This is a genomic window from Polyangium jinanense (assembly GCF_028435265.1).
Taxonomy (GTDB): domain Bacteria; phylum Myxococcota_A; class Polyangia; order Polyangiales; family Polyangiaceae; genus Polyangium; species Polyangium jinanense.
This window is the reverse complement of record NZ_JAGTJK010000001.1, coordinates 394281-624966: the sequence shown is the minus strand read 5'-3', so window position 1 is coordinate 624966 and position 230686 is coordinate 394281. Positions and strand designations below refer to the sequence as shown.

Here is a 230686-nt window from a genome sequence, read left to right as displayed (position 1 = left end):
ATGAGCACACCGAGGTCGAGGGTCATCGGGGCGTGCCATCGTAGCCAAGAACCGGGGACGCGCATCGCCCGCGCGCTCGATCCGGATATCATCGCGCCGTGCGACCCCGTTTTTCGTGCCTCTTTTTCGCCGCCCTGCTCCTCCCGCTCGCGTGCCAGTCGTCGCGCTCCTCGCCCGTCCCGGCCGGAGACGGCGGCACGCTGCGGCAGATCCTGGTGACGGGGACCGACGAGGTGGGCCTCTCGTCGCTCGCGGTCGGCCCATCGGGCGCGCTCTTCACGATGACGGAGAGACAACCCCTCCTCGTCGAGCTCGCGAAGGCGGGCGCCGTGGTCCGCAAGACCCCGGTGAGCGGCGCGCCCGAGGGCGTCGATTTCGAGTCGCTCGCGTGGCTCTCGGGGGAATCGTTCGCGATCGGCACCGAGGGCGGCTGCTCGAAGACGGGCGCGGATCGAATCCTCCTCGCCACGCGCGAGGGCGATTCGGCCCGCGTGACGCGCACGCTCGACGTCCCGCTCTCGGCGTGGGGCGCGTCGTGTGATTCGGGGCATGGCATCGAGGGCCTCTGCGCGGCGTCGGGACAGCTCGTCGCGGCGATCGAGGACGCGATCGACGGCGAAGGCAAGGCGCGGTATGCGCCGATCGAGCGTATCGACCCGGCGACGGGCGACCGGGCGGCGTTTCGTTTGTCGCTCACGAGCACGAAGGACGAAAAAGGAAAAATCTCCGGCCTCGATTGCCGTGCGCGAGGGACGGATCAAATCGAGGTGCTCGCCATGGAGCGCCATTTCGCGGTTTCGCGCATCCTCTCGTTCACGCTCCCCGCCAAGGGACCGGGGACCACGACGCCGATCGAGCCGCGTGTCCTCGTGGACCTCGCGCCACACACGAACGGCGGCAAACGCAATTTCGAGGGGATCGTCTGGAAGGACGAAACCCACGCGCTGCTCATCGTCGACAATCAATATGGTGAAAACATTTCCGGGCCGAACGAACTCCTCGAAGTGACGCTGCCGGCCGCGCCGTGAATCTCGTTTTTCCCCGCCCATATCAGCCGACGCCGCCGCGCCCGAGCATCCCCACGAGCGACAGCCAGAGCTCCTTCACCGTCGGATAACGTTGCTCCGGCTCGATCGCGAGCGCGCGCTCCACCCACCCGTCGATCCCCGCCGGCAAATCCGGCCGGAGCGCGTGCAGGCTCGGCCGCTTGCCGCGCGTGCTCATTTTCACGACGTCGATCAGCGCCTCCGCGGGGAACGGCACCTGGCCCGCGAGCGCGCGGAAGATCACGGCGCCGATCGCGTAGACGTCGGCCGCGGGCGTGACCCGATCCGGCCGGCCCTGCCAGCCCTCGGGCGCGATGTACGACGGCGAGCCCACGACGAGCCCTTCCTGCGTGAGCGGCGTCGATACCGACAGCACCTTCACGAGACCAAAATCGAGCAGCCGCACCGGCCCTCGCGCCGTCGAATCCAGCACGAAGATGTTCGCCGGCTTGATGTCGCGGTGCACGATCCCCCTCTGGTGCGCGACGTCGAGCGTGTCCACGATCGGCGAGATCACCTCGAAAAGCCTCGATCGCGACAGCCTCCCCACGTTGCGCTCGTGATCGCCGAGGTAGCGCTCGAAATCCTTGCCGCGCAGCAGCTCCATCACGATGTACATCTGCCCGGCCTTCGTGCGGTTCAGCGCGAAGATCTGCACCGCGCTCGTGCCCGACAGGGCGCCCATCGCGCGCGCCTCCCTTCGCATGCGCGTCGCGAACTCGGGCGCGTCCGCCACCTCGGGACGCAGAAACTTGACGGCCACGGGCGCGCCGATGTCGAGATCCTCGGCCTCGTAGACAGTTCCATGCCCGCCTTCGCCGATCCGCCGCAGGATGCGGTATTGCCCGTCGATCACCTCGTTCACCTGAAACATCCGCCGCTCCTCCGCAGGCCGCACGGCCAAGGCGAGGCCCCGACAGGCATCGTACACGGAGCGCTGGACTTGTCAGGACCGTGGGTACAGTAACCCTCCTATCCGCGACGCACAGCTCGGGAGATCCTCATGCTCGAACGACCTTTCCACTTCCTTTCCGCCCATCCCCTCGCCCGCGCCGCCGTGCTCGCGGCCCTCACCCTGTTCGGCGCGGCTTGCGGCGCCAAGGTCGTCGTCGATGCCGAAGGCGAAACCGGCGGCGCAGGCGGCGCAGGCGGCGCGGGCGGCACCGGCGCCACCGGCGGCGCGGGCGGCGTGGGCGGCCTGCAGTGCGGCGAGGAGCCCCTGATCGGCAAGATCCTCGCCGTGTGCGTCTCCATGAACGGCGGCGACTTCTGCCCCCCTGCGGGGTCGAGCCCCGGCCTGCTCACGACGCTCGCGGACGCGGCCGGCGTTTGCGCCGAGACGAACCCCACGGCCTGCTGCAACCAGCCCGCGTTCCGCCAGGTCGTCTGCGATTTGCCGCCGCAGGACGACGAGTGTTGTTACCACGTCCATTACCTCCCGAACGTGGTTTGTCCGTGAAGACCGCGCGGGGCCTCGTCCTCTCCGCGCTCGTGCTCGCGGGCGGATGCGCCCCCGCGCCACCGCCTGCGCGCGCCGAAAGCGACGCACCGCCCGCTCGCAACGCCCCTCCGGAAGACCTGCTCGTGCTCGCGGATCTCCGTGTGCTTCGTGGGGACGAGCCGGTCGTCATGCTCTACCGCAACGGCTTGCTCGTGGAGCACGGCGAGACGCTCGGCACCCTTCATTCCAATGGGTTTTTCGTCGATCTCGGCGGCACGATCGAAATTCGTTTGAGCTCCGACGGTACCGTCCCGACGCGCTCAGGGACGCTGATCATCGACGAAGGCGGGACGGCGACGTTCCGCCTCCCGGAGGTCGAGCCCGAGGTGCTACGCTTCGACGCCGAGGGCCGCGTCGCCGGCGCCAAGACGCCCCTGCGCGTCGAGGGGCTCACCCCGCGCATGCGCCGGACCGCGATGTTCGCGCTCCTCCTGCCGGATCTCCTCCGCCTCCGGCGCCACGACACGATCAAGTAGACCACATCCCCGCACTCGGACATTTCCTGTCCGATCCAGGACCGTATTTCGCTGGAAATAGGGCGCGCATGCGGTAATCTGTGCGCCGTTCCAACGAAGAACAACACGCGGCTCGGCGACGGGCGGCGTGACCCAACGGCGGTTCATCGAGGGGGGGCCGGGTGAGAGGCGCGGAGAGCGCCTCCGGGCTGCTTTTTTCGATCCGCCTTCACATCAGGAGGTCCTCGTGACGCTCGCGATGCATCATTTCGACGGCGTTCGTATCCGCATGCCTATGATCGTGGCAGCCGTAGCTGCTTTTGTGCTCCTCAGCGCCGTGCTGCTCGGCGTTGCCTCGTGGATCGTGGATTCGAACCGGCATTCCGCTGTGGGAAGCGCGCAGACGTCGAGCGCGTCCACCCTGGACGCGCCCGATCCGGTGCGCCTCCTCGAGGATCGGGGCCGCCCCGGACGCCGGTACTGATCGACATCCTTCACATCCCCGGGGGGGGTTTTTTTCCACGAACCGAACGGGGGCGCTCGCCGGAAGGCGCCTCCGCGCCCGCCCAGGCTCTCCCGCGCATGGCGTAGGCGACGCCCGCCTGCAGGGTCGCGCGCGTGACCACGTCGCCCATGTTGGCGCCGAGCTGCACCAGGGTCTGCGCGACCTCCGAGCGAATGCCGGTGATCACGACCTGGGCCCCGAGCAGCGACACCGCCTTCGCCGCGCGCAGGAGGGCATCGGCGACCTGCGTGTCCACCACCGGGACGCCCGTGATGTCCAGAATGGCGACGCGCGCCTGCGTCCGGCCGACGCCGTCGAGGAGCGTCCCGAGCACCTGCTCGGCGCGGCGTGTATCGAGCGACCCGACGAGCGGCATCACGAGCACGTCGTCGGTGATCGGCACGAGCGGCGTCGAGAACTGCGCGAGCGCCAACGCCTGCTCCTGGATGAGCCGCTCGGCCTCCTTGCGTTCGGTCACGTCCTGCCAGGCGCCGACGAATTCGACGGGCTGCCCCTGCTCGTCCTTCACGAGCACGATCTCGTCGTACACCCACAGCCATTGACCGTTTCCGTGACGGAAGCGGTATTCGTGCGTCTGATGTCCGTGCTCGAAGCTCCCCGCGAGGTCGGCGAGCACCTGGGGCGCGTCGTCGGGGTGAATCCGATCTGTCCAGAACGACGGGTCACGCAGGAATTCTTCGGCGTGGTATCCGAATTGCGAGAAAACGTTGTCGCTGATGTACGTGCACACGAAATCGAGCGTGCCCGCATAGAGGACCACGCGGCTCGCGTTGAGGAGGCGCTCGATGCGCGTCTGCGTGAGTGCACCGTCCGGGGACTTCTGGGTCACGATCGACGAGTACCACCGCGCGCGTCCCGATCGCAAGGGCCGTTGATGTTCAAAACGTTATCGTATGGTTGCACGATCCGTCAGTTCAATGGCGGCGGACGGGAGCCGCGCGACATCACGCCCTGCGCGCCGCGTCGGATCGCCTCGATGTAGGCCCGCGCTTCCGACTCGCTGGCGATGAACTTGAACGGGGTCGAGGCGCGCGCGGGTCTGAGCAAACGGGCGGCCTTGATCGCGAGGTTCGAGATCGCGCGCTGCTGGAAGTTGCCCCCGTAGATCGCCGTGCCCCGCAGGTTTCTGGCCGTATCGGATTCGATCGCGAGCTTGCGCGCCTCGGCGTGCACGTGCCCCATCTGCGCGATGCCCGCGAGCCAGAAGACCGGCCCACCCACCTGCGCGACCCCCGTTCGGATCAGCTCGAACATACGCCGCATGTCCTCCACAGCGACGTCGCCGACATTCCGGATGTGCACGATGTCCGGCGCCTCGAAGCGATAGACGTGCTCCCCGAACGCCTCCCAGTCCGTATTCGATAGCGCCATGCAATCCCCGATTGCGGGCGCATTGCCCACCGGCACAGGATGAGCCCCGCGCCGCGACCGTGTCAAGCCCCGTTGACGGACGGACGCACCCATTGTAATCGGGCCACCGACGTCGTCCGTCCCGCGCACCCCAAGGCCCTTGCGCCGAGGCCCGTTGCGCCGAACGGACACGGAGCAAGCCCCATGCGTACGCCCTTCCTGTTCCTCCTCGCCAGCCCGATGCTCTTCGCCTGCCGCGACACCGCGCCCGACGCCACGAAAACGCCCACCGAAAGCGCCGCGACGACGACGGCGACGACGACGGCGACGACGACGGCGAAGGCGCCGAGCGCGACCGAACCGCCCGCAGAGCCACCCACGAAAGCCCCAGAGCCGGCCGCGCCGACGGCGAAGCCTACCGCGCCGACGCAGGGGACGAAGGAGCCCGGGGATACCGCGCCAGAAGCGTTCGAGGGAACGGCCGCGGCCGTCGAGAAGAAGATCCCCGAGGTGCACACGGTCGAGCTGCGCTCGGTCCGGGCGGGCCGTCACGCAGGATTCGATCGGACCGTATTCGAGTTTTCGGGTGCATTGCCCGGCTACCGCGTGGAGTACATCGACAAACCCGTCCGCCGCTGCGGAACCGGCGACCCCGTGACGATCGCCGGCGACGGCCGGCTCCGGGTCCGGATGACGCCGGCGCGGGCGCACGACGACGCGGGCCGCTCGACGCTGAGCCCGGTCGAACAGCGCCCGAAGCTGCCCGTCTTGCTCGAGCTCGCACCCACGTGCGATTTCGAGGGTGAGCTCACCTGGGTGCTCGGCGTCGGCTCGCCGAATCGGTATCGCGTGCTCGAGCTCCGGGATCCTCCGCGGATCGTCGTCGACATCAAACACGGCCGCGCCCCTTGACGCGCCTTGGAGACGCTCCTACCGCCGGTGCGGGCGGGAGAGCGCGTGGGGGCGCACGGCCGCCCCGCGCCACGGCGCGCTCGGAGGAGGGCCATGAAGACCGTCGAAGACATCCCGATCCTGTCGGGACAAACGTTTTCCGGACACGCGAAGGAGTTCCGGACCACGCAGGCCGCGATCTTCCTGCGCCTCGCGCGCGAGCTCGGCGACCTGGGGCAGATTCGATTCTTCAACTTCCCGCTCGTCGTCCTCTGCGCGCCCGAGCTCGCGCACGAGGCGCTCGTGGAGAAGCAAAAGAGCTTCGAGAAGAGCATCGCCACGAAGATCATGTTTTACCCCTTCGCCGGCCGTGGCCTCTTCACGAGCGAAGGCGAGCCGTGGCGCAAGCAACGCAAGCTCATGGCGCCGCTCTTCCACCCGCGCACCATCGACGGATATGCGCCGATGATGAACGACGTCATCACGCGTTGCCTCGACGACTGGAAGGACGGCGTGATCATCGACGCCGGGCGTGAGATGACGCGCATCACCATGGGTGTCGCGGCCAAGGTCCTCTTCGACGCCGACACGCTCGATGAATCCGACGAGATCAGCGACGCGATCCGGACGATGTTCAATTACCTCGGCGATCAGACCGGCAGCGTCTCGATCGTCGTGCGCGCGACGTTGGTCCAGCTGCTTCTGCAACGGCAAAACCTCCCCGCCCCGCTCGAACGCGCCCGCGAAGCCACCATCGAGGCCCTGCACCAGCCCGTTCCCCTGCCCACGGCCGAGCGACGCAAGCTCTTCGCCGCGGTCCGGACCCTCGACGATCGCATTCAACGCATGATCACCGACCGCCGGCAGAACGGCGGCGACCGGCCCGATCTGCTCTCGCGGCTGCTCGCGGCCCGCGACGAGGACGACGGCTCGTTCATGACCGATCGCCAGGTGCGCGACGAGGCCATGACGCTGTTCATCGCCGGCCACGAGACGACGGCGACGTCGACGACCTGGTGCCTCTATTTCCTGGCGCGTCACCCCGAAGTCTACCGCCGCTGGCAGCAGGAGGTCGACGGCCTGTCCGGAAAAACCCCGACCGCGGCGGATGCGACCCGCCTCGAATACACGCGCGGCGTCTTCCGGGAGGCGCTGCGGCTTTACCCGCCGGCCTTTGCGATCGATCGTGTCGCCATCGAGGACGTGGAGGTCGGCGGATACCATCTGCCCAAGCTGACGTCGATCATCGTCCCGATCCACGCGCTCCACCGGCGCGAGGCGATCTTCCCCGACCCGGAGCGATTCGATCCGACGCGATTCTCCCCGGAGAACGAGGCGAAGCGGCCGCGCGGCGCCTACATGCCGTTCGGCGCCGGCCCGCGCATCTGCATCGGCGCGACCTTCGCCACGCTCGAAGCCGAGCTCTTGCTCGCGCAGATCGCCCAGCGCTTCGATTTCGAGCCCGTGAGCGACGCGCCGATCGGCCCCGATTACGCAACGGCCCTCCGGCCCGAAAAACCCGTCCTCCTCCGCGTCCGCGCGAGGCGCGCCGCGAACTGATCACCAGATCCCGCTGAAGCCCACGAGCGGCCCGCCGCCGGGCAGCGGGCTCGCCGTCATCCCCGAGAGCCGCGCCGTCCCTGTATCTTTGCTCGTCGTCGGCCGGTGCAGCCACGGCACCACGAACCCGACGGCCGATCCCACGATCGCGCCGATCATCACGTCCGTAAAATAATGTTTGTCCGCGGCCATGCGGAGATACCCCGTGGCCGCCGCGATCGTGAGCCCGGTGGCCCAGATCCAGGGCGCCGCGCGATATCCCTTCAGCGTGGCCACCGTCCCGCTCGCGACCGCCGCGGAGAACGTGAACGACGTGTGACCGGAAAAAAAGGACAGGTTGTTATCGCGGCTGTCCCGTTCGTCCGGGTCCACGGAGTTGTATTCGAGCAGCGGGCGCTCCCGCCCCACGGAAAACTTCACGATCTGGGTGAGGTCCGCGGCCACGACCATCGATTCCAGAATGACGAGCGCGTCCGTCCCCCACTCCGCGAGCGTGCCACCCGTCGCGTACACGACCGCCGCGTCGAACCCGAATGCCGCGAGCGGGGCGAGCCCATACAGCCCGACGTCGCTGAGACGGGCCGCCGTCTTCGTGTTGCCCCAGTGGAGCGCCCTCGCGATCGAATCGTCGATCCCCGGCGGGCTGCACCACCGGCACGAAGCCGGCGCGATCTTCGATTTCAAGACCTCCGTCGTGATCCACGCCGCGCCGCCCACGGCGGTCACGGTGAGATCGATCGGCAGGTTCACCCGCATCATCGGCCGGGCGGGCGGAGGCTCCTCGGCCGAGGCGACGGCCGGCGCGGCGAGGGACGCAACGAACACGAACGAAAGCAGGAAGCGCGGCATGGCGGACATCCGGAGATGCTACAGGAAGTCCCCGCGCCCGAGTCCCCTCGCGAACCCCGAACGATGCGCCCGAACGATCGTGAAACCGAAAGCGCCCTGCCGGGCGAAGCCGACGAGCCCCGCGAGCCAGCCCGCGCGGCCCCGTCGTGGAGCACGATCGATCCACCGCGCGAAGGCGAGCTCCTCGTCGTCGTCGGACCCACCGCGAGCGGAAAGACCGAACTCGCGATCCGCCTCGCCGAGCGCTTCGGCGGCGAGATCATCAACGCCGACAGCGTACAGATCTACCGCGGCTACGACGTCGGCTCGGGCAAGCCCACGGCCGAGGAGCGCGCGCGCGCCCCGCACCACCTCGTCGACATCGCCGACCCGCTCGTGCCCCTCGACGCGCAGACCTTCGCCGAGCTCGGCGAGCGCGCGATCGAGGACGTCAAGCGCCGCGGCCGCGTGCCCATCGTCTGCGGCGGGACGTTCCTTTGGATCAAATCACTCGTCTACGGCCTCGCCCCCGCGCCGCCCGCCGACCCCGCAATCCGCGCGCGGCACGCGGCCATCGCCGAGGCCGAGGGACGCGCAGCGCTGCACGCCATGCTCGCCGCCGTCGACCCCGAGAGCGCCGCGCGGCTCGCCCCGAACGACCTCGTCCGTGTGAGCCGCGCGCTCGAAATCCACGAGCTCTCGGGCAAGCCGCAGAGCCAGTGGTTCGCCGAGCACGGCTTCCGCGAGAAGCGCCACGACGCGCGCCTCGTCGGCGTCGCCTGGCCGCGCGAGACACTCGACGAGCGCATCCGCGCACGCGTCACGCGATGGCTCGACGCCGGCTGGATCGACGAGGTGCGCGCGCTGCTCGATGCGGGCCATGCATCGGCGCGGCCCATGGGCTCGGTCGGATACAAGCAGGTCCGCGCGCTCCTCGAAGGCGAGCTCCAGCGCGAGGAACTCGAAGACACGATCGTCCGCGCGACGCGCGTCTTCGTGCGCCGGCAGCGCACGTGGCTCCGCGACGAGCCCGTCCTTTACGTCACGCTCGACGCCTGATCGATCACGCGCCCTTGTCGCTGATGTCGAGCGTGATCAGCACTGAGAGAAGCGCCGGCCCTTTCGGCGAAGCTTCGAGCTTCTGCTCCGCCTCGCGCACCGCCTCGGCCAGGAGCGCGCGCGCCGTCTTCCGATCGGGCGTCGATCCCCGCCGCTCCACGCTCACGCGCGTGAACGGCAGGGTGCCCTCCGACGCCAGCGTCTGCGTGAGCGATATACGCTTCGTGCCGCCCGACCGCGCCCGCGTCGCGCTCGGCGGCGGCGTCGGCGCGGCGCGCGAGGCCTCGATGCGCACGTCCGCGGGCGCCACGACGCTCGCGAGCACCACGCTCTTCGGCAGCCCGCCATCGTCGGCAGGGCCGTGCGCCGCGGCTCCCTCGGCGCTCGGCGTCCCGCTCAAGAGATACGCCTGCGCCGCGCCCGCCACCATGCGCAGCTCCACCGAGAGCGACCTCCGCATCTCGTCCTGCCGCAGAATCGAGCGCGCCTCGCGCAGATACTTGGACGCCGAAAGATCGCCCTTCTCGCGCCCGGCGAGCTGCTTCAGCACGCCGAGCACGAGCGGATCGTCGAGCGTCTCGAGCGAATCGTCCGCGGCGCCGAGGCTCGCCTGCACCGCCGACGAGCTCGTCTCGAGCCGCGCGGCGGCGAGCGCCTCGACGATCTCGCGCGCCTCGCGCAGCGACTTGCCGGCGATCGCCTCGCAGAGCGCGCGCGCGCTCCGGGCCGTGCGGAGCCTGTCGCAGTCGTGATCGATGCCGAGCTCCGTCGTGCGCGCTTCGAGCACCTCGACGAGCTTGCGCGCCGCGGGCTGGATGGCGCGAACGACCTCCAGCACCTTGCGCCCGAGCTCTTCCAGGGCCTTCGCGGAGAGCGTGCGCTCCGTCAGGCTCACGCCGAGGATCCCTGTCCCGAGGACGACAGCCCGCGCCCATGTCGTCGGCTCCGGCAGGGAGCCTGCGCTGCTGTCGATCCCCGTCCTGCTCTTCGCCATTCGACCTCTCCGCGGCGAAGTATAGGCGAAAGGCCCCGCGCTGGGGCCCGTCGGCGCCCGCGGGGGCGAACCGGCGCGCTCGCTCACGATCGCCCCCCGCTCGGCCGCCGTTCGTGGCATGATGCATTTCATGCACGTCGACGCGGACCTCTGCGGCGGGAGCATTGTCGTGACCGGCCAGCACGGGGCCGAGGCCGAGCTCTCCTTGCGCGCCGACAACGCCGCCGGCATCCGGCAATGGTTCCATTTCCGCGTTCGAGGCGCGCGGGGCCGCCACGTCGAGCTCACGATCACCGACGCGGGCCAGGCGATGCACCCCGACGCCTTCCACGGCTACCGCGCGCTCGCATCGTATGACCTCGAACGATGGTTCCGCGTCCCCACCGATTTCGACGGCCGGCGCCTCGTCCTCCAGCACCGCCCCGAGCACGACACGGTCCATTATTCGTATTTTGCCGCCTATCCGCTCGAGCGCCTCGGCGCGCTCCTCTCGGTCGTCGATCGCAGCCCGCGGGCGCGTGTGCTCCCGATCGGCGCGAGTGCCGAGGGCCGCCCGATCCACCTCGTCGTCTTCGGCGAGGAGGCTCCGGGCAAACGACGCCTCTGGATCACGGGGCGCCAGCATCCTGGCGAGACGATGGGCTCGTGGTTCGTCGAGGGCGCGCTCGTCCGGCTCCTCGCCGAGGACGATCCGGTCACGGACACGCTGCTTCACGAGGCCGTGGTGTACGTCGTGCCGATGGTGAACCCGGACGGCAGCACGCGCGGCAATTTCCGAACGAACGCGGCCGGCCGTGATCTCAATCGGGAATGGCAGGCGCCGAGCCGCGAGGCGAGCCCCGAGGTCCTCGCCGTGCGCAGCGTCATGGAGCAGGCGGGCGTCGACCTCTACCTCGACGTGCACGGCGACGAGCACGCCGAGGTCGCCTTCGCCATCGGCTGCGCGGGAAATCCTGGCTACTCCGAGCGCCTCTACGAGCTCGAAAGGCGCTTTGCGCGGAGCCTCGCCCGGCGCGACGGCGTTTTCTCCTCTGAATTCGATTATGGCGCGGACGACCCGGGCAAGGGCGATCTGCGCATCGGCAACAACTGGGTTGGCGAGCGCTTCGATTGCTTGTCCCTGACGATCGAGATGCCGTTCAAGGAAGGCCCGAGCGGCTTCGGGCCCGAGCGTGCTTCTGAGCTCGGGCGCTCCTCGCTCGAGGCCGTGCTCGAATCTTTGGGCGTGCTGCGCTAGGGTAGCGCCCCTCGATGCTCGCTCGGCTCCTCACCTTGTGGCGGCGCGTCCCCGCCTTCCTCGGCCGCGTCCTGCCCTGGCTCGTCGGCCTCGGCGCCGCCGCGTACGTCGGCCTCTATCTCGTGCTCGCGGTCCTGCACCTCCGGTATCCATTCGAGCTCGAATGGATGGAGGGCGGCGCGGTCGACCACGTCCGCCACATCCTCTCGGGCAAACGCCTCTACGACCGCCCCACGATCGATTTCGTCCCCTTCATCTACACGCCGCTCTACTTCTACGTCTCCGCGGCCGCGAGCAAGGTCTTCGGCGTCGGTTTTTTCTCGCTGCGCCTCGTCTCGCTCCTCTCCTCGCTCGGCTGCCTCGCGCTCATCGGGCTCTTCGTGCATCGCGAGACGAAGAGCCGCGTCGCCGCCGTGCTCGCGGCGGGCCTCTTCGCGGGCACGTATCGGGAGAGCGTCGCCTTCATGGATATCGCGCGGGTCGACTCGCTCGCGCTCCTCTTTTGGCTCCTCGGCCTCTACGTCCTGCGCTTCCGCGAGGGCACGGGCTTCCGGCTCCTCGCGGTGGCCCTGTTCCTGGCCTCGTTCCTCACGAAACAATCGATGCTCGTGGCCGCGGCGCCGCTCGCGGCGTATGCGCTCTTCGCGGACGGCTGGAAGCGCGGGCTCGGGTTTGGCGTGGCGCTCTTCGGCACCATCGGCCTCTCGATCTTCGCGCTCGACCGCCTGCACGGCGGCTGGTTTCGTTATTACGTCTTCTTTTTGCCCTCGCAGCACCCGAACGTGCCGGCGATGTGGGTCGATTACTGGGTCGAAGACCTCTTCGCGCCGCTCGCCGTCTCCTTCGTCGCGGCTCTTTATTGGTTCGCGGCTTCGGGCGAGGGCGCGCGCAAGGCGCGTCTCTTCTGGTTCTTCGCCGCGGCCGGCGCGCTCGGGACCTCGTGGGGCGGGCGCCTGCACGCGGGCGGCTGGCCGAACGTCCTCATGCCGGCGTTCTCCGTGCTCGCCATTCTCTTCGGCATGGGCATCGGCATGGCCCTCGAAAGCATCGGCCAGGCGCCGGAGGCTCTCCGCGCCCGCCTGCGCGCCGCGGCGTTCGGCGTCGCGGCCCTCCAGCTCGCCTGCGTCGTCTACGACCCGCGCCGCCTCGTGCCCTCGCGCAGCGACGAGCAAGCGGGCCACGCTTTCGTGAAAAAGCTTTCCGAATTGCCTGGCGACGTCTGGGTCCCGGCGCACGGCCACCTCGCGACGCTCGCGGGCAAGCGCTCGTTCGCGCATGAAATGGCGATGCAGGACATCCTCGGCATCGGCGGCGGCCCGCCGGGCATCGCGCTCCGGGACGAGGTACGCGAGGCGCTGAAGACGCAGCGCTTCGGCGCGGTCATCCCGGACACCGATTTCTACAAGAAAGAGATCAACCTGTTTTACATGCGAAACGAGAAGGACCCGCCGCTCTTCCGGGGGAACGATTTCTTCCCGGTCACGGGGATGCCGACACGGCCGCGGGGGGTGTTTCATCCGCGGTCGGCGCAGCGGCGGTGACAGGGCTCACGGCCCGATCGAAAACGTCACCGACTCCCCCGTGAACGGCCCTCCGTCCTGCGCCACGCGGTTGTCCTCGAAGATCGCGTTCGTCACGACGAGCGTCACCGGCTCCCCCGTGAGCGCGAGCTTCGTCCACGTGGCCGCGTCGAACGTGTAGGAAAGCTCCGTCGTGAAGACACGCACGAGCTCGGGGCTCTTCGGCGTCGAGAACACGAGCAGATACGCGCGGCCGTTCACCGGCGCCCCGTGCGCCCACGCCTCGCGCGGACCGAAAAACGAGGCGATCGCCTTCGCGGCCCCGACAAACCTTTCTCCGGCCGAGGGCGCGCGCGATGCGGAGGAGCCGCCCACGTGCCATTCGATTGTCGGCGGCACGTCCTTCGGCAGCGTCGCGCCCGTGGCCGGCGTGTCGACCACCACGGCTTGCGCCGGATCCGCCTTCGGCGTGGCCAAGAGCAGCGCCTCGAGCGCCTCGTCCGTTGCCACGCCCGCGTAGATCACGCCCGTCAAGTCGGGCTCGTTCGTCGCGGGCGGGTTCTCCGTCCCTCCCCCGCACGCGCCCACGCTCGTCCCGACGAACACCGCGCCCGCGAGCGCCACGATTCCTGCGATTCGTCCGATCCTCTTCACGGCATTCCTCCCGCGCTGTCCTGCTTCCACGGGTCCGCGAATCGCGGATCGGTGAGCAGCGCCTCGTCCGTCAGCGACGCGAGGAAAGCAAGCACGTCGGCCTTCTCCTCCTCGGTCAACGTGAAACCATTGATGAGCTCGCTCTTGTACGGGTTCGTGCTCCCCACACCCGCGTAGGGCCCCTCCACGATCGTGCGCCCGCCGGCCGCGTAATGGTCGAGCACCTCGCCGAGCGTCGCGATGCTCCCGTCGTGCATGTAGGGCGCCGTGAGCGTGATGTTTCGCAGCGTCGGCGCGCGGAACCGGCCCATGTCCGTGGAGACCTGGGTCACCTCGTAGACGCCTCGATTGTTCTCCGGATACGCGCCCGTGCCGCCGATGTTGTAAAGGCCGGTGTTGTGGAACATCGTCTCGGTGAACGTGGTCCCGTCGTGCTCCACGGAGTCGGAGAAATTGAAGCCGCCGTGGCAATGGAAGCATTCGAGCTTCTCCGAAAAGAACAGGTCCTTGCCGCGCTTCTGGGCCTCCGACAGCGCCTTCGAATCACCGCCGTAGTTGTGCCGATCCCAGGCCGACCGGTAGGAGATCACGCTGCGCTCGAACGCGCCGATCGCACGGACCACGTTTTCCAGCCGCACGGGGTCGGGATCGTCGGGAAACACCTTCGGAAAGAGCGCCTTGTACACCGGCTCCGCGCGCAATCGTTCGAGGAGCACGTCTTCTTGCCCCGCGAGCCCGAGCTCGACCGGCGTCTCTCCGAAGAGCGGCAGGAGCGCCTGCTCTTCGAGCTCCGTGATCAAGGGGTTTGCCCAGGTGAGCGTGGACAGGTAGCCCACGTTCACGATCGACATCGAGCCCCGCGGGTGGACCTCGCCCGTCGATCCGAGCCCGCCCGCGCGCCCGTCCGTGAACGCGAGCTTCTGGTCGTGGCACGACGCGCAGCTCTGCGTCTCGTTCCCGGACAAACGTTTGTCGTAGAACAGACGCCGGCCGAGCTCGACCTTGTCCGCCGTCATGGGGTTGTCCGCGGGAATCTTGGGCTTGGGATACCCCGCGGGTAGCCCGAAATCCCAGGTCGCAGGCGGCTCCGGCGGGGGCTTGGGCGGCTCCCCATCCTCCCCGCCGCAGCCGGCGAAGGAGCCGAGGAGCAAGAGGGCGACGAAAGGCCCGCGCGCGGCCGCGGTGAGGAGGAGAGGGATTTTCATGGATTCACTCTGCCGTGAAGAGCTTCTGTTCGTCCGGATGAACCGATCCATCGTCCACGTGAATGCCGAGCCGACCCATGATGGCCTTGCATTCGGTGTCGTCGGAGCCCGCCATGCAGCCCGGCGCGCCGTCCACGTTCTGCGAGAGATCGCTGTCCGCCACGAGCGCCGCGTAATCGATGACGATCTTGCTCTTCAGCGGATCGAAGCCCGAAAGGCGCACCTCCGGGCGGTTCGGCCGATCGCACGCCGTGACCGCGCCCGCCGCGTCCTCCGTGCACCCCGTGCTGCCGATGTGCACGTTGAACGCCCCGCCGCCCGCCGCCGTCGGCGCCGCGTCCACGCGGAGGAACTTGTACCCGCCATTCCAGTTCCAGAACAGCGCGCTCAGGTTGAGCGGCGAGGGCGCCGCCGACGCGTCGCCGTGGTTCAGCTCGAAAGGCACGCCCACCTTGAATGCGATGCCGGTGTAGGTCACGTCCTCTACCTGACCGCGAATTACGCCATTCGTCTCGCTCGTGCCGTTCGCGCAGGCGCCCGTCTTGTTCTCGAAATCGAGGAGCGCCAGGTTCTCGTGTTGCCAGAGCCCGTCCTGCGTGAGCTCGACCGGGACATCACTGCCATCGGTGCGCAGGAGGCGCACGTCGTGCACGTAGAGACGAAAATCGGTGATCCTCACCTCGGTGGACGCGCTTCCCGCGGTGAAGGTCTTTCCACAATCGAATACCTCGTTTCCGACGCGCCCCTCGAAAGCGAGCTCCACGTCGATGCGCCCCGGCCCGCCACCACCCGGTCCGCCGCCGCCCGCTCCGCCTGCGCCGCCCGATCCGCCGTTGCCCCCGTTGCCGCTGTCTCCGCTGCCTCCGCCGCACCCTGCGACGAGCGCCGCGCCGAGCGCCACGATGAGCCACCTTCCTCGCGAAGTACCAAGTCTAGAAGCCACGTTTCACCTCCGTCCGAAAGCCATGGACCCGTTTCCGCGTCCTGGCAATGCGACAAATTGATGCATCCCTCGTGCCACGAGGCTCCGGCCTTTCCTTCGCGTGCGCGGGCGCCATTGACGGAACGTCCACGGGATGTTGAAGCCGCGTGGATCCACGCGCAAGCCGCGTGCGTCGTGACGGGGTTTCCTGTAGGGTGCCGGCCATGCTCGTGAAGCTCTTCCGAATCGGGTTCGTGACGGCCCTCTCGGCCGCAACTGCCTGCGGCCAGGCGCCTCCGCCCCCGGCTGCGACGCCCGGCGCCGAGTCCCAGGGGACCGCCGACAAGGGCGCAAACACCGCCACCGCTGGAAAGGGCGCCGAAGATGCCGCCCAGGGCGCCGACAAGGGCGGCGCGCCCCGAGGCGCGGCCGAAGGCGACGGCGAGAGGATCGCGGTCGCCGGCGGCGCTGGCCGCGGGGCCAACGACGACAACCCCGGCAGCGGTTTTCCCGTGCGCACCGTCGCCCCGGCCGAGGCCGGCACGTGGACCGGCGGAAACGAGGTCGACACGGGCGAAGGCGCAAAGAGCCCGGTGCCCGTCACGGCCGCGGATCCGAGCTGGGGCAGCCCCAAGGCGCCCGTCACCATCGTCGCGTTCTCCGACCTCGAGTGCCCCTTCTGCGCGCGCGCTTCGGGCACGCTCGCCGAGCTCGCGAAGATCTACGGCAAGGATCAGCTCCGGATCGTCTGGAAAAACTTCCCGCTCCCGTTCCACAAGAACGCGCGCCCCGCGGCCGAGGCGGCGATGGCCGTGTTCAAGCAGAAGGGCGCGCCCTGGTTCTGGGCCTATCACGACGCGCTCTTCGCCGGCCGGATCGACCCGCAGGTCATCGACGGCTCGCTGCCGCGGGGCATCACGCGCAAGACCGTCGACGCGACGCTCGCGAGCGGCGAGATCGGCAAGAAGATCGACGAGGACATCGAGCTCGGCAAGAAGATCGGCGTGACGGGCACGCCCGCGTTCTTCATCAACGGCGTGTTCCTCTCCGGCGCGCAGCCGATCGACAAGTTCCGCGCGATCGTCGACGAGCAAATCGCGGCCGGGCGCAAGGCGACGGCGAGCGGCACGGCGCCCGAGAAGGTGTATGCGACGCTCTCGGCGAAAAACTACCAGAAGCCCGAGGACCGGCCCGGCTTCGCTGGCTCGGCCGCCGCGGCCGAGGACACGAAGACGGTCTGGCGCGTGCCCGTCGACGGCTCGCCAGTGCGGGGCAAAAACACGGCGCTCGTGACGCTCGTGATGTTCACCGATTTCCAGTGCCCGTTCTGCGTCAAGGTGACGCCGACGCTCGAGCAGCTCGCCCGCGATTACGGCGACAAACTCCGGATCGTGTACAAGAACAACCCCTTGCCGTTCCACAAGGACGCCGAGCCCGCGGCCGAGCTCGCGCTCGAAGCGCGCGCGCAGAAGGGCGACGCGGGGTTCTGGAAAGCGCACGACCTGCTCTTCGCCGCGAACGGCAAGCTCGCGCCCGAGGACCTCGAGGGCATCGCGAAGAACCTCGGGCTCGACCTGAAGAAGGCGAGCGACGCGATCGAAAAGAAGAAGTACAAGGACCGCATCGAGCAGGACCAAGACCTCGCCGACGACGTGCAGGCGAGCGGCACACCGCATTTCTTCATCAATGGTCGCCGCCTCGTCGGCGCGCAGCCGATCGAGAAGTTCAAGGCGCTCATCGACGAGGAGATCACGAAGTCGGAGGCGCTCGTCAAGAAGGGCACGCCCGCGGCGAAGCTCTACGACACGATCATCAAGGACGGCAAGACGACGGTGCTCGAGAAGGTGAAGGCGATCCCCGCGTTCACGAAGGACAATCCCACCCGGGGTCCGGCGAACGCGAAGGTCACCGTGCAGATCTTCTCCGATTTCGAGTGCCCGTTCTGCAAGCGGGTCGAGCCCACGCTCACCGAGCTCGAAGCGGCCTTCCCGGGCAAGATCCGGTTTGTCTGGCGAAACAAGCCGCTCCCGTTCCACAAGAACGCGATGCCCGCGGCGCTCGCGGCCATGGAGGCGTACAAGCAGAAAGGCAATGACGGCTTCTGGAAGATGCACGGCGCGTTCTTCCAGGACCAGACGCAGCTCGACCGCGCCGGCATCGAGCGGACGGCGACCGCGCTCGGGCTCGACGTGCAGAAGGTCCTCGCCGCGGTCGACGGCCAGACGCACAAGGCGCTCATCGACGCGGACATCAAGGCCGGCGAGGATGTGGGGATCACGGGCACGCCCGCATTCGTGATCAATGGCTATCTGGTCTCGGGCGCGCAGCCGCTCGCCAAGTTCAAGAAGGTCGTCAACCTCGCGCTCAAGGAAGCGAAGTAACCGCCGCGGGGCGGGCCCGCGTCGGGTTTTCGACGTGGCCCGCCTCGCGCCGCCCCCCGTCCGGCACGAATCTTGATATCCTCGGCGCCGATGCGCTCCCGCCTGTTGCTCGGCTCCGCCCTCGCCCTCGCCACGCTCAGCCTCGCGCCGCGCACGAATGCGCAAGTACCGGGCGCGGCGCCCCCGCCGTCTCCGCCGCCTGCAGCGACGAACCCGGCTCCGCCCCCGCCGGCGTCGCCGACAACCCCGGCGTCTCCGCCGTCCGCGGCCCCCACGACGTCGTCGCAGGCGAACCCCGTTCCCCCGCCGCCCGCGACACCGCTGTCAGGGATGCAGACGCCGCCGCCCGCGGGATCGGCTGCGAATGGGGCTTCGCTTCCGCCGCCGCCGACCGCGCCCCCGGGCGCCGGGCCTTACGCGCCTTATCCGCCCGGCCCTTACGCGCCTTATCCGCCGGGACCTTATGCGCCGCCGCCGAATGGAGCCTGGGGACCGCCTCCCGCGGGGCCGCTGCCTGGCTGGGGCGCGGAGCCTCCCACGCAGAAGGTCAAACGCTGGTATGGGTGGCAGACCTTGATTGGCGTGCTGGTGAGTGACGTCGTGCTGATCGCCGGCCAGGGGAGCGCGGTCACGTACGTCGGCTTGGCGGGCCACGTGCTCACGGGACCGATCGTTCATTGGGCGCACGGGCACGTCGGCAATGGATTCGCGAGCCTCGGCCTGAACGTCGGTCTTCCGATCGGAGGAGGCCTCATTGGGCTCATGGCCGGCGCAGGGTCGTATGATGGCTGGGATACCCTCGCGTATACCGCGATCGGTGCCGCCGTCGGATACTTCGCCGCGCCCGCCCTCGATATGGCCATCTTCTCGACGGAGACCGTGGACGAGCCGGTCGAGCCACGGAAAGGCGCACGCGCCCTTCTGCCGAGCTCGGTCGCGGTCATGCCGATGGTGGGGCAGGATCGGATGGGGCTGTCGGTCGTGGGGTTGTTCTGAGCGGGGTCAGCGGCGGCGGAGGTCGATCTCGGTCAGGCTGCGGAGGATCACCGGCGCTTCGAGGACGAGCGCGCGCTTGACGGCGTCGACGCTCAATCGGTCGAGCGAGGCGCTCCCGGGATTGCCGTGCGCGGCGTCGTTGCGGAGCTTTCGCAGCGTCAGCGACGAATGGCTGCCGAGAGGCGTGATCGGGTCCCGCAGCCGCCGGAGGTCGTTCAGGGCGCCCCGGCAAGAACGAACTTGCTCCCGCGCGAAATCGACGCCCGGATCGGTGGGCGCGGGCGCGCAAAGCTCCTCGATGATGACAAGCGCGTCTCCGAGGGGCGCGTGATGACGATCGGCGGGGCGCTTTCGAAGATACTTGGTCGTGTTGGAATCGCCTGTCGGTCGTGACCCGAACGCGCTCCGATAACGCTCGTGCAGCGGAACGAGGAGCCGCTCGCGCACTTCACGCTCGATCACGAGCGCGAGCAGATGCGCGCTCCTCGGCAAATCGTCGATCGCGCCGTGATAGGCGACGTCGGCCATGACGAGGTCCGCCTTGCTTTGCTCGCCGAGCCGATCGTAGACCTCCTTCGAGAGCAGCTTCGACCATCGCTCCCGGCTCCCCTCGCGGATCGATCGTTGCCATTGCCAGACGTCGTCGACCCGGGGCACCGTCGCGGAGAAGGGCTTTCCCGAGATCGACTCCACGAGCTTTTTCAGATCCGCGAGGTCTTCCTCAGGCCGGTCGACGCGACGGGCCTCGTCGACCAGGCTGCTGGCCAGGCCGGACAGCTCTGCGAGACGGGTCTGCGCCATGTCGCGGATGCGCTCGTTGTCCAGCAGCGGGCGATACATCCCGTTTCGAAGCTCGGCGGTTTTGCGCAGGTAAAAAAGCGCCTCGCCGTGAAGCGAGCATTGCTGGCAAAGCCGCGTGAGGGCATGACAAACCTCGGCTTGAAGGTACGTATGCCCGTCGCTTTGGCTCAGCTTCAGCGCCTGCACGAGCCTTCCGTGCGCCTCGGCCCACCTCCCTTCGGCCTCGAAGAGGCGTCCCCAATGGTACGATGCGTCCCCAGAGCGGTGGGATTGCCCAAGCCTCTCCGCCTCGCTCAGCGCTTCCGCGAACCATCGATGGGCCGCCTCGAAATGACGCGCGCGGACCTCCCCGACGGCCCTCTGCCCGAGGTCGCGCTCGATCTTGCCCTGATGGAGCGTCGCTCCGAGCTTTTTGATCGCGTCTCCACACGAATGGGCCAGCCTGTGCTCGTCGTCGTGCTTCGCCTTCGCGGTGTCGAGGTCCCCGCGGCGGGAGGCGGCGCGCGCCGAGAGCGCCCGCGCATTCGCGAGTCGCGCGAGATCGTCGCTGTCCCCCGACCCGACGATGAGCTCGACGAGCTCCTCGTACCGGGCGTAGCAGTCGTCGGCCGCGCGCAGATCGCCGATGACGTCGAGCAGCGCGCCGAGGTTGCCGAGCAGGCGCGCCCGCGCGTCCAGATCGGCAGGCAACTGCGTGTTGGCGAGGCTCTCCTTGAAGAGATCGTGCGCGTCCGCGAGCCGGCCGAGACGCCGCACGGTCGCGCCGAGGTGGTTCGAGATGAGAAGCACTTGCGAACGGCACGCCCGCGCACGCGCGAGCGCGAGTGCTTCCTGCAGCGACCGCTCCGAGGCCTCGTACCAGCCCATCCGATACTCGCACAGGCCCACGAACCGGAGCCCGAGCACCTCGCCGAGCGCCGAGCCGAGCGCGCGGCTGCGGTCGCGCAGGGCGAGATTCTTCTCTCGGGCACGCGCGAAATCCCCTTCCCGCGCGTGCTCCTTGGCCTCCTGCCGCAGCGATTCGAGCTCCTCGGGAAGATCGAACGGCGGCGCTGACGAGCTCGACATGCGGGTCATCTTACCCGCACCGACGTGTCCGAAACAACATTCAGCCCAAGGCCGACGACCACGCATGCACGGGCTCGCCGGTCGCCGCGCGCGCCTCGTAATGGGCGAGCATCCGCCGGAGCGCCTCCTCGTGCGAATGATGAGCCCGCAGAGCTTCCAGCGCCGCGCGTTGCCAGCGCGCTCCGGTTTGTCGGGAACGCACCCGCGCCGCGAAGACGTCGAGCCAACGGTCGGCCTCGCTTTCGAGGACACCCGCGCCCACGAGGCCACTTCGGGCGAGGGGCACGAGGCGCTCGCATAACGCCGCGATCGGGGTCGCGCGTGGGGAGGGAGCCTCGTCGCACGGAAAAGGCACGACGGCGTCGAGGCCATGCTGCGCGGCGCGATAAAAAGCGTGGCGCGCGAGCTCGAACGGATAAGCGGGCAAGAGGCGGTCGACCTCGGGGGCGAGGCCGAGCGTCGTGCCGAGAAGGAACGCGGCGCTCGCGAGCATGTCGACCACGGTGGGCCCCGCGGGCAAGGCGCGATATTCGATGCGGAAATGGCCGCCGCAGCCCGGATCGTACACGGCGCGATTCCAGCGCCAGACGGTGCCGTGATGCAACCGGAGCTCGGCGAGCGCGGGGATGCCGCCCGAGGCGAGGGTTTGTCGCGGGTCCTCGTTTCCGATCACGGGAAGAAGCGGGGCGTGGAGCCGGACGCTCTCGGCGAAAAGCTCGGCGGCTCCCTCGCGGACCCAGCCATATCCGAAGGAGACACGCGACGGCGGGTGAAAGGCCGCCGGCGCGTCGAGGCGATCGTCGACGGCCTGGCGAAAAAGCGCGATCCGCGTCTCGTCCCAGAGGCGATGGCCGATCAGGATGGGCGCGTTGCACGATGCGGCGAGGGCCGGGATCGTGGCGATCTGCGCTGCATTGTAGTATTTGGAAAAACACGCGGGCGGGACACGCAGGTGGACCTGAAACGAGGTGCCGGCGCCCTCCATGGCGACGTCGTCCGTGTCGAGGGCGAGCGGATCTTCGCCGTGAATGCGCACGTGAAAAGGCCCGCCGCGCAGGCGACGGATGCGCTTGCCGAGGGCGCGATACCGGGGGACGTCGGTCATCTCCGCGGCCGTGAGATCCTCGCGGCGCAGCGTGGGCAAAATGCCAATCGGCACGATACGTCCGCCCTGCTCCCGGGCGGCGCGCGAGATCTCCACGAGCGCGCCGGCGAGCTCGTCCGCGAGCGCCGTGAACGGACGGCCGGCGAGCGGACAGGGGCTTGCGTTGAATTCGAGGTTGAAGCGGTCGAGCTCGACGGTGAAGCGTGGATCGACCGTGCGGGCGAGAACCTCTCGGTTCGCGGGCAGCGGCAGGCCGGCCGGGTCGACCAGAAAGAGCTCGACCTCGGCGCCGACCGTGGCCGGCCCCTCGCCAAAGCCGGGACGTTTGGCGAGCGTGCCCAGGACATCGAGCTGCTCGGAAAGGCGCTCCGAGAAACGAGCGAACTCGTCCTCGGTGAAATCGTCGCGCGTGATGAGGAGGCCCATGCCCACCGAGCTTTGCGTTCATGCGCGGCAGGCGGGAGCGGGGGGAAGCGCGATTCGTCCCCCTCGGGACTAATCGATGAACTCGATGCCCGTCGCCTCGATGTTCACCTGGGCCAACTTGGCGCTGCCGCCCTGGCCGCAGCCATCGTCGGCGCCGCAGACGCCCTTGTCGCCGCCTTCGGGCGCGAGGACCTTGCCCTGAATGACGGCGCGGTGACCCGAGCTCTCGCGCGGAACGAAGAAGCTGTGGCCCGCCATCTTGATGTGCGCCTTGCCCGTGGTGTCGGCGATCTCCATCCAGCAGCCCATCGACTTGCAGACCGCCGAGACCACGCCCTCGGTGCGCACGGTCTGCTCGGCGAACTTCGCGGGCTCCTTCGTGAGATCCGTGAGCGCCGTCGTCTTCGTCTCCGTCACCGGCTGGCCGAACTTCTTCTGCGTGAGCGGCTTGATGCTCTCCGCCGTCGCGCCCTGCGGTTGCGCGGGCTCCTGCGTCGGCAGGGCCGCCGGCTTATGATCGGCCGGCTGCGTCGCCGTAGGCGCTTCGGACTTGCTGCAAGCCGCGAGAAGGAGGGTGAGACCTGCGAGCGAAACGAAAAGCCGAGACGTGTGCATGCGGGCGGAGTGTGCCGCAGATTTCGGGAGCGTGCCAGAAGGGATCGAACTCGCTCAAAGCCGCGGTCGGTCGACCGAGGTGCCCGAACTTTGCTACAAGGTGCACGCGATGCGAGCACGGGTGATGCGCCTCGATGAACGACGGCGAAAAGGCCGACGTACGCTCGCGTCCGCAGCGGCGTTCACGCTCGCGCTCGGCGGAGCGACAGGAACGGCGCGCGGCGCGAGTGCAACCGAGGAGCCCAGCGAGGCGGAGGCGGCGCCCCCGGCGCCCGAGCCGCCGCCACGACCGAAGGAGCTGCCTCCGCTCGAGATCGGATCGCCGCCGTTCACACGGCACCTCGACTTCGGCGGAGGCGTGGCGCTCGTGCATCGCATCGCGAGCGGCGACACGGGCGTGCGGTATCCGACGTCCGTGGGCCTGGGGCTCTGGGCGCGCGTCGACATCACGAGCTACCTGCGCGGGAGCCTGTACGCGGTGCGCGCAGAACGCGACTTCAACCTGCCTTCCGGCGCGCTCGGGCTCGTCGGTGATCCGGGCGAGGTCGAGTTCTACACGTACTCGTTCGGCCTGCGCCTCATGCCGACGTGGCGCATCACGCCGCGGGCGCGCGCGTGGGTGTCGGCGGGCGCGGGCTGGGGGCGGCTCGAGCTCGGGCGGTTCTCGGTCACGGCGCCGGGCGGAGGCGTGTTCCCCGTGCGCGAGCGAGCCGGGTCGTTCGTGGAGATCCCGCTCGGCCTCGGCGCTTCGTTCGACGTGGTGCCGCGGTGGCTCGCGATCGAGCTCGAGACCACGGGGGCGTTTTACCCCGAGGCGGCGCAACGAGGGCGGGCCTTCGACGTCGACGAAGGGCAAGCGATCGACGCTTCGGGGCGCCGCGTGACGGTGGGAGCTTTCCCCAGGTTTGCTGGGGGTTTCGTGACGACGCTCGGGCTTTCGCTCGTGCTTTGAGGGGGCAGAGGACGGGATGAGCGAGAGCCTTCGGGACGCTGCGCGCCCCCGGATCATCGCGGTGGCGGGCAACATGGGAGCTGGGAAATCGAGCCTCGTGAAATGGCTCGAGCAGCAGTTCCGAATGGTGCCGTTCTTCGAGCCCAACGAGGAGAACCCGTACCTGTCCGACTTCTACGGGGACATGTCGCGCTGGGCGATGAGCTCGCAGCTCTTCTTCCTCGTCCGGCGCTTCCACATCCACCGCGACGTCGTGCGCCGCGCGGCCGTGGATCACCGGCCGATCGTGCAAGATCGGACGCTCTACGAAGACGCCGAGATCTTCGCCGCGCACCTGCATCGGGCCGGCTACATCGACGACCGCGACTGGCAGATGTACGACGACCTCTATCGGACGCTGCGCGAGGAGATCCGGCCGCCGGACCTGATGATCTACCTCCGGTGTCCGCTGCCCACGCTCGTACGGCGGATCCGAAAGCGGGGCCGCGACTTCGAGCGAAAGGTGCCGAAGAGCTACCTCGCCGCGCTGGACAAGCTCTACGAGGAATGGCACGCACGCTACGATCTCTCGCCGAAGATGGTCATCGAGACGGATCGGCTCGACTACGTGGAGCGGCTCTTCGACAGGCTCGAGGTGATCCGCGCCATCGAGAAACACCTCGGCTGAAGATTTCGCCCGCCCGCTGCCCCATTGCGTGTCATTACGACACGGAACGCTGGCGTCAACCCATTGGCACACCGTGGCAAAGTGCCGCATGCGTGCTTTGGCGCTTGCGCAATGCCCTGTGATGGGCGACGTAATGGAATTCCTGGAGCTTGAGTGGGGTTCATTGGCACGACGATGGGAACGACGGCGGAACAAGGGGGCTCCGCGCGGCGGTCACGCGTCCTGCTCGTCGATGACGAGCCGTTCATCGTGACTTCGATCCGGCGGCTGCTCGGGAACGAGCACGAGGTGATCGCGGTGTCGAACGGGCTCGAAGCACTCGCGGCCGTGGAGGCGGGCGCGCGCTTCGACGTGGTGCTGTGCGATGTGCGGATGCCGGGGATGAACGGGTTCGAGCTTTACGAGCGGTTGCTCGAGACGGCGCCCGAGGTCGCGAAGCGGATCGTGTTCCTCACGGGCGTCGCGTTCACGAGCGAGGTGCGCGCCTTCTTCGCGCGCGTGGAGAACCTTCTCCTCGAAAAACCCTACGACCCGTCGGAGCTACGCGCGCTCGTGCGCAGGCTCGCGACCGGGAAGCGGGACGCTTCACAGAAGCTTTGAGCTCGAAGCAGCGCCGGTCCGGCGCGTTCAGGAAAGCGCCAGCATGCGGTCGATCGGCACGCGTGCGCGCTCGCGTAGCGAGACGGGCATCTCGATGCGGGGCTCGAGGTCGCGCAGCGCGAGGTAGACCTTCTCCATCGTGTTGAGGCGCATGAAGGGGCACTCGTTGCAGGCGCAGTTCTTCTCGGGCGGCCCCTCGATGAACGTCTTGTGCGGCGAGGCCTTGCGCATCTGGTGCACGATGCCGCTCTCGGTCGCGACGATGTAAGCCTCGGCGTCGTCGGTCTGCGTGTACTTGAGCAGCGCAGTGGTCGAGCCGATGAATGCGGCCATGCGCAGGAGCGGCTCCTCGCACTCGGGGTGCGCGATGAGCTTGGCCGTGGGGTGTTGCTCGCGGAGGGCGATGATCTTGCGCAGGCTGAAGGTCTCGTGCACGACGCAGCTCCCCTGCCAGAGGCGCATTTTCCGGCCGGTCTTCTGCTCGAGCCAGCGGCCGAGGTTCTTGTCGGGCGCGAAGAGGATCTCCTTGTCCTCGGGGATCGCGCGGACGATCTTCTCGGCGTTCGACGAGGTGCAGATGTAGTCGCTCTCGGCCTTCACCTCGGCCGTGCAGTTGATGTACGTGATCGAAACGGCGTCGGGGTACTTCGCGCGCCAGGCGCGGAACCTGTCGACCGGGCAGCCGTCGGCGAGCGAGCATCCGGCCTCGAGGTCGGGCACGACGACGATGCGATCGGGGTTCAGGATCTTCGCGGTCTCGGCCATGAAGTGCACGCCCGCGAAGAGGATGACGTCGGCCGTGGTCTTCTTCGCCTGCTGAGCGAGCTGGAGCGAGTCGCCGAGGAAGTCCGCGAGATCCTGGATGTCGCCCTCCTGGTAGTAGTGGGCGAGCAGCACGGCGTTGCGCTCCTTCTTGAGCCGCACGATCTCGGCCTCGAGATCGAGGCTCGGGTCGATCTTGCCTCGGACGGTTTCGCTCATCGTGGGCCTCAACGTAGAGGCTCCGCGGGCGCCGCGCCAGGGGGGTGCGACGCGTCGCGGGCGAGGCGTTCGAGGGCCTCACGGAGGAGCGCGGAGGGCTCGGCGCCGAGCGAAGCGACGTCGAGCTCGGGGCCGATCGTGACACGCACGTCGACGTCGTCGAAACCTGGGAGCGTGAGCTGAAGGAGCGGCACGAAGGCGTCGGTCAAACCCGCGCGGCCTGCAAGCGCAGAGGCGACGGCGCGCGCGCGGAGCGAGACGACACCCGAGACGATCACGGGCACGACGACGAGGTCGGGTCGCGCGCGGGAAGCAAGCGCAAGGAGCGCGTCGAGGCCGGGCTGGAAGGCGTGGAGCGCGCTCTCGCCGGGAGAAACGAGACGCGGGTCGGGCTCGATGCGGCCCGCGGGGAAATGCAGGAGCGCGCCGCCGCGGGTGAGGTGACGCGCGGCCGTGCGGAGCGTGAGGCCGGCGCGCGCGTCGGGCGGCGCGGAGAGGAGGTGCTTGCGCACGTGGGGCAAGGCGAAGAGCAGATCACGCGCGGCGGCGATGACGGCGAGGTCGTCGCGACCCACGGCCGAGAAGAGCGCGAGGGCATCGTAGAGGCCGGGGTGGTTCGACACGATGAGCAATGGGCCTCGCTCGGGCAAAGCTGCACGTCGCGCGGCGAGGTCGTGCAGGCCGCCGGAGGCGTCGAGGATGCGCGCGCGCACGCCGTATCGATCGAGCATCCCGAGCGAGGCGCGGCGGAGCGAGCCGAGGCGCGCGAGGTCGTGGTCGAACGCGACGAGGTTTTTCGCGAGCGCAAGCGCCGCGGGGTGCAGGACCCACGCGGCGGCTCGATGGGCGAGCGGGCCACGATCTTTCGCGAGATGCCCGGCCATCTCGGCGCGCGCGATGTGGAGGACCTCGGCGAGGTCGGCGGCGTGCGCGGTAGTCACGGCGCGTTTCTCCTTTCGAGCCCCGCTTCGCGCAGGTCGTATTCGAGATCCTCGATGCGGTCCTGACCCCAGTAGAGTTCGCCGCGGAACACGAACGTCGGCACGCCCCAGTGGCCGAGGGCTTCGAGCCGCGCGGTCGAGGCTTCCACACGCTTTCGATACAAAGCATTCGCCATCGCCAGGGCGCACGCGTCCCACCCGAGGCCTGCTTCCTCGCACAACGGGCGCAGCACGTCGTCGTGAATGACGCGCGCGCCCTCCGACCAGATGGCGCGCGTCGCGCGGAGCACGAAGGGCCCGACGCGTCCGACCTCGGCCGCGTGCTCGGCGATCGTGAGGCACCGCCAGACACCTTCCCCGAGCGGATCGAAGATGTTCCCGAAGGGCAAACCCAGCCGGCGCGCCTCGCGTGTCGCGTCGCGCATGATGTAGAGCTGCTTCGCGAGCGGGAGAGGTTGCCCGCGCATGGCCATCGGCCTTATGCCGCGCCAGACGAGCGTGATGTCGTACCGCTCGGGGAGCGCGAACGCGCGTGGCCCCGCGAGGTACGAGTACGGCGAGCGGAACGAGAAGAAGAGCTCGACCTCGCGATCCATCAGAAGCCGTCCTTCGCGAGGCGCTCGTCGATCTGCGTGATGCGCTCGTGCGCGAGGTACCACGCGCCCTCGACCCAGCACGCGGGCGACTCCCAGTGCCCTCGCTCCACGAGGCGCGCGTGGTTTTTCGCGAGCGCCCGATCGAGCGCCGCATCGTTGCGAAAGGTGCTCGACGGCGAGGCGCCCGTGATGCGCTGGAAGAGCGCGTGCATGTCGCTCGGCGCGGGCAGGCGCTCGCCAAACCAGACGGCATCGAGCGCGGCTTCGGCGAAGTCGGCTTGATGCGGACCCTTGCGGAGCGACTCGGTGAGGCGTGCGAGGTAGGCTATCGATGCGGCGGAGATCGGCTCGGACCGCTCGAGGACGCGGCCGGTTCGACGCGCGAGGCGCCGCGCATCGACGAGCGCGTACGGCGCGCGATGGGCCGCAGCGGGGTCGTTCTCGATGCCACGCGAGACCAGCGGGAAGAGCGAAACGTGCACGAAACGACGGCGGAGCACGTCGCGCAGCGGGCGAAAGGCCACGGCCGCGCAGGGGTCATCGAAGGCGAAATAAAGCTCCACGCGCGCCGGACGACCTAGCGCGTGTCGCAGGCGCACCCGGAGCGCGTGGCCGAGCGCGGCGTCTTCGGCCGCGACCACGGCCCGCATCACGAGCCCTCGTTTGATCCGTTCGAGCGGATTCATCCTGTGATGCCAGGATACTCTGCTTGCGACGAGCGGGCGCGCTCGACATCATGGGTGTCATGCGCGCCGTTTCACGTCGTTTCGCCCTGTACTTTGTGGCTTTCGGGATCGTGTTCACGCCGGGCTGTCGCGAGGCGACGAATCCGCCCCCGGTGGCCGAGGAGCCCACAGCCGCGTCCAATCCGCAGCGGACGGAAAAGGGTGTCGAGACGCGCGAGGGGGAGCTTCACGCGAGCAAGGGGTTCGGCGCGGTCGCCGACGTGCTGCTTCCGCACGACGTGCTCGAAGAGAAGCTAGGCCGCGATTGGCGGACGACGATGGTGGGGAAACGCGTGCGGGTGCGGGGCAAGCTCCGGATTCACAAGTGCGGGCCAGAGGAGCAATGCCTCATTCAAGGCGAGCTGCCCATTCTCACGCCGGATTCGATCGAAGTGCTCCCGTGAAGCGGAGCTCCATGACGAGCCGGGGATCGTTTTCGCCGAAGTAATGCGGGTCCTTCGTGATGATCTCGAAGCCGAGGTTCTGGTAGAGCGTCACGGCCCCATTGTCCGGATGCACCGTGAGCTTGGCCGAGGTGATGCCCCGGGCCTTCATGGCCGCGAGGACCTCCTGCATCAGCGCTTTGCCAATACCGCGCCCTCGTGACGCGCCTCGAACGGCGAGCGAAAGGACCCACATCACGCCAGGCTCGTGGCACGGGGCTCCGATGACGTAGCCGTCGAGCGCGCCGTTTTCGCCGTCGGCCACGAAAAAGGTATCGCCCCAGAGGTCGAGGGCCTGCCGGAAGAAAAAGTCCGGATAGACGTGCGTGCCGAAGACGTCGCGCTCGACGGCGAAGACGGCTTTGATGTCGGAGGTGCGGGGAGAACGAATCACCGGGGAACCTTCGAGTTTATCGCGCATCGTGTCAAGAAGTGTGTTGCCCTTCAGAGTTCCTTGACCTACATTCCTGCCCCACATGCGCAACCTCCTTCTCAGCGACCTCAAGCTCGCGCTCGGCGATCTGCTGAACGAGCGCAACCCCAAGCTGCTTCTCTCGAACAGCGGCAAGCTCTACGCCCCACAGCTCGCGAAAAAGCTCGCCGAGATCGAAAAGCTCCCCGACGCCCTCACCGGCGGCAGGCCGCTCGCGCAAGACCTCGCCGAGACCGACGGAAATCACGACGGCCTCGGCGAGGCGATCTATTACCAGGCCGAGGCCATTCTCCGCCTCCCCCTCGCCCCCCCCGATCTCAAGGCGAAGGCCCACCGTATCCGTGAGGCATTCGTCCCCCGCCTCAACGTCCTTCGTGCGACCTATGCGACCGAGGCCGCCGCGGCCGACAAGAATCGCACAGCGCTCGATACCCTGAAGGACGACCTCGCCGCCATTCCCGTCCCCGCCCCGGAGGGCGCCACCCTCCTCGATTGGGCCACGGCGTTCGTCGACGCGGGCGACAGGCTCGGCAGGCTCCTCAGCGACCGCTCCCTCCTCGGAAGCGGCGCCATCCCCACCCAGGCCCTCGCGGTGCGCACCACGACGATCGGCATTCTGAACCGCTTCCGCGCCGCGCTCGCCGACGAGATGGCACACGACACGAGCCTGCCCCGCGACCTCGACACGCAGGTGTTCTCCTTCTTCGACGAGCTCCAGAGCACGCGCGAGCAGTCTGCGCGGACAGGGAAGAGCCCCAAGGACGAGGCGACGGACAAGGACGCGTCCAGCGGCGAGGGCTGACGCCGAGACGCGAGCAAGGACGAGACACGTCCCCAAGGCTCAGCCGCGAGCCTCCGACAAGGAGGCGACACGTCCCCAAGGCTCAGCCGCGAGCCTCCGGCAAGGAGGCGACACGCTGGAGCTGCCGGAGGAGGGCGCGAAGATTTTTTCGCGCGACCGATGATTTCTCCGCGGGCGGTGGGTCCATGGAGCAACAAGGAGGACAACCCCATGTCCCACAAGCTCTTCGTCAGCCTGCCCATCAAGAACCTCGATCGCACCGTGGCGTTCTGGAAGGCCCTCGGCTTCACGTTCAACCCGAAGTTCACGGGCGAGACGGCCGCCTGCATGCTCATCGGCGAGCACGCCTTCGCGATGCTGCTCGTCGAGACGTTCTTCAAGACGTTCACCAAAAAGGAGATCTGCGACACCGCGACGCACGTGGAGGGGGCCTTCGGGCTCTCGTGCGAGAGCCGCGCCGAGGTGGACGCGATGGTGGAGAAGGCGCTCGCCGGCGGCGGCAAGGAGGCGGGGCCGCCGGAGGACCACGGGTTCATGTACCAGCGGAGCTTCGAGGACCTCGACGGGCACCACTGGGAGGTGACGTGGATGGATCCAAAGGCCGCGCCGTAAGCCGCACGGATCTCGGACGACGCGATCTCGTCGTTCGGACGATCAACCGAGGACCTTCTTCAACGCCCCATAAGAAATGACGTCGCCGATACGCTCCACGAAGGCAATGTTCTCCGCGACGCCGCTCGCGAGCGAGCCACGAAGCACGATCGGCGTGAAGTCGTGATCCTGCGCGCCGCGATAGGTGGAGAGCACGCAATACTCGGCGCAATACCCGGTGAGGATGACGGTATCGACGCCGAGCTCGCGTAACGCGCCCGCGAGGGGCGTCTTGTTGAACGAATTGCCGTACGTCTTGTGAATGTGGAGATCCGACGGGAGGACCTTCACGCTCTCGGGCACGTCGAAGTGCGGAGCGCCCGGGACCCGCTTGTCCTCTTCGTCCACATCCTGCACGCAGACCACGGGCAGGTTTTTCGCGCGGAAGAGCGCGATCGCGGCATTGATGTACTCGATCGCGGCGTTCAGCGAGCGAGCCGTCTCGGGGCTTTCGTCGAAAAATTGCTTTTGTACGTCGATGACCAGAAGGGCAGGCTTCATCGGGTGCTCCTCGCCGCAGCCGCATGCGCGGCCGCTCACGGGGGTGCAACGGTAGCGCAGCGGGCCTTTGGCCGTCTACGGCACGATTTCCTCGGCGCGAGCAGCCATCTCCCTTGACGATGCTGGTCGACCAAGCCCAAGTAACGGTGCAGCGCCCCAAGGCGCCGCGCCCCGCCCCCGCATGGCCGACGAAAAGCCCAAGGACAAGCCGCCGACCTCCCGGCTCGGCCGGATCGCGAGGCTCGCGAGCCTCGCGCCGCGCTCGATCCCCTTCGCCCTCGAAGGCGCGAAACGCGCGCTCTCGAAGAGCCCTCGCACCGAGGACGAGGAGGCCGCCGCAAAAGAACGCATGGCCGCCGAGGTCAAGAAGACCGCCGAGGCCATGCTGAAGACGCTCGGCGAGATGAAAGGCCTGCCCCTGAAGCTCGGCCAGATGGCGAGCTACATCGACGGCCTCGCCCCGCCCGGCCACGAGGACAAATTCCAGGCCGCGCTGAAGAAGCTGCAAGACAAGGCGCCGCCGCTCTCGGCCGAGTCCGCGGCGCAGATGATAAAGACCGAGCTCGGCGCGCCGCCCGAGGAGGTCTTCGAGAAGTGGGAGCGCGAGCCGTTCGCCGCGGCGAGCATCGGTCAGGTGCACCGCGCCGTCACGAAGTCGGGCGCGCGCGTGGCCGTGAAGGTGCAATACCCCGGGATCGACAAGGCGATCGAGAACGACCTGAAGAGCATCGCGCTGCTCGAGACGATGATCGCCCCGCTCTCGCGCAAGTTCCACGCGAAGCAGGCGCTCGACGAGATCCGGACCGTGTTCATGTCCGAGCTCGACTACGGGCGCGAGGCCGAGATGGCGGACCTGTTCCGCCGCCTCAACGCGGACGTGCCGGACATCCTGATCCCCGAGGTGCATCACTCGCTCACGACGAGGCGCGTGATCACCACGAGTTTCGCCGACGGCGCGCCGTACGCCGACTTCTGCAAGGAAGGCAGCCAGGAGGCGCGCAACCGCGCCGGCGAGGCGATCTGGCGCTTCACGTTCCGGTCGATGCTCCGCTACGGCGCGCTCTACGCCGATCCGCACCCGGGCAACTACCGCTTCCTGCCAGACGGGCGGGTCTGGTTCCTGGATTTCGGCTGCGTGAAGATGCTGCCGCCCGAGCTCGTGAACGACATGAAGCGGTACATGCGCGCCGCGATCGACAACGACTGGGTCGAGTTCGATCGCGCGTGCATCGAGGTGCTCGGCTACGACCCGAACGACGAGACCTGGGATCTCTATCGGAGCTACACGATGGAGCTCATGATGCCGCTCACGACGAAGGGCACCTGGGTCTGCTCGCGCGAGAAATCACGCGAGACGGTGCAGTACCTCGCGCGCGGCATCAAGAGCCTGGCCTTCAAGGAAGGCGAGGCGATCCCGAACATCCCGCACGTGCCGAAGATGCCGCAGGACTTCACGTTCGTGAACCGCCTGCAATGGGGCCTCGCCTCGGTGATGGCCGGGCTCGGCACGGAGGCGTCGTTCCGCAACATCAGCGAGGGCTGGATCCGCGACGGGGTGCACCCCATTCCTGCCTAGCCCACCTCATCGAGGGACGAACCATGACCGTACGGCTCACGCAGGTCGCCAAGCGCGCCGGCTGCGCAGCGAAACATCCGCCCGGCTACCTGTTCCCGCTCCTGCGAGGGCTGCCGCCGATCCGCGATCCGAACGTGATGATCGGGACGAGCACTGCGGACGACGCGGCCGTCTACCGGCTCTCGGCGGACACGGCGCTCGTGCTGACGACAGACTTCTTCACGCCCGTCGTGGACGATCCGTACGACTTCGGCGCGGTCGCCGCGACGAACGCACTGAGCGACGTGTACGCGATGGGCGGGAGGCCGCTGACGGCGCTGAACCTCGTGGGCTTTCCCGACGACACGCTCGACGCCTCGATCCTCGCGGAGATCCTGCGTGGCGGAGCCGAGAAGGCACGCGAGGCGGGGATCGATCTCGTCGGTGGTCACACGATCAAGACGGACGAGCCGATCTACGGCCTCGCCGTGACGGGCGTGGTGCATCCGGATCGCGTGGTGTCGAACGCGGGAGGTCGTCCGGGTGATCTGCTCGTGCTGACGAAGCCGCTCGGGATCGGGATCCTGACGACGGCGGCGAAGCAGAACAAGGACGCGCTCGGCGCGATCGGGAAGGCGATCCGGCTCATGTCGACGCTGAACCGCGCGGCTTGCGAGGCGATGACGGCCGCATCCGTGCACGCGGCGACGGACGTGACGGGCTTCGGGCTACTCGGGCATCTGCGGAACGTGGTGGCCGCAAGCGGCTGCGGTGCGACGGTGTGGCTCGACGCGGTGCCCGTCGTGGAGGAGGCGTGGACCTACGTGCGCGAAGGCATCGCGCCCGGCGGGACACACGCAAACTGGCGCTTCCTCAAGGACCACGTGACGTACGAGGACGGGATCGACAAACCCGCCGAGCTCGTGCTCTCCGACGCGCAGACCTCGGGCGGGCTGCTCATCGCGGTGGAGCCTTCGCGCGTCGATCAGCTCGTCGCCGAGCTCGAAGCGCGCGGCACGCCGGCAGGGGCGATCGTGGGCAGGCTCGACGAGGGGCCGGCCGGGAAGATCCGCGTCACGGCGCGAGCGACAGGATGAACCCGTCCGCGTCGCCGGTGCCCGGGAGCGCCTGAGAGCCGCTCGGCGAGAGCTCGGTCTCGTACCAGCCGGACACGACGGCGCTGCCGTCCGAAAGGGCGGCGATCGAGGCGGGGACCTGCTGTTGCGGTCCGCTCAAGCTCATGGCCCAGACGACCTTTCCCGTCGGATCGAGCTTCGAGGCGAACCCGTCCCAGGCCGAGTCCACGACGTCGACGTTCACGAACGCGTTTTCCCCGAAGAACTCGAGCGCGCCCGCGTAGAGGCCCGTCACGAGGACGTTGCCGTCGCCGTCGATCGCAACGCCGCGTCCGCTTTGCGTGGCAGCGCCTCCGAAGCGGCGGCTCCAGCGATGTTTGCCCGCGGGATCGTAGAGGGCGACGAACATGTCCGCGCCGCCACCGCTCTCGAGATCAACGCCGCCGAAGCTCACCGTGCCCGACATGTCCCCGGTCATCACGACCTCGCCGGCCCTGCCGGCCGCGACGCTGTAGCCCCGTTGCCGGGTGCCCATCACGCCGTACGACTCGCCCCACACTCCCTTGCCCTCCGCGTCGATGACGACGAGGAACGCGTCCCCCGCCCCCTTCGGCGCGAGCGCGAGCGGCGGAAACGCGAGGAGCCCCTCGGAGCCGCCGGTCACCGCGACCTTGCCCTCCCCCACGTGCGTGACGGCGATCGTCGGGTTGCGGTAGTCGAGGTCCGCGGCGCGGCCCGGGCGGAGGGCCCAGACGTTGGTGCCCGCAGGATCGAACTTGGCGACGAAGAGATCCTGGTCGGACAGGGGCGTGACGGGGCCGAGGCCAAAATCGATGGCGCCCTTGGCGTAGCCGACGACGATGATGTTGCCCTCGTCGTCGACGGCGACGTCCGTCGCGATCTGGATGTCCCCGTCGCCGAACTGTTTGACCCAGAGCGGCGTGCCCTGCGGATCGAGCTTCGCGAGGAACACGTCGACGCCGGCCGCGTTGAGCTGTGTGCCCGCGAGATCGAGGTTGCCCTGGAAGGCGCCGGCAACGACGACGTTGCCCGCGACGTCGATCGCGGCTGACACGCTCGCCTGCTCGCCGGTGCCTCCAACACGCGCGCCCCAGAGCGGGACGCTGCTGCCATCCGCGGGGTAGCGAAGGACGAGCACGTCGGTCCCGCCCGAGGTCATGAGCGGCGTCATGGGTAGACCCGGGACGTCGAGCGCCACGTTGAACTCGACGGTCACGGCGAGCGTGTTGCTCTGCGGATCGAACGAAACGTCGCGGGCGCGTTGCGCGGTGGCGGCCGCGTCGCCGAAGGTCTGGGCCCACGCGACGTCGGTCCCGACGACGGTCGAAGGCCCGCCCGGCCCCGTCGTGGGCCCCGTGTTGCCGCCGCCGTCGCCGGGAACGGCGTCCGGCGCCGCGCAGCCGAACGAGGCGATCATCATCGCGAGGGCGATCCCGAGCCGAGCAAGGTTCGTGCGCTTCATCAGAAACGACCTCCGATCCCCGCGCCCGCGCCGTCCGGGCCGACCCACGGCCACGTCGTGAGCTTCGCCGTACGCGGCACGCCCGTCTTCGGCGCCGTGACGAACCCAACGACGGCCGCCGAGAGCGCGGCCACGCCGCCCATGCCGAGCCCGATGAAGAGGGCGTTGTCGCGGTTCTTGCGGCTGTTGTCGTCCGCGGGGTCGTACGCGGCCTGCGAGGGACAATGCTTCGTGACGTCGCCGCCGCAGATGCCGGACTGCTTGCCCTCGACGTACGCCTGATCGATCCGGAACGCTGCAGCGCCCGCGAGCAGCACGACGCCCGCGCCCCCGGCTGCCCACGCCCAGATCGGAATGCGCCGGCCACCCGCGGCCTCCGCGTCGGTGCGCAGCGCGATCGCGACGTCGACGACCTTGCCCTCGGCAACCTCCACGGTCTGCGTGAACGGCTCGTAGCCGGGCGCGTCGGCGCTGATCGATTGCGGGCCGGGATCCACGGGGAGGATCGTGCCGAGCATCGCGACGGGCACGTCCTTGCCGTTGTGCGTGATGCGTAGCCCCGGAGGCGCGCTGCCGCTCACGGCGATCTTGATGCGCGGCAGGCGCGGCTCGATCTTCGCGAGCCCCTTGCGCGCCACGTCCTCGAGCGCGCGCTTGCGCTCCTGCCCTTGCGTTTCGCGGTTGAGCACGAGCGCGCGCTGGTAGGCCGACCAGGCGAGCGCGAGCTTTCCTTCGTGCTCGTAACATCGCGCCATGTTGAGCAGCGTGCTCGCGGCGGGGTAGAGGATCATGCTCGCCTCGAACTTGGCGCAGCCCTCCTTCCAGTTGCCGCGATCGAGCAGATCCCGGCCCGCCTGAAAAAGCGCGGCGGCCGCGGGATCGGGGACCGACGCGTTCTGCGCCTGCGCAGTCCTCACCGGCGCGAGGACGAGCGGCGCGACGAGACACGCGGCGAGCACGGATCCGATGCGCGCACGAAACGCGCCCGCTGAGCGGGATTTCCGCGGGGAGCGAGCGACGTCTGGGCACGAAGGCGCGAGGGGTCCGCGTGGCTCAGAGCTCACGGAGCGGATCATACCCGGTTTGCTGCTTCGTCGTGCCTGCCTTGGGCGTGGGGTTCGTCTTCGTGGTCGGCGTCGGGCTCACCGATTTGCCCGTGGTCGCGGCGGCGGGCGTGATGGCGCTCGCCGACGAGGGCGCAGGCGACGCAGTCGTCGCCGCGGGAGGCGCCTCCACCGTCGCGGCACTCGAAGGTGCGCGGGCCTCGGGCGTCGCCGCAGCGACGGTGGGCGCGACGGTCGCAGCGACGCCGCCCGCGGCCGTCGCGGTCACCGGTGCAGAGAGGCGCAGGACGATCGCCGCGACGCCGATACCCACGACGAACGCGACGAGCAGCACGGCCCCGATCGCCTTGCGGTTCGACTTCTTCGCGGGCGGCGCATCCGGGCTCGCCATCGCCGCTCTGGAGTACGGCCCGTACGGCGCCGCGCCCGGCGGACGGAGCGCAGGCGCGGGCGGGAGCGGTGGCACCGGCGCGGGCATGACGGGGCTCGACGAAGGCGCGCCCGGCACGGGCGGACGATAGAGCCCACCCGCGAGCTTGCGGGTCCCCGTCGCCGTGAGATCCCAGTCGCCGGTCGACGTCATCGGCCGCGCGTCGAGCGGAACGCCGAGCACTTGCGCGAGGGCGAGGACGAGGTCGGAAGCCTTCGCGAACCGCCCATCTGGCTTGGGCCACGTCGCGCGGACGAACCATGCATCGAAGGCCTGCGGCAGCTCGACGCCGTAGCGACGCGCGCGCACCGAGGCCGGCTCCTTCGCGCCCTCCACGATGTGCAGAAGCAGCGTGTAGAGCGACTCGAGCTTGCGGCTGTCTTCGAGCCAGTACGGCTCGCCGACGAGCAGCGCGTAGGCGATGTGGGCGAGCGCGTAGAGGTCGGCGCGATGATCGATCGTGCCCTCGCCGAGGATCTGCTCGGGCGACATGTACGGCGGCGTGCCGAGGTTGATCGTCTGCTGCTTGATGCCGCCGTGCTGGCCGGAGGCGAGCACCTTGGCGATGCCGAAATCGAGCAGCTTGATGCGGGGCGTGCCGTCGTCGCGGTACGTGATGAAGATGTTCTCGGGCTTGAGATCGCGATGCACGATGCCCGCCGCGTGCGTCTTGTCGAGCGCGCGCGCGGCCTGCGAGAGCACGAGGACGATCTCGGGCGGCGAGAGTTTTCCCCGGTCGCCGAGCACGTTCGCGAGGTCGTCGCCGCGCAGGAGCTCCATCACGAGGAAGGGCGCGCCGGTCGCTTGATCGACGTCGGCGTCGAACGTCTCGACGATGTGCTCGCTGACGATGTCGGCAGTGACCGTGGCTTCGAGCTTGAAGCGCTCGCGCATCTCGGGGCTGCCGACGAGGCCGGGCAGCATCACCTTGAGGGCGCGGCGGCGGAGCGTCTTCTGGTCGATGACCTCGTAGACCGCGCCCATGGCGCCGGTGCTGACGCAACGCACGACCTCGTAATGGCCGTGGAAGATCTTGCCGGGGGCGAGCAGCCCCGCATCCGGTTCCGCCAAGGGATCTTCCTTCTAAGCGCGCGGTGTTCCGCTTTCAATAGCCGCGCCGCGCCGCCCGGCTCGTCTCGCACGAGTCCGCCCAACCTGCGGGAAACGAGCACGCTCGGCTGATCATTTTCCGCAGCTCTTACAAATATTTACCCTTATGCCGTGGGCACCGACACAGGGGTGCCGCCGGATCCGTGGCGTTCGCGGCGGGGCCGCGCTAGACCCGCCGCCTGCCGAGGAAGTGATGCTCGACGACAAACTCCGCGAATGCCTGACCTTCGACGACGTACTTCTGGTCCCGGCCTATAGCGAAGTGCTGCCGAACCAGGTGGACGTGCGGGCGCGCTTCAGCCGCCGCATCCCGCTCAACATCCCGCTCATCAGCGCGGCGATGGACTCGGTGACCGAAGGACGCACCGCCATCGCCATGGCGCGCGCCGGCGGCCTCGGCATCATCCACAAGAACCTCACGGTCGCGCAGCAAGCGCGCGAGGTCGAGCGCGTAAAGCGCGCCGAGAGCGGCATGATCACCGCGCCCGTGACCGTGCGCCCCGACGAGTCGCTGCGCGACGCGCTCGGCGTGATGAACGAGCACGACATCAGCGGCGTGCCCGTCGTCGAAGGCGGCAAGCCCGTCGGCATCCTGACCGCGCGCGACATCCGGTTCGAAAAGAACCTCGATCAACCCGTCAGCGCGCTCATGACCCGCGAGCTCGTGACGGTGCCGCCCGGCGTCTCGAACGACCGCGCGAAGGAGCTGCTCCACGCGCATCGCATCGAAAAGCTGCTCGTCGTGGAGAACGGCAAGCTCATCGGTCTCATCACGATCAAGGATCTCCTGCAGGCCGATCGAAACCCCGACGCGCTGAAGGACGAAGCCGGTCGCCTGCGCGTCGGCGCCGCGCTCGGCCCGGGGCCGGACTCGGACGAACGCGCGGAGGCACTCGCGGCGGCGAACGTCGACGTGCTCGTCGTGGACACGGCGCACGGGCACTCGCGTGGCGTGCTCGAGACCGTGAAGCGCGTGAAGAACCGCTTCCCGCACATCGACGTGGTCGGCGGGAACGTGGCCACGCCCGAGGCGGTCGAGGCGCTCGTCGACGCGGGCGCGGACGCGGTGAAGGTCGGCATCGGGCCAGGCAGCATCTGCACGACGCGTGTCGTCGCGGGCGTGGGCGTCCCGCAGATCACGGCCGTCTCCGACTGCGCGCGCGTGGCCGATCGGCACGGCATCCCGATCATCGCGGACGGCGGCATCAAGTACTCGGGCGACGTGACGAAGGCGCTCGCCGCGGGCGCGTGGAGCGTGATGGTCGGCTCGCTCTTCGCGGGCACGGACGAGGCGCCGGGCGACCTCGTGCTCTACCAGGGCCGCAGCTACAAGGTGTACCGCGGCATGGGCTCGCTCGGCGCGATGCGCAAGGGCTCGAAGGATCGCTACGGGCAGGGCGGCGCGGCCGACGAAAAACTCGTGCCCGAGGGCATCGAGGGCCGCGTGCCGTACCGGGGTTCGCTCGGCTCGATCGTCTACCAGCTCGTCGGCGGTCTGCGCTCGGGCATGGGCTACACGGGCTGCGCGACGGTGGCCGAGCTCCGGCAGAAGGCGCGCTTCGTGCGCATCACGTCGCAAGGGCTCCGCGAGAGCCACGTGCACGACGTGATCATCACGGAAGAAGCGCCGAACTACCGCACGTGACGAGCGCTCGTCGGGGGCAGCGGCTTGTCGCGGCCCTCGGTGAGATCGAAGCGGTAGAGCAGGCCCACGCGGAAGAGGAGCGAGTTCGTCGTGCCTGCGCCGGGCGCGCAGCCCTCGATGACTTCGCTCGAGAGGCGGTAGGCGTCGAACGATCCTTCGCCGGTGAACGAGACGGTTTTCCCGATCGGCACCTCGACGCCCGCGCCGACGCGCATGCCGAGGTTCAGGCTGTCCCGCGCGGAGCAGGAGAACGGCTGTCCGCCGCGCAGCCCTCCATCGACGAGGACGACGCCATCGGCGTGCGCGCTTTGCCACACGGCGCCGAGACCTGCGCCGAAGAACGGCACGACGGGTTCGAGTCCGGAGAGGCGTACGCGGAGCGAGGCCCACACGGTGTCGGTCGAGCGAGCGATGTGAACGGCGCCGAAGGGGACGACACCGCTCTCCTCGCGGCCGAGGCCCACGTGCTCGTACGTGAGCCCGATCCAGATGGGGTGCAGGAGGTAGGCGAGTCCGAAGCCGAACATGCCCCCGCCGCGCTGCGCGACCGGGAAGAGGGGCGCGTCGCCGAGGCGAACGGCGCCGCCGACCGAGGCCGAGAGGTCGACCCCGGTCTGTCGGGGCTTCTTCGGCTGGGCCGGCGGGGCGGCCTGGGCACGCGCCTGCTCGGCACCGAGGAGGGACACGAGGAGCGCGGCTGCGCCAAACGCACGGGCCTTCTGGGCCTTCAGGGAGAGCGGGAACATGCCCCGAGGCTTACGCTGGACATTTCTTCGTTGGCAAGGACGGACGATGCTTGACCAGCCGGCCGCCTTTTGCCATCTTCGCCCGCGGAGAGGTGACCGAGAGGCCGAAGGTGCCTGATTCGAAATCAGGTGTACCCTCACGGGTACCGCGGGTTCGAATCCCGCTCTCTCCGCACAGACCAGCGTAAACGTGACGCGCGCCGATGGCCCCAAGCTGCCGGCGCGTTGTTACGAGTGCGCAGCGGGGTGGCGAGAAACGCCGCGAGCACCCCGGAGCTAGGGAGGACGAACCGAGGAATCCTGCGCGGATTTCGAGGAAGTCCGACCGACGATCCGGGGTGCGCAGCAAGTTTCTCGCCGCACCGCTTGGAGAGGTGACCGAGTGGTCGAAGGTGCACGACTGGAAATCGTGTGTACGGCAACGTACCGCGGGTTCGAATCCCGCCCTCTCCGCCCAACATGAGGGGCTCCGGTCGGCCCGAAATCTTCCGATTTCGGGCCTTCCTCTGCCGCCCATACCCCCCGCGTTCGTCTCCCTTGCCGAAGGGGCGTCCCTGCAAGGACGGGAAAGGGTCTGCCACCAGGCAGACCCTTTCTTGCTTTGTGCCTCAACCGTTGGACGTCAAAACGATTTCAGGTTCGACACGATCCGCTTCGAGATGACCACGCGCTGGATGTTCCCGGTGCCCTCGAAGATGTCGTAGACCTTGATGTCGCGGAACCACTTCTCGAGCAGCGCGTGCTCGCTCTGTAGCGTCCCGTGCGCGCCGCAGATCTCGATCGCGTCGATGCACGCGAGCGTCGCCGCCTGCCCCGCCGCGGCCTTCGACATGCTCGCTTCCTTCGCGTTCGGGATGTTCATGTCCGCGAGGTACGTCGCGCGATGCACGAGCAGCCGCGCCGCCTCGAGCCGCCGGCCGATCTTCGCGAGCTTCTCCGCGATCGCCGCGTACCGCGGGATCGGCCGCGTGAGCACGTAGTTCTGCTTCACGAAGTCGCGTGCGTACTCGTACGCCGCGCGCCCGATGCCCACGGCCATGGCCGCCACGAGCGGCCGCGTGTTGTCGAAGGTCTTCATCGCCGTCATGAAGCCCTCCTTCGTCCGATACGCCTCCTCGCCGCCGAGCAGGTTCTCCTCCGGCACACGACAGTCCTCGAGCACGAGCTCCGCCGTCTCGTTCGCGCGAAGCCCCATCTTGTCCTCGATCTTGCCGACCTCGAACCCGGGCGTCCCCTTCTCCACCACGAACGCGCGATGCCCCGCGCGCCCGAGCGATGGATCCACGGTCGCGAAGATGACGGTCCACACCGCGCGACCGCCGTTCGTGATGTAGCACTTGCGCCCGTTCAGCACCCAGTGCGCGCCGTCCTTGCGACAGCTCGTGCGGATGCCGGCGACGTCGCTGCCCGCGCCCGGCTCCGTCAGACCGTACGCGCCCCACTTGAGCGGGCCCGTGTCCATGTCGCGGAACATCCCGAGGAAACGCTTCTTCTGCTCCGGCGTCCCCGTCGCGCGCACCGGCGGCGCGCCGAGCCCCGGACCCGGCATGCTGAGCGGGATCGCCGCGTCCGCCCACGCGAGCTCCTCGGCCGCGATCACCGCCGTGCGGTTCGACTCGGAGGGCTTGCTCGGATCACGCTCCTTGCGCGGCGTGCCCTCGTGGAACTCCGCGATGTCGTCCGAGCGAACGCCCCTCGACATCATCATGAAGTTGCGCAGGAACGACTCCGGCACCTCCTTGTTGCGATCCATGTCGAGGCTCATCGGCCGGATCACATGACGTCCGAGCGAGTGGAGCGCCTCTTTCAGCTCCTGTTGCTTCTTGCTCAAAGCAAATTCGATCATCGTCGGCTCCTCGTTCGGTCCGTCAGGTGAAGATCGCCTGCGTGTCGGGGGTGGGCAGCACGAGCGCGGGGTCGAGCTTCTGCCCGAGCTCGATCGCGCTCGCGAGCTGATCAAGATGCTCGGCCGTCGGCGCGGCGAGCATGAGCTGCTTCGCGTCGCGCATCAGCTTCTCGGCCACGAGGTCGCGGATGAAGCCCGAGCCGCCGAAGAGCTGCACGCAGTCGTCCGCCGTGCGCATCGTCGCCTCGAACGCATGCGCCGCCGCGCGCGCCGACGCGAGCAGCGCCTCCCGCTCGGGCAGACCCGCGTCCCACGCCGCCGCCGCCTTCCACACGAGCCAGCGCGACGTCTCCACGTCCATCGCCCGATCCGCGAGCGTGAACGCGACGGCCTGGAAGTGGCCGATGGGCTTGCCGAACGCGACGCGCGTGTCGCAGTGCTCGCGCGCGAGCTCGAACGCGAAGCGCGAAAGCCCCACCGCCCGCGCCGCCACGACGAGCGCGTGCTTCACGAAGAAGCGCAGCGCTGACCGGGTAAAACCCTCCTCGCTGCCATCGCCGTGCAGACGATCCGCCTCGCGCACGACCGCGCCTTCCAGCACGAGCTCGCCGAAGCTCGCCGCGTCGAGCCCGAGCGTCTTGTGCCGCTCCCCCGCGCGGAGCCCCGGGTTGTCACGCCGCACCACGAACGCGCCGATCCCGCCCCACCCGCGGTCCGGCTCCACCTGCGCGAACACGACGAACCGATCGGCGAGCGCCGCGTTCCCCACGAACGCCTTTTTCCCCGTGATCCGGTACCCCTCGTCGATCCGCTCGGCCTTCGTCACGAACCCTCCGTGCGTGCGACACGGCGCGGGCTCGCTCCACGCGACCGCGCCGAACCGGTCCCAGCCGCCCTCGTCTGCGAAGCCGGAGAGCAGCTCCGCCGCGCGCTCCGGCCCGCCGAGCTCGAGCACCGCGCGCCCGAACGCGCCGGGCCCTGCGAGGCCGAACGCTGCGGCTGCGTCGGCCGCGCCGAGCTCCTCCTCGATCAGCACGGAGGTCACGAGCCCTTGGCCCTGCCCTCCGGCGGCTTCGGGCGCCGTGACGAGCCCGAGGCCCATCTCGTGCGCCGTTCGTCGGATATCCTCGGGCACGCCGCGCGCGTGCTCCAGCTCGCGTGTCCGGGGCAGAAGCGTGGCTTTCGCGAATTCCGCCACGGCATCTTGCATGAGCCGCTGGTCTTCGGTGGGTTCGAAGGCAATCATGGGTCCGAGCAAGGTCGGCCAAGGGTGACCCTGCCGTCAACGCGGCGGGTTTTACGCACTTTTCGGTGGGGTAGACGGGGGGTCGACGGGTGGATCACGAACGATCCGATGCGGTTTTGCCCTCGTCGATCCTTGACAGACCGCCACCCCGCCTGTAGAAGTTGCGCCCCTTTCAGCTAGCCGGTGTCCCTCGGAGTCCGAGCGATGAATCCAGTCCCCAAGTCGTACAGCGCCAAGCCTGCAGAGGCGCACGCAGATCGTAAGTGGTGGGTGATCGATGCGGAGGGCAAGCCCCTCGGCCGCCTCGCCTCGCAAGTCGCGACCATCCTGCGCGGCAAGAACAAGCCCACGTTCACGCCCCACGTCGACACGGGGGATTTCGTGATCATCGTGAACGCCCAGAAGGTGGTGCTCACGGGACGCAAGCTGGAGCAGAAGCAGTACGTCCGGCACAGCGGTGAGCCGGGAGGCTTCCGGACCGAGGCGTACGGTCATCTGCTCGAGCGCAAGCCTGAGCTGCCGATCGTGAAGGCGGTCAAGGGCATGCTCCCGAAGAACATCCTCGGTCGCGAGCTCATCACGAAGCTCAAGGTGTACGCCGGACCGGATCATCCCCATGCGGCGCAGAAGCCGCAGCCCCTTGCGTGAACTGAGGCCGATCCATGCCCGAGAACAATCGCATCTACGCTACCGGTAAGCGCAAGACGGCCGTCGCGCGCGTGTGGATCTCGCCGGGCTCCGGCAAGATCTCGGTGAATGCTCGCGGCGCGAACGACTACTTCGTGCGCGAGACCAACCAGATGATCATGCGCCAGTCGCTCGAGCTCCTCGAGCTCGTCGACCAGTACGACGTGCAGGCCACGGTGTCCGGCGGCGGACACAGCGCCCAGGCCGAGGCGATGCGCCACGGCATCGCGCGCGCCCTCTGCCTCGCCGATCCGGAGCGCCGCGCCTCGCTGAAGCGCGCCGGCTTCCTGACGCGCGACGCGCGCAAGAAGGAGCGCAAGAAGTACGGTCAGCCGGGCGCCCGCAAGCGCTTCCAGTACTCGAAGCGCTGATCGCTCTTCGCTCGGTCCCCAGAACCCCCTCTCCTCAAGGACAGGGGGTTTTGGTGTTTTGTCCGTAGGGATTCGGACGGGACGAGCTCAGTCCTTCTTCGACACGAGGTCGGCGCGCTGCGCGTAGAGCCAGGCCCGCGCGCTCGCCTCGTCTCCGAAGAACCGTACGTTCGCATCGCTGTGCGTGAGCAGGCGCACCGCGCGCATGGTCAGGTCCACGAGCATCTGCGTGTATCGGTTCCCGCCCGCGACCGCGATCACGCGGTTCCTCGTACCGACCCCGGGCTCGGTGCTTGCCCGGCGCGCGTCCATGGTCGAGCTGAGCATGCGCGAGATGTCGACCAGCGCGAGCAGGTGCGTCTTGCCCACGCTCCACTCGGCCTCCGCGCGGCGCAGCGCCCGGAGATGGGGCCCGTCGACGCCCCCACCGAGGCGGTAGATCACGAGGTCGGGCTCCTCCACCTCGAGCACGCTCTCACCCGCTCGCGCGATCTGCACGGACCTCGAGAACTCGTTGCTGCTCAAATCATCTCCGGCGCGCTCAATGCGCCTCGGACTCCTCTCCCGGATCGTCCGGGGGCGCCTCGGGCGCAGGGCCTGCCGGGGGCTTCTTCCCCGGGCCCGCGATCGGCGTCGCCGACGACGGCCCCATGGGCAGGCCGTTCAAGAGCGGCGCGGGGATCGGAATCCCGCCGCCTTCATCATCATCGTCACCCGTCTCCTCGACGAAACCCGGCGGCGTGGCTGCGGCCGGCTCACCCGCCGGCTGCGAAGGCGGCGCGCCTGGCGCGGCAGGTGCGGCGGCGCTCCCCGCGGGCGAAGGCGGCGCGCCCGGCGCGGCGGCCGAGGGCGCGGGCTTCTCGGGCGGCGGCTCGGGCAACGGGATCGCGTCGAGGCGTCGATCGAGCTCCGCCTTCACCTCCAGGAACGCGGCGCGATCGCCCGGCGGCAGCACGCGCTCGCCGTCCATCTGCAGCGTCAAGGCGTCGAAGAACTTGCCGTCCTTCTTCGCGCTGAAGTGCAGATGCGGGCCCGTCGATCGGCCCGTCGATCCGACATAGCCCACGAGCTGGTGCACGCCGATCTTCATCCCGACCTTGATGCCGGCCGCGAAGCGCGAGAGGTGCGCGTAGCCCGTCTGCACACCGTTCGGGTGCATGATCGTCACCAGGTTCCCGCTCGGACCCGCGGGCCCCACCCAGTCGACCGTGCCCTTGTACGCCGAGTACACCGGCGTCCCCGTCGGCGCGCCGAGGTCCGTGCCGTTGTGCGGCATCAGCTTCTTCAGCACGGGATGCATCCGCTTCGGGTTGAAGTGCGACGTCACCGGCGCGCCCGGGACCGGCGAGCGCCAGCCGCCCGAGTACGGCTGTTTGCCGTGATCGTCCCAGTAGCCGCGCGCCTCCTGCCCGTTGAAGAAGTAGATGCGGATCGGCTTCTCCGCGGGATCGGCCGGCCTGTACTCGAGCGCGACGATCTTCTTGTATCGCGCGAACATCCCGAGGGCCGTCTCCTCCACCGCGATCACCCGCACCGTGGAGCCTTCCTCGAAGGCCTCCGACGAGATGCGACCGCCGAGCGCGTCATCGATCGTCGCGATGATCCCGTCTTCCAGGCCGCCGGCCTGATACGACGCGACGAGATCCTTGCTCACGTAGAACGCGCTCACGACCTCGGCCTCGGCGACCTTCATGTCGAGCCGCGTGCCGGCGAGGATGCCGTTCTGATCCTCGCGCGCCTGGTAGACCTCGAGCGACGAGACCTCGTACTCGAAGGCGCGCACGCGCTTCGTCGCGCGATCGAGCGCCACGAAGAACTTGTCCTTGCGGCCGCACTTGTCGAACTTCCGCGTCCCTTCGAAGGCCTTCATGATCCGGTAGGTCTGGGCCTTCGGAACATCCTTCTCCGCGAGCGCTTCCACGAAGCTCTTGCGATCGATCGTCCCCGACACGATCTGCACCGCCGGATCCTTCGCGAGCTCCGACAGCCGCCACGGCCCCGGGACCGGCTCGCGCTTCTTCTTCGTCGGCAGCGCGTTCGGACCGCCTTGCGTGTTCTCCGGCGTCGAGGCCTGGTGCGTGAGCGCGGCGCCCGCGATGAGCGCGCGCTCGTTGCGCGGTGGCACCACCTGGATCAGGAGCGCGATGATCGACGTCACCGTCGCGAGCCCGAAGAGCCCCCCGAAGATCGCCGTCATGCGCGGCGTGAGGTGCACGCCTCCGTGCGCGCGCGGCAGCGGCCTCGCCGACGGGCCTTCGAGCCCCGACGAGGGCGAAGGCCCTGCGCCGCCGCCTGCGAGCCCCGAGAGCGGGCCTCGTGGCGCGGCGGGTGGGCCCTCGGCTTCGCGCCTTCGCAGGGGCACGACGAGGCGCGGACGTTTGGATCTCGAAGCGTCCGCGACGCTCCCACCCGGCTCGGGCGACGGATCGTTCATGTCGTCGAGCTCGGGCGCTTGGGGACCCGCGCGCTCTTCGACGGGGATGATCGGCTCCGGGACGTCCGCCACGGGATGCACGTACCCCGAGCAGACGAAGGCGGCAAGGGCGGCGTGCATGTGCACGTTCGAGCATCCGCCTCGGTCGAAGTACTTGAAAACGTAGGCTTTTTTGCTCTGTCGCATCGCCGAGCCGGTTTGGTCGACGTAGACTTCGGGGCATGGATGAGCGCCTCAAGGACCTGCTCCGCGTCGCGCGAGAGCACTACCAACGACGGGATTACGACCGCGCCGAGCCCGCCCTGAGAGAAGCGCTCGCGCTCCATGGCGAGCTCGCCGACGTGCACGACATGCTGGGCGTGATCCTCCATGATCGCGGGGATCTCCTGGGCGCCCGGTTCCACTTCGCGAACGCCGCGCGCATCAACCCCGACTACACCGAGGCGCTCATGAACCTCGCGGTCACCCACGCCGACCTCGGCGACTACGAGGCCGCGCGTGAGGTCTACCGGCGCATCCAGTCGGAACACACGGGCACCACCTCCGATCCTTTCGTCCGCGGAAAAATCGCCAACATGCACGCGGACCTGTCGCAGGCCTACCTCGACGCCGGCAGCCCTCGCGACGCCATCGCGGAGCTGCGCCGCGCCGTCGACCTCTGCCCGCGTTTCCCCGATTTGCAGGCTCGCCTCGGCACGCTCTACCGCGACCAGGGCAACCACGCTCTCGCGCGCGAGCACTACACCGCGGCGATCGAGGCGAACCCGCGTTACGCCCCGGCCCACGTCCTCCTCGGCCTCACGATGCTCGCCCTTGGCAGCGCCGATCAGGCCGTCGCGTGCTTCCGCTCGGCGCTCGCGGTCGAGCCGGACAACAAGAGCGCGAAGATGTACCTTCGCCTGGTCGAGGCCCAGCGCAACGCGCGCGCGGCCAAGCAGACCAGCCGCTCCCGCGAGGGTGCCCGAACACCCACTTGACGCTTGGGGGTTCCGCTCGGACAAGCCGAGCTGCACCCCCAAACCCCCACTTGACGCTTGGGGGTTCCGCTCGGACAAGCCGAGCTGCACCCCCAAACCCCCACTTGACGCTTGGGGGTTCCGCTCGGACAAGCCGAGCTGCACCCCCAAACCCCCCACGTAACCGTTGGCAACCTTCTCCTTCTGGCGCGAAGAGCTCCGGCGCGCCTTCCGTGACCTCCAAGGCGAGGACCTCTCTCCCGCGCGGCTCGGCGCCGCCGTCGCCCTTGGCCTGTTCATCGGCTCGCTGCCCGTCTTCGGGTTCCACCTCCTCCTCGTCCTCGTCATCTGCCTGAAGCTCCGCCTGCACGCCGTGCTCGCGTACGCCGCGGCGAACGTCTCGAACCCCTTCTTCGCGCCCTTCCTCATCACCGCCGAGATCCAGGTCGGAGCCCGACTCCGCACCGGCGCTTGGCTCCGCCTCGATCACCCGATCGAGGCTGGCTACCGCGCCCTCGCCGACTTCGCCGCCTACATGCTCGTCGGCGCCCCGCTCGTCGGACTCGCCCTCGCCGCCGCCGGCTTCGTCCTCACCATCGCGTTCGTCCTCGCCAAACGCGCCATCCGCCCCGCCTCCGGCGCGCTCCCGCCCTACCGTCTCCCGGAGAACGCGCCTCCGTGGATCGTCGCCGCCGAACGCGTCGCCTCGCGCTTCGCCTCGCCGGAGAGCCCTTCCGCCGCTGACAAAAGCCTCTTCCACTACGTCCGCATCAAGCTCTCGCTCGATCCCGTCGCGCGCCTCATCGCCGACATCGAGGGCACGCGTGACGGCGCGCTCGGCGACGTGCTCGACATCGGCACCGGCCGCGGCCAGCTCCCGATCCTCCTCCTCGAGCTCGGCCGCGCCTCGCGCGCGCATGGCCTCGACTGGGACGAGGCCAAGATCGAAGCCGCGCGTCGCGCCGCCGCCACGCGCCCCGAGGGCAGTGTGCCCGCCGCCGCCACGTTCGCCCGCGAAGACGCGCGCCGCTTCGAGGCCACGCCGGCCGACACCGTCCTGCTCATCGACCTCCTCCACTACTTCACGATCGAAGAGCAGGACGCGATCCTCGGCTGCGCCGCCGACCACGTAAAACCCGGCGGCCGCTTGCTCGTACGCGAGGCCGACACCGAGCGAGGCTTCCGCAGCTTCGCCACCTTGCTCGAAGAAAAAATCTTCACGGCCGTACGATTCAACCGCGGCGAGCGTGTTCGTTTCCGGCCTGCGCAGAGCATCGCTGCGCTCCTCGAAGCGCGCGGCTTCCACTGCGAAATCCTGCCGGCGTGGGGCTCCACGCCCTTCTCCAACGTCCTCATCGTCGCGCGACGACCCGCGCTGGAGAATGCCCCCGCAGCGTGATCTCCCAGCAAGCGGCGATACGCCTATGCCCCGCACGTTCGTCCGGGTGTGATACCGTCCCGCGCGATGTTCTCTCGCCGCGCGTTCCGGCTCCTATCGCCGCTGCTCCTGGCCCTGCCCGCCTGCGCCTCCTCCTCGACCTCCGCGCCTCCGAGCTCGCCTGCGCAGGCCGAGGCGCCACCGCCCGACGTCCCCTTCCCCTGGGAGGCGCGCCCTTCCACGGCCGCGGGCATCGAAACGCCCGCCGCGGCGTCGCCGCCGGTCCTCATCCGCAATGCGACGCTCTGGCTCGCCACGGGCAAGACGATCCCGCGCGGCAGCATTCTCCTGCAGGGCGGCAAGATCGCCCAGGTCGCCGAGGGCGACATCACGCCGCCCGAAGGCGCGCGGGTCATCGACGCGGCCGGTAAATTCGTCACACCGGGCATCATCGACACGCACTCGCACATTGGCGTGTATCCGATGCCGGGCACGGTCGCGCACCTCGACGGCAACGAGGCGAGCTCGCCCGTCACGCCCGACGTGCAGACCGTCGACGGCTTCTGGCCTCAGGATCCGGCCATCGAGCGGGCCGTCGCGGGCGGCGTCACCACGCTCCAGATCCTCCCTGGCTCGGCGAACCTCATTGGCGGCCGCGCTGTCACCTTGAAGCTTCGCCCCGCCCTCTCGCCGCGGCAAATGCATTTTCCCGGCGCGCCGGACGGCCTCAAAATGGCCTGCGGCGAGAACCCCAAGCGCACCTACGGCAATGGCCGCCACGCGGCGCCCGGCACGCGCATGGGCAACCTCGCCATGCAACGCAAGGCCTTCCTCGACGCGAAAAAACACGAGGACGACTGGCAACGTTACCGCACCACCGAGGCGAACCGCATCCGCGAGGACCAGAAGAAACGCAGTGCCTACGAGGCCGAGGTCGAGTCCCGCAAGAAGCAGCAAGCGCAATGCCAGGACGACCCGTACTTCTCGTCCTGCGCCGAATGGCAAAAAGGCTGGGACAAACCTCTCGATCCCCCGAAGCCGAGCGACCCCGGCGCCGCGCCCCCGCGTGACCCGGCCAAGGAGACGCTCATCGGCGCCATGCGCGGCAGCGTCCTCGTCCACATCCATTGTTATCGCGCGGACGACATGCTCGCCATGCTCGCGCTCGCCGACGAGGTCGGCTTCCAGGTGCGGAGCTTCCACCACGCGCTCGAGGCGTACAAGATCCGCGACGTCCTCGCGAAAAAGAACGTCTCCATCTCCACCTGGGCCGATTGGTGGGGCTTCAAGATGGAGGCGTACGACGGCATCCCCGAGAACATCGCGCTCCTGCAGGAATCGGGGGCCCTCCCGATCGTGCACACCGACTCGTCCGAGGGCGTCCAGCGCATGAACCAGGAGGCGAGCAAGGCGCTCGCCAGCGGCCGGCGCGCCGGAATGCCACTCACGGACGAGGAGGCCATTCGCTGGCTCACGTACAACCCCGCCTGGGCCCTCGGCATCGAAAAACGCGTCGGCACGCTCGAAGTCGGCAAGGACGCGGACGTCGTGCTCTGGGACCGCCACCCCTTCTCGGTGTATGCCTCGGCCGAGGAGGTCTGGATCGACGGCGCCACCGTGCATCAAAAAGACAAAAAACGCCCACCCTGGAGCGATTTCGAACTCGGCCAGGACACCGGCCGCCCCACGACCCTTCTGCCCGGAGGTGCGCCGTGACAAACCCCCGAAAGACGTTTGTCTGGTCCCTGTTCGTCCTGACCACCGTTCTCGCGGCGACGGAGGCCTTCGCGCAACCTCGTCCCGCGCAGGCTCCGGCGCCCGCGACCGCGAAAGCCGCCGAGCCTGCCGCCGCCGCGCCGATCGCGATCGTCGGCGGACGCGTCCACACTGGCACGGGTGAGGTCCTCGAAGACGCCACAATCCTCGTGGAAAAAGGCCTCGTCCAGAAAATCGGAAAAGGCCTCGCCGTCCCGCCTGGCGTCATCACGATCGGCGCCAAGGGCGCCATCGTCACGCCCGGCTTCGTCGACGCGTTCACGTCCATTGGCCTCGTCGAAGTCTCGCTCGAAGACTCGACGCACGACGACGATCGCGGCGGCAAAGACCCCATTCGCGCGGCCTTCCGCGCCGCCGACGGCTACAACCCCGCCTCCACCGTCGTCGGCATCACGCGCGCCGAGGGCGTCACCTCCGTGGCCGTCGTCCCTCTCGGCGGGCGTTTTTCCGGACAATCTGCCTGGGCCGACCTCGACGGCGACACCCGCGAATCGGCCCTGGCCCAAGGCCCGCTCGCGCTCCACGTCCACCTCGACGGGAGCAGCCTCGACGGCGACCGCGGCGGCCCTGCGGCGGCCTTGCTCCTCGCGCGCGAGGTCTTCGACGACGCCCGTACGTTCCAGAAAAACCGCGCCGCGTGGGAGCGCAATCAAAGCCGCCCCTTCGCGGCGAGCCGCCTCGACCTCGAAGCCGTCGGTAACGCACTCGCCGGCCGCGTCCCGGTCGTCTTCCACGTCGATCGCGCCTCCGACATCCTCGCCGCCGTCGCGCTCGCCAAGGAGTTCGGCCTCCGCCCCGTCATCGCGGGCGGCGCCGAGGCCTGGAAAATCGCGCCTCGCCTCGCCGAATCGAAAATCCCGGTGATCGTCAATCCCCTCGAACCTGGCCCCACGAGCTTCCACACCCTCGGCACGCGTGACGACAACGCCGCGCTTCTCCACGCGGCTGGCGTCCCCGTCGTCCTCACCACGGCCGACACGCACAATGCGCGCAAGCTCCGCCAGATCGCTGGCAATGCCGTCCGCGCGGGATTGCCGCACGCGGCGGCCATTGCCGCGATTACCCGCGCTCCGGCCGAGGCGCTCGGGCTCGGCGCGAAATACGGCACGCTCGCGCCTGGCAAGGTCGCGAACCTCGTCGTCTGGTCGGGGGATCCCCTCGAAATCGCCTCGCGCCCGCTCGCGGTCGTCATTCGTGGCAAGAAGGTCGACCTCGCGAACCGCCAATCTGCTCTTTTCACACGTTACCGAAAACTCCCCATCGCCCGGTGAACGCGCCCGCGCCGCCTCGGTTTCGCGTCCGCCTCTTCCTCGAACGCCTCGCCGTCGGCCACTTCTTCGGCTACCCCCTCGCCTTCGTCTGGGCCATCGCCTCGATGCCGCTCACGATCCACCTGCATTTCGAGCGCCTCTCCGCGATCGAACACGACACCGAGGCGATGGGCCAGCTCGTCGTCCGCCTCGTCGCCTGGCCTGCGGGCGTCGTGTTCGTCCTCTCGCACCTCTTCGCGATCGCGTGGGGGCTCGCGCAGGAGAAGAAACGCGGGCAATGGGTCTTCTTCGGCGGATTCGGCGTGATCCTCGGGACGGGCGTCCTCTTCGGCGCGGGGAGCTGGCTCTGGCTCTACCTGCGCTGATGGATCCGTTTGTCGCTATCGAATCTCGATGTACCGGAGATCCACGCTCTCCTGCGGACCGTCGTTGTCCCCGAGCAACCACACGGTCGAATCCTTCCCCACGGGCTCGACCGGACCGAGCTTCGATACCGTCGCGTCCCCCTTCGTCGCGCCCTTGATCGAAATGAGCCGCCGGTTCGGCAGGTATTGCACCCGCACCTCGAGCTCCTGATCTCGCGCCCAATCGAGCCCCTCGATTCGCAGGCTGTCCGGCGAGCCCACCTTGAGCAGCGCCAGCGTGCCTCCCGCCTTCATCCGGAAAAACGTGCTGTCGTCCTCCAGCGCGACGATGTCGTGATCGACGACCTGCTCGTTCTGCGCGAAATGCGGCGCATACCGGATCGTCACGTCGAAATACCCCGACGGGGCCAGCGTCTCCATGTCGACGTTCAAGAGATCCGCCTCGCGGAGCACCGGCGCCCCGGTTGTCGGAATGAAACTCGAAGGATACGTCCCCACCTCCACCTGCGCCCCGTACACGTGCACCGACGTTTGCAGCGTGATGGCTGGCGCTGCCCCGATTGCCTCCGTCGTCAATCGAAGGAGGGGCATCTCCTCGGATGTCCTCACCTCGTACCGCTTCCAGGCGGTATCGCCCACCGTCACGAAAGCATTGCCATACGCCAAATACGCAAACGTCCCCTCTCCCTGCGCGCCCACGACCCACGCCGACGCGATCGTTCCATCCACCCCGATCCAGGGAGATGATTGCGTTCCCGAGGAGATCAAGGACACGCCATCCATTCCACCCGCGGGATCGGGCGCGTCCGGCACGACCAGCATCGATTCGGCCGGCGTGGTCCAGCCGGCGCCTCCCCACCGACTGCGCGGATTCAAATTCGTCCGCTCCGTCTCCATCGCAAGCCCCCAGCCCGTCCCCACGTTGCGCGGCCGCGGCTCGTTCTTCTGGTATCCGATGCGCAGCGTATTCGGCCCGACCTGCGACGTGCGCGGCGTATCCGACCGATTGAGATACTCGAGCCATTCCGGCATCGTGTAGATCATCTCCGACCCGGGCTCGGTCGCCTCCCATACCAGCGGATCTCGCGGCGGCAGGCTGCCAGGGTCATCGTCGAGCTTGAGCTCGGAAGGGAGCCCGCCCACGATCTGGCAGCCAAAGGAGGACATCCCGACGGCCGCGATCCCCAAAGCTCGTTTTGCCTTCCATGCGCGCATCTTGCTAAGCTCCACGCGCCCGAGGATACACCACCCGGAAGCCCCCATGAAGCGACGCGCCCCCGCTGCCGAGAGAAATCGTGACCCCATCCTGGACATCCTCCGCCGCATCCTGCCAGACGGCGCCTTTACGCTCGAAATCGCGAGCGGCTCCGGGCAGCACACCGCGCACTTCGCGGCCCACCTCCCCGGCGTCACGTTCCAGCCTACAGACCCCGATCTCGACGCGCTCGCCAGCATCGAGGCGTACCGCGCGGAACTCGATCTGCCGAATTTCCTCCGCCCGCTCCAGCTCGACGCCTCCGAGGAGGCCTGGCCCGTCTCCCGCGCCGATGCCGTCGTCTGCATCAACATGATCCACATTGCCCCCTTCCGCGCGTGCGAGGGCCTCTTCCGCGGCGCCGCGCGCATCCTCCCCGCGGGCGGCGTGCTCTTCACCTACGGCCCTTATCGATTCTCGGGCGCGTTCACGGCGCCGAGCAACGAAGCCTTCGACGCCTCGTTACGGGAAAGGGACCCTTCCTGGGGCGTGCGCGACCTCGACGACCTCACGCGCCTCGCGCGACAAACCGGTTTCGTGCACGAGGAGACCGTCCCCATGCCTGCCAACAATCACTCGCTCGTCTTCCGCAAGACGACCTGAGCGATCACTCGCATTTCACAAGCGGCGCGAGCGGCGCGAACTCCCACTCGGTCAGATTCATCCCGTCGTACGTCTCGAGCTCCGACGAGAGGATCTGCGTAATGTCGGTCCACGTCTGCCCGAATTTGTTCGTCGTCGTGCCGCCCGTCTCGGCCACACAAGCGAACTTCGCGGCCCCGCAAATATCGAGCGCCTCGCAGCCCGGCATCGCGGGCCCGAGCGCCGCGAGCACCGCGTCGCCATAAAGCGGCACGCCATTCACCACCACGAGCGAAACATCCTTCGGCCGCGCCGCGAGCACCGTATGGAAAGGCACGCTCGCGTCCCCCGCGATCACCGTCACGTCCGCCTTTTTCCCAACCTCGAGCGACCCGAGCACGTCCGAGAGCCCCAGCGCCTTCGCAGCGTTCACCGTCACCATGCGGACCAGCATGGCCGGCGAGATCACGTCCCCGAATGCCTCGTTGTCCACCTTGTTCGCGAAACGCAGCTCGTCGAGCAGGTTCTGGCTCCCCCCGAGCGACCAATCCGGCGCCAGCGCCACATTGATGCCCAGCGACAAGGCCAGCGGCACGTCCGTCGTCTTCGTCAGATCCGACCCGCCGCCATACAAGAACACGTTCGAGCGCGGCGACCACACGAGGCTCATGCCCTTGTCCGCCATCACCACGAACTCGTCCTGCCCGAAGGCCGTCCCGTGGACGATCGTCGTCTCGGCCGCGTACAGGCAGCCGTCCGGGTTCGTCGACGTCCCGAGCGTGGTGAACTCTTTTTTCGCCGTCTCGTCCACGCCCTCGCCGCAATGCACGACGTATGCGTCGGTCTTGTCGACGAGGAAGTTGCTGCAGACCGTATCCCCGCTCGACGGCGGAAACAGCGTCGAGACCTGCACCTTGTCGGCGGGGAAATCGTTCCCTTTCTGATCGATCGTCCGCGCCAGCGACCCATAACACGTCTTGTCGATCGGGTTCGCCGCGCCGGCGATGCTCGTCGTCCCGGCGACGAGGCCCTTCATCTCGCCGTACTTGTTCATCTCGCAGCCGAAGCCCGGATCGAGGTTCGGCGTCCCCTCGCCGTTCAGGTATTGCTTCGCATCGACCATCGCCTGGTAACGCGGCTCGTTCGGCCACTGGTCATGGTTGCCGTACACCTTCGAGGGGCTCCAGTCCGACTCGTCGAAAATATCGAACAGGATATGATTGTGCGTATCGATCATCCCCGGCAGGATGACCCCGTGCGTCTTGACGACCGTCGCGTCCGCGGCGCCCGGCGCGTCCTCGCACGACGGGCCCACGCACGTCAGCGTATCGCTCTCGATGAGCACCTCGCCCGCGAATGCCTTGTCGGGCGTGACCACACACCCGATGAGGCGAAGCTTCCCGGGCATCCCGACGCTGGACACCTCGGGCGGACCCATGTCGGCCACGCAATCGGTGTCGACCGGGGTTGCGTCGGCGCCGCCGCCTCCGCCTGCGCCGCCGGTGCCCCCCGTTCCGCCCGCGCCGCCCATTCCACCGGCGCCGCCCATTCCACCGACGCCGCCCTCGCCCCCGACGCCGCCTGACCCGGCGTCGCCGCCGCTTCCCCCAATGCCCTCGTCGATGTCCACCGGGAGGGGGTTACTCGGCGTGAGCACCCGCTCTTCCGAACAACCCGCGACCGAGACCAACCCAAGAGCCCAAAGAACGAAGGTTCGGGAGGAGGCCACGCGTCGAATGTACAGGTTTTCCTTCCGAACCGCACTCCGTTTTTCGTGACATCTCGATGGCACGCGGCGCGTCAATTCGCGGCGTGCACCACCCCAAGCGGACCCCGGAGCGGGCCTCCATCGAACTGATCGTCGAGAAAAACAGACCCGCCATCCTTTTCCACCACGATGGCGCGGACGCCCTGGTCGGTCGCGACGAGCGCCCTGTCCTCTGCAGTGACCAGGTCGCGCGAGAAAAACGTACCGGCGCGACGAACCTCTCCCCCGAGCGCCACCGTGGTCACGTTGGGCCCCCCGTTTTCCTCCCCCGGCTCCACGACCCACAACGTATTCGTCGACAGCACGAGCGCTGCCCCGGAGAGCACCTCCGCCGCCTCGATCCGCTCGATCCCCGGCCCTACCCCGAGCATCACCGCCGCCGCCGCGCCTGCCGCATCCACCTTTCGCATCGCGACATCGCCCCCGACCACGTCCCAGAGCAGCCCGGATTCGGCCGACAGCGGAACGAATCGCGCCGTCGGCGGCACCAGCGCCGGCGCCCCCAGGTCGAGCCCTGTCGTCACGACCAACCCGTTTGCCGTCATCGTCCCCGACAGCCGCGTCAATCGGTCATCGCTCACACCGTACGAAAGCACCTCGACCCGGTCCCCTTCCCTCCACACCGAAGCGGGCCGCGGCGCGTAGACACCTTTTGCGATCGTACCTTCCTGCAGCACCTTCCACCGCGACCCGTACGTCGCGTGCTCGAACACCCAGAGCCCTTCGTCCGTCGCGAAAAGCGCGGCTCCTCCATCCACCCACGCCGCGTGTTCGCACGGCCCCACCGCGCCCGCGTCGAGCGGACACACGCGGATCTCTCCGCCCGACGCATCCTCATTTTCTTCGAACACCCACAATCGCGTGCCGTCCGGATCCACCGACACGTCGCGCGGCGTCCCTCCGCCCCCTTCGGCCGAACTCGTCACGGCCCCGGTCTTCCCATCGAAGACCACGACCTCCCCGTTCAGGCCAAACCCCACACCATACCACACTTCATCGGCGGAAGAAATCTGTTTCACCTCCAACGGATTCTGCTCCCGGCACGCCGACAACCCAAAAACCCCGAGCATGAGCATCGACCATCGCGTCATGCCCCTTCATCGACGCGAGGTCCTCGGCAGTTGCGCGAAATTTTCTGGGGTCCCTACGGACAGCGAATCCGCGTGGGCAATGGCTCACACCGCGCCACGCCCTTGTGCAACACGCAACAGGACTCGTGCGCCCCGTGGCACGGGCAATCCTTCGGTTTCGTACCGTCGCCGCAGAGCACCCCACGCGTCTTTTCGAACTCGGCCTGCTCGGCCCGCAGAACCGGCAGCTCCTTCGACGAAAGCTGCGCGAGCGCCCGCGCCACCTCGGGTTTTCGTTTCTCCGCCGCGGGCAGCGTCTCGAGCAGCGCGCGCGCCTTGCAAACCGCCGCGCGCCCGTCCATCCGCGTGTCCGCGAGCGCCGCGCTCGCCAATTTCATTCGCTCGCTCGTGGAGAGCTGCGCGGCGTTCGCCGCCTCGATCGCTTCACCGACCGCGCCCGACTCCACGGACGCCGCGGGATGCGCCGGCTCCGCGGACGGGCTCTCCGCGCTGCTCTCGCGCAAGCGATCCTCGATCTCGCGCACGATCCCGTCTTTGTTCTCGGCGACGTGCCCATACGCCACCACGGCCACGACGACCGACGCGAGCGCCACGGCCACGCCCAGGAGCTCCATCTTCGTATACGCGAGCCAACGCAAGCGCCGCGGCGCCCGGCCCTCGCGCGTGCTCCGGGCCACGAGCTCGTCCGCGAACACCGGATGATCGTCGAGCGTGATCCACGCCTCTTGCCCCTCGGGACGCACCCGCGTGGACGAAGGCAAACCGCGCTTGATGGCCCAGAGCACGGCCTCCTCGCTCATCGGGCCGAGCTTCTTGTCGCCGTCCTGGAGCTCCCATCCGGGCATGAGGGTTCAAAGTTATACTACCACGAGTTCAGCGGACGGGGCTCAAAGAACCTGCGCCCCTTCGGATGTCGGGACGAGCGACAATGCGCTGACCGCGTGGGCCCTCGCACCCTCCCGCCCCCCTTCGAGCTGCCGCTCCACGAGCTTCCGATAAAGCCCGCCTTGCTGCATCAGTGTCGCGTGGTCGCCGCTCTGGACGATCTTTCCGTCCTCGATCACGACCACCCGGTTCGCGCCCATCACCGTCGACAATCGGTGCGCGATGATCAGCGTCGTTCGACCCTTCATCAATCGGTCGAGCGCTTCTTTCACGAGGTGCTCGCTCTCCGCGTCGAGCGCGCTCGTCGCCTCGTCGAGCACCAGGATCCGCGGATCCTTCAGCACCGCGCGCGCGATCGCCACCCGCTGCTTCTGCCCGCCCGACAGCCTCACGCCTCGCTCGCCCACGAGCGTCGCATACCCCTCCGGGAACTTCGACACGAACTCGTGCGCGTTCGCTGCCCGCGCCGCCGCCTCCACCTCGGCCTCCGTCGCGGTTGTCCGGCCATACCGCATGTTGTCCGCCACGCTGCACGAAAATAGCATCGGCTCCTGCGACACCACCCCCACGTTGCGCCGCAACCATTCCGGCGACAGCCCCCGCAGATCCTTTCCGTCGAGCGTGATGCGCCCCTCGGTCGGATCGTACAGACGCAAGAGCAGCGCCGCGATCGTCGATTTCCCTGATCCCGACGGGCCCACGAGCGCCACCACCTCGCCCGGTGCGATCGCGAGATCGAGGTCCCGGAGCACCGGCACGTCATTTCGCGAGGGATACGCGAAGCTCACGCGCGAAAGCTCGATCCGACCTTCCACCGACCCGGGCCGCGCGCCCTCCGCGAGCGGGATCGTCGGCGGACGATCGATCAATTCGAACACCCGCTCGGCCGCGCCCGACGCGCGCATCAGATCCGCCCAGAGCTCGCTCATCCCGCCGAGCGAAAACGCCACCATGAGCGTGTACATCAAGAACGACGTCAATCCGCCCGGCGTCATCGCGCCCTGCGACACGAGCCGGCCGCCATACCAGAGCACCAGCGCGAGCGCCGCAAACGCCGCGAACGACGAGACGCTCATGAACACGGCGTTCGTCACGATGCGCCGCCATACCACGGCGAATGCGTCCCATACCGCCTTCGTGTATCGCCCCGCCTCCGTCTTCTCCGCGGCGAACGCCCGTACCGTCCGGATGCCCGCGATCGTCTCCTCGGCGACCTCGTTCGCCCGGGCGAGCGCGTCCTGCGCCTCGCGCGACAGCTTGCGCACGCGGCGCCCATACGCCACGGCGCCGAGCGCCACCGGCGGTACCACCCCGAGCATCACCGCCGTGAGAATGGGTGACGTGTAGACGAGGAACCCGACGCCGCCGAGCACCTGCGCTGCGAAACGCAGCCCCATCGAGATGTTCACGCTCACCGCGTTTTGCACGAGCGTCGTATCCGCCGCGAGCCGGCTCGTCAGCTCGCCTGTCTTCCGCTCGTCGAAGAACGCGATCTCCTGCGCGAGCAACTGCTCGAAAAGATCCCGCCTGAGCCGCGTCACGACGCGCTCGCCTGCGCTCGTGAAGTACACGAAACGCAGTGCCGTCGAGGCCGCCTGCACGGCCGCCAGCACGATGAGCGCGACCGCCGCCCGGTCGATCGTCCAGAACCCGTCCGCCTTGCTCACGGCACGATCCAGGATCACCCGGAATGCCTGCGGGACGAGCAGCCCCATCAGCGTCCCGATCACCAGAAACACGGTCCCGGCCGCGAGCCGTGCGGTCTCCGGGCGAGCGAGCCCGAACAGGCGGCCGAGGGATGTATTCTTCGGGGGTTTGGGGGCGTCGCTCGGCTCGTCCGAGCGTAGCCCCCGAGCGTCGACCGCAGGTTTGTCCGGATCTCCCATGACCCGGCTTTATGTATCACGGAGAGCGTCCGCGGACGACGCTGCTGGGCTCTACGTCATCCTGCTTTCCTCACGCGCTCGCGCGGCCCGCGCCTCGGTGCGGCCTTCTTCACCGACGGACGCGGGCGCGCCTCCTCGGCTGCGGGCGCTTCTTCTTCTTCCTTCGACGCGGGCGCCTCTGCCGCGGCCGGCGCTTTCTGCTTTCCGGCCAGGCTCTGCTTCAGCGCCTCGAACAGATCGATGATCTGCGCCTGCGGCTCGGCCGGCGGCAGCGAGATCTCCTGCCCCGCCACCTTCTTCTCGATGAGCCCCGTCAGCCGCTCTTGATATTCGTCGTGGTAGTTCTCCGGGTGGAACGCGTCCGTCGACAGCTCGCCGATGAGCCGGTCCGCGAGGTCCTCTTCTTGCGGCCGGAAGTCCACCTTGGCCGGCGGCGCGATCTCCTCGAACGGCCGCACCTCGTCCGCGTAATAGACCTGGTGCATGATGAGCCCGCCCTTGTACGGCCGCAAAAGGACGAGCTGATCCTTGCCGCGCACACCATAACGGCCGACCGCGATCTTCCCCGTTCGCTCCATCGCGTCCGCGAGCAGCTTGTACGCCCGCGCGCCGCCCTTGTCCGGGCCCAGGTAATTCGTCTTGTCGACGTAAAGCAGGTCGACGGTCTCGGCCGGGACGAACTCGACGATGTCGATCCGGTCCGTCCGCTCGGCGCGCACCGCGTCGAGGTCCTGGTCCGTCACCTCGACGTATTGCTCCCGCGCGTACTCGAACCCTCGCATCGTGTCCGATCGCTCGACCACTTCACGGTCGTACGGGCAGAGCAATTGCTGCTTGACGCGGGTCCCGCATTTCTTGTGAAGCATGTGAAAGCCGACGCCGTGGGAAGACGTGGCCGTGTACATCTTGACCGGAATGGAAACCAGGCCAAACGAGATGGTCCCCGTGCCCGTGGATCGCGCAGCCATGCGCATCGATCCTTGCAAAGGTCGTGGACGATCCCGGAGGACCCTGTGGACGGAACGGCGAAGCTCGACGCATATCGGAAAAAGCGTGATCCCGGGCAAACTCCCGAGCCCTTCGGCGGCCCTGAAAGCTCGCCCGGCGCGACCCAGGAAGGCGCGTATGTCGTGCACCTGCACGACGCTCGCCGCCGCCATTACGACCTGCGCCTCGAGGTGGGCGGCGCGCTCGAGAGCTTCTCCGTGCCCAAGGGGCCCACGCTGAATCCGGGCGAGCGCCGCCTCGCCGTCCGCACCGAGCCGCACCCCCTCGAATATCTCCATTTCGAGGACGTCATCCCCGAGGGCAATTACGGTGCCGGACCGATGATCGCCTGGGACACCGGCCGCGTTCGGTACCTGGACGAACCCGCCGAAGACCAGTTACGCAAGGGCAAACTCGAGTTCGAGCTTTCGGGCCACAAGCTCCACGGCCGCTTCCTCCTGGTCCGGCTGAAGGACTCTGACAAGGACTGGCTCCTCTTCAAGAAACACGACGCCTTCGCGGCGCCCGGACACGACATCGTCCAGGAAAAACCACGCTCCGTCCTCTCCGGTCTCGACATCGGCGAGCTCGGCCACGCGACGGACATCGCCTCCGAGCTCGAAGCCCGCGCCGCGGCCCTCGGCGCGCCCACGGGTTCCATCGAGCCAAACATGATCCCCATGCGCGCTTGCCCGGCGCCGAAGGGCTCGCTCGGCTCGAACTACATCTTCGAGCTCAAGATGGACGGCGTCCGCTGCATTGCCCGGAAAAACGGCTCGGACGTCCTCCTCCAGTCCAGAAACCTGCGCGACGTCTCGCGCGTCTATCCCGAGGTCGCGCGCGCCGTCCACAAGCTTGCCGCCGCCCGCCTCGTCCTCGACGGCGAGCTCATCGCCCTCGACCAGGCCGGGCAGCCGAGCTTCCAGCGCCTCGCCCAGCGCATCCACCTCGCGAGGAGCGCCGACATCCGCCGCGCCGAGACCCGGATCCCCGTCCTCTACGTGGTCTTCGACCTGCTCGCTATCGGCGACCGCGACCTGCGCCGCCTCCCGCTCTACGCGCGCAAGGAGCTCTTGCAAAGCCTCGTCCGCGCGCCCGGCGAGATTCGTACCCTCGACATGATCGAGGGCGACCCCACCATGCTCTTCGATTTCTGCCGCGAGCGCCGCATGGAGGGCCTCGTCGCCAAGCGCCGCGATGCCCCCTATCGCCCCGGCCCCGCGCGTTCGTACGACTGGATCAAGCTCAAGTGCGAGCGCGACGAGGATTTCGTGGTCGTCGGGTATACCCTTGGCGAGGGCGGCCGCGCCCGGCTCGGCGCGCTCGACGTCGCGGCCTACGAGGCCGGCGAGCTGCGCTATCGCGGCAAGGTCGGCAGCGGCCTCGACGCGGCTTCGATCGAAGCCCTGCTCGCGCGCCTCACGCCCCTCGGCACGGACAAACCCACCGCGCGTGGCCCTTACAACGCGGCGCCCCGTGGCCGCGTCCACGTGCGCCCCGAGGTTGTCGTGTCCGTACGTTTTTCCGGGTATACCGACGACGGCAACCTGCGCTTCCCGGTTTTTCGCGGGATCCGGGACGACGTCGCGCCCGAGGAGTGCGTGGCCTCGCCGCACGCGGACAAGGAGGAGACCGAGATCGAGCGCCTCGCGGCCGAGTCCGCCCATACCGGCGGCGCCGCGGGGGGACAAACCAAGGTCCCGCTCAACAACCCCGACAAGGTCCTCTTCCCCGAGGACGGCATCACGAAGCGGGACATCGCCGAATACTACGCCGCCGTCGCGCCCGTCCTCCTGCCGCACCTCCGCGACCGACCCGTCATGCTCGTCCGGTATCCCGACGGCATCCACGGCAAGTTTTTTTATCAATGGAACGTCCCCGCGGGCCTGCCCGACTGGGTGCCCACGCTCCGCGTCCGCTTGCCGGGGCGCGAGGACGAGATGGAGGTCTTTCACATCCGCGACGAGGCCACGCTCCTTTACGTCGCGAACCTCGGCGCGATCCCCATTCACGTGATCGCCTCGCGCGTCCCGCACCTCGAAGAGGCCGATTTCTTCAACATCGACCTCGACGTCAGCGGCGGGACGTTCGCCCACGTCATCACGCTCGCGCGCTCGCTCAAGGAATGGCTCGATCAGATCGGCCTGACGGGTTTTCCCAAGACGTCCGGCCAGTCGGGCCTGCACGTCTTCGTCCCGCTCGGCCCCGCGATCTCCTACGAGACGGCGCGCGCCCTCGCCGACCTGCTCGGCCACATGCTCGTCCGGAAACACCCCGACATCGCCACCATGGAGCGCTCGAAGCAGCGCCGCGGCCCGCGCGTGTACGTCGATACCGGACAAACCGGCGCGTCGCGCACCATCGTCGCCCCGTATTCCGTGCGCGCCGTGCCGGGCGCGCGCGTCTCCACGCCGCTCACCTGGGACGAGGTCGACGATTCGCTCGATCCTCGCGCCTTCGACATCCGCACGGTCCCCCGCCGCGTCGCGCGCATCTTCGATCCCATGGCGCCGCTTCTCACGGAAACCCCTTCCGTGCTCGCGGCCATCGAGCGGCTCGAAAAGCTCGCCCTCGGCCGCCACGTCGCCTGACCCGCCTTCATGCGCGCGTCCAGACGAACGCCTCCGTCGGCACGAGCGTCACGTTCGACAAACCATATTTGTCGCGCATCGCGAGCACCCGCTCGGTTGCCACGAGGCAGCCGCCGAAGCCCCAGGGGACGAACACGTCCTCGCCGCTCCACGTCGGCTCGTCGATCGTGAATCCCTCGACGAGCGTGACCTCGGCGCCGCCCATGCATTGCAGGCAATCCGACTCGCCCTCGCGCACCACGCGGCTCCGCTTCGGGTCGATCTGCGTCATCCCATATCCCGCGAGCGCGAGGTGATACCGGGAATGCGCGGCCGATTCCGGATGCACCTTCCGGATCTCGACCTCCTTCAGCCCATGCAGCCCCGAAAGCTTCTCAGCGCGCCACGCTTCGAGGAATCGCTCGGACACCAGCAAATCGAGACCCGGCCCGAACGCCACGTCCCCGAGGCCCTCCCCGCGCGCGAAAAGCTCGGCCCGGAGCGGCGGGATCCATTCCTTTTCGGTGAGCGCGCGCCCGCACGCCGGGCACGTCAGCCCCTCTTTGAACTGCGGTTCGAGCGGGACGAACGCCGTCTCATGGCTCGACCCGGAGCTGTTCAGCAGGACGAAGTACTTCATGCGCCTTCCAGTCTACGACGAGCTCCCCTCCTCTTGCCGCATCTCCTCGACCATCGCCCGCGCTTCGGCCTCCGTGGCGCAAAAAAAGAGGGGGCGCTTCGACCGGTTCGGCTTCAGGACCAGCAGCGCCTTGGCCACCATGTTGGCCAGGAGACGCTGACGAAAGCTCCCCCCGTACAGGATCGTCGCACGCAAGAGCTGCTTGACGTCCCGCTGGATGGAGAGCTTCGCAGCCTCCTCGCTCACCCGCCCGAGCCGCGAGATGTCCGAGATCCAGAAGAGCCGCCGCCCCGTGCGCGCCGCGAGCTCCTCCACCAGGTCGAACATGCACGCCATGTCGGCGCCGGAGACGTCACCCACGTCGCCCAAAAAGAAGAGGTCCGGCTCCTCGAAGCGATAACGATGTGGACTTCCCGCCCGGAGCGGCAACCAATCCTCCCGAACCTCCGGCTTGACCATGCCTCGACGTACCCTTCCAGACGTGCCGTGAACCTGTCCCCCCGATGGGGAAAGATACCGACTTGCGCTACGCGTGGGCGAGCAAAGTAGACGCGGAGACGCCCACCTCCCGAACGCAACGCCTGCGCTCGGCCTCCGCAGTCGTGGTAGGAGGGGGCGAGACCCCACCACCGAGGAGTTCAGTTCATCATGCGACGCGCCCTCCAGACCTTCGTGCTCACCTCCTTCCTTGGCCTCGTCCTCGCCGCCTGCGGGGGCTACTCGCCGGAGGAGGCCCAGACCAAGTGCGACCTCGAACGCACCGCCAAGGCCGCCTGCGTGAACGACGCCGCCTACCAGCAGTGCTTGAGCTGCTTCGAAGAGTGCGGCGATACCTGTGCCATCGCCGAGTCCTGCCCCATCCAGTACATCTGCTCCGAGTAATCCTTCCCACGCGGCGGCTCCACGCTGCGCATCGATGTGGTTTGGAGCACGAAACCCCCGCGCGACCTTCCCAAAAAAGAACGGCCTCGTCGCTTTCGTTCGGACGAATGGCCTTCCCAACACATGTAGGGGAACAGGGGAGGTCTGATCGGCGCTCGCCGGGCAGGCCTCTCCGGGGCTTCGAGGACCTCGGTCCTCGTGCCCCTGGTCGGCCGCGGTGTCCGAGTTTCGCTCGGCGTCTGGGCAAAACATCCGCGCGTGCAAGGGCACCGCGGCCGACCAGGGGCAGGCCCCAGGAGGGCGTAACCGTCCTACCGCCCTGGTCACGATCACTCGGTCCTGTGCACCTGGCCAAACCAAAAAGTGCATACGCCGGAAAGAGTCTCGTTGCCTCGGCCTTTGGGACAGTGAAACCTTCTTGGGGTTTGCCCCGTCCAACGCGCCGTAAAACGCCATGACCTTCGACCCCTTCCTCCACGACGAGCCGCCCGACACCCGCCACGACGCACCAACGAAGCGCGCGATGGAAGGGCTCTTCGCCGACGAAGTCGCGTCGAGCGACGGGCCCGCAACACGCGCCATGAGCCCGGACGAACGGGAGATGGCGCTGCTCGGGCACGAGGAAGGTCGATACGAAGGTGATGCGGAAGCCTGGGACGACGACGAACCCGCCGAGCCCGTTTTTCCCCCGGCATTCGACGACTCCGAGGACGAAGATACGGCCCTCGCCGAGCTCGCCGGGTTGTCAATACGGGATGATCGGAAGACGTTACCCTCGGCCCGCTTCACGCACCTCGGTGAATCCCTCGCCCCGCCCCGTTACGCCGACCTCGGCTGGGAAAGCGCGGTCTGCACGGACGAACCCGTGGCGTCCTGGGACGAAACCCCCATCCCGAGCTCCGAGGAGCCGCCCATTTCCTCGCCATCGATCTGGGGACGCGTGCAGCAGTTCGTCGCGCGCCTCGCCCTGAAGCGCCCGGCGCCAAACCCGGCGGCCTCGCACGCGCGGAGCACGGCGCGCGCGGTCGCGGAGCTCGTCTGGACGATGGAGGACGCGGACCTCGAGGTGCTCGCGGCGCACATCGAGCGCGTGGTCTCGCTGCGCCAGCTCGGCCCCGAGGCGTACGCGGAAGCGAGGATTCTCGACGCGCTCGGCACGCTGGAGTCGGAGGACCGCGCCGCGGGCGGCATCTCGCTCTCGGCACTGCGCGCGCACATGCCCGAGGTGTCTCGCAGCGCGCTCGACGCAGCGCTCTTGCGCCTCGAAGAACGCCGCTTCCTCGCGCTCGCGCCCGCGGAGGACGTGCCGGAACGTGACGCGCTGCGCGACCCGAAACGAGGGTTGCTCGGTCGCTGCGCGCTCCTGGCGCCTTCCACGATGGGGGGCTCGCGCAGCTAACGCTGCGCTCTGCCCCCCAAACCCCCCGGTTTGCCCACCGTACCCCCGCCCATCACTTCATCTTCGCCGCTTCCTCGCCGACGCGTTCGAAGAGCTCCGGGATCGCCTTCTTCTGGGCGGCTTCGCGGATCCAGCCGGGCAGGGCGGTGTTCGGCTCGGCGTGCACCGTGTACACGACGAGGCTCTTCTTGCCGCCGTCGTGCGGCTTCACCTCCCAGCTCCCCTGGTTGAACTTGTAGTCGCCGCGCAGAAGCTTCCAGCGCCGCGACATGCCCTGGTCGCTCACCTCGTGCACGGCCTCGGTCACGGCCGTCAGGTTCGACAGCGGGAACGGCATCGCGATCGTCACCTCGCAGGTGTGCTTGTTCCCTTCCTGCTTGACGAGCCGCGAGGCCTCGATGCGCGGCATGCGCTTCTTGTAACTCGCGCACTCGGAGACCACCTGCCACACCTTCTCGGGCGGCTGATCGATCACGCCCTTCGCCACGACCTTCGGCGTGTCGCTGCCCTTCACCTCGATCACCCGGATGTCGGGCGGCGCCGAACCTCCGGCGAGGGCGTCGGGTCCGAGCAACGTCGTGCCGACGAGGGTTGCGCCTGCCAGAACGGCGAGGGCGCCGCGCGGGAAGAGAATCGATCGTTCGCGTTCCATCTGTGCGGGCCTCCGGTCGTGACAGATCGAGAACTATCAGCGGAGCCGCACTCGGGACAAGTCCCCGCAGCATGGAGGCATGCAAAGATCCCGACCGTTCGTCATGTACGTTTTCCGGGTGGCTGTCGCCGCCAAACCCTACCGGTCGAGCTCCCGCCGGACGACGGCCTCGAGCGCGTCGATGAAGCGGGGCCGATCGCACACCGCCTTCGCCCGGTAGAACCGCCCGAGCCCCGCCTTCGCGGCGATCTTCGGCGCCTCGATGTCGAGGTCGTAGAGCGTCTCGACGTGCTCGGCGAGAAACCCGATCGGGGCGACGAGCACGGACCCGGCGCCCTTCTGCGCGAGCTCGGCGAACGTCTCGGCGAGATCCGGCCCGAGCCACGGCTCGGCGCTTGCGCCCTGGCTCTGGAAGGCGATACGCGTGGAAAAACCACGCGCTTCGAACCGCGCCGCCACGGCGCCGGCCATTTCGCGAAACTGCACCTCGTATTTGTCCCCCATGGCGATCACCCGGCGCGGCAGGCTGTGCGCCGAGAGGACGATCGGCACCGCCGTTTGCTCCTCCGCGGCCGCGGCGGCGAGCGCCTCGTCGATCGTCTCGACGAACGCGTCGATCAGCGAAGGTTCCATGCCCCAGGCCGGCACGGCGCGGATCGAGAGCTCCGGATGGCTCGCGGCGGCCTCGCGAACGGGCCCGTGATACGCGTCGACCGATTGCGGCGCGAGCGGCAGCGAGACGACCGTCCGCACGCCCTTCGCGACAAGCCCGGGCAGGACCTCGCTCGGATACGGATGCCAGAGCCGGCCCGAGACGGCCACCGGAATGCCGAGCCGGGCTTCGAGCGCGCGCGCCTGCGCCTCGGTGATGGCCATGAGCGGCGAGCCGCCGATCACCTCGAACCGGTGCGTGACCTCCGCGACGAGCTCGGGCGGCGACGGGCGGCCCCGGCGGATGTTGTTCAGAAACGCGGGAATGTCGGCGGTGCGGGAGACGGTCCCGTGGCAGGAGACGAGGACGGCGGTCGACATGGGCCGTGTGTATAGGACAGCGCGGGGGCCGCGACCAGCCACCCGCTACTGCCTACACGATCCGCCCGCGCCGTTCGAGCTCCCGTACGATTTTCTCGGCGCATTCGGCCACGCTCCATTCGTGGCTCGGCAGGACGAGGTCCGCGTCCTCGGGTGGCTCGTACCGGAAATCGAGGCCCGGCACGTGTTTCACCTTGCCGGCCGCGGCGTCGCGGTAAATCCCGCTCCGATCGACCTCCCGGCACCATTCGAGCGGCGCGGCGAGGTGTACCAGGAAAAACCGCTCCGGGCCCACGAGCTCGCGCGCACGCTTGCGGACGGCGTCCTCGGGCGCGACCAGCGAGGCCACGCAGATGAGGCCCGCGTCGTTCAGGAGCTTTGCGACCTCCATCGAGCGGCGCAGGTTCTCCGAGCGGTCCGACGCGGAGAAGCCGAGGTCCCGATTCATCCCGTGCCGCATCGACTGCCCGTCGATCGCCGCGACCGCGCGACCGAGATCGAACAGCCTGCGCTCGACCTCCCGCGCCACGCTGGTTTTTCCCGACCCGGCGAGCCCCGTGATCAGAATCGTCGTGGGCCGCTGCCCATAACGTTTTTCCCGCTCCTCGCCCGTGACCGCGCTCTCCGCCTGCGTGAGCCTCCCTTGCGCCGGATCGTCCCAGCGCCCCTCCCCGCTCTCGACGATCATCCCGGCGCCGACCGTTCCATTCGTCACGCGGTCGATCACGATGAACGCGCCCGTCGCCCGATTCTTCGTGTACGCGTCGAACAGCAGCGGCCGGCTCGTGCGCAGCTCCACGCGGCCAATCTCGTTCAGCGCGAGCGCCGGCGCGTCGCTCTTCTCCAGCGTGTTCACGTCCACGCGGTGCACGATCCGCGTCACGCTGCCCGGCGTGCGCAAGGGCCCATGCTTGATCCAGTATTCGCGCCCCGGCACCATCGGCCGCTCGTCCATCCACACGAGCATCGCGAGCACGCGGGTCGAAATCTCGGGCCGGTTGTCCGAGTGACACAATACATCGCCGCGGCTCGCGTCGATCTCGTCTTCGAGCGTCAACGTCACCGACATCGGCGCCGCGGCCTCGGCGAGATCCCCCTCCCACGTCACGATCCGCGCGACCTTGCTCGTGCGCCCGGACGGCAGCGACACCACCTCGTCCCCGACCCGCACCGAGCCCGAGGCGATCGTCCCAGCAAACCCGCGGAACTCCTGGCTCGGCCGGTTCACGTATTGCACCGGAAACCGCAGGTCCACCGTGTTCGACGCCTCGTCGAGAGGCACCGTGTCCAGCAATTCGAGCAATGGCTCGCCCTCGAACCAAGGCATGGCCGCGCTCTTCTCGACCACGTTGTCGCCCACGAGCGCGCTCATCGGGATGAACCAGTGGTGCCGGTCCGGCAAATGGCTCGCGAAATCGAGATACGCGCGCCGGATCTCCTCGAAGACCTCCCGCGAATACCCCACGAGATCCATCTTGTTCACGGCCACCACGACCTTGCGAATCCCGAGCAGGCTCGTGATGAACGCGTGCCGCTTCGTCTGCGTCGTCACGCCCTTGCGCGCGTCGATCAGGATCACCGCGAGCTCGGCCGTGCTCGCGCCCGTGGCCATGTTGCGCGTGTATTGCTCGTGCCCGGGCGTATCCGCGATGATGTACTTGCGCCGTGCCGTCGAAAAATACCGATACGCGACGTCGATCGTGATCCCCTGCTCGCGCTCGCTCTTCAGGCCGTCGACGAGCAGGGCGAGGTCGATCGCGCCGCCCTGCGTGCCGAAGACCTTGCTGTCCTTGGCGACCGCGGCGAGCTGGTCCTCGTAAATGCCCTTCGTGTCGTGCAGGAGCCTGCCGATCAGCGTGCTCTTGCCGTCGTCGACGTTCCCGCACGTGAGGAAGCGCAAGAGCTCCTTGCGCTCGTTCCGCGCGAGGTAGGCCTCGATGTCGGTCTTTGCGAGGTCTTCTTCGTGGCTCATCTCAGAAGTACCCTTCGCGCTTCTTCTCTTCCATGCTCCCCGACTGATCGAAATCGATGAGCCGACCCTGGCGCTCGCTCTGCCGCGCGAGGAGCATCTCCTGGATGATCTCGGGCAGCGTCGTGGCATTGCTCTCGATCGCGCCCGAGAGCGGATAACAGCCGAGCGTCCGGAACCGGACGTTCTTGATCACCGGCGCCTCGCCCGGCCGGAGCGGCAGCCGCTCGTCATCGACCATGAGGAGCACGCCGTCGCGCTCCACGACCGGACGCGGCGCCGCGAAATACAGCGGCACGATCGGCAGTTTTTCCTGGTGGATGTATTGCCAGACGTCGAGCTCGGTCCAGTTCGAGAGCGGAAACACCCGAAGGCTCTCGCCCTTGTGAACTTCGGTATTGTAAACGTTCCAGAGCTCCGGCCGCTGGTTCTTCGGGTCCCAGCGGTGGTTCTTGTCGCGGAACGAAAAGACGCGCTCCTTCGCGCGCGATTTCTCCTCGTCACGCCGCGCGCCGCCGAACGCCGCGTCGAAGCCGTACTTGTCGAGCGCTTGCTTCAGCGCCTGCGTCTTCATCACGTCGGTGTGCACCTTGCTCCCGTGCGTGATCGGACCAACGCCGGCGCGCAGGCCCTCCTCGTTCGTGTAGACGAGCAGATCCACCCCGAGCTCGCCCTTCACGTAGCCATCGCGATAGGCATACATGTCCCGGAACTTCCACGTCGTGTCCACGTGGAGCAGCGGGAACGGCAGCGTCGCGGGGTGAAACGCCTTCCGCGCGAGGTGCAGGAGGACCGTGCTGTCCTTGCCGATCGAGTAGAGCATCACGGGTCGCTCGAAGCACGCGACGACCTCGCGAAGAATGTGGATGCTCTCGGCCTCGAGCATCTTGAGGTGCGTGAGCTTTCCCTGGGACATGCTGCTCTCGACGCGCTGGGTCATGCCCGAGCGTCGGAGCAGAACATCCCGCGAACACGCCGTCTGTCAAGGGCGTCCGGCCACACGGCGAGCCCGCTCACCCCGCGATCGAGCACAATCGATCGCGGAGCGCGGCAAACGAAGGCGCATGATGCCCCACGAGAGAGACGGCCACGTTCGCCGCGCGCTCGCGCATGGCGCGGGGCGCGTCGCTCGCGACGACCCGGAGCGCGAGCTCGGCTTCGAGCGGCACGTCGCCGAGCAAGCCCGCGAGCTCGAACGCGCGCACGGAAAACGCGGCGGGGACCTGGCCGAGCATCGCGAGAAGGCGCAAGGCGCGCGCCGCGAGCGCGAGATCGTCGAGGGACGCGGGGAAGGCCCGGAAGCGGTCTTCGAGGGCCTCCACGACGAACGAGGAGCGCGCCCGCGCCGCGTCGAGCTGCCCCGAGGCGGCGAGCGTCTCGGCCCGCTTCTGCTCGAAGATCGGGCGCGTGGGCAGAGGCTCGCGCGCGATGGCCGACGCGAGGAAAACGAGCGCCTCGCCGAAGAGGCCCATGCGACAGAGCGCGGTCGCCGTGGCCTCGCGGCGGAAGGCGTCGAGCGAGGGCGAATCGTTTCTATCGCGGACGCGCGCGACGGCGAGGGCCACGTCGTAACGTGCCCCCGCGATCAACGTCTCGATCGCCCCGGTGATCGCCTCGGCCGCGAGCTTTGGCCCGAGCAGCGGCGCAAACGCCGATATTTCGACCCATCGCGCGGGCGTCACCACGAGCGGGCCCGCTTCGAGCGAGCCGCCGAGCGGCAACGCCGCGAGCTTTTCGAACAGGAAAAGCGCCTCGTCGTCGTGGCCGAGCGCGCATTCGATTCGACCGAGGCCGATCACGGCGCGGAGCGCGAGGGCGAGCGCCGTGAGATCGCCATTCCGATGGAACGACCGTGTGAGCTCTCCGATCGACGCGAGGTAGAGGCGCCGCGCGTCGATCGGGCGGCCCAGGAGCGATGCGAGCCGGGCGGTCTCCTCGAAGCAGAGGGCGAGATCCGGGAGGCGGATCGTTTCGTCTTCGAGGGCCCGATCGAGGCGCGCGGCGATGTCCACGCACGCGGGCTCGATCGGCCCGCGCGGCCACTTCTCGCGCGGGGCCAGGAATTCGTCGCAAAGAAAAGCGCTCGGCCCGCCGCCCGGAGCGGCTGGCCATGTAAGGGCGATGGCGCTCATGACGACCGCCTTTCAAGGTGCGTCCGAAAACCGGGCAATGCCCGGCGAGTGCCTCCGAAGAGGCGTGCGCCCCCGGAGAGGCGCTATCGGGGCGAGGTCTCCCAGCCCCGTGGGTGCTGCATTCGATTGTGGCCGGGCGCTGCGGACGTCAACGCTCGGTGGATTCGATCATTACGGGATCCACCCTGGAATGGCAACGAAATTGGCCCCCTGTATGGGACAACAAATGTCCGATCCCGGGGCGCACGTCGAGGGCGCTTGACGCCGCCGCGGCCGCAGGCCTTCATGGACGGCATGCAGCCTGTCATCCAGCCTGCGAAGAAGCCTGCCGGAAAAGCCATGTCCCTCCTCGGCGTGCTCGTCCTCTTCGCGCTCCTCGCGTCGTCGTGCGTGGGCAAATACATGTACACAATTTCGGCCCCGCCCATCGCGCGGACGGTCGAGCTCGTGGAGAAGGACGCCGCCGTGGCCGCGGCGCTCGGGAGCCCGGTCTCGGTCTCGCTGGCCGTGGGGACGTCGCTCCGCCGCGACCTGCTCCGCAAGCTCCGGGGTACGGACAACGTGGACGTCGACACGAAGGTCAAGGGCCCGAAGGGCGAGGCCCGCCTCGAGCTTCGCGCGCTCAACATGGAAAACCAGGGCTGGGACGGAAGGTTCTCCGTCAAAATCGAAGGGCGCCCCGTGCTGCGCGAACAGGGCTACGTGCAAGAAGGCGCGAGCACCCTGCTCGAAGGCGACTTCGCCCCCGACGGCGCCCCGCGCATCAAGAAGCCCTGATCGGGCGCCTCACGGCGCGAGCAAGAGCACCTTCGGCTGGCTCGGCACGATCCGCATGCCGGGGCAATTCGTCGAATTCTGCAAGGCCATGCTGGTCATGCGTGTCGCCGGCATTCCGCCGACGAGGACACGGAACGCGGCCGTCAGGTGCCGCGAAGGCCCCATCACCGTCCCCGACGCCACGCCCATCGCCACGCCGGCGTTATCGCCGTTCGTCATCGGAATGCACGTGGTCATGTTGTGCGAGGGCGTGCACGTGAAGAGGACCTTGTAACAGGCCGAAACGGCCATCACCCCGACGGCGATGTTCGGATAAGGGACCGGCGTGGGCGCGGGCATGGGCGTGAGGCACACGTCCGGAAACCCGAGGTCCATTCCCATCATCTGCGTATTCGCGAACATGGCCGTCACCCCAGGTGGATCTGCTCGCCGTCGACCTTCACGAGCTCCTTCGCCATCACGATCGCGTGCTCGGCGCGCATGCTCAGCGTGCGCTTGGCTGCGTGATCGATGCTCTCGGCGCGGAGGTTGTCCTGCTCGGTCACGACCCGATAGACACGCTTCGCCTTCTGGAAGATGCGATCCGCGATCGAATCGAGCGCCTCGGCGACGACCTTCACCACGCCGACCTCGGCATGCACGGCGCTGCTGAAGACCCCGAGGCGCTCGGCGGACACGGCGGCGTCGGCCGCTTGAATCGTGGCGCGCCCGGCAATCATGCTGATCTCCTGCTCGGTCACGACCTCCACGCCCTCGCGCGAGAGCACGCGGACCTTGCCGGAAGGCGCCTCGATCGAGGCGTCCCCTTCGAGCACGATCCGCGAGCTCGCCTCGGCATCGCGCTCCAGCACCGCGAGCACGTATGCCGCGCCGCTCTCCAGGAGCACCACGAGCACGGCATCACCCGCCGTCGGCGCCAGCAGACAGCTCGCGGCGCGCCGCGCGACGAGGATGTCGTCCGCGACCTCGACCCGGATGAGCTCTCCCTCGATGGCGTGGACCGTCCCGACCTCCTGGACGGCGCGGCCTCGGGGGGATTTCGCTCGCTTTCGTTGCGGCTCGAAATTCATGACAAACCACTCCTTCAGCTTGGAACGAAGCTCTCCGCCTTTGCGAGCTCGCGATCGTCGCCCAGCGCGAGCGCACGATCCGTGAAAATGGCCTGGGCCTCCACGGTACGGTGGAATCTGGCCCGGAACAGGGTCGCGCCCGAGAAGTCGGACTTCGACACGTCGGCGTTCGAGAAATCCGCGTACGTGAGATCCGCGGCGGGCAAGAGCGCCCCCACGCAGCGGGCGCGATGGAAGATGCACTGCGCGAGCTTCGCTTTCGCGAAATTCGCTCCCGAGAGATCCGCGTCCGCGAAGATCGCCTGATGAAAATCGCCGCGGCGCGCCCGCGCGGAGACGAGCTTCGCCTCCACGAAAAGCGCGTTCTTCGCGTTCACGTCATCGAGGTTCGCGCCCGAGAGATCGGCGCCCTTGAAATTCGCCTGCACGAGGTGCGCGCCCGAAAGATCGGTCCCGCGCAGATCACATTCCATGAGCTGCGTCAGGCCGAGATCCACGCCGGGGAGCGACATCCCGGACAGGTTCGAGCCGACGAGCACGGCCGTCTCGAAGCGCGCCTTCTCGAAGAGGACCTTGCGCAGATCCGTCTTCAGCACGGCCGTTTGTCGGACCACGCTGCGCGTGAGCCAGAGCCCCGCGAGGTCACACGAGACCAGGCTCGACCGATCGAGCACGACGTCCACGAAGCTCGCGCCTTCGAGCTTTCCTTCGAGGATGTTCGTATTGTGCACCTTCGTGCGCTCGAACTTCGCGCCCGTCAGGTTGCATTTGTTGAAATTGGCAAACGAGAGATTCGTGTCCTCGAACGACACGCCTTCGAGGTTGCACTCCACGAACGACGCGTGCCGCGCATCCACGCCCGCGAGGTTCACGCCCCGCAGATCCGTGCGATGCACGATCACCTCGCGCAGGTTCGCCCCGGCGAAGTTCGCCCCGGCAAACTTGCTCTCCTCGGCGATGAGCCCCCCGAGGGACGCCCCTTGGAGATCGAGCCCCGAGAAATCCAGCCGCTGAAGCACCTCTCCGCGCCCGACGAGACGCTCGAGCTCTTCCTTGTTCATGCGCCGCCCTCCCGCACGAAGCGCACCTGCGTCACGTTCGCCGCGTCGAAGCTCGTCTTGTCGTCGCCCTTCATCCGCGCGAGATCGGCCCGGAACAGGCTCGCGCCGCGGAAATCGGCTCCGGCGACCTTCGCCTTTTGCATGACCGCGAGCATGAGGTCCGCCCCGCGCAGTGTCGCCTTGTCGAGGTTCGTCCGCACCCAGCGCGACTCCCGGGCGCGAATCCGATCGAGCTTCGCGCCACGCAGATCACATTCGCTGAGGTCGCCGCGGTCGATCTTCGCCTCCGTCAGATCCGCCTCGACGAGCGCCGTCCCGCGCAGGTTTGCCTCGACGAACGTGGCCCCCCGGAACGAGGCGCCCGAAAAGTCGCTCTCCTCGACGAACCGGGCATTGTCGAGCGCCGCCTTGTCGAGGTTCGCGTCCTTGGCCTTGCACCGCAAGAACACGGCCGAGACGAGCTTCGCCCCCGTCATTCGCGCGCCCGAGAGATCACATTCGAGGAACGTCACGCCCGAGAGATCCGCCTCGGAGAAGTCCACTTCGGCGAGGCGCGCTTCGAGCAGCCGCGCCCCCGCGAGCGTGACCCGGCGGAGCACGACGTCGCCGAACGTCGCCTCGAGGAGCGACGCGCCCGTGAGATCGGCGCCCGCGAAATCGGCGCCCGCGAGGTTTGCCTTGTCCAGCGTGGCTTGCGCGAGCGCGGCCTTCGCGAGCTTCGCGCCCGTGAGCGTGGCCGCGCCGAGGTTCGTCTCGACAAGCTCGGCGTCTTCGAGGTCTGCCCCGGTGAGGTCCGCCCGCGCGAGCACCGCGCCCCCGAGCCGCGCTTTTCGGAGCACGGTCCCCCGCAGGTTCGCGTTTTCGAGCATGGCGCCTTCGAGGTCCATGCCCGAGAGATCCATTCCTTCGAGCGACGCGCCCGTCAGATCCCGCCCGGCGAGGGATTGCCCCGTCGCCCGCGCTTCGACCACGAGCGCCCGCGCTCGCTCCATCGGCTCACCGGAGAGCGACCCTGCCGGCGGGTAATGATGGGCGAACCGCTGGTACATCTCCCGCAACTTCGTCTCGGTGTATCGCAGTTTCCGCTCGAACTCGGGGTCTGCGAGGTGGGTTTCGAGCTGCTCGCTGGGCGTCCCTTCCTCGCGGTATCGCTTCGCGAGGGCCCGGAACTCGGCGAGCTGGGCATCGGCGGAGAACTTCGGCGGTCCGGCCGCCTCCGCCTGTGCCTTCCGCATCTGCTCGTCGTAATCGAGCCCGGCCGCCTCGCACCGCGCGCGGACGTTCGCGATCGCCTCCTCCCGCTGCTTCTTCACCTGCTCGCGGGCCTTCTCCATTTCCTTTTCCATCTGCTCGACGTGCTCAGCCATGTCGTCGACGTCGGGCAGCGGGGCCTCGGGCGGCAACGCCTGCGGCACCTTCGCGTTTTTCTTGCTGTCAGGGAAATCGTCGAGGTTCTGGTCCACGTCGGCGAGCCGCGCCTCCATCCCCGCGCGCAGGTTCTTCGAGACGAGACGCTCGGTCGTGGTCCCCGGTAGCCCCACCTCGTCCGCGCGGAACGCCGCGTACGACGCGCCGATCGGTAAGAGCTCGCGGTCGCGCAGCGCGTGCAGATGCCCCTTCTCCTTGTCGAGGCGGCGTGCAAAGACCTCCTGGTAATACGCCGAGCTCCGCTTCTGATCCTTCGCGTCGAGCGCGCCGAGGAAATGGAGCACGTCCTTCGCGTCGTCCTCGGCGATCCGCACGACGCCGCGGAAAAGCAGGATACCGAGATTCGCGCCGGGCAAGAGGTGCACCGTCTCCATGCGCAACGGCACCTCCACCCATTCCTCGCCGCGGGGCGTCTTCTGGGTGATGAACGCGCGGCCCACGACCTCGGGGACGCGGGAGACGATTCGCGCCCGCTCGGGGTGCACGTTTTCGAGCTCGATCAGCTCGCCTCCCGAGAAAAACCCTTCGATGCGCTGATCGGGCGGGGCGACGTTGAAGAAGCTCCAGTCGAAATCGCTGGGCATTCCGGGCGCCTCGTTGTCGAGCCATTTCTTGTCGTACGTGCCCGAGTTCGCCCACCGCTCCGGCAGCGTGAGGTCAGCGGGACCAAACGTCGCCGGCTCGGGCCGATCTCCCGGCGCCTTCACGAGCCGCTTCGGGTTCTCCACGTTCGGCAGGAAATGCACCTCGCCGCCGCTCTCGGTCTTCTCCGGCGCAACGCCTCGGCCGATGGGGTTTTTTGTGAACCCCTTGCCGCCGAACGCCCGCGACCACGTGAGAGGCATCTCCGTGAACGGCGCGGGCTCCGACGGTACGCCGAGCTTCCAGGTGCGATCGCCGAAGACGGCCAGACGTTTGTCGATGGCGCCGACCTTGAGGCGCACCGGACAAACCGGCGCCGGCCCGCCCGGCGGATAGGCCTTTCCACTGAGGAGCACCTCGCCGTTCGGCTTCGGGCGGCACACGTCGAGCGGCACGTTCGGCCCGAGCTCTTTCGTGATCGAGAGCCAGAGCGCCGCTTCCGGGACGAGGGAGGGCTCCTCGTCGAGCGTGAAGCCCGCGAGGAGCGAAACGACGAAATGCGGTTCGCGGCGCGCCTCGAAGACGCCTGTCATGACGCCGAGGCGGAGGGGCTTGATGGTCTTCATGCGAGCATGAAAATGCCGACCTGGGTGATGGTCACGCTCTGCTGGATGAGCGTGATGCTCACCGAACCGAGCTCGGCCTCTTTCTTCACGATCTTGCCCTTCTTGAGCTCGAACTCGGCGACGCGATCCACGAGCGAAAGCGTCGCGCCGAACCGGATCTCCGCGGCGAGGATCCCCTCGATCTTGCCGCCCACGAGGCCCTCCATCTTGAGCCCGAGAACGTTCTCGTTCTTGATGCCGATGTACGTCTCGAACTGCGAGCCCTTCACCGTCATTTCCTGGCCGAGGATTTCGTGGATCTCGGACGTGCTCTTCGTCTCGACCTTCGGGGCCTTGATCAGGATTTCCGACTTCGCGGTGACGTCCATGCGCCCGGCCGTCGCGTCGATCACGACATTGCCGCTGGACGATTTCATCGTCATGTTCCCCTTGCTCAGGAGGTCCATCGTCGAGCCGCTCGACTCGACCTTGACCAATCCCTTGCTCAGGATCTCGGTCTTGCCCGTCGTGTCGAACTTCGTGTTGTTCGACGTGACCGTGACCGTGTAATCGCCCTTCGTCGTCGTGGTCATCGACCCCGCAGGCACGTTCGTGATCCAGTTGCCGGTGTCCACGTCGAGCTGGTACTTCCCGCCGAGGGTCTGCACGTTGATGTGGCTGTTCGCCACGATCTTGATGCAGCCATCTGCCGGATCGTCGCCCACCGAGACGCCCACGCCGAGGACCATCCCGCCGCCGATCGTCGACTTCCAGTGGTCGCACACGTCGACGGTCCAGCTCCCGCCGCCGTTCATGCCCACGGTCTGGTCGTAATCCTTTCCGGCGTGGAGCAACGTATTGTCGTCCGTCTTCACGATGAGCTCGTGCTCCTCGTTCGGCGAGCCCATGCGAACGTACGAGTTCGAATACGGCGTCGACAACGTGATTCGCTGCTGCCCGGCGAGGTCCTCGAGCTCGAGCCGGTTCCTGCCGCCCGTTTGAATGACGTTTTTCGTGTGGTTGCCACTCGTCACCGGGCTCGGCGTGAGCGCGTTCGGCACGACGCCGGTGATCACCGGGCGGTCCGGGTCGCCGCCGAGGAACGTGAACACCACCTCGGTCCCTTTGCGCAGCGGGAAATGAAAGCCCTCGATGCCGCCGCCGTGCGGCTGCATCATGCGCACGAACGTCGAGGCATTGCCCTGCTTCAGGTTGCTCTCGTCGTACTTGAACTTGACGAGGTAACGGCCCTGATCGTCGATCTGCGCGTACTCGCTGTCCGCCGCGCCGTCGACGATGCCGTTCTCCACGCCGAAGATGCGCGGCCACGGCGTGCGGCATTCGGGCCGGAACTGCACGTCGGCGGGGATCGCGTCGACCTCGACGAAGTACACCTCCTCGTGGTCGAGCTCCATGAGCTCTTTCCACTGGGTATGCCCGGCGGCCTGATTGCCGTAATGGTGCACCTCGATGGCCAAAAACTTCTTGTTGAACGAGGGCTTCGGGTGCTCGTCGAGCTCGAAGGTATGGCCGCTCCGCAGATGCGAGCGCGTGCCCGTCGCCCGGAAGACGACCTCGCGGGCGAGCATCTCCTCGGCGCGGATCTGCGCGAGCCGCTTGCCGTCGCTCGGCGAGAAGAATCGAGCGCCATAGACCGTCACCTCCGCCGTGCCGTGCTGCGAGACGTTCGCCTGACCCGACACGTCGAGGTTCGGCTTGGCGTAATCGTAATCCTTCAGCTTGACCACGGCCGGCAGGGAGGTGTGGCGCGCCCGGAACGTGCGGAACGACGGGCCCGCGCTGCGATCCATGCCCGTCTGCGGGAAATACCGCACCGGCGCGCCGAGCGGCTCCGCGGGGTAGCCTTCCGTGTCGCAGATGATGAGCTTCTCGCCGTTCTCCGAGTGCTCAAAATAATAATAAATGCCATCGCGCTCCATCCACCGCGAGATGAACGCGAGATCGCTCTCGTGATACTGGCAGACGTGCTCTTCCTTGCCGTACCCCGAAAGCCGGATCTCGAAATCGTCCGAGGTGAAGCCATTGTCCTCGAGGATCGCCTGGATGATCTCGGGCACGCTCTTCTTCGTGAAGTTGCGCGAGTGACGCGAGAGCCCGAGGGTCCAGAGGCGCGGCACGATCACGGCGCGGACGAGCGATCGACCGCCGAAGCTGTGCAGGTGCTCGAGGCTGCCGAGGATCCCCGCGATGATGAAGGGCGGCAGCTTGTCGTCGGCGCGATCGATCACGAGCCGTGCCTTGCCGCCGATGCCGTCCGCGAGGTCGATTTCCTCGCCGTCGGCCTCCTCGACCACGACCATGACCTCGAACTCGTAGGGCCGCGAGATGCCCTCCACGCCTCGAAACGTGGCGACGCGGCTGTTCTCGGGAAGTGCGCTCGATTCCAGGGTGATCAGGTCCGCCATAGGCTTGGATGGGAGGATAGATCACGGTCGAGCCGCGTGAGAAGGGAAAACCCGCAGCGCGGAAACCCCGCTAGATCACGCTCCGCGGCCCCGTCACGGCCGCGTGTACGGTCCGCATCGCATCTCGAGCCGCGCCTGCCTCGTCCCGCATCACCGCGAACCACCGCGCCGGCGTGAGCATCGCGTCGGGCAGGAGCCGCTCCAGCAAATCGATCGCTTCGGCCCGCCGCGAGAGATCCGATCCACCGAAATCGGCCACCACCTCGGCGATCGTCGAGAGGACGACGATCACGGCCTCGCAATCGGACGAACGGCCCGTGGATGCATTCTGGCTACCTTCCGCCGCCGGCGCTGGAAACCACCGCAAGAACCGTGCTTCGAGCGCACGCCGATCTTTTTCGATGGCCTCGCGCAGCGCCTTTGATCCTTCCCCCTTCGCCGCCGTGTCCGCCGGGACCCCGAGCGCCGCCTCCGCGCGCGACGCCTCCGCGCTCGCGTCCGCCTCGGCCGCCATCGCTTCGATCGCTGCGATGCTTCGTTTCTCCGCGAGCGCCCCGAGCTCGTCCACGAGCCCGCCGAGCTCGGCTCGGAGCCGCGCCGCCCGCGCCTCGACCGAGAGGTTCTCTTCGTCCGGCGGTCCCTCCACGTGGATCTTCGGCCCCGTGAAGAGTTTGCCCTCGCAGATCTCGACGAGCGCGTCGTCGTCGAGGAAATGATAAAATGCCCGCTCCCCGCGCGCCCGCTGCCGCGCGACCAGCGCCCGCAGCGCCTCGTTCTCCTCCCCGAGCGCGACCACGCTCACGGCGATCGGCACGTCCCCGACCTTCTCCCGCGCGGCCTGGATCACGTCCTCGCGCACCACGGCGTCGCCATCGGTCACGAGCACGATCTGCGCCCGCGCGAGATCCGGATCCTCGTCCTTCGCCGCCCGGATCTGCTCGAAGCTCGACAAGAGCGCATTCTCGATGTCCGTCCCGCCCTTGCGCACTGTCCCGACGACGTCGGCCATCGCCGCGATCGCTTCCTTGCCCTTGCTGATCCGCGAAATCGGCCCGATCTTCTTGGTGAAATATCGATAATGCAGGGTGAGGCGCGTCGACCGATCCCCCTCGGCGAAACGCTTCACCAGCATGCCGAGCTCCGCGAGCAGAATCGCGTCCCGCACCCGCGCCCGCGCGCCCTTCTTGCCGTCTTCGAGCATCGAGCTCGACCCGTCGAGCACGTAGATGCGCGCCTCGCCCACGAGACGCGTCCGCGTCCGCTTCTTGACCTCCTGCTCGACGTAGCGCCGCGCGAGCAGCCGCCCCTCCGCGAGCGCGAGCAGGACCGTGCGTGGATCCTCGATGACCGCGTGCGGGATGTCGAGCACGTCGCGCGCGGGCATCAGCAACAGATCCGGAGTCGGGTGTCGGACGATGCGCACGCGTGTCTCGACCTCGCTCACGCGCACGGGCGCGAGCGGAACGCCGACGTCGACCGTGCCGTCGATCGCGCAAAGCGCCGCGTGCGTCTCGGCCTCGTTCTCGGGCGCGAGCCATTGCAACGCGAGCAGGCGGTATTTTTGGTCTTCGTCGCTCTCGCCCTTGGGCGGCTTCGTCTGCGATTTGCGCGCCTTGACGTATCCTTCCGCGATCGCGGCCATCGCCGCGCCGCCGAACATCTCCTCGCTCGATCGTCGCAAGCTGCGAAGTTTGTCGGCCTCGGGATCCTCGCCCTCGCCTTCGCCGAGCTTCTGGCGCGCGCGGGAGGTCGCGGCGGAAAGCCCCTCGTCGCCGGCCGCGAGCGAGACGCCGTCGAGCGCGACGAGCGCGGCGTGGAGCCTTTGCCGTTCGCCCCGCGCGAGGGCGTCCTTCGCCTGATGCAAGAGCCCGCGGTGTGGCGAGAGCCCCGCGGCTTCGAGCCGATCGATCCGCGCGATCTCCATGGCGAGGTGGCGCCTGCGCACCTCCACGCCCTCCTTGCCGAGCGGCAGCGCCGCGGACGCATCGAGCAGGAGCTTGCGCGCGGATTCGAGCAAGCGGCGTTTGCGCGAGAGAAACTCCGTCTCCCCCCGCGCCGCATCGAGCAGGTGATCGATCGCGAGCAGCTCGACCTCGACGAGGCGCTCCTCCTCCGGCGAGAGGGGTTTGTCCAGAAAGGTATCCGTCGCCTCGGAGGCCTCCGGCGCGGCCGTGGCAGGCTCGTCTTTGCCGGCCTTCTTCGGGGGTTTGTCCTTCCCGCTCGTATCTCCGGGCGTGATCGCGAGCGGCGGCGCGATCCGCACCGGATCGATCGCGGCCGCGACGCGACGCGCGGCCTCGTTTTTCTGATCCCTCGCGGCGCGCGCGGCTCGCACCGTGACCTCGTAGAGCCGGCGCACCCACGCGGCGTGCGCGAGCGGCACCCGCCCATGAACCACGAGCGTTCGTTCGAGCGCGATCACGTTGTCTTCGAGCTCGCGCACGGCGCCCGTGAGCCGTGCCTCGGGCACGGGTTTGCCCCCGGGTGCGCGCAGCGCATCGAGCAGCGCCGTGACGCGGGCCGTGCGCAGCGCCGGGCGATAACCGAGCGCGCGCAGAAGCGGCCGCGCGATACGCACGAGCGGGGCGCGCACGTCGTGCGGCCGCGCCGTGAGCTGCTCGATACGTTCGCCGAGCGAGGAGAGCTCTTCGTCCCTCATGTGTTCTCGACGCGCAGCACTTGTGCCCACGCGGCATCCGCGCGCCGCCGGAAGAGCTCGGTCATGGCGGTGCGTGTCCGCCCGTCGAGGGCATCGATGCGCTGGCGCACGGCATCGACCTCGGCCGCGTGCGCCGGGAACACCTCGGCGACATTGCGTGCTTCGAGGGCAAACCGCGTGAGCGCCCCCTCGTCCCACAGGAGATCGAAGAATCTCGATTCCACGATTTCACGCAAGCGCGCTCCCGCGTCGCCCGCGTGTTCTTCGAGGTCCCGCCAGAACCGTTCGAGGTAGTCGAGCGCCCGCCCGATCCGCGCGAGATCGCCAGCGACGACGCGACCGCGCACCGCCTCCGGCAGCTTCCCGCACGCCGTCGCGATCGCCGCGGCCGCCTCCGCGGGCGAAGGCGCGTCCCGCACGCCCTCGGGCGCGACGACGAGCGCGATCTCGGCGAGCGTGTACGCCGAGGACACGCGCTGCTCGGCCGCGCGGAGCCGGCGATAGCCATCGTAATCGTTGGTTTGTCCCTCGCCGACATTCGGCGCCACGTCCCCGCGGAGGAGCGCCTCCGCCGCCCAGCCGAGGAACGCCTCGGCGGCGATCGCCCGCGCGAGCCCGGCCTTTCCGAGCACGGCGACGAGCGCCTCGACCTCGCGCACGAGCGCGGGCCGGTCGCGCGCGTCGAACCCTTTGAACACCGCCTCGATCAGCGCGCCGAGGCGCGGGCCCGTGACCTTCGCTTTGAGCGTCGACGGCGCGCCGCGCACGCGTTCGAGACGCGCGGCCATCGCGTCGAGCCGATCGAGCTCGGGCGCGATCGCCGCGAGCACCTCGGCGAGCCTGCGCGAAGGCGCGCTCTTCAGCGCGTTCGTGACCACGCTGCGCAGCGAGATGTCGAGCAGGTTCGTGATATCGTCCTCGGCCGCGGCCACGGCGCGCTGCCAGGCTTTTTCCTCGCCGGTCTCGTGCACCGCGCCCTGGCCGAGCAAATCGCGCCGGAGCTCGTACAAGGCTTCGAGCGCCTCGATCCGCGCGCGCGCCCTGCCTTGCGCCTCGGCCCCATCGTCGATGATCGACGCGACGAGATCCGTCGAGGAAGCGCCCGCCGCGTGCCCCGCGGCCTCGTCGACCATCACGAGCGCTCGACCGCGTAGCCAGCGCGCCGTGGCGCGCGTCCCGGCCGTCCCGTCCTCGATCTCGGCCGCGAGGCGCGACAGATCCTTCACGACCTCGCTGATCGGCCGGGTCCCACCGCCCGCGGCGGCGTCGATCCCGCGACGAAGAACGAGCGCCGCGAGCGCCGCCGTCGCGTCCTTCACGAGCGAACTCGCGCGCGCCGCGTCGATCGATCCCGCGCGTGCCTGCGCCCCGAGCTCGCGCATGACGGAGAGCAAGCGCGTCGCATCCCCCGAGGCAATGGCCTGATCGACCATCACGCGAGGTTTGTCCTCGGGCGCCGGGGGCGGCTCCGACTTGCGTTTCTTCTTTTTGCCCGCGTCCGCCGGCACGGCTACCGCATCGGGCTTCGGCGTCTCGACCACGGTGGGCCGGGGTTTTACGTGAATGGGCGGCATCTGGGCGAGGCACGATTCGAAGATCGAGCGCTCGGTGCGCACGATCCCGAGCTGCCGCCGCTCGTTCGGATCACTCTCGCGGGTGATCAGCGCCTCGGTCTGGTCGGGCGTGGGGCCCGAAAGCAAGAGGTGCAGCCGCAGCCATTTGAAATCGGACGGCAGGACCTCGAGCGCGCGCTTCGGATTGTGGAGGATGCGGTCGGCGACCACGGCCGCCCGGAGCACGCGGCCCGAGCGAACGGCCGTGCGCGTGGAGATGTAACGTGTCGGGACGAACGCCGGATCGGCGCGCACGGCGGCGTTGAGCTCGCGATCGAAGCGCTCGAGCAGCGCCGCGAGGCCGTCGCATACCGGATCGGAGACGTGGACCTCGTCGACGAGGTGCTGCAAAGCATCGAGGTCCTGGACGCTCAGCGTGGATTCGAGCAGCGGCCGCGACGAACCCCCGACATGCCGACGCAGCACGAGCCCGAGCTGATTCGGATCGGCGAACCCGCGCGGGACGAACGAGACGAACGCGATACGATCGACGAACGCGAGCAGCGTCTCCCGCGAGCCTTCCAGCACGTCGGCGATGTACCGGTTCGTCGTCATCAATGCGCACTCGATGCGGCCGCGCTTCACCTGCCCGCCTTGCTTCACCTCGCGCTCGTGCAGCACGTTCAGCGCGGAGCGGAGCAGCATGTCGCGGCCGTCGAAGATCTCGTCGAGAAACGCGTGGACGGCGCCGAGCATCCCCTCGTCGGTGAAATGCTCGGTGCGCCCCGTCTCCATGAGCGTCTTGAAATCGATGGGGCCGATGAGATCGGTCTGGACCGTGCTCTCGCCGATCTGCCGCGCGTAGAGGCTCGGCTCGCCCGTCTCCTCGTCGAGGATGCGCCCGAAGACCGCGGAGGCGAGCTGGCTCTTCGCCGTCCCCGGCGGGCCCGTGACGAGCAGGTGCTCGCGCGAGAGGAGCGCGAGCGCGAGCTGGAGGAGCAGGTCGTCGCGCTCGAGGAAGATGTGATGCAGCTCGTCGAAGAAGGCGCGGAACCGATTGGAAGCGGCTTCGAGGCGGATCGGATCGACCATCGCGGCCGAGGGTAGCGGCCTCGGGGGGCCGAGGTAAAGGCCTTAGAGGACGTGGAAATGAAGCTCGATCGGGAGCCCCACGTGCACGGCCGAGGCCCCGAGGGTCTTGTCCGCGCTCTCGACACGCTCGGTCTGGAAGAGGCTGTAGAGCGCGATGCCGGTCCGCACCGAGAGCGTCGGTGAGAGCTGATAGCCGAACATTCCATACACGGACATCGCGACGCCGAACGTGCTCGACGCCTCGTCGACCTTCCGTCCGTCGGGGAGCCGGAGCGTGCGGTCGTTCGAGCCGAAATACGGCCCGATGCCGAGGCCCGGCAAGAACACGAGCCGCCGCGTGACGGGCAGCATGTAATGGCCGGTGAACTCGAAGAGCCCCGCGACCGCAGTCGCATCGCTGCCATCCTCACGCGTGAGGTTGTTGCCGAGCAGGCCGAACGAAGCCGAGACGAGCACCCGCTCGTGCACCGTCAAACCCACGGTGGGCGTGAGCCGGAAGAAGAGCGTCGTATTGCTCTGATCCTGGTCGAGGAGCGTATCGTTCGAGATGCCCGTGTAGCTGAACGCGCTCCGCCCGCCGAAGCTCCATTTCCACGGCGCGGTGGAGACTTCGGGCTCGGGCGAGGGGATCGGCACGACGGCGGGCAGCGAGGCCGCGGGCGGGGGTGGCGGGGCCTGTCCGCGCTTCATCGCCTCGTAATCGGCGAAAGGATCGGGCTGCGCCGCGGCCGTGAGCGAAACGGCCATGCAGGCCGCGGCGGCGAGCGCGGAGGCGGTGAGGCGCTTCGTCCTTCTCCTCATTTGACGCCCTCGACGAGCTCCATGTGGATCTCGATCCGTCGATTTTCCTCGCGGCCCTGCGGGGTGTTGTTGTTCGCGATCGGGTTTTCCGCGCCGCGCCCGTCCGAGATCAGGAGATCCGCGGGGACGCCGCGCTGGACGAGCGCATCACGCACCGCCGCGGCCCGCTCGGCCGAGAGCTTCTTGTTCGCCGCGCCGGCCCCCCAGCTATCAGTGAAGCCGATCAGCGACACGCGCTTGAACGCGGCCTTGTTCTCGATCAGCACCTTGGCGAGCTCGTCGAGGGAAACTTCGCTCGCGGGCGTGAGCGTCGTCCCCTTCGAGAACTTCACGGGCGGATTCAAGCGGAGCTGCGCGCCGAACCGCGCGACCCGCGTCACGCCGGCCGGCAGGATGAACTCCGGCTGCTTGGCAATCGTGTCCTTGAAGATCTTGTCTGCCTTGGCCGCGAGATCCTTCGCCGTCTCGTACCGTTTGTCGACGTAGGCGGCCTGGGCCGAGGCCATGTATTCGGTCGCCCGGATCCACGCCTCCCCGTCGATCGCGCGACAATTCCGGGTATCGCAGATCTTCTTCGTGATGTTCGCCTCGCGAAGGGCGCTGTCCGCGCCTTCGCGCAACGCTTCGAGCTTCTCGGCTTCGATCTTCGGATCCGACGCGTCTTTCTTGGGCTTTTGCAGCGCGGCCGAGAATTGCTCCTTGGCCTTGCCCGCGAGCTCGATCGCATACCCGAAACGCCGGTCGACGTAGGCTTGCCGCGCCGAGGCAAGAAGCTCCTTCGCGTTCGCGTACCCCGCGAGGTCACGCTCGCTGCATGCCTCTTTTTCGCAGACCTGCTGCCCCACGCTCGCCTCGCGAATGAGCGCGTCCGCCTTCCTCGTGCGCTCCTCGATCTCTTCGGGACTTCCCCGCTCTGCCGTCACCTCCGCGAGGGGTTCGAGAATGGAGGACGCGTCGTCGGCGAGACGCATCGCGTCGGCATATCGTTTCGCTTGCCAGGCGGCGCGCGACTGCGCGAGGAGCGCATCCGCCTCCTCGAGCCGCTTCTTCGCGTCGGGCGATCGAAGCTTTGCGCGGTCGCGCAGCGAGAGCGCTCGGAACACACGCTCGTAGGCCGGCCGCCATGAAGCGTCGACCGGCCCCTGTTTCTGCTGCGCAAGCTGCGCGAGCGCTTGCTCCATTTGCTGCATCCGGGCCGAGAGGAATTGCTCTTCGCGCGCCGCCGACCGTTCGTCGACGATTCGCACCGTCGTCCCCGGCGGCGCCGGCGGCACGGGCGGCGGCCCCTGGACGACATAAACAGGGGTCTGGCCCTGCGGCTGCGTGGGCTGCGATTGCGTGGGCTGCTGTGCGCTCGGATGTCGCGCCGCAGGTGCGGGCGCGGATGCGGGCGCCGCGGGCTTCGTGGCGACCTTCGCGGGCTCCGGCGCCTTCACCTTGGAGAGCACGACGAGCGCGCGATTGGCAAAGTCCTCCGCCTCCTCGTACGATCGTCTCCCGAGCCAGGAATCCGCATTCGAGAGCAGCAGGTTGCCCTGCAAAACACCCGGATCATTTGGATTCACGGCCTGCGCCCGCGCGCTCTCGATCTGCGCCTTCTGCATGGCCACGACCGCCTTCTTGCGGGCCGTCTCCTCCGCGTCCTCCGCGCGCTTCTGGCTCGCCTGCGCCGCTGCGGGCGCCGCCGGGATCGCGGCGATCACTCCGAGCTTGTCGCAGGCGCGGAATCGCTCGTCCGCGCGCAGCGCATACTCGTAGGCGTGCTCGTAATCGCCGGCCTGGAATCGCTTCTGCGCGAGCGTGAGCATCGCCTCCATCTCGCGGAACGGCCCCGGGCACCGTTGATCTTTCAGCTCGCCGAGCGCCTCCGCGCGCCGGAGCTCCAGCGACACGAGCGTCCTGTCCGCGAGCTCCTCGATCGACGGCGCCGCCCCGCGCGTCCCACCCGCGCGCGGGCGCGGCGGAGCGGCTCGTGGCGCCTCGACGTGGGCCGGCGCGACGGAGGGCGTATTCGCCTCCTCCGCTCGCTTCGGCTCCGGCCCGGGTTTGTCGCCCGCGGGCGTCGTCGCCCCCTTTTCCATCTCCGTGACGCTTCCGATCGCCGACACGAACGAAGCCGCCGCGGACTGCCCCGCATTCGCCGCCTCCGCGTACGACTTCACCTCGAACGCATCGATCGCGACCTCCAGCAATGCCTGCCCCTGCTGAAAGTAGACCCCGGCCGAACCCCCGGTCGCGCCTTTTTCGAGCGCCGCCGCCTGCTTCTCGCGCGCCCGGTCGATGGACCGCATGGCCCGGGCCGCCTCGGGCGAGCTCTTGCTTTGCTCTTCGAGATTGCGGAGCCGTGTCTCCAGCTCGATCTTCCGCCGCTCCTCCTCGCTCTCGCCCGCGGCCTTGTCGACGACCCGCAAAAGCCGCTCCGCCTCGTCGCGCTCGGCCAGGTTTTTCGCGGTCGTGAAGAGCTGGATGGCCTGGTATGCGTAGAGCGTCGCGCGCTCGGCGTCGCCGATGCTATGCGCCGACTTCGCGCGGCGAAGCAAATCACGCGCCTCCGCCACGATCTCGGGCCGAGCGATCTTGATGTCGCCGGCATCCTTGCGCGCGAGAAGGCGATCCGCCTCGGCGAGCGGGGCCGGAGGCGGCGCCGACGCGCACGCCGCGATGAGCAAGGCGGGAGCAACACGCGCCGCGAGGAGGAAGGCGCCCGGGAGCCGCGAAAGAAAGCGTGATCGTCTCATGCCATCACTCCGGGGTTTCGTCGGCCATCGGCGCGAGCGCCTGCTCCCTGCGTTTTGCGAGTTTGTCCTCCGCCCGGCGCCGCGCGTAATGCGTCTGGATCATCGAGAGCTGGCCCTCGGCGGTCGCGAGGTAGAGGTCGGCACGCTCGTCGACCTTGCCTTCCTTGGCCTCGGCCTCGGCCGTGACGATCCACGTCTCGGCCCGTTGCAAATCGAGCCGGACCTCATTCGCGAGCGGATCGGACTTCACCTTCTCGAAGGCGCCCCGAACGCGCAAGATCCGCTCGTTCACCTCGAGCGCCGTGGCCGGATAAGGCCCGTAATTGCGACCGCAGCCGGCGACCGCGGACAGGGAGACGCCGAGGAGCGCGGCAAGGACGATTCCTCGGGAGCGACGAACGAGCGAATGCATGGGCGTCCCAAGGCCTCCGGTCAGAAGATGGCCGCCTGGAGTCGCAGGCGGAACGTGTGGGCGAACTGATTCGGCACGACCGCGGCGGCGTCGCGCCGGAGGACGGCCGTGTAGACGACGGAGGCGAACCGCGAGAGGCGCAGGCTCGCGATGTTGTCCCACCGATAGATGGGCCGGTACGTCTCGCCGAGGAACTCGCCGAATTGGTCCGTGTCCACGAACAGGTCGAAGCGGCTCTTCACGGAGAGCATCTTGAACAACGTGAACCCGACGAGCCCCGACGCCTCCGCGCCGTAATCGAAGGAGTCCGTGAGCGCGATCAGATCGAGGTTCGAGCCCGAGCGCGCCTGCACGTACCGCCCGCCGCCGTAAAACGATTGCCGCATCGCAGCCCCGGCGCGGATGCCCAGCGTGATGCCCAGGAAATCGACCCGCGTCCCGAACCCCGCGCCCTCCTGGAAGAACAAGGGAAACCCCCCGGCGAACGTTTCCAGCTCGTCGTTCGCCAGATAATCCCCCTGCTTCACCACCTTCCCCTGCGCGTCACGCGTCGTCGCCCGGTACGGCTGCTCGTCGCGATACGTGGTGTTGAACAGGGTCGCGTATCCCATCGCGTGGGCATACGGGCCGAGGATGCCCACGACGCGATAATTGTAGAGCAGCTCCGCGCTCACCTCGTCGACGACCTTGCGGAGCGGGAACGCCTGCTCGACGGGCGAGGTCAGCGAAAGGACCATCTCGTCGACGCCGACATTGAGCTGGGCGAGGTGACGGCCCGAGTCGTACGCGCCCTCGAAGCTCGTGAATCCGCCGGCCATGAAGACGTCGCCGTTGTACGTGGAAAACTGGTTCATCCGCTGGGCGAACGAGACGTCGGCGCCGATGACCCATTGCACGCGCCACGGGCTCGGCTCGTAGTCGGCCTCGGGGCGCCCGAACTCGGTCCGCACGATCTTCCCGTCCTCGACGACGACGCGGTATTCGGTGAGCTCGCCGCCGCCGATCTGGATCGCGATCGAATTCTGGCTCGCGTTCGGGTTCGTACCGAGCGCGAAGATGTACCGCCCCGGCGGCAGGATCAGCGCCTCCGGCTTCGCCGCCTTGTCGACCGAGGTCGCGACCGGGCCATACACGCGAGCCCCGTCCGCGGACGCGACCACGTACTTGTCCTCGATCGGCGCCTTTCGATCGTCGACGAGGCTCACGCGGAGCACACCAAAATTTTGCGCCGCGGTGACGGTCATTCCTTTTACCACCGTCACGTCGCTCGAAGCCCGGAGCGCCTCGGGCCCCGAGCCCACGAGCACGCGGTATTGGCCCGGCGGCACGGGGATCCGCTCGCCGATGTATCCCCGCGCGACCGTCTCCCCCTCGTACTGCACGAGCACGCTCGCGCCGGGCAACCTCCCCGCCGGGCTCGGCACGAATACGGCGCCGTACCCGGTGGGCAGCGGCGTGATATCCATGTCGAGCTGATCCTGAACGGACATTCCGGAGGTGCGCTTCGGCGCCACGCTCGGGGTCGTCTGGGCGATCGCGGGCGCGGCGAACATCCCCCCGGCGAGGGAGAGGGCCACGCAAAGCGCGCCCGTGAGGCGATGGAAGACGCGGCCGTTTCGCGGAAATGGAATGTGCTGGTTCACGGCGGTCCTTCCACATCGTACGATCAAAACGCGAACAATGTCCAGGAACGGATCGGTCGTCGAGGCTTCCCCTCCGCCGTGGACACCTGGCGCAGCGGGAGCGAAAAATTCCCGCCGAGATTCCAGCACGTGGGTGGTTATCGCGGCATCGGATGGCGGCGTTCGATGAAGCGCCGGAGTACATGCATGAGACCTCTCCTCGTTTTATCCGCGGCGATGTCCGCCATGGTCCACGGTTCGAGCGCCTCCGCGCTCACCGTCGGGACGACCGGCGATCCCGCCGTCCTCGCGAGCACGATGCAAAGCAGCGGGAACGCGATCACCATCACGGGCGCGATCTACAGCGGCTCGAACCAGGCGGCCGCGACCTACGCGGAGGGCCCGCTCGGCATTGCGAATGGCATCCTGCTCACGACGGGCCAGGCCCATCTCGCGCTGCCCCCGAGCGACGACGGGAGCACGGGCGCGAGCAACGGCCTCCCCGGCGACCCGCTCTGCGACGCGCTGATCCCGGGCTTCAAGAGCTTCGACGCGACGAAGCTGACGATCACGTTCGACCTCGCGCCGGGCTTCGACGGTATCTCGTTCCAATCGATCTTCGGCTCCGAGGAGTACCCGGAGTACGTCGGGTCGATGTACAACGACGTCTATGCCGTCTACCTCGACGGCGAGCAGATCGTTTTCGACGCCCAGGGAAACTCCATCACGATCAACGGTCCGTTTTTCTCGTCCGGGGCCGTCGTCGTCGCGCCCGAGACCGAGACCGAATACGACGGATCGACGGGCCTTCTGACGACGCGCGCCCCGCTCGCCGGCGGCACGACCGGCCACGTGCTCGAGATCGTCATCTGCGACGCGGGCGATCAGGTGCTCGACAGCGGCGTCTTCCTCGCCGGCCTGAATGGCTGCGTCGGAAACGACTGCAGCGGCACGGTGCCGTGCCACATGATCGACAATGACGGCGACGGCACGAGCTCGTGCGATGATTGCGACGACACGAGCGCCGACGTGTATCCGGGCGCCGCCGAGGCGTGCAACGAGGTGGACGACGATTGCGACGGCGAAGTCGACGAAGACGCCGTCTGCTGCGGGGACGACGACGGCGACGGCATCTGCGGAGGAGACGACATGTGCTCCGGCACCGTATTGCCAGAGTCGGTCCCGACGGTGGCGCTCGGGGCAAACCGCTGGGCCGATACGAACGGCGACGGCGTGTTCGAGACGACGTCACCGAGCGGCAACGCCCCCGAAACATCGTACACGATGACGGAGACCGGCGGCTGCAGCTGCGCGCAGATCATCGAGGCGCTCGGTCTCGGGGACGGTCACACGAAATTCGGCTGTAGCATCAGCGCGATGGATACGTGGGTGAGCCTCGTGCCCTGACGGGCGACGTGAGGGGATCCTTGCGCGCTTGCGGTCGGAGCGGCGGGGAACCACGGGGATCCCCATGGACTTTCTCGATGACTCTCTGTTCCCCGAGAACCAGGAAAAGCTCGTCATCACCGTGGCGCCGTACGGACCGGAGTGGGAGCCCTCCGATTTTCCCGAAGACATCGCGGTGACGATGGAAGAGCAGGTCCAGAAAGCCGTGGATTGCTACAACGCCGGCGCCACGGTGCTGCACGTGCACGCGCGCGAGCCGGACGGCAAGGGTTCCAAGCGCCTGTCCAGGTTCAACGAGCTCCTCGCAGGGCTGCGCGACGCGGTGCCCGACATGATCCTGCAGGTCGGCGGCTCGATCTCCTTCTCCCCGGAGACCGAAGGGGAAAAGGCGAAATGGCTGAGCGATGATACACGCCACATGCTGGCCGAGCTCTCGCCCAAGCCCGATCAGGTCACGATCGCGATCAACACGTGCCAGATGAACATCGTCGAGCTGATGACCGAGGACGACTATGCCGGGAGCTCGTTCGCGCGGCCCGAGGTGTACAAGGCCTACCGCGAGATGACCGTGCCGGCCGGCCCGGCCTGGGTCGAAGAGCACCTCCGGCGGCTCTCGGCCGCCGGCATCCAGGCCCATTTCCAGCTCGCCAACGTCCCCCAGCTCGAGACGGTGGAGCGCCTCCTCCGCCGCGGGGCCTACACAGGGCCGCTCAACCTCACCTGGGTCGCCATCGGCGGCGGATTCGACGGGCCGAACCCCTACAACATGATGGAGTTCATCCACCGCGTGCCGAACGGCGCCTGCCTGACGCTGGAGACCGTCATGCGGAACGTGCTCCCCGTGAACACGATGGCGATCGCGATGGGTCTGCACACCCGCTGCGGCATCGAGGACACGTTGTGGCGGCGCAAGGGGCAGCGCATGACCTCCGTGCAACAAATCGAGCAGCTCGTCCGCATCGCGCGCGAGCTCGGCCGCGACGTGGCCACCGGCAAGGAGGCCCGCCGCATTTACAAGATCGGCGAGTTTTACAAGGATGCCGACGAAACCCTGGCAAAGCTCGGGTATGCGCCCAATCGCAAGGCAGGCGAGCGCGGGGTCCCGCGGCGCATGGCGGCCTAGCGAAGGCCAAGGGGGGCATTTCCATGGCCCACGCGGTTCGATTTCACGAGACCGGCGGCCCTTCGGTCCTCTGCTGGGAGGAGGTCGCCGTCGGCGACCCGGGTCCCGGCGAGGCCCGGGTCCGTCACGTCGCCGTCGGGCTCAACTTTGCCGACACCTACTTTCGCACGGGGCTTTATCCGGTGCCGCTCCCGAGCGGGATTGGCGTGGAGGCCGCCGGCGTGGTGGAGGCGGTCGGCGAAGGCGTCACGAACGTCGCGCCGGGCGACCGGGTGACGTATACCGGTTTTCTGGACACGCTCGGAGCGTACAGCACCGAGCGAACCCTGCCGGCGGCGCCCCTGATTCGGTTGCCCGAAAGCATCCGTCCCGAGACCGCCGCGGCCATGACCATGCGGGGCCTCACGGCCGCCTACCTCTTGCGCCGCATCTGGCCCCTGAAAGCCGGCGACAGCGTCCTCTTGCACGCGGCGGCGGGCGGCGTGGGCCTGATCGTATCGCAATGGGCGAAGCTCCTCGGCCTCACGGTGATCGGTACGGTGTCGACCGAAGCAAAGGCAGAAATCGCCCGCGCGCACGGCTGCGACCACGTCATTCATTACGGCCGCGAGGACGTGGCCCGGCGCGTGCGCGAACTGACGGGTGGGGCCGGCGTATCGATCGTGTACGACAGCGTCGGAAAGGACACGTTCACGGGCTCGCTCGATTCCCTGAAGCGGCGCGGGCTGCTCGTGTGCGTGGGCACGACCTCGGGCCCGGTGCCGCCGCTCGACGTATCGAGGCTCGCGGTCAAAGGCTCCGTCTTCGTCACGCGCCCGGCGCTCGCCGATTACATTGCCGATCCCGCGGAAAAGGCCGAGCTCGCCGGAGAGCTGTTCGGTCACGTCGCGGCGGGGCGGATCCGGATCGAAATCAACCAGCGCTACCGGCTGGAGGACGCGGCGCAGGCGCACCGCGACCTCGAATCACGCAAGACGACGGGATCGTCGATCTTCGTCGTCTGAAAACCCGAGAAATTCGACATGGAAACGTCAGCATCGTCCACTCCCGCCCCTGCCCGCGCGGCGACGGGCGGCACCATCGAGGTCGCGCCCTCGACCTGCACCATCGGCGCCGAGCTCAGCGGCGTGAGCCTCGCCGACGCCGCGCGCGATGACGTGCTCTTCGCGGAGATCCGGGCGCTCCTCTTGAAGCACCGGGTCCTGTTTTTGCGAGATCAGGACATCACGCGCGCCGACCACGTCGCCTTCGCGAGGCGCTTCGGCGAGCTCGAAGGCCACCCCGTCGCCGGCAGCGATCCCGACCATCCGGGGCTGGTCCGCATTTACAAGGACCTGAACAGCCCACCGGAGCATTACGAGAACGCCTACCACTGCGACGCGACGTTTCGCGAAGCGCCGCCGATGGGCTGCGTCCTGCGCTGCGTCGAGACGCCGGCCGTCGGCGGTGACACCATCTGGGTGAACATGGTCGAGGCCTATCGCCGGCTGCCCGAGCCCATCAAGCAGCAGATCGCCGGGCTACGCGCCAGGCACAGCATCGAGGCGACCTTCGGCGCGGTCATGCCCATGGAGAAGCGCCACGCGCTCAGGGACCGCTTTCCGGATGCGGAGCACCCGGTGGTGCGCACGCATCCGGAGACCGGCGAAAAGAGCCTGTTCGTCAATGCATTCACCACGCACTTCGTCAACTTCCACACGCCGGCGAACGTGCGCTTCGGCCAGGACTTCACGCCCGGGGCGAGCCAGCTCCTGAGTTACCTGATCAGCCAGGCGCAGATCCCCGAGTATCAGGTGCGGTTTCGCTGGAAGAAGAACAGCGTCGCGATCTGGGACAATCGCTGCACGCAGCATTACGCGGTCCAGGATTACTGGCCGGCGGTGCGGAAGATGGAGCGCGCCACGATCGTGGGCGACCGGCCGTACTGACGGGGTGCTGGGGGTCAGCTTTGCTCCGGCGACTCGCCCTCGCCCTCGGCACGCACCTCGGCGACCTCCGCCCACAGGGCATCGATATCGATCACGAGCCCGGCGCATCCCGGAACCGATTCAATCCGCCCGTCGGTCGACGTGACCTTGTGGATGTATTCGTTTTCGGGCCCGAGCTCGAGGATCTCGAACGATTGAAGCGCCGGGTCGACGATCCAGTACCACTTCACGCCGAACGCCGCGTACTCCTTCAGCTTCTCCACGCGGTCGCGCCGCGCATCCCGGGGGGTCGACGAGACGACCTCGACGGCGATGCTCGGGGGCACGCGGATCGGCCCTTCCGCGGGCGGGCGGCGTGCGCCGGCGAGGTACACCGTGAGATCGGGCATGCGCCCCCGCGTGGCTGACACCGCGAACTTCCCGGCGGACCCCGCGACCCGCGCTCCATGCGCGAGCGCCCAGGACCGAAGCAGGTGCGCGAGCCAAACGACGACGACCTCGTGGACGTACCCGGCCATCTCTTCCTCGACGAGCTCGCCGTCGACGAGCTCCCCCGGCTCGTCCTCGGGCAGCGCGGCCCACTCCTCGATCGTCATGCGCCGAGGGGACGCGCGGTCGGCATCGTGAGCGACGAAGCTCATGGGGGAAAGTCTACCGAACGTGGATGGGTGTGTCGAGGCGAGGGGGAAGCGGCGGAGAGGAGGGCGCGCGGGCTCTGCGGGGCGGGGCGAGCGCCGCGCCGGTCGATATCAGGCGTCCGCGGGCGGGAGGGGCTCTGCGGGGAGCGGTTCTTCCACCCCGTCGTCCTCGCTCGTGGCGGTGAGGATACCGGCCTCCTCGACGGCCGGGAAGATGACGTCCTGGGTTACGCGATCGCGCGGGAACGCGGCGCGGACCTGGCCCATGATCCGGTCGACGGTATCGTGGTGCGCTTCTCGGAGCGCGACCTCGAGCTTGAAGGCCTCGTCATGCGCAGTGAGCGCCGAAAGGTGCGCGGCGACGGCCGCCTCGAAGCTCGCGAGCGCGGCTTGTAGCTTCGGGAGCCACGCGGCGCGATACGCGTCGATGCCGACGACCTTCGAATTCGCCAGTCGCTCGACGAGCTCGCGCAAGGGTTTGACCTGGCGTTTCCCGACGGGGGCGAGGATGGGCCTCGAGCCCTTCGGAAAGACGCTCGCGCAGATACGCCCGCGCCTGCCACCGTCCTCCATTTCGGCGGCGCGGAGGGCCAACCGAATGACGCGCTCGACGCTATACTCGCCGAAGCGGAGCGCGGCGCGGGTCCTGATGACGGGGACATGCAGGGCATGGCGCTTGTCGTGCTGGACCGCGAGGGCCTCGTTGATGGTCTGGATATCGGCGGCGGCGGAGGCCATCTCGGGGAACGAGGAGAGGCCGGCGGCGAGCTCGACGCCATACTCGTAACGGACGGTCGACGAGGCATTGCTGCGATACTTGCGCATGAGGTCATCCCTGGGCCCGAGGCCCGGTCTGGTGGGTTTCGGAATCCCTGCCGCGCCATCGCGTCGGCGGGTCCCCGTTGAACGAGGGCCGTAGTTTTTCATTCGGAGAGGAGCAGGAGTTCGACGTCAGCAAGCGCCCGGGTGCTGGCTCGTCGGCCCGACGAGGAGGACGAGACGGGCCGCTGATCACGAACGCCGGGCTCGTCGGCGGCGCCGGAGCGACGTGAGAGGGTCGGCGCGGGTCAAGGGACGCGCGTCAAGGTTGCCCGTGCGGGTCCATCGCCGGGCGCACGGCGTACGGGAACGTTGCGCAAAGGGGTCGGCGCGCGATGAAAGGTGCACGGCGGCGTGGCGGGAAGCTGTCGGTGCAGAGATGAGGCACCCACGTCGTCGTGACACAACAGGATCTGCGCGCAGCGAGGGGCGCGGGAAATCCCGGCGCGAGGGAGTCGGCGCAGCGATGTAGGGGGGCGCGTCGACGTGGCGTGAGACGGTCGCAGCGTGGCGAGGGGGAAGGACACGAAGAAACGAGGAGAGAGCGAGGCAAGCGGCATCGTACAGCTGGAGCGTGAGGTTTCTGTAGTCGGGACCCTACGACTCAGGGTAGCGTGGACGCACACAATTCGACCCCACGGAGCCCACACGTGACCCCGTCCGCGCCGACCTCGCCACCCGACCGTGTTGACATCGTCTTCCCCCTCGCAGGCACGCTCGTTCCGCGAGATCACGGGTACGCGCTCTTCGGCGCACTCGCGCGGGTGCTCGGGGATCTGCACGGCGCGCCCTGGCTCGCGGTGCACCCGCTCGGCGGAATCCCGCGGCCGGATGGGCTGCTCGCGCTGCACCCGCGGCGCGGCTCGCTGCGCCTGCGCGTGGTGCCCGCCGAGATCCCGCGCGTGCTCGCGCTCGCTGGCAAGGCGCTCGACATCGACGGGCATCGCGTGCACGTCGGCGTCTCCCGCGTGTATCCGCTCCGGCCCGCGGAAGCGCTGACCGCAAGAATGGTGGTGATCAAGGGCTTCCAGGAGCCGGAGCCATTCGCAGAAGCCGTGAAGCGGCAGCTCGACGCGCTCGGCGTGACGGCGACGATCGAGATCGGGCGGCGCAGGGTGGTGTCGATCGCCGGGGACAAGGTGATCGGCTTCGGGACGACGCTGCGAGGGCTCTCCGAGGAGGGTTCGCTCGTCGTGCAACGAGCCGGGATCGGCGGGCGGCAACGCATGGGGTGCGGGGTATTTGGGCCGGTGGGGCGAGGGGCCGGGGCGTGAGCGCGAGCTCCAAGGCGAGCCCGGCCGTGCCGCGTCGCCTGCTCGCAAAGTCCTTCCACGGGCCGCGTGACGCGCCCCCCGACCACGCGCTGCTCACGCAGCACAGCCGCGACGTCGCGCAGGCCTGCCGATCGATCAGTCGCGTCGCTGGGCCTGCTGCGCTGCGCGCTGCGGGGTTGCCAGAGGCATGGCTCGATCGCTTCACCCGAGCGCTCTGCGCTGATGGGTGGATGCAAGATCTCGGCAAGGCGAACGAGCACTTCCAGGCGATGGTCGGAGGCCAGCCGGAGATCACCCAGCTCCTACGGCACGAGGCGATCTCGGGCCTGCTCGTGTGGCAATACGCGCCACTGCGCGCATGGCTCGATGAGCTCGGTGAGGATCTGGTGCTCGCCCTCTGGGGGGCCGTGGGCCACCACCGCAAGTTCGACGCGTCGCTCGCGCCCGCGCTCGGCGCGCCTGCGACGATCTACGCGGCACACGAGGACTTCAAGGCGATCCTCGAAGGCATGGCGGAGGACCTCGGCCTCGGGTCGCCTCCGAGGATCGAGCGGCATCTCGTGCTCGGACGTGCGCGCGCCGGTGCATGTGACCTCGACGTGAGCCGTGATCTCAAGGCGATGCAAGGCGACTTCAGGGATCACGAGGACACGTTCGCCGAGGAAAGCGCGCGGCGACTCCTCGCGCTTGTCAAGGCGTTCGGCATCGCGGCGGACGTGACAGCAAGCGCGCTGCCGCGACGTGTCGCGACGAACGAGCCCGTGGAGATCGAGCCGTTCGTCGAGGAGCAACTCTCGACCGGGCTCGACGCCGAAGCGCTCCGTCGGCTCGTGCATCGCTGGGCTTGGGATCGCGCGGCGCCCCCCGACGCGGAGCGAGACGAGACGCGGCTCCCGCCGGGGTTCATCGTGCGTCCGTTCCAGGAGGAGGTCGCGAAGTCGACATCGCGCTTGACGCTCGCGGAGGCAGGGTGCGGCTCGGGCAAGAGCCTCGCCGCGTACCTCTGGGCCGAACAATGGTGCGCGCGTTTCCACGAGCGAGGCGAGCGACCGATGCGGATGTTCTTCTGTCTGCCGACCACCGGCACGACGACGGAGCACTTCAAGGACTACGCGCTCGAAGCGGGCGTCGGCGCGGCCCTCGCGCACGGGCGGGCGAGGATCGACCTGCGCACGATCGCGCGCACGGCGCAGCAGGAGGACGCGACCGAGACAGCTTCGCGCGCGCAGGACGCGCTCGCAGCCGAGCTCGCGAAGATCGATGCGCTCTCGCTCTGGGACACGCCGCTCGTCGTGAGCACGGCCGACACGGTGCTCGGCGTCATGTCGAACGCGCTCCGCGCGCTCTGTGCGCTGCCAGCGATCGTGCAGTCATGCATCGTCTTCGACGAGATCCACGCGTTCGACGATCCGCTCTTCGGGCACCTGCTGATCTTCCTGAAGACGTTCCCAAACCTGCCCGTGTTACTCATGACGGCGTCGCTGCCCGAGGCGCGACGTCGCGCGCTCGCCGAAATTCGTCCCGACCTGGTGATCGTCCCCGGGCCCGCAGAGCTCGAAGCGCTGCCGCGGTACGAGCTGCGACGCGCAGACGACGAGGAGGCCGCGTGGAGCGCCGTTACGGCGCACGTGAAGGACGGGGGCAAGGTGCTCTGGGTGCGCAACCAGGTAGCATCGGCGAACGAGACGTACGAGCAAGGCCGGCGCCGGCTGCCGGGCGCGGCGGTCGAGGTGTATCACTCGCGCTTCCGTTACAACGACCGGAGCCGCCGACATCGCCGCGTCGTCGACAACTTCAAGGGGGGTCGCGGCGGGACGTTGCTCGTCGCGACGCAGGTCGCCGAGATGTCCCTCGATCTCTCGGCGGATCTGCTCGTCACCGATGTCGCGCCGGTGCCTTCGTTGATCCAGCGGCTCGGGCGCCTGAATCGCCGCGCCGATCCGTCACGGCCTCCGGATCCGAAGCCTGCGTACGTGTGTGCGCCGAAGGACGGGCCCAAGCCGTACGAGGCTGACGCGCTCCACGCAGGCTGGGCGTGGGTCGACCGACTGCGCGCGCTCGGCAGGCCCCTCAGTCAACGAGACCTCGCGGCGCACTTCGCGGGGAGCGCGACGGAGCCAGGCGTCGACCTCGATGCCGCAGAGAAGGATGCCTTTTTCGTCGGGGTGCCGGGGCATAGCGGCGTGTGGCGCACGCGGCCGGGGACGACCCGAGGCGAGGGGTACACGGCGAGCGTCGTGCTCGGCAACGATCTCCGCGCGTATCGAAACACACCCGGTCGGGACGTTCCGGACAGGGATTGGCTGCGCGAGCACGAGGTGGCGATCCCGATCCGAAACGAAATGTTCGGGTGGGATCGGGTATCAGGCGTGCTCATCGCGCCAACCGATGCAGTGCTTTACGATTACGACGAGAAGACACACGAAGGGACGGGCGCGCAATGGCGAGAGAGATGATCTACCGGCTGACCGACCCGGGGTACACGATCTACCATCGCGCGGCGCTCGGCGGGCTCGCCGCGACGGTGGAGGCCTGGGGCAAGAAAGGGCCGGAGGGGATTCGCGCGAGCGTGACGAGTGGCGAGGTGCGCCTCGGGTGGGGAGACGAACTCACGGACCAGGAAGCGTTGCGGCGGATCCTCGACGCTTCGTTCCGGGTGACGGACGACAAGATGATCGAGCTCGTCGGGCACAGGATCCCCCCGTCGGAGATCGGCTTGCGGCTCGCCATTCACAACGGGCTCTGTGCGACGTTCTTGCAGCACAACAAGATGCGGCCCAGCGTGCCCGGGGAGAAGGACGCGCGGCGTGTCTCGCTCCGGAGCGCGGACGGGGAGACCCTCATCCCCTTCACATACAAAGGCGTCGCGAGCTACGCACACCAGAAGGCACAAGGGACGGGACTCCTCGAATACAAGCCGAAAAAGGGCGAGCCGCTGGGCGCGCTGCCAAGGACGGCGACGATCCCGCAATCCGTCGTGCCCGGGGCGATGACGGGCGTGGCCGCGCTCGAGGCGCGCGCGGAGGAGGTCTTCCTGCTCCTCTACCTGATGGTCGGCAGCGTCGTGTTCCTTTTGCGAAACCGCGCCGCGGACGCACGGATGCAATCGTGCGTGGTGGTGCCCGACGTGGGTGACCTGCGGGCGTTCTCGAAGGTCATGCAAGCGCTCGCGACGCTGGGGAACGACGCGCCACGCTTGACGAGCGGATATCTCGGGCGAATCGTGGGCGGCGCCGAGGAGGCGGCGTTGCGGTTCTTGCTCGATTGGAAGGTGACCGAGGGCGTCGTGGAGCACCCGGGCATTGCCGGATGCCTGGCCGTGGCGATGGGCAAAGTCGCCTGGGACAAGAACCAGGTGAACCGGACGAGCAGTGTGCGAGTAGGGCTCGAAATACCGGAACTAGGCGTGTTCCAGGCCGCCGTCACGCACCTCGGGAAGCCACGCATGCTGAAGAACCAGAAGGGCGAGGGCTTCGCCGTGCCGCAGAGCCCGGTGCCGGAGCTCGTCGCGGCGAACCTCGGGGCCGGGAGGCGCTGGGTCGCGCATTTTCGGGCGCTGGTCGAGAAGAAACAGGATTACGAGCGGATGCGCTTCGCGCAGGGAGGTCTGAACAAGATGAAGGACGCGATCGAGGACGAAGACGAGCGCGCCGTGATTGCGGCGTTTCACGAGGCGTGGAACCGCGTGATGGGGGCGTTCGGGGAGCGCGCGCGGAGGGACAACGCATCATTCGAGCGGATGACGGAGGTGGAGCGCGAGCGGATGCGGAACGCGATCCTGCGCGCGAAGACCGCCGACGCGCTCGCGGGGTGGTTCCTCCGGTTCTGCGCGGATTCGACGAAGGGGGCCGCGCTGCCCACGATCAAGACCAACGCCGAACGGCTGCGAAAGTTCCTGTTCGACCCCCGCAACACGGACCGGCTCCAGAACCTCCTGCTCTTCGCGCTCGTGAGCTACGCGGGCGAGGGACCGAAGAAGACCGACGAGAAGGGATGAACCATGGCGACCCATTATCTCTACGGAACGATCGTCACGAGCGAGGCCGTCGCCGCGAACAACCGCGCCGACAACATCGGCAACACCACGACGCTGCAAAAGGTTTTCCTGCACGACGACCTGCACACGTCGGTCTCCGCCGAGGCGATCCGCTTCGCGCTGCGGTACCGCTTCCAGCTCGAAGGGCTTCCGACGAACCGAAAATACGAGGACGAGAAGCTCAGCTACGAGGATGAGAAGCGGACGTACTTCGACTCCAAGAGCAAGGCGCTCATCGACGATGACCTGATGGGCTTCATGGACGCCGAAGCCGCGCAGAAGGAACGCGAGGACGAGGAGGGCGAAGGCGGAGGCGACGAGGGAGAGACAGAGCCCAAAGCCAAGGGCAAAGCGAAAGACAAGGGGAAGAAGGAGAAGGCGAAAGGGAAGACGACGAAGCGGCCGAGCCCCCTCGCCGTCGGGCGCGCCGTGTCCCTGCGGCCCTACCGCGGGGAGCTCTCATTCAACTGCGTCAGCGGGACCAAGGAGAAGGGGAGTCTCTCGCTCTACAACGCCGAGATCCACACGACGGAGTACCAGTATTCGTTCGGGCTGAACCTCGGCAGCGTGATCCACAAAGAGCACATCGGGCACTTGCTCGACGCCGTCGCGGACCCGCCCCCCGTCGCCGGGAACCACGCGCGGTTCGCCTATGACTTCTCGCCTGCATCAATCGTCCTCCGGCTGACGAGCGCGCACTCGTCGCGCATCCAGAATTGCTTCGATCACGACGAGAAGGCGCGCGGAATCAGCGCGAGGCGGCTTTTGGATCGGGTGCGGAGCGGCGACCTCCAGGGGAGCGAAATGATCGTCGGTGGAGAGATCGCGCGCTCGCCGCTCGGCGCCGAGCTGCGCGGCGCCGGGGTGACCGTGGTCGAGGGGGTCGACGCGGCCGTGCGCGAGGCCAAGGCGCGAATCGCGCGCATCGGCGCCGAATACGCGGCCGTGAAGGCGAAGGGCGACAGATGATCGCCGTGCGCGTGGAAGCGCCGTATGCGAGCTTCCGCAAGTCGTACGCGCGGTCGTTCGCGGAGACGTACCCGATCGCGCCGCCGGCGACGGTGTACGGGATGCTGCTTTCGCTGGTCGGGGAGTGGCAGCGCGCGGCGCACGCCGGGGTCGCCCTCGCGTTCGCCTACGCGCGTGAGCCCAAGGTCGCAACCGTGCTCCGCAAGCTGAGCCGCTACAAATACGGCGTGGCGGCCAAGCAATCGAGGATGGGGAATGCACCCGATTACGTCGAGGTCCTGTGTGGATTGTCGTTCCTCTGCTGGATCGACAGCCGAGGAGAACTCGGCACGCGGGCGCAGGAAGGAGCGCCGCGGCTCGAGGAGCGTATCGTCGAAGCCATCCAGCACCCGGAGCGCGTGACGCGCGCGGGCGTGGTGTGCCTGGGGATGAGCGACGATGCGGTGGACGATATCGCGCTCGTGGAGGAGCCCGCCGGCGAATGGCGCCTCCTCGTACCGCGGGACGACGGCGCGATGGATCTACCCGTGTGGGTCGATCACGTGGGCGCGCTCGACACGCGGTGGCGGCGCTACCATCTCGCACCCAGAGCACCGCTCACCGGGAACCCGCCGCAGGATCACTTCGTCCCGATCCTCGATCCGAGGGTGCCCCCCCTCTGACAAACCCCGCCGACAAACTTGGCCGCAGCCTTGGGCCTCCGTACCATCCGGTAAAACCTATTCCTCAGGGGGAGGTTCCACATGGATGGGTCGGGGGACGGCGCGCCGCTGCGCGTGATGGCGCTGCACGCGCTCGCTTATTGTGAGCGGTTGTTTTTCCTGGAGGAGGTCGAGGAGATCCGGGTCGCGGACGAGCGTGTGTACGCAGGGCGGACGCTGCACGCGGAGCTCGCGCGGGAAGAGGGGGATGGGCCCTCCGAAAGGTTCGTCCTGGAGAGCGAGGCGCTCGGGCTGCGCGGGGAGGTGGACGCGCTGCGGCGGCGCGACGGGCAGTGGATCCCCTACGAGCACAAACGAGGGCGCTGCAAGCGGGGCGAGGGGAAGGATGCGCCCGAGGCGTGGCCCTCGGATCGATTGCAGATCGGGGCGTACGCGATGCTCGTGGAGGAGGCGACCGGGGAGGTCGTCCCCGAGGGGCGGCTGCGATACCACGCGGACAACGTGACGGTGCGAATCGCTGTGGACGACGCGCTGCGCGCGGAGGTGCGAGCCGCGATCACGCGGGGGAGAGCATTACGCGCCACGGTGGAGCGGCCGCCGGTGACGAGCAACGAGCGGCTCTGCACGCATTGCTCGCTCGCGCCGGTGTGCCTGCCGGAGGAGGAGCGGCTGGCAAAGGACGAGGCGCGCGAGCCCGTGCACCTCGCGCCGAAGGATGACGACCGGCAAGCCTTGCACGTGACGACGCACGGGTCGCGGGTGGGGCGAAGCGGCGACGAGCTCGTGGTGACGCCGCGCGAGGGCGAAGAGACGCGGGTGTCGTCGCGATCGACGAGGCACGTGGTGCTGCACGGCGGTTCGCAGATCTCGACGCAGGCGTTGCACCTGTGCGCGGAGCGAGAAGTGGGCGTGTCCTGGGTGACGACGGGCGGACGGTTCATCGGCTCGCTCGTGGCAGGCGCCGGGGCGGTGCAGCGGCGAATCCGGCAATACAAGGCGCTCGGCGAGGAGGCGTTCGCGCTGGGTTTGGCGCGGCGGCTGGTCGGCGCGAAGCTCGAAGGTCAGCTGCGGTTCGTGCTGCGGTCGACGCGGGGAGAGGGCGCGAGGCCAGTCGCAGTGGAAGAGGCGCTCGACGGGATGCGGCGCGCAATCCGAGGCGCACACGCCGCGGAGACGGTGGAGGAGCTGCTAGGAAACGAGGGGGCCGGCGCGGCGGCGTATTTCTCGTCGTGGAGGGCGCTGCTCGGGGAGGTGGACGAGCGGCTGCGTTACGAGGGGCGGACGAGGCGGCCGCCGCGGGACCGGGTGAGCGCGCTGCTCGGATTCGGCTACGCGCTGCTACTCGCCGACGTAACGACGGCGCTCGCGACCGTGGGGCTGGAGCCGGCGCTCGGCTTTTACCATCGGCCGCGGAGCTCGGCACCGCCGCTGTCGCTCGACCTGATGGAGCTGTTCCGGGTGCCCCTGGTGGACATGGCGGTGATGGGATCGATCCGCCGGGGGCAATGGGATCCGGAGGACGATTTCACGGTGACGGGTCCGCGGGTGTGGTTGAGCGCGACGGGGAGACGAAAGCTCGTGGAGGTGTACGAGCGTCGTCGTTCGGAGGAGTGGAAGCACTCGGTCGTGGGGTATTCGCTGTCGTACGGTCGGATGATCGAGCTGGAGGCGAGGCTCTTGGAGAAGGAGTGGTGCGGGGCGCCTGGGTTGTTCGCAAAGTTCCGGCTGCGGTGACGGGAGAAGCGGAGGGGTGGTCCCAATGAGCGAGGCGAAGAGCTGGTATCTCGTGTCGTACGACATCCGGGATCCGAAGCGATGGCGCAAGGGCTACAAGGTGCTGCGCGGGTATGGGACGCGGCTGCAATACTCGGTGTTCCGGTGCCGGTTGTCGGTGCGAAAGCTGGAGGAGCTGCGGTGGGAGCTGGAGAAGGTGCTGGACGCGGAGGACAGTCTGATGTTCGTTCCGCTCTGCACAGCCTGCGTAGCGAGGATGGTGATGCGCAACCGGAAGGACGTGTGGGTGGTGGATGACACGCCGGCGAAAATCGTGTAGAAGGGAGGAGCGTGGACGGAGAGGTCGGGTGGATCAAGGATCTCCGGGCGTGAGCCCAGGCCAGCGCCCAGGGGAGCCCCCGCGAGGAGGCAAGTGCCCGATCTCCTTGGTGTTTGACAACCAGGATAGAGGCGCGGAGGTGCTTGATCGAGGAGAAGAGGCGTGAAGTCGGAGGGTTGCGAGGTCACCAGGCGCGGAGGAGAGGGCGCGGCGCAAAAGGTGGCGAAGGTGCTTGCAAAAGGGTCCAGATTTCCGTGGAGTTTCCAGTACTACGGGGGTGAGGGCCGATTTCTGCGGGGATGCCGATAAGGCGTTGAGCACCCTTGTCCTGTTTGAGGACGAGAGCGGACCAAACCCGATTTCTGCGGGGATGCCGATAAGGCGTTGAGCACCGCCCCTCACCGAGGTCCGGATGACGCGCATGGTCCGATTTCTGCGGGGATGCCGATAAGGCGTTGAGCACTTCGAGGGCATTACAGACTCCTATTGCGCGATGTCCGATTTCTGCGGGGATGCCGATAAGGCGTTGAGCACCTCTCCTGCCCCGGTTTGTCGTCGAACCAAATCACCGATTTCTGCGGGGATGCCGATAAGGCGTTGAGCACTACCCGAACGCGAACACCTTCACCGTCGCCTTGACCTCCGATTTCTGCGGGGATGCCGATAAGGCGTTGAGCACGTCATGAGTATCAACGACGACGAAGACACCTGTCCGGCGCCGATTTCTGCGGGGATGCCGATAAGGCGTTGAGCACGCGGACGCACGATCGCCGTCATCGGGACCCCGCTGGACCCGATTTCTGCGGGGATGCCGATAAGGCGTTGAGCACAGGTCGCCGCTCGGAACGCTGGCCTTGAACCGTGTCCGATTTCTGCGGGGATGCCGATAAGGCGTTGAGCACGTGCAGGATTCGCCGCTGCAGATGGCGCCGCTGGCCGATTTCTGCGGGGATGCCGATAAGGCGTTGAGCACGTCAACGGCCCCGAATTGGCCGGAACAGCGCTCGACACCGATTTCTGCGGGGATGCCGATAAGGCGTTGAGCACACCCGTGGCGAGAGGGGGCATGGCACAAGCTCGGCCCGATTTCTGCGGGGATGCCGATAAGGCGTTGAGCACCAACCCGTGCCGCTGGGCGCTCTGGACGTTCCGCGCGACCGATTTCTGCGGGGATGCCGATAAGGCGTTGAGCACACGAAATGGCGGCGCGCGAAGGGCGTTCCGATCCGTCCGATTTCTGCGGGGATGCCGATAAGGCGTTGAGCACGTTTATCATCTTGCCGAGGTCCTTCGCGCGGAGCGGCCGATTTCTGCGGGGATGCCGATAAGGCGTTGAGCACTTCCCGAACTGCGTCTCGAGACCACGGATGCCGGCCGATTTCTGCGGGGATGCCGATAAGGCGTTGAGCACGCAGGTTCCAGCCGCACGCCTCCCCTCCCGAATTCCAGCCGATTTCTGCGGGGATGCCGATAAGGCGTTGAGCACTTGACCAGGAAGCAGCGGACGACGCTGCTTACCTTCCGATTTCTGCGGGGATGCCGATAAGGCGTTGAGCACCCTTGCGCCTTGTCTGCGTCCTCTTTCCGCAGGATCCGATTTCTGCGGGGATGCCGATAAGGCGTTGAGCACGCCTAGCATCATGATGACGGCAATCGAGCAGGGTCCGATTTCTGCGGGGATGCCGATAAGGCGTTGAGCACCAAGGCGCGCTCGACCATGCCGATCAGCGTCACGCCGATTTCTGCGGGGATGCCGATAAGGCGTTGAGCACTGCAGGTAGGGCTCCCCCTCGACCTCGTAGAGCGCGACCGATTTCTGCGGGGATGCCGATAAGGCGTTGAGCACAACCCGATCAAGTGCCGGCCGCCGTCGAACCGGACCCCCCGATTTCTGCGGGGATGCCGATAAGGCGTTGAGCACATTTGAAGTTGCGCGCCACCATTTCCAGTTCTGCACGGCCGATTTCTGCGGGGATGCCGATAAGGCGTTGAGCACTTCATCGACTCTGGCGGCAACAAGCCACGGGACGCGATCCGATTTCTGCGGGGATGCCGATAAGGCGTTGAGCACTCCCTCGCGCTCGTGACGATGGCGCGGACCTCGCCCGATTTCTGCGGGGATGCCGATAAGGCGTTGAGCACAGACCCCGCGCCTATACCCTGCTCGCGCTACGCCTCCGATTTCTGCGGGGATGCCGATAAGGCGTTGAGCACATCGGGTGCTCGTTCGGGGCCAAGTGGGGAGGCGGGCCGATTTCTGCGGGGATGCCGATAAGGCGTTGAGCACCGATCCGTTACGCGGTCGGGTCCGCGCAGCTCTTCCGATTTCTGCGGGGATGCCGATAAGGCGTTGAGCACGACCAGAGGCGGCGAGAGGGGCGGGGTCGTCATTGTCCGATTTCTGCGGGGATGCCGATAAGGCGTTGAGCACGGGCAGCGGTTCGACAAGTTCGCTGAGACGCTGACGCCGATTTCTGCGGGGATGCCGATAAGGCGTTGAGCACGTCTGACCTGGGCCCATTCAGCACGACCCCCACGGCCGATTTCTGCGGGGATGCCGATAAGGCGTTGAGCACCATTGACAGCGTGTGCGTACACGAGCGCGCCACTACCGCCGATTTCTGCGGGGATGCCGATAAGGCGTTGAGCACTTGCCCAAGCGCACCCTCTCGGCTGCGGTGGCCGCGGCCGATTTCTGCGGGGATGCCGATAAGGCGTTGAGCACATCTTCGCAGGCTCAGGCGGTCCCACCGGAATCCGCCGATTTCTGCGGGGATGCCGATAAGGCGTTGAGCACTGACGGAAGCCGACGTCCCCGCCATCATCCTCCGGCTGCCGATTTCTGCGGGGATGCCGATAAGGCGTTGAGCACGTTTTGCCCGGGCGGCGTGACCTGCGACAACGGGCACCCGATTTCTGCGGGGATGCCGATAAGGCGTTGAGCACCCGGTGCTCTGCACGGACACGATGCGTCCCGCGTCCGATTTCTGCGGGGATGCCGATAAGGCGTTGAGCACTTCAAGGCCGGGCTCGCGTACGCCGAGGCGCGAGCCGATTTCTGCGGGGATGCCGATAAGGCGTTGAGCACCGATGCCGCCGACGTTCGGCGGCATCGCATCGATCACCGATTTCTGCGGGGATGCCGATAAGGCGTTGAGCACTGGAGGCGCTGCTCAGGGAATGCGACATGCTAGCCGCCGATTTCTGCGGGGATGCCGATAAGGCGTTGAGCACGTGTAGTCGTCCGATGCCCGCCCTCCCGTCAGGTAGCCGATTTCTGCGGGGATGCCGATAAGGCGTTGAGCACCACATCCCACGCGTCGTCGTATTGACTGGGAAAGCGCCGATTTCTGCGGGGATGCCGATAAGGCGTTGAGCACCTTTGGCTTTCGGCTGCTTCTTTGGCTTGAAGGTCCGATTTCTGCGGGGATGCCGATAAGGCGTTGAGCACACCACCTGCCTCCTCTGCCCCTCGCCCGTCGTGGCGGCCGATTTCTGCGGGGATGCCGATAAGGCGTTGAGCACGCTCTCATCTGGTGATCGGAGAACATCTGCCCGACGAGCCGATTTCTGCGGGGATGCCGATAAGGCGTTGAGCACAACCCCATCATCCGCTTCCTTTCTCGCCCCACTGCCCGATTTCTGCGGGGATGCCGATAAGGCGTTGAGCACTCGGGCGGCATGTACCGACGGTAGTCGATCGGCGTCCGATTTCTGCGGGGATGCCGATAAGGCGTTGAGCACGGGTTTGCGGCCGCCAGCGTGGCCGCCAGGCTCGCGGCCGATTTCTGCGGGGATGCCGATAAGGCGTTGAGCACGTCAAAGACCACAACCGGATTCGCGAACTGGAGGCACGGGCCGATTTCTGCGGGGATGCCGATAAGGCGTTGAGCACGTCCTCCCCGGTAAGTGGGGATTCGACATCAAAGACCGATTTCTGCGGGGATGCCGATAAGGCGTTGAGCACTGTATGTTGTATGTGTATGTGATGTGATGATGATACCGATTTCTGCGGGGATGCCGATAAGGCGTTGAGCACTTGTGTTGATTTGTGATGATGTTGTTGTGTTGTGATCCGATTTCTGCGGGGATGCCGATAAGGCGTTGAGCACTCTGGGAAGTAGCGACGCATCGCCCTCGACGTGGCACCGATTTCTGCGGGGATGCCGATAAGGCGTTGAGCACAGGTTTGCCGGGAGCTCGCCGTGGCCCTTCGCGCCCGATTTCTGCGGGGATGCCGATAAGGCGTTGAGCACCGCGATCCGGCCATCGCGGTCGCCTGCGTCGAGTCCCCCGATTTCTGCGGGGATGCCGATAAGGCGTTGAGCACAACACGCGTTCGAACGTCTCGCGAATCCCCTGGCACCGATTTCTGCGGGGATGCCGATAAGGCGTTGAGCACATCACGTCGGCTTCTCCTTCTGTTGCGCTCGACGCCGATTTCTGCGGGGATGCCGATAAGGCGTTGAGCACCGCGTCAAGGGCCGACACGCCCACCACCACTTCGGCGCCGATTTCTGCGGGGATGCCGATAAGGCGTTGAGCACATCCCACGCCGCCCCCACCGCCTCCGTCGATTGGACCGATTTCTGCGGGGATGCCGATAAGGCGTTGAGCACCAGCTCACGTTCGAGGACATGACGGAGACCAAGGCGGCCGATTTCTGCGGGGATGCCGATAAGGCGTTGAGCACGCAACCCTCAGGTCCGCCTGCCGCCTGTGCTCATCCCGATTTCTGCGGGGATGCCGATAAGGCGTTGAGCACGTTCGCCGTGCAAGATATTCGCGCCGTGCATGATCCCGATTTCTGCGGGGATGCCGATAAGGCGTTGAGCACGAGGAAGAGGATCCTTCCTGGAAAACTTTACTGTCCGATTTCTGCGGGGATGCCGATAAGGCGTTGAGCACCCAGAAAACGAGGCTCTTGTCAAGCCTAGTCTGGCGCGACCGATTTCTGCGGGGATGCCGATAAGGCGTTGAGCACATATTCAGCGCGCGGCCGACGAAATCGTTCGCGACCGATTTCTGCGGGGATGCCGATAAGGCGTTGAGCACATGCGAGACGGCCTCTCCCGGGGCACGTGCTGCATCCGATTTCTGCGGGGATGCCGATAAGGCGTTGAGCACTCCTCCTCGTCGTCGGTGTCGGCGCCGCCGACGACCGATTTCTGCGGGGATGCCGATAAGGCGTTGAGCACGGGACGATGATCCGGGACCCCCCGACCCGAGACAAACCGATTTCTGCGGGGATGCCGATAAGGCGTTGAGCACGCATCGCACCAGAACCGCCATGCGCCAACCACCGCGGCCGATTTCTGCGGGGATGCCGATAAGGCGTTGAGCACCATGCCAGGCGCACCTGGATTTGTGTGGGCTCAGCCCGATTTCTGCGGGGATGCCGATAAGGCGTTGAGCACCCAAGGATCTGCCCCTGCGCCACGCTCATCCGCTCGACCGATTTCTGCGGGGATGCCGATAAGGCGTTGAGCACTACCCGGACCCGCCGTCGTCCCGGTCACCCGATCCCGATTTCTGCGGGGATGCCGATAAGGCGTTGAGCACGCCGCGACGTGGCCTACGAACTCGTCCTCAGTTCCGCCCCCGATTTCTGCGGGGATGCCGATAAGGCGTTGAGCACTCCGTCCGGTCGACCTTGATGGTCTCGCCGAAGAACCGATTTCTGCGGGGATGCCGATAAGGCGTTGAGCACCGCCACGCGCGCGTAGGTCCGTTCCGAGGCGAACGCCGATTTCTGCGGGGATGCCGATAAGGCGTTGAGCACCATGCGCAGGTGAAGTGGCTGCTCACCGTCCACCACATGATTTCTGCGGGGATGCCGATAAGGCGTTGAGCACCGCCCGCCTGCGACACTCGGGTTCGTGTCGACGTAGATGATTTCCGCGGGGATGCCGATAAGGCGTTGAGCACTGCAGGCGTCGCCCGTGCGAATGCGCGGCCCACACCCATGATTTCTGCGGGGATGCCGATAAGGCGTTGAGCACTCGTCGGTGTAACTCGTCGCTCCGACAAGATGTCCGTCGATGATTTCTGCGGGGATGCCGATAAGGCGTTGAGCACGCGGCTTCGGTCGACGCCAGCCTGACCCAGCTCATCCCGATTTCTGCGGGGATGCCGATAAGGCGTTGAGCACAGCCTGTCGAGCGGCGAGGTACTTTGGCGCGAGGGACCGATTTCTGCGGGGATGCCGATAAGGCGTTGAGCACGTGAGCGCCGCGTCCTCGAGCCCTTTCCCCCTCTCCCGATTTCTGCGGGGATGCCGATAAGGCGTTGAGCACATCGACGCCCTCGGCGCTGAGAACATCCAGCGCGAGGCCGATTTCTGCGGGGATGCCGATAAGGCGTTGAGCACATCCCGGCCGGCGGCGACTACCGCGATCTCCCTGCCCGATTTCTGCGGGGATGCCGATAAGGCGTTGAGCACAGCACCTGCCGCATGGTGCCGTTGCCACCGACGCGCCGATTTCTGCGGGGATGCCGATAAGGCGTTGAGCACCTCAATGCCTGCTTGGCTGCGGTCGCGGCAGGGGCCGATTTCTGCGGGGATGCCGATAAGGCGTTGAGCACTATCAGGACTACTTCGATCTGTCCCAGGGCGTGGACCCCGATTTCTGCGGGGATGCCGATAAGGCGTTGAGCACGTGCTGCCGCAGACGCCACGCGAGCGCGAGCTCGTCGCCGATTTCTGCCGGGATGCCGATAAGGCGTTGAGCACTTCGAGGGCATGGGCTACCCGAAGTCCGCGTCGGCCCTATTTCTGCCGGGATGCCGATAAGGCGTTGAGCACCGGACACCTCGTCGAACTCAAGCTTTTCCTTGATCCTATTTCTGCCGGGATGCCGATAAGGCGTTGAGCACCCCCACTCCGGATCCGAGCCGAGCTCGCCGGGTACCGCCTATTTCTGCGGGGATGCCGATAAGGCGTTGAGCACTTCTTCATGTGGCTTCGGTCTCCGGTCGGTCCTCGCCTATTTCTGCGGGGATACCGATAAGGCGTTGAGCACCTCACGGGCACCGCGCCGCTCCTCGATGGGCGGGCAGCTATTTCTGCCGGGACGCTGATAAGGCGTTGAGTACATCTTGTGGCGGAGTTCGGCGTTCAGCGCCGGCTTCTTATTTCTGCGGGGATGCCGATAAGGCGTTGAGCACGAGTACGCGGGCGCGGCAGCCTGGCCGGCCGACCACCGATTTCTGCGGGGATGCCGATAAGGCGTTGAGCACACCACCCGGATCTTCCCGGGGCGAGGGGGACGCGTCACCATGACGCGCGGGCGTCGGGACCGAAGCGACGGGCGCGCGTGACCGTGACGTGTGGGGGTAGGCGCGAGGCGAGGGCCGCGCGTCGAGGTTACACGAAGAGGTCGGCGCTGAGCTTAGGGGCGTCGCGTCGAGGCGACTCGGAGCGGTCAGCAGGAGGCGAGACACGCACATCGACGTGCCCCGAGGGTGCCTTCGCCGAACCGAGGCGCGCGCGTCACCGTGACGCGAGGGGGTCGCCTCGCGGCGAGAGCGAAGGACACGAGCGAAAGGGCGGCCCGGGAGCGGGGCCCCTCTCTACCCCCGCTTCCGCCGGCGCAAGAGCCCTTCCTGGGCCGTGGACGCGACGAGCCGCCCGTCGCGCGAAAAGACGCTCCCCCGCACGAGCCCACGAGCCCCGGATGCCGACGGGCTGTGAATCACGTGCAAGAGCCAATCATCCATGCGGAAGGGCCGGTGAAACCACATCACGTGATCGATGCTGGCGACCTGCATCGAGAAATCGAACCACGTGACGCCGTGGGGGCGCAGCGCGGTGGTGACGAAGGCGTGGTCCGACGCATACGCGAGCAAGTACCGGTGCAGCGCCGGATCGTCGGGCAGGGGCCCGGCCGCGCGTATCCAGATGGCCTCGTGCGGATCTCTTTTCTCAGGGCGAAAAGGATCGATCGGGTTCACGTGGCGAATCTCGATCGGCTGCTCGGCGACGGCGCGGGTGCGGAAAGGCTCGGGGATCTTGTGCGCCAGGCGGCTCCAGATCTCCTGCTGGCTCGAGAGCCCGTCCGGGCCTGGGACCTTTTCCATGCCATCCGCGTGCTCCAATCCCTCCTCCTCGACCTGGAAAGAGGCGGACATGTTGAAGATGGGCTGGCCATTCTGGATGGCCACCACGCGGCGGGTCGTGAAGCTCTGCCCGTCGCGAATGCGATCGACGTCGTAAACGATCGGCTTGCGCGCGTCGCCAGGGCGGAGGAAATACGCGTGGAGCGAATGGACCTGGCGCTCGGGGGGCACGGTCTGCGCGGCGGCAGAGAGCGCCTGGCCGAGGACCTGACCGCCAAAGACCTGACCCCAGCCGAGATCCTGGCTCTGGCCCCGAAACAGGTTGGTTTCGATCCTCTCCAGCGAGAGCAGCTCGATGAGCTCGGTCAGCACGCGCGTCATGGTGCTGTGCGTCATAGTGGACGCACTGCCAGGCCGGCAAGAGAGCGAGGTTCCAGAGGGCGTAAAAGTTTTGAGGGGGCCGTGGCAGTCCTTACGGACTCCCCGAGGAGCCGGCTAATCGCGGCCCAGCGCGACGGCGTCGGCGCCGAACACCTTGATACTCCCGATTCGGTCCACGTAAATCGCGAGGTCCTCCCCCATCGCCCACTGGACCCGCAAGAACGGCCATGCATAGGCCCGGATCACGTGGCGTACCACGCTCGCGCCGGCGCCGAGCGCCGAAAGGCCCGCGAGCGCCTTGTCGATCGCGTCGCCGAAATCGTGGCCGTGAAAATCGGGGCGGACCGTGCGCTCGCCGCCGCGATAGGCCGAGCCGGCCACGCGGCCCGTGAGGTCGTGGCAGCGCAGCTCCTCCGGTAACGCCTGCTGGAACTGGATGTCCTGCTCCATGCGGCTCTCCAGACCGAAGAGCGGCGGCACCGTCGTGATGTGCGACGGCATGTAGGCCTCGCTCAAAAAGGCCGGCGTGTCCGTGTAATAGCGGAGCCGCACCCGGTTTGACTTCGCCGCGCCGCCGCACGTCGGGCACGTGATGAAGCCACCGTCGCACGAGCAGTACGTGAAGAAGACCGTGCCCGAGCCGCCACAGACGCGGCAGCGCCGTTTGCCCGGCGTCAGCGTGCACGCCGTGCACGGGCCGCCCCCGAGGCTCGCGTCGATCCGCACGTGGTGGTGGATCTCGAGATCGTCGGGCGGCGGCGGTTCGCCACGTTCGAGCGTCGCGGGCGCGATCTCCGTGTCCTCCGCCCAGCTCGTGCGCCGGATCAACGCCGCGTGAACCACCAGCATCGCGAGCCGCTCCACCGAGACCGGCTCCCCGGCCGGCAGCGGCAGCTGCACGCGCGCTGCTTCGAGTGTCGGGAAATACGACGCCAGCGACGACATGTCCCGGAGGAAGCCAGCCTTGTCGCGCGCCGTCAAGGGAAGAGCCTTCCACGACCCCATAGCTCTGTTACCATGCGCGGCGAAAGGGCGTTTCGGGTGTGATGATGGCAACGTTCGGGCTCGGCAAGATCGTCCTCTACGCGGGGAATCCCGAAGCCGTGAGCGCCTTTTATGCGCGCGCCGCGGGGCTCTCGTTCGATCGGGTGGAGGGGACGCGGCGTTACGAGTCGGTGAGCGCAGGCGGGACCTCGCTCGTGATCGATCTCGCGCTCGAACCCCTTCCGCGAGGCCGCAGGGAGTGCGCGCTGTCGATGCGCGTGCCGAACCTGCAGGCCGTCGCGTCGAGCCTGCGCGAGGACGGCATCGACGTGGGGCCGATCCTCGAAAGGCCCTCGGGCCTCTTCGCGTCGCTCAAGGACCCGGACGGGCGTGACGTCGAGCTCTGGGAGCCCCGCGCCAAACCCGTGAGCGTCGCGCCGCCGCCGCTCGTGGACAAACCCACACTCGACGCGCCGCCGCTCCCGCCCCCGCCGGTGCCGCTGCCGCCGGATGTGCCGGCGATCGTCGAGCCGCCCGCGATCGTCGACAAACCCGCGATCGTCGCGCCGCCCGCGATCGTCGACAAGCCGCCGGTGCGGCTCGAGATGCATTCGGCGCTCGACCTCGAAAAGGAAGTGGACAAACCCAGGACGGTGCCGGCCGCGGAAGAGGGTGCGACGTCCGAAAAGCGCGGGACCGAGCCGCCGCCGCCTCCGCCGATGATGGGCGCGCCGGGGCCCATGCTCACCGCGGCGCGACCGGCGAAGGTGTCGGCGCAAGGCGGCACGAAGATCTCGCTCTACGGCGCGAACTTCGCCGACGGCTGCCGCGTGCTCGTCGACGGCGACGATTGTACGAAGCCGAAACGACTCGACGATTTCACCCTGGAGATCGAGGCGCCGCCCCACGCACCGGGGGCGGTCGAGATCGTCGTGGAAAACCCCGACGGACAGCGCGCGGTCATCCAGATCGTCTACGACGAGGGCCCCGCGATCGAGCGTTTTTCCCCGCTCGAAGGCTCGCCGCGCGGCGGCACCGAGATCGTCGTCGAGGGCCGCAACTTCGAGGACGGCTGCCGCATCACGTTCTTCGGCAACCGCGCGCCCGAGGTCATCTTCGAGAGCGCCTCGCGCATCCGGTTCGTCACGCCGCCGCAGGAACAGCTCTTCCACGGCGAGCTCCGCGTGACGAACCCCGATGGCCTCTCCGCGCTCGCGGCCGAGCTCTTCACCTATCGCCTCGCGACGCCGCACGTGCGCGAGGTTTCGCCCGCGTCGGGCCTCATCGGCGGCTCGAAGCGCGTCGCCGTGACCGGCGTCGACTTCCATCCGCAATGCGTGGCGCGCCTCGGTGGCAAGCAAGCGGCCGTCACGTTCCGCAGCGCCGAATCGCTGGAGCTCGTGACCCCGCGGGCAAACGAGCCGGGACCGGTGGACCTCGAAATCGAGAATCCCGACGGGCAAATCGCGAAGCTCGAAGGCGCATTCACGTACGAGGCCGAGCCCACGCCGCCGCTGCTCGTCGAGGTGCGCCCCGACCGCGGGTATTGCGCGGGCGGGCAGACGATCCGGCTCGTCGGCGACAATTTCGAGGCGGATACGGTGGTGCGTGTCGGCGAGGTGCGAGCCATTTCGCGGACGCGGTCGCGGCACGAGATCGAGGTGGAGCTGCCGCAACGGACGCAGCCGGGCCTCGTGTCGATCGAGCTCGTCGATCGGCACGGCGTCGTCGTGCGCCGCGAAGATGCATTCACGTACGAGTCGCGCCCGGCGCCGCGCGTCGACAGCATCACGCCGCGCAATGGTCCCATGGTCGGCGGCACGCGGATCGTCCTCGAAGGCGATTTCTTCGATGAGCACGTGTTCGTGCGCATCGGCGGGCAGGCGCCGAAACGCGCCGTGGTCCGATCGGCCACGACGATCGAGCTCGTGGCGCCGCCGTCGCGCGCGTCGGGGTTCGTCGACGTCGAGGTCGGTCGCGGCGACGCGGGCACGACCGTCGTGAAGAATGCATTCCGCTACGACCCCTCGCCCGCCCCCGCGATCGATTCCGTCGCGCCCAACAAAGGTTCGGTCGAGGGCGGCACCGAGGTCAGCATCGAGGGCAAAAACTTCGTCGCCGAGTCGGCCGTGCTCTTCGGCGGCAAGCCTGCCCAACGCGTCAAATTCGTCTCGGCCTCGACACTCGAAGTCAAGGCGCCGCCGGGCAAGAATGGCGAGATGGTCGACGTCGTCGTGCGCAATCCCGACGGCAAAGAAGCCATCACGAAGCGCGCGTTCCTTTACGACGCGCGTTACCGTTCCTGACGTCTCGGCCTCATCATGCGGACGTTCCTGGCGATCACACTCTTCGGATGGGTCTCCGCGCTCGGAGCGGCCTGCATTCCCGAGGGCTCGACGACCCTCGATTGCCTCGAAGGAGGTGGCTGCGAGCAGAGCTGCGCGACGAACGAGGACTGCACGTTCACCTGCGAGACGGGCAGGTGCGATCAGACCTGCTCGGACACGCTCGATTGCAGCATGGACTGCAACGCCGGCGGCTGCGCGCAGCTCTGCTCGGGCAGCCAGTGCGTGATGACGTGCGACCTCGCGTCGTGCACCCAGGGCTGCGACAGCCACGTCTGCGGCGAGCGGTGCAGCGCGGGCGGGTGCACGCAGTCATGCGAGAGCGACGAGACATGCGCGCTCGATTGCAGCGTCGGGTGTCCGCAGACGTGCACGAGCCCGTCCTGCGGGCTCGTCTGCGCGGGAAGCCAGTGTGATCAGTCCTGCAAGGCGGGCCTCTGTGATGCGTCGTGCGACACGGATTGCCTGCAAACCTGCGAGGGCGACACCTGCCGGCTCGAATGCGGGGCGGGCGGCCATTGCACGCAGGCCTGCACGAAGCAGAGCGGCGGCACCTGCAACCAGGCCTGCGCGGGCGGGGGCTGCACGCAGGAGTGCACCCAGCCCACGTGCGTGCTCGACTGTGCCGGCGGCAATTGCACGCAGAAATGCCTCCAGGGCACGTGCGACCTCCACTGCGGCGGGGGCGGGTGCATCGTGGAATGCATGACCACGTGCGTGGTCGATTGCCCCGCCGGCGGCTGCCAGGTGACGTGCCCGGGCGGAACGCCGCCGATCACGTGCCCCGGAGGAACGCTCTCCTGCGGGGCGAATTGCCCGTGAGCCGCCTCAAGGCGCCTTCGTGATCGCCCACTCCTTCACGATCGCGATCTTGTCCGCCGGCAGCTTCTTCTCGTAGTTCGGCGGCGGCATCGATCGGTCCTCGGCCACGCGCGCGACTACGCGATCGACGAGGCCGAGCGCGACATCGTAGTTCTCGAAATCGATCTTCGGCGCGCCGCGCGTCCCCGAACCATGGCAATCGGCGCAATACTCGCGCATGATCGGCTTGACGTCCGTGAGGAACGAGAGCGGGGTGCCGAGCGCGAGCTTGCGCGCCATCGTCCCCTCGCCCGCATACACGTCGCCAATCCTGTCGACGGCGAGCGAGCGCGGCGCCTCCGCCGGCCCGAGCGTCGCCACGACCTCCGGCACCTCGCCCGCGCGCACGCGCAGGACCCAGCTTCCCGCGAGCGCGTAGAGCCGTTGCTTGCTCGCGTCGAGCGCGAATGCGTCGATTCCGACCGCCGATCCCCCTTCCGCGGCGAGCGGATAAAGCGAATACTCGCCGCTCGGCGAGCGCTCGACGAGTCCCGCGTCGGAGGCGAAATACACGAGCGAGCCGTCCTCGCACGCGAGGCTCCCGCAGGCCATGGCCCGGACGAACCCCACGTCGAAGACGAGCGGATACGCCTTGCCGCTCGCCTTGTCGATTTCGTACACGCGCTCGCCATAGGCGAGATACACGCGCTCCTTCTGCGTGAGGACGGCCGTGGGCGCGCCCTCCTCGCCCTCCACGGTCCAGGTCACGAGCGCCCCGCCGCCGAGCTCATAGGCTCCTTTTTCGCCGCGAATGGCGAGGTGCGTCTCGGCCGTCCCGTCGCCGTCGTCGTCGGCCACACGCGCGCGCATCGCCTGAATGCCGAGCGGCGCGAGCTCCGCGGTGCCGAGCGATCGCTGGAGCACACCGCCCGGCGTGAAGAACACGCCGCCCTCGGCCGCGACGAGCACGCCGTTTTCATAACCGGCCATCGCGCGCACGGCGCCTGTCTCGCTCGGGAGATCGGGCGCGTCGCCGACGATCGGCAGGAGCGTCGGGCCCGCCGCTGCGAGCTCGTAAACACCCGTCGTCGTGCCCACGGCGACGAACGCGCCCTGGCTGCCCATCGCGGTCGAGTATCCCTCGATCGTGAACGTGGCGCTTTCGGGCTCGGCGTTCGGCGTCGCGGGCGCGCCGTGCACGATGGCGAGCTCGGGGGGGCCTTCGGGGCCGGCATTCGTGGGGGGGGCCTCGCCGCAAGCCGCCGTTGTGATCACGGCAAGCATCGCAATGAGGCTCGAAAGGCGCCTGTGCGGTATTCTTCGGTGGAACTGTAGATGGGGGGAGTCGAACACAACCTGGCAGGATAACAAATTTCGTCCTCACTCCCAAGAGATGGTTGACGAAACGTTATGGCTCGGTTCCACTGGAAGGTGGCCCGCTCTCGCCCGCGGTGCCCCCCTCCTTTTGCCCCGAGCTGTATCATGAAGAGCAAACGACGCTGGCAAGCGCTCTGCTTCGCCCTCCTCGCGGCTGCGCCTTCCGTGGCGCTCGCCGAAGACGGAGAGCAATGTTTCTTGCACCGGGAGTTGCCCATCGAACGGCAGCTCCGACGCCTCTCGATCGATCTGCGTGGGACCGTGCCCGACGTCGCCGAGTACGACGCGGTCGCGGGGCTCTCCGAGCTACCCGATGCGCTCCTCGACGAGTATCTCGCGAGTGACGCGTTTCGCGTGCAAATGCGCCGTTATCACGAGAGCCTGCTCTGGACGAACCCGAACATCGCCCTCGCCGACGTGAACTTTTCACTGAACACCGTCAACTACGACGGGAGCCCGGTCTACTTCGTCCCAGGGGCGGGGAAGAGCGCGCTTTATCGCGGCGGCGACGGCACGCATACCTGCCAGAACAAGCCCCAGGACGCCCTCGGTTACGATCCCGTGACGGGATTGCCGAAAACCGAATCCATGGGCAGCGACGGCGTGAGCGAGTGGTTCGCCGAGGGCTGGGTCGAGGTGCATCCCTTCTGGGAAGCCGACCCGGCGAAAAAGGTGAAGGTCTGCGCGTTCGACGCCCAGGCGACGGAGACGTACACCCTGCCGCCCGGGGATCCGGACGCGGGGACGTATTCGTGTGATCACCTGATGGCCACGGGCAAGGCGAAGACCTGCGGCTGCGGGCCGGAGCTCAGCTATTGCATGCCGGCCGGCATCGTGCAGCCGCTCGTGCTCGCGGCGCTGCGCGAGCAGGTGCTCCGTCTCGTCGATGAGCACACGGACGGCACGCAGCCGTACTCCGGGCTGCTCACGACGAGGCGCGTGCATTACAATGGTCCGCTCGCCCATTACTTCCGCTACCATGCGCAGCGGCAGACGCTTTCGCGCACCCAGAACGAGCACCAGCCCTCGGACGGCCCGCTGCCGGAGCTCGCGTTCACGGACGTGGATACCTGGGTCGCGGTGGACCGCGAGGCGCCGCACGCCGGCCTCATCACGCTGCCCGCATTCCTGCTGCGTTTCCAGACGAACCGTGGACGGGCGAATCGCTACCGGATCGCGTTCCTCGGGCAATACTTCCAGCCGCCGAGCACGAAGGACACGAACTGCGAGAAAGAAGGCGACGACCTCACCCGCCGCTGCGTTTGCCGGAGCTGCCACGTGACGCTGGAGCCGCTCGCCGCGCACTTCGGTCAATTCACGGAGGCCGGGAGCATGTCCCTGCACGATTTCGCCCGCGAATACCCGACCCGCAAGGCCTGCGCCAAGGGCACCGCGCCGCAAAACGCGGGGTGGTGCGACCGCTATTATGTGCCGGTCTCGGACCAGACGGACCCCGATCTCCGGACGTACAGGTTGAAGGCGCTTCAATACGCCGACGACGAGCACCCGGAGCTCGAGCCGAATTTCGAGGCGGGTCCAGCCGAGCTCGTGAAGGCCGATCTCGAGAGCGGTCGGTTCCACGAGGTGGCCATCGAGCACCTCTTCTCGTACCTCATGAAACGCGAGCCGAACCTCGATCCGACGACGAGTGATTACGAGGGCGACGCGCTCGCCAAGATCGCCGCGGCGTTCCGGGTCCACGACGACATTCGTCAGGCGGTCCGGGATCTCGTCGAGCTGCCCGCCTACCGGAGGTTGCCATGAGCGCGTCTCGCCTCAGTTCCCTCTGCGCGCTCATCGCGCTCGCCGCGGCCGCGTGCACGAAAGAAGCGCCGTCCGCCGATCCCCAGGAGCCGTGGGAAGCGCCCGCGGTCGCCGCGAACGGTGAAACCGAGAATGCCCCCGTGGACCTCGGCGGCGGCACGCTGCCCGGCCCCGCGCGCGGGGTGCGGCGCCTGCGCATCGATACGCTCCAGGCGGCCATGAGCAAGGTCGCCGGCAATGACATTTATGGCGCCCCGATCCTCTGGCGTGTCAATACCCGGGACGGGTTCAGCGACCTCGCATTCGGCAAGGCGCTCGGCCGGCCCGATTATCAAACGTCGACCGAGGAGAGCACGGTCTCGAACGCGCTCTACCTCAAGTTCGTCGGGGACGCGGCGCGCGACATCTGCATGCAGATGGCCAAGAACGACATGAAGCGCTCGGGCGATTCACGCGCGCTCTTCCCGAAGGCGCCCGTGGACGGGACCGCGACCGACGCGCAGGTGAACGAGAACCTGCAATACCTCGTGCTCCGCTTCCTCGGCCTGCGCGTGGCGGCGGACGATTCGATGGTCACGAACCTGCGCGCGGTCTACGACGCGGGCGTGGCGAGCGTCTCGTCGCCGAACGGCGGCGAAATCACGGCAGCGGCCGAGGGATGGCGGGGCGTGTGCGTCACGCTCTTCGAGTCTCCCCTTTTCCACAACGATTGAGGAGGAACACGCCATGAGCCAGAAAGGCCAGATTTCACGACGCACGCTCCTCGGCGCGCTCGGCGCCGCGAGCGGCGCGCTCCTCCTCGACGGCCTGCTCGGCCTGCGCCACGCGCGCGCGGACAACGTCGATCCGGACAGCGCCCCGCTCCTCGTGATGTGCGAGTTCGCGGGCGGCTGGGATACGCTGTATTGCCTCGACCCGCGCAACCACCACGATTACGGCGAGTTCGCGGGCGGCATTTACACGGGCTTCGACCTCGTCACCGATGGCCCGACGAAAAAGGTCATCGAGGACGAGACGGGCGGCACGGGCCTCGTGAAGCCCGTCGGCTCGAGCGTCGCCTACGGGCCGACGATGTCGAAGCTCGCGGCCGCGCATTCCAAGGATCTCTGCGTCGTGCGTGGCATGAGCATGGGCACGCTGACGCACGAGGTCGGGCGGCGGTATTTCCTCACAGGCAAGTTCCCGCGAGGCCTCGCCGCGAGCGGCAGCTCCCTGGAGACGTGGTGGGCGGCGGCCTCGGGCCAGCTCGAGCATCACGAGATTCCGAATCTCGTCACGGGCGGCGCGGAGACGTACAACGAGGGGCTTTCGCCGCTCGCGAGCGGCCTCTCGGTGCCGAGCTACAACGAGATGTTGCAGGTGCTCCGGCCGCTCAATGCGTCGCTCTCGCTCGACGGCAAGGTGGAGCAGGCGGCCTCCAAGTTCCACCACGACGAGTATTGCCTGCACCAGCAGCTCGACGCTCGGGGCGGGCAGGTCTCGACGCACCTCTCGGCGTGGCGCTCGGCGCAGACGCTGGCGAACGGCGGGCTCTGGAAGCATTTCGACTTCAAACCGAACCCGCCGGCGACGAGCCAGCTCGCGAAGCTCTACGAGACGTTCGGCGTGAATCCGACGAACCCGGGAGCGACACTCGCGGGCCAGCCGAAGGGCCAGGCCGCGCTCGCGGCGCAGGCGCTCGTGAATGGCATCTCGCAGGTCGTGCTCCTCAGGCTCGTCAACGTCACCGACGCCCATTTCGACGACGACTGGCCGTCGAACCACCCGGCGCGGCAGCGGGCGGGCTTCGACGCGGTGAGTGATCTCATCACGTACCTGAAGAACACGCTCGACAACAACGGCAAACCCTACTGGGACCGGACGACGCTGCTCTGCTTCTCGGAGTTCGCGCGCACGCCCCGGATCAACCCGCAGGGCGGACGTGATCACCACCTCGCGTCGGCCTGCCTCGTCGCGGGCAAGGGCATTCGGGGCAACATCGCGATCGGCGCGACGAAGGACACGAACTACGACGTGCGCCCGATCAACCTCGACACCGGCGCGCCGGACGACGAGATGGGCACGGTCGTGAAACCGTCGGACGTGCACGCGACCATCCTCACGGCCGCGGGTTTGCCCTACGATCACATCTCGAATCAGGATCCGAAGCTCATCAAGGCAATGCTCAAGAACCCCTGATGGCCTGACGGTGAGAGAGGCCTCGCCCGGCGAACGACCGGGCGGGGCCTTTTTCATTTCAGATGGGATCGAGCACGAGCGTAGGCGTCGAGAGGAACGGCATGCCGCTGCCGAGCTGCCCGTAATACGCCGCGCCCCAGCAGGAGAGCACGCCGTCCTGCGCGATGCCGCAGGTATGCTCGTTGCCGAGGGAGACGACGTTCCACGGGCTGAGGCTCGGGATCTTTTGCGGCGCATTGAAGCTCGACAGGTTGCCGAGGGCGAGCTGGCCGAAGGAGCCGACGCCCCAGCAATAGAGGTCGCCGTTTTTCTTCGTCGCGCAGGTGGTCAATCCTTGGCCGAGGAAGGGCCGCGCCCAGTCGGTCGCATTGCCGACCTGCGTGGGCGTGGCGATCGGCGTGACGGCATTGCCGAGGCCGAGCTCGCCGTTGTTGTTACGGCCCCAGCACCAGAGCTTGCCGTCGAGGCGCACGCCGCAGGTGTGGTTCGCGCCCGCGTCGATCGCCGTGTACGTCCCCGGGACGGCCTTCGGCACGTTCACGGGCGAGACTGTGTCGCCCTGGCCGAGCTGGCCGAGGCTGTTCACGCCCCAGCAAAACACGTTGCCGCCCTCGCGGAGGCCGCAGGTGAAATCGCCACTCGCCACGACGTCGAGCCAATCGGCGGGCTCGGCCTGAGCGATCCACCTCGGATCGGGCCGGGTCGTCGTCGAGGCGTCGCCGAGCTGGCCGCTCGCATTGCGGCCCCAGCACCAGAGGGTCTTGTCCTGGCGCACGGCGCAGGTGTGGTTGTACCCCGCCGCGATCTCGACCCAGGGCGAATCGTTGCCGACGGTGGAGTTCACGGCGGTGGGTACGTTCTGGCTCGTCACGGTAGGCCCATTGCCGAGCTCGCCATTTCCGTCGAGGCCCCAGCAATACGGGATGTCCGGGCCGCCGCCGTCGCTCGCGATGCCGCAGGTGTGTGTGCGACCGAGCGTGACGCGCTTCCAGATCTTGCCCGCGCCGATCTCCACGGGTGTGACGCGGGTGCGCGTCGTGCCGTCGCCGAGGTGACCGTAGACGTTGCGGCCCCAGCAGAAGAGCTTTCCGCCGGTGCGAATGGCGCAGCCATTGTCGAGCTGCGTGTCGACGCGCTCCCAGTCGGTATCGGCGGAGATGGGTGTGGCGTCGGTCCGGTCCGCGGAAAAACCCGCCCCGAGGGCGCCGCGGCTCGCCGAGCCCCAGCAGAGGAGATCGCCGGTTTGCCGTACGCCGCAGGCGAAACGCAGGCCGCTGGAGAACGAGACCCAGTCGCTGATGTTGGAGACAGGCAAGGGGGTCAGCGTGGGCCCCTCGTTGTCCGGCTGGCCGGTTTGTCCGACGCTGCCATCACCCCAGCAATGAAGCTCGCCGCTCTTTTTCTGGGCGCAGCCGGCGAGGTCACCGACGTCCAGGTTCGCAGACCAATCCGTGGCCATGTCCGCGGCCTTCGGCGTGACGACGGTCGCGAGCAAGCCGTCGCCGACCTGCCCCAAGGAGTTCGTGCCCCAGCAATGGCGCGTCCCGTCGGTCTTCGTGCCGCAGGTGAACGCATTGCCCGTCGACACGCTCGCCCAGTCGGTGGCGACCGTGAACTCCTGCGTGGGCACGAGCCGCTGCCCGGCGTTCGTGCCGTCGCCGAGCTGGCGGGCATTGTTGAAGCCCCAGCAATGAAGCGTCCCGTTCGCCTTGACGCCGCAAGTGAACTCGGTCCCCGCCGAGACCATCGACCAGGGGCCCGCGTCGACGAGCACGGGCGAGAGCGCGTTCGTCGTGGTGTTGTCGCCGATCTGGCCGCGGTTGTTCTGGCCCCAGCAATAAAGCGCGCCGCCCGTGCGAATGCCGCACGCATGCGTCGAGCCGGCGCTCAAGGCGATCCAGTCCTCGTAGCCGCCCGCGCCGATGGCGGGCGTCGATTGCGCGACGCCGAGGCCGTCGCCGATCTGGCCGACGCTCCCCGAGCCGAAGCACGAGATGCGCTTGTTCTCGTCGAGCGCGCAGGTGAACGCGCCGCCCGCGCTCACGGAGACCCAGTTCGCCGCGCCAGAGGCGGGCACGGGGCGCAAAAAGACCTGGTCCGACGTGCCGGTGCCGACCTGCCCGCTCGTGTTGAGGCCCCAGCAATGCAGGGTCTTGTCGGTGCGGATCGCGCAGGCGTGGTATTGCCCTGCCGACACGGACTTGTACTTCGCGTCGCAGGTCTTGCCGTCGCCCGAGAAGCCCGCGGGGCACGCGCAATCGAACCCGCCCGGCGTGTTCGAGCACGTCGCGTTCGTGTCGCAGTCGTGAAGGAGCGTCGTGCATTCGTCGACGTCCACGCACGTCTTGCCGTCGCCCTCGTACCCGGGCTTGCAAGTGCAGGTGAAATAGCCGGGGGTGTCGACGCATTCGGCGTCGGGCGCGCAGTCGTCGAGGCCGAGCGCGCATTCGTTGACCGCGAACGGGTCGCCGCCGCTCCCGCCATTGCCGCCGCTCCCGCCATTGCCGCCGCTTCCGCCTCCGCCGTTCCCGCCTGCGGCTCCGCCGCCGCCCCCGCACGCGGCGGCGGCGAGCGACACGAGGACGAACCACGCCCGAGCCCTTGCGCCTCGCAACATCGAAACCGATCTCCTTCAGCTCAACTCAATAGGACGCCGCAATGGGAACGGGCGCGAACGCGAGCCCGTCGCCGCGCGCATTTTGACCGATTTCCCCCGACCCCCAGCACGCGAGATTTCCGGCCTGCGTGACGCCGCAGCCATGGTTGAAGCCGAGGGTCGCCGCGACGAACGCCCCGGAGAGCGCGGTCGGCACCTTGCGCTGGCCCGTGTCCCCGAGCCCGAGCTGGCCGACGTTGTTCGCGCCCCAGCATTGCAATCCACCGCCCACCTTGCCCGCGCACGTCGATGCGTTGGCGGCGATGACGAAGGTCCAATCCGTGGCCGCGCCGATCTTCACAGGGGACGGCCGGTCGACGTTCGTGTTGTCGCCGATCTGGTTGTTCGCGTTCCGGCCCCAGCACCAGAGCGTGCCGTCCTTCTTGATCGCGCAGGTATGGTTGATGCCGGCCGTCACGGGCCCCTTCCAGTCGTCGCCCAGCGAATACGGCGCGGTCTTGCCGGCCGCCGGCGCTCCATTGCCGATCTGGCCTTCCACGTTCCGGCCCCAGCAATACAGCGTGCCCGTGGCCCGGGTCGCGCAGGTGTGGAACTGGCCGGCCGCCACGCTCACCCAATCGGTGGGCGGCGCCTCGCCCGCGACGAGCTCGAGCTGGATCAGATTGCCGAGGGTCGGGTTTTTCAGGCCAATCTGTCCCTCGTTCGTGCGCCCCCAGCACCAGAGCGTCCCGTTCGTGGCGATGGCGCAGTTATGCTCCTCGCCCGCGGCGATCTCCTTCCACTGGAGCGCTTCGTAGGGTTTGCCCGTCTTCAGGATCTCGGCGAACGTGGTCGCCGGGGTGTTCGTCCCCCGGCCAAGCTGGCCCTGCACATTGCGGCCCGAACAAGCGAGCTTGCCCGTGGCCGTGATCATGCACGTGTGCTGGCGGCCGAGGGCGACCTTCGCGGCGGCCTCGAAATTGACCTTGGCCGGCTCAGCGCGGGTCTTGTTGTCCCCGAAGCCGAGCTGGCCGCTCTCGTTGTTGCCCCAGCATTGAAGCTCGCCGGCCCCGCTCGAGGCGCAAGCCGATTCGCCATACGAAACGACGTTCGTATGGGTCGTGTCCGCGCCGATGTTGGCAATCGCGGGCCAGAGGCTCATCGCGCCGTCGCCGAGCTGACCGAAGATGCGCGAGCCCCAGGTGAGCACGCGGCCGTCCGAGGTGACGCCGCCGCTGTGCACGACGCCGACCGCGAAATCGAGCCATTTCGTTCCCGGCGCGACGTCGATCGGCGCGGTCACCCAGCCTGGCGCCTCGCCCGAGATCTGCGCGGCCTGGTTCCGGCCCCAGCAATGGAGGGCGTTCTGATCGTCGAGCGCGCAGATGTGGTAGGCATTGGCACGCACCCGCTTCCAGGTCTTGCCCGCGCCGATCGCCACCGGCGCCGCCGTCGCCGGCCCGAGCGGCGTCCCAAGTTGGCCCTCGTTCCCGCGGCCCCAGCAATAAAGCCGCCCGTCCTTCTTCACGGCGCACGTGGTGAAGCCGATCGAGGCCGTCGCCCAGTCGGCGTCCGCCGCCATCGGCGCCGTCTCCACGAGGAACGGCGCGGTTACGGAGCCGCCGCCGACTTTCGAAACCTGCAGCTCGTTGTTTTGCCCCCAGCAATAAAGCCGCCCGTCCTGCTTCGTCGCGCACGTCGTGTCGCGGCCGGCAAAGACCTCTTTCCAGTCCTTGTCCGGCGTCGCCGCGAGCGGATCGAGGCTCACGGGCGAGAGTTCGAGCTTGTTGTCGAGATTGCCGAGCCCGAGCTGGCCCGCCTGGTTGCGGCCGAAGCAGAAGAGCCCGCCGTCGCTCTCCACGGCGCAGCTATGGTTGTCGCCCGCGGCGACGCTCGAGAACGTGCGTTCGAGCGACAGCCACGCCGGGAGCGTCTGGTTGTCGGTGTATCCGAGCCCGAGCTGGCCGAAATTGTTCGTACCCCAGCACCAGAGCGTGCCGGTTTTCTTGATCCCGCAGGTATGGGCCGAGCCCGCGACGACGCGGATCCAGTTGTCCGCCGCGCCGGCCTGCACGGGCGCCGGTTGGTTCGCGCCGAGGCCATTGCCGAGCCTGCCGCCGCCGCCGGCGCCGAAGCAGAAGATCGAGTTATCCATGCGGCGCGCGCAGGTGTGATACGCCGCCGCGGTGATCTCGACGAACCGCTCCTCGCAGCCGGTCTTCGGATCCCCCACGGTGCCCGGCGGGCAAGCGCAGGTGAACGAGCCCACGGTATTCGTGCAGGCGGCGGTCGGATGACAATCGTCGAGCTGCTCGGTGCACTCGTCGAGATCCACGCAATCGCCGCCGTCGTTCACGAAGCCCGGGTCGCAAACGCAGGCGCCGCTCGCGTCGCAGCTCGCATGGTCGCCGCAGGGCCCGCACATCGCGCCGCCCGCGCCGCCCTGCCCTCCGGCGCCGCCTGCGCCGCCCGTCGACGACGACACGTCGCCGCCCGCGCCGCCGGAGCCGCCGGTGCCCGAAGGCGTGCCTTCCGCGCCCCCGCCGGAGCACCCGGCGAGGACGATGGTTGTCCACAGGAAAGGAAAGAAAGCGCGCGCTCTTCGATGCATCTCCGCTATTTTCGGATGCTACGAAGCAAGCGGGACGACTGTCAACCCTCGATTCCGTGACATTCTCACTTCACGATGGTTGCGCAGCCGACGAGGACGTCGATCTCGGCCTTGGTGTCCTTCGCGACCTGCGAGCACGTCGCGTCGCAGAGGATGATCTGCTTCGGCGCGCCGGGCACGTCGTAGTACCAGGCGAGCCCCGCTGCGGGGCAATCGGCCGCCGATTTCACCTGCGGAATGATGACCGAGATGCCCGACTCCGGCGTGTACTCGACGTTGATCGCGTTGTAATCGATGTCCTCGCCCGGCGGAGGTTGCGGGATGAGGTACGAGCAAGAGAGCGCGGCGCCGCGAATCTCGTTCATCGCCTGGATGAACTTGTCGGTCGCGTCCTGGTTCGCGTCGACGATGAACGCCGACCCGGTCCCACCCGCCGCGGCAATGCCATTCAGCGCGCCCGCGAGGTTGCCGACGCCGATGACGAACGTCTTGATGCTCGGGACACCGGCGAGCGCGCTTGCCGCGATGCCGTTGATGTAGGCGAGGTCGTCGTTGCACCCGGCCGGCTCGCCGTCGGTCGCGAGCACGACGATGACCGTGTGCGTCGGGTTCTGGGTTGCCCATTGCTTGGCATAATCGACCGCGCCCTCGAGCGCCGCGGAGGTCGGGGTGCCGCCGCCCGGGGAGTGGTTGTCCATCGAGGTGATGAGCGTCGTGCCGACCGCCGGAAGCGGGGCGATCGGTACGTCGGGCTTGGCGTAATCGGCAGCTTTGCACGAATCGCCGCCGATGCCCTCGCAGACGCCCGGGAAGCCGGGCAAGGGCACGGTGCAGGGGCCACAAGCGGCAGGTCCGCACTCGGCGTCCGTGGCGCAGAAGGGGACGAGGGGGCACATGACGCCGCTCGATTGCGGGAAGTACTGGATGCCGACGCCGATCCCCGCGGCCGAGGGCTGCTCGACGAACGCCTTGAGCGCGTTCTTCGTGGCGTTCCACTTCGAGGTGTTGCCCGCGCTGTCGCTCATCGAGCCGGATTGGTCGAACATGATGTACATGTCGAGCGGGACCTGCTCGGCCTTGTTCTTCGTGGCCGCGCAGCTATCGTCGCCGCCCGAGCCCTGATTGCCGTTGCCGCCGGCGCCGGGGATGAAGCCGCCGCCGTCGCCGCCATTGCCACCATTGCCTCCGGGGTTGCCCGCGCCGGAGCCATTCTCACTGCTCGAATCGCCGAATTCGGTGTTGCCGCCCGTCGCCGAGCAGGCTGCAATCAGCGCGCCGGACAGCGCCGCCGCGCAAACGACCCTCGAGACGCCCGAAGAAAACCACCCGTTTCGCATGCCTCTGCCCTCCGAGCGGCGGATCGGAACAGCCGAGCGGGCGTGACGTCAAGCCCGGCGAGCGGGACACGTCACAAAATCGACGCGGCCCCGGCACGCGTTCGTCAATGTCGTCGCAAATGTCCGTGGCGAGCACCCCCGCCGCCCCGCTGGCGCAGCGCGTCGCTCGGTTGGCGAGGCGCGTAGCCCCGCCGGCGAGGCGCGTAGAAGACTTGGCCCTCGCCCCGCGGCGCCGGTAGCTCCCCCCGATCATGGTGAACCTCGTCCCCGCCCCGGCGAGCGACCGCGCGCCGAAGGCGCCCCCGCGCGAAGGCCGCGGCCGCTCGTTCCAGAAAGCAGCCGCCCCCGGTCTTTCCAGGTTCACCCGCGACGCGGCGCAATCCCGGAATCGAAGCCTCGATATCAGCTCTTTCCAGGTTCCGAGCGCGACGGTTCCCCATCCTCTGCCCGCTCGCCTCGAATGGCGTGCCCGTTGCCCCAGGGCGACCGGCGAAACGATGATGGGTACACAGAGCACGTCCAGCCGCGGGAGCGGACGCAAGAGCCTGGTCGGGAATACCCTCGTCACGGTGGGCGCGCTGTCGAGCGCGTTCGGGGCGGTCGGGTGGCTCTCCGCCCTGCGTTCCCCCTCGATCCTGACGATCGCGCTCGGGTTTGTCCTGTATGGCCTCTTGCCGCTCGTGGTGGGCGTCAGCTTCGTGTGGCGCGGGCTCGGCGCGATCGAGGAGGCCGAGGCCGCGCGGCGCGCGGACGCGGTGAGCCGCGCGGCGCTGCTCGACGCTCTGCGCGGCGGCGCGACGGCCCGCGAGGTCGCCGCGAGGCTTTGCATGCCGAACGCGGGTGACGCCGAGCGCGCGCTCGACGGGCTCGTGCGGGACGACCTCGCGAAGCTCGACGTCACGGACGACGGCGAGCTCGTCTACCGGCGCGACCCGGAGACGCTCCTGCTGCTCCACGACCGCGACGTGAACTGACCTTTCAATCGAGGACACGCCTGAGCGTGCGCTCGCCGAGCTCGCCCTCGGCCGCTTCTTCGAGCGCGCGCTTCATCGCCTCGTCCGCGCATGCATCCGCGGCCACGCGAATGCGCACACGCGCGTCGGGATGCTCTGCGATCCGGAGCGCCATGGCCGCCCCGAGCCGCTGCCCCGGCGGCAGGTCCGGATCGTCGACCACGGAGAAGAGCTCCTCGTGCGTCACGGCGGATTTCCGGTATCCCGCATTGAGCAGGAGGGCCTGGAGTTTGTCCTTCCATTCCGTGAACGACTTGCCCGCAGGGTCGAGCTCCGCCCCCACGGGCGGGCCGCCCGCACCGTTCGACCCGAGCGCAATCGCAAGGCGCAGCCGGCCGGCCACCGCCATGATGAAGCTCGGGTCGCCCGTCGCGACCTCGACCCGCCGGGTGGGCTTGCCTGCCTCGCCCACTTCGAGGAACAGCTCGCGTTGCTTCTCCTCGATCGTGTGGATCTGTGAATGCGGGATCCATTGATCGACGAAGCCGCCGCGGATGCGTAGCCCGTCGCTGCCCACGATGATCTCGTGCGGCCGCGTGAGCCGCACGATGAAGGACATCGTGAGCATGACGGCCCAGGCGAAGGCGCCCGTGGGCCAATGCGCGCCGGGATATTCGGTGACGAGATAACCGAGGGGAATGAAAAAGAGGACACAGACGATCGGGAGGCTCACGCAACCCGTGACGAGGGGCCGGTACGCCGAGCCGCAGAGGACAGCCACGCGCCGTCGCGACGCGTCGATGCCGAGCCGGTCGAGGAGCCGATGCGCCGCAATGCCGTCGGGGACCTCGGCCGTGAGCGCCGAGCCGTTGCGAAGGTAAAGCTCGACCCGCGGGCGTTTTCCATCGAGGCGCGTGCCCGGGAGGACGAGCCCGCCCTCGATCGCCGAACGCGCGAAATGGTGTTCCTTTCCTCGTTGCGCGACCACGAGGCCCTGGCCATCGGCCCGGAGCACGCCTGAGCTTCGCAGCGGAAGCGATAACGACGTGAGGACGGCGCCGGCGAGCGACACGACGGGCGCGACGAATAACCCGAGGATGCCGAGGAAGATGAGCACCGCCGAGAGGGCCACCGACGTGTCGGCCATCTTCGCCCCCGCGATCGCCAGGATCGTCACGATGAGCCCGGGGAGCCCGACGAAGGCGCCGAATCCCGCGCGCATGAGCCACCCGCCGAGCCGGGGACGGCGGTGTTCGATGGACGAGCTCGCGACGACGAGGGGCTCTGCGCTCATGGGGGCGGAGGGGCAGAGCCTATCATAACGACATCCGCGAACGAATTGTGTACATTGCCTCCATGGCCGACTCCGGACGCTCTCTTTCGCGGACGTGGCGCCTCTTCGCCTCGTCCCTCGTCGTGTGCTGCTTCGTGCCGCTCGGCATCGCGAGCTGCAGTTCGGGGGACGCGGTGAACACGTCCACGACCACGGGCGGCACCGCGACGACCGGCGCGGGCGCGTCGGGCGCCGGCGGCGCGGGGAACGGCGGCGCCGGGAGCGGCGGCGCGGGGGCCACGGGCGGTGCAGGCGGGACGGGCGGATCCTCGACGTCGAGCACGGGCCATGGTGGCTCGGGCGGAGGGCCGGCGGCGAAGGTGGTCCGTCTGCTCGCGATCGGCGACACGGGCGAGGGCAACGAGGCCCAGCACGCCGTGGCCGATCGAATGAGCGAGAAATGCGAGAAGGTGGGGGGCTGCGACGCCGTGCTCGTGAACGGCGACAACTTCTACGACAACGGCGTGGCGAACGTGGACGACCCGCAATGGGTCGCGAAATTCGAGGAGCCGTACGACCGGCCGCACCTCGACGGCGTGCCGTTTTACGCGGTGCTCGGCAACCATGATCACGGGCCCACGTCGAGCGGGAACAAGCAAGCGCAGATCGACTACGCGTCCTTGCCGCTCGGGAGTGGCCCCGGGATGCGGCGGAGCGAGAAATGGCACATGCCGGCGGCGTGGTACGACGTGAAGATCGGCCACGTGCATCTCTTCGCGCTCGACACGGTCGACTTTTTGAACGGCACGCAGAAGGACGACATGAGCGCCAGGGTGAAGAACGCGAAGGCGACGTGGAAGATCGTCGTCGGCCACCACCCGCGGTTCACGTCGGGCGAGCATTTCTGGGACAACAACCTGCTCGGCATCGCGGGGCTGTTCACGTTCCAGAAGGCAATCTATTGCGGCGCGGACATGTTCATGACCGGACACGACCACAACCTGGAGTTCATCGATAGGGGCCGTGACGACGATTGCCCCGGCACGTATTTCGTTGTGAGCGGCGCGGGCGCGAAGACGCGCGATACGTTCGATTTCGTCCCGACGGACGAGAAACAGCTCTACTTCTCGGATGGCTTCGAAGGGTTCGCTTACATGGAGTTCGACGGACCCAAGCTCTCGTTCGAGTTCATCGACAGAAACGGCGCCGTGGTCTTCTCGAAGACGATGACGAAATGAGGATCCCCATGCTCTCCCCGCGCTCTCTGCTCCTGCTCGTTCCCGCGTTGCTCCTCGCCTGCCAGGATCCGCCGCCGCCGGCGCCCGCGCCCGCCACGTCCGCGGCGCCCGCGGCTGCACCCTCGCCCACGCCTGCGCCGACGGCCGCGCCCACGCCCGAGAAAACAGCGGCCGCGCCGGAAAAACCCCCGGAGTGGATCACGGCGCAGCACGTGCTCGTCGCCTACAAGGGCGCGAAGAACGCGCCGAAGACGGTGACGCGGTCGAAGGCGGACGCGAAAAAGAGGGCCGAAGAGGTCGCCGGCAAGGCCAAGGCGGGCGAGGATTTCACGGCGCTCGTGAAGGAGTATTCGGACGACGCGGCGACCGTGGAGAGGCTCGGGAGCCTCGGGAAGTTCAAGGCGGATGGAATGGTAAAACCCTTCAGCGACGCGGCATTCGCGCTGAAGGTGGACGAGACGAGCGGCGTGGTGGAGACGCCGTTCGGGTTTCACGTGATCAAACGCAATCAGTGAAACCCGAACAGCGCGGCTCGATCTCCTCTACTCGCCCTTCCACTCCGTCCGCTGCACGACGGGCAATTGCAGCGCGCGCTCGCGGTCGAGGTCGAGCGAGCCGAGGTGAATCGCCAGCGGCGATTGCACCCACTTGAAGATCGACTGCGTGAACAGGCGCGCGAACTTCTCCGCCCACGCCGTGAGGATCGCCGGATCCCGATCCGGGAACACGCTCGTCAAAGCGAGCGCCACCTCGTTCGGCGCGAGTTTCTCCGCGCCGTAAAGGTAAAGGCAAGCGTCGAGCACCTCGAACGGCATGAGCTCGGCCTCGCCCGACTGGTTCGCCGCGAGCTCAGGGCCCGCCGTGGTCTCCAGCGTCGCGCGAATGCCCGGATAACCAAACCGCTTCTCCAGCCGCTCGAGCATCGCGATGACCACGGTCTTCGGCAGGTTCGCGATCACGCTGAACGCGCCCTCCAGATCGCCGCCGACGGTCGTGTACCCGAGCGCCTTCTCGCTCATGTTCCCCGTCTGCAGGAAGAGCGCGCCGCTCGTGTTCGACCAGTTCCACATGCGCTGGCCACGAATGCGCGCCTGCACGTTTTGCTTCGTGAGCTCGGTCGGCTCGGGCCCGCCCGGTCCGAGCAAGGTGCGCGTCGCTTCGAGCTCACGCACGAACGCATCCTCGATCGGCACGACCATGAAGGAGACGCCGAGGTCGGCGCAGATCCGCGCGGCCGCGTTTTGCGTGGCGTCGCTCGAATACCGCGACGGCATGTAGAACGCACTGATCATCTTTCCCGCCGCCTCGCGCCGCGCCGCGCCTTCGAGCTCGGGGTGGAGCAATTCGGCGGCGCGATGCGCGATGAGCAAGGTGAGCAGCGAATCGCGCCCGCCCGAAAGCGCGAGGCCGATGCGGCGGAACGCGCCGATCTTGCGGTAGTAATCGGCGACGCCGAGCGCGAGCGCGTCGTGAAAATCGTCAAGCAGCTCGTCGCGCGGCGTCTTCGCCGGCAGGCTCGCCGAGGGCAAGAAGAACGAGGTCCCGGGCGGCGGCGCGGGATATCGCAGCTTCGCTCGATCGGCCGTCTTCTCGTGCACCACCTGCGCGGGCACAGGCTCCTGCTCACGCCGGAAGGTTTCGAGGTCGCTCCGCCAGGTGCTCGCCTCGCGCCGGCTCCGGACCGTGCGATCGAGGTCGACGACCGTGGCCGCATATCCCTCGCGGAACCGCGTCGCCTCCAGCATCGGCCGGCCGTTCTGATTGACGAACCCGCCGCCGTCGAAGACGAGCCCGTCGTTGCCGCCGACGAGATTCGCATACGCGATCGTGCACTGGTTGTCCGCGGCCCGCGTGGCGATCATCTCGCGCCGCGTGCCCCCGATGCCCGCGCGAAACGGCGAGGCCGAGAGGTTGCAGACGATCTCGGCGTCCGAGTAAGCACGCCTGCGCATGGGGCCATCGGGCGACCAGATGTCCTCGCAGACCTCGATCGCGACGATGCCGAAATCGAACTGGAAGATTCGATCGCCGCAGAACACGCCGCGCGCCTCGCGGTCCATGTGCGGCATGCCGCGGGAGAAGACGCGCGACTCGTAGAAGACGTTGTACGTCGGCAGTTTTTCCTTGGGCACGAACGCGAGGATCTTGCCGCCGTGCACGAGCGCGCCGACGTTGAAGAGGTCGCCCTCGACGCCGACGGTCAGGCCGAGGGCGAACACCGTGCGGAGCCGCGCGGTCTCCGCGGCGAAGCGCTCGAGCTCGCGCCGCTGGCTTTCCACGAACGCCTGCCACTGCACGAGGTCCTCCGCCGCGTACCCGCCGACGACCTGCTCCGGGAACACCGCGAGCGTGACGTCGTCCTCGGCCATCGCCGTCGCGAGGCGGATGCACCGATCCACGTTCGAGCGGACGGCGCCGACCGTCGCGTTCACGCTGGCAACCCCGATCTTCACGAGCCTCATGGGGGCCGAGCGTAGCAGTGGGACGGCGCGAGCGTCAGCCTGCGTGTGAGGGCGTTCGGAGGGAGCAGCAGGGGGCCGGACCGGGGCGTGTGGCCGGCAGGAGAGGACGATGGAGGCGCGAGGTGCTTGCCCAGACGTGCGCCGCCTCCATCGCCCTCTTCTGCGGGTCATTCGTCGGAAAAGTCCCGCCCGAGTCCGAATACGGCGTCTTTTCGTTTCACGAGGCCAGGAGCAGAGCGTTCGGCTCGGGCGGGAGGGCGGCGCGTATCGTCGCCTCATTCCCTGATAGTTCCGGCCGGCCCGCGAACCCTCCCGGATTCGATCACTTTTGTTCGAGCGTGTCCTACGGCTGGAGCAGGTGCCCAAAAAGCGCGCGCGCATGCAGGGGGTCGCGCGGGTACATCCGGAGGTAGCGCACGAGGGCGGCGCGCGCGGCCTCTTGGTCTCCGTGCGCAGCCGCGCGCTCGATTTCAGCGACCAGCGCGCGGGGTCGGCTCGTGTCCAACGCATCCACACACGAGCAGGGCGACGCGGACGCGGGCGCAGGCGACAGCTCCGGCGCGACGGCTTCGGCGTTCACGTTCACCTGCACGGCGCGCGAGGAATACTGGGCGGTCCGAAGGACCTCGGGCGGCTGCATGAGGCCATAAGCGACGCCGGCAAGGCCGGCGGTACAGACGAGCACCTCCGCTGCGCGGCGTTCCCACCCCGCGGGACGCGCCTCGGAGCCCGCCAGGATCGCCGCCATGAAGGGGCGCAGCTCGCCCTCGTACCCGCGGAGGAGCTCTCGCGCCTGGGTGCAGGCCCGAAAGAGGCGTGAGCGCGCGGTGCCTTCGGGGATGCCGAGAGCTTCGGCGATCTCCACTTCCGAGAGCCCGTCGAAGACATGCGCGTAGAGCACGTCGCGCAAGCGCTCGTCCATGCTTCGCAGGCGCTGGTCGACGAATCGAAGCATCTCCTTTCGGGCGAGGATCGCTGCGGGCGAGGGCGCTGCCGACGCCACCTGCAGGGCTTCGTCGGGGTCGCCCCAATACGTGCTGGATTCCTCGACGACGCCCTTCTTGTGTCGAAAGGACTCGTTTTTCGCGATTCGATAGAGCCAGGTCGAGAGCTTCCCCCGCTCGGGGTCGTAGCTGTCGGCGTGCGCGAGGCGAGGACGAGGCCGCCGGCGAGCCTGCCCTCCTCGCGCTCGTCCTCTCTTTTGACGGAGGGCGCGACGAGGCCGCGCTTGCGTATTTCGCCGAGGTAGAGGGCGTCGACGGCGGCGATCTGGCTGCTCACGCGGTCGGGTGGCAACCCCGTGAGAGCAGGCTGCGCTCGATAGAGAGCTCGACGAGGTGCTGGTTTTGCAATCCACACCTGCCTTGACCGGAGCCCGGTGTTCCTGCTCCTATCCAAACGCCGGTGCCGAGTGACCGGCCGCGCGTCCCCGACGCCACGGCGTGGCGCCTCAAGGAGTGTGTGCAGGGGTTCAGCGGCGAGATCAACGCTGGCTTCTACACGCTCGATGCCACGGTGCAGGTCGACAACGATGGCCACGTGATGGATGTGGAGACGAAGGGCGAGCCCCAGCCCGAGGTTGGGATTTGCATGCGGATCGCGCTGCGACGCATGAGCCTCCCGGAGGACCTTCTCGAGCAGCGCAAGCTGCGCCAGTCCGAGTCGTCCACGCCGGCGAATGGGGAGACGAGGCCGGAACGGGGGCAGATCGGGGAGATCGTCACCCTCACCATTGTTACGATTGCGCTCACCGAGATCATCATCGAAGCTTTCGCGACGACAATCGTCGTGGCTGTCACTGTGAAGGTTGCCGCGGATGCGGCGGCGAGGCCAAAGAAAGATGACGATGATGAGCGGTGCCGCGAGGTAAAGGAGAGGTGTATCGCTACTGCTCGGGGTCGCCAGGTTTGCCGGCCCCAGGTGGTGGTCGGTTTAGGCGATGCATGCGAGAGTGCATGGAGGCAGAAGGGTGTTCATTTTAGGAGTAGGGCTATGAAATTAGGCACGGTGGAAGCTGCACGAGTCGTGCGCGATGCCAGCATCGAGGCAATGGATGCTCTCAATTCGGTGGTGGTCGAGATTGCTCCCCTATTGTCGGAGGCCAACAGCAAGGACCTACGATTGGCAGTCGCAAGGAGCATGACGGCGATACTCGATCATCTCGTGAACCCCGTGCTGGAAGAATATCCAGAGCTCGAAGTAGATGAGGACACCTGGGGGGATATTGCAGCAGCTAGGGCCAGAGCGCGGCTGTCCGCTGCCACCGATTCATCGAACGAATGAGGAGCTATGCAAACGTCACAAACCGATGTTCTCCTGCGCGAGGGAAGCGAGGACGCGGACCTCACCGCCGAGCGAGAAGCGGGGCAAACCATACGGCGCGAACAGCCCCGCTGCGCCGAGCTCCCACGTTGGCCCTTGACTCTCACCTGGGTTTGTCGGAGGGGCCGGGGACGTCGTCACCTGGTAAAACGGATCCAGCGTACGCTGGCGAAGCGGGCCGTCATCGTCGTAGGCGAAGAAGGTTCGTAGCGGGGGGACGGGGCCGGCGAGCCCACCTCGATCAGCGGTCGCAGCAAGAGCCACGCGGGGACGGGCTGCTTCCGAAGCTCCCACCGCCCGAGATTCAACGCGATGGCGTAGGCCGCATCCTGCACGAGCTCGCGGCAATCGAGTGGCGTCGGGATGACAGCCTGCCACCGCTCGACCCCCTGCTCGTCCGAGGCAGAGACGTGCGCCTCTATCTCGCGACCTTTGCGCGTGAGCTCGACACGGACGAGGGCACGCGCATCATCCCGGACAACCGGATAACCGAACCCCGACGCGAGCCACATGATGAAGTCTTCGCGGCCCATGCAGCCGCGGATCGTGCGGGGCGGGGTGTATTCGAACCGGAACGCTACGCGGTTCGGCTCCTCGCCCGCGCTCACAGGCGCGAGTAGGAGGAGGGATAGGCAGAGGAGCGGGGCGAGGGCTGCGGCGCGCGGCATGACAGGGAGAAGATACCGCAACCCGCGCAGAAAAAGGGGGAGGCCAACGCGAACGTCTTGGTGCTACTCGGGTCAAGAGCGCACGCCCAACGTTGGCCTCCGAGGACAATCCTTACCGGAGACAAACCGGACTGTCAAGCCCCTGGACAAACTTTTGGTTCCGGGACGAACGGGCGGCCGGAGGTCACTTGCCGTCGATCGCTTTCCAGGTCGGGTACTCCGCTCGCTCGCGGTTCGCGGCTTCCACCAGGCGGCGGTGCACCTCCGTGTCGTCGTAGACGGGCTCGCCTTCGACGTGTGCAGCCAGTACACACGCCATTGCCTCGGAGACGTGAACGAGCACTTCATGGATCCTGCCACGATACGTCGCAGCTTCCACCGCGTCGCAGTTCTCGCGCATGAAGCCTGCCATCGCCTCGATCCGCTCGTAGAGTCGGTTCAGCGACGCGCTCAGTTCGTCACGGTCCTCCTTCGTGAGCTTCAGCCGCGGTCGCTCGACGACCTGCATCGGCTTGAAATCCGGCGGCGCGAGTTCGAGATGCTCGCTTTGAATCGGCGCAATGACCTCGGTAAAGAGGTAGCCGCGCGACGTCAACAGGGTCGCGTCGCTGTCCGGCGAGAACCCCGCGTCCGCCATCCTCCGCAGCGCTTCCGTCATGCAGTGTTGGACGCCGGCGTCGTCGAGCCGCGGGCCCTTGGGCTTCACCGCCGTGACGCGGTCGCCCGTCAACTCGACCGCGAACTCGACTCGTACGCATTGTGCCGAAGCCGCTGGCCCCCGTCTTTGACGCACGCTTGAAGCGCCTGGACCTCATCGGAGGGAGCGCGAGCCCGCTGCCCTGCCTGGGCGCGACGGCGTACTCGTCGCTCGCCCCGCATCCCATCGGCACCATGGACACAGCCATGCACGTAGCGACCGAGATCACCCCGCCAGTCGCCAGCTTCTCATGCGCCCCCTCCCCGTCCCCGTGCGTAACCCGCGACGCAGGTGGGCAGGCTACGGAGGCGCCGACGCCCCCATCAACCGTTGTCCCAGCGTTTTCCCGCTGTTTCACGCGCCAACATGCCCGAAGTCGTCTCGCAACGCCTCGACATGCCATTCCGAAGGTTTCAACCGCATTCGCAACGAAGTGCGGCCCCCGCCTCCACCCGCGATTCAGCACCGGGAGAGTTCCGCAAGCCCCTTCGCGGGCCGAAACCCGAACGTCGACGTGTCGCCCCCTCGCTTCTTTCGCATGAACCGCTCCGTCTCGCGTTGGCAGGCAGGTTCGAGCGTCCTCCGCGGCGGGGCAAAGGCTTGCACCACGCACCTCAGGCGCCGCGAGCGGCGACGCAACCGCTCGCCCCGCCGTTTCCCGCGCCCCCGTCCCACCCGTCGACGTTGCAACCCCACTTCGGGCGCCCGAACCGCCCCCGCAACGCGTTGCAACGCCGCTTCAGCCCCCTCGAGCGCCCCCGCAAGCCGTCTCCGGCGCGTTCGAGCCCCTTCCCGTGAGGGACGGCCGTGTCCCCGGACCTCGACCCAGCTCGACAAGAAGCCCGGCTCCGCAGCGGCGCATCGAGGCGCCCATTCCCGGCGCGCCGTGACTACCGTGGCATCAACGTATCGGCGAGCGTGAGGAGCCGATCAATCTCGGACTGCGTGAGGTGCAGGTCGCTCTTCACCTGCGCGCCCTCGGCGCGGAACACGACGGGCGCGAAGAGGCGAACTTTTACAATGCCGAGGTTCAGCGAGGTCGCTCGGTCGATCGAGGCCGTCAGCGCCGCCGCATCCGCGCTCGCCTGCACCGGGTCGGTGCTCTCGCCCGTGCTCGATACGTCGACACCGCCGTCGGCGGCGAGGCGCAAGCGCGCGACGGCATGACGAATCGTGGACGGCACGCGCGGCGCCTGCGAGCTCGCGAGGCTGCGCGAAGGATCGTCGGCGGTCGCGACGACGGCCTCGGGTCCCTCGGGATCCGGGAAACCGCCCGTGCCCTCGAAACGCGCCGCCTGCGGGGCGAGCGACTCCGGCAAGACCGCGAGAAAACCATCCTCGACGAGGGCGACGACGCGGGTTTGTCCACGCACCGTGACGCGCGCCGAGGGCACGCTCGCCGTCGTGATCCACTCGCCGCGCGGCTCGCTGCGGGCGATCATCGTGTGGAGGCCCTGGCGCGCGCGCTGCTCGTCGAGCTTGTGCTGCACGATCGCGACCGCGAGGTCGTCACGCGTGACGCCGGTCGAAGCGATGTAGGCCGCGACGACGTCGCCGGTCACGTCGATGCCCGTGCCTTCGAGCATGCTCCGGAGCGGGTTCATCGCGCGCAGGCGGAACTCGAGCGGATGGCCTTTCAGCCGCTCGGGCCAGACCATCATGCCGACGCGCGCGTTCACGATCGACCGCGCGATCTCGGCGGCGTTCTTCGGCCGAGGCGGCGGGGGCGTGGCTGCTTCGGGGGCCTGCTCTTGCGACGCGCAGCCGAGGAGCCCAAATGACGTGAAGGGCGACGCGGCGAGCGCGAGCAGCAGAACAAGCGAGCGAAAGCGCCTCGTCACCAAACCAGGTTAGCGCCAGCCCGAAGGGGATGCTAGGGGCCGAAGTCATGAGCCACGGTCCGAAAAAGGTGGGAATCCTCGTCGGCGGCGGGCCCGCGCCGGGCATCAACGCCGTCATCGGCGCGGCCACGATCCGCGCGGTCCTCTCCGGCTACGACGTGGTCGGGATCCAGGACGGATTCCAGTGGATCATGAAGGGCGACCTCGAGCACGCCCGGCCGCTGTCCATCGACGACGTGAGCCGCATCCATTTCCGCGGCGGCTCATACCTCGGGATCTCGCGCGCGAACCCCACGAAGTCAAAGGACCTGCTCGAAGAGACGGTGCTCTCGCTGCTCCGGCTCGAGGTGGACAAGCTCATCACGATCGGCGGCGACGACACGGCGTTCTCGGCGTCGCAGGTCGCGCTCCAGTCGAAGGGGCGCCTGCGCGTGGTGCACGTGCCGAAGACGATCGACAACGACCTCGATCTGCCGGGACAGGCCGATACGTTCGGCTTCCAGACGGCGCGGCACATCGGCGTCGAGCTCGTCGAGAACCTGATGGTCGACGCGAAGACCACGCACCGCTGGTACTTCGTGGTCGCGATGGGCCGCAAGGCCGGGCACCTCGCGCTCGGCATCGGCAAAGCCGCGGGCGCGACGCTCACGCTGCTGCCCGAGGAGTTTCCGGAGGGGCACGTGCCGCTCCGGACCGTGGTCGACCTGCTCGCGGCCGCCATCGTAAAACGCCTCGCGACGGGGCGCGCCGACGGCGTGGCCATGATCGCCGAGGGGCTCGTCGAGCGCATGGAGGAGCACGACCTCGAAGGGCTCGCGGGCGTGGAGCGCGACGCGCACGGGCACGTGCGGATCGCGGAGATCGCGTTCGCCGACATCCTCAAGGCCGAGGTGCAGAAGCGGCTGAAACAGTTCGGGGTCAAAGCGACGATCATCCCGAAGAACATCGGCTACGAGCTGCGCTGCGCCGATCCGATCCCGTACGACATGGAATACGCGCGGGACCTCGGGTATTGCGCGGCGAAGTACCTCGCGGAGGGCGGCACGGGCGCGCTCGTGGCAATGGTGCAGGGCTCGTTCCAGGCCGTGCCGTTCGACACGATCATGGATCCGAAGACGGGCCGCATGCGGGTGCGGATGGTGGACATCGCGAGCGACCGGTACATGATCGCGCGAAGGTACATGCTGCGGCTGCGCAAGGATGACTTCGACGATTCGAGCCAGCTCGCGCGGTTCGCGAACGTGCTCGACATCTCGATCGAGGATTTTCAGAAGGAGTTCGGCTACCTCGTGGAGCACGAGCCGATCCCCCGCACGTTCTACCCCGATGAACGGCCGAAGCCGTCGATCGCACCGCCAGGCAAGTGAGACAAGAGCCGATGGAGCCCGTTTCGATTCGCCTCGCGCACGCGGGGGACGTGGAGACGCTCGCGCAAAACCACCGCGCGATGGCGCTCGAGACCGAAGGAAAAACCCTCGATCCGGAGACGACGCTCCGGGGCACGCGCGCGGTGATCGAGGACCCGGCAAAGGGGTTTTACCTGGTGGCCGAGCGCGAGGGCCAGGCCGTGGGGCAGCTGCTCGTGACGTTCGAGTGGAGCGACTGGCGGAACGGGACGTTCTGGTGGATCCAGTCGGTCTACGTCGCCGAAGGCGCGCGGCGCACGGGCGTCTACCGCGCGCTCTACGATCACGTGCTCGCGAAGGCGCGGGCCGACAAGAACGTCTGCGGCGTGCGGCTCTACGTGGACAAGGAGAACCACCACGCGCAGGCGACGTACGCGGCGATGGGGATGCGCGCCGCGCATTACGACTTCTTCGAGATCGATTTCGTGCTCGGCTGAGCGCGACGTCAGAACGCGGGCAGCATGACGCGCGCGCCGGCGCGCACCTCGAACGTGTACACGAGCGTGCGCGTCGCGTGCGCGCCGACCTCGACCGTGGCGCGCAAAAAGCCGTCCTTGTCGAGGGAAAAACCCCCTGCCTCGGCGAGGTGGATCTCGACGTCCTCGATCTCGCTGACCGGAATCCGCTCGGTGACGACGACCTTGCGCGCCTTGTTCGAGAGGTTCGAGAGGTAGAGCGTGACCTTGCGTTCGAGGCGTTGCGCGCCGGTGATCGCTTGCGTGTCGCGCTTTTCGTCTTCGCTCCTGCGCACGCGAATCGCGTCGTCGGGGCCGAAGCCGAGCTCGAAGGGCTCGCCCTTGCCCACGAAATCGAGGCGCGCGCGACCGACGAGGCTCGCCCCACGCGCGAGGCGCACCGGGCCCGCGAGCAGCGGCCCCGCGCCTTCGAGCGTGGCCGTGGCGCGGAGGTGCGCCGCGGGGGAACGCACGGCGACGACGACGCGGGCGAGCTCGGCCTTCACGGTCACGCGGCCGATCTCCACGCGGCACGGGCGTCCGTTCGAGGGCAGCGAGGCGCGCTCTTTGCCGGCGTAGGTGATCGGCTCGCCGCCGTCGTCGACGCCGGGCATCTCGGAGGCCGCGCGGTCGCCGCGCTCGAGGCCCGCGAGCTGGATCGATTGCTCGCGCGCGGCGACGACGATGTTGCGACGTTCCTCCTCGGTCTTCTTGCGGGTGCCGAGCACGTCGTCCGCGAGCAGCGGCGGCGAGGCGGCGCGTGTGGGCCTCGCCGTGGAGAAACGCAGATCGACGTCGTCCCACGATTCGCCCGTGCGTTGCCACGCGGTCGCGTACGTGACGATCTCGACCGTGCCCGCGGTGGCCTCGGGACCGTCCGAGATGAGGCGCGCGAGGTGCTCGGGACGCCAGAGCGCGCAGGGGAGGCGGTAGGTGATCTCGACCTCGACGTCGCTCGCCTCGGGCGCGTCGATTTCGACCTCGATCACCGCGTCGTACCGAGGTTTTTCCGCGCGTCCCTCGGCGAGGCGCGCTTCGGCGCGGCGACGATCGAGATCGGCTTGCGCGCGCGCTTCGCGGACGCGGGCGACCTCGTCGAGCGAAGTCTTCGCGGCTGCGTCGATCGCGCGCCATCCATCGCGATACGAGCCCGCGACGTCCGGATCCGATGCCTTGCGCGGGCCGAGCGAGGCGCTCTTCACCCATTGCGTGGCGAGCTCGTAATGGTGCTGCAAACCGCGCTGCAAGCGCTCGATCGCCCGGTCGGCGGCGGCCACGCGATCCCGCGCGGCGCGCGCCTCGCGTTCGAGCGCCTCGATCTCCTCGCGCCCGAGCACGCGCTCCTCGTGCGCGCGCCGGAGCACGCGGGCCGCGAGCACGCGCGCCTCGCCTTTCGTGACCTTGGCTTGCACCGTGCCGTCGTCGACGAGGAGCGAGACGCCGGCGATGGCCTCCCAGCGCGCGCCTTTTTCGGCGCGGAAGGAGGCGCGACGCACGACCTCGGCGCGGTCCTCGAAGAGCGTGACCCGCGCGGCTCGGCTCGCATGCGCGCGATCCTGCGAGGGCTTTTCCGAACGAACCTGCTCCACCACGGGCTCACTCACGGCGGTTTCCTCCGACGATCTCGCTCTTGGCAGGCAGCTTGATGCGATAGGCGTAGGTGATCTTCGACTTGCCGCTCGCGGGCACCTCGACGCGGAAGCGGCGGCCGCCACGCACGGGCGCGCCGATGTCCGCTTGATCGTAGACCTCGGGCTCGGGCTCGGCGGACGTGAGCTTCACGGTGACGTCCTTGTCGTCGGTGACCGGGATCCGTTCGAGGATCTCGATCTGGATCGGCACGCCGAGCGACGAGGTGAGGTCCACGGTGACGTGGTGGTCGACGACGGTGGATCCGCCGAGCAAGCCGGCCGAGCTTTCCTCGACGCGAGCGTTTCGCGCGATGCGCACGCGATCCTCGACGCCGAGGCCAACCTGCACGTAGCCGCCGCGATCGACGGCCGCGATCTCCGCGGTGGTGACGAGCGCGCCTTCGAGGAAAACATCGACGGGGCCGGCGCAGAGCGGCGCGCCGAGGGGATTTTCGATGCGGGCCTCGCGATAGACCTCGGTCGATTCGCGCGGGACGGCGCGGAAACGCGGGCTCGCGGGGCCCTCACCGACCTTGATGTGCACGCGGTGCGGGCGGCCGTTCGAGGGGACGTCGCCGCGGCCTTCGGCGTCGTAGCGGTGGTCGAAGCGGCCGCGCGAGACGAGCGGATCCTGCGTGCGTGCGGGGTTCGGGAGGACGTCGATGCGCTCGCGGGCGGAGTTCGCTTCGCGGCGGGAGGCGTCGTCGGGGACGCGGCCGAGGCGGCCACGGCGCTGTTTGTCGTCGGCGGGGGCGAGGACGAGGGCGTCGAATTCGAGCCAGCTATCGTCGGGTTCGAGAGGCGGCAGCGGCGCGGGTTCGTTGGAGGCGCCGGCATTCAGTTCGTCGAGGAGGCCTTCGGGACCGCCGCCGCCGCTGGGGCCGACGAGCGACTTGAGCGAGTACAGGACCGATTCCTCCTCCTTCCTCGCCGCCTTTTTGGCGGGCGCAGGCGCAGAGCGAGCGGGCATCGGCATGGCGGCGGGCGCCGGCATATCCATCGACGGGCCGAACCCCGGCGCCGGGGGCGGCGCGCCGAGCGATTGTGGTGCCACGGTGGCCGCCGGCTTGGGCGGCGGCGGGGGCGCCGCGGGCCGCGCGGCAGGCGGCGGTGGAGGAATGTCGGTGCGCGCGGCGCGCGGCATCTTCGCCATGGCCGCGTCGTAGGATTCGAACATCGCGTCGAGCCCGGGCGGCGGCGGGCGATAGCCACGCTTCGCCGGGGGCTGCGCCCGGCCAAACCGGAGCGATTGAAGCTCGGGCAAACGCGCGTCGTGGACGAGGTCGGCGGTCGAGAGGGCAAGCTCGACGTCCTTCCAGTCCTCGCCCGAGTCCTGCGCGACGAGCGCGTCGAGCTCGAGCCGCACGCGCGTCGCGTTCTTCGTGAGCCAAGCCTTGTACGTCGGCCACCAGCGCGCCGCGAGCACGACATACTCGATTTCGAGCGCCTCGATCACGCCCTGCCCCGCGCCGAGGCGCACGTGGCAAGCGAGGGTCGGTCGGGACGCACCCGTGCGCTCGTCGGTACTCGCCTGCGCTTCGGCGAGACGCGCAGCGTCGATTCCGCGCTGGACGCGCTCGATCGAGGCATCGAGCTCCGCGAGGCGTGTATCGATCACGGCGAGCTCTTCCTGGGCGAGGCGCGAGGTCGCGAGGGCGTCCTCGATCCGCGCCCGGGGATTTCCCTGCCGGAGGCGTCGATCCATGCCGAGATCGAAAGACAAACCGGCGAGCAGGTTGCGGCGGCCCGTGAGGTGCGTGCGCGCGTCGGTCAGCGCGTCGCGCTCGGCTTCGAGGACGCGCAGGCGTTCGCGCGCCGAGCCGACTTTGGCCGGCCCTTCGGGGACGACGAACCGCGCGCCGACGGAGACGACCTCGCGGTCGCCCTTGGCAAGCGCGCGGAAGCTCGACGGCTCGGAGAGCGGGGTGATACCGGGGACGACGAGCTCGCACGGCTCGCTCGAAAGCGCGGCCGGGAGCGTGACGGCCCGGGTGACGAGAGCGCCGCGCGCGTGCACGACGACACGGCGGATGCTGCTGCCGAGGGCGAGCGAGGTCATGGGCGGAGAGAGGATACGCGAAATCGCGGCGCGATTGCCCGCAAATCCGCCGCGTCGAAAAAGCTCAGGGCTCGAGGCGCGCCACGAACACGTCGAGCAGGCCCTGGCTCACGAGCGGCGCGGCCGGGGCGTTGAAATCGATCGTGCCAGCAAATCCGCCCGAGAGGAGCATCCTCGAATCCGGGAGGGCCGCGATGCCAAAGCCGCGCTGCGCCTCGGCGTCACCTGCCGTCCTCGCCCAGAGGAGCGCGCCGTCGGCCGAAGCGTATTTCGCAACGAACACGTCGGCCGTCCCCGCGGAGGGGATCGCGCCAGCGCCGAAATCGATGGATCCATCGAAGCTGCCGGTCACGACGACGTTGCCGGCCGCGTCGAACGCGACGCCCGCGCCGATCTGATCGCCGCCGGTCGCGTCGCCGAGCTTTTTCGCGAAACGGAGCGCGCCTTCGGGCTCGAAGACGAGGAGGAATGCGTCCACCGACGTCGCGCTGGTGAGGGTCGTGCCGGAGATCGTGATCGATCCGGCGAAGGTCCCGGTCACCGCAATCTCGTCCGAGGGGCCAACCGCAACCGCGTAGGCGCGCTGCAGGAACGCGTCATCGCCGAGCTTGACGCTCCACCTTGCATTCGTATCCACGCCCGAGAGCCGCGCCACGAAGGCGTCGCCGCCGCCCGCGGAGGAAAGGACGCCGCTGCCGAGATCGAGCGACCCGTCGAATTCGCCCGCCACGACGACGTCGCCCGTGGCCGTGAACGCGACGCCGTAGGCCGCCTGCGGGGAGGCGTCGCCGTAGACGCGGCTCCAGATGTGTTTGCCCTCGGAGTCGAGGATGGTCACGAATGCGTCGGCGCCACTCGCCGTGAGCGCGCTCCCGCCGAAGTTGACCACGCCCGAGGCCTCGCCCGCGACGGCGATCCAGCCGTCCGGCCCGGCCGCGACCGCATTCGCGAACTGGACTTGCTCGTCCCCGAACGCGCGCGCCCAGCGCACGTCGCCCGACGCGCTCACCGCGACGACGAAGGGATCGACGCCATTGCCTGCGCTCGTGATCGTCTTGCCATTGCCGAAATCCATCGCGCCCTGGAACTCACCCGCCGCGATGACGTCCCCGGACGTGGCCGCGACCGCGACGCCACGCGCCGCCGCACGGCCGCCCATGGCAGGGACTTCCAGGCTCCACGTCGTGTCGAGGTTCGCGACGCGCCGATCCACGTAAAACGTTCCGGTGTTCACGGTCCGGAACGTCACGTCGCCGTCGATCACGCCGGCCGTCGCATGGACGATTCCGTTCGTCGCGACCGCGAATGCGACGTCCGCGTTCGCGCCGCCGCGGGAGACGAGAAAATCGACGGTTCCCGTGCATCCGGGCGTGGCGCCGTCGCAATCCTCGTCGGCCTCGGTCGCACAATCCTCGGGGTCCGGCGAGACGAACGGAAGACAGGGCCCGAAGGAGAAGCCGTCGGGCGTGCACGTGCGGGCGCCTTCCGCACACGCGCCGAGCTGCCCGGTCTCGCAAGGCAACGTGTCGCCGGGCGCGCAGAGGCACTCCTCGTCGTCGCGAGCTTTGCCGTCGCAATCCTCGTCGTCAGGCATGAAGCAGTCCTCCTTTTGGGGGACGACCTCGCCGAGGCACGCGCCGAACGTGCGATCGATACGACAAACGTGCGTGCCCGGCTTGCAAGCCCCGACGCCGGCCGTGCCGAGCGCGCCCGTGTAACAAGGCGCGGACACGCCGACGGTGCACGGCGCGTCGGGGTCGTACGTGCCGTACACGTCGAGCGCGCAGGCCGAGGGGAGCGCGGAGGCGAAGAGCGAGACGAGCCCCACGGCGGCGAGGCGCAGGTAGGTTCGTCTTCGGCTGAGCATGGAGAGGCTCCTCGGGGCGCGGCCCCAGAGACCGAGCGAGGAAAGGCGGAAGCGTATTCTACGGAATCCGGGCCCCTCGGATCAACTCCGCGGCGAATGTCGTCACGCGTCAGGGAGCGCGACGTTGATCCCCACGAGCCGCATGAGCCGGAGCGCGTTCGTGGTCGAGACGACGCCGGACCGGAGCACGTAATCGAACGTCATCTTCCCCTCCTCGACGTGCTCCTCGAAATGCACGTTCTCGACCCGGCCGTTCGTCTGCTCCGCGAGGTCCGCGAGCGCGAGGTCGTGCGAGGTGACGGCGCCGATCGCGCCCTTGTCGAGGAGATGGACGACGACGGCGCGCGCGCCGATGTGACGCTCGCGCGAGTTCGTTCCGTGCAGGACCTCGTCGAGGAGGAAAAAAACAGGCTCGCCGTGATCCGCCGCGTCGACGACGGACTTGAGCTTCTCGAGCTCGGCATAAAAATGGGAGACGCCCTGCTCGAGCGAGTCGCTGATCCGCATGCTCGTGCGCACCGAGAGCGGCGTCATGCGGAGGGATCGCGCGCACACGGGCGCCCCCGCCTGCGCGAGCACGGCCGCGAGGCCCATCGAGCGGAGCCACGTGCTCTTGCCGCTCATGTTGGAGCCGGTGACGAGCATCCCGCGGCCCGGGGCGCCGATCGCGAGGTCGTTGTCGCGCCGCGCGCGCGCCGGGATGAGCGGATGCCCGAGCCGCTCGGCCACGAAGCACGGCGGGCCCTCCTCGACGACGGGGAACGTGAACGTCGGATGCTCGTACGCAAACGCGCCGAGGCTCGCGAGCGCCTCGATCTCGCCGAGCGCGGTGAACCAGCCACGCACGTGGCGCCCCGCGCGCAGGCGGAAGCGCTCGAGCGCGGCGAAGCAGAAGACGTCCCAGAGCAAGAAGACGTTCAGGAGCAGATGCGCGAGCCCCGAGTGCCGGAGCTCGACGAAGCCGAGGACGCGCTCGAACGTGGCGAGCTCGCGGCAAGCCGAGGCGCCGCCGTCACCGCCGAGCAAGGTAGAGCGGAGCTCGACGAGGCGCGGCGCGCGCAGCGGTTCGGCCTCGATGCGCGCGAAGAGGTCGCGGTAGCGGCCGAACGGAGCCTCCTTCGACGAGGCTTGCGCGAGCACGGGCAGGATCTTCGCGCTGAGGACGAAGAGGACGACGACCTGCAGGACGAACGGCACGAGGTACGCCCGGCGGAGGAGCGGCGGCAGCGCGCTCCCGAGGCCTTGCGAGAGCGCGAAGAAGCCGACCGTGAGGGGCACGAGGACGAACGCCGCGCGCACGAGCGTACGAGACCAACCCTCGCGCAGCACGGGCTCGGCCTCGGCCCACGCGACGAGCGGCTCGGTCGGGCGGCCACGCGTGCCCGCGGAGGCGCCGAGCGTGGCGAGGTCTTCACGGAACGCAGGCAGGCCCGCGAGCTCGCGCACGGCTTCCTGTCGCGCCGCGATCTCGGCGGGCGAGGCGCGCTCGCCGATCCAGCGCGCGAGCGTCGTGGTGCCCGGCGCGGTGCGGGTCTCGTCGAGGAGGCGGAAGATCGAGGCGGATCCGAAGACGTCGAGGTCGATCGCATACGGATGGCCCGGCTCGGCCGCAGGCCCGTTCGGGAGCGCCTCGGGCAATTTGCCGGCGAGGCGAGCAAGCGAGCGGTCCACGATCCCGAGCCTCGTCTGCACCTCGGCCTCGCGCGTGACGAGCGCGCCGTGCACGGCGACGACGACGATGAAGACGGCCCAGCCGAGCGCGACGAGGACCCAGCCGATCGTCGGGAGCGAACGGAAAAACCCGTAGCCGAGGGATCCGAGTGCCACGAGAAACAAAAGGCCGCGGAGACCCGAGAGGCGCGCGGATCGGCGGGCGAGATCGTCCGCTTCGGCCGCGAGCGTGTCCCTGCGCGCCTGCTGGGCGGCGTGTGGATCGGCGGATGTCGAAGTCGTTTCGGGCGCGTCGGACACGACCGGAGCCTACCGCGGCGGGGGGCATGTACGCTCGCCCCATTTCGTGCAACCTTTCCGGCCCCGTGCTCGCCGCTCTTCCCTCGTCCGTCCCCCCCACGATCGTGCTCGCCGTGAGCGGGAGCATCGCCGCCTACAAGGCCGTGGAGGTCGCGCGGCTGCTGAAAAAAGCAGGAGCGCGCGTGATCCCGCTGCTGACCCGATCGGCGCGCGAGTTCGTGGGAGCTCAAACGCTCGCCGGCATCACGGGCGAGCCGGTGCACGAGGAGATGTTCGATCCGGGCTACCCCGGGGAAAAACACGTCGAGCTCGGGCGCACCGCGGACCTCGTGCTGATCGTGCCGGCGACGGCGGACCTCCTCGCGCGGATCGCCGCGGGCCGCGCCGATGATCTGCTGACGGCGCTCGTGCTGTGCGCGCGAGGGCCCGTGCTCGCGGCGCCCGCGATGCATCCGCGCATGTGGGGGCATCCGGCGACACAACGGAACGTGGCGACGCTCGCGGCAGACGGGCGCGTGTCGCTCATCGGTCCGGTGGAGGGCGAGGTGGCCTCGGGCGAACGAGGCATGGGGCGGATGGCCGATCCCGCGGAGATCGCGCACGCGGCGCTCGCGGCGGTGGAGACGCGGGATCTCGCGGGGATCCGGATCGTGGTGACGGCGGGGCCGACGGTGGAGGATCTCGATCCGGTGCGGTTCCTCGGCAACCGATCGACGGGGAAGATGGGTTTTGCGGTCGCGGAGCGCGCGGCGTCGCGAGGCGCGTCGGTGACGCTCGTCGCGGGGCCGGTCGCGCTCGCGACGCCGCGGGGCGTGACGCGGGTCGACGTGCGGGGCGCGCTCGCGATGAAGGAGGCGCTCTGGGAGGCGATGGGCCCGGATCTCGGGCGCGCCGACGCGCTGATCATGTCGGCCGCGGTGGCCGATTATCGGCCCGCCGAGCAAAGCGCGACGAAGCGGAAACGTTCGGCGGAGACGCTCGAGATCAAGCTCATCCCGAACCCGGATCTGCTCGCGGAGGTGGGCGCGGCGCGGACGGGGACGCGGCCCGTGCTCGTGGGGTTCGCCGTGGAGACGGCCGACGACGCGGGGATCGTGGCGTACGCGCGAGGCAAACTGGAAGCGAAGCGCGTGGACATGGTGGTCGCGAACCACGCGCAGGAGTCGTTCGGCCGCGAGGACAACCGAGCGACGATCGTGACGGCGAACGACGCGGAGGCGCTCGGGGTGATGTCGAAGCGGGATCTCGCCGATCGGATCCTCGATCGCGTGGCGCAGAGGTGCCGGTGAGCGAGGCTTCGGACGACGACGTTCCGGACGAGGTCGACGCAGGCGAGGAGGTCGCCGAGGAGCCCACGTCGAAGCGGGAGGCGCTCTCCATCGCGGGCGGCGTGACCGTGGCGACCGCGCTCGCCGTGGGGTTTGCCTTCTCGGACGAGCACGCGGGCACGCCGTGGATGATCGGCTCGCTCGTGATCATGTACACGGCGCTCGCGGCGTTCACGGTGTGGCGCCTGCGCGCGCGGGGCGAGCTCGACGAGCAGCTCCGGCCGCGCGGCGGGGATCTGACCGTCGGCGCGATCGTGGCGGCGGTGCTTTACGGCGTGGCGACGGGCGTGCACCTGCTCGTGACCTCGCCGCCGTCGCCGCGGGCCGCGTGGATCATGCACGTCTACGCGACGCTTGGTGATCCGGCCGCGGAGGGGCGGCACCTGCTCGGCGGGGCGGTCTTCGTGGTGGCGGCCCTCGAGGAGCTCGTCTGGCGGGGTCTCGTGCAGCGCGCCTTGCTCGCGTCGTTCGGGTGGCTGCGCGCGTGGCTTTTGCAGGCGGCGCTGTTTGGCGTGGCGCACCTGCCGACGATGTTCCTGCTCGGCGATGCGCGCGTGGGCCCGAACCCGCTGCTCGTCGCGGCGGGCGTCGCTTATTCGCTTGTGTGGGGCCGGCTCGCGATGCGGATGGATCGCTTGCCGCCGGCGCTCTTCGCGCACGCGCTCTTCACGTGGGGCGTGTTCGAGTTCCCGATCTGGAGCCCCTGAAACACGAAGGCGCCCGCGGATGGCCCGCGAGCGCCTCTCGCCACGTTTCGATCGAACGCGTGAATCAGCCGTTCTTGCGATTGCGACGCCGCGCGGCCGAGATGCCCATGGCCGCGAGGCCGAGCGCGATGCCCGTCATGGCGAACGGCGACTCGGTTTGTCCCGGCGACGCCGAGCAGCCGAGGCCGCTCGCCTCGCCCGAGCCCGAGCAATCCGCGCCGCCAAGCGTGATCGTGCACTCGCCCTGCGCCTGGGCCGAGACGTCGACCTGGAGGCCCTGCTCGATGAGGGCGTTGATGCACGACTTCACGTCGGTGGCGAACACGTACTGGTCGTTGCAGAAGAGCGCGCCCGTGGGCTCCTGGCACTGCACCCTGCAGCCGCCTTCGAGCTTCGCGTAACAGGCGAGGTCGCAATCCATGTTGATGTTCGCCGTGCACGCGCCCGTGCAGCACGTGTCGCAGTGCTCGATGCAGTTGCTCGGCTGGACCTGGCACTGGCTGCGGCAACGGCTGGTGCAGCTCGCCTTCGCGTCGGTCACGCAATCACGATCGGAGTGCTTCGCCTGGCAATCCGCGATGAACGGCTGCTCGCATTCGTCGTGACAGCCCTGAATGCAATCGAGCTTCGACGGATCGCACTCCGCGATGCAGCTCACGCCGCAATTATCGGTGCACGACGTCGACGCCGACGCGGTGCATCCGCCCTCGCAGCCGGCGGTGAACCGGAGCGACGTGCAGTCGGCTTCGCAGCCGCCCTCCACGCGGATTTCGCAGCCGAGGCCGTTCTTGTTGAAATCGAATTTCCCGCACTCGGGAGGGGTGTCGATGGCGAGCGCCTGCGAGGAGGCAAGGAGCAAGGCAGGGAATGCGAGGACCGAAAGTACGAGCTTGCCGAAGTTAGCCATGGGGTCTCCTTCCATGCGAAGGCAGAGGGTATCAGGAACCGTTGGATCGAAGCCCACGCGATCACGCGGGCGACCCCGTAAGACGGTCCTTCCCCAGGCTCGTTGCAGAGCTCGTTCGAGTCCGAATGTTGCTCGATGGACAGGCGACGAACGAAGGACGCGAGAGCGCGAGAGCGCTCTCGCCTCGAGAGGGGGACGCGAGGCGTCCCCCCTCGGGACTCGACTCAGCCCGCGATGCGAGCGAGCTCTTCTTCGGAGACGTCGAAGTCGGCGTAGACGTTCTGCACGTCGTCGTGATCGTCGAGCGCGTCGAAGAGGTTCAGGCAGAGCTCCGCGTCACGCCCCTCGACCTGCTTCTTGTTCTTCGGGACGTACGCAGGGCCGCTCGACTTGACCGCGATCTTCGCGTCCTCGAGCGCCTTCACGACCGGGTCCGTGGCCTCGATGGCGCACGTCACCTGCCACTCCTCGCCCTGGTCGGAGTAGTCGTCGGCGCCCGCGCCCACGGCGATCTCCATGAGCTGGTCCTCGTTCGCCGCGTCCTTCGCGAGCGTGATGACGCCCTTGCGATCGAAGGCCCACGCCGCCGAGCCTCCCGAACTCATCTGGCCGTTGCTCTTCTCGAACACCTTGCGGATCTCGGCGACGGTGCGGTTCTTGTTGTCCGTCATCACGTCGACGATGAAGAGCGTGCCACCGGGGCCCGTGCCCTCGTAGACGATCTCCTCGTAGTTCACGCCCTCGATCTCGCCGGTGCCGCGCTGGATCGCCCGCTTGATCGTGTCGGCGGGCATCGCCTGGCTGCGCGCGTCCGTGACCGCCTTGCGCAGGCGCGGGTTGCCGTCGACGTTGCCCCCGCCCATGCGCGCCGCGACGGTGATCTCCTTGATCAGCTTCGTGAAGAGCTTGCCGCGCTTCGCGTCGAGCGCGCCCTTCTTGCGCTTGATCGTGGCCCATTTGGAGTGGCCGCTCATGCCTTCACTGCTCCTCGAAAGTGTGCGCCCGGGGCGCACCGCACCGTAAAGCGCGCGGAAGGTAGCGAGGTGGCCCCCCGGAGGCAACCTCGGCTTGCGCTCCCCCGGGCGTTTTTCCGACCCGGAGCAGGCCAGCGCGGGCGGACGTCGCTTGCTTTCGGGGCCGCGGTGGCTCACGTTCTGCGCCCCAAACCAAGAGCTTTGTGCTGGCCGGGACCTCGACCGAGAGGGCTCGGCCGGTGGACAGGCCGAGCCCAACCGAGAGATCCGAGCCATGCCCGTCATCGAAGAAAAACCCCAGGACGAGAAGCTGTTTCGCATCCGCCACTCGCTCGCTCACGTCATGGCGCAGGCGGTCCAGACGCTCTACCCGGGGACGAAGCTCGGGTTCGGTCCGGCGATCGACGACGGCTTCTACTACGACTTCATCCTGCCGAAGCCGCTGAGCGACGCGGAGCTGCCCGCGATCGAGGGGAAGATGCGCGAGATCATCGCGGCGGCGCAGACGTTCTCGCACGAGGACCTGCCCCTCGACGCGGCCCTCACGCGCATCGAAGGCCAGATGGGCGAGCCCTTCAAGGCCGAGTACGCGCGGGAGCTCGCGAACAAGAAGGGCCACCGCGAAATTAGTTTCTACACCAACGGTGGCTTCGTCGACATGTGCGAAGGGCCGCACGTGTCGAAGACGAGCGACATTCCGGCGGACGCCTTCAAGCTGCACTCGCTCGCGGGCGCGTACTGGCGTGGCGACGAGCGCAACGCGATGATGACGCGGATCTACGGCTACGCGTTCAACACGAAGGCGGAGCTCGACGAGTACGTCACGGCCGTGGAGCAGGCCAGGCAGCGCGATCACCGCAAGCTCGGGGCGGAGCTGCGCATCTACGCGATCCGCGACGAGATCGGCAAGGGCCTGCCGCTCTGGCTGCCGAACGGCGCGGCGATCCGGCACGAGCTCGAGAAGCTCGCGCACGAGATGGAGTTCCGCGCGGGCTACAAGAAGGTCGCGACGCCGCACATCACGAAGCGCGGCATCTACGAGACCTCGGGCCACATCCCGCTCTACGAGGACGGCATGTACCCGCCGATGGTGCTCGAAGAGGAAGGGCGCGGCGCGGGTGGGCCCGAGGAGGCGTACTACCTGAAGCCCATGAACTGCCCGCACCACCACATGGTGTTCGCCTCGGAGAAGCACTCGTACCGCGATCTGCCGCTGCGCTACACCGAGTACGGCTCGGTCTACCGCTTCGAGCGCGCGGGCGCGCTCCAGGGCCTCACGCGCGTGCGCGGCATGACGATGAACGACGCGCACATCTACGTGACGCCCGAGCAGCTCAAGGAGGAGTTCCAGGCGGTCATGCAGCTCCATGAGCGGTACTATTCGCTGTTTGGACTGACGAACTACTTCATGCGCCTGTCGCTCTGGGATCCGGCGGATCCGAAGCGCGGGTCGAAGTACGTCGACGATCCGGAGAACTGGGCGCTCTCGGAGCGGCTCGTGACCGAGGCGCTCGAGGAGATGGGGGCGAACTACAAGCTCTCGCCCGGCGAAGCTGCGTTTTACGGGCCGAAGGTGGATTTCCAGTTCGTCACGGTGACGGGCCGCGAGTTCACGCTCTCCACGAATCAGCTCGATTTCGCGGTCCCGTCGCGCTTCGGGCTCGCGTACACGGACAAGGACGGCAAGGAGAAGACGCCGTACTGCATCCATCGCGCGCCGATGGGCACGCACGAGCGCTTCATCGCGTTCCTCATCGAGCACTTCGGCGGCGCGTTCCCGACGTGGCTCGCGCCCGTACAGGTCGTGATCATCCCCGTGAGCGACAAGTTCCTCGCGTACGGCAAGAAGATCGAGGCGCTGCTCCGCGAGGATCTCGTGCGCGTGGAGCTCGACACGAGCTCGGCCACGATGGGCAAGAAGATCCAGGAAGGCGCGACGCGCAAAGTGCCGATCCTGCTCGTCGTCGGCGGCAAGGAAGAGACGGAGCAGACGGTGACCGTGCGCAGGTACGGCATCAAGGAGCAGAAGGCGATGCCGCTCGCGGGCTTCGTCGAGATGCTGTCGCAGGAGATCAAGGAGCGGCGCCACGTGAAGTCGTGGTAATCCTCGGGGGGACTCGATGATCCCCCCGGCGCGCCTCGCTTCGTTCGTCCGGGAGGCGCCCAAGCTCGCGTTCGTGACGCTCGCGCCCCTCGCGGGGTGTGTCCTCCTCGCCGACGTCGACGAACGTCGGATCCAACAAGAACAAGCTTCGTCCGCGTCGTCGTCGTCCTCCGCGTCGTCGTCGTCCTCCGCGTCGTCTTCGTCCGCGTCCACGGGCGCGGGCGGCGCGGGCGGGCAAGGCGGCGCGGGTGGCGCGCCTTCGTGCACGAGCGACGCGGATTGTCCGGGGCTCGCCTCCGCGTGCGGTGAGCCGCGGTGCTTCGAGGACGGCCGCTGCGGCTTCGACAACCAGCCGATCGGAGCGCCCTGCGACGAGGGCGGCGGGGCCGCGTGTGACGGCAAAGGGAATTGCGTGGCGTGCACGTCCGGCGTGCATTGCGCGAGCGGCAAGTGCGGGCCGGATCGGACGTGCATTCCGCCGACATGCAGCGACGCGATCGAAAACGGCGACGAGACGGACGTCGATTGCGGCGGCTCGTGCGTCGCGGATTGCGGGACGGGCGCGGGTTGCGGCGCGGACAGCGATTGCGCGGGCGGTCTCTGCGAAGCGGACATCTGCGCGCCGACGTGCACGGACGGGGCGAAAAACGGCGCGGAGACGGGCGCGGATTGCGGCGGGCCGACGTGTCCCGCGTGCCCGCTCGGCGTGGCCTGCGAGATCGACGCGGATTGTGTCTCCGGGTTCTGCGAGGCCAGCGTCTGCGCGGCGATCCCCACATGCTCGGACGGGGCGAAGAACGGGGCCGAGACGGGCGTCGATTGCGGCGGGCCGGACTGCAAGAAATGCGGGCTGGGTTCGGCTTGCGAGGGCGGGATCGATTGCGACAGCGCGTCGTGCGTGCAGGGAGCGTGCGCGGGGCCCACGTGCGCGGACGGCGTGCAGAATGGGAACGAGGCGGGGATCGATTGCGGTGCGGTTTGCCCGAGCGGATGCGCGCCGGGCGCGCCTTGCGTGAATGGCGTCGATTGCGCGAGCAAGATCTGCGAAGGCCCGGTGGGCAGCGCCGTCTGCTCCACGCCTTCCTGCTTCGACGGCGAGCACAACGGCGACGAGACGAGCTACGACTGCGGCGGCTCGTGCGAGGTGAAGTGCCCGCCGTTTTACCCGTGCCTCGTCGACGCCGATTGCAAGGGCGGCGTATGTGATCCCGAGAAGCTCACGTGCAAGCCGACCTGCACCGACGGCTACCAGAACGGCGGCGAAACCGACCCGGATTGCGGCGGCCCCTGCGCGAAGAAATGCCCCGAGGGCGGCCATTGCGTGACGAACGTCGACTGCGTCCCCGGTTTTTCCTGCTTCCAGGGGCATTGTTTGCCATGAGGCGCCTCGGAGGCCTCGCGGCTCTCGCTGTCCTCGTGCTGACTTCGGGCGCGGCATTCGGAAATGGTCGATTTCCTTCGGCCGGACACGTGGAGGTCGATCCGATGGATCCGGCGCACGTGGTCCTGCGCGCGACGTACGGGCTCGTCGTGAGCACGGACGGGGGCGCGCGCTGGTCGTGGGTGTGCGAGGAGGCGATGTCGTTCGCGGGAATCTGGGACCCGCCGATCGGCATCACCGCAGGCAGCGCGCTGCTCGTGGGTTTGCCCGATGGGCTCTCGGTCTCGACACCGGACGGGTGCGGCTTTTCGCGGGTGGGCGCGCTCGAAGGGAAGCTCGTCGTCGACCTCGCGGTGGACAAGACAAACCCGGCCCGCGCCGTGGTGCTCACATCCTCACCGCTCGGTTCGGGCTTCGAGACGAGGCTTTTCTGGACCGAGGACGGCGGGGCGTCGTTCACGGACGCAGATGCGGTTTTCCCCGACAATCTGCGCGGGTTGACGGTCGATCTCACGCCGGATCCTGCGGTCGTATACGTGAGCGGCGTGCTCGGCGGGGCCATGCCGATGGGCGTCGTGCTCCGCTCCACGGACGGCGGGAAAACCCACGAGGTCACGCCGGTGCCCGGGAGCGACGACACGCACGGGCCTTTCATCGGCGCAGTCGATCCAGCGGACGCGAACCGCGTGTACGTGCGACTCGACGGCGCGCCAGGAAGGCTGCTCCATTCGGCGGACGGCGCGAAGACGTGGGAGGAGCTTTTCGTCGGGGAAGGAGCACTGCTGGGTTTTTCCCTGTCGCCCGACGGCAAAGCGCTCGTCGTGGGCGGCGAAAAGGACGGCATCTGGCGAACGCCTGCGCCCGCGTGGGCGTTCGAGCAGGTCTCTCGATTGCACGCGCGGTGCCTGCGCTGGGCGGAGGCGGGCGTGTATGCGTGCACCGAGGAGGCGCTCGACGGGTTTTCCGTGGGTTTGTCCGTGACCGCGGGCTCGACGTTCGGCGTGATCTCGCGCCTCGCGGATCTGTGCGGCCCGCTCCCCTGCCCCGCAGGCAGCGCAACCCGCTCGACCTGCGAGCCACGTTGGCCGATCATGCAAATGACGCTGAATGCGATGTCCTGCGATGGCGCCGGTGCTGGCGGCGGTGGAGCCGGCGGAGGGCCCGTGGACGCGGGCGTGCCGCCCGGGGACGTCCCGGCGACCGAGCCGCTGGGCGATTGTGCATGTGGCGTCGCGCGCGGGGGAACGGGCGGCGAGGCCAGCGTTTTTGGGGCGGCCCTCGTCGCCCTTGGGTTCATCGGGGCGCGACGCGCGCGCCGAAGAGGATTTCGCTCGTACGAGCCGAGAGGAAAACGACCGTGAACTGTCCCAAATGCAAAGCGGCGATGGAGATCGTGGTGTTCGAGGACATCGAGGTCGATCGCTGCACGGCCTGCAAAGGCCTCTGGTTCGACAGCCGCGAGAACGAGCGGCTGAAATCGATGCGAGGCTCGGAGATCATCGATTCGGGTGATCCGAAGACCGGGCGGAAAAACAACACGATCCCGTACGTGCGCTGTCCACGCGACGGCAATCCGCTCATACGCATGGTCGACCCGGCGCAGCCGCACCTCTGGTACGAGACGTGCTCGACGTGCGGCGGCGCGTATTTCGACGCGGGCGAGTTCCGTGATTACAAGAACCTCACGGTGCTCGATTTCATCAAGGATCTGTTCGCGAAGCCGCGGGCTTGAGACGGATCAAACCCGGAACGTGTCGCAGGCTTCGTCCGGAAAAACGCATCCGTAAGGCGGACAATTCATTCCTCCATTGGGGGTGCGGATGCAGCGGTGATTGCGTCGCCAGCCGTCGGGCGGGTCGTCGAGGGGAGGAGGAGGCGGCGGAGGGGGTTTGCGGGCGACGGTTCGGCCTGCGTCCAGGGCGCCGGCATCCGCGGGCGCGACGTCCACGCGCTGGGGTAATTCGGGCAAGGGGGGCGGGTCGTTCGTCGGAGCCCCGACGAGGAAAGGGCTCGGGGGCGGCGGGGCCTCGCGTGCCCGGTCCTCGGGCTGCGGCGTGGGCCGCGGCGGTTCAGGCGGGGCGAGGGGCGCGGCGCTCGCCGTGGCATTCTCGGCGGATTCGGGCTCGACCGCGGGCGAATCCTCGGTTTTGCAGGCCGTGCCCGCGAGGGTCATGGCCATGGCCGCGCCGAGCGCATATCGCTGCGCGCGCGACATCTCCGGGGAAAGGGCGGGCGTTTTCGATTTCCGCGCGGCGGGATCGAGCTCGAGGCCACAGAACGGACACGAGGGCTCGGACGAAAAGACGTGCCGCTTGCAAGCCGAGCACAGGATCATCGTTCGCATGGCAAGGCGCCTCGGTCAGGTTTTGCGCGCCCGGTAGGCGTCGAGCTCGGCTTTGCGCTCCTTGCCGATCTCATCCAGTTTGTTCTGCCAAACCCTTCGATAGGGCCGGAGCGTCTGCACGAGCTCGCGGGCGATGACCAGGTTCCGGTACCATTTCGTGTCCGCGGGCACGATCGTCCACGGGGCGCGCTTCGTCGCGGTGCGCGAGATGGCGTCCTCGTAGGCCTCGGTGTACTCGTTCCACTTCTCGCGCTCCTGCCAGTCGCCGGGGTTCAGCTTCCAGGCGGTGCGCGGGTCCTCTTCGCGCTCGAGGAGGCGCTTTTTCTGCTCGTCCTTGCTGATGTGCAGGAAAAACTTGAGCACGATCGTGCCGTGCTCGCAGAGCAGCTCCTCGAAATCGCGGATGTGGCCGAATCGCTCGCCCCAGACCTCGCGGGGGACGAGGTCGTGGACGCGCACGACGAGCACGTCTTCGTAATGGGAGCGGTTGAAGATCGAGAACTCGCCCCTGCGCGGCGTTTGGCGGTGGATGCGCCAGAGGAAATCGTGCTCGCGCTCCTCCTCCGTGGGCACGCCGAACGAGGTGACGTGCACGCCGCGCGGATTGAGCAGGCCCACGACGTTCTTGATCGCGCCGTCCTTGCCCGCGGTGTCGCGCCCCTGCAAGACGACGAGCACCGAATGCGTGCGCGCGCCCCAGAGGAGATCCTGTAGCTCGAAAAGCTCTTCGCCGAGCTCCCCGAGCTCGCGCGCCGCCTCCTCGCGCGTCACCCCGCCGGGCGGCGACTCGCTGATCGCGCCGAGATTCACCTTCTCCCCGTTCTTGTCGAACGTGACGACGCCCACGCGCTTTCTCCTTTCGAGGTCCGATGACCACGGGGCTCGCCCCGCTCGCCGAGCAAACGCAAAGATCCGCCGCACGTCAAGGGCCATTCGTGTATCGTCGGGCGTCGCATGGTCAGCGCGAGCGGGACGGATCCGGCAGCGAACGTGGAGGCGAAAGCGCCGCTGCTCGAGCGGCTCGGGGTGCTTTATTTCCGCCGGCTCTCGGCATCCTTGCCGCGCGTCGCCGCCGCCGACGCCGTGAGCGTGCTGAACGCCGAGGAGCGTCGGCATCTCTCGGTCGTGGTGCGCGGCGCCGTGATCCGCGCGTGCGTCGCAGGCGCGGTGAGCGCGGCGCTCGCGGCGGGCGCGGAGGTGCTCGCGGAGCGGCTCTTCGGCGCCGAGCACGCGAGCGTAGGCGCGGCCGCGCGATACTGGGCGCTCGTCGGCGGGGTGACGATCGTCGCGTCCGTGGCGGAGATTCTGTATCTTTATTGGGATTCGCTGCGTGCCGTGCACCAGCTCTCCCGCGCCGCGGGGCTCGATCCGTTCGCGACCGAGGCGAGCGGCGACGGCACGGCCGTGGCCACGGCGCTCGCGCGCGCGGCGCTCGAATTGCCAAACCCGACGGAGCGCGTGTTCGGGGTCGATCCGCGGCGCGAGGCGTCGAAGATCAAATTGGCGGTCGCATCGCTGCTCTACAAGCTGAAGGTGAGCGTCACCAATTTCGCGGTGAAGGTGCTCGTCCGTCGCCTCGCGGGCCGCGCGCTCGTGCGCACGTGGCTGCCGTTCGTCGCGGTGCCCGGTACGGCCGCGTGGAACGGGATCGTTTGCTGGATCGTGCTGCGCGAGGCGAAGATTCGTGTGATGGGCCCGTCGGCCGCGCGCGAGCTCGTGGGCGCGATCTTCGATCAGGGAATCGCGCTCTCGGCCGAGGGGCGGCTCGCGCTCGTGCGCGCGGTGGCGAGCGCGATCGTGCGAACGGAAGATCTGCACCCGAATCTGCATGCGGTGCTCGTCGAGGTCTTGCGGCGCGTGGACGATCCGCTGCCGGAGGGCATCGATGATTCACGCGTGTTCCTCGACGTGCTTTCGCGCCTGCCGCATGCGGAGCAACGAATGGCGCTGCAGGTCCTGCACGCGGCGGCGATCATCGACGGCCGCTTCACGAGCGCCGAAAAACGTCTTCTGCGCGAGGCGCAAGCCGCATGCGGGAGGACACCGGACGTGAAGCCGGCCGAGCGGCTGCGTCGCGCGTTCGTGGTCGGCGCGGGATCCCTCGACGAGCAGATTCGCGCGCTCCTCTGAACAGTCACGCGAGCGCCGTCCGGGATGTCAGCGCGGCGCCGGCAGCTTGCCGGTGACCACCCCGAGATCCACGAATGCGCGGTCGGTCATGACCACGAAAGGCCGCTCTTCGAGCCGGATCTCTCCATTTCCGTCGTGCTCGACGATCTGGAGCTTGCCCATGCCGTAGCCCATCGGACCCTTCGAATAGTAATGGGCCTGCAGGCGATACGGGTAGGCCACAGCGCGACCGTCGATGGCGAAGCATTCGGGGCCATAGCCCGTGGTGACGTCGGCGAAGAGCTCGCCGCCGGAGCGGAGCTTTCGGTGGCTGTAATAGGCGTGGCCGCGGCGGCTGTCGCGAATGTGGAAATCGACGTCGTTCGCGTCGGTCTCCCACGTGAGGACAAACCGAAGCGAGGGGCGCGTGGCGAGGGGGACGCCGAGCGCGCCCAAGGTTTTCTGGACCTCGGCGCGGCGCTCGGGTTTGGCGCGGATGAGCGCGGCGGCGAGGATGCCGACATCGTCGGCGAGGACGCGGCGAATGCCGGCAAAGCGGCCGCTCGGATAACGGCGCGCGAATGCGGCGGTGATGATCTCGAAAGCCTCGGCGAATTTTCCGGCGCGGGCGAGCGCATACGCGAGGAGCCGGTGTCCGGAGGGATGATCGGGGCGCGACGCGACGGCCTTTTCATAGGTGTCGACGACGAGGAAGGGGACGCCGTCGGCGCGAGGGCCAATTCGTTCGAGCCGCGCGCCGGCGAAACGGCGGAGGTCGGCGCGGGACGGGAAGAGGTCGATGATCGAGCCATAAGCACGCGCGGCCTGGGGGAGGTTGCCAAGGCCCTCGAACGACTCGCCGAGCGCGACGAGCGCGAGCGCGTCGCCCGGCTCGGCCTCGCGCCACGCACCGGCGAGGGCCAGCGCTTCGGCGTGTTTCTTCGACTGGATCAGGCTCATGACCTCGGCGAATTTGCCCTCGTAGGGCAGGACGCCGGAATCACTCGAATCGTCGTCCTCGTCGTTCTCGAATTCGCTCGGCGGCGGAGGCGGGGGCGGCCGCCGCCATGACGGCGGGCGCCGGGGGCTCGGCCTGTCGTCGAAGGGATTCAGGATCGAATCGGCCTCGATGCTGCGGGGGCGGGATGCGCCCGTGGCCGCCGACGGAGCGGCCTTCGCGGCCGCGCGGGGCGGGCTCGCGGGGCGCGGGGACGGGGACGGCTCGGCCTCGGCGGGTTCGGGTTTCGCCTCCCGCGCGAGCTCGTCCCGCGAAAGGGTTTCCGATTGCGGGGGAGGAGGAGGCGCGTCGGCCGCCGGCGCCGCGGAGGGCTCGGCGGACGGGGCGCCGGTATCCTTCTTTTTTTCCGCCCCCTCTGTCTGGTTCTTTTGCTCGGCCACCTTCGGTGGTTCGTCCGGGGACGTGGCCACGGTGACGGGGCCGCCTTTGCGGCTTTGCAGCTCGACGCCCGAGCGGCCGACCACGAGGATGTCCGCGAGCGCGGTCCGGTCGATACCAAAACGAGCGTAATCGTTCTCGGTCTCCAGGACGAGCAGCGCCGTGAGGTCGGAGAGCACCCGGAAGCGCGTCGAGAGCGAGACGATCTCGCGCCCGATCGCGGCGCGCCGGGCATCGTCCGGCGCCGTCTCCATTTCGAGGGAGAGACGTTCGATTTTCGCCCGCGTCGCCGCGCGTTCGAGCAGCGGGCGCTCGGCGAACTCCGTTTCGACCTTCGTCCGCGCCGTGCCGGAAGGCCCCTTGACCTCGACCTCGAACGGCGAGCTCGGCGGGATCTCCGCATACACGAGCGCCTCGTCGCCGGGCTGGACGGCGTCGAGTTTTTCCGGGTACACCCATTTCGCGCCGGGCACCCGCACCTCGAGGCCCGAGACGGTGGCGCGGCCGAGCCGATCGGCGAGCACGCGTGGGCTCTCCGCCGCGTCGAGGACGACGCCGTCCTGCGGGAACGTGCCCGTCGTGAGCCTGCGGAGGAGCGCCTCGTCACGGATGCCGCCGGCCACGATGGCGTCGAGCCTGCGAATGCCGGCGTCTCGCAATTGCTGGAGCTCGGGCGTGATCTCGCCGGGCGTCGTGGGCCCGGCCGTGGGAATGCCGTCCGTGAGGAGCAAGGCGCGGGTGAAGCGGCCGCCCTGCTTTTTCGCGTACCCCGCCGCGCTCTCCAGCGCGAGCCCGAGGTCGGAGGCGCCGAGCGCCTTTCTCTGCAGAATGGCCTCGATCTCCTTGCGGCCGAACCCCTTTTTGGGCCCCGTGTACACGGGTTCGAGCCCTTGATCGAAGCAGGCGACGGCAATCGGCATGTCGCTGCCCGGCTCGTCCGGCAGGGCCGCGAGGAGCGCGGCGAGGCGCTCGGCCTGCGTGGCGAGGTCGAGCGCGCGCGAGGCGCTCGTGTCGAGCAGGACGAGGAGATCCCGGACCGGCTCGGGGCGATTCTCCGCAAGGGGCGTGACCCGCGCGACCGCGAGCTCCTCGTGGCGCAGGCCGACGGCCTTCGCGCCGGCCGCGAGCGGGAGCACGAAATCACGGTCCGGGGCGAAATCGGCCTGCTTGAAGGAGTGAATGCGACGCACGGGCTCGCCCTTGTCCCCGCGGCGGCGCTCGATGACGCGCATGTCGAATGTGCCCATGCGCGGCAGGCCCCGAAGATAAGCGCGGTAGGGGTCGGCGCGCGAGGCGAGCGACTGCGAGTAGGAGACGATGATCTCCTTCTCGCCCGAGGCCGGAATGGGAAACACGCGGGCCTGAAAACGGTTGCCGGCCTGCTTTTCGAGCAGCGCCGGGTCGGCCCTGCGGTGGAGGAAATCTTCGTAGGCGACGCGCGCCGCCTTGAGCTCGACGACTTCACCCTCCTTCCAGCCGTCCGCGTTTTTCATGGCGAACCGGCTGATCGTGGCCCCGGGCGGCAGGACCAGCTCGAAGCGGCCCTCGATGGTGCGAGGCTCGGGGTTCTTGAAGGTGAAATGCAGCTCGGTGAACGCGAGCGGATCTTCGACGGCGGCCGCAACTTCGAGCGAAGTGATCACGAGGCCGACGCCGTCGGGCGAGGTGAGCGAGACGGGCGCGCCGCTGCGATCGCCCCCCGCGACCTCGAGCGATTGCGTCGGCTGCTCCTCCCAGCGCACGGGGACGATCGCGAGGTCCCCGGGGGCGCGCGTATTCCCGTCGGAAGCGCCGCCGAACTCCGCGGACTGCGGGCCCGTGACGATCGTGGGTCCCGGGCCGCAGCTCGCGAGGGTCTGAGCGAGGACAAGGAGGGCGATGCGGGCAAGACGGCGGCGCATACGGTCGAGAATACGCCCACCGCCGGGCGGAGCGGAAGCCGATCTCGCGAATCAGCTCGCCTTGACCGTGATTTGCCTGGGCTTCTGCGCGGATACCTTGGGCAGGCGGACCTTGAGGACGCCCTGGGTCACCTCGGCCGAGATCCCGTCGGCCACGATGCCCTGCGGGACCAGGAAGGTGCGCGTAAAATCCCCGGGGCGGCCCTCGACGGCGAGGGCGCTCCCCTCCGGCGCGCTCGCTCGCTTGCCCGCAATCGTGAGCTCGTTCTTGTCGAGGCGCACCGCGATATCGTTGGGGCCGACGCCGGGCAGGTCGGCGACGATCAAGAGCTCGGTCTTGTTCTCGAAGATATCGACCGCGGGCACGACGCCACGCCGCGTCTCCAGCGTCTCGGCCTGGTTCTCCCGCTCGTCACGGTTGATCTGCGCGTTCATGGCTGCTCTCTCCTTTTCCTTCCAGAATCCATTTCACGAGGCCGATTTCACAGCGATCTTCCGGGGCTGCGCCTCGGGCGACTTCGTGAGCGTCAGCGTGAGAACGCCGTCCTTCAGCACCGCGCTCGCCTTCTCCGCATCGACCTTGCAAGGCAAGGCGACGCTGCGCGAGAATTTCACGGGGACGCGCTCCTTCTTGTGGATCGCATACCCCTCCGGGACATCCGCCTTCCGCTCGCCGGAGAGCGTGAGCACGTCCTGATCGATCTCCAGCTTGATGTCCGATTCTTTCATTCCGGGAACATCGGCCGCGATGACCAGCGCGTCGCCCTTGTCGTACACGGAGAGCCGCGGCCACGTCGCGACCGTGCGCGACGCAAGCCCGGCCTCGAAGGGCTCGAAGAAGAAAGAAGATCGCGGCCAGGCGCCTCCGCGCGAATCGTACTCGTCGAACAGCCGGTCCATCCTCCGGCGAAGCTCATCCATCGCGGCAAAGGTCCTGTTCACGTCGCCGAATCGCATCAACATGGTTCGCCTCCGTATGCCCTCGTGGGGCGTGGCTCCGCCCCCACGGACCCCGAGCGCCGCCGGCAGGGCGAACCATGCCCATACCGCGGACGCCCTCCCGGGCCCGTCTGGTAAACCCATCCCCAAGGGCGGAGAATCGTTCTCGATTCTCGTCCACCACTCGGGTCCGGGGACGCGGTGCAATCTCTACACGGGTCGGCCGCTGTCAAGACCAGGTCCGGCAAGCCCGAGGCCCTACCGCTTCGACACGAAACAAAGGTTGACTTCCACGTCGAACCTTGTACAAAGCGTGTACAGCCTTGAGGCGTGCTACGCGGAGGAATCGGCGATGCGTTCCAGGGGAAAAGCTTCGAAGTTCATGACGGCGGCCGCCCTCGCGGCCGCGCTCGTGCCCGGCGTCTCCCTTGCCCTGCCCAAGGAAGGCGCCGAAGCCCCCAATGCCCGGTTGGAGGACGCCGACGGTCGCGCGCTGCAGATGAGCTCTCTCAAGGGCAAGCCGATCCTCATCGTATACGAAGACAAGGACTCCGCGGCGCAGAACCAGCCGCTCAAGGACGACCTGTCGAAGCTCGCCCAGGGCGACAAGTACAAGCAAAGGATCGCGCTCGCCGCGGTCGCGGACGTGAGCGGCTACGACTGGTGGCCCGCGAAAGGCTTCGTGAAGGACGCGATTCGCGAGGAGTCGAAAAAGCAGAAGACCACGATTTATTGCGACTGGGACGGCTCGTTCCGGAAGGCTTACGGCATTCGCAAGGGCGTGAGCAACGTGATCCTCGTCGGCAAAGACGGGCGCGTGCTCTTCGCCGGCTCGGGCGCGCTCGGCGCCACCGACCGGAAGAAGCTCATCGAGCTGCTCGGCGCCCAGGTCGAAGGCTGAACGTCACCACGCGATCATTCCTTGCTCGCCCGCGGCGAACGCTTGCGCTTCTGCGCCGCCACGACGCGCTCGATCGTCTGCCGCGCCGCCGCGAGGTCGCGGCCGACGCAGATGCCGCCGCGATCCTCGATCCACGGGCGCATGGCCTCCGAGCCGTCGCCGCCGACGAGCCACGCAGCGCCGCGGCAAGCGTCGGCATACGCGTCGACGAGCTCCCGCGCGCGCGGCGGCGGCGGCGCGATGGTGACGCTGAGGCCAACGAGGTCGGGCGCGAGCGAGTCGACGACACGCGAGATGGCCGGCGGCGGCGTGCGCGCGCCGAGCATGAGCGTGCGGAAGCCCCACGAAGCGAAGCGCAGGCCGACGCCGTACAGGCCGAGGACGTGGTCCTCGTCGGCGAAACAAGCGAGGGCAATGCGGCGCGTGGCGTCCGCGGGCTGCGCGAGGCGCAAGAGGTGGATGAGGGTGCCGCCGAGCACGTTGGAGGCGAGGTGCTCCTGCGCGACGGTGATCGCGCCCGCGTGCCAGAGGTCACCGATCTCGCGCAGCGCAGGGCCGATCGTGCGTTCGAAGATCGCCACGGCGGGGCCGAGGGTGAGGGTCTTCGAAACCTCTTCCTCGAGCGCGTCGGGGTCGAAGCGGCGCGTGGCCTCGACGATCCGATCACTCGCGGCGGTGAAGGGATCGGTGTCGAGGGTCGCCAGGCCGGGCGAAGGCACGGCGGGCGCGACGACGTTCGCGGGCTCGCTGAGCAGGAGGCGCGCGGATTCGGCCGGCGCCATGCCCGCCTTGACGAGGTCGCGCATCTTGAGGATGAGCGCGACATCTTCGTCGCTGTAGAGCCGGTAGGCGGAGGGCGTACGCGACGGCGCGGGGACGCCGTAACGACGCTCCCAGGCGCGCAGCGTCGCAGAGCTCACGCCTGTCAGTTCCGAGACGGTGCGGATTCGGTAGAGGCTCAACGGATCGCTCTCCACGGTCGCCCCGATCGTGAGGACCGACCAAGAGAAACCTTTTCCAAACTTGATACAGACCTTATACTGTCCGCATGCAAGGTTCAACCCCCAAGCCTCACGCGGTCATCATCGGCAGCGGTTTTGGTGGTCTGGCTGCGGCGGTCCGCCTGGGCGCCCGCGGCTACCGGGTGACGGTGCTGGAGAAGCTCGATGCCCCGGGCGGTCGAGCCTATGTCCACCGGATCAACGGGTTTACCTTTGACGCGGGGCCGACGGTCATCACCGCGCCGTTCCTGCTCGAGGAGCTGTGGACGCTCGCGGGCCGGCGCATGAGCGACGACATCGACATGCGACCGGTCACGCCCTTCTACCGTATTCGGTTTCATGACGGCGCCATGTTCGACTACACGGGCGACGCTGCTGCGATGCGCAAGGAGGTCGAGCGCCTCGCGCCGGGGGACGTGGCGGGGTACGAGCGGTTTCTCCGCACGAGCGAGGAGATCTTCAAGGTGGGCTTCGAGGAGCTCGCCCATGTGCCGTTCGGCTCGTGGTGGGACATGGCGAGGATCGTCCCCGACATGATGAAGCTCGAGAGTTATCGCTCGGTCTACAACCTCGTCGCCAAGCACGTGAAGGACGATCGGCTGCGGCAGGTGATGAGCTTCCACCCGCTGCTCGTCGGGGGAAACCCGTTCTCGACGACCTCGATTTACACGCTGATCGCATTTCTCGAGCGCAAGTGGGGCGTGCATTTCCCGATGGGCGGCACGGGCGCGCTCGTGAAAGGGCTCGTGCGCCTGATCGAGGGCCAGGGCGGCGAGGTGCGCTGCAACGCGGAGGTGAAGCAAATCCTGCTCGCCGGGCGAAAAGCGCGCGGCGTGCTTCTCCAGAGCGGCGAGACGATCGAGGCGGACGTGGTCGTGTCGAACGCGGATTCGGCCTGGACCTATCGCCATCTCGTCGACGAGAACGTCCGCAAGCGCTGGACGAACGAACGTTTGGAGAAGCAACGATACTCGATGGGGCTGTTCGTCTGGTACTTCGGGACCAAACGAACGTACGAGAACGTCGCACATCACACGATCTGCCTCGGCCCGCGCTACGAGGGGCTGCTCGACGACATCTTCCAGAGGCACGTGCTCGCGGATGATTTCAGCCTCTATTTGCACCGGCCGACGGCGACGGATCCGTCGCTCGCGCCCACGGGCTGCGACACGTTTTACGTGCTCTCGCCCGTGCCGAACCTCGCGAGCGGGACGAACTGGGAGAAAGAGGCGGAGCCTTACCGGAAGCGGGTCGAGCACTACCTCGCTTCCACGCTGATGCCCGGGCTCGACAAGGAGATCGTGGCGTCGCGCGTGACGCACCCGCAGGAGTTCCAGGACCGGCTGCTCTCGTTCCGCGGCGCGGCGTTCGGGATGGAGCCGGTGCTGACGCAGAGCGCGTTTTTCCGCCCGCACAACGAGAGCGAGGACGTGGAGCGGCTCTACATCGTGGGCGCAGGGACCCATCCAGGCGCGGGTCTGCCAGGCGTGCTCTCTTCGGCGCGGGTGCTCGACAGGGTGGTGCCCGATGCAGCCTCGCTCCATTGAACATGCGATGACCCTCGGCGCGCCGCTCCTCCCCTCGTCGGCCAAGCGCGCGGCGTCGGCAGGTGACATCGCCGCGTGCCACGAGCTCTTGCGGAAAGGCTCGAAGAGCTTCTTCGCCGCGTCGCTCTTGCTGCCGAAGCGCGTGCGCATGCCCATGCTGCCGGTCTACGCGTTCTGCCGCGTGGCCGACGACGTGGTGGACCAAGCGAGCGAGCCGGGCGCCGTGGAGGCGCTCAAAGCGCGGCTCGCCGCGGCGTACGAGGGCAAGCCGCACGACTCGCCGGTCGACCGGGCGTTCTCGGATGTGGCGCGCGCGTACGATCTGCCGCGCGAGGTGATGGAGGGCCTCATCGAGGGGTTCGCCTGGGACGCTGAGGGGCGGCGGTACGAGACGCTGTCGGAGCTCCACGCCTACTGCGCGCGCGTGGCCGCGACGGTCGGTGTGATCATGAGCGTGCTCATGGGTGTGCGCGATCCAAAGGCGATCGCGCGCGCGTGTGACCTCGGCGTCGCCATGCAGCTCACGAACATCGCGCGCGACGTGGGTGAGGACGCGCGAAACGGGCGCGTGTACCTGCCGCTCGCGTGGCTCGAAGAGGCCGAGATCGACGTGTCGAAATGGCTCGCGCGGCCGATGTTCACCACGGCGCTCGGCGGCGTGGTGGAGCGGCTTCTGCAGCAAGCGGCGGTGCTTTATGCCCGCGCGGATCTCGGGATCGCGATGCTGCCGCGCGACTGCCGGGCCTCGATCCGCGCGGCGAGCCTGATCTACGCGGACATCGGGCGCGTGGTCACGCGCGCGGGCTTCGACTCCGTGACGAGCCGCGCCTACGTGCCGCTCCGGCGCAAGTTGTGGCTGCTCTCGCGCGCGCTCGTCGCGCCCACGCCGAGGCCGTCGCTTCCGCTCGCCGCGTGGGATGCGAAGGTCGACCCGCCTCCGCTGCCGGAGGTGCGGTTCCTCGTCGATGCCTGCGCGCGAGCTGAGATCTCGCGATGATCCCTGCACGCAAGGTGTCCTGGTTCAACACCTGGTTCTCGGGCCATGCGCGCTCCCGGATCCAGGCGACGTTCGGCGAGGTGCGCGCGCGGGGGCTCGATCGGGCGCGGGCGCTCGCGAGGGAGGCGCCGCTGCTCGTCGTGTCGAACCACACGTCATGGTGGGATCCGCTCGTCGCGATGCACGTCTCGACGCACCTGCTCGGCACGGACGGCTACGCGATGATGGACGCGAAAAACCTCAGGCGCCTGCCGTTCTTCGCGCTCGTCGGCGCGTTCGGGGTGGACCTCGACAAACCCACGGACGGCGCGCTCGTGATGCGGCACGCGGCGCGGCTGCTCGACACGCCGGGCAAGCTCGTCTGGGTGTATCCGCAAGGGCAGGAGCGGCCGATCACGGAGAGGCCGCTCGGGTTTCGGCCGGGTTCGGCGGAGATCGCGCGGGTCTCGCGCAAAGCGTGCACGGTGCCGGTGGGGCTCCGGTACGAGTTCGGCGGGACGGAACGGCCGACGTTGTGGCTCTCGTTCGGCGAGCCCGTGCCGGCCGAGCGGGACACGACGAAGGGGCGTGTGGCGCAGGAGGAGGCGGTGGAGGCGGAGCTTTTGCGGATCGATCGCGCGGTGCGCGGCGAGGATGCGGAGAGCTTCGAGGTGGTGTTTCGCGCAGCACCGTCACGCGTGGGCGGCGTGCTCGAAGCCATGCTCGCCGCGATGACGCGGCCGTGGGTGATGCGGGCGCCGAAGGCCGCGCCGCCGCTCAGCGCCGGGGACGCTCCCCCGAAGGTGACTTCATCGCCGCCTTGATCGCCTCGCGCAGGTTGCTCCGCACCGTCGTCTTCGTGAGATCGGCCCCGAGCGCGACGAGCGTCTGCGCCACGGCGGGGCGGACGCCCGTGATGATGCTTTGAGCTCCAAGCAGTGTCGTGGCGCGGATGATGCGCAGGAGGTGATCGGCGGTCGCGTCGTCGACAGCCTCGACGCCGGTGAGGTCGAGGATGACCTGCGACGCGGCGAGCGAGACGACGCGCTCGAGGAGCCGCTCGGTGATGTCCGCGGCGCGCGCCTCGTCGAGCTGACCCACGACGGGGAGCGCGAGCACGCCGTCCCAGACCTGGATGATCGGCGCGGACATGGAGTGGATCGTCGAGCGCTGTTGCTCGATGATCGCGAGCTTCTCCTGGAGCTCGAGCTCGCGCTTCTTCTGATCGTCGATGTCCTGGAAGGCGCCGAAGATCCGAACGACCTTGCCGTCCTCCATGTGCGCGTGGCCAGCCGCGCGCACCCAGAGCTTGCGCTTCGTGTAGGTGACGATCTCGAGCTCGAGATCGAACGGCTCGCCCGCCCCCGCGCACCGCTCGACCGCCTTCGAGATCGCCGGGACCCACTCGGGCGCGTAGAAGTTGATCGCGGTGTCGAGCTCCGGCGCGAAGCCCGGCGGCGTCTCGTGGATGCGGTAGGTTTCCTCGGTCCAGAAGAGCTGGTTCGAGCGGCAATCGAGCTCCCAGCCGCCGACCTTGGCGAGCGCCTGCGTCTGCTGCAGGAGGATGACGGTGCGCCGGATCGTGTCGTCGCTCAGGGTGCTCGGGTCGACGTCACGACCGATGGAGTCCTCGCGGCGCGCGGGATGGGGAGGCTGGTTCATATGACCTCGAACGATTTCGAAGAGGTGACGACCGACCATCCCCCGCCGCGACTCATCGATACCACGAAACGTTCGCGGGCAGAACGCAGCCTCCTGCACGCTTTTTCGCTCGAAATCCGCCAAAATCTCGACAGCACGCGGCTGCCGTGGTGCGCACCGCCAAGGTGTCGACGGTGTTACGAGGACGTACGTTCGAGCTCAGGGCTTCACGGCACCGGGCTTTTGCAAAAGGCCGGTGCGATCGACGACGAGGACACGATCACGCCAGGTGACCGTTCGAGATCGCAGGGTTCGCGCAAAGGCGAAAGCGAGCACGACGTCGGCGAGGACGGCATCCCGCAGCGCGGAGAAGAGGCCGACCGGGCGGCCCGCGGCGCGCGCGGCGACGAGCGCGATGACGAGGCGCGCGAGGAGCGCGAGCAGCGCCGCGCCGAGGGCGACCTGCGGGACGACGAAGGCGAACGCCGACGCGAGCAGGACGATGGGCCAGGTGGCGAAGAAGAGCGCGGGATAGCTCCACAAGAGGAGCGGGCGCTGCGCGCGGATCACCGTGAGCCACCGGGAGAAGCGGGCGATGACGGCCTCCCACGATCGACCCTGGGCGAGCGAACGCGCGACGATCGGCACCGCCACGACCGAGCCGCCTTGTTCACGGACGCGCCGCGCGATCTCCATGTCCTCGCCGAGGTAGTCGACGAGCGAGCCAAAGCCGCCGATCGCCGCGAGCGCGCTCGCGCGGATGGCGAAGAGCTTGCCGACGAGGCCACGCGGGTCGAGCCACGCGAGCACCGGGAAGGCGTGAAGCGAGGCGCCGAGGACGGCCGCAGAGGCGTGATCGCCGAGCGTCCGCGGGGGCGCATGCTCGGCCGGCGGCGCCCACGCGACCCACGCAGGCGAGGCAGAGACGAGCGGCGCGACGAGGGCATCGAGGTCGACGCCGGCGAGGTCGACGTCGCTGTCCGTGACGATGAGGACGTCGGCGTCTTCGGCCGCGGCCGCGAGCTGCGCGGCCTTGCGGTTCGGTCCGCCGCTCCCAGTGAAGACGATCTCGGCCTCGATGCCGGCGCGCGTGAGCGCCTCGGCGGCCCTCTGCGCCGCGGGCAAGGCGGGGTCTGCCGCCTCCTCGATCGCGAAGCGGCAGCGGACGTCGAAGGAGCGCTTCGCGAGGACGAGCGAGGCGAGCGTACGTTCGAGCGAGGGCTCGCTGCCCGCGCACGGGCGCACCACGAGGACGGAGGGGTTTTCCTTCCGGACGGCCGCCTCGGCGCCTTCGCGCAGGGCGGCGCGTGGGGCGAAGGTCGTGCGCCGGACGGCCTCGAGCGAAGTCGAGGCAACGGCGAAGGACCAGCCGAAGAGGAGGAAACCGAGGAGGCTCGGGATGTCCGGCGTCATGACGAGGCGCGTCGCATCCGATACGGCAGCATGAACTGCACCACCGGGGTTCGGAACCGATCGAGCGAGAGCGCCTCGTGCACGCCATGCGCGTGTTCGCCGAGGTAACGGCCCGAGAGCTGCGAGCGCGCATAAAAGGGCGTGTCTTCGAGCGTGCGCACGAGCCGCGGGGACGTGCCCGGATCGACCCGGACGAGGCGCTCCATGCCCCAGAGCGTGCGCGAAACGCGCGCGGGGGCGAGCGGCTCGAGCGGCTCTGCGCGCCCGTCGGCGCAGAAGCTGTGCTGGATGAGATCACGGGTTCCATCTCGACGAACAGAGTCGTACGTCACGACCGTGCGGCTCCGCGTGGTGGCGCGGCTCCAGCTCCACCCGGAGAAGCCGTCTTCGAGCGGCTCGTCGCCGAAGTTGGAGTCGACGTACGCGAGGCCCGTCCAGCGCGTGCATTCGGGGAGGCGGATGTCGACCTCGGCCCGTGCGATCGGCGCAATGGGGGCCCAGCGGTGGCGGCCGTTCGTGTCGAGGACGAACGATGCATCGGCGACCGCGAACGGATGGATCCGCACGGTGCCGGAGACACGTCCGGGCAGCGGCGCGGTCTTTTCTTCGAAGCGCACGAGGAACGTGTCGTCCTGCCATTCCATCGAGCTCGGGCCGATGACGAGCGCCGTGCGATAACGACGCACGTCGGTCCCGCCCCGCTCGGTGAACGACCACGCGTCGCGCTCGGGGCCATACAGCGCGACGTTCATCGAGCAATGGGCGAGCGGGTCCGCCGGGCCGCGCTTGCGTGCGGCCGCGTAAAACGGCGAAAACACGCTGCCGACGAGGCCGATGATGGTGACGCCGTGACGGCCGTCATCGCTGAGCGCGTCTAGATACCACCACGCATAACCGTTTCGCGCGATCGGCTCGTCGAAGCGAGGTCCTCGATCACGGCTTTCGCGCAGAGGCGCCCGCTCAAGGCCGCCATCGGCACGCCCGCCCCCGGATGGGCGGCTCCACCCGCCAGGTAGAGCCCCGGAATCTTCGTGCGCGACGCCGCCCGCACGAACGGGGACCTCCACCCGTGCGACGCCGGGCCGTACAGCGCCCCCCCCGTCGCCGGGAACATGCGATCGAACTCGCTCGGTGTCGTCACGACGGGCGGCGCGGCAAACGGCGGAAAGACGAGACCCGCCCGCTCGAGGAGCGAGAACGCAGCTGTTTCGCATTGCTTGATCTCCGAAGTGGTAAGGGCGCGCTGATCCCCGCGGGCCGGGGCATTGACGAGGCAGAGGAAACGCTCGGGGCCCGGATGCGCGTGATCCCCGTCGTCGCGATCCTGGGCGCAGACGTACACCGTGGGCTCCCGGGGCAGGGTCCCGCGGCTTATGAGGTCGCGGAACTCCTCGTGATAATCCTTCGAGAAAAATACGTTGTGGCGCGTGAGCGGATACGCGCCCCGGGCCTCGGCGACGAAGGCCCAGGTGACGGCCGAGAGCGAGCGCTCCGCGGGGGCCGGAAGGGCGCGTTTCCCTTGCGCGCCGAGCATTCCCTGGAAAAGCGCCGCGGGGTCGCCATTGTGGACGACGAGATCGGCCTCGAGACGCTCGCCCGAGGCGAGGCGCACGCCGGCGACGCGGCTGCTGGCGACGACGAGCTCGGTGACGTGCTCGCCGCAGCGAATCGTGACGCCGTGGCGCTCGGCGACCCGCGCGAGCGCCTCGGCGACGCGGTACATGCCGCCCTCGACGAGGTAGACGCCGTCACGCTCGACCTGGGCGATCACGTTGAGCGTGGCCGGCGCGAGAAACGGCGAGGAGCCGCAATACGTGGCGTACCGGCCGAAGAGCTGACGCAAACGTGCGTCCTGAAAAAACTCGCCGAGGGCCTTCCAGAGCGTGCGGTGGCCGTCGATGTCGAGCATTCCCTGGATGCCGAGCGAGCCCACCGCCGCCATCGCCGACGTGAGGCTCGGACGCTCCGAGCAGAGAAATGGCTTCTGAACGGTATCGTAAATGCGCTGGGTGTACGCGCAGAACCTACGGTATCCCTCGCCCTCGGCGCGGCCGGCGAACGTCGATATGGCCTCGACCGAACGGTCGAGATTGGCGTACAAATCGAGTGTGGGACCTTCTCCCCAGGCGTGTCGCGCCAGGATCTCGGCCCGCCGAAGCGTGAGCTCGGCGTGGAGCGAGGTCCCCGCCGCAGAGAAGATCTCCTCGAGGACCCAGCGCATGGTCATGACCGTAGGCCCGGCGTCGATCGCCCGGCCGGCCACGTCGACCTGCCGCATCTTGCCGCCGACCTTGGGCGCTCGTTCGAGGACCACGACCTCGATCCCCTGGCGAGCAAGCAAAAGCGCCGACACCAGGCCACCCACCCCGGCGCCGATCACCACCGCACGGCTGGTCCCATTCGCCATGAGCCCATTCCTACAACAACCTTGGACACGTGTCTAGAGTTTGTTCATCATGTACCAACAAACCCTTGACAAGGGTTCCACATCGATGGACGATACCTCTCGCATGGATGTCTCCAGTCGCGTCGAGTGCGCTCTGCGCGCTGCCCTCGATCCCATGTGCGCCCCGGGCGCACCGCCCCGCCTCGCGGCCGCCGTCTACCACTCGGTGTTCCCGGCAGGCGCTCGCATTCGTCCGCAGCTCTGTCTCCGCGTCGCGATGGCCTGCGGGGAGGACGTCCACGGCCTCGCCGACGGCGTGGCCACCGCCATCGAGCTTTTGCATTGCGCGTCGCTCGTCCACGACGACCTGCCCTGCTTCGACGCTGCCCTGACCCGGCGCGGACAACCTTCGACACACCGTGCCTTCGGCGAGGCGCTCGCCGTGCTCGCCGGCGACCAGCTCATCACCCTCGCCTTCGAGACCCTGGCCCGCGCGGCCATTGCGGCCCCGCTCCGGCTAGGCAAGCTCGTGACCACGGTCAGCCGCGGCGTCGGGATGCCCTACGGGATCATCGCGGGCCAGGGCTGGGAGAGCGAGCCGAACATCCCCGCGACGCTCTACCGAAGGGCAAAGACGGGCGCGCTGTTCGAAGCCGCCGCGGTGGGCGGCGCGCTCGCAGCCGGCGCCGTTGCAGAGGAGGCGGAGGCGTGGCGCGGGTTCGGGCAGCGGATCGGCGAGGCCTACCAGATCGCCGACGACATGCTCGACGTGCTCAGCAACGCGGCGAGCGCCGGCAAGCCCGTGGGCCGCGATGCCGCGCTCGGGCGGCCGAACACGGCGAGCGACCTCGGCCTCGGCGCCTCGACGCACCTCTTCGAACAGCTCGTCGACGCGGCGATCGTGTCGATCCCGGATTGCCCCGGCCGCGAGGATCTTTCCCGCTGGGCCACGCAAGTCGTCGACCGCATCCGCCGCCGCGCCAACCTGGCCGTGTCGCAAGGCGCGCTCGGCGAGCAGCCCGAGCTCTGATCAGGCGACCTCGGGCTCGATGTCCGGCTCCGAAGGCGCAGGCGAGAGGCGCTTCGATCCGCCGCGAGGTTCGCCGCGCAGGGCCGGGATTCGCAGGATGAACACGCTGCCCTTGCCGTCCTCGGTGACCGGGCTCTTCACCTCGACGCTGCCGCCGTGGCTCTCGGCGATGTGCTTGACGAGCGCGAGCCCGATGCCGCTGCCGCGGATGCGTTGCTCGCCCGCCCGCCGCCCGCGCACGAAGCGCTCGAAGATGCGCTCCTGCTCCTCGGGATCGATGCCGGGGCCACGATCACTCACGCGCACGACGACCGAGCCATCGTCCGAAACGACGTCGACGTCGACGCGGCCGCCGTCCTTCGCGTACTTGAAGGCGTTGTCGAGCAGGTTGATGATCGCGAGCTCCATTGCGCGGGCGTCGATCATCGCCTCGGGCAGGCCCTCGGCGCTCGCGAGGTGCACGACGATGCCGTCGCGCTCGGCGCGATAGCGATACACGTCGACAGCGCGGCTGACGACGTCCTCGAGCCTGCCGGGCGCGAACTCGTACGCGGCCTTGCCGCGCTCGACCTTGGCGAAATCGAGGACGTTTTCGATGAGCGCCGTGAGCCGCTCGCTCTCGCTCACGATGATCTGGAGGTACTGCCTTCGCTTGTCCTCGCTGGCCACGCGATCTGCGAGGAGGATCTCGCCGAACATGCGGACGAGCGCGAGCGGGGTTTTCAGCTCGTGCGAGACGTTCGCCACGAAGTCGCTCTTCAGCGCGGCGAGCCTTCGCTCCTTGATCGACGCGAAGATGACGATCATGACGCCGACGAGCACGACGATGGCCGCGAAGCCGACCATGCCGAGCTCGACCATGCGCTGCCGCTCGACCTTGTCGCCGAGGTCGTCGGCGCTGGTGAGCGCGATCTGGAGGCGCCAGTTGTAGAGCGTGGTCGGGAAGGGGCGGCCGACGGTGAACTCGCCGGCCTTGATCGGCGGGCCGAAGACGATGCGGCCCTCCTCGTCGGTGATGTTCATGCGGCTGTTGCCGCGATCGATGTCGCGGTAGAGCCGCGGGAAGACGTCGTGCACGAGGCGCGGGACGTCGTGCCAGGCGACGACGAGATAACGCCGTCCCGCGTAGGAGCGCTGCCAGTAGCTGATCAGGATGCTCTGCTGATCGATGATCTGGTGCAGGTGGCGCAGCTCCTCCGTGTTGCCCTCGAAGTTCAGGCTGGAGAAGAGCCGACCGAGCAGGAGCCGCCGAAACGCGTCGTCCTCGCGGCCCGGCGCGCGCGAGGCGAAGGCGAGGACATCGCGTGAGTCGTGGCTCAGATCGAGCACGAGGATCGCGCGCACCGTGGGCGTCTCGCGTGACGCCGTGGGCAGCCACCGGCGTGCGATCGTCGTGAGGTTCGCGATGTCGACGTGCGCGGCGACGACGTTGTCCTGCGCGATGATGATCTTGTCGAGGCGGTCGACGCGCTCGTCGGCGAGGGTGAGCGTCGCGTCGAAGACCGTCTGCTGGCGGGCTTTTTCGATCTGGAGCGTGGTGCGCAGCGCGATGCCGCCGAGCACGAGGACGGCGAAGACGATCGCGGGGACGATCGCGAAGTAGAGCAGCCGCTCGCGCAGCCGACGACGCTGCATGGACGGTTTCCGCGCGCCGCGCGACTAGCGCGCCGCCGCCTTGTTCGCCGTGGCCCGGATCTTCTCGGGATCGAGCACGACGCCCTGGATGGTGAGGAACTCCGCGAGCTCTTTGCCGACGTAGGTGAGCGCGTTGCCCTCGGCCATGGCGTAACGACCGCCGCCCGTGGGGTTCACGATCTCGATCAGGCCGAGCGTCTTGCCGCCGCCGAGCGCGGGGGCGCAGGCGATGCTCTTCGGATCGATGCCGAAGGCCTTCCAGCGCGCGTCGACGGCGCGCGGATCACGCTGCGCGTCGCTGATGACGAGGGCCTTCTTGTTGGCGATGGCGGCCTGCGCGAGGCCCGTTCGATCGGGCATGCGGGCGAGCAGCCGATCGTGCTTGCCGCCGTGCTGGCGCACGAGGACGAGCTCGCGCTTTTCCGCGTCGTGGAACCACACGAGGATGAGCTCGCTCGGGAGCTGCTCCTTGAGGATCGAGACCACGAAGTCGGCACCTTCGAGCGCGTCGCCCAGGAAGTGCAGATCCGTCGAGGCGCCTTCGAGCTCCTTCATGAGCTCTTCGGCGGTGCGCACGCGCGCCTTCGGCGGCGTGGACTTCGTGGTGGTCGTGACCCCGCCCTTGAGCGCGGGGTTCGACCCGGCCTGCGCGCGCGGAGGCGGCGCCGAGGGCGAACGAGCGGGCGGCGTCAGCGCGGGGTTCGACCCGGCCTGCGCGCGCGGAGGCGGCGCCGAGGGAGAACGCGCGGGCGGCGTCGAGACCGAGCGCTGCGCAGGCGGCGGACTGGAAACGGCACGCTGCGGCGGAGGCGGCGTCGAGCCGGGACGCGGCGCGGCCGGCGCAGGCGCGGCCACGGACTTGCTCGGCTGCGGCGCCGGCGGACGCACCTCCGGCTCGCCGCGCCAGTCCTTCCACATCAGCGTCACGAGCGGCGCGCGCTCGGGTTTGCCCTCGTAGGCGTGATCGAACACCGCGAGGTTCACGAGCACACCACGAGCGCCGTCGAGCGCCTTTTTCACGGCCTCGAAGCGATCGAGCACGACCCGCCTTCCGGCGTCGACCGACGTCCCCTCGGGCACGACGTACACGTACTCGCGGTACGTCAGCGGCGAGCTCTCCGTGGCGGCCACCTCGCGGCTCGAAAGCACCCGGTGGTTCGGAAGCGGCGTGGCCGCGGGCGCGGGCGTCGCGCGGGGCGGCGCGGCGACGCGCGGGGGCGCGGTGACGGCCGGACGACCCTTCGGCGGCTCCGCGGCGGCTTGCCCGCCGGGGGAGAGCTCGGCCGTGTCGGGTGCTTTGCGCACCGTGTAGCGGAGCTTCTTCACGGGATCGACGGCCTTGTAGCCGTCGTCGAGCAGCTCGATCGAGAAGTTGCCGAGCGACCCGTCGTCCCCGCGCATCGCGCGGGCCTTCTGGAGCGCGGGCTGCCACTGCGGCGCCTCCACCGTGAGCTTTGCCGGAGGTTCGGCAGCGGGCCCGGCCGACGAGATTTCCACGAACCAGCGCATCGGTCGTCCATTCGGCGTTGGCGCCTTCCGCGACGCTCGAACGCGATTCTTTTCTACAGGTGCGGCCGGACCTGGTCAACGCACGCGCCCTTGGAATTCGAGGTCCCCGGGTTCGGACGAGCCCCGTGCGTCGCGACGAGGTCCGCGCGCGGGCCGAACCGGGGATCGTGTAATAAGAGTCCCCCGTGCCCGCCACACTGGACCAAGACCAAGCGGAAGCGGCGCCCCCCCTCGGGGCCCGACGACGCGCAGGCGACGACGACGCGGGATTTTTCGCGCGCGTCCTCGAGAGCTGGCCCGCGGTCGACCGCGTGCTCTACCCCGTCTTCGCCTCGGCCTGCGTCCTCTACGCGGCCACCGTGTTCTACGGGTACATGCACGTGCAGACGCGCGGCGGCTGGTCGGCGCCGCTCGACGACGTCTTCATCCACTTCGACTACGCGCGCGCCGCGGCCCGCGGCTTTCCCTTCCAGTGGTCCGAGGGCAACGGCTTCTCCAGCGGCAACACGAGCCTGCTCTACCCGTTCACGCTCTCCCTCGGCTACCTGCTCGGCTTCCGCAGCCTCGACCTCATGGCGTGGGCGGCGCTCATCGCGTGCGTCTCGACCACGTTCTTCCTCGTCGCCGCGGGCCGCGCGTGCGAGCCGCTCGGGCGCGCCGCGAAATACCTCGTCCCGCCGGCCGTCGTCTCGCTCGGCGCACTCGACTGGTCGCTCTTCAGCGGCATGGAGAACGCGTTCCACCTCGGCGTCTGGGCGCTCATGCTGCTGCCGATCCTCTCGATCGGACGGACGCCGGGCGATGCGCACGCCGTGCGCCGCGACGGCCTGCTCGCGGGCCTCGCGGGCGCGCTGCTTTACGCGACGCGGCCCGAGTCCGTCACGAGCATCGCGGTGTTCGCGTTCTACGCCGCGCTCGCCGTGTGGAAACCTCTCGGCCTTCGCGCCGCGTTCGCCACGCTGCTCCGCGCCTCGGTTCCCGGCGCGATCATGGCCGTCGCGCAGGCGGTCGCGAACCGTGTCTTCACCGGCGAGTGGGCCGCCGCCGGCGCGATCGTCAAGCTCGCGCTGAACCACCCCTACATGAACGGGGAGCAGAAGCTCGACGAGTACCTCTCGCACCTGAAGTACGTCGTCCTCCGCAACACGCAGCACCACTTCGCCGACTGGATCCCCGGCCAGAACCTCCCCTGGGGCTGGATTGTCCCGCTCGTCGCGCTCCTCCCGTTCTTCTCGAAAAAGACCCGCGGCGTCGCCGCGATGCTCTGGGCGCAGGTCGTGACCTGGCTGCTCCTCGTCTCGCTGAACGGCCAGGTCCGCTGGCAAAACGAGCGCTACACGATGAGCGCCGTCGCGTGGCTGCTCGTGCTCGCGGCGATGGGCCTCGGCGTGCTCCTCGTGCCCGCGCTCGAAGCGACCCGCCGCGCGCGGGGCCTCTTCGCGCTGCGTGTCGCGATCGCTTGCGGCGTGGTCGTCCTCTACGGCGTCAACCAGGCGCCGAACATGCGCGACCAGATCTGGTTCTTCGGCCGCGCGAGCCGAAACATCCGCGACCAGCACGTGGTCGCGGGCAAGGTCCTCGCCGAGCGCAAGGCGAGGCGCGTGCTCGTCGGCGACGCGGGCGCGCTCATGTATGCCTCGGACCTGCCCGGCCTCGACATCATCGGCCTCGGCGGCTACCACGACCTGCCTTTCGCGCGGGCCGGCGTGAACGGCCTCGGCGCCACGATCGAGCTCCTCGAGCGCATCCCGCCCGAAGATCGACCCGACCACATGGCGATTTATCCCTCGTGGTGGGGCGACCTCCCCGGCCTCTTCGGCCGTCGCCTCGTCGGCGTCCCCGTCGTCGGCAACGTGATCTGCGGCGGCGCGGAGAAGGTCATCTACAAGGCCGACTGGAGCGCGCTCGACAGGAACGGCTGGCCTCGCACGCAGCGCGAAGGCGAGCGCATCGTCGACGACCTCGACGTTGCGGACCTCGTCAGCGAAAAGGCCCACGGCTACAACTTCCCGCGCCCGGGCATGGGCTTCGTCGTGCACCGCGTCTTGCCCGAGCCTGGCCAGAAGCTCCGCGAGCTCTTCGACGCCGGCCGCATCGTCCCGCACGGGCAGCCCGAGCTCGCCATGATGAACGCGCCGAAGCGCGGCGGCCGGCTCGTCGTGCGCACCGTCGCGGGCCGACAAGCGGCGGCCGAGGTTCGCGTCGACGGACGCCTCCTCGGCAAGCTCGAAGCGCGCCCCGGGCCCACGTGGACCGAGCCGAGCATCGACCTGCCAGCCGACCTCCCGCCGCGTTTCCAGCTCGCGATCACGCCCGTCGAGGGCGAGTGGATCACCTACCACGTGTGGATCCTGGAGGGCGGCGGAGCTCCGTCGGCGGCGCGCTGATGCGGTTCCTGACGGGGCTCTTGCTCGCCGTCGCCGTGATCGGCTGCGGCCGAACGGACGCGGAGAACGCGCGCCGCTTGGCCGTCTCGCCGCGCGGCGCGCGCCTGGTCTCGATCCCCGGCGCGACGTTCTCGTTCCGCGAGTCGATGGCCGTGAACCGCACGGTCGTCACGGTGAAGCCGTTCCAGATCGAAGCGACGGAGGTGACGGTCTCCGGATACGCCGCGTGTGTGGGCGCGAAGGCGTGCGTCGTGCCCGCGGGCGAGGGCCGCGTCGAGAAACACGACGAGCCGATGTGCAACTGGGGCAAGCCCGGCCGCGGCGATCATCCGATCAACTGCGTGAGCCCGGCCGAAGCCGAGGCGTACTGCCAATGGAACGGCGGACGCCGCCTGCCGACGATCTACGAGGCATATTGGGCGGCGCTCGGCGACGGGCGCATGAGCGAAGCGGAGCGCCTCGGCGAGCGGCACCGCATCTATCCGTGGGGCCGCGACGAGCCGGAGAAGGTCGAGCATTGCTGGCAACGCGGCTCGGTCGGCGGGACGCAAGGCGGCGTCGCCTCCCCCATCACGAGCACCGCGCCGCCCGTCGCCGCGGACCTCGGCACGTGCCCGGTGGCGAGTTACACGGGGGATCGGAGTCCCTTCGGGCTTTACGATACGGCGGGGAATGTGGCCGAATTCGTCTTCGATCCGAAGCCGATCACGTGCATCTCGACCAAAGGTGAAGAACCGTGCCCACGAGAAAACATGTTCCGCGTGACCGGCGGCACCTGGCACGACCACGGGCTCATGGGCAATCAGTCGCCCGCGGACAATCATCCGGTCTCGCGGGCGCGGCATCCTTGGTACGGGTTTCGGTGTGTGGCGGGCCCGGCTTGAGGAGGGGCGTCGCGCTCGCCCTCCTGCTGACGGGCTGCGCCTCGTTCGAGCCTCCGCCGACGAAGACCGCGGCCGAGTTCCTCGCGGCCGGTGATCCCGGGGGCGCGCTCGACGCGGCCGCTCTCTACCGTGGGGTGGACGACGCCACACGGGAGCGCGTCGCGCGCGCTGCCATGGCGGCTGCCGGGCCGATGATCACGGTCGAGGCGATCCCGGTGGACGAGCTGAGAAAAACGACCGGCATTCACTTCCTGCGCACCGTGGATCCCGCGTGGGTCTTCTTGCGCGTGCGCGGATCGGCGCGCGCCGCGGCCTTCGGCGCCGTGGAGGCGCGCGTGCACATCAGGTCCGAGGACAAGCTGCTCTTCGCCCTGCGCAAGGACGCGAAGTCGCTCACCGTGCTCACGGGCGAGACCTATCCGCGCGATATCGAGCACTCGCAGCTCAAGATCGCCGATTTCCCATTGCCTTTGCACTTGCTCACGTTCGGCGTGCTCACGGTGCTGACGTCGCGCGTGGAGACGACGTACACGCGGCCGCCGGAGGAGATCGTGCGCGCCGCGATACCGCGCGCCCTCTTGCTCGAGAAGACGCTCGCCGGCAGCTCTACGAAGGGCGCTTCTGATCACCGCTTCGTGCTCAGGCGCCCGCAGCACGAGGACGCGCCGTTCTCGCTCGACGTGGTCGTGAATGTCAGGCGGCCCTCGGGCGCGGTCGTGTCGGCGGTGGCGACGGTCCCCGTGCCCGAAGGAGGCCGGCTCGAGGAGCGGCTCGCACGTGCGGCGACGAGCGTCCCCGTCGCGGAGCTCGCGGGCGCGCGTGTGGCGATCGGCCCGGGCGCCGTGCAGGACAGGGGGACTTGCGAGGAAGACTTCCTGCACTCCCCCGGCTCGCCCTGCGCCCCGAGCGCGCCTTGGCCCACGGACGCGTTCACGCCGATCGGGCTCGAGCTGCCGAAGGTCCCCGAGCGGCGCGCCTCCGCGAAGGAGAGCCGCGCCGCGCGGCCCTCCTGGGTGACCCGTGACGACGATGCGCCCATGCCGAAGGTCGCGTTGCTCGACGCGTCCCTGCCCGTCGGGGCGCAGGTGGAGGGCGGCGTGCTCGCGTGCGACACCGAGGCGTTCAGCACCCCGGGTGACGATACCGATCGCGTGTTCGCGAAGGTGACGATCGACGGCCGCGCCTCCACGGTGAGCGGCAACCGTTTCGCGCTCCCCCTGGTCTCGCTCGGCCCGAAGTCCAAGGTCACGGTTTCCTTTTATGACGCGGACTGGCTGAGCGGCGCCGACCACCTCGCCACCCTCACGCTGAAGCGCGACGGCGCCACCATGACAGGCTCCGTCGGCTCCGCGGCGCGCCTCGATCGGACGCACGTGGCCTTGCAATGCCGCATCTTCGATCGGGGCGCCGTGGAGGCGGCGTTCGCGAAGGCGTGGTACCGCGCGGAGGACGCCCTCGACGCGTGCGCCGAGTCGCCGGTGATCGTGCATCCGGAGAAGCGCGATTACGGTCTCGGCGACTCGCTTCTCCCCGAGGCGCAGCGCCGCGTGACCGATGCGGCGGCCTTCGTGGGGTGGAGCGATCCGCGGGTCGCCCGGCTCGTGTCTCGCTGGGACGAGCAAAAGAGGCGGTTCTGGCCGGGCGTACGGCAATCGCTCGAAGGACTGAAGGCGGATCCTTCGGGCAGGGTCGTGCTGGAGCGCTCCGACAAGCCCGAGGGGAAGATTCATGGCGTGAGCGTGCGCTGCGGCGCGGTGGTGAAGCGTGACATCGAGGCGGACGGCATGGTCGCGGCGAGGCTCTACGACGCGGCGTACCTCCCGGACGTCTGCGCGGTCGATATCGATTTCGAGAATCTCGACAGGTACCCGAAGTACCCGAACACGCTCCTCGACAGGAGCCAGATCGTGCTCGGCGATGGCTACGCGCTCGACGTGATCGCCCTCGGCGGCAACGACGCGATCGCGCCGGGCGCGCGGGCGAAGGTCACGCTCCTGCCCAAGGAGACGCCACCTCCCTCGTCACGCGCGGCGAAGCCGTGGAGGTTCGTGATGCGCAGCTTCCGCTGGACGGAGATCGTGCCCCTCTCGCCGCCGTGAGAGGGTGTTCCACAGGCATTCGGACCTCACCCACCCCAACCCTCCCTCTCCACACTGTGGAGAGGGAGGGAGGTCTCGGCTCGATCCAGCGCCTTTCGCCCCCTCTCCGCCGCGCGGAGAGGGGGTCGGGGGGTGAGGTTCTGGGGCGGCCGCAACGCCACACCGTACCCGGAGCACGCCGACATGCCTTCGGCGCAACGCCATACCGTACCCGGAGCACGCCGACATGCCTTCGGCGCAGCGCCACACCGTACCCGAGGCACCCGGACATGCCTTTGGCGCAACGCCACACCGTACCTGGGGCACGCCGACATGCCTTCGGCGCAGCGCCACACCGTACCTGGGGCACGTCGACATGCCTTTGGCGCAGCGCCACACCGTACCTGGGGCACGCCGACATGCCTTCGGCGTATCGCCACACCACACCCGCAGCACGCGGACATGCCTTTGGCGCAGCGCCACACCACACCCATCGCGCCCGGACCCCTCTTCGCACCCACGGATGTGAGAAAACTCGCTCCACGAACCCCCCGCGCCCCTTCCGCTTCCGAGGTACGCTCTCCCTCCACCCGCTCCCGGACCCTCCCGCGCTTCCCCCTTGACATCCCCCCGTGCGCTTCGGCCTCCCCCGTGACCCCGCCCAGCTCGCCGCCCTCCTCGCCGCGCTGATCGCCCTCGTCCTCGCCCCGCGCATCGTTCGACCTGCAACCAAAACCCGCCTCTTCCTCGCCCTCGCCTCCCTCACGGCCGCCGCCCTCTCCGCCGCGTACGTCGCGCTCTACCTCCGCGGCGGACCTCGCATCATCGACGCCACGAGTTACTTCCTCGAAGCGCGCGCCCTCGCGAACGGCCACCTCGCCTTCCCTCTCGACGAGCCCGTCGCCTCCACGCTCGGCCGCTTCCTCGTCCGCACGGACGGCCCCGACGGGCCCACCGCGGCCGTCCTCTTTCCGCCCGGCTACCCCGCGCTCCTCGCGCTTGGCTTCCTCGCCCACGCGCCCCTCGCGGTAGGCCCGCTCCTCGCCGCGGCCCTCACGATCGCCACGTACGCCCTCGCCGAGCGTGCCCTCCCGGAAGGCACGCCCCTCGCGGATCGCCTCTCGATCCCTCGCCTCGCGACCCTCTTCTCCGTGCTCTGCGCCGCGCTCCGCTACCACACGGCCGACACCATGTCGCACGGCCTCGCCGCGCTCTGCTTCACGAGCGCGCTCGCCCTCGCGCTCACCGCCGTGCGTGCGCTCGAAGCCGGAACCGCAACACGCGCCCTTCTCCCCTCGCTCGGCACAGGCTTTTTCGCAGGCTGGCTCGCCGCGACGCGCCCTCCCTCCGCGGTCGCCCTCCTCCTCGCGCTCGCCTTCCTCGTCGTCACGACACGCCGCACCACCGCGCACGCTCCCCGTAGCTCGCGCCTCACCGCCCTCGCGCTCCTCGCCCTCGGCGCCCTCCCCGGCCTCGCCCTGCTCGTCGCGCATCAACACGCGGCCACCGGCGAGCTCTTCACCTCGTCGCAGCGCCTCTACTACGCCCTCTCCGACGGCCCGCCCGGCTGCTTCCGTTACGGCTTCGGCGCCTCGATCGGTTGCCTCGGCGAGCACGGCGACTTCGTTCGGCACAACCTCCCGAACGGCTACGGCGCCTATGCCGCCGCCGCGACCACGCTCCGCCGCCTCAAGCAACACCTCGTCGACGCGGGCAACGCCGAGCCCTTCACGCTCCTCGTCCTCTTCGGCGCGATCCTCGCCGCGCGCATCCCACGCGCGCGCTTGCTCCCCGTCGCCGTCGCCCTCCAGATCGCCGCGTACGTCCCCTTCTACTTCGACGGCAATTACCCCGGCGGCGGCGCGCGCTTCTACGCCGACGTCCTCCCGCTCGAACACATCCTCGCCGCGCTCGCCGCCACACATATCGCCGCGCGCGCCCAAAACCTCGGCCGGGCCTCACGCCGCATCGCCGCCCTCGTCGCCCTCGTCCCGCTCGGCTTCGCCTTCCGCGCTGGCTTCGACCACGCCTTGCTGCGCGATCGTGAAGGCGGCCTCCCGATGTTCGAGCCCGCGCGCCTCGGAAAACTCCCTCCGCGCGCGCTCGTGTTCGTCGACACCGACCACGGCTTCAACCTCGCCTACGACCCTTGGACCTCGAACGAACGCACGATCGCCCGCTACCGCGGCGACGCCCTCGACCGCTTCGCCTGGGAGGCGCACGGGCGGCCTCCTGCATACCGTTACCTCTTCCCCATCCCGCCCGACGGCGAGCCGCCGCCCTCCCCGCCGCACCTCGTCCCGTACTCCTTTGACCCCCAAGCACCACTCGCCCTCGAAGGCGAGAACCTCTGGCCCGCGCTCGCTCAGAAAGACGCCTGGGCCCTTCCCGCCTGGGCCACCGACGCCTGCGCCTCCGATCGCCGCTGGCTCGCCGTTTCCCCCGCGGACCCCACGAAAACCGGCTCGATCACCGTCTCCCTCCCCGCCCCCTTCCTCGCCGGCCGCTCCCTCGTGCCGCGCCTCGCCCTCCTCGGCCCCGCCTCCGTCTCGGTCACGCTCGTCGTCGACGGACGCCCTTTGCACACCCACGACCTCGCGCCTGCCGCGGCCCCGCATCCGCCCTGCGTCACGCTCCCGGCCTTCCCGATCCCGAGCGCCGCTCGCTCCGTCGCGCTCACGCTCCGCCTCGGCCCTCAGCCCGCGGGTTCACTCGTGACGCTGGACCGATTGGATTTCTTGGAGAACGAAAGTCATTGACGCTGGGCGTCCAGGATGCGAGGTGTGCTCTAAGTTCCTGGAATCGTAAGTCGTATCCGTCCGGACGTCACATCAGGTCGGGGGGACGTAGGGACGGGGGGCGGCGTGACGGCCGCCGAGGGGTACCTATGACGAAGAGCGAGCTCATCGACGCGATCGCGGGCCGTGGCGAGCTCACCAAGGCTCGCGCCGAGCTCGTGGTCAATTGCATCTTCGACGCAATGACCGAGGCGCTCCAGCGTGGTGAAGGAATCGAGATCCGCGGCTTTGGCAGCTTCACGGTCCGCCCGTACAAACCGTACAGCGGCCGAAACCCGCGCACGGGTCAGCCCGTGCCCGTACCCGCCAAGCGCCTGCCGTTCTTCAAGGTCGGCAAGGAGCTGAAAGAGCTCGTCAACCAGAGCCGCGCCTTCGCCATCACCGGCGGCAAGGACGACGAGGACGACGACGACCTCGACGAGGACGACGAGGACGACGAATGATCGCCCCGGCCGGGCGAAGCGCCTCGCTGCGCGCTTCTCCGGCCGCGTGACGCTTGCGCGCGGCGCGCCGTCCGGCAAAGTCTCCCCCATGCTTTCCGCCGAGCGTCAACTGGAGGAGTTGTGCCGGGGCGTCGTGGACTTCCACGTCCGCGCCGAACTCGAAGAGCGCCTGAAGGAGGGCCGGCCGCTGCGCATCAAGGCCGGCTTCGACCCCACGCGTCCAGACCTGCACCTCGGGCACACCGTGCTCATGCAGAAGATGCGGCAGTTCCAGGAGCTCGGGCACCAGGTCATCTTCCTCGTCGGCGACTTCACCGCGATGGTTGGTGATCCAACGGGCAAGAGCGAGTCCCGCCCGCGCCTGACGCGCGAAGAAGTCCGCGCCGCCGCCGAGACCTACCAGCAGCAGGCCTTCAAGATCCTCGACAAGAAGCGGACCGAGGTCCGCTACAACTCCGAGTGGCTCGGCAAGCTCTCGCCAACGGAGATCATCGAGCTCGGCGCGAAATACACCGTCGCGCGCATGCTCGAGCGCGACGATTTTTCGAAGCGCTTCCACGGCAATGTGCCGATCCACATCCACGAGTTCCTCTACCCGCTGCTCCAGGCCTACGACTCGGTCGTGCTGGAGAACGACGTCGAGCTCGGCGGCACCGATCAGCTCTTCAACCTGCTCGTCGGCCGCGATCTCATGCCGCGCTACGGCAAGCGCGCGCAGATCGTCATGACCACGCCGATCCTCGAAGGCACGAACGCGCGCGTCGAGAGCGGCAAGGTCGTCGGCCTGAAGATGTCGAAGAGCGCGAACAACTACGTCGGCATCACCGAGCCGGCCTTCGAGATGCTGCAGAAGCTCATGCTCGTCGACGATCAGGTGATCTGGCGATACATGGAGCTGCTCTCGTCGAGGTCGAACCAGGAGATCGCCGAGCTGCGCGAGACCGTGGATCGCGGCCACGCGAACATCGTCCAGGTGAAGGAAGCGTTCGCGAAGGAGATCGTCACGCGCTTCCACGACGCGGAGGCCGCCGACGCCGCGCTCGAACGGCGCCGCAGCGTGGCAGCCGGCGGCGTGCCCGACGACATCGAGGAGATCAACGTGGTCACCGAGGCCGAGTCGCTCTGGATCGCCAAAGCCTTGTCACTCGCGGGCCTCGTGAAGTCGACGAACGAGGGGCTCCGGCTCGTGAAGAGCGGCGCCGTCCACCTCGACGGCGAGGTCGTGCGCGACGAGCAACAGAAGCTCGAGCGGGGCCGGAGGTATCTTGTCCGCGTCGGATCAAAGAACCGAAAGTTCGCGCACCTCGTCGTCGGCTGACGTAACGGTTCCGGGGCGGCGCGCCTTCTTCGCCGCCACGCTCGCCACGCTCGCCTCCGCCCTCACAGGCTGCGGCGCGTCGCCCACGACCGTCACGAAGACCGCCGAAACGCCCGAGCCGCCACTCGCCGTGCCCTCGCTCGACGGCCTCTTGCCGCTCGCGGGCCTGCGCTGGCTCGTGCTCGTGAACCCCCGCGAGATCACCTCGATCCCGTGGCTCGTCCCCTTCGTCGGCACCGTCATCTCCGAGGCGCGCTTCGACCGCTTCGCGAGCGGCACCGCCGTCGATCTGCGAAGGACGCCCGAGGCTGTCGTCGCGTCTTACGCGACGAACGAAGGCGACGCGACCGTCGAGATCCTCCGCCACACGGGCGACGCGCGCGCCGTCGAGCGCGCCTTCCGCGACCGCCTCAGCACCGAGGCCACGCGCGCCACGGACCGCCGCGACCTCGTCCGTGTCTCCGGCAAGATCGGCCGCGCGACGCACGCCTTCGCCGCGATCGGCCCCGACGTCGTCTGCTTCCAGCAAGCGGGCTCGATCCAGCGCGGCCCCTGCCGCATCGCCAGCCTCTTCGCCCGCGGTGCCCTCTCGCGCGCGGCCCGCGCCTTCTCCGATCCATCGCTGCGCGCGCTCGCCGAGCGCCTCGGCCCGGCTCCGGCCCGCGCGTTCGCGCTTGGCCCATTCGAGGGCGAGCTCGCGCGGGGCGCTCGGGGCCTGCTCGCGGCGGCCACCGCCATCGGCGCCGCCGCGAGGCCGAGCGCACGCGAGGGCATCTTGCTCTCCATCGCCGTCGCCGGCGACTTCTCCCGCACCGGCGAAGCGGCGTCCGAGGAGCTTGCTGCGTCTTGGAGAGACCTCGCCGAGGGCTCGTTTGGCCATCTGCTCGGCCTCGACGTGCCCGTGACGGCGCCGCTGCCCACGCATGCGCCCGACGCCGTCGCGATCGCGGTCGAGCTCGACCCGAAGAAGCTCGCGAAGGGCCTCGCGGACGTGACCTCGAACGAGATTGATCAGATCATGCGATGAGGGAACGCGTGTTTACCGCCGCCCCTTGAAGCCCATCATTCCTTGCACGACGGCCTCGCTCTCCTCGGCGATCGCGCCTTCTTGGGCGACGCGGTCGGCGCAGTCCTCGCACATCTTCTTCTTCTTGGTCCCGACCTTGACCGTCTTCAGCTCGTCGACCTCGTTGTCGCACTCGCGGCACGTGGGCATTCCGGATCCTCCTCGGCGCGATCCTAGCCCAAACGGCCCCTCGGGTCGGGCGATGGCAAAAAGTTGGCCCTCCCGATCTGCTTCTCGTATCGGGCAGACGGACACACTTTCATGGAACGACGGATCGGCCCTCGCGCACAGTGCGACTATCCCCTGGTTGCCATCGTGGATGGGCATCGCCACGCGTGCCGCGCCGTCGACCTCTCGGTGAGCGGGCTCGTCTTCGAAAGGCCACGTGCGCTCGTGGATCGGGAGCTCAGCATGACCACCGCGTTCGAGCTCGACGTCGGCGCGGGCCGACCGATTCGCCTGCGCGGCCGTCCGATCTGGTCGAAGGACCGGCTGCAGGCGATTCGTTTCGTCTCGATGAACGACGCCGACCGGCTCACCCTCGCCGAGCAGCTCGATCGCAAGAAGATCCTCGGCGATCCTTTGCATTGAGGCCCGAGCGCCGCCGCCCGACGACGAGCGCCATTCCGAGCGCCATCATCGCCGCTATCACGCCGTCTTTTTCCTCGCTCCCGCCCGCGGCGGTGCAGGCGCAGCCGCCCGTCATCACCATTCCGTCATCGCCGATGGTCCCCTGATTCGGGCCCGCGCCGGTGCCGCCCGCGCCGCCGATACCATCGAATCCGCCGACGCCCGCGCCGCCCATTCCGCCGGCGCCGCTCGTCCCCGAGGCGACCAGCGCCCCGAACGTGTACACCGAGCCGGCATTCTCGCCCTTGTCGTTATCATCGCCCGGGGCGCCGATGAGCACGGTGTCCACGGAGACCGCGACCGCGATGCCGAAGAAATCGCCGTCGACCCCGTCCGACGCGAGAAGCCGATGATCATGGGCAAAAACGCCGTCCTCGCGCACGAATACGTAGGCCGACCCTGCGCCCGTTACATTCGGCCCGGCGAGATAGGTCCCCACGAGCGCCACGTCTCCCGAGATCGACGTCGCCATTCCGAACCTGCCGAATTTCTCCACCGCGGAGGGGACGAGCTTCTGCGGCGCGCTCCAGAGCTTGTCCACCCGCGAAAACACATACGCCGCGCCGCCGTCCTCGGCGACGTCGTCGTCCCCCGCCGCGCCCACGAGCGTCGTGTCTCCCGAGATCGCCACGGAAATTCCGAAATAGTCTTGCTCGCCCGCGTCGTCCGCCGCGAGAATCTGTTCGAGCGGCCAGGCGCCCTCGGCCCGGTCGAAGACGTAGGCCGCACCGACCGGGACCGGCATACCGGCGTTGTCCCGCGGCGCCCCGACCACCGCGGCGTCGGCCGAAAGCGCGACCGACGCGCCGAAATGGCTCGGCGTCCCGTCCGCCGGCAAAAGCACCTTTTGCAGGCCCCACATATCCCCGGACGCGTCCCGAACGAAGATGTACGCCGCGCCGGAATCGAATCCGACCCCGTCCTCGCGGCTCGCTCCGACGAGCGCGATCGTACCCACGATCGCCACCGACGTGCCGAACGAGCCAATCATCTCCGGCTTCGGCGAGACGAGCTTCTGCTGCTCCTTCCAGGCCCCGCCCTCGCGCACGAAGACGTAAGCCGCGCCCGCGTTTTCGGCCTGGTCGTCACCGTTCGGCGCGCCGACGATCGCGATATCGCCCGAGATCGCCACGGAATAACCGAATGCATCCGTCGCCTCTGCATCGGACGCGACGAGCTTCTGCTCCGGGACCCAGACGCCGTCTTTTCGCACGAAGATCTGCGCCGCGCCGGCGTGCTCCGCGATCCCGTCGTCGGAGGGCGCCCCGACGATCGCGGTATCTCCATCGATCGCGACCGATACGCCAAACTCTGCTTCGTTCGTCCCCTCGGGCGCCATGACCTTGTCGCCCTGGTTCCATTCCAGCGCATGGACCGCGACTCCAGTGCGCTCGGACCCGTCGGCCCCGCAACCGGCGACGAGCCACAAAAGCGGGATGAGCCCGCGGCACAGCACGGAACAAATGGTGCGCATGTGTTTCCCCCCGCATCACGCGCGGGCGCTCCGCGTGTGATTCCCGGAAATCAAAACGCGCTAGGTTTACACCACGGAGCGCGCGTGACCACCCGACTCGCGGGATTCACACAAAATCCTGGCGAGCGCCCCCCTTCCGCCGGAGACGGCCGCGGCTCAAATCTCGATGACGCGTTCGTCCGTCACGACAATCGGCAGCGGCACGTCGCCCTCCGTCACCGGCACCTCCGATAACACCTGAAAATCGTACGCCACGCCAATCGCCACCCCCGGCGGACAGAATCGCGGGATCGTTCGATCATAATACCCCGCGCCATACCCGATCCGGTTCCCCTCCCCGTCCACGCCGAGCGCCGGCACCACCACCACGTCGACCTCCGCCGCCTCCGGCTCCGTGAGCCGCGGCTCCTGAAAGCCGAGCCCCTGCTCCTCCATCGCCTCGGGATCGGCGGGGATCCGGAACGTCATCACCCGCGTCTCCGGGTGGATCGAAGGAAATGCCACGACGACGCCCCGCGCCCGGAGCTCAGAGACGAGCGGCCTGAGGTCCACCTCACCGCGTTTCAAAATCGGCCAGAAAAGCGCGACCGTCCGGGCGCCGGCCATCTCCGACCGCGCGAGCAGCCCGGCGCGGATCTTCGCCGACCGCTCGGCCAAGGACTCACGCGGGATCGAGTTCCGGAGCGCCCGCATCCGCTGCCGCAGCACCCCCTTCGCGCGGTAACGCAGCACCCGCATCGCCTCGGGATCGAAGTCTTCCATCGCGGCCACCCTACCCCGAACGCCCCCCCTGCGCACGCCGGTGTCCTGCGCGGCGCTCCCCCACGCGCCCTTGCCGTGGTAACGGTTCTCGAACCGATGCGTCCTTGCGCGATCATCCCCGCTTATCAGGCCGCCCGCACCGTCGCCGAGGTCGTCCGCGCCACGCGCGCCCTCTGGCCCGACCCGTCCGCGGTCTTCGTCATCGACGACGGCTCCACCGACGGCACGGCCGACCTCGCCCGCGCGGCCGGCGTCACCGTTTTGTCGCACCCTAACAATCGCGGCAAGGGCGCGGCCCTCCGCACCGGCATGATGCACGCCTTGCGGCGCGGCTTCGATGTCGCCGTCACCCTCGATGCCGACGCTCAGCATCCGCCCGCCGAGGCGCACCGCATCGCCTTCGTCGACCCCGACCCGCGCGCCCTCGTCCTCGGCGTGCGTGACCTCGTCAAGGCCGGCGCGCCGCGCGCGAACCAGATGTCGAACCGCATCTCGAACTTTTTCCTCTCGCTCTTCAGCGGTCGCCCCCTCGCCGACACGCAATGCGGCCTGCGCCGTTATCCGATCCAGACCACGCTCTCGCTCGGGGCCCGCGACGACGGCTATGCCTTCGAGGCCGAGATCATCCTCCGCGCCATTGCGGCCGGCGTCCGCGTCGTCGAGGTCCCGATGGACGTCGTGTATCCGCCGGAGCACGAGCGCATCACCCATTTCCACAGCGTGCGCGACCCGGCGCGTATCGTCTTCCGCGTCGTCACCACCATCGCCGAATCGAGGCTCGCCCCCGTCAAGATTCCCCCGGCGCCCCCGCCCGCGCCCCCGGCCAAACCCTCGCGACCCCCGCGGGAAACGCCCCTCGAGAGCGCCCAGGAGCTCTGACCCGAGGCGCCGTGACCGAAGAAGACCCGAAGAAGCCCGCCCAGAGGCCCCGCGCACGCTGGAAACGGCGCCTTCTCGTGGCGTTTGTCCTCCTCGTCGTCGTCCCGTCTCTCGCCCACGTCGGAATCCTCGCCGGCACGCGCATCGAGCCCCCGACCATTGCCGCCACGACTGGCGACGCCGTCGAAACGCGCCCCGGCCTGCGTGTCCTCGGCCCTGCGTATGCCCGAAAGCGCGGCGCGATCCTCGAAGTCCGCCTCGCCGGCACCCCCGAGGAGATCGGCCACCAGCACGCGCGCCTCCTCTATCGCGAAATGGTCGAAAACGAGGGCACGCTGTACGACCAGTTCAGCCATTACGTCCCCGTCCCGCCCCTCCGCTGGCTCCTCGTCGACCTTAGCCGCCTCGAATTCCGCCACGTCGACCAGGGCATGCAGGACGAACGCCGCCGCGAAATCGCCGCCCAGGCCCGCGGCTTCTCGCCCGACCCTTACGACGGCTTCCTCTCGACCTACCATCGCTTCGTTTTTCTGCATTCCCTCTACGACATCGCCCTCTCCTTCGAGCATTCCCCGCTCATCGGCTGCACGAGCTTCGCCCTCGGCGACGGCGCCTTCGAGGACGGCCACACCGTCCTCGCCCGCAATTTCGATTTCGAGGCCGGCAGCATCTTCGACACGGGCAAGGCCGTCTTCCTCGTCCGCGAAGAAGGCCGCATTCCATATGCTTCCGTCGCCTGGCCCGGCCTCGTCGGCGCCGTCAGCGGCATGAACGCCGAGGGCCTCGCGCTCGTCGTCCACGGCGCCCGCGCCAGCGAACCTCGCAACGTCGGCGAGCCCGTCGTCCACACGACCCGCGACCTCCTCGGCCGCGCCCGCACCACCGCCGAGGCCATCGACCTCCTCCGCGACCGGTCGCCCATGGTCTCGCACATGATCATGCTCACCGACGCGAAAGGCGACGTCGCGATCGTCGAACGCGCCCCGGGCGAGCCGATCCACGTCCGTCGTGGACGCGGAAAAGTCCCGCTCACGAACCACCTCGAAGGCCCGCTCGCCGGCGATCCTGCGAACAAGCGCGTCGAGAGCACGACCTCCACGCACCCGCGCCGCGAGCGCCTCGACGAGCTCCTCTCGAATCTCCCGCCGGCCGCGTCCGTCGAACGCGTGATGGGCGTTCTGCGCGACAAAAAGGGCCTCGGCGGGGCGGACCTCCCGATCGGCCATCGCCGCGCGCTCGACGCCCTCATCGCCACGCACGCCGTCGTCATGGACACGACGGCGCGTGTCCTCTGGGTCAGCGAAGGCCCGCACCTGCTCGGACGTTTCGTGCGGTTCGACATCGCCCGGCTCCTCGAATCGGGCTACGAACCGAAGGACGACGAGCCGCTCGTCACCACCCCCGAGGATCCGCTCTATCGGTCTCCGGCCTACGAGGCGTGGGAAAAGGCGGGCAAGCCGCATCATGGAGAGCTGTGATGGATCGACGTGATTTCATTCGAAATGCCCTCGCCGCCTCGGGCGCGCTCCTCGTCCCCGCGACGTTTTGCGGCGAGGCCCATGCCGACGAGGTCTCCGAGGTCCTCGTCCGGATCACGAAGGCGCGCGCGGATCTCAAGACGCTCGTCGGTCCGTTCGAGCAGGAGCGCACGATTGGCCTGCTCGCGACGGCCGTGAAGAGCGCCGGCGAGATGACCCTGGTGCGCCCCGATCGATTGCGCTGGGAGCTCTTGCCCCCGGACGCGGTCACGTACTGGGTCGGCCCCGAGGGTTTTTCCTTTGCGACCCCGCGTGGCGCGGCGAGCGTCGGCAAGGCCGCGGCGGGCCGGTTCGGCGCGGTGCTCGGGGATCTCATGATTCTGATGGGCGGCGACCTCGAAAAACTCCGCGCCCGCTACGACATCAGCATTCCCAGCAAGAAAGACGGCATCACGCTCCGCGCCCTTCCCCGGGCCGAGGACGTGAAAAAACACGTCAAGCGCCTCGAAATGCGCCTCGGCCAGGAGCTCTGGACGATCAGCGAGGTCACGATCGAGGAGCAGGGCGGCGACCAGAGCGTCATTCGATTCGGCAAGCAGAAGCGCGACGTCCCGGTCGACCCGGCGAAGATGACGCCGCCGAAGAGCTGACGCATCCTCTCAATGCCGCGCGCGCTTCCGCGCCGCGGCGAGTCCATCCCGCAACGTCGCTTTCGTCGTCATGCCGCCGAGCTCCATGTCGAGCTCCACCAGCGTGTGGGCCGCGGACGGCCCGAGGCCCGTGAGCACGACGCGCGCGCCGAGCAGCCCCACCGCTTTCGTCGCGCGCACGAGCGCCTCCGCCACGGAGGCGTCCACCGACGGCACGCCGGTCACGTCGAGAATAGCGACCTCGGCTGCGTGCGTCACCACGCCGTCGAGCAGCGCCGCCATCATTTGTTCGGCCCGCGCGGAATCCATCGTCCCCACGAGCGGCATCAAAAGAACGCCGTCGCCGAGCGGCACGAGCGGCGTGGAAATCGCCCGGAGCATGTCCCTTTGCGCGCGAATCGTCTCCTCCTGCGCGGCCGCCGCCTGCGCTGCCCGCTCCGCCGCGAGCTGCTCGGTCACGTCCGTCAGCACCGCTTGCGACCGGATCACATTGCCTGCCTCGTCCCGGTCGGCGATCGCCGAGAGCATGACATCGAGGAGCGAGCCGTCCTTGCGGACGAACTGATAGAGCACGTTGTCGCATCGGCCTGTCTTGAAAAACGCGGGCAGGACGATCTCGCGCGCATACCGAGCCGATTCCGGCGTCAAGAACTCCGTCGAGCGCCGCCCGAGCGCCTCGTCCCGCGTGTATCCCAGGGTCTCGATCCAGCGATCGTTCACCGCGCTGATCCGCCCTTGTGCGTCGATCGAATGCATGATCGTCGGCAGGTTCTGGAACATCCAATCATGGTGTTCGAGCGCGTGGCGCGTCTTCCCGAGGGCCGCCACGGATTGCCTCGCGAGCGACGTCGAGACGCGCTCCACCACGTCCTCCACGAAGGACGCCGCCGCGCCGCCGACCTCCGGCTCGCCCGACGCGAGCACGTGACGAACGAGGGCGCGACGCACGACTTCGAGCGCGAGGATCTCACCATCGAGCGGAATCCCCGTCGTTTCCAGCATTTCGCTCAATGTCGCCGCCGCGGCCTCCGCATCCCCGGCGTCGGCCGCGCGAAAAAACCCGTCCACGAGCGGGTCGACGATCGCGGCGGGCGCATTCGTCCCTCCGCGCGAGGCGCGATCGTCGAGGTCCCGGCGGGCCTCTTCCAGGATGGCTTCACGCCGGGGGAGCAGCGATCCAAGGGCGGCAGCGTGCGAGGACGACATGAGCGGCCGATATAGGACGCGCCGCGGCGTTTGAAAACGGCATTTTGACCACGAAAGACTGTAAAACCGTAGTAGGCTTCGCACATGCGCGCTCTCTCGCTCTCGCTCCGGGCGCTCCTCCTCGCCCCGATCTTCCTCACGGCCTGCGCCGCTCCGCTCGCCCACGGCCCCTCGAAGGGCCTGCGCCTACGACACGTCGTCCTCTACCAGAATGGCCTCGGCTACTTCGAGCGCACCGGCGAGATGTCCTCGGACAAACTCGCGCTCCGGTTCCGCGAGCGGGAGGTCGACGATGTTTTGAAGAGCGTCGTCGTCGTCGAGGAGGGGCTCGGCCCGAACGAGACGCCCTCGACCGTCAGCGCCCGTTTGCCGCGCTCGGGCCGCGGCGACTCGCCCGAGGAGCCGACCGAGCTCGAGCTCGTCTTCTCCCCGCGCCCGTCGCGCCCCGTCTCCATTGCGTATGCCGTCCCCACCGCCGCCTGGAAAGCCACGTATCGCATCATCCTCCCGACGAAGGAGCAAAAGGAGCGCCGTGCGCTCCTGCAAGCGTGGGCGCTCATCGACAACATCGGCGACGAGGACTGGAACGACGTGCGCGTCACGCTCGCCACGGGCGCGCCGCTTTCGTACAGCTCCGATCTTCGCTCGCCCACGATGATCGAAAGGCCCGAGCTCAAGGGCATTTACGGCCCGCAGGGCGGCGCCGTCGGCCCCGTCCTCGCCGAGAACGTCGCGGGCCGCGACACGGACGCGGACGGCGTCCCCGATCGCGAGGACGCTTGTCCCAACGACCGCGGCACCGTGCATACCGATCCCAAGCTCGCCGGCTGCCCCTCGCACGTGCGCCTGGTCTCGAGCGAGCTCAAAATCCTCCCGCAGGTCCTCTTCGACAAGGGCTCCGATATCGTGAAGCCCGTGAGTCATCCGCTCCTCGACGAGGTCGCGAAGGTGCTCCTGGAGAACCCGTGGATCACGCTCGTCGAAATCGAGGGACACACCTCGACCGACGAGACGAGCCCGCCCGATCTCGCGACGCGCCGCGCCTCGGCCGTGCGAGCCGCGCTGGTCAAGCGGGGTGTCCCAGGCATGCGGCTCTCGATTCGCTCGTATGGCACGGATCGGCCCTTGGACAGCAATGCGACGGAGCAGGGGCGCGCGAAAAACCGGCGCGTCGCATTCAACGTCGCCGATCAGGTGAAGCGGGAGGCCACGAACACCACGACGGGGACGACCTCGCCGATCACGACGGAGGCGCTCGCGCGGATGCCCGAGGGTGCAGGCCGCATCGACGCTTCGAGCGGCAGTTATCGGTACCAGATCGCGAACCCCGTCACGCTCGCGAAAAAATCGTCGGCGCTGATCACGCTCATCAATCGCCCGATGAACGGCGACGACGTTCTTCTTTATCGTCCCGACCCCGCGGCGCCGCAAAGCGCGACGCACCCGTTCCGCGCGGCCGAGATCGAGAACAAGAGCGACATCGGCCTGCAACCCGGCTCGGTCTCGATCTTCTCGGGCGGCACGTTCGTCGGCGAGGGCGTGATCATGCGCCTCCTTCCGGGCGAACGATCGACCATTCCGTACGCCGTCGACAATTCGACCCGCGTTTCGCAGGGCCGGATGTCCCTCGACGAACCCCTGCGCATCGTGGCCCTCGCGCGCGGGGTCCTGCGCGTCACGGACCGGCAGCGGCTCGTCACCACGTACGAGGTCGAGCCCGGCCACAACGTGCCGAATACGCTCGTCCTGCGGCATCCGCGAACGCCCGGCTACGAGCCGCTCGCGTTACCCGAGGGCACCGAAAAGAACCCCGATGCCTATTTCATCCGCGTCGCGCTCACACCCCAGAAGCCCCTGAAGATCGTCATCGAGGAGGCGCGCCCCGTCGAGCGGCAATGGTTCGTGCTCACGGCCGACGGCGAACGGCTCGCGCTGTACCTGAAGGGCTCGGCGCTGCCCGAGGACACGCAAAAACGAATGGCTCGCATCGTCGAGCTCCGCCGCACGCTCGGCGCCGCGAACGACGAGCTCAATCGATTGCGCGAAAAACGGCAGGAGGCCGTGGAGCGCGCCGTGGAGCTCAGGGAAAACGTGAAGGCCATCGAGAAGACGCCCCAGGCCGAAAAGCTCCGCAAGATGCTGCTCGAGCGGCTCGAAAGCGTGACGAAGACCGGCGACGAGCTCGCCGTGAAGATCACCCAGCGCAGCGACGACGCGGCCATCGCCCGCGCCGAGCTCGACGATGCCGTGCGCGACCTCGTCATCGAGGAGGACGCGAAGGCGGACCGGGAAAAACCCTAGCTCAGAGCATCGCCACGGGGTCGACGTCCACCACGACCCGCACGCGCCGATCGATCTCGGGAATCGCCGCCGCCGCCGCCGCGGTCGCGGCCCGGAGCGCGCGGCGATCCTTGGCGCGCAAAAGAACCCGGAATCGATACCGACCTCGCAGGCGCGCGAGCGGCGCCGCCGCGGGGCCGAGGACCTCGACCACGCGCGATTGCCCCTCGGGCGAGGTCTTCGCGTGCGCCGCAATCACGCCCGCCGCGCGCCGCGCCACCTCCTCGTCGAGCGCGTCGACCCGGAAGAGCGCCAAACGCGAGAAGGGCGGATACCCAACCTCCGCCCGATCGGCGAGCTCGTGCTCCAGAAACGCGCTCACGTCGTGCCGCTTCGCGAATTGCACTGCAGGTTGCTCGGGATTGCGCGTCTGGATGAGCACCCGGCCCGGTCGATCCCGCCGCCCGGCGCGCCCCGCGACCTGCACGAGCAGCTGAAAACCTCGCTCCGACGCGCGAAAATCCGGCAAGGAGAGCGCCGCGTCCGCATTGAGCACGCCGACGAGCGTCACGTTGCCGAGGTCGTGCCCCTTCGTGACCATTTGTGTGCCCACGAGCACGTCGATCTCGCCCGCCCGCATCTTCGCGAGAATGGCCTCCGCCTTCGCGCCGTCGGCCACGTCCCGATCGAGCCGCGCCACGCGCGCCGTGGGAAACGCCTCGGCGATCGTCTCTTCGAGCCGCTCGGTCCCGAGCCCTTCCAGCGCGAGCGCGGGCGCCCTGCATTCCGAGCACGCCGCGGGCATCGGCCCTTCCCAATCGCAATAATGGCACCGCATGCGTCCGCCCCGCGCCCGGTGAAACGTGAGCGCCACCGAGCAAGCGAGGCACGTGGCCACGTGCCCGCACGACTCGCACACGACGCTCGGCGCAAAGCCGCGTCGATTGAGGAACAGGATCGCCTGCTCCCCCGCCGCGAGCGTCTTTTCGAGCGCGCGATGCAAAGGGAGCGAGATGAGCTTGTTCCCCGTCGGCCCCGCCCCGATGCGACGTAGATCGACCGTCGTCACCTCGGGCAACGTCGCCTCCCGGTGCGCGCGGTCGGGCAGGCGCAATTCGACGAGTTTGCCCTGACGCACGAGGTGCACCGACTCGAGCGAGGGCGTCGCCGAGCCGAGCACCGCCACGGCGGAAGCGCGGTGCGCGCGCAGCAGGGCCATGTCGCGGGCGTGGTACCGCACGCCCTCCTCCTGCTTGAACGAGCCGTCGTGCTCCTCGTCCACGAGGATGAGCCCGAGGTTCGCGACGGGCGCGAAGATCGCCGAGCGCGCCCCGATCGCCACGCGCACGGCCCCGGTCCGCACGCGTTTCCACATCGCGTGCCGATCCGCCTCCGACAAACCGCTGTGCAAGACCGCGAGATCGTCGCCGAACCGCGCTCGGAACCGCGCCACGAGCTGCGGCGTGAGCGCGATTTCGGGCACCATCACGATCGCGCCCCGCCCCCGCGCGAGGCAGCCCGCAATGGCCCGCAGGTACACCTCGGTTTTTCCGGATCCCGTCACGCCGAAAAGCAGAAATGCCGCCGATTTCTGCGCCCCAATCCCCTGCAGCGCCTCCTCGATCCGCGCCTCGGCCGCGCTTTGCGCTTCGTTCAACACCGGCGGCTCGTCGCGCGGCTCGGGCCTTGCGAAAAACGCGTCCCGCGGCGGCTCCCGCTCCTCCGTCACCACGAGCCCGAGCGAGGCGAGCTTCTTCACCGCGGCCCGCGCATTGCCGAATTTTTCTTCGAGCCGCGCGATGGGCATTTCCCCGTTCGACCGGAGAAGCGCGAGCACCGACGCGGCTTGCCCGCGCAAAACCCCCGGCTCCTCCACGGCGTCCGTCGGCCGCGCATACGCAATCTTGCGCCCGCCCACCTGCTTCACGCGCGAGAGCGTGCCCGGAAGCTCCCCCTGCGCTTCGAGCGCGCGCACGTCCTCGCGCTCGACGGCCGGGAGCGCGAGCCGTAGGACCTCGCCGATCGGCGCGAAATAATACGACGAGAGCTCGCGTAAAAACGAGAGCAGCTCCGGCGGCAGGACCGGCTCGGGATCAACGACCGCCGCGATGGGCTTGAGCCGCACGCCCTCGGGCGCCGCGCCCTCGGACGTCGCGAGGACCACGCCGAGGACCTTCTTTCGGCCGAACTCGACGAGCACGCGCGCGCCCGGACGAACCGAGGCGGCGAGCGCGGGCGGGACCTCGTAGGAAAAGGCCCGAGCGAGCGGGACGGGGACGGCGACCTCGCAGAGGAGGGGCATGACTGCCGGAGAGGTATCAGGTTTTCGAGGGTCGTGCATCCAGGAGGACGAGCAAGCGCGACCATGTGCGGATCGTGATAACCTCGGGGCATGACGCGTGGCCTCCTCGATTACCTCGCAGATCCGGCGGAGCGGCCCTTGCTCGAGTTCGCGATGAACGGCACGCTCACGAGCCGGATGCGGCTCGCCTATGCAGCACGGCTCGAAGCGACCGATCCCCAGCGCGCCGAGTGGCTGCGGCTCGAGGTCGCGCTGCATGAGAACGCTGCCGAGGATCCGACGACCCGGGCGCGATTCACCGAGCTCTCGGGCCTCGTCTCCCGCGATTGGACGGATCTCCTCGGCCGCAACGAGATCCTGAATTGCGGCAGCGCCAAGCAAGAGAAGCAGTACGTCCGGTTCACGTTCGAATGCCCCGAGCGCTGGGAGACACTCGCGCCGACCGAGGAGGCATCCGTGCGCTTCTGCGGCCGCTGCCAGGAGCGCGTCTATCTCTGCAGTCGTGGAAGAGACGCGACGGCACATGCCCAGGCGGGGCATTGCATCGCGGTACCCCGGGAGCGATCGCTGGTCCTGGGGAGGCCCGATCCGAACGGCGACTTGGCCAACGCCATTTTCCCCGGCGACGACTGATTCTTTTCAGCCGCCCGCGGTGAGCTGGAGCATCACGAGCCCCGCCACCATCGCCGCCGCGAGCAGCAGAATCGCGCCCGCATACCCGCCCTCCGACGCCTCGCGTGGCGCGACCTTCATCGCGGCGACGCTTTTTCCCTGCGCTTTCAGCGCCTTGCGCCGCTTCTTCGCGAGCCGCTTCTCCCGCTCCGCCGGATCGAGCGATTTCGTCTGCCGCACGCCGCTCTCGGGCGCCTCGGCGACCGCTTCCTTCCGCGGCACCACGCGCTGCGTGGGCGGCGCCTCCGTGTGGTTCGGGTTTTTCTCGGCCGCATTCCCGTTCGCCGGCCGCGCGCGTTTCCCGATCGGCGTGATCACCGCGACCGGACCACGCTCGATCGCCTCGATCGCGCGCTGCCGCGCCCGCCGCTCGGAGATCACTGCCTTGCCGAAATGGTGCGTGAGCCACGCGCCGAACTGGGTCGGGCTCGCCAGCATGCGCGTCTTCGTCGCGTACGCTTCGAGGTCCTCTCGCATCGCCGCGGCCGTGGGATATCGCTCCTCCGTGTCCCGGGCGAGCGCGCGCCGCACGATGCCAAAAAGCTCCTCCTCCTCGGGCAAACCCCGGCTCGGGAGCGCCGGGATCTCCGCCCTGCGCGAGGCCTCCCGCAGCGACTCCCCGGGCTCCGCCTTGTAAAGACGCCTGCCCGCGAGCAGCTCCCACAGGATGATTCCGACCGCAAAGACGTCCGAGGCCCCTGTGAGCGCGTCGCCCCGCGCCTGCTCCGGGCTCATGTACCCGGCTTTGCCCTGGAACGCCGTATCCACGCCGCTCACCGCGCCCGCCCGCGCAATCCCGAAATCGCAGAGCTTGACTCCCCCTTCGAAGCTCACGAGTACGTTCGCCGGCGAAACGTCGCGATGCACGATCCCGAGCGGCGCGCCGCTCTCGTCCTTCCATCGATGCGCGTAATCGAGCCCGCGGAGCACGTCGCCCACGATCCTGAGCGAATACGCGACCGGAAAGGGCACCTTCGCCGCGGCCGCGCGGCGCAAGAGCTCGCGCAGATCGAATCCCTCGACGTACTCCATCGCGAGGTAGAGGCTCTCGCCGTCGCGGCCGAGGTCGTGCACCTCGACGACGTTCTCGTGGCGGAGCAGGCTCGTGATGCGGGCCTCTTCGGCGAGCATCTCCGCCATGCGCGCATCGTGCGCGAGCTCCGGCAACACCTCCTTGATGACGCAGAGGTGATGCCCGCCGAGCTCGGTCTTCCGGCGGGCGAGATACACGTTCGCCATGCCGCCGTAGCCGATCCGCTCGAAGAGCGTGTACGGGCCGAGCTTGCAAGGCAATCGCCGGCTCGCGCGCGGTTTCCGGCGCGAGGACGGAACGGCGGAGGGCGGGGGCGTGGGGGTCGGTTGGACGGCGAGCGCGGCGGTCACGACTCGTCCCCCATGCCAGAGGGCCGGGGGACGGGCCAAGAAACCGCGCGGCTAGAACAGGACTTCGCGCTGAGCGGACTGCGGCACGCCGCGGGTCTTCTTGTTGCTGCCGAAGACGATGAACGGATCGTCACGCGACGGACCGGTCAAGCGCTCGTAGATGGCGTCGATCGAGAGGATGAGGCTCGCGCTGAGCGTGGCATCGGGGCTATAGAACGGATTGCGCCGCTTGCCGTCGAGGCCAATCTGCGTGTTGGCGTTGCCGTAATCGATCGAAAAACCCCACTCCGAAGCGGGGAAGTAGCTCACGCCAACGCCGAAGCTCGTCGTGTACCGCGTCGTCGTCGGGCTCGTGACGCGGCCCGGATCGGCGCACCCCGTGGTGATTTGCACGCAGTCGCTCACCTGGGGCTGATTGAGGAACGAATACTGGAGGCCGCCGCTCAGGAAGACCCAGAGCGTGTGGCCGAAGAGCTTCTCGTCGAAGAAGAGGAACGCGCCGGTGCGCAAGCTGTTCGTGTCGATCGAGCCGCCCGTGAGCTGGTCCGACATCGACACGGTCCCCTGGAGCGTCTGCCGCGGCCGCTGGATGTCCGGGTTCGTCGGGACCGTCGCCCGCGTGAACTGGTGATCCCAGCGCGCGCTCACGCCGAGGAGCACATTCTTCAAGAAATCCGCGTCCTTGCCCCGCATCGGCACCTGCGCGAAGAGCGACACGCGCGGCGACGTCGTCACGTAGATCCCGCGATCGTGCGAGAGCTTCGAGGTCGGCAAAAGCACGGTGCCGTTCACCGCCATGCTGAGCCCCCATTCCTCGTTCGCGCTCCTCCACAGCGGCTTGGAGAAAATGCCCTGAATGGGCAGGTCGCGGAAGAGCGGCTCGCGCTTCGTCGTGGTGAAATCGCTGTTCGTCAGCTCGACGTCGAAGCCGGGCGCCGTCTGCACGCGGAACGAATACCCGCGCGGCGTGCCGTCGGCGCGCTTCGGCTCGAGGATGAAGTAGTTCAGCACGAGGCCGAAGCCCATCGAGACCTGCTCGCCCTCGCTGCCGATGTTATCGCGGCCGATCCCGAGCGCCGTCGTCGTCGCGTTCGTACCCCAGTTGAGGTTCGTGCCGCGCCACCGAACGCGCGCCGGCGCCGTCTTCGGCGTGACGCCCGCATCCGCGCCCGGCCCCGGCGGCGCGAGCGTCCCGCTGTTGCCTCCGGGCGGAGGCGGCGGCGGCGGCGGATTGAGCGGCGTCGTGGTGTTGCCGGTGAGATAAGGCGGAAGCGCGACGGGCGGCGGAGCCTCGGGCGTCCCGGCCGGACCCCCCGGCGGAGGCGGCGGCGGCGGCGCGTCTGGGTTCGGGGAGGGAGGCGGGGGCGGCGGCGCAGCCGGATCGGCCTGATCCGCTGCCGCGGCCGGCGCCGGCTGCGCCAGCGCCGAGGCCTGCCCAAAGAGCCCCACGCCGAGGGCAAAGACGATCCCGAGACGATGCTTCATGCCGTGCTTCTCCACGATCGACCGAGCGCCCTCGCCGCCGGTGCCGACGCCCCGAGGGACTCGGTTGCGTCTCACACCTGGCCCCCGGCGTCAATGACAGGGGGAGGAGGGCGCAGCGATCCAAGGCAGGAACCGTACCGCACCCGAAGCAGCCGCGATCCACGTGTTTTTTCGAGGAAACGGCGCAGGGGTCAGGGGCCGAGGCGGGGGATCGTTACGGTCTTGACGAGGGGAGCCGTCGCGATGCTGACGAGTCGAGAACGGCGGGCGGGGGCGCGGCGTGGGCAGGCTCGCCGAACGTCAGCAGGGGCAGAGGAAGTAGGGGACGGAGACGCTGCGGACCGCGAAGCCGGTCGGTCCCTTGCGGAGGACCGACTGGTAGCCGAGCAAGGAGGGCGACCCGTCTCGATCGAGGTGGACCAGGGTGCTCGGGAGGAAGTCGTCCGCGCCCTCGTAGAGCTTCACGAAACGGGCGTCCTTGCCGGAGCCGCCTTCGAGCTTCCAGAGCGCCGTGAGTTTCCCCCGGAACGCGCTGCAAACCTCGCCCGCGTCGGCGTCGAGCCACACGTACGTCGCGCCCTCGCCCGAAAACACTTTTACGGTCGGGGTCGCGCCATTGAGATGCTCCCAGGCGACGTCGGGCGTCTGGATGCCCGAGTTCTGGTAGGTCTCGTCGATCTCCGTGTACCCCGCGAGGTTTCGCATCTCGGCGGCGGCGCGCGTCGCGAGCGCGGCGGACGCGTCCTTGACCGTGAGCGGGCGCGCCTGGGGGAGGTCGCGGTCACGCGCGAACATCGCGTCCTTGCAATCGCCCTGCACGTCGCCGAGCTCCGCGACGAGCGAACGGCCGCCCTCGGCCATGTCCCACGCCTCCTCGGCGATCTGCTCGGGCTTTGCGGGCGGGATCGGCGTCCCGTCGTAATCTTCGCCCTTCCATTGCTGGCGAACGTTGTACTCCGGCTCGACGCGGCTGATCAGGCTGATCGGGCCGAGCCTGCCCTCGCACACGGCGCCCTCGGGGCCATACAGGCGGACGGGCGTGCCGCTGCGGCGGACGAGCGAGGCCGGAAGCGCGTTCGGCACGATTTCGCGGCGCGCGACGACGGGGGATTCGTCGGAGACGAGGGTCGGCGCGCCCTGGGCCCAGCGATCGACGTCCGGATTGGTATCGAGGACGACGTACGTCTTCCCATTCTCGACGAGGACGTGCGCAAAAAGGCTGGGATCGATGTCGCCCGGCATGACCGGGGCTTTTTCGGGCAAAGGCGCCACGGGCGCGGGGGCCGGCGCGATGACGACGGAGGGCTCGACGCTGGGGATTTTGACGGCGGCCTCGCGCTTCGAGCAACCGGCGGCGGATACGACGAGCAGAAGAGCAGCGAGAGCAGAACCGAGACGCATGACGAAGCCTCCGGGCACGGTACCATCACGATCCGTGCCGGGCCTCGTTTTCGGGCAAGACGCGGCGCGCGCGGGATCTCGCCGCGAAGAGCCGTGTCTCTCGGTCCACCGGCCGTAGCGCCGGCCCCACGCCGCTCTATCCCGTCAAGCCGCCGCGGCTTCCGGCTTGGACTCCGCTTTTTTTGCAGCGTCCGCAGACGCTGCGGCGGCCTTGGGCTTGGCGTTCCACACGCGCGTGGCGAAGAGCAGGCCCACGGTGGCGACCGGGAGCATGGCGAGCGGCCATTGCTTCCAGTTCGCCGGATCCTTCGCGGCCTCGCCGGAGGGCAGGATGCGGGCATACAGGAGCGACTGGAAGCCCGTGCCGAGGTACACGAATCCGTCGATGATGCCCGTGGCCACGCCCGCATTCTTCTTGCCGCCGAAGTCCATGCTCGCGGTGCCGGAGAGCATGCCGTGCACGCCGATCACGCAAAGCGACATGAAGACGACGGCCCAGCCCGTGATGGTGCTGCCGAGCACGGCGAGCGTGACCACAGCGCCCAGGAGTAGGCCCGCATAAAGGACCGACGCGACCGGGCCGCGACGCGATTCGAAGACGTGGTCGGAGATGAGCCCCGCGAAGATGCCGCCGAGGATACCCGCCACGCAGAGCAAGACGCCCCAGTTCGCCGAGACGAACTCCTTCGTGACCCCCGTCTTGTCGGCGAAGACGAGGTACCATTTCATGACGGCGTTCCGGAGGAAGCCGCTGCAGAACTCGATTGCGATGATGATCCAGATGACCTTCTGGGAGAACATCCTCCGCGCGACCTCGGCGAGCCCGACCGGCTCGCCCGTGTCGCCGCTCGACGCGTCGGCCGTGTCGAAATCAGCAAAACCCGCTTGTCCGGGCGTATCGCGGATGATGAACGCGTCGATGACGAAGAAGCCGACGAGCAAGGCCGCCGGGACCATGAAGGCTGCGGTCATGCCCATCGCTTTCGCGATGAAGCGGCTCCAGTCGTAGGCGAAGTAGAGGCCGAGCGAGATCAGGATGCCGAAGACGCCGCCGAGCACGCCACGCTCGCGGATGTGGAACCAGGGCGCATTGACCTTGACGATCGAGACGGCGCCGAAGCTCTGGAAATACATGTTCCCCGCGAAAAGCACGGTCATCGCGGTGACGACGGAGCCGTGATCCATCTGGCCGGCCTGCGCGCGCATCGTGACCACGCCGAGCAGCGCGTTCATGAGCGCCGAGCCGCCGGCCGCGATGAGGATCGTCGCGCGGCCGCCCCATCGATCCGTGAGCGGGCCGTTCAGGAGGAAGGCCACGCCGTACAAGATGGAACCCACGCCGTCGATGTCGCCGTACTCCTGCTTCGTGAGCAGACCGATCTTCTCCATCAGCGACGCGTTCGCCGAGAGGTTGTAGCGGCCGAAATAGAGCAGCGCGTACGTGAGCCCGAGGGGGAACCAGTTCAAGAAACGCCGACGCTTGAAGGCTTCCGAGTGACCGAGGTCGATCTTCGGCAGGCGGCTTGTGACCACGGCGATCGCCGCGAGCAGGAGCACGATCGGCAGGAGGTTCTTGAGCCAGTCGGGCATGACGGACCCCATCCTACCCGAGCCTTCCCTCCGTTCGCACGCGTAAAGCCACGTTGCAGCTCCGCGAAACGCCTGCAACGCTGCGCCGTCCCCGACACCACGGAGCGAAGAACGGCGCATGATGCCCGAAGAGAGGATCGAGGAGGTGGAGCTCGCGACGGACCCGAACGTCGTGCGAAGGGACAGGCTCCTCGGCGCGATCTTCGCGGAAGATCCGGAGAGCTGCCTCGTCCAGCACGGGGTCGTCGCGTCCCACGTGGTGACGACGAGCGCGCCGCCGCAGATCCTCCTCCTGCCCACGCGTGATCGCGACGCGCTGGACAAGCTGCCGAAGCTGCTCGCGCAGATCGTGGCCTCCACGCAACAAGCGCCCGTGCCGATGCACGTGGTCGCGGTCGGCGGCGGTCCCGAAATCGTGAACGCGCTGCGTCGCGCGTCATCGAGCGACGCGGCGGCGACGAAGATAGGCTTTCACCACGTCGACGACGCGAGCCGCTTCGCGCACGTGAACGGGCCCAAGCTCGCGCTGCTCGAACGCGCGGCCGAGCGGATCCGCACGACCGAGCCACCTTCGCCCGAGCGGATCGAGGAGGCGCTCGTGAAGGGGAGAAACCTCGCGCAGCGCGATCGACGCGCGGTCTCGCGGCTGCGCGGTGGGACGCCCGTGACGATCGGGATCATCGCGATCTGCGCGGTGCTCGGCGTGCTCACGTTGATCTGGAAGCAGAGCATGGGGACCACGCAGGCGCTCGTCTCGCTCGGCGCGACGAGCGGGCCCGCGGTGAAGAGCGGCGAGGTGTGGCGCATCTTCGCCTCGGCGTTCCTGCACGCGAGCGTGATGCATTTCGTGATGAACATGGTCGCGCTCTGGAGCCTCGGGCTGATGCTCGAGCCGATCCTCGGATCGCGGCGCTTCCTCGTGCTCTACGGCCTCTCCGGCCTCGGCGGCGCGCTCGCGACGACGCTGCTCGGCAGCGGGCAGTGGAGCGTCGGCGCGTCGGGCGCGATCTGGGGGCTCATGACCGCGGTGCTCGCGATCGTCCTCTTCCCGCGCGGCATCTTGCCTCCGCTCTTCATCACGCGGCTCAAGCAAGGCGCGTGGCGTCCGCTCGTCCCGAACGTGCTCATCAGCTTCTTCCCGGGCGTCGACTACCTCGCGCATTTCGGCGGCGGGATCCTGGGCTTCGTGGTCACGGCGCTCTTCCTCGGTCGCGGGCTCAAGCCCGTCGAGGAGCGCATCGACGAAGGCGACGTCGAGCCCGGCCCGCGCCCCTTGCTCTCGCTCGCCGCGACGCTCGTGGGCGCGGTGATGCTCGTCTCGATCGGCGCGGGCGTGGCGCTCGGCGGACCGTGGACGATGAAGAAGCCGCCCGCGATGACGCGGACGACGCTGCCGGACCTGGGTTTGTCCGTGGAGATGCCCGCGCCGCTCGCGAAGAAGCCCGCGAAGGAGGTGCGCGAAGGCATGCCGGTGCTCACGTTCGGGGACATCGACGCGTCGCCCGTGTTCGTCGAGATCCTCGTGGTGGATCTGGAGCAGGCGCCGCCCGCCGAGGAGCTCGACGCGTTCGTCGAGGAGATGCGCGCCGCGGCGGACGAGGCGGCGCCGGCGAAGGCGACGCGGCTCGACAAGGCGCGGATCGAGACCGTGGGCACGCGGAAGGTGGTGCACGTCGAGCACGAGCTGTCGATCGGCGGCGAGTCGTTCTCGCTGCGCACGTACTTCGTGATCGTCGGCTCGCGCGAGCTCATCGTGCGCGGGTATGCGCGCAAGGGCGGGCGGCCCGAGGGGTGGAAGGGGATCGAGGAGAAGGTCGTGGCGTCGATCGAGGAGCGCTGAGCGGCCTCACGGATCCACGAACGTCGGATCCTCGATCGCCTCGGCGCTGCACTCGCTCGGCGCCGTCACGGGGTTGCAGCGCGAGGGCGTACCGTCCGGGATCTCGACCCAGTATTCGGCCTCCGGGACCTTCGCGGGGAAGTCCGTCGAGACGAACTGCGCGCCGCTTGCGATCGCGGCTTCCCGCTCGATCGTGCTGCCCGTCTCGATCACGTCGCCGGCGTTCCCATCAGCGCGCGTGCGCACGAGCATGTTCGCGGCGAGCGCCTCGGCGATGGCGGCCGCCTCGCCGACGGGGTTGTTGATGATCGCGATCGCGGCCCACGGATCGGTGGGCGAGGCGTCCGCGAAGAGGATCCGACCGGCGAGGCTCGTATGGTTTTTCGTGTACGCCTTCCGCGCGTCACCGGAGTCATCCAGCGTGAAGAGCACGTGCCCGCGGACCTCGCCGAGTGTCGGCCAGCCTTTCGAAAGAACCGCTTCCCGTAGCGTGGGCGCGTCGGCCTGGACCTCGTCCGGGACGAGGATCCGATCGTCCGGCCAAACGCTGCGGATCTCCTCGTGCAAGGCCGCGAAATAACTCTCCGCCCCGGCCTCGTCGGCCGGCACGGCGTCCTTGATCTCGAATTGCACGACGATCGGGTGATGGGCCCGGTGCGCGTCGGACCAGTTTTTCAGGACCCGCAGGCAATCCGTGAGCTTCCTGCACGTCGTCTGCTCGTCGAGGACGGGCAGGTGATACACCTCGAACGATTCGAGATCGTGGTCGTACCGCAGATCCAGCTCGACGTGCCGCACGCCCTGCGCGCCGAGCTGCACGTCGAGCGGCGCGTGCGTGTAGCGCCACTCGCCGACGGTGTTCCCCTCGGTCTCGATGTGGTAGCTGTTGTGCGTCGATTTCGTCTGCAAATGGTTCAGACGAAGGACGTCGTCGAGCGGATAATCGAACTTCGGCGGCGGCTCCGGGGGTTTGACCGCGGGCGAATCCCCTTCGCCGCCGCACGCGGCGAGCGCGACGACGAGGCCGAGGCACGCCGCGGCCCGAAAGCGGAGAGACATCGAAAAAAACCTTTCGATCAAGGTCCGTAGGCGAAGTACGTGGCGCTCACGGCCCAGCTCCCGCCCGACTCGACCGTGTTCACCGCCCACTGGAACGAATGCTGCCCGGGTTTTCCGAGCTCGGGCGTCTCCCAGACCTTCGGCGCCGTCATGCTCCCCGGGCACCAGTTCGCCCGCGGGGCCTTCACGCTCGAAATGGCGCCGCAGGGATTTTCGAGGCAGTAGGTAAAGCTGTTTCCGCTCGGCCAGGTGTGCATCGTCTCCGTGCAGAGATCCTTGCAGTCCGTCCGCCACGGCTTCCACGTGTCGATCACGGCGCCGTCGACGGAGACCGTGTGCGTGCGGTTGCAGAACTCCTCGGCGGGCCCGATGCAACCCGAACCGGCGTTGCCGCCTCCGTGGCCGCTCGTGCGAAATTCGATCTTGCCCGACGTCGTGCCCTCAGGCACCTCGAAGTTGAGCGCGCCCGGCCCCTCCGCCGTCGTCTGCGACCCGTAATGGAGCGATTTCACCGCGAGCACGTTCCGCGGCGGCGCGCCCGGGACCATTTCGAGCTTCGCCGTCACGTTCCAGCCGCCGTTCGACCCCGAGACCATGCCCGCGCCGTCCGAATACGTCGTGATGTGCGCGCGCATCCGATGCTTGCCCGGCAGGCCGTTCGCCACGTCCGTGACGTCGATTTCGAGGTGCAGCGGCCCGCCGAACGGCGTGATCGCGTGCATCACCTCGAGACCCGGCGGCTCCGTCGCCGGGTCCATCGGATCATCGAGCGAGATGTCGAAATTGCGATCGAACGCATCGCAATCGGCCGGCCAGTTCTGCCCTTGCGGCGGCGGGTTGTCGAGCCACTTGTCGAACGGATAACAGGTGCTCGCGAGGTCCACGACGAGCTTCGCGCTCGCGAACGGGCCGTCCTTGAAATCGACGTCCGCGAACACCGTCTGGAAATTCGGCTGGCTCCCGTCGCTCGTGATGCGCGTATCGTCGAATGGGGTGATCGTGTACGGATCCGCATACGACGGCCCACCGCCGCCGCCCTGGCCGCCGCTGCCGCCCGAGCCGCCGCTCGCGCCTTGCCCGCCCGCGCCGCCCTGGCCGCCCGAGCCTCCCCCGCATCCCACAAGCCAAAGCGCGCCAAGCAAAGCAGCAAAGCCCACGCGCACGGACGGCACGTTCCTCATCGACCACCTCCGGGCGCGAGGGTACCGCAAGGTCGAACCCGGCCGCTAGCCATCTCCGCTGACAGAATCTCCCCTCCCCCACCCGCGCCGCCGGCGCTAAAGAGCCGAGCCGATGAAAATCATCAAGGTCCAGGACGACAGACAACGCCGTCACATTTTCACAGCTCCACCGAGGCGTGTCGTCTCGCTCGTCCCGAGCGATACCTACTCGGTCATCCGGCTCGGCGCCAAAGACCGCCTGGTCGGCAGAACCCGCTTTTGCATCGCCCCCGAAGGCGAAGTCGAGGCGATCGAGGACGTCGGCGGCACGAAAGACGTCGACGTCGACAAGGTCCTCGCCCTCGAGCCCGACCTCGTGATCGCGAACCAGGAAGAGAACACCCGCTCGCAGATCGAGCGCCTCGACGCGGCCGGCGTCGCCGTGTTCGTCTCGTTCCCCAAGCGCGTCGCCGATGGAATCGCGCACCTCGCGCGCCTCGCCCTCGCCCTCGGCCTCGATCGCGACGACGCTGCCCGCTCGCTCCTCGCCTCGGCGTACCACGCGCACCGCGAGGCCGAGAAGCACCGCGGCGAGCGCGTCCCCGTCCGCGCGTTCGTCCCGATCTGGATGGATCCGCTCATGACGGTGCACGAGGAGACGTTCATCTCCGACATGATGGATCTCGTTGGAGCGCAAAACATCTTCGCGGACCGCAGGCGCCGCTACCCGCTCGCCGCCGATCTCGGCAAGGCCACGCCACTACCGCCCGAACGCGTGGGCAACCGGGACACGCGGTATCCGCGCGTCACCCTCGACGAAGTCGTCGCGCGGCAGCCCGAGATCGTCCTCCTGCCCGACGAGCCGCACGCGTTCACCGAGGACGATGCCGAGGTCTTCCGCAAGCTCGACATCCCCGCCGCGAAGACCGGCCGCGTGCTCCTTTGCAACGGCAAGGACCTCATGTGGTACGGCGCGCGCAGCGTGGAGGGCTTCGAACGGCTGAGGCGCCTGGTGAACGGGGGCGAATTGGAGTAGGAAGCGCCCCATGACTTGGAATCGGGAAACCGTCCACAAAGAGCTGCTCAAGGTGTTCGGCCAGCACAAGCAGACCGAGGTCGACGTGAGCGAGACGAGCGAGATCGTCGCCGATCTCGGCATCGATTCGCTCGGGGTCATGGAGGTGCTCGCCGACATCGAGGACACCTTCAAGCTCCAGATTCCGGACGACGCGCTCCGCGAAATCAACACGATCGGCGACGTCGCGACCGCGATCCTCACCCGCCTCGAGCGCGACGGAAAGCTCGAAGCATGAGCGCGCCTTCGCCCCGCACCGTCGCGCAGGCCATCGAGGACGCGGCGGCGAGCAGCAGCACGGGTTACCGCTTCCTCGACGAATCGCCCGACGTCGCGCCCTTCCACTCGTACGCCGACGTCGAGCGGATGAGCGCTCGCTACGGCGGCGCGATGCAGGCCATGGGCCTGCGCAAAGGCGATCGCATCGCCCTGATCCTCCCCGACAACGCCGATTTCGTCTTCGCGTTCCTCGGCGCCGTGCGGGCCGGCATCATCCCCGTGCCGATCTACCCGCCCACGGGCCTCGGCAAGCTCTCGGGCTACCTCGAAAACACGCTGCACATCGTGGCGAAGAGCGGCGCGCGCGTGCTGCTCACGAGCAGCGAGATCAAGAAGATCCTCGGCACGATCCAGGCCCAGGCGCCGGGCCTCGAGAAGGTCGTCGCGGTCGAGGGCGTGCGCACGTCGAGCGACAAGCTCCGGCCCGAAAAGATCGACCTCGACGACGTCTGCTTCCTGCAGTTCACGAGCGGCTCGACCGCGCGGCCGAAGGGCGTGACGCTCACGCACCGAAACCTCGCCGCGAACGTGCACGCGATCATGCCCGTCGGCCTGAGCATCAGGGACGGCGTCGATCACGGCGTCTCGTGGCTACCGCTTTACCACGACATGGGGCTCATCGGCTTCGTGATCGCGCCGGTCTACCACCGGAACTCGATCACGTTCCTGCCGCCACTGCTCTTCCTGAAACGCCCGGCGCGCTGGCTCGAATCGATCTCGAAGTACAAGGGCACGATCTCGTTCGGCCCCAATTTCGCCTATGCGCTCGCGGTCAAGCGCATCAAGGAGAGCGAGATGGAGGGGCTCGATCTGTCGAGCTGGCGCATCGCGGGCTGCGGCGCCGAGCCGATTCGCGCCGAGAACCTCCGCGCCTTCGCGGAAAAGTTCTCCCGCATCGGCTTCGACGAGCGCGCGTTCGTGTGCTGCTACGGCATGGCCGAGTCGACGCTCGCGGTCTCGTTCAGCAAGATCTGGACAGGCGTGCGGACCGATGTCGTCGACGGCGAAACGCTCTGGTCGAAGGGCCGCGCCGAACCCGCGTCGGAAGGCTCGCCGCGCGCCTCGGGCATCGTCGAGTGCGGCATGGCCTTCGAGGGCCACGAGATCAAGACGTTCGCGCCCGACGACGAGGAGAGCGCGCGCCCTTTGCCCGAGCGCGAGGTCGGCGAGCTGCGCATCCGCGGGCCGAGCGTGATGCAAGGCTACTGGAACGACCCGGAGGTCACGAAGCGGTCGTTCGCGGGCGGCTTTTTGCGCACGGGCGACCTCGGGTACATTGCGGAGGGTAAGGTCTACATCTGCGGGCGCTCGAAGGAGGTCGTGATCGTCAACGGCCGCAACTACTACCCGCAGGACATCGAGTGGGAGGCGAGCCAGGTCGAGGGCGTGCGCAAGGGCAACGTCATCGCGTTCGGCACGATGAAGGGCCCCTCGGATCGCGAGCGCGTGGTCATCGCGTTCGAGACGGGCGAGAAGGACGAGGCCGGCAAGAAGCGGCTCGAAGCCGACGTGCGCAAGGCCGTGCAGCAGAGCGTGGGCCTGACCGTCGACGACGTCGTGCCGCTCGCGCCGGGCGTCCTGCCGAAGACGTCGAGCGGCAAGCTGCAGCGCGCGAAGACGCGGGAGCTGTACGAATCCGGAGAGCTTCTCGGTCGGACGAGTGCGCGCGAGGTGGACAAACTCGATCTCGTGAAAGAGATAGCGAAGAGCCAGATCGGATACTTCCGGCACCGGCTCTTCGGAAAGAGCGACGATTAAAATGAAGAAGACCTACAAGGGAAGCTGTCATTGCGGCGCGGTCCGGTTCGAAGCGGACCTCGATCTTTCGGCGGGCACCGGCCGGTGCAACTGCTCGATCTGCGCGAAGGTCCGGTGGTGGGGCGCGATCGTGAAGCCCGACGCGTTCCGCCTGCTCGAAGGCGAGTCTGCGCTCGGCGATTACCAGTTCGGCTCCATGAGCGGGCATCACCTCTTCTGCAAGACGTGCGGGGTGAAGCCGTTCGGGCGCGGATACGTCGAGGAGATCGGCGGCGCGTACATCTCGATCAACGTGGGCTGCCTCGACGATGTCGATCCGGAGGAGCTCGCCGCTGCCCCGATCCAGTATTTCGACGGGCGCAACAACAACTGGTTCAACCCGCCCGCCGTCACCAAATATCTCTAAAACCCCGCCTCCACCGATAGCTGCGGGATCGTGATCGGCCCGAGCAGTCGCGGCTGACAGATCCCGCGGGCGCACGTCACGTCGAAGACCTCTTTGCTCAAGGTCGCATTCTGCATGTCGAGCACGAGCGAGACGAACCCGGTCTCGCCGACCTTCCATCGCCGCGACACGCGCAGATCGAGCCGATAAAACGGCCGGACCCGCGGCGGATCCTCGATCACGGTCCCGCTGCCCGCCTCCTGCGCGGGAAAACCACTGTAGAACACGTGCCGCACGCCCGCCTTCCAGCCCTTGCCGAGGTCGTAGAGCAAGGCCACGTGCGCGACGTGTGTCCGATCGACCGCCGAGGGCGTGGTCAGGCCGCTCTTCGACGTGCGCGTCGAGCGCGAGAGCGTGTACGAGGCGAGGAAGAGCAAATCCTTGCGTAATGCGCCGCGCGCGGAGACTTCGAGACCATACGCGTCGCCCGTGCTGCGGGAGAGGAACCGGGCGGTGCCGAGGTTCGTGCCGCGCTCGGAGCCGATCGGGTCCGTGAGGTTGAACGTCACCTGGCGGAAGAGCGAGCCGCTGATCTCGACCGGAATGGGCGAGAGTTTGACCTCGGCGCCGAAGCTCGATTGCAAGGATCGCTGAAGGCCGCCCGTGATGCCGCCGATTTGCAGCGCCGGCAGCGGCGCGAAGCCGGGGAGCTGGGACGCCACGCCAAACGAGGGAACGATCCGCACGCGCTCGCCGACGCCGAACCGGCCCGTGATCTTCGGGTCGATCGCGAGCGCCGTGTTGCCCATCGACGTGTAATGGTCGACGCGCAGCCCCGGGGTGATCGTCGCCCGATCCGAGAGGACCACGAGCGCGTCGGCCCACGCGCCCACGGCCGTGTCCCAGCGGCTCGGAAAAAGCGCGCGGAACGCCTCGTCGAGCTCGCCGAGTGGCCCGGAGGCGCATTCTTCGAGGGAGATGTCGCAGGGCTCCTTGTGCACGATGTCGTAACGATCGACCATCAGGTCGACCCCGCCGCGCAGGAGCGCCTTTCCCCCGCCGATCGGCTTCGATCCACGCAGCCGCGCCCCGATCTTCCAATTGGTCGCGCTCTCCGCGCCGACCTTCCTCGATCGATCGAGCCCGAGCATCACCGCCGCGCGGAGTTTTCCGCCTGAATCGAATTCATGATCGTATCGGAAATCCAGCCTGTGAAAATCCGCGTCGAGCAGGACGTCCTTCTCGCCGCTCGCATCCCCCGTCGTCGTGGTCGCCAGATAATCCCACGCCCCGAACGCGAGCGCCGTGAACCGGCCACGCTCCCCCACGCGACGGCTCACGCGCGCCTGGTAATCACCGTACCCGAAATCGACGTTGTCGATCAGCGCCGAAAGAATGTGCCCGCCGAACGCATAATGCCCGCCGACGAGGACCGTCGTCTTGTCGCCGATCGGCCCCTCGATCACGCCGCCCACGTCCACGAACCGGAGCGCGCCCTCGCCCTTCCATTCATTCGGAAACGGCGCCGCCTCGGCCTCGACCGCCGCGCCCGCGAGCCGCCCGATGTCGGCCGGATACGGCCCCATGTGCAGCGTCACGCGCGAGACGAGCGGCGCCGGAATCACGCTCGGCCCCGCGCCCACGTGAAAAAGCAGGGGCACACGCACGCCGTCGTAGAAAAATCCGATGTTCCCGGGCGGCGCGCCGCGAATGTAATAGTACGGCAGTCCGCTCGCCGTCGGCGTCACGCCCGGCTGCACCTCGATCGCGCGGTACGGGTCGCCGAGCACGCCCGGCATCTCCCGGATGTCCCGGCGCTTGAGCGAGACCGACCCCGCCGGCGCCCGATCGCCCTCGACGGTCACCTCGATCGGCTGAGGAGGCGGCGGCTCAGGCGCGGGCTCCGCGGACAGAGGCGCGGGCTCTTCCGGCGGCGCGGTCTCCGCGGGCAGCGGCTCGTCCTGAGCGAGCGCAGGAGCGGCGGCGAGGGACGTGGCGAGCGCGAGGCCGAGCCCGCGCCGGAGCGCTCTACACATCAAACATCCGAAAGGCCAGCCGCCTCCATCACGTCGATCGCCGCGGCCAGTGTCTTGTCTCCGCGCATCACGTGGCGCAACTCGGAAGGCCCCTGATCCCGCAGATGCGTCCCCTTGGCCGCATGCCGACCAAGCACCTCCGTGAGCCCGTGGAGCAACGGATGCCGGTTGAGATCGACCGGCAGATCGCCCTCGTGCAGCGCGGGTTCGAGCAGCCGCGCGATCTGCCCCTCGGACCAGCCGAGCGACTTCTGCGCATCGACAACGACCACGCGGAGCTGCGCCCAGAACAGCCGCTCGGCGCGCTCCGCCGCGGGACCGAGCAGCGACTCGGCGCGCGTGCGGAGCGCGGCGCTCTCGTCCTTCGATGCGCGGCGCATCTCCTTGTAGACCTCGCTCACGAGCCCGAGCAGATGCGGGTTCGGTCGATCCGCCGTGAGCATGTGCCGCTCGGCGCGTTCGAATGCTTCGAGCAGCGCCGCCTCGGTTTTGTCCCAGCGCCGCTGCGCGATCTTGAGCCGCGCCGAGGAGCAGAGCGCGGTGACCATGTCGTGCTCGGCGAGCGCCTTCGTGTCGGCCGTCGCCTCGGCATCCTCGAAGACGGGCTCGAGCCACGTGCGCAGGCGCTCCACGAGCGCGTCGATCTCCTCCTTCGGATCGCCCGCGACCATGCAGAGCGCGACGCGCAGAAACATCGCTTGCCGCGCCTCGGCGTCTCGATCCGCGCGGTTCTGGCAGAGCAGCGGGATGGCTGCTTCGAGCTCGGCGGCGGCCTCCTCCTGGCGGCCGCGATCGAGCTCGGCGCGGGCGAGGTCGAAGTGCAGCGATCCGAGCCGATCTTTCGGATACGTCGGCTGCTTCTCGGCGCTGGCGATGGCGAGGCGTTGGTAGCGCGCGGACATGCCGGCGTTGTTGTCGAGCGCGTAGGCGAGCGCCGCGATGCGCGCTGCCTCGACGTACCGCGGATGCTCCCGCCCGAGCTCGTGCGCGATTTCCATGGCCTTTTCCGAGGCGACGAGGGCCTCGCCGAGGAGCTTTGCCTCGAGGTAGGAGCGGACCGCGGAGATGGCGCTGCTCAGCCGGCTTTCGACGTCGCTCATGGCGGGGCGGATTGCATCACGTGAGACGGCGACGTGCAACGCGGTCGCAGGATCTTGGACGGGTGGACGGCAAGGCGGCGACGGGGAGGGAGGACCGCCGGGGCCGAGCTGAAGGGACCGGAGCTCGAGGGCCCACATCTGGAGGCCCCATTGCAACGATCAAACGGCGTCCACGGCGGGGAATGCGCGCTCGATTTCGGATGGGCGGGAGTCGTCAACAGAATCTAGGTCGACCAATGTCTGGGACCGCGTGCGCAATGTGCAGCATCCGCCCTGGACGGTGCTATCCTATCGATATCTCGCGCGCGCCGGCCCCGTTTCTGGATGGCGCATGACCGCGCGGATGGTCATGCGCGTCGGCGCCGCGGGATGGACGTCAACATCGGATGTCATGAGGTGACCCATGTCCAAAAATGCTCCTATGAGGCAAAAGTTCGAGATCCACGAACTCGTCGCCAGGTTCGCGGATTGCGTGAACCGCAAGGCAATGGATCAAATGCCCCACCTCTTCACGCCGGACGCGGTGCTCGACATCCCCGGCTTTTCGCAGCACATCGTCGGCCGCGATAACATCATCACGTTCCTGACCGACATCCTGAGCCTCTGGAGCGGTATCGTTCAGGCGGTCCACTCCGGCACCGTCGTGCTCGTGTCGGACACGCACCCGCAGCGGGCCACGGGGCGCTGGTACCTGAGCGAATTCGGCGTGAAGGAGAACGTCGACACGTATGTGGGCGGCGTCTACAGCGATGACTACGTGCGGACGGCGAGCGGATTCCGGTTCACCCGGCGTCGATTCGATCTCCTTTACCTCCGCGCCGGCACGAGCGTCACGGCCCAGCCGTTCCCCGCCGACCTGCCCTGAAGAGCCTCGCAGAGCCACGACCACCTCGTCGGCCCGCTCCACCCGCGGCGCCTTGCGCGCTACGGGTGGAGGCTCTGGAGCTCGCGACAGAAGACGTTATCGGGACCGGCCAAACGGCACGCCTCGGTGGCGCTCTTCTTGTCGCCTCGGTCGAGGGCCGTCGCGGCGGCGCGCCCGAGCGAACGCGGCCCCGCGTTCTTGTGCGTATCGGCCGCCGGACAAGGGGGCGTGCGCGGCGGGGGCGGGGACGGGGGGCAGAAGGGCGGCGGCTCGACGGTCGGGCTTGGCTGCATGGGGTCGGTCACGAGCGGCAGCACACCTGCCCCCGGCCGCAGAGCGGGCACCACGAGCGTGAAGTGATTCGCCCAGGGCGACTCCCTCCGCGAAAGCAGAGAGAGGAGAAGGGCGACGATGCCAGCGGCGACCGCAAAGCGGCGCGTCCATGGCCCCCATGCGGCCGTGGTTGGCCCTGCAGGCGGAAGGGCGGCCGGGATGGAGGTCGAAACGGGCGTCGGCCGCTCGCCTTGCGTGTCGTCCTCGACCTCCGCGGCGCCAAGCCTCTCGACGAGGAACGGCGGCACCGCGCCCCGACGCGCGTCCTCGACGCCGACGCGCTGGAGCGCCTCGCGCATCCTCCGGTTGACGCGCCGCAAGGCCGCGTCGACGGCGTCTTCTGTACGGTCGAACGAAGTGGCGACTTCGCGAATCGAGAGCTCGTCGAAGAACCACGCCGCGACCATCTCGCGCTCCTGCGCGGACAGGGAGTCCAGGAAGCGGTGGAGGAGCGAATCCGTTTCGTGAATCGAAACGTCGCCCTCGGGGGTGGACGGGGCAACATCGTCCTCGTGGAGGAGCGGCGCGGCCCGCTCGCGCACCTGGGCGCGCTTGTGGTGGGCGTGGGCCACCGTGCGCATCCGGGAATGCACCCAGCCCCCGATCTCCTTGGTAGGGTCGTACTCCTCGCGCTTTTTCCAGCAAGAGAGGAGCGTCTCCTGCACGAGGTCGGGCACATCAGCGGCGAGGAACCGGCGCGAGAGCCAAGCTTGCAGCTTGGTCCGTTGCGATTCCAGGGCTCTTGCGAATTCGCGTTCGTCCATGGCGACCTCGATCAAACCAGACAGCAAAGGGTGTGGGGGCCGGCGAGCGCGACCTCTCCCACGACGTTACCGCCCGCGGCAGCGCAGGAACCGGCGTGATACACGGGCAGAGAGGCCGTCTTCGCGCCGAGCGCGCGGCCCTTGGGGACGACATCGTGGCACCTCGGACCGTCCGACCATGCGCTTGCGATCAAAGGGGACGTGGTGCAGGCGGCATCGGCGAAGATGGAGACGTCCGAAGAGCAGAAGCTGCCCTCCGGCGCGCCGCAGGTGCAGGCGGTGCAGGTGCGTTCGTCCTTGTATGATTCGTAGACGACGGACGCCTCGACGTACCCCTCGGCCGGGCAAGCGTGCTCGCCCGTCAGGTACACGCACTGCCGAAAGTCAGCGGGCGGCTTGGGGACGCAGTGCTCGTCCGATTCGCACGTCCCGAAGGCGCTGCCCTCGCAGACGCGAGCCATGCGGCTCCACGAAGGCTTCGGCGGGGCGGTCGTGGTGGCGCCCGTCTTGTCGATCACGGCGCAGCCGATGTCTTCTTTGCCGAGCGGCCCGACGGTCACGGATTGCACGCAGGGAGTTCCCGGGCCGCAAGAGAGTCCCGCGGCGATCGCATTGTCCGCGGCGCAGGTGCCGTCCCAGGCGGCGGGGGGATCATGCGGAGTCGCGGCGGTGCCCTCGGGCGGCGTGCAGGGGGCGGCGTGGGCGGTGATCGTCTCGGGGAGGGAACAGGTGCCGTCCGAGGGGCCGCAGGAGCACGGGCCGCATTGCTTGGGTGGAATGACGAGGTCCGCGAACCAGACGAACTGCTCGACAGGCGCGTTGTCCGGGCAATCCGGCGCGCTGCCGTCGTTCGGGCCGATCCAGACGAGGACGGGGCCGAAGCTTTTGCCGGGGTGGAAGGGGACGCATTCTGCGTCACCGTCGCAAGGGAAATCGCAGGGGCCTGTGCTGCTGCTCGGGCCGGCGTCCCCTCCGTCGCCGCCGTCGGTGCCGGCGTCGGGGGGGCTGCCGCCTTCACCGCCGCCTCCATCCAGTGGTACAACGGTTATCATGCCTTCGCTGCACCCTGCAAAGACGCCGAGTATCAACGCGACTAAAGATACTCCTACAATTCGCATGCTCACGATTCCCTTGCCCATATTCACTTTGCCTCGCTCAGAAAATTGACACTCAGAATCACTCCGAAGGTGAGCCGCAATAATGGCGACCGCCAATAGGGCACGGTCTCCGGGCCGACCGTGCGTGGGTCTAGCGCTATGGCGATACTGCGTAGCTGCATGGTTGCATCGCCGTAGCCGACGAGGGTGAACCGATCGGATAAATGCAGCCGACCGTTCAAACGCGCGCCAAAGCCGACGGAGAATGCATCCGATCCAGTTACGGCAAACGAGGGGTTGGTTTCGACTTGCAGTTGGCTCACGCTGAGGACACCACATGCATCCACATGCGGCAGAGCGAGGCACGGAAGGAGAGAGCCCGTCCATGCAGTGGTTCGCCCACTGAGCTGGCTGTCCCCCACGGACGATCCCGGGGTGATGACACCTCGAACCTCTCCCGCCAAGGCGAAACGAAGCCAACGAATGCCCAGCATCCCGCTCCCGCCGACGGCCACACTGGGCAACCCGTACGGCGCGATGGCCGGCCCTAGCGCCGCCTCCACTTGGAACGGCGTCTTCTCCTCTGCCGCCGGCGTCCGCTGCGCCCACAACGGCGCCGTCCCCTCCCACGGCGTCAGCGGCGCCTCCGACGGCTCCCCCGCCATCGAGTCCAGGAAGGCCGGCGGCATCTCCATCCTCAGCTCGGGAAGCTCCACCTCGAACCGGGGCGGCGCCAGGAGCCACGGCGGCGGCTCCTCCCCTTCCCACCCGCCCGGGCCAAACCGGATCCGGATCAGGGTCGCCGCATCATAAACGAGCTCCCGGCAGTCCTGGCTCGTGATCACCCGCCGCCACTCCCCGTCTTCCGTCGGGTTTGGCGCGGAAAGCTCGGCCTCGATCCCCCTGCCGTTCGTCCGGGTCTCGATGCGCAGCGTGGCCGCCGCATCGTCACGGACGAGCAGATACCCGAACTCGCCCGCGAGGATCAGGCCAAACTCGTCCGCATTCGGGCATCCGCGTCCGGGGAGGTTGGCCTGGTAATCCAGACGGAACGCAATCTGCGGAGGGGGCTCGGCGGCGGAGCTGCCCGAGAGCGACAGGACGGCACATGCGGCGGCGATAGCAACAACCCGTTCTATCATGACGAACCCTACGTTGCCCGAGTTTGGCCGGGACCGCAAGGGGGGTTCGTCCACGGAGCCGACGCGGAGCCGTGTCGCCCGTCTGGGCTCGAACGACAGCGGCTCCGCGCCGGTCCCCGAATTCGGTCCGATCGTGGGAGGATGCGACCGGCAAGCCCCCGGACAAACATTTCGTTGGTCCCAGGTAAGAGAACCGGCGCGGAGCCCTGCCGCCTGGCCAACCACGCACACGACCCCGCGCCGGCCGGGATCCTTACCGCGGACAAACTCGACGGTCAAGCCCGGGGACAAACTTTTCGTTCACGGCACGCGACGGGTGGTGTAGGGTTCCGAAAGAAGGGAGCACGTCATGAAGCGCCGTCAGAGGTTCGCCGCCACCGTCGCCATCGCCGTCATGGTCACCGCGGGGATGGGGGCGTACCGGGGGGACCGGCAAGTTCCCAGAGAGGAGCTTTGCGAAGTGGATGGCCTCTCGTACTTGTACGAGACGTGCACGCAGGACATGAGACTTGGGCTTTGCAAAGGGATCTCGACGGAGTTCGAGGTTCCCTGCCAGGTCGCGTGCGTGAGCCACATCTGCCCGGACGAGGCCGCATGTGTGGACGACGATCCCGTCGGGTGCGCGCCCTGCGACGACATGGATGGTGCGGCGTTCTGGTACACGCTCGAAATAGCCGTCTGGCGCTGCAGTGCCAGAACGATCGCCACCCGCGATGAACCCTTTGACCCAGCAGCGTTCATGGCATGTTATTGGGCCCAGGTGGAGCACCTCTGCCCCGCGCTCGTCGATACGGACTGGGACGAGCGGGTGGGCAGTGCGTTCGGTGGTTACCCCGCCGATCGCCCCTCCCGCCCTGCCTCACCTACGCGTCGCGCGCTGGGCGCGAAATAGGTAACCGGCAGGCGCGTTACTCGGCGGAGTCGACCCCACCCTGAGAAGCCCCCTCGCGCGCTCTCTGTTCCAATGTCTCGCGCCACGTAACGTAGGCGGGACATAGTTCCTTCTTCGCTACGTCCCTGCAATCGCGCCAGGCCCGGGACTCGTGCGAATCCCATTCGCCGTTGCCATCCTGATCATCCATGAGGTGATTGCAGCGCTCCGAGGCAATCTGACTGTTACGCCAGAAGGTGGCGCCACTCGGGTCCTCGCAGGGGATCCCACACCACATCGGGTCGAGCTCGGTGCAGCTGATTTGCTCCGGGCAGAGGCGCATCACACAGCCGGCCTGGCACGCGGCACTGTACTCGTCCTGGATGCCGCACGGCCAATGGGCTCGGCTGTCGCACCAGTCGAAGACGAACCCGAGGTCCGTCTTGCAGGACTCCGGGCTCGGCGGATGCCAATCATCCGCGCGCGACCCCAAGCCGAGGTTCAGGAAGGCGACGGCGGCGATGGTGATGATCGCGATTCCATGACGTCTCATGTGGTGATCCCCTTCGTCGCTCCGTTGCGTGGACGCTACACCACAGGGTCCGCGAACGCGAGCGTGCTCGTCTCCATCCCTCAGATCCCGCCCTGTCCCTCATCGCCGGGATACGCCCCGGCGCTCCCCGCGCCACCTGCCCCCTGCGCATCGGACCAGTAATCGCCACTGCCTGCGCCGACGCCCACGCCCACGGTGATGAAGGTCTCGCCGGTGGGCGACGGACCAGGTCCGCCCGCCGCGGCGTCCACGTCCAGGCAGATGGGCGCGAGGGAAAACTCGGCCTTGCAACCGGTGCGTCCGTCAATACGTCCCGCCCGGCGAAGCTCATCTATGCACCGATTTTCGGTCCAAGACCCCTGGTCGACGACCTCCGGATCCTCGACCCCCTTCAGCACCACAACCGTGTTGGGACGCCCTCCATAGTTCTCGCAAGTCAACACCGCGTTGCACTTGACCGCGGGCCCCTCGACTCTTTGGTTCCTGTAGTCCATCTGGGTCATCTTCGGATTCTTGCACTTGTCCTCCGAGCACCCGCCCCCGAACAAGACCACCCCCGCCACCAGCACCCCGATCCCCAGCGCCCGCATCCTCACCCTCCGGCCCGCCCCGGGAACCTACGAGGGCGCAACGGGCCAACGTTTCCGCGGCGAGCCTCGACGCAATCGCCGACCCGCTCCACGCGGTCGACGCGCCCCTCCACGAATTCATCGTGCAATCCGACGATGACCTCGTCCTCGCCGACGCCCTCCTCGCTCTCTCCCCATGCAATCGTCGACCCGCCCGGCGCCGTCGTCCCCTCCCCCCGACGCCCTCGCCGCCCGCCCCCTCGACCTCGTCGCCGGCCGCGACGCTCTCGTCGACCCGCCCGACGATCCCGCGGGCCCGCTCGACGTGATCGTCGACCTCCCCCGACGACTTCACCGACCCATCTCGACGACATCGTCGACCCCTCCCGACGACATCGTCGACCCCTCCCGACGACTTCACCGACCCTCACCGTCCATTTCGTGCTGAATCACGCCCGCCCCTCGACGGCTCGATTCCCCTGGTTACGTTCCCGCTTCTCCCGCAACCCTTGCAAAAGAGGTATCGCGATGTCCAATGTAGCTGCAAAGCCCTATACCGGTCCGCTCGAATTCTCCCTCAAGGATTGCGAGGCCGACCTCGTCGACCTCGCCCCGGGCGCGATGAGCCACCTCCGCTTCGAGCACGACGGCCTCGCCGACGTCCTCGCAGAGCTCGCCACCAGCGTGCCGGCGCTCGGCGACGAGGCCGGCATCTCGCCGAAGGTCTATCAGCGCCTTCTCGATTCCAATGCCTCGATCGACAAACTCGCCGCCCACGAGCTCGTGCTCGCCAAGGCCCTCGAGGTCGTCCGGGAATCACGCGCGAAGAAGGTGCACGAGCGCGAGAACGACATCGCCGCGATCGTCGATTCCGCGAAGTCGACGGCGCGCCGCGGCGGAGACAAAGGTCTCCTCGCGGCATTCGAGAAGACCATCAAGTACAACGCGCAGGTCGCCGAGAAGGCCGCGAAGACCCGGCGCAAGAATGCCGAGGCCGTAAAGCCCGCGGCCCCCACCGGCTGACCCACGCAAGGAGTGGAACGGCGGCGCCCTCTCCCCCGCGCGCCGCCGTCCCCTTTTCAGGCCAGCGCAAACGCATGCGCCCGATGCGCATCCCGATGCGCCAGCCGCGTGATGGCCTCACGCAGCACGTCCTCGCGTAGCTCGCGCGGCGTCACGCCATTGCCGATCCCCTGCAGCAAAGGCACGCGCGGCGACCGGCCAAAGGATCGCTCCGACAACCCGTCGAGGAGCAAGAGCCGCCCCTCGGAGTCGACATTGCCGAGCGTGTCGTGCCACAGCCGCAGACCAAGCCGCTCGAGCAGCCGATGGATCGCCTCGCGCTCCGCCTCCGTGTTCGTCCCGTGCAGCGCGCCGAGCGTCGTGTCGAGTGCGATGCCCACCGCGAGCGCCTCGCCCTGCCGGATGCGCCGCTCGGTGTGGAGCTCGATCCGGTCCGCCGACCACGCCCCGAACGCGAGCGGTCCCTCCGGACCGTAGATGTCCTCGTGCGGCGCCGTCGCCGCGAGGTCGGCGTGCAGGGCCGCGCTCTGCTGGAGCAACTCCGCGACGGCGTCGCGCTCGCCCGAGGCGAGCCGGTGCGCGTGCGAGACGATCCAGCCGAAGAGCTCCGCGTCCCACAGGAGCGCAGCCCGTACGGCCTGGACGAGGCCGAAGACCTTTTCGCGCGTCTTCTGGGTCTCGACGAAGCGTCGATCGCACACGACCGCGTACGGCGGGCGGAACGTGCACAGGAAGTCCTTCGCGCCGAACGCGTTGATGGCGCTCTTCGGCAGCACCGCGGGTCCGGCCTGCGCGAGCGTCGTCGTGGGCACGCGGACGACGCGCGGCGCGCTCTGCACCATCGACGCGGCGAAGCCCACGAGGTCGAGCAGCGACGCACCGCCCACGACGAGCAGGACCGAACGTCGATCGAGCTCCAGGGCGTGGACGTACGCCTGCAGGCGCGCAGGTAACGTCGCGTCGTCCTTCATGCTCTCGCCCCCGCCCTGAACGATCGGCGGAGCCACGAGATCCAACACGTCGTTGTGACACCGGGCATACCGCTCGATGTGCAAATTCAGCTCGGGCTGGGCAGCGAGCGCACCACGGTCGACGATGGCCGCAACGCGGTGCCGGACGTCGGGCTCACGCCGGACGATGAGGTGGAGCAAGTCACGGTTCATCGGCGAGAACACGTCGCTCGTGAAGCAGACGGGGTACTCGAACGACGATGCCGAGGCTCTGACGTGGACAATCACAGCGCTCTCCGGGAGTGAGCACGCCTGCATGCGGCGTACCGACCCGTCGAGCGCGATCGTGAGCACAAACGAACAATCCCCGGGAGGCAGGGCCTACCGGGGATTGCTGTACTGTCTCGTTTCTAGTCTTGTCGGGGCGAGAGGATTTGAACCTCCGACTCCTCGGTCCCGAACCGAGTGCGCTACCAGGCTGCGCTACGCCCCGTACGCCGCGGGCTTTCGCCACCGACGTGGGGGCGGACCATGCTCGCACCGGACGCTTCTGTCAAGTCCTGTCGAGCAGAGATTTCATCCGACCGGCCATCGCCCTGGGCGCCCTCACGTCCGCCGGGGACGTCGGATGGGCGGAAAAATCTTGAAACGCAAGCAAAAAAGTCGATCCAGGAGCAGCCGGGCTCGTGTTAAAGTGCTACTGGAATCGAGGCGAGACCTGGGGGCGCTCAGAGCCCCCCCAGGCCGAACATGCGGCGACTCCAGGGGGGGGTTCGAGGAAGTAGCCCGGCGGTCCGGGCGAAAACCTCGGGCGTCGACGAGAGCTCTTTCCACGTTTGGGGGGTGGGGGGGGGGGGGGGGGGGCCCCCCCCCCCCCCCCCCCCCCCGGGGGCGGGGGGGGGGGGGGGCGGGGGGGGGACA

Annotated in this window: 188 protein-coding genes, 3 tRNA genes and 1 CRISPR repeat array (1 of these 192 running past the window's edge); of the genes, 89 read left to right on the top strand and 102 right to left on the bottom strand. The window is 68.5% G+C overall.

Features of this window, described 5'->3' with window-relative positions; translation table 11 throughout:
* On the bottom strand, positions 1 to 26 hold the start of the coding sequence (gene purN / locus KEG38_RS02645; RefSeq protein ID WP_272417373.1) for a phosphoribosylglycinamide formyltransferase. It extends 640 nt beyond the left edge of the window; the window shows 26 of its 666 coding nt (coding positions 1-26); it begins with the start codon at positions 24 to 26; its stop codon lies off the left edge, out of view.
* A gap of 72 nt (positions 27 to 98) precedes the next feature.
* On the opposite strand from purN, the gene KEG38_RS02640 reads away from it, so the two are divergent.
* Positions 99 to 1028: an esterase-like activity of phytase family protein gene (locus KEG38_RS02640; RefSeq protein WP_272417372.1), complete on the top strand. Its 930-nt coding sequence runs from the start codon at positions 99 to 101 to the stop codon at positions 1026 to 1028.
* A gap of 22 nt (positions 1029 to 1050) precedes the next feature.
* Here the strand turns inward: KEG38_RS02640 and KEG38_RS02635 are convergent, their stop codons facing one another.
* A complete protein-coding gene (locus tag KEG38_RS02635; RefSeq protein ID WP_272417371.1) occupies positions 1051 to 1920 on the bottom strand; it encodes a serine/threonine-protein kinase in 870 nt (289 codons plus the stop codon).
* A 129-nt stretch (positions 1921 to 2049) separates the two neighbouring features.
* Here KEG38_RS02635 and KEG38_RS02630 point away from each other — a divergent pair, with 129 nt between their 5' ends.
* The 3 genes from KEG38_RS02630 to KEG38_RS02620 all read left to right on the top strand — a co-directional run bounded on the left by KEG38_RS02630 (position 2050) and on the right by KEG38_RS02620 (position 3486).
* The gene (locus KEG38_RS02630; protein WP_272417370.1) at positions 2050 to 2505 is read left to right on the top strand and encodes a hypothetical protein; all 456 of its coding nucleotides are present in this window, start codon (positions 2050 to 2052) and stop codon (positions 2503 to 2505) included.
* Positions 2502 to 3023, top strand: coding sequence for a hypothetical protein (locus KEG38_RS02625; protein WP_272417369.1), 522 nt, complete (start codon positions 2502 to 2504; stop codon positions 3021 to 3023). The genes KEG38_RS02630 and KEG38_RS02625 overlap by 4 nt, the downstream gene beginning before the upstream one ends.
* A 226-nt stretch (positions 3024 to 3249) precedes the next feature.
* Entirely contained in the window at positions 3250 to 3486 is a 237-nt protein-coding gene (locus tag KEG38_RS02620; protein ID WP_272417368.1) for a hypothetical protein, read from the top strand.
* A 10-nt stretch (positions 3487 to 3496) separates the two neighbouring features.
* Here KEG38_RS02620 and KEG38_RS02615 read toward each other — a convergent pair whose 3' ends face one another.
* Together KEG38_RS02615 and KEG38_RS02610 are read right to left on the bottom strand one after the other, a co-directional pair.
* Complete coding sequence (locus tag KEG38_RS02615; RefSeq protein WP_272417367.1) at positions 3497 to 4357, bottom strand: PAS domain-containing protein; 861 nt, start codon at positions 4355 to 4357, stop codon at positions 3497 to 3499.
* Between the two features lie 80 nt (positions 4358 to 4437).
* Positions 4438 to 4899, bottom strand: coding sequence for an STAS/SEC14 domain-containing protein (locus tag KEG38_RS02610; RefSeq protein WP_272417366.1), 462 nt, complete (start codon positions 4897 to 4899; stop codon positions 4438 to 4440).
* Positions 4900 to 5082: 183 nt separating this feature from the next.
* Between KEG38_RS02610 and KEG38_RS02605 the strand changes: the two genes are divergently transcribed.
* Together KEG38_RS02605 and KEG38_RS02600 are read left to right on the top strand one after the other, a co-directional pair.
* Positions 5083 to 5790, top strand: coding sequence for an AMIN-like domain-containing (lipo)protein (locus KEG38_RS02605; RefSeq protein ID WP_272417365.1), 708 nt, complete (start codon positions 5083 to 5085; stop codon positions 5788 to 5790).
* Between the two features lie 93 nt (positions 5791 to 5883).
* Positions 5884 to 7329 carry a cytochrome P450 gene (locus tag KEG38_RS02600; RefSeq protein WP_272417364.1) on the top strand — a complete coding sequence of 482 codons (1446 nt, stop codon included), beginning with the start codon at positions 5884 to 5886 and terminating at the stop codon, positions 7327 to 7329.
* Here the strand turns inward: KEG38_RS02600 and KEG38_RS02595 are convergent, their stop codons facing one another.
* Positions 7330 to 8187, bottom strand: coding sequence for a phosphatase PAP2 family protein (locus tag KEG38_RS02595; RefSeq protein ID WP_272417363.1), 858 nt, complete (start codon positions 8185 to 8187; stop codon positions 7330 to 7332).
* Positions 8188 to 8241: 54 nt separating this feature from the next.
* On the opposite strand from KEG38_RS02595, the gene miaA reads away from it, so the two are divergent.
* Positions 8242 to 9216: a tRNA (adenosine(37)-N6)-dimethylallyltransferase MiaA gene (miaA, locus tag KEG38_RS02590; protein WP_272417362.1), complete on the top strand. Its 975-nt coding sequence runs from the start codon at positions 8242 to 8244 to the stop codon at positions 9214 to 9216.
* Between the two features lie 4 nt (positions 9217 to 9220).
* On the opposite strand, the gene KEG38_RS02585 is transcribed toward miaA, so the two are convergent.
* Positions 9221 to 10210: a BREX-2 system ATPase PglY family protein gene (locus KEG38_RS02585; RefSeq protein WP_272417361.1), complete on the bottom strand. Its 990-nt coding sequence runs from the start codon at positions 10208 to 10210 to the stop codon at positions 9221 to 9223.
* Between the two features lie 118 nt (positions 10211 to 10328).
* On the opposite strand from KEG38_RS02585, the gene KEG38_RS02580 reads away from it, so the two are divergent.
* Together KEG38_RS02580 and KEG38_RS02575 are read left to right on the top strand one after the other, a co-directional pair.
* The gene (locus KEG38_RS02580; protein WP_272417360.1) at positions 10329 to 11447 is read left to right on the top strand and encodes a M14 family metallopeptidase; all 1119 of its coding nucleotides are present in this window, start codon (positions 10329 to 10331) and stop codon (positions 11445 to 11447) included.
* Between the two features lie 14 nt (positions 11448 to 11461).
* Positions 11462 to 12988, top strand: coding sequence for a glycosyltransferase family 39 protein (locus KEG38_RS02575; protein WP_272417359.1), 1527 nt, complete (start codon positions 11462 to 11464; stop codon positions 12986 to 12988).
* 6 nt (positions 12989 to 12994) lie between these two features.
* On the opposite strand, the gene KEG38_RS02570 is transcribed toward KEG38_RS02575, so the two are convergent.
* From KEG38_RS02570 to KEG38_RS02560, 3 genes are read right to left on the bottom strand one after another with little or no spacing between them, the layout of a single operon-like run.
* On the bottom strand, positions 12995 to 13621 hold the full coding sequence (locus KEG38_RS02570; RefSeq protein WP_272417358.1) for a hypothetical protein: 627 nt from the start codon (positions 13619 to 13621) through the stop codon (positions 12995 to 12997).
* Positions 13618 to 14826, bottom strand: coding sequence for a methanobactin export MATE transporter MbnM (locus KEG38_RS02565; protein ID WP_272417357.1), 1209 nt, complete (start codon positions 14824 to 14826; stop codon positions 13618 to 13620). Before KEG38_RS02565 ends, KEG38_RS02570 begins: the two co-directional genes overlap by 4 nt.
* Before the next feature lie 4 nt (positions 14827 to 14830).
* Positions 14831 to 15769 carry an MbnP family copper-binding protein gene (locus KEG38_RS02560; RefSeq protein ID WP_272417356.1) on the bottom strand — a complete coding sequence of 313 codons (939 nt, stop codon included), beginning with the start codon at positions 15767 to 15769 and terminating at the stop codon, positions 14831 to 14833.
* A gap of 203 nt (positions 15770 to 15972) precedes the next feature.
* Here KEG38_RS02560 and KEG38_RS02555 point away from each other — a divergent pair, with 203 nt between their 5' ends.
* Positions 15973 to 18129 (top strand): DsbA family protein, encoded by a 2157-nt coding sequence (locus KEG38_RS02555; RefSeq protein ID WP_272417355.1) that lies wholly within the window; start codon positions 15973 to 15975, stop codon positions 18127 to 18129.
* Between the two features lie 90 nt (positions 18130 to 18219).
* On the top strand, positions 18220 to 19125 hold the full coding sequence (locus tag KEG38_RS02550) for a hypothetical protein (RefSeq protein ID WP_272417354.1): 906 nt from the start codon (positions 18220 to 18222) through the stop codon (positions 19123 to 19125).
* Positions 19126 to 19131: 6 nt separating this feature from the next.
* Here KEG38_RS02550 and KEG38_RS02545 read toward each other — a convergent pair whose 3' ends face one another.
* The 3 genes from KEG38_RS02545 to KEG38_RS02535 all read right to left on the bottom strand — a co-directional run bounded on the left by KEG38_RS02545 (position 19132) and on the right by KEG38_RS02535 (position 23140).
* Complete coding sequence (locus KEG38_RS02545) at positions 19132 to 20994, bottom strand: tetratricopeptide repeat protein (RefSeq protein WP_272417353.1); 1863 nt, start codon at positions 20992 to 20994, stop codon at positions 19132 to 19134.
* 40 nt (positions 20995 to 21034) lie between these two features.
* Positions 21035 to 22525, bottom strand: coding sequence for a glutamate-cysteine ligase family protein (locus tag KEG38_RS02540; protein WP_272417352.1), 1491 nt, complete (start codon positions 22523 to 22525; stop codon positions 21035 to 21037).
* Between the two features lie 69 nt (positions 22526 to 22594).
* Positions 22595 to 23140 carry a DUF4920 domain-containing protein gene (locus KEG38_RS02535; RefSeq protein WP_272417351.1) on the bottom strand — a complete coding sequence of 182 codons (546 nt, stop codon included), beginning with the start codon at positions 23138 to 23140 and terminating at the stop codon, positions 22595 to 22597.
* Positions 23141 to 23249: 109 nt separating this feature from the next.
* Here KEG38_RS02535 and KEG38_RS02530 point away from each other — a divergent pair, with 109 nt between their 5' ends.
* From KEG38_RS02530 to KEG38_RS02520, 3 genes are all read left to right on the top strand, one after another.
* The gene (locus tag KEG38_RS02530) at positions 23250 to 24092 is read left to right on the top strand and encodes a hypothetical protein (protein WP_272417350.1); all 843 of its coding nucleotides are present in this window, start codon (positions 23250 to 23252) and stop codon (positions 24090 to 24092) included.
* 16 nt (positions 24093 to 24108) lie between these two features.
* The gene (locus KEG38_RS02525) at positions 24109 to 24759 is read left to right on the top strand and encodes a deoxynucleoside kinase (protein WP_272417349.1); all 651 of its coding nucleotides are present in this window, start codon (positions 24109 to 24111) and stop codon (positions 24757 to 24759) included.
* A gap of 174 nt (positions 24760 to 24933) precedes the next feature.
* Positions 24934 to 25359 (top strand): response regulator, encoded by a 426-nt coding sequence (locus KEG38_RS02520; protein ID WP_272417348.1) that lies wholly within the window; start codon positions 24934 to 24936, stop codon positions 25357 to 25359.
* Between the two features lie 27 nt (positions 25360 to 25386).
* Here KEG38_RS02520 and nadA read toward each other — a convergent pair whose 3' ends face one another.
* The 4 genes from nadA to KEG38_RS02500 are packed head-to-tail and all read right to left on the bottom strand — an operon-like array spanning position 25387 to position 28563.
* Positions 25387 to 26340 carry a quinolinate synthase NadA gene (nadA, locus tag KEG38_RS02515; protein ID WP_272417347.1) on the bottom strand — a complete coding sequence of 318 codons (954 nt, stop codon included), beginning with the start codon at positions 26338 to 26340 and terminating at the stop codon, positions 25387 to 25389.
* Between the two features lie 8 nt (positions 26341 to 26348).
* Positions 26349 to 27281: a 1-acyl-sn-glycerol-3-phosphate acyltransferase gene (locus tag KEG38_RS02510; protein WP_272417346.1), complete on the bottom strand. Its 933-nt coding sequence runs from the start codon at positions 27279 to 27281 to the stop codon at positions 26349 to 26351.
* Complete coding sequence (locus KEG38_RS02505) at positions 27278 to 27877, bottom strand: 2-hydroxychromene-2-carboxylate isomerase (RefSeq protein WP_272417345.1); 600 nt, start codon at positions 27875 to 27877, stop codon at positions 27278 to 27280. Before KEG38_RS02505 ends, KEG38_RS02510 begins: the two co-directional genes overlap by 4 nt.
* The gene (locus KEG38_RS02500; protein WP_272417344.1) at positions 27877 to 28563 is read right to left on the bottom strand and encodes a thioredoxin domain-containing protein; all 687 of its coding nucleotides are present in this window, start codon (positions 28561 to 28563) and stop codon (positions 27877 to 27879) included. The genes KEG38_RS02505 and KEG38_RS02500 overlap by 1 nt, the downstream gene beginning before the upstream one ends.
* A gap of 95 nt (positions 28564 to 28658) precedes the next feature.
* Between KEG38_RS02500 and KEG38_RS02495 the strand changes: the two genes are divergently transcribed.
* On the top strand, positions 28659 to 29006 hold the full coding sequence (locus KEG38_RS02495) for a hypothetical protein (RefSeq protein WP_272417343.1): 348 nt from the start codon (positions 28659 to 28661) through the stop codon (positions 29004 to 29006).
* Here the strand turns inward: KEG38_RS02495 and KEG38_RS02490 are convergent.
* Positions 28975 to 29439 carry a GNAT family N-acetyltransferase gene (locus tag KEG38_RS02490; protein ID WP_272417342.1) on the bottom strand — a complete coding sequence of 155 codons (465 nt, stop codon included), beginning with the start codon at positions 29437 to 29439 and terminating at the stop codon, positions 28975 to 28977. The two genes, KEG38_RS02495 and KEG38_RS02490, sit on opposite strands and share 32 nt — an antisense overlap.
* An 82-nt stretch (positions 29440 to 29521) precedes the next feature.
* On the opposite strand from KEG38_RS02490, the gene KEG38_RS02485 reads away from it, so the two are divergent.
* Together KEG38_RS02485 and KEG38_RS02480 are read left to right on the top strand one after the other, a co-directional pair.
* Positions 29522 to 30280: a hypothetical protein gene (locus KEG38_RS02485; RefSeq protein WP_272417341.1), complete on the top strand. Its 759-nt coding sequence runs from the start codon at positions 29522 to 29524 to the stop codon at positions 30278 to 30280.
* A gap of 210 nt (positions 30281 to 30490) precedes the next feature.
* Positions 30491 to 30892 carry a VOC family protein gene (locus KEG38_RS02480; RefSeq protein ID WP_272417340.1) on the top strand — a complete coding sequence of 134 codons (402 nt, stop codon included), beginning with the start codon at positions 30491 to 30493 and terminating at the stop codon, positions 30890 to 30892.
* A 42-nt stretch (positions 30893 to 30934) separates the two neighbouring features.
* Here KEG38_RS02480 and KEG38_RS02475 read toward each other — a convergent pair whose 3' ends face one another.
* Positions 30935 to 31432, bottom strand: coding sequence for a cysteine hydrolase family protein (locus KEG38_RS02475; protein WP_272417339.1), 498 nt, complete (start codon positions 31430 to 31432; stop codon positions 30935 to 30937).
* 181 nt (positions 31433 to 31613) lie between these two features.
* Here KEG38_RS02475 and KEG38_RS02470 point away from each other — a divergent pair, with 181 nt between their 5' ends.
* The gene (locus tag KEG38_RS02470; protein WP_272417338.1) at positions 31614 to 33008 is read left to right on the top strand and encodes an ABC1 kinase family protein; all 1395 of its coding nucleotides are present in this window, start codon (positions 31614 to 31616) and stop codon (positions 33006 to 33008) included.
* Between the two features lie 23 nt (positions 33009 to 33031).
* A complete protein-coding gene (gene selD / locus KEG38_RS02465; RefSeq protein ID WP_272417337.1) occupies positions 33032 to 34084 on the top strand; it encodes a selenide, water dikinase SelD in 1053 nt (350 codons plus the stop codon).
* Here the strand turns inward: selD and KEG38_RS02460 are convergent.
* The 3 genes from KEG38_RS02460 to KEG38_RS02450 all read right to left on the bottom strand — a co-directional run bounded on the left by KEG38_RS02460 (position 34062) and on the right by KEG38_RS02450 (position 38111).
* Positions 34062 to 35546, bottom strand: a complete 1485-nt coding sequence (locus KEG38_RS02460) for an SBBP repeat-containing protein (protein ID WP_272417336.1) — start codon at positions 35544 to 35546, stop codon at positions 34062 to 34064. The two genes, selD and KEG38_RS02460, sit on opposite strands and share 23 nt — an antisense overlap.
* Positions 35546 to 36505, bottom strand: coding sequence for a PEGA domain-containing protein (locus KEG38_RS02455; protein ID WP_272417335.1), 960 nt, complete (start codon positions 36503 to 36505; stop codon positions 35546 to 35548). Before KEG38_RS02455 ends, KEG38_RS02460 begins: the two co-directional genes overlap by 1 nt.
* Positions 36506 to 36599: 94 nt before the next feature.
* Positions 36600 to 38111 (bottom strand): serine/threonine protein kinase, encoded by a 1512-nt coding sequence (locus KEG38_RS02450; protein ID WP_272417334.1) that lies wholly within the window; start codon positions 38109 to 38111, stop codon positions 36600 to 36602.
* Between the two features lie 232 nt (positions 38112 to 38343).
* Between KEG38_RS02450 and guaB the strand changes: the two genes are divergently transcribed.
* Positions 38344 to 39795: an IMP dehydrogenase gene (gene guaB / locus KEG38_RS02445; RefSeq protein WP_272417333.1), complete on the top strand. Its 1452-nt coding sequence runs from the start codon at positions 38344 to 38346 to the stop codon at positions 39793 to 39795.
* Here guaB and KEG38_RS02440 read toward each other — a convergent pair.
* Complete coding sequence (locus KEG38_RS02440; protein ID WP_272417332.1) at positions 39783 to 40541, bottom strand: outer membrane protein; 759 nt, start codon at positions 40539 to 40541, stop codon at positions 39783 to 39785. The genes guaB and KEG38_RS02440 overlap by 13 nt on opposite strands.
* An 86-nt stretch (positions 40542 to 40627) precedes the next feature.
* Here KEG38_RS02440 and KEG38_RS02435 point away from each other — a divergent pair.
* Together KEG38_RS02435 and KEG38_RS02430 are read left to right on the top strand one after the other, a co-directional pair.
* Positions 40628 to 40714, top strand: a tRNA-Ser gene (locus KEG38_RS02435).
* Positions 40715 to 40909: 195 nt separating this feature from the next.
* Positions 40910 to 40994, top strand: a tRNA-Ser gene (locus KEG38_RS02430).
* Between the two features lie 169 nt (positions 40995 to 41163).
* Here KEG38_RS02430 and KEG38_RS02425 read toward each other — a convergent pair.
* Entirely contained in the window at positions 41164 to 42387 is a 1224-nt protein-coding gene (locus tag KEG38_RS02425; RefSeq protein ID WP_272417331.1) for an acyl-CoA dehydrogenase family protein, read from the bottom strand.
* A gap of 22 nt (positions 42388 to 42409) precedes the next feature.
* Positions 42410 to 43633 (bottom strand): acyl-CoA dehydrogenase family protein, encoded by a 1224-nt coding sequence (locus KEG38_RS02420; protein WP_272417330.1) that lies wholly within the window; start codon positions 43631 to 43633, stop codon positions 42410 to 42412.
* Between the two features lie 204 nt (positions 43634 to 43837).
* Between KEG38_RS02420 and rplM the strand changes: the two genes are divergently transcribed.
* The gene (rplM, locus tag KEG38_RS02415; RefSeq protein ID WP_272417329.1) at positions 43838 to 44281 is read left to right on the top strand and encodes a 50S ribosomal protein L13; all 444 of its coding nucleotides are present in this window, start codon (positions 43838 to 43840) and stop codon (positions 44279 to 44281) included.
* Positions 44282 to 44295: 14 nt separating this feature from the next.
* Positions 44296 to 44691 (top strand): 30S ribosomal protein S9, encoded by a 396-nt coding sequence (rpsI, locus tag KEG38_RS02410; protein WP_136927400.1) that lies wholly within the window; start codon positions 44296 to 44298, stop codon positions 44689 to 44691.
* An 87-nt stretch (positions 44692 to 44778) separates the two neighbouring features.
* Here rpsI and KEG38_RS02405 read toward each other — a convergent pair whose 3' ends face one another.
* Complete coding sequence (locus tag KEG38_RS02405; protein WP_272417328.1) at positions 44779 to 45189, bottom strand: hypothetical protein; 411 nt, start codon at positions 45187 to 45189, stop codon at positions 44779 to 44781.
* A 43-nt stretch (positions 45190 to 45232) separates the two neighbouring features.
* The gene (locus KEG38_RS02400) at positions 45233 to 47311 is read right to left on the bottom strand and encodes a M23 family metallopeptidase (protein ID WP_272417327.1); all 2079 of its coding nucleotides are present in this window, start codon (positions 47309 to 47311) and stop codon (positions 45233 to 45235) included.
* A 35-nt stretch (positions 47312 to 47346) separates the two neighbouring features.
* Here KEG38_RS02400 and KEG38_RS02395 point away from each other — a divergent pair, with 35 nt between their 5' ends.
* From KEG38_RS02395 to KEG38_RS02375, 5 genes are all read left to right on the top strand, one after another.
* Complete coding sequence (locus KEG38_RS02395) at positions 47347 to 48102, top strand: tetratricopeptide repeat protein (protein WP_272417326.1); 756 nt, start codon at positions 47347 to 47349, stop codon at positions 48100 to 48102.
* Positions 48103 to 48268: 166 nt separating this feature from the next.
* Positions 48269 to 49480, top strand: coding sequence for a DUF2062 domain-containing protein (locus KEG38_RS02390; protein WP_272417325.1), 1212 nt, complete (start codon positions 48269 to 48271; stop codon positions 49478 to 49480).
* Between the two features lie 66 nt (positions 49481 to 49546).
* Positions 49547 to 51175, top strand: a complete 1629-nt coding sequence (locus tag KEG38_RS02385) for an amidohydrolase (RefSeq protein ID WP_272417324.1) — start codon at positions 49547 to 49549, stop codon at positions 51173 to 51175.
* Positions 51172 to 52506, top strand: a complete 1335-nt coding sequence (locus KEG38_RS55390; RefSeq protein WP_272417323.1) for an amidohydrolase family protein — start codon at positions 51172 to 51174, stop codon at positions 52504 to 52506. Before KEG38_RS02385 ends, KEG38_RS55390 begins: the two co-directional genes overlap by 4 nt.
* Positions 52503 to 52871: a hypothetical protein gene (locus KEG38_RS02375; protein ID WP_272417322.1), complete on the top strand. Its 369-nt coding sequence runs from the start codon at positions 52503 to 52505 to the stop codon at positions 52869 to 52871. The genes KEG38_RS55390 and KEG38_RS02375 overlap by 4 nt, the downstream gene beginning before the upstream one ends.
* A gap of 15 nt (positions 52872 to 52886) precedes the next feature.
* On the opposite strand, the gene KEG38_RS02370 is transcribed toward KEG38_RS02375, so the two are convergent.
* Positions 52887 to 54101 carry a phage head spike fiber domain-containing protein gene (locus tag KEG38_RS02370; protein WP_272417321.1) on the bottom strand — a complete coding sequence of 405 codons (1215 nt, stop codon included), beginning with the start codon at positions 54099 to 54101 and terminating at the stop codon, positions 52887 to 52889.
* A gap of 31 nt (positions 54102 to 54132) precedes the next feature.
* Between KEG38_RS02370 and KEG38_RS02365 the strand changes: the two genes are divergently transcribed.
* Entirely contained in the window at positions 54133 to 54729 is a 597-nt protein-coding gene (locus tag KEG38_RS02365; protein ID WP_272417320.1) for a DUF938 domain-containing protein, read from the top strand.
* Between the two features lie 4 nt (positions 54730 to 54733).
* Here KEG38_RS02365 and KEG38_RS55385 read toward each other — a convergent pair whose 3' ends face one another.
* The 5 genes from KEG38_RS55385 to ku form a co-directional block, all read right to left on the bottom strand.
* A complete protein-coding gene (locus tag KEG38_RS55385) occupies positions 54734 to 56365 on the bottom strand; it encodes an amidohydrolase family protein (RefSeq protein ID WP_272417319.1) in 1632 nt (543 codons plus the stop codon).
* A gap of 143 nt (positions 56366 to 56508) precedes the next feature.
* Positions 56509 to 57495 (bottom strand): NHL repeat-containing protein, encoded by a 987-nt coding sequence (locus KEG38_RS02355; RefSeq protein WP_272417318.1) that lies wholly within the window; start codon positions 57493 to 57495, stop codon positions 56509 to 56511.
* 125 nt (positions 57496 to 57620) lie between these two features.
* On the bottom strand, positions 57621 to 58412 hold the full coding sequence (locus KEG38_RS02350) for a hypothetical protein (RefSeq protein WP_272417317.1): 792 nt from the start codon (positions 58410 to 58412) through the stop codon (positions 57621 to 57623).
* 42 nt (positions 58413 to 58454) lie between these two features.
* The gene (locus tag KEG38_RS02345) at positions 58455 to 60338 is read right to left on the bottom strand and encodes an ABC transporter ATP-binding protein (protein WP_272417316.1); all 1884 of its coding nucleotides are present in this window, start codon (positions 60336 to 60338) and stop codon (positions 58455 to 58457) included.
* Between the two features lie 56 nt (positions 60339 to 60394).
* Positions 60395 to 61306, bottom strand: a complete 912-nt coding sequence (gene ku, locus KEG38_RS02340; protein ID WP_272417315.1) for a non-homologous end joining protein Ku — start codon at positions 61304 to 61306, stop codon at positions 60395 to 60397.
* Between the two features lie 45 nt (positions 61307 to 61351).
* Here ku and ligD point away from each other — a divergent pair, with 45 nt between their 5' ends.
* A complete protein-coding gene (gene ligD, locus KEG38_RS02335) occupies positions 61352 to 63916 on the top strand; it encodes a DNA ligase D (protein ID WP_272417314.1) in 2565 nt (854 codons plus the stop codon).
* Between the two features lie 7 nt (positions 63917 to 63923).
* On the opposite strand, the gene KEG38_RS02330 is transcribed toward ligD, so the two are convergent.
* A complete protein-coding gene (locus tag KEG38_RS02330; RefSeq protein ID WP_272417313.1) occupies positions 63924 to 64535 on the bottom strand; it encodes a hypothetical protein in 612 nt (203 codons plus the stop codon).
* 12 nt (positions 64536 to 64547) lie between these two features.
* Positions 64548 to 64994, bottom strand: coding sequence for a hypothetical protein (locus KEG38_RS02325; protein ID WP_272417312.1), 447 nt, complete (start codon positions 64992 to 64994; stop codon positions 64548 to 64550).
* Positions 64995 to 65183: 189 nt separating this feature from the next.
* Between KEG38_RS02325 and KEG38_RS02320 the strand changes: the two genes are divergently transcribed.
* Both KEG38_RS02320 and KEG38_RS02315 read left to right on the top strand, forming a co-directional pair.
* On the top strand, positions 65184 to 65417 hold the full coding sequence (locus tag KEG38_RS02320; RefSeq protein WP_272417311.1) for a hypothetical protein: 234 nt from the start codon (positions 65184 to 65186) through the stop codon (positions 65415 to 65417).
* 454 nt (positions 65418 to 65871) lie between these two features.
* On the top strand, positions 65872 to 66816 hold the full coding sequence (locus KEG38_RS02315) for a hypothetical protein (RefSeq protein WP_272417310.1): 945 nt from the start codon (positions 65872 to 65874) through the stop codon (positions 66814 to 66816).
* A gap of 52 nt (positions 66817 to 66868) precedes the next feature.
* Here KEG38_RS02315 and KEG38_RS02310 read toward each other — a convergent pair whose 3' ends face one another.
* The 5 genes from KEG38_RS02310 to KEG38_RS02290 form a co-directional block, all read right to left on the bottom strand.
* Positions 66869 to 67468: an SRPBCC family protein gene (locus KEG38_RS02310; RefSeq protein ID WP_272417309.1), complete on the bottom strand. Its 600-nt coding sequence runs from the start codon at positions 67466 to 67468 to the stop codon at positions 66869 to 66871.
* A gap of 138 nt (positions 67469 to 67606) precedes the next feature.
* On the bottom strand, positions 67607 to 68500 hold the full coding sequence (gene hemH, locus KEG38_RS02305) for a ferrochelatase (RefSeq protein WP_272417308.1): 894 nt from the start codon (positions 68498 to 68500) through the stop codon (positions 67607 to 67609).
* Between the two features lie 52 nt (positions 68501 to 68552).
* Entirely contained in the window at positions 68553 to 70472 is a 1920-nt protein-coding gene (gene cysN, locus KEG38_RS02300; protein ID WP_272417307.1) for a sulfate adenylyltransferase subunit CysN, read from the bottom strand.
* A gap of 1 nt (position 70473) precedes the next feature.
* Positions 70474 to 71409: a sulfate adenylyltransferase subunit CysD gene (gene cysD / locus KEG38_RS02295; RefSeq protein WP_276072124.1), complete on the bottom strand. Its 936-nt coding sequence runs from the start codon at positions 71407 to 71409 to the stop codon at positions 70474 to 70476.
* Positions 71410 to 71482: 73 nt separating this feature from the next.
* Positions 71483 to 72601: a hypothetical protein gene (locus KEG38_RS02290; protein ID WP_272417306.1), complete on the bottom strand. Its 1119-nt coding sequence runs from the start codon at positions 72599 to 72601 to the stop codon at positions 71483 to 71485.
* A 294-nt stretch (positions 72602 to 72895) separates the two neighbouring features.
* Between KEG38_RS02290 and KEG38_RS02285 the strand changes: the two genes are divergently transcribed.
* The gene (locus KEG38_RS02285; RefSeq protein ID WP_272417305.1) at positions 72896 to 73378 is read left to right on the top strand and encodes a cytochrome c oxidase assembly factor Coa1 family protein; all 483 of its coding nucleotides are present in this window, start codon (positions 72896 to 72898) and stop codon (positions 73376 to 73378) included.
* A gap of 9 nt (positions 73379 to 73387) precedes the next feature.
* Here the strand turns inward: KEG38_RS02285 and KEG38_RS02280 are convergent, their stop codons facing one another.
* From KEG38_RS02280 to KEG38_RS02230, 11 genes are all read right to left on the bottom strand, one after another.
* Positions 73388 to 73780 carry a DUF4150 domain-containing protein gene (locus KEG38_RS02280; protein WP_272417304.1) on the bottom strand — a complete coding sequence of 131 codons (393 nt, stop codon included), beginning with the start codon at positions 73778 to 73780 and terminating at the stop codon, positions 73388 to 73390.
* A 5-nt stretch (positions 73781 to 73785) separates the two neighbouring features.
* A complete protein-coding gene (locus tag KEG38_RS02275) occupies positions 73786 to 74448 on the bottom strand; it encodes a DUF3540 domain-containing protein (RefSeq protein WP_272417303.1) in 663 nt (220 codons plus the stop codon).
* A 14-nt stretch (positions 74449 to 74462) separates the two neighbouring features.
* Positions 74463 to 75509 carry a pentapeptide repeat-containing protein gene (locus KEG38_RS02270; RefSeq protein ID WP_272417302.1) on the bottom strand — a complete coding sequence of 349 codons (1047 nt, stop codon included), beginning with the start codon at positions 75507 to 75509 and terminating at the stop codon, positions 74463 to 74465.
* Entirely contained in the window at positions 75506 to 78145 is a 2640-nt protein-coding gene (locus KEG38_RS02265) for a DUF2169 domain-containing protein (RefSeq protein ID WP_272417301.1), read from the bottom strand. Before KEG38_RS02265 ends, KEG38_RS02270 begins: the two co-directional genes overlap by 4 nt.
* Positions 78142 to 80550 carry a type VI secretion system Vgr family protein gene (locus KEG38_RS02260; protein ID WP_272417300.1) on the bottom strand — a complete coding sequence of 803 codons (2409 nt, stop codon included), beginning with the start codon at positions 80548 to 80550 and terminating at the stop codon, positions 78142 to 78144. The genes KEG38_RS02265 and KEG38_RS02260 overlap by 4 nt, the downstream gene beginning before the upstream one ends.
* Before the next feature lie 70 nt (positions 80551 to 80620).
* On the bottom strand, positions 80621 to 83209 hold the full coding sequence (locus tag KEG38_RS02255) for a hypothetical protein (protein ID WP_272417299.1): 2589 nt from the start codon (positions 83207 to 83209) through the stop codon (positions 80621 to 80623).
* Entirely contained in the window at positions 83206 to 85854 is a 2649-nt protein-coding gene (locus tag KEG38_RS02250; protein WP_272417298.1) for an AAA family ATPase, read from the bottom strand. The genes KEG38_RS02255 and KEG38_RS02250 overlap by 4 nt, the downstream gene beginning before the upstream one ends.
* 42 nt (positions 85855 to 85896) lie before the next feature.
* A complete protein-coding gene (locus KEG38_RS02245; RefSeq protein WP_272417297.1) occupies positions 85897 to 86655 on the bottom strand; it encodes a hypothetical protein in 759 nt (252 codons plus the stop codon).
* Positions 86652 to 89393, bottom strand: a complete 2742-nt coding sequence (locus KEG38_RS02240; protein ID WP_272417296.1) for an OmpA family protein — start codon at positions 89391 to 89393, stop codon at positions 86652 to 86654. Before KEG38_RS02240 ends, KEG38_RS02245 begins: the two co-directional genes overlap by 4 nt.
* Positions 89394 to 89397: 4 nt before the next feature.
* The gene (locus KEG38_RS02235) at positions 89398 to 89805 is read right to left on the bottom strand and encodes a hypothetical protein (RefSeq protein ID WP_272417295.1); all 408 of its coding nucleotides are present in this window, start codon (positions 89803 to 89805) and stop codon (positions 89398 to 89400) included.
* A gap of 20 nt (positions 89806 to 89825) precedes the next feature.
* A complete protein-coding gene (locus KEG38_RS02230; RefSeq protein WP_272417294.1) occupies positions 89826 to 91448 on the bottom strand; it encodes a hypothetical protein in 1623 nt (540 codons plus the stop codon).
* A gap of 186 nt (positions 91449 to 91634) precedes the next feature.
* On the opposite strand from KEG38_RS02230, the gene KEG38_RS02225 reads away from it, so the two are divergent.
* The 4 genes from KEG38_RS02225 (at position 91635) to KEG38_RS02210 (ending at position 95885) form a co-directional block, all read left to right on the top strand.
* On the top strand, positions 91635 to 92834 hold the full coding sequence (locus KEG38_RS02225; protein WP_272417293.1) for a choice-of-anchor L domain-containing protein: 1200 nt from the start codon (positions 91635 to 91637) through the stop codon (positions 92832 to 92834).
* Positions 92835 to 92898: 64 nt separating this feature from the next.
* Positions 92899 to 93957: a beta-keto acid cleavage family enzyme gene (locus KEG38_RS02220; RefSeq protein ID WP_272417292.1), complete on the top strand. Its 1059-nt coding sequence runs from the start codon at positions 92899 to 92901 to the stop codon at positions 93955 to 93957.
* Between the two features lie 23 nt (positions 93958 to 93980).
* On the top strand, positions 93981 to 94961 hold the full coding sequence (locus tag KEG38_RS02215; RefSeq protein ID WP_272417291.1) for a quinone oxidoreductase family protein: 981 nt from the start codon (positions 93981 to 93983) through the stop codon (positions 94959 to 94961).
* Between the two features lie 18 nt (positions 94962 to 94979).
* Entirely contained in the window at positions 94980 to 95885 is a 906-nt protein-coding gene (locus KEG38_RS02210; RefSeq protein ID WP_272417290.1) for a TauD/TfdA dioxygenase family protein, read from the top strand.
* A gap of 14 nt (positions 95886 to 95899) precedes the next feature.
* Here the strand turns inward: KEG38_RS02210 and KEG38_RS02205 are convergent, their stop codons facing one another.
* Positions 95900 to 96526, bottom strand: coding sequence for a Uma2 family endonuclease (locus tag KEG38_RS02205; RefSeq protein WP_272417289.1), 627 nt, complete (start codon positions 96524 to 96526; stop codon positions 95900 to 95902).
* 108 nt (positions 96527 to 96634) lie between these two features.
* The gene (locus KEG38_RS02200; protein ID WP_272417288.1) at positions 96635 to 97348 is read right to left on the bottom strand and encodes a hypothetical protein; all 714 of its coding nucleotides are present in this window, start codon (positions 97346 to 97348) and stop codon (positions 96635 to 96637) included.
* Positions 97349 to 97992: 644 nt separating this feature from the next.
* Between KEG38_RS02200 and cas6 the strand changes: the two genes are divergently transcribed.
* The 7 genes from cas6 to cas2 all read left to right on the top strand — a co-directional run bounded on the left by cas6 (position 97993) and on the right by cas2 (position 106336).
* Positions 97993 to 98616, top strand: a complete 624-nt coding sequence (gene cas6, locus KEG38_RS02195; protein WP_272417287.1) for a type I-MYXAN CRISPR-associated protein Cas6/Cmx6 — start codon at positions 97993 to 97995, stop codon at positions 98614 to 98616.
* Positions 98613 to 101072 carry a CRISPR-associated helicase Cas3' gene (gene cas3 / locus KEG38_RS02190; protein WP_272417286.1) on the top strand — a complete coding sequence of 820 codons (2460 nt, stop codon included), beginning with the start codon at positions 98613 to 98615 and terminating at the stop codon, positions 101070 to 101072. Before cas6 ends, cas3 begins: the two co-directional genes overlap by 4 nt.
* A complete protein-coding gene (gene cas8a1, locus KEG38_RS02185) occupies positions 101057 to 102613 on the top strand; it encodes a type I-MYXAN CRISPR-associated Cas8a1/Cmx1 (RefSeq protein ID WP_272417285.1) in 1557 nt (518 codons plus the stop codon). The genes cas3 and cas8a1 overlap by 16 nt, the downstream gene beginning before the upstream one ends.
* 3 nt (positions 102614 to 102616) lie before the next feature.
* Entirely contained in the window at positions 102617 to 103621 is a 1005-nt protein-coding gene (locus KEG38_RS02180) for a DevR family CRISPR-associated autoregulator (protein ID WP_272417284.1), read from the top strand.
* Positions 103618 to 104283, top strand: coding sequence for a type I-MYXAN CRISPR-associated protein Cas5/Cmx5/DevS (gene cas5, locus KEG38_RS02175; RefSeq protein WP_272417283.1), 666 nt, complete (start codon positions 103618 to 103620; stop codon positions 104281 to 104283). Before KEG38_RS02180 ends, cas5 begins: the two co-directional genes overlap by 4 nt.
* Positions 104284 to 104364: 81 nt before the next feature.
* Entirely contained in the window at positions 104365 to 106017 is a 1653-nt protein-coding gene (locus tag KEG38_RS02170; protein ID WP_272417282.1) for a type I-MYXAN CRISPR-associated endonuclease Cas4/Cas1, read from the top strand.
* A 25-nt stretch (positions 106018 to 106042) separates the two neighbouring features.
* Positions 106043 to 106336, top strand: a complete 294-nt coding sequence (gene cas2 / locus KEG38_RS02165; protein ID WP_272417281.1) for a CRISPR-associated endonuclease Cas2 — start codon at positions 106043 to 106045, stop codon at positions 106334 to 106336.
* A gap of 284 nt (positions 106337 to 106620) precedes the next feature.
* A CRISPR array of direct repeats spans positions 106621 to 113575; the repeat unit is 37 nt; unit sequence CCGATTTCTGCGGGGATGCCGATAAGGCGTTGAGCAC.
* A 333-nt stretch (positions 113576 to 113908) separates the two neighbouring features.
* Here the strand turns inward: cas2 and tesB are convergent.
* Positions 113909 to 114790, bottom strand: a complete 882-nt coding sequence (tesB, locus tag KEG38_RS02160) for an acyl-CoA thioesterase II (RefSeq protein WP_276072122.1) — start codon at positions 114788 to 114790, stop codon at positions 113909 to 113911.
* A 99-nt stretch (positions 114791 to 114889) separates the two neighbouring features.
* Positions 114890 to 115756, bottom strand: a complete 867-nt coding sequence (locus KEG38_RS02155; RefSeq protein ID WP_272417280.1) for a DnaJ-like cysteine-rich domain-containing protein — start codon at positions 115754 to 115756, stop codon at positions 114890 to 114892.
* Between the two features lie 65 nt (positions 115757 to 115821).
* On the opposite strand from KEG38_RS02155, the gene KEG38_RS02150 reads away from it, so the two are divergent.
* The gene (locus KEG38_RS02150) at positions 115822 to 118065 is read left to right on the top strand and encodes an IPT/TIG domain-containing protein (RefSeq protein ID WP_272417279.1); all 2244 of its coding nucleotides are present in this window, start codon (positions 115822 to 115824) and stop codon (positions 118063 to 118065) included.
* A gap of 15 nt (positions 118066 to 118080) precedes the next feature.
* The gene (locus tag KEG38_RS02145) at positions 118081 to 118926 is read left to right on the top strand and encodes a hypothetical protein (RefSeq protein WP_272417278.1); all 846 of its coding nucleotides are present in this window, start codon (positions 118081 to 118083) and stop codon (positions 118924 to 118926) included.
* A 6-nt stretch (positions 118927 to 118932) separates the two neighbouring features.
* Here the strand turns inward: KEG38_RS02145 and KEG38_RS02140 are convergent, their stop codons facing one another.
* Positions 118933 to 120189, bottom strand: a complete 1257-nt coding sequence (locus tag KEG38_RS02140; RefSeq protein WP_272417277.1) for a hypothetical protein — start codon at positions 120187 to 120189, stop codon at positions 118933 to 118935.
* 198 nt (positions 120190 to 120387) lie between these two features.
* On the opposite strand from KEG38_RS02140, the gene KEG38_RS02135 reads away from it, so the two are divergent.
* From KEG38_RS02135 to KEG38_RS02125, 3 genes are read left to right on the top strand one after another with little or no spacing between them, the layout of a single operon-like run.
* A complete protein-coding gene (locus tag KEG38_RS02135; RefSeq protein ID WP_272417276.1) occupies positions 120388 to 122046 on the top strand; it encodes a hypothetical protein in 1659 nt (552 codons plus the stop codon).
* A complete protein-coding gene (locus KEG38_RS02130) occupies positions 122043 to 122759 on the top strand; it encodes a hypothetical protein (RefSeq protein WP_272417275.1) in 717 nt (238 codons plus the stop codon). The genes KEG38_RS02135 and KEG38_RS02130 overlap by 4 nt, the downstream gene beginning before the upstream one ends.
* Positions 122760 to 122772: 13 nt before the next feature.
* Positions 122773 to 124224, top strand: a complete 1452-nt coding sequence (locus KEG38_RS02125) for a DUF1501 domain-containing protein (protein WP_272417274.1) — start codon at positions 122773 to 122775, stop codon at positions 124222 to 124224.
* Between the two features lie 58 nt (positions 124225 to 124282).
* Here the strand turns inward: KEG38_RS02125 and KEG38_RS02120 are convergent, their stop codons facing one another.
* The 3 genes from KEG38_RS02120 to KEG38_RS02110 all read right to left on the bottom strand — a co-directional run bounded on the left by KEG38_RS02120 (position 124283) and on the right by KEG38_RS02110 (position 130768).
* The gene (locus KEG38_RS02120; protein WP_272417273.1) at positions 124283 to 126841 is read right to left on the bottom strand and encodes an RCC1 domain-containing protein; all 2559 of its coding nucleotides are present in this window, start codon (positions 126839 to 126841) and stop codon (positions 124283 to 124285) included.
* Positions 126842 to 126866: 25 nt separating this feature from the next.
* Entirely contained in the window at positions 126867 to 129431 is a 2565-nt protein-coding gene (locus KEG38_RS02115; protein ID WP_272417272.1) for an RCC1 domain-containing protein, read from the bottom strand.
* A 65-nt stretch (positions 129432 to 129496) separates the two neighbouring features.
* Positions 129497 to 130768: a vWA domain-containing protein gene (locus tag KEG38_RS02110; RefSeq protein WP_272417271.1), complete on the bottom strand. Its 1272-nt coding sequence runs from the start codon at positions 130766 to 130768 to the stop codon at positions 129497 to 129499.
* A 497-nt stretch (positions 130769 to 131265) separates the two neighbouring features.
* On the opposite strand from KEG38_RS02110, the gene KEG38_RS02105 reads away from it, so the two are divergent.
* Complete coding sequence (locus tag KEG38_RS02105; RefSeq protein ID WP_272417270.1) at positions 131266 to 131742, top strand: hypothetical protein; 477 nt, start codon at positions 131266 to 131268, stop codon at positions 131740 to 131742.
* Positions 131743 to 131746: 4 nt separating this feature from the next.
* Here the strand turns inward: KEG38_RS02105 and KEG38_RS02100 are convergent, their stop codons facing one another.
* A complete protein-coding gene (locus KEG38_RS02100; protein WP_272417269.1) occupies positions 131747 to 133015 on the bottom strand; it encodes a hypothetical protein in 1269 nt (422 codons plus the stop codon).
* A gap of 62 nt (positions 133016 to 133077) precedes the next feature.
* Here KEG38_RS02100 and KEG38_RS02095 point away from each other — a divergent pair, with 62 nt between their 5' ends.
* Complete coding sequence (locus KEG38_RS02095) at positions 133078 to 134232, top strand: metallophosphoesterase (protein ID WP_272417268.1); 1155 nt, start codon at positions 133078 to 133080, stop codon at positions 134230 to 134232.
* Positions 134229 to 134747 carry a peptidylprolyl isomerase gene (locus tag KEG38_RS02090; RefSeq protein ID WP_272417267.1) on the top strand — a complete coding sequence of 173 codons (519 nt, stop codon included), beginning with the start codon at positions 134229 to 134231 and terminating at the stop codon, positions 134745 to 134747. The genes KEG38_RS02095 and KEG38_RS02090 overlap by 4 nt, the downstream gene beginning before the upstream one ends.
* Positions 134748 to 134774: 27 nt before the next feature.
* Here KEG38_RS02090 and nadE read toward each other — a convergent pair whose 3' ends face one another.
* Both nadE and KEG38_RS02080 read right to left on the bottom strand, forming a co-directional pair.
* Complete coding sequence (gene nadE, locus KEG38_RS02085; protein ID WP_272417266.1) at positions 134775 to 136694, bottom strand: NAD(+) synthase; 1920 nt, start codon at positions 136692 to 136694, stop codon at positions 134775 to 134777.
* Between the two features lie 343 nt (positions 136695 to 137037).
* The gene (locus KEG38_RS02080) at positions 137038 to 138051 is read right to left on the bottom strand and encodes an RNA polymerase sigma factor (protein WP_272417265.1); all 1014 of its coding nucleotides are present in this window, start codon (positions 138049 to 138051) and stop codon (positions 137038 to 137040) included.
* A gap of 47 nt (positions 138052 to 138098) precedes the next feature.
* On the opposite strand from KEG38_RS02080, the gene KEG38_RS02075 reads away from it, so the two are divergent.
* On the top strand, positions 138099 to 138977 hold the full coding sequence (locus tag KEG38_RS02075) for a hypothetical protein (protein ID WP_272417264.1): 879 nt from the start codon (positions 138099 to 138101) through the stop codon (positions 138975 to 138977).
* Positions 138978 to 139153: 176 nt separating this feature from the next.
* Here the strand turns inward: KEG38_RS02075 and KEG38_RS02070 are convergent, their stop codons facing one another.
* From KEG38_RS02070 to KEG38_RS02060, 3 genes are all read right to left on the bottom strand, one after another.
* Positions 139154 to 139684 (bottom strand): hypothetical protein, encoded by a 531-nt coding sequence (locus KEG38_RS02070; protein WP_272417263.1) that lies wholly within the window; start codon positions 139682 to 139684, stop codon positions 139154 to 139156.
* Between the two features lie 184 nt (positions 139685 to 139868).
* Positions 139869 to 140414, bottom strand: a complete 546-nt coding sequence (locus KEG38_RS02065) for a hypothetical protein (protein ID WP_272417262.1) — start codon at positions 140412 to 140414, stop codon at positions 139869 to 139871.
* Between the two features lie 857 nt (positions 140415 to 141271).
* Positions 141272 to 142222 (bottom strand): hypothetical protein, encoded by a 951-nt coding sequence (locus KEG38_RS02060; RefSeq protein ID WP_272417261.1) that lies wholly within the window; start codon positions 142220 to 142222, stop codon positions 141272 to 141274.
* A gap of 47 nt (positions 142223 to 142269) precedes the next feature.
* Here KEG38_RS02060 and pfp point away from each other — a divergent pair, with 47 nt between their 5' ends.
* A complete protein-coding gene (gene pfp / locus KEG38_RS02055; RefSeq protein WP_272417260.1) occupies positions 142270 to 143589 on the top strand; it encodes a diphosphate--fructose-6-phosphate 1-phosphotransferase in 1320 nt (439 codons plus the stop codon).
* Between the two features lie 11 nt (positions 143590 to 143600).
* Positions 143601 to 144065 carry a GNAT family N-acetyltransferase gene (locus KEG38_RS02050; protein WP_272417259.1) on the top strand — a complete coding sequence of 155 codons (465 nt, stop codon included), beginning with the start codon at positions 143601 to 143603 and terminating at the stop codon, positions 144063 to 144065.
* 8 nt (positions 144066 to 144073) lie between these two features.
* Here the strand turns inward: KEG38_RS02050 and KEG38_RS02045 are convergent, their stop codons facing one another.
* From KEG38_RS02045 to KEG38_RS55380, 4 genes are all read right to left on the bottom strand, one after another.
* On the bottom strand, positions 144074 to 145687 hold the full coding sequence (locus KEG38_RS02045; RefSeq protein ID WP_272417258.1) for a DUF4139 domain-containing protein: 1614 nt from the start codon (positions 145685 to 145687) through the stop codon (positions 144074 to 144076).
* The gene (locus KEG38_RS02040) at positions 145680 to 147773 is read right to left on the bottom strand and encodes a DUF4139 domain-containing protein (RefSeq protein ID WP_272417257.1); all 2094 of its coding nucleotides are present in this window, start codon (positions 147771 to 147773) and stop codon (positions 145680 to 145682) included. Before KEG38_RS02040 ends, KEG38_RS02045 begins: the two co-directional genes overlap by 8 nt.
* Positions 147774 to 147837: 64 nt before the next feature.
* A complete protein-coding gene (locus tag KEG38_RS02035) occupies positions 147838 to 149640 on the bottom strand; it encodes an NHL repeat-containing protein (protein ID WP_272417256.1) in 1803 nt (600 codons plus the stop codon).
* A 102-nt stretch (positions 149641 to 149742) separates the two neighbouring features.
* Complete coding sequence (locus KEG38_RS55380) at positions 149743 to 151611, bottom strand: MutS family DNA mismatch repair protein (protein ID WP_272417255.1); 1869 nt, start codon at positions 151609 to 151611, stop codon at positions 149743 to 149745.
* 65 nt (positions 151612 to 151676) lie between these two features.
* Here KEG38_RS55380 and coaBC point away from each other — a divergent pair, with 65 nt between their 5' ends.
* Entirely contained in the window at positions 151677 to 152900 is a 1224-nt protein-coding gene (gene coaBC, locus KEG38_RS02025) for a bifunctional phosphopantothenoylcysteine decarboxylase/phosphopantothenate--cysteine ligase CoaBC (RefSeq protein ID WP_272417254.1), read from the top strand.
* Entirely contained in the window at positions 152897 to 153646 is a 750-nt protein-coding gene (locus KEG38_RS55375) for a CPBP family intramembrane glutamic endopeptidase (RefSeq protein WP_272417253.1), read from the top strand. The genes coaBC and KEG38_RS55375 overlap by 4 nt, the downstream gene beginning before the upstream one ends.
* Positions 153647 to 153710: 64 nt before the next feature.
* On the opposite strand, the gene KEG38_RS02015 is transcribed toward KEG38_RS55375, so the two are convergent.
* Complete coding sequence (locus KEG38_RS02015; RefSeq protein WP_272417252.1) at positions 153711 to 154553, bottom strand: hypothetical protein; 843 nt, start codon at positions 154551 to 154553, stop codon at positions 153711 to 153713.
* Between the two features lie 224 nt (positions 154554 to 154777).
* Entirely contained in the window at positions 154778 to 155527 is a 750-nt protein-coding gene (locus tag KEG38_RS02010) for a YebC/PmpR family DNA-binding transcriptional regulator (protein WP_272417251.1), read from the bottom strand.
* A gap of 274 nt (positions 155528 to 155801) precedes the next feature.
* Here KEG38_RS02010 and thrS point away from each other — a divergent pair, with 274 nt between their 5' ends.
* Genes thrS through KEG38_RS01990 form a run of 4 tightly spaced genes read left to right on the top strand, consistent with a single transcriptional unit; the run spans position 155802 to position 160744 of the window.
* Positions 155802 to 157631 carry a threonine--tRNA ligase gene (gene thrS / locus KEG38_RS02005; RefSeq protein ID WP_272417250.1) on the top strand — a complete coding sequence of 610 codons (1830 nt, stop codon included), beginning with the start codon at positions 155802 to 155804 and terminating at the stop codon, positions 157629 to 157631.
* A 16-nt stretch (positions 157632 to 157647) separates the two neighbouring features.
* Positions 157648 to 159012, top strand: a complete 1365-nt coding sequence (locus KEG38_RS02000) for a hypothetical protein (RefSeq protein WP_272417249.1) — start codon at positions 157648 to 157650, stop codon at positions 159010 to 159012.
* On the top strand, positions 159009 to 160373 hold the full coding sequence (locus KEG38_RS01995; protein WP_272417248.1) for a WD40/YVTN/BNR-like repeat-containing protein: 1365 nt from the start codon (positions 159009 to 159011) through the stop codon (positions 160371 to 160373). Before KEG38_RS02000 ends, KEG38_RS01995 begins: the two co-directional genes overlap by 4 nt.
* Positions 160370 to 160744: a zf-TFIIB domain-containing protein gene (locus KEG38_RS01990; RefSeq protein WP_272417247.1), complete on the top strand. Its 375-nt coding sequence runs from the start codon at positions 160370 to 160372 to the stop codon at positions 160742 to 160744. The genes KEG38_RS01995 and KEG38_RS01990 overlap by 4 nt, the downstream gene beginning before the upstream one ends.
* A gap of 6 nt (positions 160745 to 160750) precedes the next feature.
* Here the strand turns inward: KEG38_RS01990 and KEG38_RS01985 are convergent, their stop codons facing one another.
* Both KEG38_RS01985 and KEG38_RS01980 read right to left on the bottom strand, forming a co-directional pair.
* Complete coding sequence (locus tag KEG38_RS01985) at positions 160751 to 161356, bottom strand: hypothetical protein (protein ID WP_272417246.1); 606 nt, start codon at positions 161354 to 161356, stop codon at positions 160751 to 160753.
* 15 nt (positions 161357 to 161371) lie between these two features.
* Complete coding sequence (locus KEG38_RS01980) at positions 161372 to 162202, bottom strand: PPK2 family polyphosphate kinase (protein ID WP_272417245.1); 831 nt, start codon at positions 162200 to 162202, stop codon at positions 161372 to 161374.
* Positions 162203 to 162310: 108 nt separating this feature from the next.
* Here KEG38_RS01980 and KEG38_RS01975 point away from each other — a divergent pair, with 108 nt between their 5' ends.
* Complete coding sequence (locus tag KEG38_RS01975; RefSeq protein WP_272417244.1) at positions 162311 to 163486, top strand: LBF_2804 family protein; 1176 nt, start codon at positions 162311 to 162313, stop codon at positions 163484 to 163486.
* A 27-nt stretch (positions 163487 to 163513) separates the two neighbouring features.
* On the opposite strand, the gene KEG38_RS01970 is transcribed toward KEG38_RS01975, so the two are convergent.
* The 3 genes from KEG38_RS01970 to KEG38_RS01960 are packed head-to-tail and all read right to left on the bottom strand — an operon-like array spanning position 163514 to position 167725.
* On the bottom strand, positions 163514 to 166762 hold the full coding sequence (locus tag KEG38_RS01970; RefSeq protein WP_272417243.1) for a VIT domain-containing protein: 3249 nt from the start codon (positions 166760 to 166762) through the stop codon (positions 163514 to 163516).
* A 51-nt stretch (positions 166763 to 166813) separates the two neighbouring features.
* A complete protein-coding gene (locus KEG38_RS01965; RefSeq protein WP_272417242.1) occupies positions 166814 to 167197 on the bottom strand; it encodes an Hsp20/alpha crystallin family protein in 384 nt (127 codons plus the stop codon).
* Between the two features lie 33 nt (positions 167198 to 167230).
* Positions 167231 to 167725, bottom strand: coding sequence for an Hsp20/alpha crystallin family protein (locus KEG38_RS01960; RefSeq protein WP_272417241.1), 495 nt, complete (start codon positions 167723 to 167725; stop codon positions 167231 to 167233).
* A gap of 328 nt (positions 167726 to 168053) precedes the next feature.
* Between KEG38_RS01960 and KEG38_RS01955 the strand changes: the two genes are divergently transcribed.
* Positions 168054 to 168602 carry a YtfJ family protein gene (locus tag KEG38_RS01955; RefSeq protein WP_272417240.1) on the top strand — a complete coding sequence of 183 codons (549 nt, stop codon included), beginning with the start codon at positions 168054 to 168056 and terminating at the stop codon, positions 168600 to 168602.
* Between the two features lie 14 nt (positions 168603 to 168616).
* Here the strand turns inward: KEG38_RS01955 and KEG38_RS01950 are convergent, their stop codons facing one another.
* Positions 168617 to 169564 carry a MerR family transcriptional regulator gene (locus tag KEG38_RS01950; RefSeq protein ID WP_272417239.1) on the bottom strand — a complete coding sequence of 316 codons (948 nt, stop codon included), beginning with the start codon at positions 169562 to 169564 and terminating at the stop codon, positions 168617 to 168619.
* 86 nt (positions 169565 to 169650) lie between these two features.
* Between KEG38_RS01950 and KEG38_RS01945 the strand changes: the two genes are divergently transcribed.
* Genes KEG38_RS01945 through KEG38_RS01935 form a run of 3 tightly spaced genes read left to right on the top strand, consistent with a single transcriptional unit; the run spans position 169651 to position 172950 of the window.
* Positions 169651 to 171150, top strand: a complete 1500-nt coding sequence (locus tag KEG38_RS01945; RefSeq protein WP_272417238.1) for a phytoene desaturase — start codon at positions 169651 to 169653, stop codon at positions 171148 to 171150.
* On the top strand, positions 171131 to 172147 hold the full coding sequence (locus KEG38_RS01940; RefSeq protein ID WP_272417237.1) for a phytoene/squalene synthase family protein: 1017 nt from the start codon (positions 171131 to 171133) through the stop codon (positions 172145 to 172147). Before KEG38_RS01945 ends, KEG38_RS01940 begins: the two co-directional genes overlap by 20 nt.
* On the top strand, positions 172144 to 172950 hold the full coding sequence (locus KEG38_RS01935) for a lysophospholipid acyltransferase family protein (RefSeq protein ID WP_272417236.1): 807 nt from the start codon (positions 172144 to 172146) through the stop codon (positions 172948 to 172950). The genes KEG38_RS01940 and KEG38_RS01935 overlap by 4 nt, the downstream gene beginning before the upstream one ends.
* Here the strand turns inward: KEG38_RS01935 and KEG38_RS01930 are convergent.
* The 4 genes from KEG38_RS01930 to crtD form a co-directional block, all read right to left on the bottom strand.
* A complete protein-coding gene (locus tag KEG38_RS01930) occupies positions 172904 to 173788 on the bottom strand; it encodes an STAS domain-containing protein (protein WP_272417235.1) in 885 nt (294 codons plus the stop codon). The two genes, KEG38_RS01935 and KEG38_RS01930, sit on opposite strands and share 47 nt — an antisense overlap.
* Before the next feature lie 198 nt (positions 173789 to 173986).
* Positions 173987 to 175180 carry a glycosyltransferase family 2 protein gene (locus KEG38_RS01925; RefSeq protein WP_272417234.1) on the bottom strand — a complete coding sequence of 398 codons (1194 nt, stop codon included), beginning with the start codon at positions 175178 to 175180 and terminating at the stop codon, positions 173987 to 173989.
* A complete protein-coding gene (locus KEG38_RS01920) occupies positions 175177 to 176016 on the bottom strand; it encodes a carotenoid 1,2-hydratase family protein (protein ID WP_504968468.1) in 840 nt (279 codons plus the stop codon). The genes KEG38_RS01925 and KEG38_RS01920 overlap by 4 nt, the downstream gene beginning before the upstream one ends.
* 38 nt (positions 176017 to 176054) lie before the next feature.
* Positions 176055 to 177587: a 1-hydroxycarotenoid 3,4-desaturase CrtD gene (gene crtD, locus KEG38_RS01915; RefSeq protein WP_272417232.1), complete on the bottom strand. Its 1533-nt coding sequence runs from the start codon at positions 177585 to 177587 to the stop codon at positions 176055 to 176057.
* A gap of 85 nt (positions 177588 to 177672) precedes the next feature.
* Here crtD and KEG38_RS01910 point away from each other — a divergent pair, with 85 nt between their 5' ends.
* A complete protein-coding gene (locus tag KEG38_RS01910) occupies positions 177673 to 178596 on the top strand; it encodes a polyprenyl synthetase family protein (protein ID WP_272417231.1) in 924 nt (307 codons plus the stop codon).
* Here KEG38_RS01910 and KEG38_RS01905 read toward each other — a convergent pair whose 3' ends face one another.
* Both KEG38_RS01905 and KEG38_RS01900 read right to left on the bottom strand, forming a co-directional pair.
* Positions 178597 to 180231 carry a sensor histidine kinase gene (locus KEG38_RS01905; protein ID WP_272417230.1) on the bottom strand — a complete coding sequence of 545 codons (1635 nt, stop codon included), beginning with the start codon at positions 180229 to 180231 and terminating at the stop codon, positions 178597 to 178599.
* 24 nt (positions 180232 to 180255) lie between these two features.
* Positions 180256 to 181740 carry a GAF domain-containing protein gene (locus KEG38_RS01900; protein WP_272417229.1) on the bottom strand — a complete coding sequence of 495 codons (1485 nt, stop codon included), beginning with the start codon at positions 181738 to 181740 and terminating at the stop codon, positions 180256 to 180258.
* A 185-nt stretch (positions 181741 to 181925) separates the two neighbouring features.
* Between KEG38_RS01900 and KEG38_RS01895 the strand changes: the two genes are divergently transcribed.
* From KEG38_RS01895 to KEG38_RS01865, 7 genes are all read left to right on the top strand, one after another.
* A complete protein-coding gene (locus KEG38_RS01895; protein WP_272417228.1) occupies positions 181926 to 184127 on the top strand; it encodes a hypothetical protein in 2202 nt (733 codons plus the stop codon).
* Complete coding sequence (locus tag KEG38_RS01890; RefSeq protein WP_272417227.1) at positions 184127 to 185011, top strand: SUMF1/EgtB/PvdO family nonheme iron enzyme; 885 nt, start codon at positions 184127 to 184129, stop codon at positions 185009 to 185011. The genes KEG38_RS01895 and KEG38_RS01890 overlap by 1 nt, the downstream gene beginning before the upstream one ends.
* Positions 185008 to 187110, top strand: a complete 2103-nt coding sequence (locus KEG38_RS01885; protein WP_272417226.1) for a hypothetical protein — start codon at positions 185008 to 185010, stop codon at positions 187108 to 187110. Before KEG38_RS01890 ends, KEG38_RS01885 begins: the two co-directional genes overlap by 4 nt.
* A 611-nt stretch (positions 187111 to 187721) precedes the next feature.
* Entirely contained in the window at positions 187722 to 189848 is a 2127-nt protein-coding gene (locus tag KEG38_RS01880; RefSeq protein WP_272417225.1) for a hypothetical protein, read from the top strand.
* A 128-nt stretch (positions 189849 to 189976) separates the two neighbouring features.
* Positions 189977 to 190330, top strand: coding sequence for an HU family DNA-binding protein (locus tag KEG38_RS01875; RefSeq protein ID WP_272417224.1), 354 nt, complete (start codon positions 189977 to 189979; stop codon positions 190328 to 190330).
* A 46-nt stretch (positions 190331 to 190376) separates the two neighbouring features.
* Positions 190377 to 191648, top strand: a complete 1272-nt coding sequence (tyrS, locus tag KEG38_RS01870; RefSeq protein ID WP_308215613.1) for a tyrosine--tRNA ligase — start codon at positions 190377 to 190379, stop codon at positions 191646 to 191648.
* Entirely contained in the window at positions 191596 to 192675 is a 1080-nt protein-coding gene (locus KEG38_RS01865; protein WP_272417223.1) for a hypothetical protein, read from the top strand. The genes tyrS and KEG38_RS01865 overlap by 53 nt, the downstream gene beginning before the upstream one ends.
* 12 nt (positions 192676 to 192687) lie before the next feature.
* Here the strand turns inward: KEG38_RS01865 and KEG38_RS01860 are convergent, their stop codons facing one another.
* A complete protein-coding gene (locus KEG38_RS01860) occupies positions 192688 to 192864 on the bottom strand; it encodes a hypothetical protein (protein ID WP_272417222.1) in 177 nt (58 codons plus the stop codon).
* A gap of 165 nt (positions 192865 to 193029) precedes the next feature.
* Between KEG38_RS01860 and KEG38_RS01855 the strand changes: the two genes are divergently transcribed.
* Entirely contained in the window at positions 193030 to 193305 is a 276-nt protein-coding gene (locus KEG38_RS01855; RefSeq protein WP_272417221.1) for a hypothetical protein, read from the top strand.
* Here KEG38_RS01855 and KEG38_RS01850 read toward each other — a convergent pair.
* A complete protein-coding gene (locus KEG38_RS01850; RefSeq protein WP_272417220.1) occupies positions 193250 to 194818 on the bottom strand; it encodes an FG-GAP repeat protein in 1569 nt (522 codons plus the stop codon). The genes KEG38_RS01855 and KEG38_RS01850 overlap by 56 nt on opposite strands.
* 156 nt (positions 194819 to 194974) lie before the next feature.
* Positions 194975 to 195580, bottom strand: a complete 606-nt coding sequence (locus KEG38_RS01845) for a 5-formyltetrahydrofolate cyclo-ligase (RefSeq protein ID WP_272417219.1) — start codon at positions 195578 to 195580, stop codon at positions 194975 to 194977.
* A 96-nt stretch (positions 195581 to 195676) separates the two neighbouring features.
* On the opposite strand from KEG38_RS01845, the gene KEG38_RS01840 reads away from it, so the two are divergent.
* Genes KEG38_RS01840 through KEG38_RS01830 form a run of 3 tightly spaced genes read left to right on the top strand, consistent with a single transcriptional unit; the run spans position 195677 to position 198587 of the window.
* On the top strand, positions 195677 to 196459 hold the full coding sequence (locus KEG38_RS01840; RefSeq protein WP_272417218.1) for a glycosyltransferase family 2 protein: 783 nt from the start codon (positions 195677 to 195679) through the stop codon (positions 196457 to 196459).
* 11 nt (positions 196460 to 196470) lie between these two features.
* Positions 196471 to 197937 (top strand): C45 family autoproteolytic acyltransferase/hydrolase, encoded by a 1467-nt coding sequence (locus KEG38_RS01835; RefSeq protein ID WP_272417217.1) that lies wholly within the window; start codon positions 196471 to 196473, stop codon positions 197935 to 197937.
* A complete protein-coding gene (locus KEG38_RS01830) occupies positions 197937 to 198587 on the top strand; it encodes a LolA family protein (protein ID WP_272417216.1) in 651 nt (216 codons plus the stop codon). Before KEG38_RS01835 ends, KEG38_RS01830 begins: the two co-directional genes overlap by 1 nt.
* Before the next feature lie 9 nt (positions 198588 to 198596).
* Here the strand turns inward: KEG38_RS01830 and KEG38_RS01825 are convergent, their stop codons facing one another.
* Positions 198597 to 199793 carry a PAS domain S-box protein gene (locus KEG38_RS01825; protein WP_272417215.1) on the bottom strand — a complete coding sequence of 399 codons (1197 nt, stop codon included), beginning with the start codon at positions 199791 to 199793 and terminating at the stop codon, positions 198597 to 198599.
* An 84-nt stretch (positions 199794 to 199877) separates the two neighbouring features.
* Here KEG38_RS01825 and KEG38_RS01820 point away from each other — a divergent pair, with 84 nt between their 5' ends.
* Positions 199878 to 202094, top strand: coding sequence for an OmpA family protein (locus KEG38_RS01820; RefSeq protein WP_272417214.1), 2217 nt, complete (start codon positions 199878 to 199880; stop codon positions 202092 to 202094).
* A 1-nt stretch (position 202095) separates the two neighbouring features.
* Here KEG38_RS01820 and priA read toward each other — a convergent pair whose 3' ends face one another.
* Positions 202096 to 204375, bottom strand: coding sequence for a replication restart helicase PriA (gene priA, locus KEG38_RS01815; RefSeq protein WP_272417213.1), 2280 nt, complete (start codon positions 204373 to 204375; stop codon positions 202096 to 202098).
* A gap of 90 nt (positions 204376 to 204465) precedes the next feature.
* Here priA and KEG38_RS01810 point away from each other — a divergent pair, with 90 nt between their 5' ends.
* Entirely contained in the window at positions 204466 to 205008 is a 543-nt protein-coding gene (locus tag KEG38_RS01810) for a hypothetical protein (RefSeq protein WP_272417212.1), read from the top strand.
* Positions 205009 to 205014: 6 nt separating this feature from the next.
* Here the strand turns inward: KEG38_RS01810 and KEG38_RS01805 are convergent, their stop codons facing one another.
* From KEG38_RS01805 to KEG38_RS01790, 4 genes are all read right to left on the bottom strand, one after another.
* The gene (locus KEG38_RS01805) at positions 205015 to 206430 is read right to left on the bottom strand and encodes a serine/threonine-protein kinase (protein WP_272417211.1); all 1416 of its coding nucleotides are present in this window, start codon (positions 206428 to 206430) and stop codon (positions 205015 to 205017) included.
* Positions 206431 to 206481: 51 nt separating this feature from the next.
* On the bottom strand, positions 206482 to 207915 hold the full coding sequence (locus KEG38_RS01800; protein WP_272417210.1) for a hypothetical protein: 1434 nt from the start codon (positions 207913 to 207915) through the stop codon (positions 206482 to 206484).
* Between the two features lie 300 nt (positions 207916 to 208215).
* Positions 208216 to 209316 (bottom strand): hypothetical protein, encoded by a 1101-nt coding sequence (locus KEG38_RS01795; RefSeq protein WP_272417209.1) that lies wholly within the window; start codon positions 209314 to 209316, stop codon positions 208216 to 208218.
* A 144-nt stretch (positions 209317 to 209460) separates the two neighbouring features.
* The gene (locus KEG38_RS01790) at positions 209461 to 210906 is read right to left on the bottom strand and encodes an MFS transporter (protein ID WP_272417208.1); all 1446 of its coding nucleotides are present in this window, start codon (positions 210904 to 210906) and stop codon (positions 209461 to 209463) included.
* A 118-nt stretch (positions 210907 to 211024) separates the two neighbouring features.
* Between KEG38_RS01790 and KEG38_RS01785 the strand changes: the two genes are divergently transcribed.
* Positions 211025 to 212746 carry a rhomboid family intramembrane serine protease gene (locus KEG38_RS01785; protein ID WP_272417207.1) on the top strand — a complete coding sequence of 574 codons (1722 nt, stop codon included), beginning with the start codon at positions 211025 to 211027 and terminating at the stop codon, positions 212744 to 212746.
* Positions 212747 to 212752: 6 nt separating this feature from the next.
* On the opposite strand, the gene KEG38_RS01780 is transcribed toward KEG38_RS01785, so the two are convergent.
* Together KEG38_RS01780 and KEG38_RS01775 are read right to left on the bottom strand one after the other, a co-directional pair.
* On the bottom strand, positions 212753 to 213805 hold the full coding sequence (locus KEG38_RS01780) for a Ca2+-dependent phosphoinositide-specific phospholipase C (RefSeq protein WP_272417206.1): 1053 nt from the start codon (positions 213803 to 213805) through the stop codon (positions 212753 to 212755).
* 17 nt (positions 213806 to 213822) lie between these two features.
* Complete coding sequence (locus KEG38_RS01775; protein ID WP_272417205.1) at positions 213823 to 214986, bottom strand: peptide-N-glycosidase F-related protein; 1164 nt, start codon at positions 214984 to 214986, stop codon at positions 213823 to 213825.
* 112 nt (positions 214987 to 215098) lie between these two features.
* Here KEG38_RS01775 and KEG38_RS01770 point away from each other — a divergent pair, with 112 nt between their 5' ends.
* Genes KEG38_RS01770 through KEG38_RS01755 form a run of 4 tightly spaced genes read left to right on the top strand, consistent with a single transcriptional unit; the run spans position 215099 to position 218483 of the window.
* Positions 215099 to 216001, top strand: a complete 903-nt coding sequence (locus KEG38_RS01770; RefSeq protein WP_272417204.1) for an ABC transporter substrate-binding protein — start codon at positions 215099 to 215101, stop codon at positions 215999 to 216001.
* A gap of 10 nt (positions 216002 to 216011) precedes the next feature.
* Complete coding sequence (locus KEG38_RS01765; RefSeq protein WP_272417203.1) at positions 216012 to 216278, top strand: acyl carrier protein; 267 nt, start codon at positions 216012 to 216014, stop codon at positions 216276 to 216278.
* A complete protein-coding gene (locus KEG38_RS01760; protein WP_272417202.1) occupies positions 216275 to 218077 on the top strand; it encodes a fatty acyl-AMP ligase in 1803 nt (600 codons plus the stop codon). Before KEG38_RS01765 ends, KEG38_RS01760 begins: the two co-directional genes overlap by 4 nt.
* 1 nt (position 218078) lies before the next feature.
* Complete coding sequence (locus tag KEG38_RS01755) at positions 218079 to 218483, top strand: GFA family protein (protein ID WP_272417201.1); 405 nt, start codon at positions 218079 to 218081, stop codon at positions 218481 to 218483.
* Here KEG38_RS01755 and KEG38_RS01750 read toward each other — a convergent pair.
* Both KEG38_RS01750 and KEG38_RS01745 read right to left on the bottom strand, forming a co-directional pair.
* Positions 218480 to 220498, bottom strand: coding sequence for a TonB-dependent receptor plug domain-containing protein (locus KEG38_RS01750; protein WP_272417200.1), 2019 nt, complete (start codon positions 220496 to 220498; stop codon positions 218480 to 218482). The two genes, KEG38_RS01755 and KEG38_RS01750, sit on opposite strands and share 4 nt — an antisense overlap.
* Complete coding sequence (locus KEG38_RS01745) at positions 220498 to 221598, bottom strand: hypothetical protein (RefSeq protein WP_272417199.1); 1101 nt, start codon at positions 221596 to 221598, stop codon at positions 220498 to 220500. Before KEG38_RS01745 ends, KEG38_RS01750 begins: the two co-directional genes overlap by 1 nt.
* Positions 221599 to 222019: 421 nt before the next feature.
* Between KEG38_RS01745 and KEG38_RS01740 the strand changes: the two genes are divergently transcribed.
* A complete protein-coding gene (locus tag KEG38_RS01740) occupies positions 222020 to 222463 on the top strand; it encodes a nuclear transport factor 2 family protein (RefSeq protein WP_272417198.1) in 444 nt (147 codons plus the stop codon).
* 59 nt (positions 222464 to 222522) lie between these two features.
* Here KEG38_RS01740 and KEG38_RS01735 read toward each other — a convergent pair whose 3' ends face one another.
* From KEG38_RS01735 to KEG38_RS01725, 3 genes are all read right to left on the bottom strand, one after another.
* On the bottom strand, positions 222523 to 223560 hold the full coding sequence (locus KEG38_RS01735) for a sigma-70 family RNA polymerase sigma factor (protein WP_272417197.1): 1038 nt from the start codon (positions 223558 to 223560) through the stop codon (positions 222523 to 222525).
* An 11-nt stretch (positions 223561 to 223571) separates the two neighbouring features.
* Positions 223572 to 224612: a hypothetical protein gene (locus KEG38_RS01730; RefSeq protein WP_272417196.1), complete on the bottom strand. Its 1041-nt coding sequence runs from the start codon at positions 224610 to 224612 to the stop codon at positions 223572 to 223574.
* An 89-nt stretch (positions 224613 to 224701) separates the two neighbouring features.
* Positions 224702 to 225799 carry a hypothetical protein gene (locus KEG38_RS01725; RefSeq protein ID WP_272417195.1) on the bottom strand — a complete coding sequence of 366 codons (1098 nt, stop codon included), beginning with the start codon at positions 225797 to 225799 and terminating at the stop codon, positions 224702 to 224704.
* 349 nt (positions 225800 to 226148) lie between these two features.
* Between KEG38_RS01725 and KEG38_RS01720 the strand changes: the two genes are divergently transcribed.
* On the top strand, positions 226149 to 226691 hold the full coding sequence (locus KEG38_RS01720) for a hypothetical protein (RefSeq protein WP_272417194.1): 543 nt from the start codon (positions 226149 to 226151) through the stop codon (positions 226689 to 226691).
* Between the two features lie 16 nt (positions 226692 to 226707).
* Here KEG38_RS01720 and KEG38_RS01715 read toward each other — a convergent pair whose 3' ends face one another.
* A complete protein-coding gene (locus KEG38_RS01715; RefSeq protein ID WP_272417193.1) occupies positions 226708 to 227223 on the bottom strand; it encodes a hypothetical protein in 516 nt (171 codons plus the stop codon).
* Positions 227224 to 227303: 80 nt separating this feature from the next.
* Positions 227304 to 227726 (bottom strand): hypothetical protein, encoded by a 423-nt coding sequence (locus KEG38_RS01710; RefSeq protein ID WP_272417192.1) that lies wholly within the window; start codon positions 227724 to 227726, stop codon positions 227304 to 227306.
* Between the two features lie 594 nt (positions 227727 to 228320).
* Here KEG38_RS01710 and KEG38_RS01705 point away from each other — a divergent pair.
* On the top strand, positions 228321 to 228815 hold the full coding sequence (locus KEG38_RS01705) for a hypothetical protein (RefSeq protein WP_272417191.1): 495 nt from the start codon (positions 228321 to 228323) through the stop codon (positions 228813 to 228815).
* Between the two features lie 56 nt (positions 228816 to 228871).
* Here the strand turns inward: KEG38_RS01705 and KEG38_RS01700 are convergent, their stop codons facing one another.
* Positions 228872 to 230053: a 3-dehydroquinate synthase family protein gene (locus KEG38_RS01700; RefSeq protein ID WP_272417190.1), complete on the bottom strand. Its 1182-nt coding sequence runs from the start codon at positions 230051 to 230053 to the stop codon at positions 228872 to 228874.
* A gap of 131 nt (positions 230054 to 230184) precedes the next feature.
* A tRNA-Pro gene (locus KEG38_RS01695) sits at positions 230185 to 230258 on the bottom strand.
* Positions 230259 to 230686 lie beyond the last annotated feature (428 nt).

Bases quoted from the DNA above. Each gene is read 5' to 3' on its own strand.
- KEG38_RS02585 (WP_272417361.1), bottom strand. From the start codon at position 10,210: ATGGCGAAGAGCAGGACGGGGATCGACAGCAGCGCAGGCTCCCTGCCG.
- KEG38_RS01910 (WP_272417231.1), top strand. From the start codon at position 177,673: ATGGACGATACCTCTCGCATGGATGTCTCCAGTCGCGTCGAGTGCGCT.
- KEG38_RS01770 (WP_272417204.1), top strand. From the start codon at position 215,099: ATGAAAATCATCAAGGTCCAGGACGACAGACAACGCCGTCACATTTTC.
- KEG38_RS02500 (WP_272417344.1), bottom strand. From the start codon at position 28,563: ATGAATCCGCTCGAACGGATCAAACGAGGGCTCGTGATGCGGGCCGTG.
- cas8a1 (WP_272417285.1), top strand. From the start codon at position 101,057: ATGGCGAGAGAGATGATCTACCGGCTGACCGACCCGGGGTACACGATC.
- KEG38_RS02460 (WP_272417336.1), bottom strand. From the start codon at position 35,546: ATGAAGCGCACGAACCTTGCTCGGCTCGGGATCGCCCTCGCGATGATG.
- ku (WP_272417315.1), bottom strand. From the start codon at position 61,306: ATGGCTGCGCGATCCACGGGCACGGGGACCATCTCGTTTGGCCTGGTT.
- KEG38_RS02365 (WP_272417320.1), top strand. From the start codon at position 54,133: ATGAAGCGACGCGCCCCCGCTGCCGAGAGAAATCGTGACCCCATCCTG.
- KEG38_RS02070 (WP_272417263.1), bottom strand. From the start codon at position 139,684: ATGCCGCGCGCCGCAGCCCTCGCCCCGCTCCTCTGCCTATCCCTCCTC.
- KEG38_RS01905 (WP_272417230.1), bottom strand. From the start codon at position 180,231: ATGCAGCGTCGTCGGCTGCGCGAGCGGCTGCTCTACTTCGCGATCGTC.
- KEG38_RS02420 (WP_272417330.1), bottom strand. From the start codon at position 43,633: ATGATTGCCTTCGAACCCACCGAAGACCAGCGGCTCATGCAAGATGCC.
- KEG38_RS02200 (WP_272417288.1), bottom strand. From the start codon at position 97,348: ATGCGCAAGTATCGCAGCAATGCCTCGTCGACCGTCCGTTACGAGTAT.
- KEG38_RS01825 (WP_272417215.1), bottom strand. From the start codon at position 199,793: ATGTCGTCCTCGCACGCTGCCGCCCTTGGATCGCTGCTCCCCCGGCGT.
- KEG38_RS02210 (WP_272417290.1), top strand. From the start codon at position 94,980: ATGGAAACGTCAGCATCGTCCACTCCCGCCCCTGCCCGCGCGGCGACG.
- KEG38_RS02250 (WP_272417298.1), bottom strand. From the start codon at position 85,854: ATGGTCGATCCGATCCGCCTCGAAGCCGCTTCCAATCGGTTCCGCGCC.
- KEG38_RS01745 (WP_272417199.1), bottom strand. From the start codon at position 221,598: ATGAGCGACGTCGAAAGCCGGCTGAGCAGCGCCATCTCCGCGGTCCGC.
- KEG38_RS02225 (WP_272417293.1), top strand. From the start codon at position 91,635: ATGAGACCTCTCCTCGTTTTATCCGCGGCGATGTCCGCCATGGTCCAC.
- KEG38_RS01755 (WP_272417201.1), top strand. From the start codon at position 218,079: ATGAAGAAGACCTACAAGGGAAGCTGTCATTGCGGCGCGGTCCGGTTC.
- KEG38_RS02325 (WP_272417312.1), bottom strand. From the start codon at position 64,994: ATGGTCAAGCCGGAGGTTCGGGAGGATTGGTTGCCGCTCCGGGCGGGA.
- KEG38_RS02180 (WP_272417284.1), top strand. From the start codon at position 102,617: ATGGCGACCCATTATCTCTACGGAACGATCGTCACGAGCGAGGCCGTC.
- KEG38_RS01810 (WP_272417212.1), top strand. From the start codon at position 204,466: ATGACGCGTGGCCTCCTCGATTACCTCGCAGATCCGGCGGAGCGGCCC.
- KEG38_RS02290 (WP_272417306.1), bottom strand. From the start codon at position 72,601: ATGAGCGCCATCGCCCTTACATGGCCAGCCGCTCCGGGCGGCGGGCCG.
- KEG38_RS01735 (WP_272417197.1), bottom strand. From the start codon at position 223,560: ATGGACGAACGCGAATTCGCAAGAGCCCTGGAATCGCAACGGACCAAG.
- KEG38_RS02265 (WP_272417301.1), bottom strand. From the start codon at position 78,145: ATGAAGACCATCAAGCCCCTCCGCCTCGGCGTCATGACAGGCGTCTTC.
- KEG38_RS01965 (WP_272417242.1), bottom strand. From the start codon at position 167,197: ATGAACGCGCAGATCAACCGTGACGAGCGGGAGAACCAGGCCGAGACG.
- KEG38_RS01720 (WP_272417194.1), top strand. From the start codon at position 226,149: ATGAAGCGCCGTCAGAGGTTCGCCGCCACCGTCGCCATCGCCGTCATG.
- KEG38_RS02320 (WP_272417311.1), top strand. From the start codon at position 65,184: ATGCGACGCGCCCTCCAGACCTTCGTGCTCACCTCCTTCCTTGGCCTC.
- KEG38_RS02050 (WP_272417259.1), top strand. From the start codon at position 143,601: ATGGAGCCCGTTTCGATTCGCCTCGCGCACGCGGGGGACGTGGAGACG.
- KEG38_RS02385 (WP_272417324.1), top strand. From the start codon at position 49,547: ATGTTCTCTCGCCGCGCGTTCCGGCTCCTATCGCCGCTGCTCCTGGCC.
- KEG38_RS01840 (WP_272417218.1), top strand. From the start codon at position 195,677: ATGCGTCCTTGCGCGATCATCCCCGCTTATCAGGCCGCCCGCACCGTC.
- KEG38_RS02635 (WP_272417371.1), bottom strand. From the start codon at position 1,920: ATGTTTCAGGTGAACGAGGTGATCGACGGGCAATACCGCATCCTGCGG.
- KEG38_RS02270 (WP_272417302.1), bottom strand. From the start codon at position 75,509: ATGAACAAGGAAGAGCTCGAGCGTCTCGTCGGGCGCGGAGAGGTGCTT.
- KEG38_RS01730 (WP_272417196.1), bottom strand. From the start codon at position 224,612: ATGATAACCGTTGTACCACTGGATGGAGGCGGCGGTGAAGGCGGCAGC.
- KEG38_RS02000 (WP_272417249.1), top strand. From the start codon at position 157,648: ATGATCCCCCCGGCGCGCCTCGCTTCGTTCGTCCGGGAGGCGCCCAAG.
- KEG38_RS01925 (WP_272417234.1), bottom strand. From the start codon at position 175,180: ATGACGCCGGACATCCCGAGCCTCCTCGGTTTCCTCCTCTTCGGCTGG.
- KEG38_RS02040 (WP_272417257.1), bottom strand. From the start codon at position 147,773: ATGACCTCGCTCGCCCTCGGCAGCAGCATCCGCCGTGTCGTCGTGCAC.
- KEG38_RS02605 (WP_272417365.1), top strand. From the start codon at position 5,083: ATGCGTACGCCCTTCCTGTTCCTCCTCGCCAGCCCGATGCTCTTCGCC.
- KEG38_RS01820 (WP_272417214.1), top strand. From the start codon at position 199,878: ATGCGCGCTCTCTCGCTCTCGCTCCGGGCGCTCCTCCTCGCCCCGATC.
- KEG38_RS02475 (WP_272417339.1), bottom strand. From the start codon at position 31,432: ATGAAGCCTGCCCTTCTGGTCATCGACGTACAAAAGCAATTTTTCGAC.
- KEG38_RS01995 (WP_272417248.1), top strand. From the start codon at position 159,009: ATGAGGCGCCTCGGAGGCCTCGCGGCTCTCGCTGTCCTCGTGCTGACT.
- KEG38_RS02565 (WP_272417357.1), bottom strand. From the start codon at position 14,826: ATGAAAATCCCTCTCCTCCTCACCGCGGCCGCGCGCGGGCCTTTCGTC.
- KEG38_RS02130 (WP_272417275.1), top strand. From the start codon at position 122,043: ATGAGCGCGTCTCGCCTCAGTTCCCTCTGCGCGCTCATCGCGCTCGCC.
- KEG38_RS02105 (WP_272417270.1), top strand. From the start codon at position 131,266: ATGATGGGTACACAGAGCACGTCCAGCCGCGGGAGCGGACGCAAGAGC.
- KEG38_RS02505 (WP_272417345.1), bottom strand. From the start codon at position 27,877: ATGGATCGCGAGGTCGAGCTCTTCTTCTCGTTCCGCTCGCCGTACTCG.
- KEG38_RS02630 (WP_272417370.1), top strand. From the start codon at position 2,050: ATGCTCGAACGACCTTTCCACTTCCTTTCCGCCCATCCCCTCGCCCGC.
- KEG38_RS02525 (WP_272417349.1), top strand. From the start codon at position 24,109: ATGAGCGAGAGCCTTCGGGACGCTGCGCGCCCCCGGATCATCGCGGTG.
- priA (WP_272417213.1), bottom strand. From the start codon at position 204,375: ATGCCCCTCCTCTGCGAGGTCGCCGTCCCCGTCCCGCTCGCTCGGGCC.
- KEG38_RS02240 (WP_272417296.1), bottom strand. From the start codon at position 89,393: ATGAGACGATCACGCTTTCTTTCGCGGCTCCCGGGCGCCTTCCTCCTC.
- KEG38_RS02140 (WP_272417277.1), bottom strand. From the start codon at position 120,189: ATGCTTGCCGTGATCACAACGGCGGCTTGCGGCGAGGCCCCCCCCACG.
- KEG38_RS01705 (WP_272417191.1), top strand. From the start codon at position 228,321: ATGTCCAATGTAGCTGCAAAGCCCTATACCGGTCCGCTCGAATTCTCC.
- crtD (WP_272417232.1), bottom strand. From the start codon at position 177,587: ATGGCGAATGGGACCAGCCGTGCGGTGGTGATCGGCGCCGGGGTGGGT.
- KEG38_RS01985 (WP_272417246.1), bottom strand. From the start codon at position 161,356: ATGCGAACGATGATCCTGTGCTCGGCTTGCAAGCGGCACGTCTTTTCG.
- KEG38_RS02550 (WP_272417354.1), top strand. From the start codon at position 18,220: ATGCGCTCCCGCCTGTTGCTCGGCTCCGCCCTCGCCCTCGCCACGCTC.
- KEG38_RS02610 (WP_272417366.1), bottom strand. From the start codon at position 4,899: ATGGCGCTATCGAATACGGACTGGGAGGCGTTCGGGGAGCACGTCTAT.
- thrS (WP_272417250.1), top strand. From the start codon at position 155,802: ATGCCCGTCATCGAAGAAAAACCCCAGGACGAGAAGCTGTTTCGCATC.
- KEG38_RS02120 (WP_272417273.1), bottom strand. From the start codon at position 126,841: ATGTTGCGAGGCGCAAGGGCTCGGGCGTGGTTCGTCCTCGTGTCGCTC.
- KEG38_RS01760 (WP_272417202.1), top strand. From the start codon at position 216,275: ATGAGCGCGCCTTCGCCCCGCACCGTCGCGCAGGCCATCGAGGACGCG.
- KEG38_RS01875 (WP_272417224.1), top strand. From the start codon at position 189,977: ATGACGAAGAGCGAGCTCATCGACGCGATCGCGGGCCGTGGCGAGCTC.
- rplM (WP_272417329.1), top strand. From the start codon at position 43,838: ATGAATCCAGTCCCCAAGTCGTACAGCGCCAAGCCTGCAGAGGCGCAC.
- KEG38_RS01930 (WP_272417235.1), bottom strand. From the start codon at position 173,788: ATGAACCAGCCTCCCCATCCCGCGCGCCGCGAGGACTCCATCGGTCGT.
- pfp (WP_272417260.1), top strand. From the start codon at position 142,270: ATGAGCCACGGTCCGAAAAAGGTGGGAATCCTCGTCGGCGGCGGGCCC.
- KEG38_RS02280 (WP_272417304.1), bottom strand. From the start codon at position 73,780: ATGTTCGCGAATACGCAGATGATGGGAATGGACCTCGGGTTTCCGGAC.
- KEG38_RS02545 (WP_272417353.1), bottom strand. From the start codon at position 20,994: ATGTCGAGCTCGTCAGCGCCGCCGTTCGATCTTCCCGAGGAGCTCGAA.
- KEG38_RS01775 (WP_272417205.1), bottom strand. From the start codon at position 214,986: ATGAGGAACGTGCCGTCCGTGCGCGTGGGCTTTGCTGCTTTGCTTGGC.
- KEG38_RS01740 (WP_272417198.1), top strand. From the start codon at position 222,020: ATGAGGCAAAAGTTCGAGATCCACGAACTCGTCGCCAGGTTCGCGGAT.
- KEG38_RS02540 (WP_272417352.1), bottom strand. From the start codon at position 22,525: ATGGGCCTCCTCATCACGCGCGACGATTTCACCGAGGACGAGTTCGCT.
- KEG38_RS02035 (WP_272417256.1), bottom strand. From the start codon at position 149,640: ATGCTCAGCCGAAGACGAACCTACCTGCGCCTCGCCGCCGTGGGGCTC.
- KEG38_RS02110 (WP_272417271.1), bottom strand. From the start codon at position 130,768: ATGCGAAACGGGTGGTTTTCTTCGGGCGTCTCGAGGGTCGTTTGCGCG.
- KEG38_RS02125 (WP_272417274.1), top strand. From the start codon at position 122,773: ATGAGCCAGAAAGGCCAGATTTCACGACGCACGCTCCTCGGCGCGCTC.
- KEG38_RS01935 (WP_272417236.1), top strand. From the start codon at position 172,144: ATGATCCCTGCACGCAAGGTGTCCTGGTTCAACACCTGGTTCTCGGGC.
- KEG38_RS02235 (WP_272417295.1), bottom strand. From the start codon at position 89,805: ATGCATTCGCTCGTTCGTCGCTCCCGAGGAATCGTCCTTGCCGCGCTC.
- KEG38_RS02115 (WP_272417272.1), bottom strand. From the start codon at position 129,431: ATGCATCGAAGAGCGCGCGCTTTCTTTCCTTTCCTGTGGACAACCATC.
- KEG38_RS02400 (WP_272417327.1), bottom strand. From the start codon at position 47,311: ATGCGACAGAGCAAAAAAGCCTACGTTTTCAAGTACTTCGACCGAGGC.
- KEG38_RS02350 (WP_272417317.1), bottom strand. From the start codon at position 58,412: ATGCCCGGATGGGAGCTCCAGGACGGCGACAAGAAGCTCGGCCCGATG.
- KEG38_RS02245 (WP_272417297.1), bottom strand. From the start codon at position 86,655: ATGAGGAGAAGGACGAAGCGCCTCACCGCCTCCGCGCTCGCCGCCGCG.
- cysD (WP_276072124.1), bottom strand. From the start codon at position 71,409: ATGACCCAGCGCGTCGAGAGCAGCATGTCCCAGGGAAAGCTCACGCAC.
- KEG38_RS01890 (WP_272417227.1), top strand. From the start codon at position 184,127: ATGCGGTTCCTGACGGGGCTCTTGCTCGCCGTCGCCGTGATCGGCTGC.
- nadA (WP_272417347.1), bottom strand. From the start codon at position 26,340: ATGAGCGAAACCGTCCGAGGCAAGATCGACCCGAGCCTCGATCTCGAG.
- KEG38_RS02015 (WP_272417252.1), bottom strand. From the start codon at position 154,553: ATGGCTAACTTCGGCAAGCTCGTACTTTCGGTCCTCGCATTCCCTGCC.
- KEG38_RS02260 (WP_272417300.1), bottom strand. From the start codon at position 80,550: ATGGCGGACCTGATCACCCTGGAATCGAGCGCACTTCCCGAGAACAGC.
- KEG38_RS01710 (WP_272417192.1), bottom strand. From the start codon at position 227,726: ATGACCCAGATGGACTACAGGAACCAAAGAGTCGAGGGGCCCGCGGTC.
- KEG38_RS01715 (WP_272417193.1), bottom strand. From the start codon at position 227,223: ATGAGACGTCATGGAATCGCGATCATCACCATCGCCGCCGTCGCCTTC.
- KEG38_RS01795 (WP_272417209.1), bottom strand. From the start codon at position 209,316: ATGCGTCTCGGTTCTGCTCTCGCTGCTCTTCTGCTCGTCGTATCCGCC.
- KEG38_RS02470 (WP_272417338.1), top strand. From the start codon at position 31,614: ATGGCCGACGAAAAGCCCAAGGACAAGCCGCCGACCTCCCGGCTCGGC.
- KEG38_RS02395 (WP_272417326.1), top strand. From the start codon at position 47,347: ATGGATGAGCGCCTCAAGGACCTGCTCCGCGTCGCGCGAGAGCACTAC.
- KEG38_RS01940 (WP_272417237.1), top strand. From the start codon at position 171,131: ATGCAGCCTCGCTCCATTGAACATGCGATGACCCTCGGCGCGCCGCTC.
- KEG38_RS02530 (WP_272417350.1), top strand. From the start codon at position 23,250: ATGCGAGCACGGGTGATGCGCCTCGATGAACGACGGCGAAAAGGCCGA.
- KEG38_RS01780 (WP_272417206.1), bottom strand. From the start codon at position 213,805: ATGTCTCTCCGCTTTCGGGCCGCGGCGTGCCTCGGCCTCGTCGTCGCG.
- cas2 (WP_272417281.1), top strand. From the start codon at position 106,043: ATGAGCGAGGCGAAGAGCTGGTATCTCGTGTCGTACGACATCCGGGAT.
- miaA (WP_272417362.1), top strand. From the start codon at position 8,242: ATGCGCCCGAACGATCGTGAAACCGAAAGCGCCCTGCCGGGCGAAGCC.
- KEG38_RS02100 (WP_272417269.1), bottom strand. From the start codon at position 133,015: ATGAGCGCAGAGCCCCTCGTCGTCGCGAGCTCGTCCATCGAACACCGC.
- KEG38_RS02275 (WP_272417303.1), bottom strand. From the start codon at position 74,448: ATGAATTTCGAGCCGCAACGAAAGCGAGCGAAATCCCCCCGAGGCCGC.
- KEG38_RS01765 (WP_272417203.1), top strand. From the start codon at position 216,012: ATGACTTGGAATCGGGAAACCGTCCACAAAGAGCTGCTCAAGGTGTTC.
- KEG38_RS02330 (WP_272417313.1), bottom strand. From the start codon at position 64,535: ATGAAGTACTTCGTCCTGCTGAACAGCTCCGGGTCGAGCCATGAGACG.
- KEG38_RS01900 (WP_272417229.1), bottom strand. From the start codon at position 181,740: ATGCGCTGGTTCGTGGAAATCTCGTCGGCCGGGCCCGCTGCCGAACCT.
- KEG38_RS02535 (WP_272417351.1), bottom strand. From the start codon at position 23,140: ATGCACACGTCTCGGCTTTTCGTTTCGCTCGCAGGTCTCACCCTCCTT.
- KEG38_RS02205 (WP_272417289.1), bottom strand. From the start codon at position 96,526: ATGAGCTTCGTCGCTCACGATGCCGACCGCGCGTCCCCTCGGCGCATG.
- KEG38_RS01785 (WP_272417207.1), top strand. From the start codon at position 211,025: ATGATGCCCGAAGAGAGGATCGAGGAGGTGGAGCTCGCGACGGACCCG.
- KEG38_RS02440 (WP_272417332.1), bottom strand. From the start codon at position 40,541: ATGTTCCCGCTCTCCCTGAAGGCCCAGAAGGCCCGTGCGTTTGGCGCA.
- KEG38_RS01960 (WP_272417241.1), bottom strand. From the start codon at position 167,725: ATGTTGATGCGATTCGGCGACGTGAACAGGACCTTTGCCGCGATGGAT.
- KEG38_RS02520 (WP_272417348.1), top strand. From the start codon at position 24,934: ATGGGAACGACGGCGGAACAAGGGGGCTCCGCGCGGCGGTCACGCGTC.
- KEG38_RS02285 (WP_272417305.1), top strand. From the start codon at position 72,896: ATGCAGCCTGTCATCCAGCCTGCGAAGAAGCCTGCCGGAAAAGCCATG.
- KEG38_RS02095 (WP_272417268.1), top strand. From the start codon at position 133,078: ATGGCCGACTCCGGACGCTCTCTTTCGCGGACGTGGCGCCTCTTCGCC.
- KEG38_RS01975 (WP_272417244.1), top strand. From the start codon at position 162,311: ATGGTCAGCGCGAGCGGGACGGATCCGGCAGCGAACGTGGAGGCGAAA.
- KEG38_RS02220 (WP_272417292.1), top strand. From the start codon at position 92,899: ATGGACTTTCTCGATGACTCTCTGTTCCCCGAGAACCAGGAAAAGCTC.
- KEG38_RS01945 (WP_272417238.1), top strand. From the start codon at position 169,651: ATGCAAGGTTCAACCCCCAAGCCTCACGCGGTCATCATCGGCAGCGGT.
- KEG38_RS02150 (WP_272417279.1), top strand. From the start codon at position 115,822: ATGATGGCAACGTTCGGGCTCGGCAAGATCGTCCTCTACGCGGGGAAT.
- tesB (WP_276072122.1), bottom strand. From the start codon at position 114,790: ATGACGCACAGCACCATGACGCGCGTGCTGACCGAGCTCATCGAGCTG.
- KEG38_RS02010 (WP_272417251.1), bottom strand. From the start codon at position 155,527: ATGAGCGGCCACTCCAAATGGGCCACGATCAAGCGCAAGAAGGGCGCG.
- KEG38_RS02580 (WP_272417360.1), top strand. From the start codon at position 10,329: ATGATGCATTTCATGCACGTCGACGCGGACCTCTGCGGCGGGAGCATT.
- KEG38_RS02485 (WP_272417341.1), top strand. From the start codon at position 29,522: ATGCGCAACCTCCTTCTCAGCGACCTCAAGCTCGCGCTCGGCGATCTG.
- KEG38_RS02345 (WP_272417316.1), bottom strand. From the start codon at position 60,338: ATGGGAGATCCGGACAAACCTGCGGTCGACGCTCGGGGGCTACGCTCG.
- KEG38_RS02575 (WP_272417359.1), top strand. From the start codon at position 11,462: ATGCTCGCTCGGCTCCTCACCTTGTGGCGGCGCGTCCCCGCCTTCCTC.
- KEG38_RS02425 (WP_272417331.1), bottom strand. From the start codon at position 42,387: ATGATCGAATTTGCTTTGAGCAAGAAGCAACAGGAGCTGAAAGAGGCG.
- KEG38_RS01850 (WP_272417220.1), bottom strand. From the start codon at position 194,818: ATGCGCACCATTTGTTCCGTGCTGTGCCGCGGGCTCATCCCGCTTTTG.
- guaB (WP_272417333.1), top strand. From the start codon at position 38,344: ATGCTCGACGACAAACTCCGCGAATGCCTGACCTTCGACGACGTACTT.
- cas5 (WP_272417283.1), top strand. From the start codon at position 103,618: ATGATCGCCGTGCGCGTGGAAGCGCCGTATGCGAGCTTCCGCAAGTCG.
- cysN (WP_272417307.1), bottom strand. From the start codon at position 70,472: ATGAGCCACGAAGAAGACCTCGCAAAGACCGACATCGAGGCCTACCTC.
- KEG38_RS01800 (WP_272417210.1), bottom strand. From the start codon at position 207,915: ATGAAGCATCGTCTCGGGATCGTCTTTGCCCTCGGCGTGGGGCTCTTT.
- KEG38_RS01970 (WP_272417243.1), bottom strand. From the start codon at position 166,762: ATGCGCCGCCGTCTTGCCCGCATCGCCCTCCTTGTCCTCGCTCAGACC.
- KEG38_RS01830 (WP_272417216.1), top strand. From the start codon at position 197,937: ATGGATCGACGTGATTTCATTCGAAATGCCCTCGCCGCCTCGGGCGCG.
- KEG38_RS02170 (WP_272417282.1), top strand. From the start codon at position 104,365: ATGGATGGGTCGGGGGACGGCGCGCCGCTGCGCGTGATGGCGCTGCAC.
- KEG38_RS02145 (WP_272417278.1), top strand. From the start codon at position 118,081: ATGCGGACGTTCCTGGCGATCACACTCTTCGGATGGGTCTCCGCGCTC.
- KEG38_RS01845 (WP_272417219.1), bottom strand. From the start codon at position 195,580: ATGGAAGACTTCGATCCCGAGGCGATGCGGGTGCTGCGTTACCGCGCG.
- rpsI (WP_136927400.1), top strand. From the start codon at position 44,296: ATGCCCGAGAACAATCGCATCTACGCTACCGGTAAGCGCAAGACGGCC.
- KEG38_RS02595 (WP_272417363.1), bottom strand. From the start codon at position 8,187: ATGTCCGCCATGCCGCGCTTCCTGCTTTCGTTCGTGTTCGTTGCGTCC.
- KEG38_RS02480 (WP_272417340.1), top strand. From the start codon at position 30,491: ATGTCCCACAAGCTCTTCGTCAGCCTGCCCATCAAGAACCTCGATCGC.
- KEG38_RS02315 (WP_272417310.1), top strand. From the start codon at position 65,872: ATGACCTTCGACCCCTTCCTCCACGACGAGCCGCCCGACACCCGCCAC.
- KEG38_RS02255 (WP_272417299.1), bottom strand. From the start codon at position 83,209: ATGAGGGACGAAGAGCTCTCCTCGCTCGGCGAACGTATCGAGCAGCTC.
- nadE (WP_272417266.1), bottom strand. From the start codon at position 136,694: ATGAGGCTCGTGAAGATCGGGGTTGCCAGCGTGAACGCGACGGTCGGC.
- KEG38_RS02310 (WP_272417309.1), bottom strand. From the start codon at position 67,468: ATGGAACGCGAACGATCGATTCTCTTCCCGCGCGGCGCCCTCGCCGTT.
- hemH (WP_272417308.1), bottom strand. From the start codon at position 68,500: ATGTCGACCGCCGTCCTCGTCTCCTGCCACGGGACCGTCTCCCGCACC.
- KEG38_RS02215 (WP_272417291.1), top strand. From the start codon at position 93,981: ATGGCCCACGCGGTTCGATTTCACGAGACCGGCGGCCCTTCGGTCCTC.
- KEG38_RS01725 (WP_272417195.1), bottom strand. From the start codon at position 225,799: ATGATAGAACGGGTTGTTGCTATCGCCGCCGCATGTGCCGTCCTGTCG.
- KEG38_RS01955 (WP_272417240.1), top strand. From the start codon at position 168,054: ATGCGTTCCAGGGGAAAAGCTTCGAAGTTCATGACGGCGGCCGCCCTC.
- KEG38_RS01860 (WP_272417222.1), bottom strand. From the start codon at position 192,864: ATGCCCACGTGCCGCGAGTGCGACAACGAGGTCGACGAGCTGAAGACG.
- KEG38_RS02600 (WP_272417364.1), top strand. From the start codon at position 5,884: ATGAAGACCGTCGAAGACATCCCGATCCTGTCGGGACAAACGTTTTCC.
- selD (WP_272417337.1), top strand. From the start codon at position 33,032: ATGACCGTACGGCTCACGCAGGTCGCCAAGCGCGCCGGCTGCGCAGCG.
- KEG38_RS02135 (WP_272417276.1), top strand. From the start codon at position 120,388: ATGAAGAGCAAACGACGCTGGCAAGCGCTCTGCTTCGCCCTCCTCGCG.
- KEG38_RS02090 (WP_272417267.1), top strand. From the start codon at position 134,229: ATGAGGATCCCCATGCTCTCCCCGCGCTCTCTGCTCCTGCTCGTTCCC.
- KEG38_RS02555 (WP_272417355.1), top strand. From the start codon at position 15,973: ATGCTCGTGAAGCTCTTCCGAATCGGGTTCGTGACGGCCCTCTCGGCC.
- KEG38_RS01790 (WP_272417208.1), bottom strand. From the start codon at position 210,906: ATGCCCGACTGGCTCAAGAACCTCCTGCCGATCGTGCTCCTGCTCGCG.
- KEG38_RS01750 (WP_272417200.1), bottom strand. From the start codon at position 220,498: ATGTGTAGAGCGCTCCGGCGCGGGCTCGGCCTCGCGCTCGCCACGTCC.